The 208,471-nt window shown below is 61.8% G+C and carries 202 protein-coding genes, 8 tRNA genes and 4 pseudogenes (1 of these 214 cut by a window edge); 111 read left to right on the top strand and 103 right to left on the bottom strand.

Features of this window, described 5'->3' with window-relative positions; translation table 11 throughout:
- Positions 1-163 precede the first annotated feature (163 nt).
- Positions 164-475: a DUF5076 domain-containing protein gene (locus AC1DZ5_RS07755; protein WP_477887721.1), complete on the top strand. Its 312-nt coding sequence runs from the start codon at positions 164-166 to the stop codon at positions 473-475.
- A 156-nt stretch (positions 476-631) separates the two neighbouring features.
- Complete coding sequence (locus AC1DZ5_RS07750) at positions 632-1,084, top strand: hypothetical protein (protein WP_477887719.1); 453 nt, start codon at positions 632-634, stop codon at positions 1,082-1,084.
- A 343-nt stretch (positions 1,085-1,427) separates the two neighbouring features.
- Here AC1DZ5_RS07750 and AC1DZ5_RS07745 read toward each other — a convergent pair whose 3' ends face one another.
- Positions 1,428-2,513: an IS110 family RNA-guided transposase gene (locus tag AC1DZ5_RS07745; protein ID WP_477887717.1), complete on the bottom strand. Its 1,086-nt coding sequence runs from the start codon at positions 2,511-2,513 to the stop codon at positions 1,428-1,430.
- A 187-nt stretch (positions 2,514-2,700) separates the two neighbouring features.
- Between AC1DZ5_RS07745 and AC1DZ5_RS07740 the strand changes: the two genes are divergently transcribed.
- The 3 genes from AC1DZ5_RS07740 to AC1DZ5_RS07730 all read left to right on the top strand — a co-directional run bounded on the left by AC1DZ5_RS07740 (position 2,701) and on the right by AC1DZ5_RS07730 (position 4,555).
- A complete protein-coding gene (locus tag AC1DZ5_RS07740; RefSeq protein WP_477887715.1) occupies positions 2,701-3,441 on the top strand; it encodes a hypothetical protein in 741 nt (246 codons plus the stop codon).
- A 141-nt stretch (positions 3,442-3,582) separates the two neighbouring features.
- Positions 3,583-4,017, top strand: a complete 435-nt coding sequence (locus AC1DZ5_RS07735; protein ID WP_477887713.1) for a hypothetical protein — start codon at positions 3,583-3,585, stop codon at positions 4,015-4,017.
- Positions 4,018-4,159: 142 nt separating this feature from the next.
- Positions 4,160-4,555 (top strand): hypothetical protein, encoded by a 396-nt coding sequence (locus AC1DZ5_RS07730; protein ID WP_477887711.1) that lies wholly within the window; start codon positions 4,160-4,162, stop codon positions 4,553-4,555.
- A 32-nt stretch (positions 4,556-4,587) separates the two neighbouring features.
- Here the strand turns inward: AC1DZ5_RS07730 and AC1DZ5_RS07725 are convergent, their stop codons facing one another.
- A complete protein-coding gene (locus AC1DZ5_RS07725; protein WP_477887709.1) occupies positions 4,588-4,971 on the bottom strand; it encodes a MerR family transcriptional regulator in 384 nt (127 codons plus the stop codon).
- A 75-nt stretch (positions 4,972-5,046) separates the two neighbouring features.
- Here AC1DZ5_RS07725 and AC1DZ5_RS07720 point away from each other — a divergent pair, with 75 nt between their 5' ends.
- From AC1DZ5_RS07720 to AC1DZ5_RS07655, 14 genes are all read left to right on the top strand, one after another.
- Positions 5,047-5,505, top strand: a complete 459-nt coding sequence (locus AC1DZ5_RS07720) for an SRPBCC family protein (protein WP_477887707.1) — start codon at positions 5,047-5,049, stop codon at positions 5,503-5,505.
- A gap of 90 nt (positions 5,506-5,595) precedes the next feature.
- The gene (locus tag AC1DZ5_RS07715; protein WP_477887705.1) at positions 5,596-6,387 is read left to right on the top strand and encodes a sulfite exporter TauE/SafE family protein; all 792 of its coding nucleotides are present in this window, start codon (positions 5,596-5,598) and stop codon (positions 6,385-6,387) included.
- Between the two features lie 2 nt (positions 6,388-6,389).
- A complete protein-coding gene (locus tag AC1DZ5_RS07710; protein ID WP_477887703.1) occupies positions 6,390-8,207 on the top strand; it encodes a nitrite/sulfite reductase in 1,818 nt (605 codons plus the stop codon).
- A gap of 29 nt (positions 8,208-8,236) precedes the next feature.
- Positions 8,237-8,626 carry a DUF934 domain-containing protein gene (locus tag AC1DZ5_RS07705; RefSeq protein ID WP_477887701.1) on the top strand — a complete coding sequence of 130 codons (390 nt, stop codon included), beginning with the start codon at positions 8,237-8,239 and terminating at the stop codon, positions 8,624-8,626.
- Positions 8,623-9,432: a phosphoadenylyl-sulfate reductase gene (locus AC1DZ5_RS07700; protein ID WP_477887699.1), complete on the top strand. Its 810-nt coding sequence runs from the start codon at positions 8,623-8,625 to the stop codon at positions 9,430-9,432. Before AC1DZ5_RS07705 ends, AC1DZ5_RS07700 begins: the two co-directional genes overlap by 4 nt.
- Positions 9,429-10,361 carry a sulfate adenylyltransferase subunit CysD gene (cysD, locus tag AC1DZ5_RS07695; protein ID WP_477887697.1) on the top strand — a complete coding sequence of 311 codons (933 nt, stop codon included), beginning with the start codon at positions 9,429-9,431 and terminating at the stop codon, positions 10,359-10,361. The genes AC1DZ5_RS07700 and cysD overlap by 4 nt, the downstream gene beginning before the upstream one ends.
- Positions 10,361-11,692, top strand: coding sequence for a sulfate adenylyltransferase subunit 1 (locus tag AC1DZ5_RS07690; RefSeq protein WP_477887695.1), 1,332 nt, complete (start codon positions 10,361-10,363; stop codon positions 11,690-11,692). Before cysD ends, AC1DZ5_RS07690 begins: the two co-directional genes overlap by 1 nt.
- 108 nt (positions 11,693-11,800) lie before the next feature.
- Positions 11,801-12,130 carry a ferredoxin FdxA gene (gene fdxA / locus AC1DZ5_RS07685; RefSeq protein ID WP_315496825.1) on the top strand — a complete coding sequence of 110 codons (330 nt, stop codon included), beginning with the start codon at positions 11,801-11,803 and terminating at the stop codon, positions 12,128-12,130.
- 13 nt (positions 12,131-12,143) lie between these two features.
- Positions 12,144-13,208 (top strand): NAD(P)/FAD-dependent oxidoreductase, encoded by a 1,065-nt coding sequence (locus tag AC1DZ5_RS07680; protein WP_477887693.1) that lies wholly within the window; start codon positions 12,144-12,146, stop codon positions 13,206-13,208.
- 66 nt (positions 13,209-13,274) lie between these two features.
- A tRNA-Asn gene (locus tag AC1DZ5_RS07675) sits at positions 13,275-13,350 on the top strand.
- 94 nt (positions 13,351-13,444) lie between these two features.
- The gene (locus AC1DZ5_RS07670; RefSeq protein ID WP_477887691.1) at positions 13,445-13,720 is read left to right on the top strand and encodes a DnaJ domain-containing protein; all 276 of its coding nucleotides are present in this window, start codon (positions 13,445-13,447) and stop codon (positions 13,718-13,720) included.
- Positions 13,721-13,732: 12 nt separating this feature from the next.
- Positions 13,733-14,284, top strand: a complete 552-nt coding sequence (locus AC1DZ5_RS07665; RefSeq protein ID WP_477887689.1) for a hypothetical protein — start codon at positions 13,733-13,735, stop codon at positions 14,282-14,284.
- Positions 14,285-14,300: 16 nt separating this feature from the next.
- Complete coding sequence (locus AC1DZ5_RS07660) at positions 14,301-15,050, top strand: hypothetical protein (protein ID WP_477887687.1); 750 nt, start codon at positions 14,301-14,303, stop codon at positions 15,048-15,050.
- 2 nt (positions 15,051-15,052) lie between these two features.
- Positions 15,053-16,270 (top strand): hypothetical protein, encoded by a 1,218-nt coding sequence (locus AC1DZ5_RS07655; protein WP_477887685.1) that lies wholly within the window; start codon positions 15,053-15,055, stop codon positions 16,268-16,270.
- 3 nt (positions 16,271-16,273) lie between these two features.
- Here AC1DZ5_RS07655 and AC1DZ5_RS07650 read toward each other — a convergent pair whose 3' ends face one another.
- From AC1DZ5_RS07650 to AC1DZ5_RS07605, 10 genes are all read right to left on the bottom strand, one after another.
- Positions 16,274-16,612 carry an L-rhamnose mutarotase gene (locus AC1DZ5_RS07650; protein ID WP_477887683.1) on the bottom strand — a complete coding sequence of 113 codons (339 nt, stop codon included), beginning with the start codon at positions 16,610-16,612 and terminating at the stop codon, positions 16,274-16,276.
- A gap of 22 nt (positions 16,613-16,634) precedes the next feature.
- Positions 16,635-18,197, bottom strand: a complete 1,563-nt coding sequence (locus tag AC1DZ5_RS07645; RefSeq protein ID WP_477887681.1) for a methyl-accepting chemotaxis protein — start codon at positions 18,195-18,197, stop codon at positions 16,635-16,637.
- 30 nt (positions 18,198-18,227) lie between these two features.
- Complete coding sequence (locus AC1DZ5_RS07640; RefSeq protein ID WP_477887679.1) at positions 18,228-19,004, bottom strand: L-fucose dehydrogenase; 777 nt, start codon at positions 19,002-19,004, stop codon at positions 18,228-18,230.
- A gap of 29 nt (positions 19,005-19,033) precedes the next feature.
- Positions 19,034-19,921, bottom strand: coding sequence for an L-fucono-1,5-lactonase (locus AC1DZ5_RS07635; RefSeq protein ID WP_477887677.1), 888 nt, complete (start codon positions 19,919-19,921; stop codon positions 19,034-19,036).
- Positions 19,918-21,213, bottom strand: coding sequence for an L-fuconate dehydratase (locus AC1DZ5_RS07630; RefSeq protein ID WP_477887675.1), 1,296 nt, complete (start codon positions 21,211-21,213; stop codon positions 19,918-19,920). The genes AC1DZ5_RS07635 and AC1DZ5_RS07630 overlap by 4 nt, the downstream gene beginning before the upstream one ends.
- 1 nt (position 21,214) lies before the next feature.
- On the bottom strand, positions 21,215-22,069 hold the full coding sequence (locus AC1DZ5_RS07625; RefSeq protein WP_477887673.1) for a fumarylacetoacetate hydrolase family protein: 855 nt from the start codon (positions 22,067-22,069) through the stop codon (positions 21,215-21,217).
- Positions 22,070-22,192: 123 nt separating this feature from the next.
- A complete protein-coding gene (locus AC1DZ5_RS07620; protein WP_477887671.1) occupies positions 22,193-23,134 on the bottom strand; it encodes a substrate-binding domain-containing protein in 942 nt (313 codons plus the stop codon).
- A 105-nt stretch (positions 23,135-23,239) separates the two neighbouring features.
- Positions 23,240-24,238, bottom strand: coding sequence for an ABC transporter permease (locus AC1DZ5_RS07615; protein WP_477887669.1), 999 nt, complete (start codon positions 24,236-24,238; stop codon positions 23,240-23,242).
- Positions 24,239-24,268: 30 nt separating this feature from the next.
- Positions 24,269-25,789 (bottom strand): sugar ABC transporter ATP-binding protein, encoded by a 1,521-nt coding sequence (locus AC1DZ5_RS07610; protein WP_477887667.1) that lies wholly within the window; start codon positions 25,787-25,789, stop codon positions 24,269-24,271.
- A gap of 25 nt (positions 25,790-25,814) precedes the next feature.
- Positions 25,815-26,576 (bottom strand): SDR family oxidoreductase, encoded by a 762-nt coding sequence (locus AC1DZ5_RS07605; RefSeq protein WP_477887665.1) that lies wholly within the window; start codon positions 26,574-26,576, stop codon positions 25,815-25,817.
- 150 nt (positions 26,577-26,726) lie between these two features.
- On the opposite strand from AC1DZ5_RS07605, the gene AC1DZ5_RS07600 reads away from it, so the two are divergent.
- The gene (locus AC1DZ5_RS07600) at positions 26,727-27,572 is read left to right on the top strand and encodes an IclR family transcriptional regulator (protein WP_477887663.1); all 846 of its coding nucleotides are present in this window, start codon (positions 26,727-26,729) and stop codon (positions 27,570-27,572) included.
- Here the strand turns inward: AC1DZ5_RS07600 and AC1DZ5_RS07595 are convergent.
- From AC1DZ5_RS07595 to AC1DZ5_RS07550, 10 genes are all read right to left on the bottom strand, one after another.
- On the bottom strand, positions 27,569-28,621 hold the full coding sequence (locus AC1DZ5_RS07595) for an ABC transporter ATP-binding protein (protein ID WP_477887661.1): 1,053 nt from the start codon (positions 28,619-28,621) through the stop codon (positions 27,569-27,571). The two genes, AC1DZ5_RS07600 and AC1DZ5_RS07595, sit on opposite strands and share 4 nt — an antisense overlap.
- Positions 28,622-28,643: 22 nt before the next feature.
- The gene (locus tag AC1DZ5_RS07590; RefSeq protein ID WP_477887659.1) at positions 28,644-30,845 is read right to left on the bottom strand and encodes an ABC transporter permease; all 2,202 of its coding nucleotides are present in this window, start codon (positions 30,843-30,845) and stop codon (positions 28,644-28,646) included.
- Between the two features lie 66 nt (positions 30,846-30,911).
- A complete protein-coding gene (locus tag AC1DZ5_RS07585) occupies positions 30,912-31,937 on the bottom strand; it encodes an ABC transporter substrate-binding protein (RefSeq protein WP_477887657.1) in 1,026 nt (341 codons plus the stop codon).
- The gene (locus AC1DZ5_RS07580; protein ID WP_477887655.1) at positions 31,934-33,025 is read right to left on the bottom strand and encodes an ABC transporter ATP-binding protein; all 1,092 of its coding nucleotides are present in this window, start codon (positions 33,023-33,025) and stop codon (positions 31,934-31,936) included. The genes AC1DZ5_RS07585 and AC1DZ5_RS07580 overlap by 4 nt, the downstream gene beginning before the upstream one ends.
- Entirely contained in the window at positions 33,022-34,083 is a 1,062-nt protein-coding gene (locus AC1DZ5_RS07575) for a sensor histidine kinase (RefSeq protein ID WP_477887653.1), read from the bottom strand. Before AC1DZ5_RS07575 ends, AC1DZ5_RS07580 begins: the two co-directional genes overlap by 4 nt.
- A 29-nt stretch (positions 34,084-34,112) precedes the next feature.
- Positions 34,113-34,799 carry a response regulator gene (locus AC1DZ5_RS07570; RefSeq protein WP_477887651.1) on the bottom strand — a complete coding sequence of 229 codons (687 nt, stop codon included), beginning with the start codon at positions 34,797-34,799 and terminating at the stop codon, positions 34,113-34,115.
- A 176-nt stretch (positions 34,800-34,975) separates the two neighbouring features.
- The gene (locus AC1DZ5_RS07565; RefSeq protein ID WP_477887649.1) at positions 34,976-35,515 is read right to left on the bottom strand and encodes a hypothetical protein; all 540 of its coding nucleotides are present in this window, start codon (positions 35,513-35,515) and stop codon (positions 34,976-34,978) included.
- 97 nt (positions 35,516-35,612) lie between these two features.
- On the bottom strand, positions 35,613-37,907 hold the full coding sequence (locus AC1DZ5_RS07560; protein ID WP_477887647.1) for an EAL domain-containing protein: 2,295 nt from the start codon (positions 37,905-37,907) through the stop codon (positions 35,613-35,615).
- A gap of 89 nt (positions 37,908-37,996) precedes the next feature.
- Positions 37,997-38,395, bottom strand: coding sequence for a GFA family protein (locus AC1DZ5_RS07555; RefSeq protein ID WP_477887645.1), 399 nt, complete (start codon positions 38,393-38,395; stop codon positions 37,997-37,999).
- Positions 38,396-38,413: 18 nt separating this feature from the next.
- A complete protein-coding gene (locus AC1DZ5_RS07550) occupies positions 38,414-39,481 on the bottom strand; it encodes a 3'-5' exonuclease (protein WP_477887643.1) in 1,068 nt (355 codons plus the stop codon).
- Positions 39,482-39,550: 69 nt separating this feature from the next.
- On the opposite strand from AC1DZ5_RS07550, the gene AC1DZ5_RS07545 reads away from it, so the two are divergent.
- The 5 genes from AC1DZ5_RS07545 to AC1DZ5_RS07525 all read left to right on the top strand — a co-directional run bounded on the left by AC1DZ5_RS07545 (position 39,551) and on the right by AC1DZ5_RS07525 (position 43,108).
- Positions 39,551-40,009, top strand: a complete 459-nt coding sequence (locus tag AC1DZ5_RS07545) for a flavodoxin domain-containing protein (protein ID WP_477887641.1) — start codon at positions 39,551-39,553, stop codon at positions 40,007-40,009.
- A 62-nt stretch (positions 40,010-40,071) separates the two neighbouring features.
- Positions 40,072-40,962, top strand: coding sequence for a CoA transferase (locus tag AC1DZ5_RS07540; RefSeq protein ID WP_477887639.1), 891 nt, complete (start codon positions 40,072-40,074; stop codon positions 40,960-40,962).
- 25 nt (positions 40,963-40,987) lie between these two features.
- Positions 40,988-42,067: an acyltransferase family protein gene (locus AC1DZ5_RS07535; protein WP_477887637.1), complete on the top strand. Its 1,080-nt coding sequence runs from the start codon at positions 40,988-40,990 to the stop codon at positions 42,065-42,067.
- Positions 42,068-42,097: 30 nt separating this feature from the next.
- The gene (locus AC1DZ5_RS07530; RefSeq protein ID WP_477887635.1) at positions 42,098-42,811 is read left to right on the top strand and encodes a YebC/PmpR family DNA-binding transcriptional regulator; all 714 of its coding nucleotides are present in this window, start codon (positions 42,098-42,100) and stop codon (positions 42,809-42,811) included.
- Between the two features lie 6 nt (positions 42,812-42,817).
- Positions 42,818-43,108, top strand: a complete 291-nt coding sequence (locus AC1DZ5_RS07525) for a DUF1294 domain-containing protein (RefSeq protein ID WP_477887633.1) — start codon at positions 42,818-42,820, stop codon at positions 43,106-43,108.
- A gap of 32 nt (positions 43,109-43,140) precedes the next feature.
- Here the strand turns inward: AC1DZ5_RS07525 and AC1DZ5_RS07520 are convergent, their stop codons facing one another.
- The 7 genes from AC1DZ5_RS07520 to glgB form a co-directional block, all read right to left on the bottom strand.
- Entirely contained in the window at positions 43,141-43,953 is an 813-nt protein-coding gene (locus AC1DZ5_RS07520; protein ID WP_477887631.1) for a substrate-binding periplasmic protein, read from the bottom strand.
- A 94-nt stretch (positions 43,954-44,047) separates the two neighbouring features.
- Positions 44,048-46,528 (bottom strand): glycogen/starch/alpha-glucan phosphorylase, encoded by a 2,481-nt coding sequence (locus AC1DZ5_RS07515; protein WP_477887629.1) that lies wholly within the window; start codon positions 46,526-46,528, stop codon positions 44,048-44,050.
- A complete protein-coding gene (glgA, locus tag AC1DZ5_RS07510; RefSeq protein ID WP_477887627.1) occupies positions 46,525-47,994 on the bottom strand; it encodes a glycogen synthase GlgA in 1,470 nt (489 codons plus the stop codon). Before glgA ends, AC1DZ5_RS07515 begins: the two co-directional genes overlap by 4 nt.
- A 62-nt stretch (positions 47,995-48,056) precedes the next feature.
- Positions 48,057-49,361, bottom strand: coding sequence for a glucose-1-phosphate adenylyltransferase (gene glgC / locus AC1DZ5_RS07505; RefSeq protein WP_477887625.1), 1,305 nt, complete (start codon positions 49,359-49,361; stop codon positions 48,057-48,059).
- Between the two features lie 52 nt (positions 49,362-49,413).
- On the bottom strand, positions 49,414-51,045 hold the full coding sequence (locus AC1DZ5_RS07500; protein ID WP_477887623.1) for an alpha-D-glucose phosphate-specific phosphoglucomutase: 1,632 nt from the start codon (positions 51,043-51,045) through the stop codon (positions 49,414-49,416).
- Positions 51,046-51,073: 28 nt separating this feature from the next.
- Positions 51,074-53,194 carry a glycogen debranching protein GlgX gene (gene glgX, locus AC1DZ5_RS07495; protein ID WP_477887621.1) on the bottom strand — a complete coding sequence of 707 codons (2,121 nt, stop codon included), beginning with the start codon at positions 53,192-53,194 and terminating at the stop codon, positions 51,074-51,076.
- Positions 53,191-55,374, bottom strand: a complete 2,184-nt coding sequence (gene glgB, locus AC1DZ5_RS07490; protein WP_477887619.1) for a 1,4-alpha-glucan branching protein GlgB — start codon at positions 55,372-55,374, stop codon at positions 53,191-53,193. The genes glgX and glgB overlap by 4 nt, the downstream gene beginning before the upstream one ends.
- 248 nt (positions 55,375-55,622) lie before the next feature.
- Between glgB and AC1DZ5_RS07485 the strand changes: the two genes are divergently transcribed.
- The gene (locus tag AC1DZ5_RS07485; protein ID WP_477887617.1) at positions 55,623-56,804 is read left to right on the top strand and encodes an S-methyl thiohydantoin desulfurase domain-containing protein; all 1,182 of its coding nucleotides are present in this window, start codon (positions 55,623-55,625) and stop codon (positions 56,802-56,804) included.
- A gap of 7 nt (positions 56,805-56,811) precedes the next feature.
- Positions 56,812-57,837 (top strand): sensor domain-containing diguanylate cyclase, encoded by a 1,026-nt coding sequence (locus tag AC1DZ5_RS07480; protein WP_477887615.1) that lies wholly within the window; start codon positions 56,812-56,814, stop codon positions 57,835-57,837.
- 47 nt (positions 57,838-57,884) lie between these two features.
- Here the strand turns inward: AC1DZ5_RS07480 and AC1DZ5_RS07475 are convergent, their stop codons facing one another.
- Positions 57,885-58,853, bottom strand: coding sequence for a TraB/GumN family protein (locus AC1DZ5_RS07475; RefSeq protein ID WP_477887613.1), 969 nt, complete (start codon positions 58,851-58,853; stop codon positions 57,885-57,887).
- Positions 58,854-58,888: 35 nt separating this feature from the next.
- On the bottom strand, positions 58,889-61,267 hold the full coding sequence (locus tag AC1DZ5_RS07470; protein ID WP_477887611.1) for a YgiQ family radical SAM protein: 2,379 nt from the start codon (positions 61,265-61,267) through the stop codon (positions 58,889-58,891).
- A gap of 270 nt (positions 61,268-61,537) precedes the next feature.
- Here AC1DZ5_RS07470 and AC1DZ5_RS07465 point away from each other — a divergent pair, with 270 nt between their 5' ends.
- From AC1DZ5_RS07465 to AC1DZ5_RS07430, 8 genes are all read left to right on the top strand, one after another.
- The gene (locus tag AC1DZ5_RS07465) at positions 61,538-62,383 is read left to right on the top strand and encodes an ABC transporter substrate-binding protein (protein WP_477887609.1); all 846 of its coding nucleotides are present in this window, start codon (positions 61,538-61,540) and stop codon (positions 62,381-62,383) included.
- A 68-nt stretch (positions 62,384-62,451) separates the two neighbouring features.
- Positions 62,452-63,138 (top strand): ABC transporter permease, encoded by a 687-nt coding sequence (locus AC1DZ5_RS07460; protein WP_477887607.1) that lies wholly within the window; start codon positions 62,452-62,454, stop codon positions 63,136-63,138.
- Positions 63,135-63,848 carry an ABC transporter permease gene (locus AC1DZ5_RS07455; RefSeq protein WP_477887605.1) on the top strand — a complete coding sequence of 238 codons (714 nt, stop codon included), beginning with the start codon at positions 63,135-63,137 and terminating at the stop codon, positions 63,846-63,848. Before AC1DZ5_RS07460 ends, AC1DZ5_RS07455 begins: the two co-directional genes overlap by 4 nt.
- A gap of 6 nt (positions 63,849-63,854) precedes the next feature.
- Positions 63,855-64,982, top strand: coding sequence for a succinylglutamate desuccinylase/aspartoacylase family protein (locus tag AC1DZ5_RS07450; RefSeq protein ID WP_477887603.1), 1,128 nt, complete (start codon positions 63,855-63,857; stop codon positions 64,980-64,982).
- Between the two features lie 43 nt (positions 64,983-65,025).
- Positions 65,026-65,802, top strand: a complete 777-nt coding sequence (locus AC1DZ5_RS07445) for an ABC transporter ATP-binding protein (RefSeq protein WP_477887601.1) — start codon at positions 65,026-65,028, stop codon at positions 65,800-65,802.
- Between the two features lie 25 nt (positions 65,803-65,827).
- Entirely contained in the window at positions 65,828-67,876 is a 2,049-nt protein-coding gene (locus AC1DZ5_RS07440) for a diguanylate cyclase domain-containing protein (protein WP_477887599.1), read from the top strand.
- A 15-nt stretch (positions 67,877-67,891) separates the two neighbouring features.
- Positions 67,892-68,803 carry an acyltransferase gene (locus tag AC1DZ5_RS07435; RefSeq protein ID WP_477887597.1) on the top strand — a complete coding sequence of 304 codons (912 nt, stop codon included), beginning with the start codon at positions 67,892-67,894 and terminating at the stop codon, positions 68,801-68,803.
- A gap of 37 nt (positions 68,804-68,840) precedes the next feature.
- A complete protein-coding gene (locus tag AC1DZ5_RS07430; RefSeq protein ID WP_477887595.1) occupies positions 68,841-69,770 on the top strand; it encodes a DMT family transporter in 930 nt (309 codons plus the stop codon).
- 67 nt (positions 69,771-69,837) lie between these two features.
- Here the strand turns inward: AC1DZ5_RS07430 and AC1DZ5_RS07425 are convergent, their stop codons facing one another.
- Genes AC1DZ5_RS07425 through AC1DZ5_RS07410 form a run of 4 tightly spaced genes read right to left on the bottom strand, consistent with a single transcriptional unit; the run spans position 69,838 to position 72,929 of the window.
- Complete coding sequence (locus tag AC1DZ5_RS07425) at positions 69,838-70,749, bottom strand: OmpA family protein (RefSeq protein WP_477887593.1); 912 nt, start codon at positions 70,747-70,749, stop codon at positions 69,838-69,840.
- A gap of 43 nt (positions 70,750-70,792) precedes the next feature.
- Positions 70,793-71,179 (bottom strand): DUF4398 domain-containing protein, encoded by a 387-nt coding sequence (locus AC1DZ5_RS07420; RefSeq protein ID WP_477887591.1) that lies wholly within the window; start codon positions 71,177-71,179, stop codon positions 70,793-70,795.
- Positions 71,180-71,216: 37 nt separating this feature from the next.
- A complete protein-coding gene (locus AC1DZ5_RS07415; protein ID WP_477887589.1) occupies positions 71,217-72,095 on the bottom strand; it encodes a transglutaminase-like domain-containing protein in 879 nt (292 codons plus the stop codon).
- A gap of 24 nt (positions 72,096-72,119) precedes the next feature.
- Positions 72,120-72,929: a beta/gamma crystallin-related protein gene (locus tag AC1DZ5_RS07410; protein WP_477887587.1), complete on the bottom strand. Its 810-nt coding sequence runs from the start codon at positions 72,927-72,929 to the stop codon at positions 72,120-72,122.
- A gap of 159 nt (positions 72,930-73,088) precedes the next feature.
- Between AC1DZ5_RS07410 and AC1DZ5_RS07405 the strand changes: the two are divergent.
- The 4 genes and pseudogenes from AC1DZ5_RS07405 (at position 73,089) to AC1DZ5_RS07390 (ending at position 77,670) form a co-directional block, all read left to right on the top strand.
- Positions 73,089-74,564 (top strand): annotated as a pseudogene (locus AC1DZ5_RS07405) (DHA2 family efflux MFS transporter permease subunit).
- A gap of 187 nt (positions 74,565-74,751) precedes the next feature.
- Positions 74,752-75,858: a DUF3734 domain-containing protein gene (locus tag AC1DZ5_RS07400; protein WP_477887585.1), complete on the top strand. Its 1,107-nt coding sequence runs from the start codon at positions 74,752-74,754 to the stop codon at positions 75,856-75,858.
- A 41-nt stretch (positions 75,859-75,899) separates the two neighbouring features.
- Positions 75,900-76,682 (top strand): 3-hydroxybutyrate dehydrogenase, encoded by a 783-nt coding sequence (locus tag AC1DZ5_RS07395; RefSeq protein WP_477887583.1) that lies wholly within the window; start codon positions 75,900-75,902, stop codon positions 76,680-76,682.
- Between the two features lie 127 nt (positions 76,683-76,809).
- On the top strand, positions 76,810-77,670 hold the full coding sequence (locus AC1DZ5_RS07390) for an HDOD domain-containing protein (RefSeq protein WP_477887581.1): 861 nt from the start codon (positions 76,810-76,812) through the stop codon (positions 77,668-77,670).
- 1 nt (position 77,671) lies between these two features.
- Here AC1DZ5_RS07390 and AC1DZ5_RS07385 read toward each other — a convergent pair whose 3' ends face one another.
- From AC1DZ5_RS07385 to AC1DZ5_RS07365, 5 genes are read right to left on the bottom strand one after another with little or no spacing between them, the layout of a single operon-like run.
- Complete coding sequence (locus AC1DZ5_RS07385) at positions 77,672-78,541, bottom strand: HDOD domain-containing protein (RefSeq protein ID WP_477887579.1); 870 nt, start codon at positions 78,539-78,541, stop codon at positions 77,672-77,674.
- Positions 78,541-78,735, bottom strand: a complete 195-nt coding sequence (locus tag AC1DZ5_RS07380) for a hypothetical protein (RefSeq protein WP_477887577.1) — start codon at positions 78,733-78,735, stop codon at positions 78,541-78,543. The genes AC1DZ5_RS07385 and AC1DZ5_RS07380 overlap by 1 nt, the downstream gene beginning before the upstream one ends.
- Positions 78,728-80,884, bottom strand: a complete 2,157-nt coding sequence (locus AC1DZ5_RS07375) for an EAL domain-containing protein (RefSeq protein ID WP_477887575.1) — start codon at positions 80,882-80,884, stop codon at positions 78,728-78,730. Before AC1DZ5_RS07375 ends, AC1DZ5_RS07380 begins: the two co-directional genes overlap by 8 nt.
- A gap of 36 nt (positions 80,885-80,920) precedes the next feature.
- On the bottom strand, positions 80,921-82,225 hold the full coding sequence (gene nosR / locus AC1DZ5_RS07370; protein ID WP_477887573.1) for a response regulator c-di-GMP phosphodiesterase, NosR family: 1,305 nt from the start codon (positions 82,223-82,225) through the stop codon (positions 80,921-80,923).
- Positions 82,226-82,227: 2 nt separating this feature from the next.
- Positions 82,228-83,583, bottom strand: a complete 1,356-nt coding sequence (locus AC1DZ5_RS07365; RefSeq protein WP_477887571.1) for an ATP-binding protein — start codon at positions 83,581-83,583, stop codon at positions 82,228-82,230.
- Between the two features lie 420 nt (positions 83,584-84,003).
- Here AC1DZ5_RS07365 and cobG point away from each other — a divergent pair, with 420 nt between their 5' ends.
- From cobG to cobJ, 4 genes are read left to right on the top strand one after another with little or no spacing between them, the layout of a single operon-like run.
- Positions 84,004-85,164: a precorrin-3B synthase gene (cobG, locus tag AC1DZ5_RS07360; RefSeq protein ID WP_477887569.1), complete on the top strand. Its 1,161-nt coding sequence runs from the start codon at positions 84,004-84,006 to the stop codon at positions 85,162-85,164.
- Complete coding sequence (locus AC1DZ5_RS07355) at positions 85,148-85,780, top strand: precorrin-8X methylmutase (RefSeq protein ID WP_477887567.1); 633 nt, start codon at positions 85,148-85,150, stop codon at positions 85,778-85,780. The genes cobG and AC1DZ5_RS07355 overlap by 17 nt, the downstream gene beginning before the upstream one ends.
- Positions 85,780-86,511, top strand: coding sequence for a precorrin-2 C(20)-methyltransferase (locus AC1DZ5_RS07350; RefSeq protein ID WP_477887565.1), 732 nt, complete (start codon positions 85,780-85,782; stop codon positions 86,509-86,511). The genes AC1DZ5_RS07355 and AC1DZ5_RS07350 overlap by 1 nt, the downstream gene beginning before the upstream one ends.
- Positions 86,508-87,257: a precorrin-3B C(17)-methyltransferase gene (cobJ, locus tag AC1DZ5_RS07345; protein WP_477887563.1), complete on the top strand. Its 750-nt coding sequence runs from the start codon at positions 86,508-86,510 to the stop codon at positions 87,255-87,257. Before AC1DZ5_RS07350 ends, cobJ begins: the two co-directional genes overlap by 4 nt.
- Here the strand turns inward: cobJ and AC1DZ5_RS07340 are convergent.
- On the bottom strand, positions 87,218-87,985 hold the full coding sequence (locus AC1DZ5_RS07340; RefSeq protein ID WP_477887739.1) for a cobalt-precorrin-6A reductase: 768 nt from the start codon (positions 87,983-87,985) through the stop codon (positions 87,218-87,220). The two genes, cobJ and AC1DZ5_RS07340, sit on opposite strands and share 40 nt — an antisense overlap.
- Between AC1DZ5_RS07340 and cbiE the strand changes: the two genes are divergently transcribed.
- The 4 genes from cbiE to cobF are packed head-to-tail and all read left to right on the top strand — an operon-like array spanning position 87,984 to position 91,114.
- Positions 87,984-89,165, top strand: coding sequence for a precorrin-6y C5,15-methyltransferase (decarboxylating) subunit CbiE (gene cbiE / locus AC1DZ5_RS07335; RefSeq protein ID WP_477887561.1), 1,182 nt, complete (start codon positions 87,984-87,986; stop codon positions 89,163-89,165). The genes AC1DZ5_RS07340 and cbiE overlap by 2 nt on opposite strands.
- Before the next feature lie 10 nt (positions 89,166-89,175).
- Complete coding sequence (locus AC1DZ5_RS07330; RefSeq protein ID WP_477887559.1) at positions 89,176-89,565, top strand: cobalamin biosynthesis protein; 390 nt, start codon at positions 89,176-89,178, stop codon at positions 89,563-89,565.
- Positions 89,562-90,350, top strand: coding sequence for a precorrin-4 C(11)-methyltransferase (gene cobM / locus AC1DZ5_RS07325; RefSeq protein ID WP_477887557.1), 789 nt, complete (start codon positions 89,562-89,564; stop codon positions 90,348-90,350). The genes AC1DZ5_RS07330 and cobM overlap by 4 nt, the downstream gene beginning before the upstream one ends.
- Positions 90,347-91,114 carry a precorrin-6A synthase (deacetylating) gene (gene cobF, locus AC1DZ5_RS07320; RefSeq protein ID WP_477887555.1) on the top strand — a complete coding sequence of 256 codons (768 nt, stop codon included), beginning with the start codon at positions 90,347-90,349 and terminating at the stop codon, positions 91,112-91,114. The genes cobM and cobF overlap by 4 nt, the downstream gene beginning before the upstream one ends.
- A 15-nt stretch (positions 91,115-91,129) precedes the next feature.
- Here cobF and AC1DZ5_RS07315 read toward each other — a convergent pair whose 3' ends face one another.
- The gene (locus AC1DZ5_RS07315; RefSeq protein ID WP_477887553.1) at positions 91,130-91,738 is read right to left on the bottom strand and encodes a hypothetical protein; all 609 of its coding nucleotides are present in this window, start codon (positions 91,736-91,738) and stop codon (positions 91,130-91,132) included.
- Positions 91,739-91,808: 70 nt separating this feature from the next.
- On the opposite strand from AC1DZ5_RS07315, the gene AC1DZ5_RS07310 reads away from it, so the two are divergent.
- Positions 91,809-92,336: a GNAT family N-acetyltransferase gene (locus tag AC1DZ5_RS07310; protein ID WP_477887551.1), complete on the top strand. Its 528-nt coding sequence runs from the start codon at positions 91,809-91,811 to the stop codon at positions 92,334-92,336.
- Positions 92,337-92,352: 16 nt separating this feature from the next.
- Here AC1DZ5_RS07310 and AC1DZ5_RS07305 read toward each other — a convergent pair whose 3' ends face one another.
- The 3 genes from AC1DZ5_RS07305 to AC1DZ5_RS07295 all read right to left on the bottom strand — a co-directional run bounded on the left by AC1DZ5_RS07305 (position 92,353) and on the right by AC1DZ5_RS07295 (position 94,285).
- The gene (locus AC1DZ5_RS07305; RefSeq protein WP_477887549.1) at positions 92,353-92,805 is read right to left on the bottom strand and encodes a DUF4864 domain-containing protein; all 453 of its coding nucleotides are present in this window, start codon (positions 92,803-92,805) and stop codon (positions 92,353-92,355) included.
- Between the two features lie 42 nt (positions 92,806-92,847).
- Positions 92,848-92,991: a hypothetical protein gene (locus AC1DZ5_RS07300; RefSeq protein ID WP_477887547.1), complete on the bottom strand. Its 144-nt coding sequence runs from the start codon at positions 92,989-92,991 to the stop codon at positions 92,848-92,850.
- Positions 92,992-93,121: 130 nt separating this feature from the next.
- Entirely contained in the window at positions 93,122-94,285 is a 1,164-nt protein-coding gene (locus AC1DZ5_RS07295; protein WP_477887545.1) for an acyl-CoA dehydrogenase family protein, read from the bottom strand.
- Positions 94,286-94,407: 122 nt separating this feature from the next.
- Here AC1DZ5_RS07295 and AC1DZ5_RS07290 point away from each other — a divergent pair, with 122 nt between their 5' ends.
- From AC1DZ5_RS07290 to AC1DZ5_RS07270, 5 genes are all read left to right on the top strand, one after another.
- Complete coding sequence (locus AC1DZ5_RS07290) at positions 94,408-95,613, top strand: acetyl-CoA C-acetyltransferase (protein ID WP_477887543.1); 1,206 nt, start codon at positions 94,408-94,410, stop codon at positions 95,611-95,613.
- A gap of 69 nt (positions 95,614-95,682) precedes the next feature.
- Positions 95,683-97,854, top strand: a complete 2,172-nt coding sequence (locus AC1DZ5_RS07285) for a 3-hydroxyacyl-CoA dehydrogenase NAD-binding domain-containing protein (RefSeq protein WP_477887541.1) — start codon at positions 95,683-95,685, stop codon at positions 97,852-97,854.
- A gap of 15 nt (positions 97,855-97,869) precedes the next feature.
- Complete coding sequence (locus AC1DZ5_RS07280; RefSeq protein ID WP_477887539.1) at positions 97,870-98,763, top strand: esterase/lipase family protein; 894 nt, start codon at positions 97,870-97,872, stop codon at positions 98,761-98,763.
- A gap of 49 nt (positions 98,764-98,812) precedes the next feature.
- Complete coding sequence (locus AC1DZ5_RS07275; protein WP_477887537.1) at positions 98,813-99,424, top strand: chromate transporter; 612 nt, start codon at positions 98,813-98,815, stop codon at positions 99,422-99,424.
- Complete coding sequence (locus AC1DZ5_RS07270) at positions 99,421-100,014, top strand: chromate transporter (RefSeq protein WP_477887535.1); 594 nt, start codon at positions 99,421-99,423, stop codon at positions 100,012-100,014. The genes AC1DZ5_RS07275 and AC1DZ5_RS07270 overlap by 4 nt, the downstream gene beginning before the upstream one ends.
- 3 nt (positions 100,015-100,017) lie before the next feature.
- Here the strand turns inward: AC1DZ5_RS07270 and AC1DZ5_RS07265 are convergent.
- Positions 100,018-100,107 (bottom strand): annotated as a pseudogene (locus AC1DZ5_RS07265) (short-chain dehydrogenase/reductase); the annotation flags it as partial.
- 798 nt (positions 100,108-100,905) lie between these two features.
- Between AC1DZ5_RS07265 and AC1DZ5_RS07260 the strand changes: the two are divergent.
- On the top strand, positions 100,906-101,631 hold the full coding sequence (locus AC1DZ5_RS07260) for a hypothetical protein (protein ID WP_477887533.1): 726 nt from the start codon (positions 100,906-100,908) through the stop codon (positions 101,629-101,631).
- Positions 101,632-101,728: 97 nt separating this feature from the next.
- Here the strand turns inward: AC1DZ5_RS07260 and rlmB are convergent, their stop codons facing one another.
- From rlmB to AC1DZ5_RS07245, 3 genes are read right to left on the bottom strand one after another with little or no spacing between them, the layout of a single operon-like run.
- Positions 101,729-102,511: a 23S rRNA (guanosine(2251)-2'-O)-methyltransferase RlmB gene (rlmB, locus tag AC1DZ5_RS07255; RefSeq protein ID WP_477887531.1), complete on the bottom strand. Its 783-nt coding sequence runs from the start codon at positions 102,509-102,511 to the stop codon at positions 101,729-101,731.
- A gap of 16 nt (positions 102,512-102,527) precedes the next feature.
- Positions 102,528-102,887: a 2OG-Fe(II) oxygenase family protein gene (locus AC1DZ5_RS07250; RefSeq protein ID WP_310338757.1), complete on the bottom strand. Its 360-nt coding sequence runs from the start codon at positions 102,885-102,887 to the stop codon at positions 102,528-102,530.
- Positions 102,884-103,501, bottom strand: coding sequence for a TetR/AcrR family transcriptional regulator (locus AC1DZ5_RS07245; protein ID WP_477887529.1), 618 nt, complete (start codon positions 103,499-103,501; stop codon positions 102,884-102,886). Before AC1DZ5_RS07245 ends, AC1DZ5_RS07250 begins: the two co-directional genes overlap by 4 nt.
- Positions 103,502-103,598: 97 nt before the next feature.
- On the opposite strand from AC1DZ5_RS07245, the gene AC1DZ5_RS07240 reads away from it, so the two are divergent.
- On the top strand, positions 103,599-104,027 hold the full coding sequence (locus tag AC1DZ5_RS07240; RefSeq protein WP_477887527.1) for an LIC_13387 family protein: 429 nt from the start codon (positions 103,599-103,601) through the stop codon (positions 104,025-104,027).
- On the top strand, positions 104,024-104,419 hold the full coding sequence (locus AC1DZ5_RS07235) for a DUF4345 domain-containing protein (RefSeq protein ID WP_477887525.1): 396 nt from the start codon (positions 104,024-104,026) through the stop codon (positions 104,417-104,419). The genes AC1DZ5_RS07240 and AC1DZ5_RS07235 overlap by 4 nt, the downstream gene beginning before the upstream one ends.
- On the opposite strand, the gene AC1DZ5_RS07230 is transcribed toward AC1DZ5_RS07235, so the two are convergent.
- The 3 genes from AC1DZ5_RS07230 to AC1DZ5_RS07220 all read right to left on the bottom strand — a co-directional run bounded on the left by AC1DZ5_RS07230 (position 104,396) and on the right by AC1DZ5_RS07220 (position 106,203).
- Complete coding sequence (locus AC1DZ5_RS07230) at positions 104,396-105,610, bottom strand: DUF2325 domain-containing protein (RefSeq protein WP_477887523.1); 1,215 nt, start codon at positions 105,608-105,610, stop codon at positions 104,396-104,398. The genes AC1DZ5_RS07235 and AC1DZ5_RS07230 overlap by 24 nt on opposite strands.
- Before the next feature lie 69 nt (positions 105,611-105,679).
- The gene (locus tag AC1DZ5_RS07225; RefSeq protein WP_477887521.1) at positions 105,680-105,889 is read right to left on the bottom strand and encodes a hypothetical protein; all 210 of its coding nucleotides are present in this window, start codon (positions 105,887-105,889) and stop codon (positions 105,680-105,682) included.
- A complete protein-coding gene (locus AC1DZ5_RS07220; RefSeq protein ID WP_477887519.1) occupies positions 105,886-106,203 on the bottom strand; it encodes a hypothetical protein in 318 nt (105 codons plus the stop codon). Before AC1DZ5_RS07220 ends, AC1DZ5_RS07225 begins: the two co-directional genes overlap by 4 nt.
- Positions 106,204-106,386: 183 nt before the next feature.
- Here AC1DZ5_RS07220 and bfr point away from each other — a divergent pair, with 183 nt between their 5' ends.
- From bfr to AC1DZ5_RS07195, 5 genes are all read left to right on the top strand, one after another.
- Positions 106,387-106,863, top strand: a complete 477-nt coding sequence (bfr, locus tag AC1DZ5_RS07215) for a bacterioferritin (protein ID WP_477887517.1) — start codon at positions 106,387-106,389, stop codon at positions 106,861-106,863.
- A gap of 164 nt (positions 106,864-107,027) precedes the next feature.
- Complete coding sequence (locus AC1DZ5_RS07210; RefSeq protein WP_477887737.1) at positions 107,028-108,140, top strand: imelysin family protein; 1,113 nt, start codon at positions 107,028-107,030, stop codon at positions 108,138-108,140.
- Positions 108,140-109,582 (top strand): di-heme oxidoreductase family protein, encoded by a 1,443-nt coding sequence (locus tag AC1DZ5_RS07205; protein WP_477887515.1) that lies wholly within the window; start codon positions 108,140-108,142, stop codon positions 109,580-109,582. Before AC1DZ5_RS07210 ends, AC1DZ5_RS07205 begins: the two co-directional genes overlap by 1 nt.
- Complete coding sequence (locus tag AC1DZ5_RS07200; RefSeq protein WP_477887513.1) at positions 109,579-110,655, top strand: imelysin family protein; 1,077 nt, start codon at positions 109,579-109,581, stop codon at positions 110,653-110,655. The genes AC1DZ5_RS07205 and AC1DZ5_RS07200 overlap by 4 nt, the downstream gene beginning before the upstream one ends.
- Positions 110,648-111,769 carry a DUF1513 domain-containing protein gene (locus AC1DZ5_RS07195; RefSeq protein ID WP_477887511.1) on the top strand — a complete coding sequence of 374 codons (1,122 nt, stop codon included), beginning with the start codon at positions 110,648-110,650 and terminating at the stop codon, positions 111,767-111,769. Before AC1DZ5_RS07200 ends, AC1DZ5_RS07195 begins: the two co-directional genes overlap by 8 nt.
- 43 nt (positions 111,770-111,812) lie before the next feature.
- Here the strand turns inward: AC1DZ5_RS07195 and AC1DZ5_RS07190 are convergent, their stop codons facing one another.
- Positions 111,813-112,634: a hypothetical protein gene (locus AC1DZ5_RS07190; RefSeq protein ID WP_477887509.1), complete on the bottom strand. Its 822-nt coding sequence runs from the start codon at positions 112,632-112,634 to the stop codon at positions 111,813-111,815.
- Between the two features lie 184 nt (positions 112,635-112,818).
- Here AC1DZ5_RS07190 and AC1DZ5_RS07185 point away from each other — a divergent pair.
- From AC1DZ5_RS07185 to hemP, 8 genes and pseudogenes are all read left to right on the top strand, one after another.
- Positions 112,819-112,977: pseudogene (locus AC1DZ5_RS07185) on the top strand ((2Fe-2S)-binding protein); the annotation flags it as partial.
- A gap of 285 nt (positions 112,978-113,262) precedes the next feature.
- On the top strand, positions 113,263-115,416 hold the full coding sequence (locus AC1DZ5_RS07180; protein WP_477887507.1) for a TonB-dependent receptor: 2,154 nt from the start codon (positions 113,263-113,265) through the stop codon (positions 115,414-115,416).
- Positions 115,417-115,447: 31 nt separating this feature from the next.
- On the top strand, positions 115,448-116,131 hold the full coding sequence (locus tag AC1DZ5_RS07175) for a Fe2+-dependent dioxygenase (RefSeq protein WP_477887505.1): 684 nt from the start codon (positions 115,448-115,450) through the stop codon (positions 116,129-116,131).
- 50 nt (positions 116,132-116,181) lie between these two features.
- A complete protein-coding gene (locus AC1DZ5_RS07170; RefSeq protein ID WP_477887503.1) occupies positions 116,182-116,898 on the top strand; it encodes an energy transducer TonB in 717 nt (238 codons plus the stop codon).
- Between the two features lie 27 nt (positions 116,899-116,925).
- Entirely contained in the window at positions 116,926-117,642 is a 717-nt protein-coding gene (locus tag AC1DZ5_RS07165) for a MotA/TolQ/ExbB proton channel family protein (RefSeq protein WP_477887501.1), read from the top strand.
- A 9-nt stretch (positions 117,643-117,651) separates the two neighbouring features.
- Positions 117,652-118,077 carry an ExbD/TolR family protein gene (locus tag AC1DZ5_RS07160; protein ID WP_477887499.1) on the top strand — a complete coding sequence of 142 codons (426 nt, stop codon included), beginning with the start codon at positions 117,652-117,654 and terminating at the stop codon, positions 118,075-118,077.
- A 12-nt stretch (positions 118,078-118,089) separates the two neighbouring features.
- A complete protein-coding gene (locus AC1DZ5_RS07155; RefSeq protein WP_477887497.1) occupies positions 118,090-118,560 on the top strand; it encodes a hypothetical protein in 471 nt (156 codons plus the stop codon).
- Entirely contained in the window at positions 118,553-118,747 is a 195-nt protein-coding gene (gene hemP / locus AC1DZ5_RS07150; protein ID WP_477887495.1) for a hemin uptake protein HemP, read from the top strand. Before AC1DZ5_RS07155 ends, hemP begins: the two co-directional genes overlap by 8 nt.
- A 70-nt stretch (positions 118,748-118,817) precedes the next feature.
- Here hemP and AC1DZ5_RS07145 read toward each other — a convergent pair whose 3' ends face one another.
- Positions 118,818-119,225: a GlcG/HbpS family heme-binding protein gene (locus tag AC1DZ5_RS07145; protein WP_477887493.1), complete on the bottom strand. Its 408-nt coding sequence runs from the start codon at positions 119,223-119,225 to the stop codon at positions 118,818-118,820.
- Positions 119,226-119,410: 185 nt separating this feature from the next.
- Here AC1DZ5_RS07145 and AC1DZ5_RS07140 point away from each other — a divergent pair, with 185 nt between their 5' ends.
- Together AC1DZ5_RS07140 and AC1DZ5_RS07135 are read left to right on the top strand one after the other, a co-directional pair.
- Complete coding sequence (locus AC1DZ5_RS07140; protein ID WP_477887491.1) at positions 119,411-120,106, top strand: Bax inhibitor-1/YccA family protein; 696 nt, start codon at positions 119,411-119,413, stop codon at positions 120,104-120,106.
- Between the two features lie 118 nt (positions 120,107-120,224).
- Positions 120,225-120,614: a hypothetical protein gene (locus AC1DZ5_RS07135; RefSeq protein WP_477887489.1), complete on the top strand. Its 390-nt coding sequence runs from the start codon at positions 120,225-120,227 to the stop codon at positions 120,612-120,614.
- 4 nt (positions 120,615-120,618) lie between these two features.
- Here AC1DZ5_RS07135 and rlmD read toward each other — a convergent pair whose 3' ends face one another.
- The 5 genes from rlmD to surE are packed head-to-tail and all read right to left on the bottom strand — an operon-like array spanning position 120,619 to position 125,777.
- Positions 120,619-122,142: a 23S rRNA (uracil(1939)-C(5))-methyltransferase RlmD gene (rlmD, locus tag AC1DZ5_RS07130; RefSeq protein WP_477887487.1), complete on the bottom strand. Its 1,524-nt coding sequence runs from the start codon at positions 122,140-122,142 to the stop codon at positions 120,619-120,621.
- Between the two features lie 48 nt (positions 122,143-122,190).
- On the bottom strand, positions 122,191-123,216 hold the full coding sequence (locus AC1DZ5_RS07125; protein ID WP_477887485.1) for a sigma-70 family RNA polymerase sigma factor: 1,026 nt from the start codon (positions 123,214-123,216) through the stop codon (positions 122,191-122,193).
- A gap of 10 nt (positions 123,217-123,226) precedes the next feature.
- Positions 123,227-124,132 carry a peptidoglycan DD-metalloendopeptidase family protein gene (locus AC1DZ5_RS07120; protein WP_477887483.1) on the bottom strand — a complete coding sequence of 302 codons (906 nt, stop codon included), beginning with the start codon at positions 124,130-124,132 and terminating at the stop codon, positions 123,227-123,229.
- A 14-nt stretch (positions 124,133-124,146) separates the two neighbouring features.
- The gene (locus tag AC1DZ5_RS07115) at positions 124,147-125,007 is read right to left on the bottom strand and encodes a protein-L-isoaspartate(D-aspartate) O-methyltransferase (RefSeq protein WP_477887481.1); all 861 of its coding nucleotides are present in this window, start codon (positions 125,005-125,007) and stop codon (positions 124,147-124,149) included.
- Positions 125,004-125,777 carry a 5'/3'-nucleotidase SurE gene (surE, locus tag AC1DZ5_RS07110; protein ID WP_477887479.1) on the bottom strand — a complete coding sequence of 258 codons (774 nt, stop codon included), beginning with the start codon at positions 125,775-125,777 and terminating at the stop codon, positions 125,004-125,006. Before surE ends, AC1DZ5_RS07115 begins: the two co-directional genes overlap by 4 nt.
- A 112-nt stretch (positions 125,778-125,889) precedes the next feature.
- Between surE and AC1DZ5_RS07105 the strand changes: the two genes are divergently transcribed.
- Positions 125,890-126,864: an NADPH:quinone oxidoreductase family protein gene (locus tag AC1DZ5_RS07105; RefSeq protein WP_477887477.1), complete on the top strand. Its 975-nt coding sequence runs from the start codon at positions 125,890-125,892 to the stop codon at positions 126,862-126,864.
- Between the two features lie 84 nt (positions 126,865-126,948).
- Here AC1DZ5_RS07105 and AC1DZ5_RS07100 read toward each other — a convergent pair.
- From AC1DZ5_RS07100 to uvrC, 6 genes are all read right to left on the bottom strand, one after another.
- Positions 126,949-127,024: transfer RNA gene (locus AC1DZ5_RS07100), tRNA-His, on the bottom strand.
- A 33-nt stretch (positions 127,025-127,057) separates the two neighbouring features.
- Complete coding sequence (locus AC1DZ5_RS07095; protein WP_477887475.1) at positions 127,058-128,986, bottom strand: peptidylprolyl isomerase; 1,929 nt, start codon at positions 128,984-128,986, stop codon at positions 127,058-127,060.
- Between the two features lie 64 nt (positions 128,987-129,050).
- A tRNA-Val gene (locus tag AC1DZ5_RS07090) sits at positions 129,051-129,126 on the bottom strand.
- Positions 129,127-129,142: 16 nt separating this feature from the next.
- Positions 129,143-129,415: an HU family DNA-binding protein gene (locus tag AC1DZ5_RS07085; protein WP_066709320.1), complete on the bottom strand. Its 273-nt coding sequence runs from the start codon at positions 129,413-129,415 to the stop codon at positions 129,143-129,145.
- A 334-nt stretch (positions 129,416-129,749) separates the two neighbouring features.
- Positions 129,750-130,325: a CDP-diacylglycerol--glycerol-3-phosphate 3-phosphatidyltransferase gene (gene pgsA / locus AC1DZ5_RS07080; protein WP_310338678.1), complete on the bottom strand. Its 576-nt coding sequence runs from the start codon at positions 130,323-130,325 to the stop codon at positions 129,750-129,752.
- Positions 130,326-130,343: 18 nt separating this feature from the next.
- Positions 130,344-132,329, bottom strand: coding sequence for an excinuclease ABC subunit UvrC (gene uvrC / locus AC1DZ5_RS07075; RefSeq protein WP_477887472.1), 1,986 nt, complete (start codon positions 132,327-132,329; stop codon positions 130,344-130,346).
- 57 nt (positions 132,330-132,386) lie between these two features.
- On the opposite strand from uvrC, the gene earP reads away from it, so the two are divergent.
- The 3 genes from earP (at position 132,387) to AC1DZ5_RS07060 (ending at position 135,531) form a co-directional block, all read left to right on the top strand.
- A complete protein-coding gene (gene earP, locus AC1DZ5_RS07070; RefSeq protein WP_477887470.1) occupies positions 132,387-133,526 on the top strand; it encodes an elongation factor P maturation arginine rhamnosyltransferase EarP in 1,140 nt (379 codons plus the stop codon).
- A gap of 106 nt (positions 133,527-133,632) precedes the next feature.
- On the top strand, positions 133,633-134,187 hold the full coding sequence (gene efp / locus AC1DZ5_RS07065) for an elongation factor P (protein WP_105260659.1): 555 nt from the start codon (positions 133,633-133,635) through the stop codon (positions 134,185-134,187).
- 103 nt (positions 134,188-134,290) lie between these two features.
- Positions 134,291-135,531, top strand: a protein-coding gene (locus AC1DZ5_RS07060) for an IS3 family transposase (RefSeq protein ID WP_477887468.1) whose coding sequence is annotated in 2 segments (ribosomal slippage) — positions 134,291-134,641 and positions 134,644-135,531 — 1,239 coding nt in all. Because the reading frame shifts where the segments join, the coding sequence is not laid out codon by codon here.
- 64 nt (positions 135,532-135,595) lie between these two features.
- On the opposite strand, the gene AC1DZ5_RS07055 is transcribed toward AC1DZ5_RS07060, so the two are convergent.
- Positions 135,596-136,783, bottom strand: a complete 1,188-nt coding sequence (locus AC1DZ5_RS07055) for an HPP family protein (RefSeq protein WP_477887466.1) — start codon at positions 136,781-136,783, stop codon at positions 135,596-135,598.
- 74 nt (positions 136,784-136,857) lie between these two features.
- On the opposite strand from AC1DZ5_RS07055, the gene AC1DZ5_RS07050 reads away from it, so the two are divergent.
- Positions 136,858-137,727 carry an LOG family protein gene (locus AC1DZ5_RS07050; protein WP_477887464.1) on the top strand — a complete coding sequence of 290 codons (870 nt, stop codon included), beginning with the start codon at positions 136,858-136,860 and terminating at the stop codon, positions 137,725-137,727.
- 18 nt (positions 137,728-137,745) lie between these two features.
- On the opposite strand, the gene AC1DZ5_RS07045 is transcribed toward AC1DZ5_RS07050, so the two are convergent.
- From AC1DZ5_RS07045 to AC1DZ5_RS07015, 7 genes are all read right to left on the bottom strand, one after another.
- On the bottom strand, positions 137,746-138,960 hold the full coding sequence (locus AC1DZ5_RS07045; RefSeq protein WP_477887462.1) for an MFS transporter: 1,215 nt from the start codon (positions 138,958-138,960) through the stop codon (positions 137,746-137,748).
- Complete coding sequence (locus AC1DZ5_RS07040; RefSeq protein ID WP_477887460.1) at positions 138,957-140,342, bottom strand: DNA recombination protein RmuC; 1,386 nt, start codon at positions 140,340-140,342, stop codon at positions 138,957-138,959. Before AC1DZ5_RS07040 ends, AC1DZ5_RS07045 begins: the two co-directional genes overlap by 4 nt.
- Before the next feature lie 87 nt (positions 140,343-140,429).
- Positions 140,430-143,351, bottom strand: coding sequence for a PAS domain-containing hybrid sensor histidine kinase/response regulator (locus AC1DZ5_RS07035; RefSeq protein ID WP_477887458.1), 2,922 nt, complete (start codon positions 143,349-143,351; stop codon positions 140,430-140,432).
- Positions 143,348-144,340 (bottom strand): 2-hydroxyacid dehydrogenase, encoded by a 993-nt coding sequence (locus AC1DZ5_RS07030; protein ID WP_477887456.1) that lies wholly within the window; start codon positions 144,338-144,340, stop codon positions 143,348-143,350. Before AC1DZ5_RS07030 ends, AC1DZ5_RS07035 begins: the two co-directional genes overlap by 4 nt.
- Before the next feature lie 45 nt (positions 144,341-144,385).
- Positions 144,386-145,594: a nicotinate phosphoribosyltransferase gene (gene pncB, locus AC1DZ5_RS07025; RefSeq protein WP_477887454.1), complete on the bottom strand. Its 1,209-nt coding sequence runs from the start codon at positions 145,592-145,594 to the stop codon at positions 144,386-144,388.
- Positions 145,595-145,702: 108 nt separating this feature from the next.
- Complete coding sequence (locus AC1DZ5_RS07020) at positions 145,703-146,398, bottom strand: nitroreductase (RefSeq protein ID WP_477887452.1); 696 nt, start codon at positions 146,396-146,398, stop codon at positions 145,703-145,705.
- Complete coding sequence (locus tag AC1DZ5_RS07015; protein ID WP_477887451.1) at positions 146,395-146,838, bottom strand: acyl-CoA thioesterase; 444 nt, start codon at positions 146,836-146,838, stop codon at positions 146,395-146,397. Before AC1DZ5_RS07015 ends, AC1DZ5_RS07020 begins: the two co-directional genes overlap by 4 nt.
- Before the next feature lie 240 nt (positions 146,839-147,078).
- On the opposite strand from AC1DZ5_RS07015, the gene AC1DZ5_RS07010 reads away from it, so the two are divergent.
- Positions 147,079-147,621, top strand: coding sequence for a phasin family protein (locus AC1DZ5_RS07010; RefSeq protein ID WP_310338651.1), 543 nt, complete (start codon positions 147,079-147,081; stop codon positions 147,619-147,621).
- 193 nt (positions 147,622-147,814) lie between these two features.
- On the opposite strand, the gene AC1DZ5_RS07005 is transcribed toward AC1DZ5_RS07010, so the two are convergent.
- Together AC1DZ5_RS07005 and AC1DZ5_RS07000 are read right to left on the bottom strand one after the other, a co-directional pair.
- Entirely contained in the window at positions 147,815-147,997 is a 183-nt protein-coding gene (locus tag AC1DZ5_RS07005; protein ID WP_477887450.1) for a hypothetical protein, read from the bottom strand.
- Between the two features lie 43 nt (positions 147,998-148,040).
- Positions 148,041-148,934 carry a patatin-like phospholipase family protein gene (locus AC1DZ5_RS07000; RefSeq protein WP_477887735.1) on the bottom strand — a complete coding sequence of 298 codons (894 nt, stop codon included), beginning with the start codon at positions 148,932-148,934 and terminating at the stop codon, positions 148,041-148,043.
- A gap of 72 nt (positions 148,935-149,006) precedes the next feature.
- Between AC1DZ5_RS07000 and AC1DZ5_RS06995 the strand changes: the two are divergent.
- Both AC1DZ5_RS06995 and AC1DZ5_RS06990 read left to right on the top strand, forming a co-directional pair.
- Positions 149,007-149,140 (top strand): annotated as a pseudogene (locus AC1DZ5_RS06995) (Fe(3+) ABC transporter substrate-binding protein); the annotation flags it as partial.
- Between the two features lie 28 nt (positions 149,141-149,168).
- Positions 149,169-149,651: a DUF1499 domain-containing protein gene (locus AC1DZ5_RS06990; protein WP_477887449.1), complete on the top strand. Its 483-nt coding sequence runs from the start codon at positions 149,169-149,171 to the stop codon at positions 149,649-149,651.
- Positions 149,652-149,677: 26 nt separating this feature from the next.
- Here the strand turns inward: AC1DZ5_RS06990 and clpA are convergent, their stop codons facing one another.
- From clpA to icd, 3 genes are all read right to left on the bottom strand, one after another.
- Positions 149,678-151,999, bottom strand: a complete 2,322-nt coding sequence (gene clpA, locus AC1DZ5_RS06985) for an ATP-dependent Clp protease ATP-binding subunit ClpA (RefSeq protein WP_477887448.1) — start codon at positions 151,997-151,999, stop codon at positions 149,678-149,680.
- Between the two features lie 80 nt (positions 152,000-152,079).
- Positions 152,080-152,433 carry an ATP-dependent Clp protease adapter ClpS gene (gene clpS / locus AC1DZ5_RS06980; RefSeq protein ID WP_310338644.1) on the bottom strand — a complete coding sequence of 118 codons (354 nt, stop codon included), beginning with the start codon at positions 152,431-152,433 and terminating at the stop codon, positions 152,080-152,082.
- 163 nt (positions 152,434-152,596) lie between these two features.
- Complete coding sequence (gene icd, locus AC1DZ5_RS06975; RefSeq protein WP_477887445.1) at positions 152,597-153,850, bottom strand: NADP-dependent isocitrate dehydrogenase; 1,254 nt, start codon at positions 153,848-153,850, stop codon at positions 152,597-152,599.
- 161 nt (positions 153,851-154,011) lie between these two features.
- Here icd and AC1DZ5_RS06970 point away from each other — a divergent pair, with 161 nt between their 5' ends.
- The gene (locus tag AC1DZ5_RS06970; RefSeq protein ID WP_477887443.1) at positions 154,012-154,458 is read left to right on the top strand and encodes a DUF192 domain-containing protein; all 447 of its coding nucleotides are present in this window, start codon (positions 154,012-154,014) and stop codon (positions 154,456-154,458) included.
- A 90-nt stretch (positions 154,459-154,548) separates the two neighbouring features.
- Here the strand turns inward: AC1DZ5_RS06970 and AC1DZ5_RS06965 are convergent, their stop codons facing one another.
- From AC1DZ5_RS06965 to xseA, 3 genes are all read right to left on the bottom strand, one after another.
- The gene (locus tag AC1DZ5_RS06965) at positions 154,549-156,786 is read right to left on the bottom strand and encodes an NADP-dependent isocitrate dehydrogenase (RefSeq protein ID WP_477887441.1); all 2,238 of its coding nucleotides are present in this window, start codon (positions 156,784-156,786) and stop codon (positions 154,549-154,551) included.
- A 247-nt stretch (positions 156,787-157,033) separates the two neighbouring features.
- Positions 157,034-157,615: a superoxide dismutase gene (locus tag AC1DZ5_RS06960; protein ID WP_310338640.1), complete on the bottom strand. Its 582-nt coding sequence runs from the start codon at positions 157,613-157,615 to the stop codon at positions 157,034-157,036.
- 44 nt (positions 157,616-157,659) lie between these two features.
- Entirely contained in the window at positions 157,660-158,967 is a 1,308-nt protein-coding gene (gene xseA, locus AC1DZ5_RS06955) for an exodeoxyribonuclease VII large subunit (protein WP_477887439.1), read from the bottom strand.
- Between the two features lie 287 nt (positions 158,968-159,254).
- On the opposite strand from xseA, the gene AC1DZ5_RS06950 reads away from it, so the two are divergent.
- The 6 genes from AC1DZ5_RS06950 to adk all read left to right on the top strand — a co-directional run bounded on the left by AC1DZ5_RS06950 (position 159,255) and on the right by adk (position 163,116).
- Positions 159,255-159,881: a MotA/TolQ/ExbB proton channel family protein gene (locus tag AC1DZ5_RS06950; RefSeq protein WP_310338636.1), complete on the top strand. Its 627-nt coding sequence runs from the start codon at positions 159,255-159,257 to the stop codon at positions 159,879-159,881.
- A 25-nt stretch (positions 159,882-159,906) separates the two neighbouring features.
- Positions 159,907-160,335 carry an ExbD/TolR family protein gene (locus AC1DZ5_RS06945; RefSeq protein ID WP_477887436.1) on the top strand — a complete coding sequence of 143 codons (429 nt, stop codon included), beginning with the start codon at positions 159,907-159,909 and terminating at the stop codon, positions 160,333-160,335.
- Between the two features lie 5 nt (positions 160,336-160,340).
- On the top strand, positions 160,341-161,396 hold the full coding sequence (lpxK, locus tag AC1DZ5_RS06940; RefSeq protein WP_477887434.1) for a tetraacyldisaccharide 4'-kinase: 1,056 nt from the start codon (positions 160,341-160,343) through the stop codon (positions 161,394-161,396).
- The gene (locus tag AC1DZ5_RS06935; RefSeq protein WP_310338631.1) at positions 161,377-161,559 is read left to right on the top strand and encodes a Trm112 family protein; all 183 of its coding nucleotides are present in this window, start codon (positions 161,377-161,379) and stop codon (positions 161,557-161,559) included. Before lpxK ends, AC1DZ5_RS06935 begins: the two co-directional genes overlap by 20 nt.
- A 9-nt stretch (positions 161,560-161,568) precedes the next feature.
- Entirely contained in the window at positions 161,569-162,345 is a 777-nt protein-coding gene (gene kdsB / locus AC1DZ5_RS06930; protein WP_477887432.1) for a 3-deoxy-manno-octulosonate cytidylyltransferase, read from the top strand.
- 114 nt (positions 162,346-162,459) lie between these two features.
- Positions 162,460-163,116, top strand: a complete 657-nt coding sequence (gene adk, locus AC1DZ5_RS06925; RefSeq protein ID WP_477887430.1) for an adenylate kinase — start codon at positions 162,460-162,462, stop codon at positions 163,114-163,116.
- Between the two features lie 43 nt (positions 163,117-163,159).
- Here the strand turns inward: adk and AC1DZ5_RS06920 are convergent, their stop codons facing one another.
- Positions 163,160-164,131, bottom strand: a complete 972-nt coding sequence (locus tag AC1DZ5_RS06920; RefSeq protein WP_477887428.1) for an asparaginase — start codon at positions 164,129-164,131, stop codon at positions 163,160-163,162.
- Positions 164,132-164,245: 114 nt separating this feature from the next.
- Here AC1DZ5_RS06920 and lexA point away from each other — a divergent pair, with 114 nt between their 5' ends.
- The 3 genes from lexA to AC1DZ5_RS06905 all read left to right on the top strand — a co-directional run bounded on the left by lexA (position 164,246) and on the right by AC1DZ5_RS06905 (position 166,345).
- Positions 164,246-164,920, top strand: a complete 675-nt coding sequence (gene lexA, locus AC1DZ5_RS06915; protein WP_310338623.1) for a transcriptional repressor LexA — start codon at positions 164,246-164,248, stop codon at positions 164,918-164,920.
- A gap of 21 nt (positions 164,921-164,941) precedes the next feature.
- On the top strand, positions 164,942-165,268 hold the full coding sequence (locus tag AC1DZ5_RS06910; RefSeq protein WP_477887425.1) for a hypothetical protein: 327 nt from the start codon (positions 164,942-164,944) through the stop codon (positions 165,266-165,268).
- A 69-nt stretch (positions 165,269-165,337) separates the two neighbouring features.
- Positions 165,338-166,345, top strand: coding sequence for a D-2-hydroxyacid dehydrogenase family protein (locus AC1DZ5_RS06905; RefSeq protein WP_477887423.1), 1,008 nt, complete (start codon positions 165,338-165,340; stop codon positions 166,343-166,345).
- Positions 166,346-166,374: 29 nt separating this feature from the next.
- Here AC1DZ5_RS06905 and AC1DZ5_RS06900 read toward each other — a convergent pair whose 3' ends face one another.
- Positions 166,375-168,282, bottom strand: coding sequence for a type IV pilus assembly protein FimV (locus AC1DZ5_RS06900; RefSeq protein WP_477887421.1), 1,908 nt, complete (start codon positions 168,280-168,282; stop codon positions 166,375-166,377).
- Positions 168,283-168,441: 159 nt separating this feature from the next.
- Between AC1DZ5_RS06900 and AC1DZ5_RS06895 the strand changes: the two genes are divergently transcribed.
- The 4 genes from AC1DZ5_RS06895 to AC1DZ5_RS06880 all read left to right on the top strand — a co-directional run bounded on the left by AC1DZ5_RS06895 (position 168,442) and on the right by AC1DZ5_RS06880 (position 173,236).
- On the top strand, positions 168,442-169,962 hold the full coding sequence (locus AC1DZ5_RS06895; RefSeq protein WP_477887419.1) for a 3-hydroxyacyl-CoA dehydrogenase: 1,521 nt from the start codon (positions 168,442-168,444) through the stop codon (positions 169,960-169,962).
- A 105-nt stretch (positions 169,963-170,067) separates the two neighbouring features.
- A complete protein-coding gene (locus tag AC1DZ5_RS06890; RefSeq protein WP_477887417.1) occupies positions 170,068-170,787 on the top strand; it encodes a Crp/Fnr family transcriptional regulator in 720 nt (239 codons plus the stop codon).
- 34 nt (positions 170,788-170,821) lie between these two features.
- A complete protein-coding gene (locus AC1DZ5_RS06885; RefSeq protein ID WP_477887415.1) occupies positions 170,822-171,907 on the top strand; it encodes a phosphotransferase in 1,086 nt (361 codons plus the stop codon).
- A gap of 54 nt (positions 171,908-171,961) precedes the next feature.
- Positions 171,962-173,236, top strand: a complete 1,275-nt coding sequence (locus tag AC1DZ5_RS06880; RefSeq protein WP_477887413.1) for an acyl-CoA dehydrogenase family protein — start codon at positions 171,962-171,964, stop codon at positions 173,234-173,236.
- Positions 173,237-173,344: 108 nt separating this feature from the next.
- Here the strand turns inward: AC1DZ5_RS06880 and AC1DZ5_RS06875 are convergent, their stop codons facing one another.
- The 13 genes from AC1DZ5_RS06875 to AC1DZ5_RS06815 all read right to left on the bottom strand — a co-directional run bounded on the left by AC1DZ5_RS06875 (position 173,345) and on the right by AC1DZ5_RS06815 (position 186,511).
- Positions 173,345-174,583 carry an HD-GYP domain-containing protein gene (locus AC1DZ5_RS06875; RefSeq protein WP_477887411.1) on the bottom strand — a complete coding sequence of 413 codons (1,239 nt, stop codon included), beginning with the start codon at positions 174,581-174,583 and terminating at the stop codon, positions 173,345-173,347.
- 107 nt (positions 174,584-174,690) lie between these two features.
- A complete protein-coding gene (locus AC1DZ5_RS06870; protein ID WP_477887409.1) occupies positions 174,691-175,320 on the bottom strand; it encodes a DUF6806 family protein in 630 nt (209 codons plus the stop codon).
- Between the two features lie 14 nt (positions 175,321-175,334).
- Positions 175,335-175,427 (bottom strand) — tRNA-Leu (locus AC1DZ5_RS06865).
- Between the two features lie 71 nt (positions 175,428-175,498).
- Positions 175,499-175,572, bottom strand: a tRNA-Cys gene (locus AC1DZ5_RS06860).
- Positions 175,573-175,616: 44 nt separating this feature from the next.
- A tRNA-Gly gene (locus AC1DZ5_RS06855) sits at positions 175,617-175,692 on the bottom strand.
- A gap of 42 nt (positions 175,693-175,734) precedes the next feature.
- Positions 175,735-175,810 (bottom strand) — tRNA-Gly (locus tag AC1DZ5_RS06850).
- Positions 175,811-175,878: 68 nt separating this feature from the next.
- Entirely contained in the window at positions 175,879-178,320 is a 2,442-nt protein-coding gene (gene lon, locus AC1DZ5_RS06845; protein ID WP_477887407.1) for an endopeptidase La, read from the bottom strand.
- Positions 178,321-178,463: 143 nt separating this feature from the next.
- Positions 178,464-179,729 (bottom strand): ATP-dependent Clp protease ATP-binding subunit ClpX, encoded by a 1,266-nt coding sequence (gene clpX / locus AC1DZ5_RS06840; protein ID WP_310338598.1) that lies wholly within the window; start codon positions 179,727-179,729, stop codon positions 178,464-178,466.
- A 101-nt stretch (positions 179,730-179,830) separates the two neighbouring features.
- Positions 179,831-180,460 (bottom strand): ATP-dependent Clp endopeptidase proteolytic subunit ClpP, encoded by a 630-nt coding sequence (gene clpP / locus AC1DZ5_RS06835; protein WP_255413700.1) that lies wholly within the window; start codon positions 180,458-180,460, stop codon positions 179,831-179,833.
- A gap of 137 nt (positions 180,461-180,597) precedes the next feature.
- Positions 180,598-181,908, bottom strand: coding sequence for a trigger factor (gene tig, locus AC1DZ5_RS06830; protein WP_477887404.1), 1,311 nt, complete (start codon positions 181,906-181,908; stop codon positions 180,598-180,600).
- 70 nt (positions 181,909-181,978) lie between these two features.
- Positions 181,979-182,065 (bottom strand) — tRNA-Leu (locus AC1DZ5_RS06825).
- A 113-nt stretch (positions 182,066-182,178) separates the two neighbouring features.
- Entirely contained in the window at positions 182,179-185,334 is a 3,156-nt protein-coding gene (locus tag AC1DZ5_RS06820) for an efflux RND transporter permease subunit (protein ID WP_477887402.1), read from the bottom strand.
- A gap of 7 nt (positions 185,335-185,341) precedes the next feature.
- Positions 185,342-186,511, bottom strand: coding sequence for an efflux RND transporter periplasmic adaptor subunit (locus tag AC1DZ5_RS06815; RefSeq protein WP_477887400.1), 1,170 nt, complete (start codon positions 186,509-186,511; stop codon positions 185,342-185,344).
- 146 nt (positions 186,512-186,657) lie between these two features.
- Between AC1DZ5_RS06815 and hpnC the strand changes: the two genes are divergently transcribed.
- The 10 genes from hpnC to AC1DZ5_RS06765 all read left to right on the top strand — a co-directional run bounded on the left by hpnC (position 186,658) and on the right by AC1DZ5_RS06765 (position 196,663).
- The gene (gene hpnC / locus AC1DZ5_RS06810; RefSeq protein ID WP_477887398.1) at positions 186,658-187,515 is read left to right on the top strand and encodes a squalene synthase HpnC; all 858 of its coding nucleotides are present in this window, start codon (positions 186,658-186,660) and stop codon (positions 187,513-187,515) included.
- 222 nt (positions 187,516-187,737) lie between these two features.
- Positions 187,738-188,652 carry a hypothetical protein gene (locus AC1DZ5_RS06805; RefSeq protein ID WP_477887396.1) on the top strand — a complete coding sequence of 305 codons (915 nt, stop codon included), beginning with the start codon at positions 187,738-187,740 and terminating at the stop codon, positions 188,650-188,652.
- Positions 188,653-188,682: 30 nt separating this feature from the next.
- Positions 188,683-189,522, top strand: coding sequence for a presqualene diphosphate synthase HpnD (gene hpnD, locus AC1DZ5_RS06800; protein ID WP_477887394.1), 840 nt, complete (start codon positions 188,683-188,685; stop codon positions 189,520-189,522).
- Positions 189,519-190,820, top strand: a complete 1,302-nt coding sequence (hpnE, locus tag AC1DZ5_RS06795) for a hydroxysqualene dehydroxylase HpnE (protein WP_477887392.1) — start codon at positions 189,519-189,521, stop codon at positions 190,818-190,820. The genes hpnD and hpnE overlap by 4 nt, the downstream gene beginning before the upstream one ends.
- Positions 190,821-190,887: 67 nt before the next feature.
- Complete coding sequence (locus AC1DZ5_RS06790) at positions 190,888-191,253, top strand: DUF6463 family protein (protein ID WP_477887390.1); 366 nt, start codon at positions 190,888-190,890, stop codon at positions 191,251-191,253.
- Between the two features lie 12 nt (positions 191,254-191,265).
- Positions 191,266-191,640, top strand: a complete 375-nt coding sequence (locus tag AC1DZ5_RS06785) for a hypothetical protein (RefSeq protein WP_477887388.1) — start codon at positions 191,266-191,268, stop codon at positions 191,638-191,640.
- Between the two features lie 13 nt (positions 191,641-191,653).
- Complete coding sequence (locus AC1DZ5_RS06780; RefSeq protein ID WP_477887386.1) at positions 191,654-192,382, top strand: TetR/AcrR family transcriptional regulator; 729 nt, start codon at positions 191,654-191,656, stop codon at positions 192,380-192,382.
- A complete protein-coding gene (locus tag AC1DZ5_RS06775; protein WP_477887384.1) occupies positions 192,379-192,927 on the top strand; it encodes a DUF2867 domain-containing protein in 549 nt (182 codons plus the stop codon). Before AC1DZ5_RS06780 ends, AC1DZ5_RS06775 begins: the two co-directional genes overlap by 4 nt.
- Positions 192,902-194,227: an ABC1 kinase family protein gene (locus AC1DZ5_RS06770; protein WP_477887383.1), complete on the top strand. Its 1,326-nt coding sequence runs from the start codon at positions 192,902-192,904 to the stop codon at positions 194,225-194,227. The genes AC1DZ5_RS06775 and AC1DZ5_RS06770 overlap by 26 nt, the downstream gene beginning before the upstream one ends.
- A gap of 36 nt (positions 194,228-194,263) precedes the next feature.
- Entirely contained in the window at positions 194,264-196,663 is a 2,400-nt protein-coding gene (locus tag AC1DZ5_RS06765; protein ID WP_477887381.1) for a penicillin acylase family protein, read from the top strand.
- On the opposite strand, the gene AC1DZ5_RS06760 is transcribed toward AC1DZ5_RS06765, so the two are convergent.
- The gene (locus tag AC1DZ5_RS06760; RefSeq protein WP_477887733.1) at positions 196,660-197,358 is read right to left on the bottom strand and encodes an HAD family hydrolase; all 699 of its coding nucleotides are present in this window, start codon (positions 197,356-197,358) and stop codon (positions 196,660-196,662) included. The two genes, AC1DZ5_RS06765 and AC1DZ5_RS06760, sit on opposite strands and share 4 nt — an antisense overlap.
- Before the next feature lie 19 nt (positions 197,359-197,377).
- Between AC1DZ5_RS06760 and hemH the strand changes: the two genes are divergently transcribed.
- The gene (hemH, locus tag AC1DZ5_RS06755; RefSeq protein ID WP_477887378.1) at positions 197,378-198,481 is read left to right on the top strand and encodes a ferrochelatase; all 1,104 of its coding nucleotides are present in this window, start codon (positions 197,378-197,380) and stop codon (positions 198,479-198,481) included.
- Positions 198,482-198,552: 71 nt separating this feature from the next.
- Here hemH and AC1DZ5_RS06750 read toward each other — a convergent pair whose 3' ends face one another.
- Positions 198,553-198,774, bottom strand: a complete 222-nt coding sequence (locus AC1DZ5_RS06750; RefSeq protein WP_477887376.1) for a hypothetical protein — start codon at positions 198,772-198,774, stop codon at positions 198,553-198,555.
- A gap of 47 nt (positions 198,775-198,821) precedes the next feature.
- Positions 198,822-199,031 (bottom strand): hypothetical protein, encoded by a 210-nt coding sequence (locus AC1DZ5_RS06745; RefSeq protein ID WP_477887374.1) that lies wholly within the window; start codon positions 199,029-199,031, stop codon positions 198,822-198,824.
- Positions 199,032-199,368: 337 nt separating this feature from the next.
- Here AC1DZ5_RS06745 and AC1DZ5_RS06740 point away from each other — a divergent pair, with 337 nt between their 5' ends.
- From AC1DZ5_RS06740 to AC1DZ5_RS06715, 6 genes are all read left to right on the top strand, one after another.
- The gene (locus AC1DZ5_RS06740; protein WP_477887372.1) at positions 199,369-200,058 is read left to right on the top strand and encodes a hypothetical protein; all 690 of its coding nucleotides are present in this window, start codon (positions 199,369-199,371) and stop codon (positions 200,056-200,058) included.
- Positions 200,059-200,902: 844 nt separating this feature from the next.
- Positions 200,903-201,316 carry a WapI family immunity protein gene (locus tag AC1DZ5_RS06735; protein ID WP_477887370.1) on the top strand — a complete coding sequence of 138 codons (414 nt, stop codon included), beginning with the start codon at positions 200,903-200,905 and terminating at the stop codon, positions 201,314-201,316.
- 741 nt (positions 201,317-202,057) lie between these two features.
- Positions 202,058-202,330 (top strand): chorismate mutase, encoded by a 273-nt coding sequence (locus tag AC1DZ5_RS06730; RefSeq protein ID WP_477887368.1) that lies wholly within the window; start codon positions 202,058-202,060, stop codon positions 202,328-202,330.
- 23 nt (positions 202,331-202,353) lie between these two features.
- On the top strand, positions 202,354-202,929 hold the full coding sequence (locus tag AC1DZ5_RS06725; RefSeq protein ID WP_477887366.1) for a hypothetical protein: 576 nt from the start codon (positions 202,354-202,356) through the stop codon (positions 202,927-202,929).
- A gap of 52 nt (positions 202,930-202,981) precedes the next feature.
- Positions 202,982-203,194 carry a SlyX family protein gene (locus tag AC1DZ5_RS06720; RefSeq protein WP_477887364.1) on the top strand — a complete coding sequence of 71 codons (213 nt, stop codon included), beginning with the start codon at positions 202,982-202,984 and terminating at the stop codon, positions 203,192-203,194.
- 27 nt (positions 203,195-203,221) lie between these two features.
- Complete coding sequence (locus AC1DZ5_RS06715; RefSeq protein ID WP_477887362.1) at positions 203,222-203,857, top strand: LysE family translocator; 636 nt, start codon at positions 203,222-203,224, stop codon at positions 203,855-203,857.
- Positions 203,858-203,869: 12 nt separating this feature from the next.
- Here AC1DZ5_RS06715 and AC1DZ5_RS06710 read toward each other — a convergent pair whose 3' ends face one another.
- From AC1DZ5_RS06710 to modA, 4 genes are all read right to left on the bottom strand, one after another.
- Positions 203,870-205,498 carry a GGDEF domain-containing protein gene (locus AC1DZ5_RS06710; protein WP_477887359.1) on the bottom strand — a complete coding sequence of 543 codons (1,629 nt, stop codon included), beginning with the start codon at positions 205,496-205,498 and terminating at the stop codon, positions 203,870-203,872.
- Between the two features lie 106 nt (positions 205,499-205,604).
- Entirely contained in the window at positions 205,605-206,705 is a 1,101-nt protein-coding gene (gene modC / locus AC1DZ5_RS06705; protein WP_477887357.1) for a molybdenum ABC transporter ATP-binding protein, read from the bottom strand.
- Entirely contained in the window at positions 206,702-207,379 is a 678-nt protein-coding gene (gene modB / locus AC1DZ5_RS06700; protein ID WP_477887355.1) for a molybdate ABC transporter permease subunit, read from the bottom strand. Before modB ends, modC begins: the two co-directional genes overlap by 4 nt.
- Positions 207,369-208,127, bottom strand: a complete 759-nt coding sequence (modA, locus tag AC1DZ5_RS06695) for a molybdate ABC transporter substrate-binding protein (RefSeq protein ID WP_477887353.1) — start codon at positions 208,125-208,127, stop codon at positions 207,369-207,371. Before modA ends, modB begins: the two co-directional genes overlap by 11 nt.
- Positions 208,128-208,171: 44 nt before the next feature.
- On the opposite strand from modA, the gene AC1DZ5_RS06690 reads away from it, so the two are divergent.
- Positions 208,172-208,471, top strand: the beginning of a protein-coding gene (locus AC1DZ5_RS06690; RefSeq protein ID WP_477887351.1) for a TOBE domain-containing protein. It continues 486 nt past the right edge of the window; only the first 300 of its 786 coding nucleotides appear in the window; the start codon lies at positions 208,172-208,174; the stop codon falls past the right edge of the window.

Raw genomic sequence — 208,471 nt, 5'->3', positions numbered from 1 at the left:
TGAGTGGTCAAAATCGAGAGTGAAGACTGCGGTGTTTGTCGCTATTTTTATGAGAGCAGCTCACGCAGACTGGATATGAAAAAATGCCATTTTTTATAGACCACACTCCCACGTTATACCGCAGCGCTTTGCGGTATAAATTACGTTAACCCGCACTGCAACTATGCGTACACTTGTAATACCCCCTGCCGCTCAGCGTGACGACGATGCCGTGCAAATGCTCAGCGGTTGGATTGCGGAGAACGGTCTTCACTGCACAATGAATGTTGGTATGTGGCACGCGCAAGGCCGAAATGAGCCAAAAGCTTGGGGGATTTTGTTAGCGGATGTCGTGCGTCACTTAGCCAATGCAATTGAAAGCGAGCGTGGTGTTGATTCTGACGACGTCATCGCCGATATAGTTGAATCATTCAACGAAGAACTTGATAGTCCAACATCCGAGGTGCGCGGTGAGTTTCATCCTGGTCACGATTGATGTCGTAAGCCTGAATCGCGTGGGGCACTGTCGCTCGGAGTGGTTCGGGTTAACAGGTTGCTCCATCCGACCGCCAACTGCGTCGGCTGAGCGCCAACGTTAGGCGTCGCAAGCTGCAGTGTCCCACCCGAATACTTTGACTTGTACTGAATCAGCATGATCCAACGCCGCCTGCTCATTTTCGGAGCATCATCTGTGCCGCTGTCATTGCTTGCGGCTGATCGGCCGAGGCTTACAAACATACGCTTCGGTATCTTCCGCGAAGTCTCGGAAGGCGTCTTCGACTTCGTCAGCGAGACAAATCGGCTTCCGCGCAGGTACAAAGCAACCGGCTTTCGCTGGGGCATTGGCTTCGACAATCCCGATTGCAAGCCCATTGAGTGGTACGAAGTGGTGCACTTGCCTGCAGAACTGAAAGAGGTCTCCGGCAACCTCCAGCGCGCACGGACGCGGACCATGCGCACAAAGACATTCAGTTCCTCTCAGCCGACGATCGTTGATGACTTCTGGTTCGATGAAGGCGACCCGCTAGGTCCACACAGACTCGAACTCTTCGTCAACGGGTCACTTCGGCATGTCGTTGATTTTCAAGTTGTCGAAGACAAGTAGGCGATCGATGAACCATCGTGCCTGGCACCAGGCGGCGACGCCTAACCCTTCCTATATGGACTCCCCCGCAAGCGCAAGAAACTGACCGATGTTTTGGCTGTTGGGGAAGCGCCTGCAGTCGTATATCCGGCATCAGAGGTGGGATCGTTAATGTCCCGTGCCGACATGGAATCTGCGTCACCAATGCGCCAATCGTTACAAGCGGCTGCAAACGAGCCGGAAGAGTTATCGGCGTCTATCGGTGTGGGGGGAACCCGGTTGGCCATGGTGGTCGATCAATCTCGTCGCAACGCGTGATGGGTGTGGAGTTTCTTCTTGATGACGGCTGTTTTGGATGTTGCTGTCAGGCAGGCATCACAAAACTCTCCCTGTGGATCTTCTTGTTCAGCCGCACGGTTTGCTCACCGAACGGCTCCTTGTCCCTGAGCGTGGCATAGCAAATCCGCGCCAGCTTATTGGCCAGCGCACACGCCGCCTTGTTGTGGTTGCTTCTGGACTGCACATCCAGCGCCCAGCGGCGTACACCACATACCTCTTTACCTGCACCCTCAGCCACCTTGGCCGAGCGCAGCACACTCCTGGCCCCGTGGGTCAGAAGCATGCGCAAGTAGCGGTCCCCCTTCTTGGAGATATGCCCCAGATAGCGGTTGTTGCCCGAGCTGTACTCCCTGGGCGTCAGGCCAAACCAACTGGAGAAGTGCCGGGCGTCCTGGAAGTGACTCACATCACCAGAGGTAGCCGCCACCAAGGCCGTGGCTGTGAGCAAGCCAATGCCAGGGATCGACAGCAAGGTGGTGCAGGCTGGACTCAACCTGGCAATGGCAGCCAGCTCGCGCTCCAGTTGGGCGATGCGGGCCTCCAACAGGTGAATCTCATCGACCAACAGCTTGGCTGTACCCCGGATCAGATCGGGCACAGCGGTGCTGGGGTCTGCCAGCACCCGGCTGATCGCTTCCACACCAGTGCGCGCTCCTACGGGAATCGCAATCCCAAACTCTCGGCAGAAGCCGCGTAGTGCATTGATGCGCGAAGTGCGTGTCCCCATCCACAGGCTGCGGATGCGGTGCATGCCTTGCAAGGCTTGTTGTTCTACCGACTTCACCCGCACCGGGCGCATATCGGATGCACGGGCGGCCTCCAGCAGCGCTGCGGCATCGGCTGCATCGGTCTTGTTGCGCTTGACGTAGGCACGGATGTACTGGGCAGGCAGCAAGCGAACCTCAATGCCCAGACTGTTGAGCCAGCGGCCCCAGTGGTGCGCTGAGCCGCAGGCTTCCATCACAACCAGGTTCACGTCCCGATTGAGAAACCAGCGCTCGAACTGAGTGCGGGTGAGGCGCTGGGTTTCCACCACACGCCAGTGTTCGTCGGCCACAGCGAGTTGAAAGACGGACTTTGCAAGATCAACGGCAACGGTAGTAGCATGCATGTCGGACTCCTTACGTTGAAAGAACTGCTCCCCACGCCAATGAAGACCAGTACGCAACTTTTGCGCAAAAAGACGGGGGAGTCCATCCCATCATTCAAGCGGACTGGCCTACGGCCAGCCGCTTAAGTCAAACGTTAGAAATATGAAAAAGTGTGTGTTTTGCCATCGCTCTCCGCCCGAAGTAAAAATGTCCGGCGAACACGTCCTTCGCGCGAAGCTAGCGAAAATACTGCCAAGCGAAGGCACGCACATCAATTGGGCCCAGAACTATATTTGTCCAACCTCCGGGGAACTCAATGAAAAATTTAGAAAAATACCAAGCGGGCCATTCGATCAGAAGGTAAACGACGTCTGTAAAGAGTGCAATGAAGGCTGGTTAAACAAGTCAGTTGAACTGCCTTGCGAGCAATATATCGAGCCAGCAATTCTTGGGCAATCCTTCACCACAACTGGCGAGGCCAGAAAATACATTGCTCTATGGGCATCCAAGACAGCCGCAGTCAGAGGACTAATGGACCCAAAGCCGAGAGGGATCCCAGTAGAACACTTTCAGTGGATCAAAGAGAAGCTAACTCCGCCGCCTAACACCTACGTTTGGCTAGGCAAAAGTCAATTCACCCCACTGACGGTAACCCGACACTTGCGCTTCTTTGTGTTTGATCACAACACAGACACAGCCACGCCATGCCACATAACGATGTTCACCATAGGATTCATGACTCTGTTCATCCTGGGCTGCACAACAGAAGATGGCGAAAATTCGCTGCATGAAACAATTAAAAGACTCGATTCAGAGCAAATTATCAGAATATGGCCGAACGGGGTAATGAGCAACACTCAATTTCTGCCCGAAATGAGTAAGGAGCATATTTATAAGCTCAGCTCAACAGATCTGCCCAACATGCTCCATGCAACACTTCAAAAATAGCGCCAATATTTCTAACCCTTCGCTCCAAGCGGACGGCTTCGCCGCCCGCTGAGCTTGCACGTTAACGACTGCTTGGGAGCACTGTGAAAGACTGTAACCAGTCTATGTCCGACATCTTTTCAAGCAACCAGTAGATCAACTATGCGTTCAGACACTAATCGCACCACATCTCTCTGGTTCGCATCACTGGTCGCTTTATTAGTCGCGCTCGGTACACAGCATTTGCTTGGAATCCTCATACCTGTCAGTGCTGTTTCTTGGTTGAGCGGAACTCCTCCAAACACAAACTACATCTTTGTTTCTGGGATAACAAATTTTTGGCCGCTGGCCACCCTGATTCGACTTCTGGGTTTTACTGTCGGTGGTGCCGTTGGGTCGCTATTGACCCGAGATGTATCGCTGCGAGTATTCTTTATTTTCGCTATCGTCAGCCTCGTTTCTGCCCATTTCGAAGACGTAGTAGCGCCGGATACTGCTTCAATATTCAAGCTCTATATTTGGGTATTCGCGGGGCCCGTTGGGATGTGCTTTGGCATCGTCCTTGCGCGGCTTTTTGGTCGTGTCGCTCAGACCTGAATCTAGAAAGCTTCGGAGCTCCAGGGATGTCGGCCATCAGTCTGTAGACGCCTTGGCATCGCGGCAGAAGCGGTCATGCTGACATAAGTCTCAGTTTGATACGATTCCGATGACACTTCCATACATTATTCGTTGAACATCCATGATCCAAGGCGGAGCAATCATTGCTGATATCGAGCGTTTGCTCGAACTGTTTGCCGAGCTTTGCGACGACCGGGATACATTTGACGAGCTGCTTGCAATGCTTCACAAACCTGAGCGTTGGAAGCTAGCGCATGGTCTCTTTCAAAAAATACGCAAGAAATGTCTTGCCGCCGAAAAAGCGAAAAAAGAAGTTGCCCAAGCGCAATACATGTTCGAGGAGGTTTGCGCAAAAACCATTTACAACCTCAGTGGTGAATCTGCGCCGTTTGATGCAGATTCACCCTACTGGATTGTTCCAAACGCCATTGCGCTAGGCCGGACAATTGGAGTAGCAGAATCTAAAGTGCTGGCCGCTGTTTCATTGCTGAGAAGCCGGCCGGGTCCGAATGTCTAACGTCTGCTTTTGAGCGAGACTTAAGACTGCTTTCAGTCTATGGGCGTCTCTGAGAGATTGTGACGCGCAGCCCTGTCTTCCAGACGCTGCTGTTCCCGCATCAATATCTTGCTGACCTTGCGCAGGTTCGCAATCTGCGCTTCTACCGCAGTGCGTTTTTCTGCCATCAAGCGGGCGCCTTGCGCGCAATCGATGCTTTTTGCACGCATGGCGTTCAACACCTCACGTATCTCTTGCAGCGAGAACCCCAGGGACTGGAGTTGCTGCAGCAACGTGGCGTCTTTGACCGCTGACTCCGGGTAGTCGCGGTAATTGTTGGCGCCGCGGCTTACGCCGACCAGCAGCCCCTCACGCTCGTAAAAGCGAAGTGCATGGCGCCCAAGACCGGTTCGACTTTCCAATTCGGCAATACGCATGAAATTTTCTCTTGACTATAGACCTTACTCCACACATTAGCATGGCTGTTGGCTTCACTCAATGACAACATCCCCATGCATTTGCTTACCGAAAAAACCATCCAGATCCAACGGCCCGTGGCGGCTGTATTCAACTACGTGGTGAACATGGAGAGGTTTGGGGAGTGGTTCCCGGGTGTTCTTTCCATTGAGTCGGCCAATGACCTCCACCATGGGCAAGTAGGGAAGAAATATCTGGAGGCCGCGTCGGTGCCACTCAGGGGAACACAAAAAATCCAACTGGAAGTGCATGAGGTGCGTGGCCATCATTTTTTCGCCACCCAGGGGCGGTTTCTGCCATTGCTGCCGCGCATGGAAATATCGCTCAGTGAAACAGGCACCGATTCCTGCCAACTGACTTGGCGCATGTTCAGCCGAAGTGACAGCCGCATCGTCCGGTATCTGGTGCTGCCACTGGCCAGCCGCGTCATGGGCCAACGCGCAGCGTTAGGGGTTGCAGCATTGAAGTGGCGGCTGGAGGATGACAAACCCTGACACGGCGGGACATCTATATAACCAAACCTCATACCCCCATAGCTAAAAAATAGTTTTCAATCTAAGCCCGCCCCCCTACAGTCCGTGCCTATGCATGATTTAGCGTTTGTTTTTGCGGGCTTCTTTGTAGGCGCTGTGGTGGGTCTTACGGGGGTCGGCGGCGGCTCGCTGATGACGCCCATCCTGATCTTCTTCTTTGGCGTGAAGCCCTATATGGCTGTGGGGACCGATCTGCTGTTTGCGGCCTTCACCAAGATGGGGGGCACGGTCAAGCTGGCACGCTCCAAGCACATTGACTGGCGGGTGGTCATCAACCTGTCGGCCGGCAGCATTCCCGCCGCGCTCATCACCCTCTACACCCTGCACACCCTGGGCGCCACCAGCCCTACGGTGCAACACCTCATGACCACCACACTGGGCGGCGCGCTGTTGCTGACGGCCGCAGCCACGCTGTACAAAGCCCTGCGCGGCAAGGCCGCCCCGGTATCTGTGGCCGCCGGCCAGGAAGCCGCTGCCGCTCGCCCCCGTCACTGGAGCCTGCCGCTGCTGTTCGGCGCACTCATTGGCACGCTGGTTACACTCACCTCCGTCGGCGCGGGCGCCATTGGCGTCACGGTGTTGATGCTGCTGTACCCGCTGCTGCCCCTGCCGCGCATCGTGGCGGCGGACATTGCCTACGCCGTGCCGCTGACACTGGTAGCCGGCATGGGCCACGCCTCGCTGGGTTCGGTGGACTGGCCCATGCTGGCCAAGCTGCTGGCAGGCTCGATCCCCGGCATCTGGGTGGGTTCGCACCTGATGTTCAAAACGCCTGAGCGTGTCATTCGTTCTTTGCTTTCCATCCTTCTTGCCTATGCTGGCTTGAAACTCATTGCACTCTGACCATGTACCAATACACCGAATTTGACCGCCAGTTCGTCCGCGCCCGTGCCGCCCAGCACCGCGACCAGCTGGAACGCAACCTCGCCGGCACGCTGAGCGATGACGAGTTCCGCCCCCTGCGCCTGCAAAACGGCTGGTACATCCAGCGCTACGCGCCCATGCTGCGCGTGGCCGTGCCCTACGGCGAGCTGTCCAGCGCCCAGCTGCGCGTGCTGGCCCGCATCGCGCGTGAGTTTGACCACCCCAGCAAGGAAGTGTTTGACACCGCCATTGGCGCCCAAGCCGCCTGGGGCACCACCCACCTGCCCGTGGGCTACGGCCACTTCACCACGCGCCAAAACGTGCAGTTCAACTGGATTCCACTGGCCAAGAGCGCCGATGTGATGGACCTGCTGGCCACCGTGAACATGCACGGCATCCAGACCAGCGGCAACTGCATCCGCAACATCACCAGCGACGAGCTGGCCGGCGTGGCCCCCGACGAGATTGCCGACCCCCGCCCGTGGGCCGAAATCATGCGCCAGTGGAGCACGCTGCACCCCGAGTTCGCCTTCCTGCCGCGCAAGTTCAAGATCGCCATCACCGGCGCCACAGCCGACCGTGCAGCAACCTACTGGCATGACGTGGGCCTGCACCTGAAGAAGAACGAGGCTGGCGAGCTGGGCTTCAAGGTGCTGGTAGGCGGTGGCATGGGCCGCACGCCCGTCATCGGCACCACGATCCGCGAATTCCTGCCTGCGCTGCAGATCATGAATTACCTGGAAGCCGTGGTGCGTGTCTACAACCGTTGGGGCCGCCGCGACAACATGTACAAGGCGCGCATCAAGATTTTGGTGAAGGCCGAAGGCCAGCGCTATATCGACGAAGTGGAAGCCGAGTACCAGCAGATCCTGACCGTGGACGGTGCCCCGCACACCATCACCCAGGCTGAGTTGGACCGCGTTTCAGCATCATTTGTGCCTCCAGCCCTCGTGGAACGTGCGCCAGCAGCTACTAAAACTGTAGCAGTACTACCTGAGCGCCAACGCGACTACGACCGCTGGCTGCAACAAAACGTGGCTGCGCACCAGAACCCCGCGCTGCGCGCCGTGACCCTGAGCTTCAAACGCCTGGGCCAGGCCCCCGGCGACGCCGATGCGGACCAGTTGGACACCGCTGCCGCCCTGGCTGACGAATTCAGCGCCGGAGAAGTGCGCGTAACGCACGACCAAAACTTGCTGCTGCCCTGGGTCAACGCGGCCGACCTGCCCGCCCTGTGGGTGGCGGCCAGCCACGCCGGCCTGGCACGCAGCAACATCCGCCTGCTGACCGACATGATCGCCTGCCCCGGCGGCGATTTCTGCGCACTGGCCAACGCCCGCTCCATCCCGATTGCCGAGTCCATCACCGAGCGCTACCAGGACATGGACGAGCTGCACGACCTGGGCGAGATTGACCTGCACATCAGCGGCTGTATCAACAGCTGCGGCCACCACCACAGCGGCCACATCGGCATTCTGGGCGTGGATAAAGACGGCAAAGAGTGGTACCAGGTGTCCCTGGGCGGCTCCGACGGCTCCACGCTGAGCGGCGCTGCCGTGCCCGGCAAGGTGGTCGGCCCCTCGTTTGGCGCGGGCGAAGTGCCCGGCGTCATCGAAGCGCTGCTGGACGCCTTCCGCCTGAACCGCCAGGGCCGCGAGACCTTTATCGACTGCGTGAAGCGCGTCGGCTTTGACACCTTCAAGGCGGCCGCCAACAGTGCCCGCCTGGCCGACAAGCACGAAGACCTGCACGCCCTGCCCAAGTCGTCTGGCTACGCCAAAGACGCACAGGAAGCCTGAGCCCCGGACGCAGAAAGAGAGAAATCACTATGAAATTAATAGCTGCTGCCGCACATTCCACGGGGGCTACAGACCCCAAGGTCTTGGAAATTGCGAATACCGAAGACCCACGTAGCGTGTCGCTCGAAGGCGTGACGCGCATCGACCTGCACTTCCCCAAGTTCACTGATGGCCGCGCGTACAGCCAGGCTTTCCTGCTGCGCCGCCGCCTGGGCTTTACCGGCGAAATCCGCGCCACAGGCGATGTACTGATCGACCAACTGGTGCAGATGGAACGCACGGGTTTTGACGTGGCCGTGCTGCGCGAAGACCAGAACGTGGACTTTGCCCAACGCCAGTTTGACCGCTACCGCGGCTTCTACCAAGGTGACGCGGTCACCGTGAAGCCTGTGTTTGCGCGTGAAGGAGCCACCGTATGAGCGACGCTGACTCGGTTTCCAGCCTCAGCAACCGCTTTGCCGTGCAGGCCCAGCCCGCTGGCAGCGCCATGACGCGCAACGCCGCCGCGTCTGGCGACTACATCATCAAGCTGGCTGAAGCCCAGGCCGTGCTGGCCCAGGCGGCGGCGCAGTTTGCGGGTGAAGACGGCGAGGTCGCCCGCGTCACCCAGGCCTCCAGCCTGGGTGCCGAAGACGTGGTCATCAGCCACCTGATCAACAGCCTGAAGCTGGACATCGGCATCTTTGTGCTGGAAACCGGCCGCCTGCACCAGGAAACGCTGGATCTGCTGGAGCGCTTCAAGGCATCCAGCCGGGCTGCCGTCACCGTCTACACCCCGGTACAAGAGTCCGTCATCCACTTTGTGGACCGCGAGGGCAAGGATGCGATGTACAAGAGCATCGAGTTGCGCAAGGCCTGCTGCGGCATCCGCAAGATGGAGCCGCTAGACCGCGCCCTCAAGGGCAAGGACGCCTGGATCACCGGCCTGCGCCGTGAGCAATCTGGCGCGCGCGCCGAAGTGCCGCTGGTAGATACGTCGGAGAAACGTACCAAGATCAACCCCCTGGCCAACTGGACTTGGGGCGACGTGTGGCACTACATCCAGGCCAACAAGCTGGACTACAACCCGCTGCACGACCAGTTCTACCCCAGCATCGGCTGCGAGCCCTGCACCCGTGCCATCAGCCTGGGTGAGGACTTCCGCTCCGGCCGCTGGTGGTGGGAAGACGAAGCCGCCAAAGAGTGCGGCCTGCACGTCAAACACGAAGAAGAAGCAAAAGCATGAACGCGATGACAGACACCTCCCATTTTGACCGCCTCTCCAACCAGCACCTCGACGCGCTGGAAGAAGAGACGATCTTCATCCTGCGCGAAGTGGCGGCCGCCTTTGAGCGCCCCACCCTGCTGTTCTCGGGCGGCAAAGACTCACTGGTCATGCTCAAGTGCGCTGAAAAAGCCTTTGGCGTGGGTCGCATTCCCTACCCGCTCTTGATGATCGACACCGGCCACAACTTCCATGAAGTGACCGACTTCCGCGACTTCCGCGCCAAGGAACTGGGTGCTGAGCTCATCGTGCGCAGCGTGGAAGACTCCATGGCCCGCGGCACCGTGCGCCTGGCGCACCCTGGTGAGAGCCGCAATGTGCACCAATCGGTCACGCTGCTCGAAGCCATCGACGAATTCCGCTTTGACGCACTCATCGGCGGCGCCCGCCGCGACGAGGAAAAGGCCCGCGCCAAGGAGCGCATCTTTTCGCACCGCGACAGCTTCGGCCAATGGCAGCCCAAGGCCCAACGCCCCGAGCTGTGGACGCTGTTCAACACCCGCCTGCAACCCGGCGAACACTTCCGCGTGTTCCCCATCAGCAACTGGACCGAGCTGGACGTCTGGCAGTACATCGAACGCGAAAAGATCGCGCTGCCGAGCCTGTACTACACGCACAAACGTGACGTCGTGGAACGCAAAGGCCTGCTGGTGCCGGTGACCGACCTGACACCCGCCAAGGACGGCGAACAAGTGGAGAGCCGCGACGTGCGTTTCCGCACCGTGGGCGACATCACCTGCACCTGCCCCGTAGAAAGCACGGCGGCTACGGCGGCCGACATCGTGATCGAAACCCTTGCCGCCGACGTGAGCGAACGCGGCGCCACCCGCATGGACGACAAAACTTCTGAGGCTTCCATGGAGAAGCGCAAGAAAGACGGATACTTCTGATGACTGCTACTGTTTCTATAGCTACTCCCGCACATTCCACGGGGGCTAGCGGCACAAATGACACTTCATCCGCCCTGCGTTTCATCACCTGTGGCAGTGTGGACGACGGCAAAAGCACGCTGATTGGCCGCCTGCTGGTGGACAGCCGCTCGGTGCTGCAAGACCAACTGGCCAACGTCTCCAAAAGCGGCGAGGCCGACCTCGCCCTGTTCACCGACGGTCTCTCTGCCGAGCGCGAGCAAGGCATCACCATCGACGTGGCCTACCGCTACTTCGCCACGCCCGCGCGCAAATTCATCATTGGCGACGCCCCCGGCCACGAGCAGTACACCCGAAACATGGTCACCGCCGCCAGCAGCGCCCATGCGGCCGTGGTGCTGGTAGATGCCACCAAGCTGAAGTGGAATGTGGACGGCCTGGTGGACCTGCTGCCCCAGACCCGCCGCCACAGCCTGCTGGTGAACCTGCTGCGCGTGCCCAGCATCATCTTTGCGGTGAACAAGCTGGACGCGCTGGGCGACGACGCGGCCAAGGCCTTCGCCAAGATCACCGAAGCGCTGCAGGCCTTTGCCAAGCAGGCCGGCATTGCCGTTACCGCCACCATCCCCATGTCGGCCCTCAAAGGCCACAACGTGGTGACTGCCAACCCCGGTTGGTGCGGTTACAACGGCCCTAGCCTGCTGGCACTGCTGGAAACCCTGCCAGTGACGGCTGCCGAGACCGATGTGCCCTTTGCCTTCCCGGTGCAATGGGTCGAGAAGTTCCATGATTCGGCGGACACCAGCAAGGGCCGCCGCGTGTTCTGGGGCCGTGTGGCCACCGGTACCGTGCAGCCCGGCGACACCGTCTCTATCCTGCCCAGCGGAAAAACCGCCGTGGTGGCTCAGGTGCTGAACCACGCCCGCGTGGCCAAAAATGTAGGCGCAGGCCATGGCGCCGGCCTGGTGCTGGACCGCGAGGTGGACGTGTCGCGCGGCGACTGGATTCTGGCCTCCAACGACGCCCCCAGCCACTTCGACACCACCCGCGAGATCAAGGCCACCGTGGCCTGGATGGACGACGAACCTCTGGTTGCCGGCCGCGTGTACCTGGCGCTGCATGGCCACCGCTGGATCAAGGCCAAGGTCAAGCGCATCGTGCACAGCCTGGACATCAACACGCTGCAAGAGCACGACGCTACGCAGATCCTGCCCAACGCCATTGGCCACATTGAAGTGTCCTTGCAAGAGCCGATTGCGGCCCTGCCGTACCTGCAAAGCCGGGTGCTGGGGTCGCTGATTCTGGTGGACACGGCCAGCCACAAGACGTCGGGCGCATTGCTGCTGGGTTGATGCAACGCAAAGGAGTCGCCCCTGTTTACAGGGTCGACTTCAAAACCCAATAAAATCAAGGGCTTGGCACCTTGCTGCCACATTTACTACTACTAGCCGCCAAACAACATGACACACATCGTCACCGAAGCCTGTATCAAGTGCAAATACACCGACTGCGTGGACGTGTGCCCCGTGGACTGCTTCCGCGAAGGCCCCAACTTTCTGACCATCGACCCCGATGAGTGCATCGATTGCGCCGTCTGCATCCCCGAATGCCCGGTCAACGCCATCTACGCCGAAGAAGACGCGCCCAAAGACCAGCAGCACATGATCCAGCTCAACGCCGAGCTGGCCCGCCTGCCGGGCTGGAAGAGCATCACCAAGCGCAAGGCACCCCTGGACGACGCCGACGACTGGAAAGACAAGACCGGCAAGCTGTCTGAACTGATCCGCTGACGCGGCGCACGGCATGGCTGCCTCCGTCATTGAAGCCGATGCCGTCGTGATTGGCGCGGGCCCCGTGGGCCTGTTCCAGGTCTTCCAGCTTGGCCTGCTGGAGGTGCAAGCCCATGTAATCGACGCCCTGCCCTACGCGGGCGGCCAGTGCGTCGAGCTGTACGCCGACAAACCCATTTACGACATCCCCGCCGTGCCGGTTACCACCGGCCGCGGCCTGACCGAAAGCCTGCTGCAGCAAATCACGCCGTTTGGCGCGCAGATGCATTTTGGCCAGCAGGTCGCCTCCGTCCAGCGCCAGGACGACGGCCGCATTCACCTCACCACCACAGGTGGCCAGGCCTTTCTGACCAAGGCCCTGTTCATTGCCTCCGGCGTGGGCGCCTTTGTGGCCCGCAGCCTGCATGTGGACGGCATTGCGCAGTTTGAAGGCAGCCAGCTGCACTACGCCACGCCCCCCGTAGCCACCCTGTCCAAACGCCATGTGGTCATCCACGGCGGTGGCGATGCCGCGCTGGAGTGCGCGCTGCAGGTGCTGGCCCCGGACAACACCCACCGCCCTGCCTCGGTCACGCTGGTGCACCGGCGCGATGTGTTCGTAGCCGAGGCTGACACCCTGGCCCGCGTGCAGGCCCTGCGCGCCAGCGGTGCGCTGCGCTTTGTGGCAGCGCAAATCACCGGCTTTGAGGCCACCGATGGCGTGCTCAAGGCCCTGCAGATTCTGGATGCCGAAGGCCACAGCCGCGCCCTGCCCGCCGACCGAGTGTTAGCTTTCCTAGGCGTATCCCCAAAGATGGGGCCGATTGCCGATTGGGGCCTGGCCATGGAGCGCAAGCAACTGGCCGTGAACACCGAAGACTTTGGCACCAATGTGCCCGGCATTTTTGCCGTGGGCGACATCAATACCTACCCCGGCAAAAAGAAACTCATTCTGTGCGGCTTCCACGAAGCCACACTGGCGGCTTATGGCGCGATGCCTTTCATCTTCCCCGAGAAGAAAGTCATGCTGCAATACACCACCACCAGCCCGCGCTTGCATGCGCTGCTGGGCGTGCAGACGCCGCAAAAAAATGCGTGACTTTTTTCAAAAAGACAGGCGCATTCCAATTCACCCAAAAAATCACGCTATAATTCGAGGCTTCATTCCTCAATAGCTCAGTTGGTAGAGCGCCGGACTGTTAATCCGTAGGTCCCTGGTTCGAGCCCAGGTTGAGGAGCCAGAACAACCCGCAAGGGTGCAAGAAACCCTGCTACTTTTTCAGTAGCGGGGTTTTTTCTTTGTCCGCCACAATGCGCTTCTATGAAAGCCGCTGCATGAAAGACCATTACGCAGCCCTGGGGCTAAACAGCGCAGCCACGCTGTCCGATATCAAGAAGGCCTTCCGCCAAAAGGCAGCGCTGTACCACCCCGACCGCAACCCGGCTGCCGACGCAGCGCAGCGGTTTCGGGAGGTGCAAGAGGCGTACGAGGTGCTGTCCGACGATGACAAGCGCCAAGCCTATGACGACAACCGGCGCCGGGGCCTGCTGGACAGCCCGATTGAGACCGCACGCGAGATCTGGAACGCCTATTTCGGCCGCATTCTTTGAGTTAGACCACCCATGAGCATTTCCCCGTTTTTCCAACACCTGCGCAGCGCCTACGAGGCAGAGATTGACGACCTGGCCTCGGACTCCGAAGGCACCCATGTGCTGCCCAAAAAGCTGGCCGAGCGCCGCAAGGAACTGGGCTTTTTGCTCAGCATGCTGGAGCTCAGCCCCGAGATGGTGGCCGTGGTGTTTCACCAGGCCTTTCGCTTCAAATCACCCGCCGCATGGAACGATTTGCTCTCGCACGAATCAGAAGAATTGCCCGAGTGGGACAGCCTGAGCGATGCCATCGAAATCTCGCCGTGGGCACGCCCTCTGGCCGAGCAAGTGCTCCAGCAGCCCGCCGGCCCCTGGTTCATGTGCGTGGCCGCCGCACTGGAATACATGTACGCCCGCCCCGACAGCCGCCCCGCCGCTGCGAATGACGGCGATGACGAGGAAGAAGACCGCGACGCTGAAGACGGCGGCCACGACGGCCTGGACGAAGACGAGCGCGAAGCCCGTGTGAGCGAGGAAGAAGGCGCCGCCTGGATGGTCGAGCAAGGCTTTGACCACAAAGACTGATTGAGCTGAGAACACGATGTCCCAACTTGCCCTGATTGAAAAAACCCAAGCCCTCATCGCCGCAGGCGACATCGTGGGCGCTGAATCCGTGCTGACCGAACTGGCCGACACCGAGGGCGATGGCGCCCTCATGGTGGTGCTGCAGCAGCTTCCACCCAAAGACATTCTGGCCGTGATTCGCGAGTACGACGACTCCAAGGAATCCATCGTCAACCTGCTGATCACACCGCAGCAGTTTGCCCACGCCGTAGTCATTGAAAAGCAATACAAGGATCTGACACGCACCCACCTGCGCGGCATGATGAACTCGGTCATCTTCCGCGACGACTCGGCCGATGCCATCGAGTTCCTGACCGCCATTGGTGACCTCGAGGGCGGCAGCGAGGCTCTGGCAGACTACTTCACCGAAAAGTGGAGCCGTGTGGAGGCCTTTGCCCGCACCGGCACCTTTGACACAGTGGAAGACGACGGCGAGATGCTGTCCGAGCAGGCCTTGCTGCAGTCCGCCTATGTGCGTCCGCGCGTGGAGCTGGATGAAGTGGCCGACCAGGACTGGATGCAACTGGCATGGCTGTTGCGCCACGAGATCCCTGACCTGTTCATTGAAATGCTCATCGTGCTGCGGGCCAAGGCACGCACCCACGACATGGGCCTGGACGATGAAGAAGAAGCCGAGGAAGACGACGGCAAGGTGGAAACCGGTGACACCGACCGCGGCAAGGCCACACCGGCCGCGCGCGAAGACGACGAAGAGGCCGCCATCTGACCATGTCTGCGCAGCCGCAAGCCGTCTCCCTGTATGACGCCCGCCCCTTCTTCGAGAAGGCGCTGGCGTTTGGCGTGCAGCACGGGCTGATTGACCAGGCCAAGCTGGACGCCATCTGCACTGATGCGCCCAAGGGCATGGTGCAGATTGCGCGCTACTTTGGCACCGAATTTTTGCGCCCCGAGCTGGAGCAGGCCAAGGACCGCATGGTGAACCTGGTGAGCCTGTACCTGGAGCACAGCAGCAGCGGTGATTTGCAGCACGCGGCCGAGGCCCTGCGGGATCACAGCTTTCTCTCGCGCTCCAAGGGTGGCTCGGACATGCTCAAGGCGCTGATTGCCATGCCGCAGAGCACCCACTTTGGCATGAACGAGCGCAGTGGCTTTCGCGACGAACACATCCCGCTGCTGGCCAAATGGGCGCTGCGCAGCCTGCCCGACTACCAGGCCGAGCTGGCCACGCGCAGCCGTGTGGCCGCGGTGGTGGACGCAGCCCTGTGGCTGGCCCAGCAGCTGGGCGTGGACGACGAAGCGCTGGAAGAAGCCGGCAAGGACGCCGAGGCCGTGATCCGCACTGCCCTGCTGGCGCTTGCCCTCAAGCGTACCGAGATGCCTGACTGGGTGCTATTCGAAAAAATGGTGCTGGCCTTGCGCAAGAAGTTCGCCACGCAGTCCGACAAATTCAACATCCCCATGCCCAAAGGCCTGCCAGACGATTACGTGGAGGCGGTAGAGGCCGTGCGCCAGTCGCTGTTGCAAGACGCCCCCAAGTGGCTGGAATCCACCGTGCCGGCCCGCAAGTTGTTTGACCAGACGCCCGCCTTCATGGGCCGCTATTTCTGGCTGGAAGACGCGCTGGCCGAGGTTGACCACTTTGCCCGCGCCACCAGCAAGGCTTGGGACAAGGCCACCGGTGGCAATGACGACGAAAGCTCGCTGCTCACGCTGTTCCTGTGCATGGCGGCGGGCAGTACGCCCAAAACCCTGCTGACCGAAAAGGCCGCCGCCACGCTGGTGCGCAAGATTCGCAAATCGGGGCTGAAACCTGAAGTGGTCCGTGCATTCATTGCGGAGCATGCGCCTGCCCAGCACCAGGACGACTATGCCAGCCTGTGGGACAACTTCATCGAAGACGCGCTGCCCACGCTGCAAAGCGACCACGACCACACCTTCAACGACGCCGTGGCGCTGCTGCGCCGGGAATGCAATATCGGGGTGTAAGGGCTATTGCACGGCCAGATCAAAGATCTTGGCCATGGGCACCCATTTTTCACCCGCAGGCGTCCACGGCGTAGGTGCCTGGTAGGTCCACATCAGCGCTTCCCAGCGCACGATGGCCGGGTTGTTCAGCGAAGCCTGGGCCATGCCTTCGGCGCTGTAGACCGCAGGGTCTACCTCCATCACCATGAACAGGCGCGTGCCCAGGCGGTAAATCTCCATGCCCAACACGCCCTGGGTACGCAGGTGCTCGCGCACCTCGGGCCAGATTTTTTCATGCGCTTTTTCGTACTCGGCAATGCGCTGGGGGTCGTCCACCAAATCCAGGGCCAGGGCGTAACGCATAAGGTTCCTTGTCGTGTAAATGTCAGGTTGGTACGGACGCGAGTTTGAACTGCGCCACGGTGCCTACCAAATCATGGGCCTGGCTTTGCAGGCTGCTGGCCGCTGCGGCCATTTGTTCTACCAATGCAGCATTTTGTTGCGTGGCCTGGTCCATCTGGCGCACCGCATCGCCCACCTGTGAAACGCCAGCACTCTGCTCTGAGCTGGCTGCACTGATTTCCGACATGATGCCGGTGACGCGCTGGATCGCGGAGACCACCTCGGTCATGGTCTCTCCGGCCCGGTCCACCAGTTGGCTTCCTTGCGCCACGCGCTCCACACTGGTATCAATCAAACCTTTGATCTCCTTGGCGGCCTGGGCAGACCGGCCCGCCAGCGAACGCACCTCAGACGCCACCACGGCAAAGCCACGACCTTGCTCGCCTGCTCGGGCAGCCTCTACCGCTGCATTCAGCGCCAGGATGTTGGTCTGAAAGGCAATGCCATCGATCACGCTGATGATGTCGGCAATCCTCTGGGAAGACTCGTTGATGCCCTTCATGGTTTCCACGACCTGCCCCACCACCGCCCCACCTTGCGTGGCCACGGTCGATGCGGTCATGGCCAACTGGCTGGCCTGCCTCGCGCTGTCGGCGTTTTGCTTCACCGTAGACCCCAGTTCTTCCATCGAGGCTGCGGTTTCTTCCAGTGCACTGGCTTGCTGCTCGGTGCGGGCACTGAGGTCGTTATTGCCATGGGCGATTTCTGAGCTGGCCGTGGCCACCGCCTCCGACCCCGAACGCACCGACAACACCACCTGCACCAGGTTGGTTTGCATGCTTTTCATGGCGGCCATCAGGCTGCTGGTGTCGTTCTGGTGCACCGCGATGGTCTGGGTCAAATCTCCCGCACCAATTTTCAACGCCACCCGCGCAGCTTCTTTGGGCTCACCACCGAGCTGAGACGCCAGCAACCAGACAATGACAAAAGAAACGCCTATGGCCAACAACACACTGACGACCGCTATCGTGACCAGCAGCAGCAGGGCCGCGCTGTAGACCTTGTTGGAATCTTCAAAGGCCACATGGTTAGCGTCTTGTTGGTACTGCACACCGGCGTCCAGTGCACTCTGCCAGCCATCAATCGCATCGCCTACCAGTTTGAGGTTTTTGATGGCCTCGGAATCCCGGTGCTCCTGCACTGCAGCGTAAAGATTGCCTAACAGCGGCATGGCCTTCTGACGCGTGTCGTCCACTTTCTGCCAGGGCCCACTGGTTTGTGCAATCACATTCGATTGCGACAGTTTCTCGCGGATTTTGTTGTAGTTCTCTACCTCGGCTTTGTAGGCGTTGATCTCTTCCAGAATTTCAGCATCGCTGTTGAGCAAAATGATTTTTCGCACCGACAGGCTGATTTTGGAGACCGACTTGTGCAGCGCATTTGCAATCGCGATTTGCGCGTTGTTGGTCGTCTCCATTTGCTCCAGGTTGCCATGCATGCGGCGCATCATTTCGGCATTGATGGCGCTGGACACGAGATACACCACCACCAGCAAACCAAACCCCGCGTACAGGATTTGGGAGATTTTCAGATCAGACAATTTCATGCGCCGTACTTTCCCAGAGTGCCGCCCCCTTTAGGACAGCGCACGGTCCAGGTGGGTATAGCCACCGTCCACAAACACCCATTGACCTGTGGTGTGAGAGGACACGTCGGACAACAAGAAGACGCACATGCTGGCCATTTCTTCGGACGTGGTCATACGGTGTCCGAGCGGAATCTTGGCGGTGATGGAGGCTAGCTTTTCTTCAGGCTTGTCAAAGCTGTTGATCCAGCGCTCGTACAGGGGGGTCATCACCTCGGCCGGAATCAGGGCGTTGACCCGAACACCGTCGCTCAGCAACGCCGCTGCCCATTCACGGGTCAGCGACAGTTGCGCGCCCTTGGAGGCGCAATAACCACTGGTGTTGCCCTGCCCCGTCACCGCCGTCTTCGACGACACGTTGACGATGGAACCCTTGCTGGCCTTGAGGTGCGGCACGCAATAGTGCGCCATGGTGTAGTAGTGGATCAGGTTGCGTTCTAGCGAGCCCACGAAGGCATCGCGGCCTGCGTCCAGCCCGATGTTGTCGTTGATGCCCGCGTTGTTCACCAAGCCGTCCACACGACCAAACTGGGCCACCACCTGCGCGACCGCTGCACGGCAGGCAGCCTCGTCTGACAGTTCCACCTGCACAAACAAGTGCTGGCGGGCCGTAGTCTTTAGCCGCTGGGTAAAGTCTTCGGGCATGGGGCTTTTACCGAACACCACGGGGATGGCGCCTTCTTGGGCCAACGTGAGCGAAATGGCGGCGCCAATGCCACTGGCCCCACCGGTCACGATGACCACCTTGTCTTGTAAATGCAGATCCATGGAAACTCTCGGTCAAATGTCAATTGAGGTCAATCGGCCAGGGCCTGCACATTCAGGCCATAGCAGCGGATGGCATTGCCACTCCAGAAGGCCTCCTGCTCACGCACCGTCAGGCGCGTGCTGGCCCATTTGTGTGCCAGGCCATGCACTACGTCATACGGTGCAGCCAACTGGCACACCGGCCAGTCGGAGCCAAACATCAGCCGCTGCGGCCCAAACGCTTCCAGCGCCTGGTCAAAGCAGGACAGAATGGTTTTGGCGTCTTCCGGTGTCACACCGGCGTGGCCACTCCAGTCGGCCTCGGTCACTGCACCCGAGAGCTTGCACATCACGTGCGGCAAGGTGGCCAGCTCGCGGATGCAGCTGCTCCAGCGGCCCGGCACCTCGGCGCTGCGCGCCCAGTCACGCACGGAGGGCTTGCCCACATGGTCCAGCACCAGCCAGTGCTGGTCGTGGCGCGCACAAAACTCGGTCACGCTGGGTAGCTGGTGGTCAAACACCAGCACGTCGTACACCAAGCCGCGCTTTTGTACCGCGCGCAGCCCGGCGTTGATGGCCGACGCGTTTACCCAGGTGCCCACGTCCGGCTCGTCTTGCAGGATGTGGCGCAGGCCCTTGAAGGCCGTGTGGTCACCCCATTGCTCCAGCCTGTGCTCCAAATCGGCCGCGCCCAAATCGGCCCAGCCCACCACGCCCAGCACCTCGGGGTTCTGGTCCGCTACACGCAACAAAAAATCGGTCTCCGCTGCCAGCGTGCGGGCCTGCACGGCCACGACGGCATCTACACCCGCAGCGCCCATGGCCGCTTCGCAGTCCGAGGGCATGCAGTCCCGCTGCAGCAGGGGCATGGCGTCGCTGATCCACGGGAATTCCTCGGCGCGGTAGCGCCAGTAGTGCTGGTGGGTGTCTATCTTCATGCCGCGATAGCTTTGGGTTTGAAGGTGTACTGTTGGAGCGACTCGGGTTTCATTTCGATCGAAAAGCCTGCCGCTTGCGGTGGCATGTAGGCCGCATTCTCGATCACGCAGGGGTCGACAAAGTGCTCATGTAAATGGTCCACAAACTCGATCACGCGGCCTTCGCGGGTGCCCGCAATGCACAGGAAATCGATCATGGACAGATGCTGCACGTACTCGCACAGGCCCACGCCGCCGGCATGCGGACACACCGGCAAGTTGTACTTGGCGGCCATCAGCATCACGGCCAGAATTTCGTTCACGCCACCCAGGCGGCACGAATCGATCTGCACGACGTCAATGGCGCCGCGCATGATGAGCTGCTTGAAAATGATGCGGTTCTGGCACATCTCGCCCGTGGCCACTTTCATCTTGCCGAGCATGGCTTCACGAATCTGGCGGTGGCCTTCGATGTCGTCGGGGCTGGTGGGTTCTTCGATGAACCAGGGTTTGGCGAATGCCAATTCCTCCAACCAGCCGATGGCTTGCGGCACTTCCCACACCTGATTCGCGTCGATCATCAGGTGGCGATTGGGGCCAAGCACCTCGCGGGCGATGCGCAGGCGGCGGATGTCGTCGGCCTTGTCGCGGCCTACCTTGAGTTTGATGTGGTTGAAGCCAGCGTCCACGGCCTCCTGGGCCAGTCGACGCAGCTTGTCATCGTCGTAACCCAACCAACCGGCGGACGTGGTGTAGCAGGGGTAGCCCTCGCGCTCCAGCGTGGCCCAGCGCTCGTCCTTGCCCACCGCGCGTTCACGCAGCAGGGCCAGGGCTTCTTCAGGCGTAATGCAGTCGGTGATGTAGCGGAAGTCGATGAGCTTCACCAGTTCCTCGGGACTCATGCGGGCCACCAACTTCCACACTGGCACGCCTTCGAGCTTGGCCCACAGGTCCCACACCGCGTTGACCACGGCGCCTGTGGCCAGGTGGATAGCGCCCTTGTCCGGGCCAATCCAGCGCAGCTGGCTGTCGGAGGTGATGTAACGCCAGAAGCGCCCCATGTCAGCAGCCACCCAATCCATGTCCAAGCCCACCACCAGGTGACGCATGGCTTCGATAGCAGCGCAGCAGATCTCGTTGCCGCGGCCAATGGTGAAGGTCAGGCCGTGGCCTTCCTTGCCGGGCTGGTCGGTTTCCAGAACACAATAGGCCGCGGAATAGTCCGGGTCCGGGTTCATGGCATCCGAGCCATCCAGGTGTTGGGACGTAGGGAAGCGCACGTCCACGACGCGCATGTTGGTGACTTTGGTCATATCAGGCCTGTACGGTCTTTTGTGTTTGGGTCCCCAGGCCGTCAATGCCCAGGTGGATGGTTTGTCCCGCACGCAGGTACTGCGGCGGCTTCTGGCCCATGCCCACGCCGGGTGGGGTGCCGGTGGAGATCACGTCACCGGGCTGCAGGCTCATGAAGCGGCTCAGGTAGGCAATCAAAAACTTCACGCCATAGACCATGGTGGAGGTGCTGCCGTTCTGGAAGCGTTTTCCGTCCACGTCCAGCCACATCTTCAGGGCTTGTGGATCTGGCACTTCGTCGGCCGTGACCAACCAGGGGCCAGTGGGGCCGAAGGTGTCGCAGCCCTTGCCCTTGTCCCAGGTGCCGCTGCGGTCCAACTGGTATTCGCGTTCGGACACATCGTTCACCACGCAGTAGCCCGCCACGTGGGACAGCGCATCGGCCTCGTCGATATAGCGGCCGCCCTTGCCGATGACCACGCCCAGTTCGACTTCCCAATCGGTCTTGACCGACCCCCGTGGAATTTCCACCTGGTCATCAGGACCGACGATGGCGCTGGTCCATTTGTTGAAAACCACCGGCTCGGGCGGCACCTGCATGCCGCTCTCGGCCGCATGGTCGGAGTAATTCAGTCCAATGCAAATGAACTTGCCCACCTGGCCTACACAGGCCCCCAGGCGCAAGTCTTGTTGCGGAGTGCCTGCCACCAGGGGCAAGCTCTCGATGTTCACGCCACGCAAACGCGCCAGGCTCTCGGGCAGCAGCGCAGCACCGGCCACATCGGCAATGTGTCCCGACAGGTCGCGCACGCGGCCCTGGGCATCCAACACACCGGGCTTTTCCTGACCTGGCAATCCGTAGCGTACTAATTTCACAGTCTTTCCTTTTCAGTCAACAAATCAGGGCACCCGCGGAACTGGCTCTGCCAGGCCGCTGGGTGCGCCCCCCTCCCGCCGCAGGCGAGAGAGGGGGAGCGGCGCAGCCGCTCGGGGGGTGCTTCAATCGTAAAGAACGGCCGCGATCTTCGCGTCCTTCATATTGCTCTTGTCGTAGTAGTAGAAGCCGGTGTCGATGATCTTGGGCAGCGCCTCACCCTTCAACGCCTTCACAGCAGCTTCCACCGTCTTGTAGCCAATACCCACGGGGTTTTGCGTGATGGAGCCGGCGATAGTGCCGTCGTTGATCATGTCCTTCTGGGCCTTGCCAGAATCGAAACCGATGATCACGATGCCCGTCTTCTTGGCTTCCTTGATGCCCTTGCCTGCACCAATGGCGCCAGGTTCATTGGTACCAAAAATACCCTTGAGTTGAGGGTGAGCTTGCACCAAGGCCTTGGCAATTTCAGCAGACTTCAGCTGATCGCCACCGTATTGCACGTCCACCACCTTGATCTTGGGGTACTTGGCCTTGATCTGGTTCAGGAAACCATCGCGGCGACCAACGCCAGTGGTGCTGGTCTGGTCATGGGCGATCACAGCCACTTCACCTTCGCCGCCAATTTTTTCGGCCATCTTGTCCGCAGCCAGGGCAGCAGCAGCCACGTTGTTGGTGGTGGCTGTGGTCAACGGAATGTCGCTGTCCACACCGGAGTCAAACGCGATCACCGGGATTTTGGCGGCTTGGGCCTTCTTCAACAGAGGAATAGCAGCCTTGCTGTCCAGCGCGGCAAAGCCGATAGCGGCAGGCTTCTTGGCCATGGCTGCGGACAGCATGTCGATCTGCTTGTCCACTTGTTGTTCGGTCTCTGGGCCTTCGAAGGTGACCTTCACCTTGTAGTCCTTGGCGGCCTGGTCAGCGCCCTGCTTCACGGCTTGCCAGAACTGGTGCTGGAAGCCTTTGGAAATCAGGGGAATGTAGATCTCCTGGGCGGTTGCGAAGCTGGAAAAACCAGCCAGTGCCAAGCCAGCGGTCAAAGCCAGCAGTTGTCGTTTTGCGTTCATGGGATGTCTCCTGTTAGAAAAAGTTATGTCACACGGAATCACGAAAAAAAGCGAAATGAAAATTCGGAAAGTAAACAGCGGGGCATGGGGCGTGGTGCGGTCTCCTTATTTCTTATTGCGGCGCAGGTTGTCGGTGTAGACCGCCAAAATGATGATGAGACCGGTGAGCACCATCTGCCACTCCTGGGCCACCGACATGATGCGCAGACCGTTGATCAGCACACTCATGATGAAAGCGCCAATGATGGTTCCCAAGATCGTGCCCACCCCACCGCTGAGCGAGGTGCCGCCGATCACCACCGCGGCGATGGCATCGAGCTCGTAACCCTGTCCCAGCGCGGGCTGGGCAGAGTTCAGGCGCGAGGCAATCAATAGGCCCGAGACGCCGCAAATGCCACCTGCAAAGGTGTAGATGATGACCTTCCAGCGGTCCACATTCACACCCGAGAGGCGCACCGCCTCTTCGTTGCTGCCCAGTGCAAAGGTGTAGCGGCCTAGAGCCGTCTTGTTCAGCACCACTGCACAGACCACTGCCACCACAAACATGATGAGAACACCGTTGGGAATGGGCAGCGCAGGAATGAGGTCGCCGATCAGCGAGCCCAGCGAAATCTGGTCAAAGCCCTCCACGTCGTTGAAATAGATGGGGCGGGTGTGCGTGATCAACAGCGACAAGCCCTTGAGCAACATCATCATGCCCAGGGTTGCAATAAAGGGAGGCACCTTGAGCTTGGTGATGGCCAGGCCAGAAACACAGCCCGACAGCGCGCCCATAGCCAGTGCGCACACAACACCCAGTGGCATGGGCATGCCCCAGTTCACCATAAAAACACCGGCCATGACCGCACAGAACGTCATCAGAACGCCCACCGACAGGTCAATGCCCGAGGTGATGATGACGAAGGTGCTGGCAATGGCCAGCACGCCAATGACCGTGGTGGACTGCAGGATGCCAATGATGTTGTCCTGCGTCATGAAGGCATCGGGCTTGAGCGCGGTGAACACCAGGATCAGTGCAATCAGGCTGGCAAAGGCCAGCAGTTTCTGCTTGGCCTGGCCGCCAGACAAGCGCGCCAGCCAAGAGGGAGAGTTCGATTCAGACATGGAAGAGTTACCTTGGTGTTTTTATGAATGTCAGTGCACAACCGCTGCTGGGTTGTCTGTCTCGCGCCGCGTGGCCAGCGCCATAAGCTGCTCCTGCGTAGCCTCGTCGCCACGCACCTCGCCGGTAATGCGGCCTTCGCACATCACCAGCACGCGGTGGCTCAGTTGCAGCACTTCGGGCAGTTCGCTGGAAATCACAATGATGGCGCGCCCCTGGGCGGCCAGGTCGTTGAGCAGCTTGTAGATTTCGCTCTTGGCGCCCACGTCGATACCGCGCGTGGGTTCGTCAAAAATCAGTACCTCGCAGTCCTGCACCAGCCACTTGGCAATCACCACCTTTTGCTGGTTGCCACCGGACAGCAGCTTGGCGGTCTGTGTCAGCGACGGCGTCTTGATGCGCAGCTTCTCCACCATCTGTTGCGAGACCGTGCGGATGGCTGGGCGGTTCAAAAATACGCCCCACTTTAGCCAGCGCTTCAAGCTGGGTAGCGTGATGTTGGATTCCACATCCATGCCGGTGGCCAGGCCAAAGTGCTTGCGGTCTTCAGACAGGTAGCCAATGCCGGCCTGCACCGCGTCTTGTGGCGAGCTCAGACGAATCACCTGCCCGCGCACTCGCACTTCGCCCGACTCAATCGGGTCGGCACCAAACACGGCGCGCGCCACCTCGGTGCGGCCCGCGCCCATGAGCCCGGCAAAACCCAGAATCTCACCACGGCGCACGCTGAAGTTCACGTCGCGGATCGCGCGGCCACGGTTGAGACCACGTACCTCCAGCAGCACCTCATTGGTCGAGGTATTGGGAATCGTCTTTTCGGCCTGCTCCAGTTTGCGGCCCACCATCATGGCGATCACGTCGGACATGGGTGTCGCAGCCGGTACGGTGGCAATGTAGGCGCCATCGCGCATCACGGTGATGCGGTCGGCAATACGTTGGATTTCGTCCATCTTGTGCGAGATGTAAACAATGCCAACGCCCTCACTTTTCAGCTGACGAATGATGCGGAACAGGTCTTCAATCTCAGCATTGTTCAGGGCAGCCGTGGGCTCGTCCATGATGAGCACGCGCGACTTGTGCGACAGCGCCTTGGCAATCTCCACCATCTGCTGGCGGGCCACGGTCAGCTCGCCAATCGGGGTGGTGGGCGCCAGCGCCAGGTGCATGCGGTCAAACAATTCCTGCGCGTCGCGGTTGAGCTGCGCTTCGTCCAGAAACAGGCCGCCTGTTTTGCGGGGCTCGCGCCCCAGGTAAATGTTTTGTGCCGCCGTCAGATGGCCCATCAAGTGCAACTCTTGGTGGATGATGCCAATGGCCAGCGACTGCGCATGCGCCGGGCTGTCAATCTCCACCGGCTTGCCGTCCAGCAGCACCTCGCCGCTGTCCTTGCGGTAGACGCCGGCCAGAATTTTCATCAGCGTGGACTTGCCCGCGCCGTTCTCGCCCATCAGGGCATGCACCTCGCCGGGCATCAGGTCAAAGCGCACGCCATCCAGCGCCTTCACGCCGGGAAACGATTTGCTGAGGTTTTGTACGGAAACCAGTGGGGTCACGATCAGGCCTTGGGTGTTACGACGCTCAAATGGTGACGCCACCGTCGACCAGCAGGGTCTGCCCGGTGACAAAGCGCGATTCGTCACTGGCGAGATACACCACCATGGGGGTGATGTCCGACACCGTGGCCAGGCGCCCCATGGGCTGGCGGGCAATGAAGTCTTTTTCAGCCTGCACCGGGTCGGCAGCACTGGCAATGCGCCCGCGCAGCGACGGGGTATCTACCGTACCAGGGCACAGCGCATTGGCGCGCAGGCCAGCCTTCACATAGTCGGCCGCCAGCGATTTGGTCAGGCCAATGACCGCGGCCTTGGTGGTTCCGTAGGCGCAGCGGTTGGCAAAGCCTTTGATGCTGGACGCCATGGACGCCATGTTAATGATGGACACGCTGCCGCCTTGCGTCTCGACCTTGGCCAGCATGGCCGGCAAAAAGGCGCGTGTCATGCGGAACATACTTTTCACGTTCAGGTCAAAGCTCAGGTCCCAGTCTGCTTCCGTGCACTCCAGCACACTGCCGTTGGCCACCATGCCCGCGCAGTTAAACAGGGCGTCCAGCGCTGGGGTGCGGGCAGCCAGAGCCGCCACAGCCGCGTCATTGCGTACGTCCAGCAGCTCCACCTGGATGCTGCTGTGCTCGGCAGCCAAGGTGTCCAGAAACGCCTGGTTGATGTCGGTGGCAATCACGCGGGCTCCCTCGGCTGCACAGGCCAGTGCGCTGGCCCGGCCAATACCCTGCGCCGCGGCGGTGATAAGCACTGTTTTACCTTGCAAACGCCCTTGACCCATGCTGCTGACTCCGGTTTAATAATTCAAATATGAATAAACAATTCATGTATGAAGCAGAATGATAGGCATGTTTGCTGCTGCAAGGACTAGGACTTACCCTAGGCCACGGAGGCTCTGCTATAAAAACCCAAGAACGAAAGTGCACCACCCATGACCACGCCAGAACCCAAGCCCCGCGGCCGCCGCCCCAAGACCGAAGAACCGCAGGACCTGCTGGCCACCGACGAGCGCTACCGCGCGCCCGCTCTGGACAAAGGGCTGGACATTCTGGAACTGCTGGCCACGCAGCCGCATGGCCTGACACGTGCCGAAATCGTGAAGGAAATGGACCGCAGCGCCAGCGAGATCTACCGCATGCTGGAGCGCTTGGTGGTGCGCCAATACGTGATGCGCAACCCGTCGGGGGACCGCTATGCGCTGAGCCTCAAGCTGTTTGCACTGGCCAATATGCACCCGCCCTTGAGCCGCCTGATCAACCAGGCGCTGCCCGTAATGGACGAATTTGCGCGCAAGGCGGAGCAGTCCTGCCACATGGGGGTGTATGACCGCGGCAATGTGCTGATCAGCGCACAGATCAACAGCCCCAGCGGCTGGAGCTTTGCGGTGCAACGCGGTGCACGCGTGGGCCTGCTGGACACGGCCTCGGGTCACCTGCTGCTGGCCTTTGCCGACGAAGGAAGCTACCGCCGCATGCTGGCCGAACACACACCGCTGGACGGCGAGGTGCCCATCACCGAAACGGCCTTGCAGGCCACTCTGTCCAGCGTGCGCGAACGTGGGTTCCTGGAGCGCGACAGTGCGCAAACACTGGGCGTGATCGATATTTCCTTCCCCATCCTGGGACCCGACAACACGGCGCTGGCCACCCTCACCTGCCCCTACATTCGCCGCATCGACCGCCACATAGGCCCGGACATGGCCGACGTGCGCGAACACCTGCGCGAGGCGGCCAGGGCCCTGTCACTAACGCAGGGCATGGCGCGCGAAGTGGCCTAAACCGCCACCACCGACACCCCACGCTCCGACAGTTGCAGGGTCACGGCATCGCCGCTGCTCCAGCTGCCCTGCGCGTCAGACGACACCACAAAGATCTCCCCCAGACTGGTATCCACGGTCAGCTCCTGGAAGGAGCCCAGGTAGGCCGCCTTGGACACGGTGCCCAGCAGCCCCTGCCCATGTCCATCGTGTACCGACCAGGCTTCCGGGCGGATCGCCACCTTCACCGGGCCGGTGGCCACGCGCTGGGGCGTGGTGAGGGTCAGCGGACCCAGGCGCACGGCGCCTTCGGCTTCGCACACGCCATCCAGCAGCACGGCCTCGCCCATGAAGCCGGCCACAAACTCGGTCTTCGGGTTCTCGTAAAGCTCGCGCGGGCTACCGGCCTGGGCGATCAGGCCGCCATCCATCACGATGATCTGGTCGCTCACCGCCAGGGCCTCACTCTGGTCGTGGGTGACATAGGCCACCGTGAGCTTGAGGCGCTGCTGCAGGCTGCGAATTTCTTCGCGCATGGAGCGGCGCAGGCGCGCGTCCAGATTGGAAAGCGGCTCGTCAAACAGCAGCACTGACGGCTCCAGCACCAGCGCACGTGCCAACGCAACGCGTTGCTGCTGACCGCCCGACAACTCTGCCGGGTAGCGTGCCTCGTAGCCCCCCAATCCCACCAGCGCCATGGCGGCCCGGGCGCGGTCTTGCACCTCGGACTTGGGCACACCGCTCACCGTCAGCCCGTAGGCCACATTTTCCAGCACCGACATATGGGGGAACAGCGCATAACTCTGAAACACCATGCTCACATTCCGCTCAGCAGGTCCCAGGTTGGTCACGTCACGGCCGTCGATGAATATCTGCCCGCCAGACGGTGTCTCCAGACCAGCAATCATGCGCAGCGTGGTGGTCTTGCCACAGCCCGAGGGGCCCAGGATGGTGGTGAGCGTGCCCTTACGCACCTCGAAGTCGATGCCGCGCACGACCAGCGGGCTATTGGCGCCGCCATAGCGCTTGATGACCTGACGGAAGGAGATGCCTGTGTTGGTAGTTGTCATGAGAAACCCGATCAAATGAAGTTCAATGCGCCGCCGGTGTTGCCCGGCGACCCAGCTTGCGTTCGCCCACCAGGGCCTGCACCAGCAGCGTGCTGCAGGACATCAGCACGATGAGCACCGTGCAATAGGCCAGCGCCACGCCATAGTCGCCATTGCCCACGCGGCCGATGATGTAGGTGGTGGACAGCTCGTACTGCGCCGTGACCAGAAAGATCACCGCTGACACGGTGGTGATGGAGCGCACAAAGGAATACACCAGCGCAGCCACCAGCGCCGGCTTGATAAGCGGCAGCACCACCCGGCGCAGCGTGGTCAGCGTGTTGGCGCGCAGCATCAGCGAGGCCTCGTCCAGCGAACGGTCCAGCTGCTTGAAGGCCGCCGTGCCCGCCCGCACGCCCACCGGCAGGTTGCGGAACACAAAGCACAGCACGATGATGAGCCCGGTGCCCGTCAGCTCCACGGGCGGCACGTTGAAGGCCAGGATGTAGCTCACCCCCAGCACCGTGCCGGGCACGGCAAAGGTCAGCAGCGCCGAGAACTCGAAGGTAGCCTTGCCACGGAACTCGGTGCGTGCCAGCAGCCAGGCAATCAACAGGCCCATGCCCGCGCAGATGGGGGCCGCCATGGCCGCCAATGACAGCGTGGTGAACAGCGAGTTCCAGGCTGTGCCGGCCCAGACCCAGCCGAACGCGCCCCACTGCACATCAAACGCCGTGCGGAAGTGATTCAGCGTGGGCGTGTAGTCGCGCCCCCAGGTCTGCACAAAGCCACCGGCAAAGGCAAACAGGTAGACCACCAGCGTGAACAGCAGCCAGGGCCCGGCCACGCCCAGGCAGAGCTTGCGCACGGCCGCTGGCAGCGGCATGGGCAAGCCCGCGTCGCCCTTGCCTGCCACTGTGGTGAAGCTGCCCTTACCCAGCACGCGGCGCTGGATGAAGAACACCACCAGCGCAAACAGCGTGAGGATAAGCGACAGCGCCGCCGCCATGCCGGGGTCCAGCGAAGAGCCAACGATGGCAAAGAAGATTTCGGTGGACAGCACGGCAAACTGCCCGCCCACCACAATAGGGTTGCCGAAGTCGGCCATGCTTTCGATGAAGCCGACGAGGAAGGCATTCGCCAGGCCGGGCTTGAGCAATGGCAGCGTCACGCTCCAGAAGGTCTGCATGCGGTTGGCGCGCAGGGTCTGCGACGCCTCTTCCATGGACGGGCTCACGCCCTGCACCACCCCGCGCATGATCATGAAGGCGATGGGCGTAAAGGCAAACAGTTGCGCCAGCCAGACCCCAAAGAAACCGTAGAACCAGCGCGTGGGTTCGATATGGAAGGCCCACTCCATGAACTGGTTGTAGAGCCCAGCACGACCGAACAGCAAGATCAACCCCAAGCCCACCACAAACGGCGGCGTGATGATGGGCAACATGGCCAGAATGTTGAGCGGACGCGCCAGCCGCTTGGCCTCGCGCTCGGCCCACAGGGCGATCAGGGTGCCCAGGAACGTGGTGCCTGCTGCCGTCAGCAGGGCCAGGCCCAGCGTGTTCCAGGCCACACCGCAGCGGCTTTGCGACACCATACAACCCAGGCCCCAGATGCGCACCGTGCCGATGCGCTCCCAAAGCGCAGCCGCGGCAAACCGCCCCTCGTCATTGAGCACACTGCCCATCAGCGACTTGAGCACCGGGTAGACCACAAACAGCGCCAGCAGCGCCGCGCAGCCTAGCACCGCGCCAGCCACAAAAGCATCGCCCTTGAAGCCACCCAGCCGGGTCACCCCGATCGACAGCAGCGCCAGCAGGCACACCACCACCACAAAGCCACCCCAGCCCATGCCAGGCTGGGTCAGCTCGATAGGGCCCATCAGCGCGTTGAGCCAATCCCAGGACCAGCCCACCATGCCAATGGCAAAACCGCTGAGCAGCAGCCCGGCCAGGCCCAGCCCAGCCCCGCCGCACAGCAGCAGCCCCTGCAGGCGGGCGTGTGGGCTCAGCAGCGCCGTGCCGGCCAGCAGCAAGCCGGCCAGGCCCGATGCCAGCCAGATGCGGTGGTGGCTCCAGGCTTGCGTCCAACCACTGGCCGTGGATGGGCCACCCCAGACGCCCGACAAGGCGTCCCCCAGCCCGCCGCTTTGCAAAAAATACCAGGGCAGCAGCACAAAGGCCGCCAGGCCCAGCGCCAGCCACAAGGCAATGGCGCGGTGCAGGCGCCACGGATGTTCGTGTGTCATGAATGTGGAGAGAAAGACAGTGCAAACCCGCCGCAGTGTGCGGCGGGGCGGATCAGATGGCGAGGCTTAGCGGCCCTGGCCGTTGACGTCGCGCTCCCAGCGCTGGATCAGGCGCTTGCGCTCGGCGGACTGGCCGTACTTGGCGTAGTCGTAGTCAATCATCTTGATCTTGCGGAAGTCGGGCACGCGCGGGTCCACCTTGGTCTCGCGGTTGGACGGCAGCTGGAACTGCAGCGTGGCCGCACCCAGAGCCTGGGCACCAGGGGTCAGCGCCCAGTCGTAGAACTTCTTGGCCGCGTCGAGATTGCGCGCACCGCGCACGATGGACATGGAGCCAATCTCCGCGCCCGTGCCGTCGCTGGGGGTGATGGTTTCCAGCGGAAAGCCCTGGGCTTTTTCACCCGGGCCGTCGTGCACAAAGCTGATGGAGATGGCCGCCTCGCCGCGTGCCACGGCCTTGATAGGGCCCACGCCCGAGCGCTGATAAGTGGCAATGTTCTTGTGCAGCTTGGCCAGATAGTCAAAGGCTTTGTCTTCGCCCATCAGCTGCACCAGCGTGGCGATCATGGTGTAAGCCGTGCCACTGGACGACGGGTTGGCGGACTGGATCTCGCCCTTGTACTCGGGCTTGATCAGGTCGGTCCAGGTCTTGGGCACGGCCAGCTTCTTCTTGGCCAGCAGCTCGGTGTTGTAGCCAAAGCCCAGCGGGCCGGAATAGATGCCCACCGTCTTGTAGCCCGACTGCGCGGCCTGCTTTTGCGCCCAGTCGTAGAGCTTGGGCAGCATGGGCGATTTGTACTCCTGCGTGAGGTTCTGCTCGGCCGCCACCAGGTGCGGGTCACCCGTGCCACCAAAGAACACATCCGTCTTGGGGTTGGCACGCTCGGCCATGAGCTGGGCCACCGCCTCGCCCGAACCCTTGAGCGTCATGTTGACCTTGACACCCTGGCTCTTCTCGAACGTGACGGCAATCATGCTGCACCAGGGCGCCTGGCCGGAGCAGATGATGTTGACCTCGCCACCCGATTGGGCAGAAGCCGACACTCCGGCCGCAGCCATGAGGGTCAGCACCAGCAATTCATTTTTTTTCATGGTTGTCTCCTAGATTGAAAGACCGGAACGGTCTGAGGGGTCGAAACACTTGTGGGCAAAAGGACGCTAACCCCTTTTCGCGACAGAAAAAGACTGACCGGTGCCCCGGCCTCGTGGCGGCGGCCGGTCAGGTCCGAGATGACGAGCAGGCTACCCAGTGCGGTCTGCACCCACATCTCCGCCGTGCGGCCAAGATAGGCGCTGCGCAGCACTTTGCCGGCCAGCCCCTGGGTACCGGCGGGCTCTATGCGCCAAGCCTGTGGCCGCACCACCACCTGCACAGCCCCATGGCGCAAGCCCTGGCCGGCGTCGATGGTGAGCGGGCCCAGGGTGACCTGCCCGGCGCCATCGCAATGCGCCTCGAACACAGTCGAGTCGCCCATAAAGCGGGCAACGAACTCCGTCTGCGGCTGTTCGTAGATGTCGCGCGGGGAACCAATCTGCACCACGCGCCCTTCCTGCATCACCACCACCTGGTCGCTGACCGACATGGCCTCGGCGTGGTCGTGGGTGACATAGAGCACCGTCAGCCCCAGGCGCTGCTGCAGCTGGCGAATGTCCTCGCGGATATGGCGGCGCAGGTTGGCGTCCAGGTTGGAGAGGGGCTCGTCCAGCAGCACCAGCGCGGGCTGCAGGGCCAGGGCGCGTGCCAGCGCGGTGCGCTGCTGCTGCCCGCCGGAAAGCTCGTGGGGCAGGCGGTCTTCCAGCCCGTCCAGGCCCAGCAGGCCGATAACCTGGGAACAGCGCTCGGCCTGCACGGCCGCCGGCATGCCTTGTACCTTGAGGCCATAGCGCACGTTGTCCTGCACCGACAGGTAAGGAAACAGTGCGTAGCTCTGAAAGACCAGGCTCATGTCGCGCTGGTCTGCCGGGCGCTGGGTCAGGTCTTCCCCGCGAAAGAAAATCTGGCCCGCATCCGGCACTTCCAGCCCGGCCACCAGGCGCAGCAGCGTGCTCTTGCCGCAGCCCGAAGGCCCCAGCAACGTGGTCAGTCGGCGCTCGGGCACGCGCAGCTGCACACCGCGCAGCGCGCGGTAGCCGTTCGCATAGGTTTTTTCAATGCCGTGCAAGTGCAGCCCCTGGCTCATGCGGGAACCCGCAGCGTGGCGTGCGAGAGAGGTTGGGCCAGCGGCGCCGCGACCGGCTGCGATGCCGTGGTCGGGGTCTGCCCCTCGGGCAACGGCCAGCGCACTACCGCATCCACCCCCACCACGGTGCCGCCCTGCAGGCGGTTGTACAGGTCCAGGCTGGCCTGCATGGACACGGCAATCTGCTTACATATCGACAGCCCCAGGCCCACGCCGGTGCCGCCGCTGGCCGACTCAAACGGCAGGAACAGGCGCTCGCGCACCTCCTCGTCAATGCCGCCGGCGTTGTCCCACACCAGCAGCTCCACCTCGGTCGGCAGGTAGCGAATCACCACACCCAAGCTGCCACTCGGGCGGCTCTGGTGGATGGCATTGGCCACCAGGTTGCGCAACAGCTCCCCCACCAGCCAGCCGTCGGTGTGCAGGCGCACCGGCAGTGCTTCGAGGGACACGTCCAAGCGTTTGCGCGCAATCAGCGGCGCGCACTCCACCAGCACCTCACTGGCGATGTGCTGCAGGTCAATGTCCGTCCACTGCGCGTTCTGCAGCTTCTGGTCCACCTTGGCCTTGGACAGCAGCTGGTTGGCCAGGTGCGAGGCCCGGTCCACGGTACGTAGCATCTTGGGCAGGGTCTCTGCGGTCTGCAGCTCACCCGCTATCGCGCCTTGCAATTGGGTTTTGAGCACCGCCAGCGGCGTGCGCAGCTGGTGCGAGGCTTCGGCAATAAAGCGCTGCTGCTGATCGAGTGCGGCCTGTTGCTGCTGCCACTGGCTGTTGAGGCCACGCACCATGGCCTCCAGCTCGGGGGCCGGGGCATGTGGCAACAAGGCGGTATCCTGCGGGCGGCGCGCCGCCACCGTGGCCGCCAGGTGGTGCAAGGGGGCCAGGCTGCGGCCGGCGCCCCACCAGGCCAGCAGGCCTAGCAACGCCAGCGCCATCATCGCCAGCCCCCACCATTCGGCATCGCGCCATGACAGCCCCAGCCCTGCCAGGCCCAGCACCGCCCCGGCGGTAACCACCGACAAGGCCATGCACCACAGCGCAATCTGCACGCGCATGGACCTGCTGCTTGGCGCCGTGCTTGGGCTCATGCGGACACCTGTGTCTCGCTGGCCAGCTCGTCCACCAGAAGGTAGCCCACACCACGCATGGTCAACACACTGGTGCCGGTGCCGGCCAGGCGTTTGCGCAGCCGGTGGGCCAGCACATCCACCGCGTCGGGCTGGTGGTCAGCCTCGCCGCCAAAGACGGCGTGAAACAACTCATCGCGTGACACCGGGCGCCTCGGGCGCATGATCAAGGTGCGCAGCATGGCAGCCTCACGCGGCGCAATCTCCAGCGGCCGGCCAGAGCGCATCAGGGCGCCGCTGGCCATGTCCAGATGCAGATGGCCGCAGCGGAACTCTTCCACGCCCTGGCTGCGCCGCACCAATGCCTTGATGCGTGCCACCAGCTCTTCGGTGTCAAAAGGTTTGGTCAGGTAGTCATCGGCCCCGGCCGTGAGTCCTTCCACGCGCTCGCCAATCGAGCCACGGGCCGTGACCACCAGCACCGGGATGCGCATGCCGGCATCGCGGATGCGCTGCAAAAACTCCAGCCCATCCATGCCCGGCAGACTCAGGTCCAGCACGATCACGTCAAATGTGCGTTTGCGCACCAAGGCGAAGGCCTCCTGCCCGTCGGCGCAGCACACGGGCGCCAACCCGCGCGAAGCCAGCACACGGCTCAGCGCATCCACCAGGTCCAGATCATCTTCCACCAATAACAACTGCATGGGGAGAATGGTGCGCTGTGCCCGGTGCAGCCGCAATAGGGAAAGCTAGGTGAAGCAGTGAAAGGAAGTTGAAACCCTTTCACAAGGAATGCGGGAGAGCGCCCCCAAGCACAGGAACCAGAACGCTATTAAATCAATAGCTACTGGCGCATATTGCACGGGGGCCAGAGGCCAAATTAGCTCACAAACACGTATTTACCCGACTGCTTTTTTGGTGTGAACGCCAGAAAGTCAGGGAACAATTTGGAGCGCACGTACCAGACATAGGCCAGCACCGCGATGTTGATGCCCACCGCCACCAAGGTGATGACGGGCTCGGCGTTGAAGTCTTTGAAGGCTTTGGACAGTTGCACCACCTGCAGCAAAAGATAGGCGTTGTAGAAACCCGCCAGGTTTCTGTAAAAACCCCAGGCAAACAACAGCGGCAGGCCGGCACACAGCAACAGCGCAACCCCCTTGCCGACGGGCCCCCACGCAGCCGCCATGCCCCAGCCTATCCACAGCCCCAGCAGCGCCTGGGCATACATGATCCACAGCAGGCGGTCGATCTTGTTGGCATGCTCATCGACCTCAGACGCATCTACGTGCGAAGCGATGTAGTGCGCCAACACGCTGTCACGCACGCCGTGCCCCTTTAGCAGCCGGAACACGGCCGTTTTGCCCACACCAGCGGTTAGCAAGGCTTGCACCTTGGCTTTGGTTTGTTTTTTGTTCACGCTCTTTCTCCCTGAAGCGGGAAGTTTAAGAAAGCGCGACGAATTTGCCCATCCCCCAAACGGGTGAACTTGCTTCCAAACAAGGCCAGCTGGTGGGCTAAGCGGGGCTTTTGCCTTTGGGAAACTGCGCCAGCAGGTCTTGCAGACTAAGCGGACGGCTCAGCAAAAAGCCCTGGATCAGCGTGCACCCGGCCTCGCGCAACACCATGAGCTGCGGCAGCGTTTCCACGCCCTCAGCAATCACATCCAGTCGCATGTGCTGGCCTAGGCCAACGATGGTGTTGACGATGGCGCGGTCGCGCTCCTGCGTGGGCAGGTCACGCACAAACGAGCGGTCCACCTTCATGGACGAGATGGGCAGGTTCTTCAACATGGACAGCGAGGAATGCCCCATGCCAAAGTCGTCCAGGCTGATCTCGAACCCCAGCTTGCGCAGGTCGTGCATCACGCGCACCACCTGCTCGGGATGCTTCATCAGCATGCCCTCGGTCAGCTCCAGTGAGATGCTGCTGGGGTCTATGCCCAGCGAGGCTGTCAACTGGCGCAGGTTTTCTGGCAAGGCGCAATTGGCAAACTCGGTGGCCGCCATGTTGACGTGGACCTTGAGGCCATCAAACCCCGCCGCGCGCAGCGTAGCCAGGTCGTGACAGGCCTGGGCTATCACCCACTGATCGATCTCCACGATGAGGTGGCTTTGCTCAGCAATGGGGATGAACAGGTCGGGCGGCACCAGCGTGCCGTCCTGGCGGCGCCAGCGCACCAGGGCCTCCACGCCGTGCATGCGGCCCGAGGCAATATCAAAGATGGGCTGGTAGGCCAAAAACAACGCGTTGTCCTGCAGCGCGTGGTTAAGCTCGGTCTCGATCGCCAGGCGCTGGGCGATGGAAGCCTGCTGCTGCGCCAGCAAATTGGGGCTGCTGTTGGAGAACACGTCGCTGTTGTTGCGGCCGTTTTGTTTGACGCGGTACATCGCCGCATCCGCACTGCGCAGCAGCTCGGGGCTGGTCAAGCCGTTGTCGGGGAAGCGGCTGATGCCTACGCTGGCCGACACGGTGAGTTCAATGCCCTCGTACTCAAACGGCGTGCGTGCGGCTTCCAGAATCTGCTGCGCGATATGGGCTAGCTCCGCATCGTTGCGGCACGGCACCAGCACCGCAAACTCGTCGCCCCCCAGGCGACCTACCACAGCATCATCCGGCGCCACCTGCTTGAGCCGCGCCGCAAAGCCGCGCAGCACCACATTGCCCGCCTCATGGCCGAAGGCATCGTTGATCGGCTTGAAGCGGTCCAGGTCGATGTACATCAGTCCGAATACGGTATTGGCCCTGGCCGCACGCACACAGCGCCGGTCCAACAGGGCATAGAAGTGCGCACGGTTGGCCAGTTCGGTGAGTTCGTCCACCTGCGCCATGTGCCGAATTTCGGCCTCTTTTTCCAGGCGCCCAGCGGTCTGGGCAATCAGCGCGCCTATGGTCTTGGAAAGCTTGGGCAATTGGGCTTCCGGCTGGCGCGACAGGCTGCTGTAAAACTCCAGCACGCCAGGGCGGTGGTGCACTCCATCATCCGACACATAGGTCACCGGAAACACATAGCCCGACCACAGGCCACAGACCCGGGCACTGGTATGGCGCAAAAAGCTGGGGTCGTTGCCCATACTCTCCACCCACTGTGCCTCGCCACTTTCCCACACACGGCCCACCAGGCCTTCGCCAGCCCGCATGTGGAGGGTTTCACTGGCTTGCGAAAATTCCGCGAGGTCGTAATCGGGGGGATGCCAGAAGTTCTTGCAGGCCAGGTACGGCTGCACCAGACCGGAGTGCTCCATGCCCCAATAGGCGCCCCACTCCCAGCCCAGATTTTTGCAAATCAGCTGGATGGCGCTGTCAATGGCATCGCCCAGTGCGTGGCTGCCCACCAGGTATTCGGTCAGCTCAAAACCCAGCCGCTCGCGCACCGCCGCATGTTTGACCTGGCTGATGTCCTGCAACATCCCATTGAGCAGTTGTGGATGCTGCGGGTCATGGGGCAGCGTAGAGATGCGCAGCCAGCGCATGCCGTCGGCCACACTCAGCACACGCACCTCGACACCCTCCGTGCAAGGCACCGCCGTATCTGACAGCAGCGCGACCAGCCGGGCCGCATCATCGGGCACCACGTGGATCAGGGTCTCGTCCAAGTTTTTGTGATGACGGCCCTGCACATCGAGCAGTTTGGCTGCATGGGTGGACAGCAGAATCTGCCCGCTGTGCGCGTCATACCACCATAGCCCGAACCCGGCAGCAGCTTCCATGGCAGACGCGTGGTCTGTATCCGTGCGCAGCTTGGCCCGCAGGGGGATAGAGATGCCCAACTTTGGGGCTATGTCCAGGAGAGCGCCAACGAAGACGGCCATTTGTTTTCCATGTCATACCTTATGGCCAACATAGCACGCAAGTTACATGCCGACACAAATTCGACCTCAGGCTTGGCGCGCTTCCCGAACTACAGGTAGCTGGTGATCGCTGGCGCTGAGGCCTTGTCGTGCAAACCGTCGATGTACACCACGGGGGCCGCGGCCAGGGTCTCGGGGCTCACGTCCTCCAGGCAACCCAGGTTGACGCTGTAGATCTGGTGGCCATTGGGAGTATTGCCAATGCCGAAGGCGCGCACACCACAGTGGCGGCAAAAGTAGTGCTGGTTAAGCCCGGTGTTGAACAGGTACTGGGTCTGCGCGCCCTCGCCCGCCAACAGCCGGAACGCAGCGGGCCGCACCACGGCATGCCAAAACCGCGTGCGACTGCAGATGGAGCAGTTGCAGCGGTAGGTGGCAACACTCAGGTCGATGTCCGCTTCAAAACGCACCGCGCCGCAGTGGCAACTGCCGTGGTAGGTCGTCAACATCCCAGGCCCTCCGCAAATTTACAGCTGCTGGTGCACCACCACGCCACTGCGCGTGGAGTACTTGGCCAGGGCGTCCATCTTTTCGATCTGCACCGCCGCGTGGCGGTGGTTGTAGACCTGGTCGCGCAGCCAGTCGAATTCGGCATGCAGCGCAGCGTCGTCGGCCAGGCGGGTGGCCCAAACACGCTGGTCGGCGTTCCAGCGGTAGCCGCGCGCCTTCAGCAGGTCTTTGGCGTCAAACGGGGCGTTGGTGGCGCTCAGGCGGTAGCTGGGGTTATTCGCCGCCTCCAGCAGCTGGGCCAGGCCGGTGTGGGAGGCGTGCGGCAGTGGCACGGCCAGCACGGCCAAGAGCGCGTGGCAGTCCATCTCGGCGCGGTGGGCGTCGTAAAACAGGCCCAGCGCCTGCGCCAGGCTCTCCAGCTTGGCAGAGCCGCGGCCCTGGGCCTTCCAGTCAATGTCGGCAAACGAGCAAGACCATGCCACCTTGGCAAACGCAGGCAGGCGGCTTTCGACAAACGGGCGGTCAAAGCCCGCGTTGTGGGCAATCACCACGTCCACCCCGTCCAGCAACTCGGCCACGCGGTCCAGGTCCAGCGCCTGGCCCTGCACATCGGCATCGGTAATGCCGGTAATGGCCACCACCTCTTTGGGAATCGGTTTGCCGGGGTCTTCCAGCCCGTCGTACACCACCACCGGGCCCACGGGCAGGCCGGTGGCGGTGTCCACATCCACGCGCAGCAGCGCCAGCTCGATGATCTTTTCCTTGGCCTGGTCCAGACCAGTGGTCTCGGTGTCCAGCACCAGAATGCGCTTGATCGCCCCCTGGGCCGTGCCCGGCCAGTTCAGCCGGGGCACCAGGCGGCGCTGCACACGGTAGTCGGGGTGGGCTTCCAGCGCGCGGGCCATGGCCTCGGCATCCAGTGCCGGGGCTGCAGGCACAACGTCGGCCACCGGGGCGGGCGCTGCGCGGGCGCTGGCAGGCGCCTTGGTGGCGGCGCTGGATGCACGTTTTTTGGCTGCCGGCTTGGTGCTGGGCAGCGTGGGCAAATCGGGCAAAAAGTCAAAACCGAGCTGGTCTGTGGTCACGGGCGCACCTGGCAACAATAGGTGCCCCATTATTGCCCCTATCATCGGCGCCACCCTCCGGAAACCCCTATGCAAATCACCATTCTTGTGGGCAGCGTGCACGGCAATGCCAGCGCCGTGGCCCAGGCCCTGCAGATGGCCGCCGACGACATTGCCGCCCAGATCACCGTATTGCCCATGGACGGCCTGGACATCAGCGTGTTCGACCAACCCGGCGCCTTCATCATCTGTACCAGCACCACCGGCAGCGGCGATGTGCCCGACAACGCCCAGGCGCTGTTCCACTCGCTGGATGCCCAGGCCAAGTACCTGGGCCACGTGCGCTTTGGCCTGGTGGCGCTGTGCGACAGCAGCTATGGCGACAGCTTCATGGGCGGCGGCAAACAGTTTGACGAACGTCTGCGCGACCTGGGCGCCCAGCGCGTGGGCGAGATCTGCGTGCTGGACGCCATGGAGACCAGCCAGCCCGAGGAAGACGCCGTCGCCTGGCTCAAGGCCTGGGCAGTCCAACTCGCGACAGTTGTATAAGAAACAAGGCTCTAGCCCCCGTAGAATCTGCGCAAGCAGCTTCACTTTTGATAGCAAACACCATGACCACCAGCGCCCCTGCCCCTGCCGCAAAACCGCTGCGCCCCCTCAAAGGCGTGCGCATTCTCAGTCTGGCGCTGAATTTGCCGGGGCCGGCCGCGCTGATGCGCTGCCACGCCATGGGCGCCACCTGCGTGAAGCTGGAGCCCCCGGTTGGCGACCCCATGGGCGCCTACAACCCCAAGGCCTACGCCACGCTGCACGCGGGCATGAAGATCGCCATCGCCGACCTCAAGACCGAAAAAGGCCAGCAAGCCCTGCACAAGGAATTGGCCCGCACCGACGTGCTGCTCACCTCGTTCCGCCCCTCGGCCCTCAAAAAGCTGGGCCTGGAGTGGAAGGCGCTGCACAAGCGGTACCCCCAGCTCTCGGTGGTGGCCATCGTGGGCGCCCCCGGCGCACGAGCCGATGAACCCGGCCACGACCTGACCTACCTGGCCGAAAACGGTCTGGTCACCGGCCTGGACCTGCCGCCCACGCTGTATGCCGACATGGGCGGCTCGCTCATGGCGTCCGAGGCCGTGCTGCAAGCGCGCCTCCACCAGTTGCAAAAAGGCCGAGGCGCCTACCTGGAGATTGCCCTGTCCGACGCTGCCGGCTATCTGGCCCTGCCCCGCAGCTGGGGCCTGACCACGCCGGGCGCTGCCGTGGGGGGCGGCCACGCGGGTTACCGCGTCTATCCCTGTAAAGACGGCCGCGTGGCCCTGGCCGCGCTGGAGCCCCACTTCGCTGCCGCGCTGGGGGCCGAGGCCGGTCTGCCACAATCGGGGCTTCTGGCCATGTTCGCCCCCGAGGCCCACACCGCCATCGCCGCCTTTCTGGCTGGCAAAACCCGTCGGCAGCTCAATGCGCTGGCGCTTTCCAAAGACATACCGCTGTACACGCTGGCCTGAAACCGGCCCGCCTCTTTTTTGCTTGATGACTGCTGCCCGCGCCCCTGCCTCCCATTTCCGCCTGATCGACATCCTGAAGGTCGTTGCCGCCCAGTGCATCGTGCTGCACCACTTTTCGGCCTACGGGCCGTTGTCCGACGCCGCCGCCGAAGTGGCCCCCTCCGCCAGCGAATGGCTGTTTGACGACGCCCGCATTGCCGTGCAGGTGTTTCTCGTCGTGGCCGGCTACCTGGCCGCACGCGGCATGGCGTTTACCGTGCGCCGCGCGCCCAGCGTGCTGCAGGCGCTGGGCCAGCGCTACCTGCGCCTGGTGGTGCCGTTCGCCGCCGCGCTGGGCCTGACCATCCTGTGCGCAGCCATTGCCCGCCCCCATCTGGACGGCGACCTGGTGCCCGGCGCGCCCAGCCTGGCCCAACTGGCCGCCCACGCCAGCCTGCTGCACAGCGTGTTGGACGTGGATTCGCTCTCCGCGGGCGTCTGGTACGTGGCGATAGATTTTCAGCTCTACGCCATGATCGCGCTGCTGCTGTGGCTGGGCCGCGGCCAACGCCTGCTGAGCCTGGGCCTGGTCGCCGCGCTGGCCGTGGCCTCGCTCACCTGGTTCAACATGGATGCCTCGCTGGACGCCTGGGCACCCTACTTCTTTGGCGCCTATGGCCTGGGCGCACTGGCCTGGTGGGGCGGCCTGCGGGCGCGCCACGGCGTCATGGCGCTGGGCCTGTACCTGGCCACGCTGAGCGCGGGTCTGGCCTCGCTGGTGGTGGACTTCCGCTCGCGGATTGCGCTGGCGCTCAGCGTCTCAGCCGTGCTGGCCACCTTTGGCAGCTACCGCCTGACGCTGCCGCGTGCGGTAGACCGCTGGGTGGGCCGCCTGAGCCGCACCTCATACGCGCTGTTTCTGGTGCATTTTTCGGTGCTGCTGCTGGCCAATGCGCTGTGGGCAGAGCTGGAGCTGGACGACGCCGAATGGGCGCTGGTCTTCATTGCCGCCAGCTGGGTGCTGAGCCTGGTGGCCAGCTACGCCTTCCACACCCAGGTGGAACTACGCTTTGAACAATGGCGCCGCAGTGCCAAAGACGCCATAGCGGCCCAGGCTGCCAAGTAAAATCCGCCATCCAACTCAGAAAGATTCGCTATGGGCGCGCAATGGAAAGCAAAGGGCAAGGCCCTGGTGGCCGATGCCAAGGGCCGGCTGTTTACCAAGCTGGTGAAAGAAATTACCGTGGCCGCACGCGGCGGGGCCGACCCGGCCGCCAACGCCAAGCTGCGCCTGGTGGTGGAACAGGCCCGCAAGGTCTCCATGCCCAAGGAAACGCTGGACCGTGCCATCAAAAAAGGCGCGGGCCTGACCGGTGAAGTGGTGCACTACGAACATGTGATCTACGAGGGCTTTGCCCCGCACCAGGTGGCCGTGATGGTGGAGTGCCTGACCGACAACGTGAAGCGCACCGCCCCTGAGATGCGCGTGCTGTTCCGCAAGGGCCAGCTGGGCACCAGCGGCTCGGTAGCCTGGGACTTCAACCACCTGGGCATGATCGAAGCCGCGCCCACCGCTGCAGACTCCGACGCCGAAGTGGCCGCGATTGAGGCCGGTGCGCAGGACTTTGAGCCCGGCGACGAAGAAGGCAACACCGTCTTCTACACCGACCCCACCGACCTCGATTTGGTAAGCCGCGCCCTGCCCAACTTCGGCTTCAACGTGCTGTCCGCCAAGCTGGGCTACAAGGCCAAGAACCCCGTGGACCCCACCAGCCTGAGCGCCGAAGCGCTGGAAGAAGTGGAAGCCTTCCTGGCCGCCATCGACGGCAACGACGACGTGCAGAACGTCTACGTGGCGCTGGCCGGTTAATTCCCGATGGCCCTGTGGCTAGCCGCCTGGGCCGCCCTCAACCTGCTGACCTTCGCGCTCTATGCGCGCGACAAGCACGCCGCCCGCACCGGCCAGTGGCGCACGCCTGAGAACACACTGCACCTGCTCGGCCTACTGGGCGGTTGGCCTGCGGCATGGGTAGCGCAGCGGCTGCTGCGGCACAAGACCAGCAAGGCGAGTTTTCAGGTGAGGTACTGGCTGACGGTGGTGGGAAACCTGGCGTGTGTAGCGGCCTGGGTATTTCGGGATTCGATTACAGCGCTATTATTTCAATAGCTGCTCACGCTTATTTCACGGGGGCTAGAACCCTATTTGTTTATCACCGTCTGCTTGCCCGCTTGCTTGCGCCACAGCTGGATGTTCGCCTCAATCAGCTTGTTCATTACGCCCTGCTTGTGCAACGTGTACAGCGCGCGGGACACGCGGCCGCGGAACTCGCCGGTGTTGCAGGGGGACTTGTGCGACAGCGTGACGTACAGGCTTTCGTTGCTGATGGACGGTGACACGGTGCGCAGACCGGTGATTCCCAGTTTGGCGGCGTAGGCCTTACCCGGGTCTTCCTCGTACACCAGGTAATCCACACGCCCGGCCTGCAACACTTTGAGCGCACTTTCCAGACTGGCTACGGCATCAATACTCAGCGACTCTTTGGCATAGCGGTCAAAGCTTTCGCCAAAGCTGTTGTTGATAACGGTCACGCCCTTGAGGCCCCGCAGGTCACTCCACTGTTTGTACTTGAGGGGCTTGCTGGCCTGCACCCAAATGACCGAGCGTGTCTCGCGGAAGGCGGGGTAAAAGTAGTCCATGTACTCCAGCCGCGGCAGGGTGTAGAAGGCGCCGGCAATCATGTCGGCGCGGCCACTGCGCACCACCTCCTGCACGCGCGCCCAGTTGCCCACGTAGCGCATCTCCACGCTGACACCCATTTCCTTGGCCAGCAGCTGCATCAGGTCGGCATTCGCACCGACCAGGCGGGTGTCGTCGGTGGGGTCACGCCACAGGTAAGGTGGGTATTCGGGGTTGCCGGTGACCACAAGCTTGTCACACCTATCAGCGGCCCAGGCTCCGACCGGTGGCAGCAACGCGCACACCAATGCCAATGCGGCGGCCCACGTACCCACGACACGACTATCCTTGCCAGTGTTCCACATGGTGTCCCCCAACACGGGGCCCCGGTTATGCCTTCGCTGTCTGGCGGAAGCTGCGTGGACGGGCCTAGGGGGCCAGCTCCAGCGGCTTGCTGCGCCAAATCTTGTCTGCGTACTCCCCAATCGTCCTGTCCGATGAAAACGGGCCCATGGCTGCCACGTTGCGCAGGGCTTTGACAGCCCAGGCATCGCGGTGCTCGTAAGCCAGGTCCACTTGCTCCTGCGCGGCAATGTAGGCCGCGTAGTCGGCCAGCAGCAGGTAGTGGTCGCCCCAGTTCACCAGCAGGTCGTAAATGGCCTGAAAGCGGCCGGGCTCGTCGGGGCTGAACACGCCATCACGGATGGCCTCCAGCACCGTGGTCAGCTCGGCATTGCCCTCGGCAATGGCGCGCGGCTGGTAGCCCGCGGCGCGGGTGGCGGCGACCTGTGGCGTGGTCATACCGAAGATGAAGATGTTGTCAGCACCCACGTTTTCCAGAATCTCGACGTTGGCACCGTCCAGCGTGCCGATAGTAAGCGCACCGTTCAAGGCAAACTTCATGTTGCCGGTGCCCGAGGCCTCGGTACCGGCGGTGGAGATTTGCTCGGACAAATCGGCCGCGGGGATGATGCGCTCGGCCAAGCTCACGCTGTAGTTGGGGATGAACACCACCTTGAGCAGGTTGCCCACACGCGGGTCGTTGTTGACCACGCTGGCCACGTTGTTGATGAGGTGGATGATCTGCTTGGCCATGTGGTACGCCGATGCAGCCTTGCCCGCAAACACCACCACGCGTGGCACGGTCACGCTGCTCGGCTGCTTGATGATGCGCAGATAGCGCGTGACCACATGCAGCACATTGAGCAGCTGGCGCTTGTATTCGTGGATGCGCTTGACCTGCACGTCGTACAGCGCGTCGGTGGGAATGGTGAGGCCCATATTGGCCTGCACCCAGGCGGCCAGGCGTTCCTTGTTGGCCAGCTTGGCACCCTGGAAGGCCTCGATCACCTTGGGCTGCGTGAGCACGGCGTTCAACCCGCTGAGCTGCGTGAGGTCACGGCGCCAGCCGGTGCCCACTTGCTTGTCCAGCACTGCGGACAAGGCCGGGTTGGCCTGCGCCAGCCAGCGGCGTGGCGTGATGCCATTGGTTTTGTTGTTGAAACGGTCCGGCCACAGGTTCGCAAAATCCAGAAAAATACTTTCCTTCATGAGCTCGGAATGCAGTGCCGACACGCCGTTGACCGAATGGCTGGTCACCACCGCTAGGTAGGCCATGCGCACGCGGCGCTCGCCGCCCTCATCTACCAGGCTGACCTTGCGCAACAGCTCCGCACTGCCACCGCGCTGAGAGATCTGGGCCAGGAACTGGGCATTGATGTCGTAAATGATCTGCAGGTGGCGCGGCAGGATGCGGCCCATCATCTCCACGGGCCAGGTCTCCAGCGCCTCGTGCATGAGCGTGTGGTTGGTGTAGCTGAACACGCCTTGGCACAGGCGCCAGGCATCGGCCCAGGGCAGATGGTGCTCGTCCAGCAGCAGACGCATCAGCTCAGGAATAGCCAGTACCGGGTGCGTGTCGTTCAGGTGGATGCTGACCTTGTTGGGCAACTCGTCAAAGCCGGTGTGCGTGCGCAGGTAGCGGTGCAGCAGGTCCTGCACGCTGGCGCTGCAAAAGAAGAACTCCTGGTGCAGGCGCAACTCACGGCCAGACGGCGTGGAGTCATCCGGATACAGCACGCGGGACACGTTCTCGGAGTGGTTCTTGGTCTCCACCGCCGCAAAGTAGTTGCCACGGTTGAAGGCGCCCAGGTCAATCTCCTGCGTGGCCTTGGCCGACCACAGGCGCAGCGTGTTGGTGGCCTTGGTGGCGTAGCCGGGAATGATGGTGTCGTAGGCCATGGCCTGCACGTCGTGGCTGTCCACCCACTGGTAGGCGTCGCCCACTTTCACCACATGGCCGCCGAACTGCACGCGGTAGGTCACCTCGGGGCGTGGAAATTCCCAGGGGTTGCCATGGGTGAGCCAGTAGTCGGGCACCTCCACCTGGCGGCCGTCCACAATGGTTTGCTTGAACATGCCGTAGTCGTAGCGGATGCCATAGCCAAAGCCGGGAATGTTGAGCGTGGCCATGGAGTCGAGAAAACACGCTGCCAACCGACCCAGGCCGCCATTGCCCAGCGCAGCATCGGGCTCCAGCTCGGTCACGGCGTCCATGTCCACCCCAAAGTCGGCCAGGGCCTGCTTCACGCGCTCACGCAGGCCCACGGCCAGCATGGCATTGCTGAAAGTGCGGCCGATCAAAAACTCCATGCTGAGGTAGTACACGCGCTTGGCGTCTTGCGCGTACTGGGCGCGCGTGGTGGTCATCCAGCGCTCCACCAATTGGTCGCGCACGGCATAGGCGGCCGCGTGTAACCAATCTTCAGGGCGGGCGGCGGCAGGGTCTTTGCCGACCACAAACATCAGTTTGTTGGCGATGGAGCGTTTCAGCGACTCCAGGTCGCGGCCGGGCGCATCAAATTCAAAATCCACAGGGGTGGGCAGTGTCGCAGTGGGAGTGGTGGTCATGCGTGAATCAGCGTTTGGTAAAGCGCGGTGTAGTGCCCAGCGGCGGTAGCCCAGTCGAAGGCAAGCTTCATGCCGGTCTGCCGCACGCGGCTCCATTCAGCCTTGCGGTGGTAGAGCGCAAAGGCCCGGCGCACCGCGCGGCGATATTGGGTTTCATCAAAATCATCAAATACAAAGCCGGTAGCGCTGCGGTCTTCCAGAGTTTCCAGGTCAGAGTCCACCACGGTGTCGGCCAGGCCACCGACACGGCGCACCAGCGGCAGGCTGCCATACTTCAGGCCGTACATCTGGGTGAGGCCACAGGGCTCAAAGCGCGAGGGCACCAGCGTCACATCGCTGCCCGCAAAAATGCGGTGGGCAAAGGTCTCGTCGTAGCCCAGCTTCACGGCCACGCGGCCCTTGTTCGCCTTGGCCTGGGCCACAAAGGCCTGCTCCAGCCCGGTCTCGCCACTGCCCAACACCAGCAGTTGGCCGCCACGCGCCACGATTTCGTCCACCGCGGCCAGCACCAGCGGCAGGCCCTTTTGTTCGGTCAGGCGGCTCACCACGGCAAACAGCGGCGCATCGGGCTCCAGCGCGAGGCCCATTTCGGCCTGCAGCACGGCCTTGTTCTGCGCCTTGCCGGTCATGTGGCGGGCGTCGTAGGCATGCGCAATCAGCGCATCAGTGCCCGGGTTCCACACGCTGTCGTCCACGGCGTTCAGGATACCGCTCAGGTGGTGGTGGCGCGCGCGCAGCAGGCCATCCAGCCCGCAGCCCTGCTCTGGCCCCTGGATCTCTTGCGCATAGGTGGGGCTGACGGTAGTGATGTGGTTGGCATAGAACAGGCCAGCCTTCATGAACGAGAGCTGGCCATGGAACTCCATGCCATGCACATGGAAGGCGCGCCCGGGCAGACCCAGATCGCCAAAGTGCTCGGGGCCGAACACGCCCTGGTAGGCCAGGTTGTGCACGGTGTACACGGAAGGCACACGCGGGCCCTGCCCTTCGTTCCACAGCGCCAGGCTGGCCGGCGCCAGCGCGGCGTGCCAGTCGTGGCTGTGCACCAATTGGGGGCGCCACTGCGCATCCAGGCCATGCGCCACATGGGCCGCAGCTAAGCCCAACGCCGCAAAGCGCCGGTGGTTGTCGCCATAGGCCTGTTTGTTGGCATCTTCGTAGGGGTTGCCGGGTCGGTCATACAGGTCCGGCGCCATGAGCACATAGGCGCCCAGCGTGCGCCCCTCCCGCGCCAGTGCGGGCAAGGTGCCGTAGACCACCTCCACCCGCTCGCCCCACGGCATGGCAAAGTTGCCCACAGGCGCCGCGCCCTCCAGCCCCGCGCAGATGGCCGGAAAGCCCGGCAGCATCACGCGCACATCGCAGCCTGCCTCCTGCAGGGCGGCCGGCAGCGCCCCGGCAATGTCGGCCAGCCCCCCGGTTTTGAGGAGTGGAAAAATCTCGGCACTGACTTGCAAGATGCGCATGGGCTCTTTCTTCTGGAGGGCTTCGACGGGCTCAGCCCGAACGGAGTTATGGGGTCAGGGGCTCAGGCGGCGGGCAGGCGGTTCAGCATGTCCTTGGTGACTAGCACCACGCCATTTTCGGTGCGCTCAAAGCGCGCGGCGTCGGCCACAGGGTCTTCGCCAATCACCAGGCCATCGGGCACGGTGCAACCGCGGTCCACCACCACGCGGCTCAGGCGGCAGCTCTGGCCAATGGTCACTTCGGGCAGCAGCACGGCCTGGTCGATCACGCAGAAGGAGTGCACCCGCACGCTGCTGAACAACACCGAGTTGCTGACGATGGAGCCCGACACGATGCAACCACCCGACACCATGGTGTTGATGGCCTGGCCGTGCTTGCCGTCGGCGTCTTGCACAAACTTGGCGGGGGGCAGTTGGCGCTGGCTGGTCCAGATGGGCCAGTTGGTGTCGTAGATGTCGAGTTCGGGCGTAACCGAGGCCAGGTCCAGGTTGGCTTCCCAGAACGCGTCGATCGTGCCGACATCTCGCCAGTAGGGAATCGCGTCGGGCGTGGACGACACGCAGGACATGGAGAACGGATGGGCAATCGCCCGTCCCTCGCGCACCACGCGTGGAATCACGTCCTTGCCAAAGTCGTGGCTGGAGTTGGGGTTGGCAATGTCGTCTTCGAGCAGGTCGTAGAGGTACTTGGAATCGAAGATGTAAATACCCATGCTGGCCAGCGACACGGCATCGTTGCCGGGCATGGGAGGCGGGTCGGCCGGCTTTTCCACGAACTCGGTGATCTTGCGCGTAGTGTCCACCGCCATCACGCCAAAGGCACTGGCCTCGGCACGCGGCACTTCGATACAGCCCACGGTGCAGCCCGCGCCGCTGTCCACATGGTCCTTGAGCATCAGCGAATAGTCCATCTTGTAGACGTGGTCACCGGCCAACACCACCACGTACTCGGGCTTGCTGCTCTGGATGATGTCTAGGTTTTGGTAAATGGCGTCGGCTGTGCCGCGGTACCAGTGTTCTTCGTCCACGCGCTGCTGGGCCGGCAACAGGTCCACCATCTCGTTCAGTTCGGCGCGCAAGAAGCTCCAGCCGCGCTGCAAGTGGCGCAACAGCGAGTGCGACTTGTACTGCGTGATCACGCCGATGCGGCGAATGCCGGAGTTCACGCAATTGGACAGCGCAAAGTCGACGATACGGAATTTGCCGCCGAAGTAGACCGCGGGTTTGGCGCGGCGGTCGGTCAGCTGCTTGAGGCGCGAACCGCGGCCTCCGGCCAGCACCAAGGCGATGGTGCGGCGCACCAGCATATGGGGCTGCATGTGGCGTTCCTGCTGCACAAGGCTGCGTGGGGTCTCTGTTGTGCTCATGCTTGTCTCCTGTTAGTTTTTGGTCGCGAAAAATGAGTCTGTCGGGTATCTGTCAGGTCATCACGGTCGGTCGGTCCATGCCCGTGAAGGCACGCACCTTGGCCACCACTTCGGCCAGCGCCACCAGCGGTTGCAAGGCCTCCTGCGCGGGCAGGTCCTGGCGGGCCGGGTTGGGTTCGTGGCGCTCCAGATAGACACGCAAGGTGGCGCCTTCGGTGCCGGTGCCCGACAGGCGGAACACCACGCGCGAACCATCGGTCAGCACCACACGCACGCCCTGCTTCTGGCTCACGCTGCCATCCACCGGGTCGGTGTAGGCAAAGTCATCGGCAAACGCAATCGGCAGACCGGCTACGGTGGTGCCACCCAGCGATGGCAAGCTCGCACGCAGATCACGCATCAGCGCATCAGCCTTGTCGGTGGGAATGGCTTCATAGTCGTGGCGCGAGTAAACGCAGCGGCCATGTTCCTTCCACAGCGCGCGCGCCAGTTGCTCCACGGTCTGACCCGTCGTGGCCACCAGGTTGAGCCAGAACAGCACAGCCCACAGACCGTCTTTCTCGCGCACATGGTTGGAGCCGGTGCCGTAGCTTTCCTCGCCGCACAGGGTGACTTTGCCTGCATCCATGAGGTTGCCAAAGAACTTCCAACCCGTGGGGGTCTCAAAACAAGGAATGCCCAGCGCCTTGGCCACGCGGTCTACCGCAGTGCTGGTGGGCATGGAACGTGCCACACCGGCCAAGCCAGCCTTGTAACCCGGCACCTGGGTGGCGTGCGCGGCCAGTACCGCCAAACTGTCAGAGGGCGACACCACAAACTTGCGGCCCACCACCATGTTGCGATCCGCATCGCCGTCGCTGGCGGCGCCCATGTCGGGCGCATCGTCCGCGAACAAATGGGCAATCAGGTCTTCCGCGTTCACGGGGTTCGGGTCGGGGTGCAGGCCACCGAAGTCTTCCAGTGGCTCGGCATTCACCACCGTGCCTGCGGGGGCGCCGAGTTCGCCTTCGAGCAAGGATTTGGCATACGGTCCGCCCACCGCGCACATGGCGTCATAGCGCAATCGGAAACCGCCAGCAAATAGTTTGCGAATGGCCGCGAAGTCAAACAGGCCGCGCATCACTTCGGCATAGTCATTCACCGGGTCGATCACCACAATTTCGGTGCCTTCCAGGCGGCTGGTGCCCAGCGCGTCCAGTGCCACATCGGGCGTGTCGGTGGTGTGCAATTGGCTAAGTTGCGAGGTGCGCGCGTACACCGCGTCGGTCACCTTCTCGGGTGCGGGGCCACCATTGGCCACGTTGTACTTGATGCCAAAGTCGCCATCAGGCCCACCAGGGTTGTGGCTGGCCGACAGCACGATGCCGCCGCTGGCGCCATGCTTGCGGATCACCGCGCTCACGGCCGGTGTTGACAGAATGCCGCCCTGCCCCACCAGCACGCGCGCGTAGCCCTTGGCTGCGGCCATGCGCAAAATAGTTTGGATGGCCACACGGTTGTGGTAGCGGCCATCGCCCCCCACCACCAGGGTCTGACCTGCCGCATCGGGCAGTACGTCAAACAGAGCCTGGACAAAGTTCTCCAGATAGCGTGGCTGCTGGAACACGGTTACTTTTTTGCGCAACCCCGAAGTACCGGGGCGCTGGCCGTCAAACGGCGTGGTGGGCAGAGTGATGAGAGACATAGGTAGTGAGGGCGTAGTAAAAAAAGGGTTACAGACTGCTGGCACTGGCCAGCCAAAGGCTTTGGGCAGGCACCTGCACGCAGGGCGGCAAGGCCGCATCAGGCGTGGTGCCGATGTGGGTTTCCAGGCGCAGCTGCCAGCCAGTTCCTTCAGGGACCGCGGGCAGCGTGAATTCCATGTCTTCTGGCGTCGTGTTGAGCAACAGCAGGCAGGCGGGTGACGGCGCTGCGCCGGCCTGTACCGGGGTGGGAATCAACACCAGCATCAGCGCACGGTCATGCGGGTGGTGCCAGTCCGAGCCGCTCAGCGCGTCGCCCGAAGGCGCCCACCACTGCGCCACCGGGGCCTGCGGCTGGCCATGGTCCGCACTGCTGCGCCACCAGGCGCTGCTGTGCAGCACGGGCATTGCACGCCGCAGGGCCAGCACCTGTGCCACAAAGGTCACCAGACTGGTCTCCGTCCGGTCCCAGTGCAGCCAGGTGATGGGGTTGTCCTGGCAATAGGCGTTGTTGTTACCGCCCTGGCTGTGGCCCAGCTCATCGCCCGCCAGCAACATGGGCGTGCCCAGCGACCATAGCAAGCTGGCCAGCAGCACGCGCTGCTGGCGCAGGCGCCGAGCCTGTACCGGCGGGTCGTCGCTGGGGCCTTCCACGCCGTTGTTCACGCTGAGGTTATGGCCGTGGCCGTCGCGGTTGTGCTCGCCATTGGCCTCGTTGTGGCGCTCTTTGTAGCTCACCAGGTCCATCAAGGTGAAGCCATCGTGCGCCGTCACCAGGTTCACACTGCTGTGGGCTGCGCGCCGCGTGGGGTTGAAAGCATCCACCGAACCGGCCAGGCGGTTGGCCAGATCGGCGCGGCTGGCACCGTGCTGCAGCCACGCGCTGCGCTGGGTATCGCGAAAGCGATCGTTCCACTCCAGCCATCCGGCCGGAAACGCACCCAGCTGGTAACCGCCAGGACCAATGTCCCAAGGCTCGGCCACCATGAGCCGGTCGCGCAGCACCGGGTCTTGTGCCACAGCCATCAGAAACGGGGCATTGGACTCAAAGCGATGCTCCCGGTCCGCTCCCGCGCGTGCCATCACAGGCGCCAAGTCAAAGCGGAACCCATCCACGCCAAACTCTTGCACCCAGCCACGTAGGCTGTCCATCACGGTGCGCAACACCAGCGGATGGCTCAGGTTCACGCAGTTGCCGCAGCCAGTCCAGTTGGTATACAGCGCGGGGTTGGCACTGTCCAGGTGGTAGTAGGTAGCGTTGTCGATACCACGCAGGCTCAGCGTGGGGCCCAGCTCGTCAGTCTCGCCCGTATGGTTGTAGACCACATCCAGGATAACCTCCAGACCCGCAGTATGCAGCGCATCCACCAGCGCGCGAAATTCGCTGCGCGGGCTGGAGCCGGGGGTGCCGCTCCAGTAGCGGTGCTCGGGCGCGTTCCAGGCAATTGGGCTGTAGCCCCAGTAGTTGGACAGGCCTAGGCGAATCAGTCGCACTTCGTCCGCGCGGTGTGCCACGGGCATCAGGCTCACGGTGGTCACGCCTAGGCTGCGCAAATGCGCAATGGCTGCCGGGTGCGCAAGGCCTGCGTAGCTGCCGCGCAGCGCCGCGGGTACTTCGGGGTGCAAGGCGGTAAAGCCCTTGAGGTGCAGCTCGTACAGCACCCGCTGGGCGGGGTCTACCTGCACTCGCCCCTGCGGAGCCGGCAGGTCGCGCACCACGCGGGCCTTGAGGGCTGTAGCGGCGTTGTCGCGCGCATCCTGCTGGTTGGGGTTACCGGGCACATGGCCCACATGCACGTCGTCGCCGTCGTAGCGCCCCACCACCTCACGCGCTGCCGGGTCTAGCAGCAACTTGGCGGGGTTGAAGCGTTGGCCTTGCGCAGGGTTCCAGGGGCCATGCACGCGCCAGCCATAGACCAGACCGGCCTGAGCGCCCGGCAGAAAACCATGCCACACACCGTCTACCGGCCCCTGCATCGCTAGGCGTTGCACCTCCGTTGTGGCACTCGCGTCGAACAGACACAACTCAACGGCCTGTGCGTTCGGCGCTGCGAGGCAAAAGTTCACGCCCTGGTCGCGCAGCTGCGCGCCCAAGGGTTGCGTTTGGCCGGGGTGCAAAGTCATGCCGACGGGATCCACTGGGTCGTTCAAGGGGTCACGCGGGTGAGCACAAGGCATGCCAATGGCGGCAAGGTCAGCACCACGGACTGCACACGGTGGTGGGCGGCCACTGCATCGGTGCTCAATTCGCCATTGCCCACGCCGCTGCCACCGTACACCACGTTGTCGGTGTTGATCAGCTCCCGCCAGGTACCCGCGACCGGCATGCCGACGCGATATCCATAGCGCGGCAGGGGCGTGAAGTTGCATACCACCACGGCGCATTCACCCGCCAGGCCATACCGCACAAAGGCCACGATCGACTGGGCCGCATCCTCATGGGCAATCCAATCGAACCCACCGCTCTGCACATCCTGCTGGTGCAGCGCCGGGAAGGCCTGGTACACGCGGTTCAAGTCGCGCACCAAGCGCTGCACGCCCTGGTGGGCAGGCTGCTGCTCCAGTGACCAGGACAGCTCGGAGCCATCGGCCCACTCGGTAGGCTGGCCCAGCTCGCCGCCCATGAACAGCAGTTTCTTGCCCGGGTAGGCCCACATGAACCCGTAGAGCGCACGCAGGTTGGCAAACCGCTGCCAATCGTCTCCCGGCATCTTGCCCAGGAGCGAGGCCTTGCCGTGCACCACTTCGTCGTGCGAGAGCGGCAGCACAAAGTTTTCGGTGAAGGCGTACATCAGCCCGAAGGTGAGCTGGTTGTGGTGGTGCTGGCGGTGCACCGGGTCCAGCGACGCGTATTTCAGCGTGTCGTGCATCCAGCCCATGTTCCATTTGTAGTGAAAACCCAAACCACCGCTTTGCAGGTCCGCGCTGGGCGGGCGGCTCACACCGGGGAACGCGGTGGATTCTTCGGCCAGCGTGATGGCGCCGGGCCGCTCGGTGCCCACGGTATGGTTCATGCGACGCAGGAACTCGATGGCCTCCAGGTTCTCGCGCCCCCCGTGTTTGTTGGGAATCCACTGGCCTTCTTCGCGGCTGTAGTCACGGTACAGCATGGAGGCCACGGCGTCCACGCGCAGGCCGTCGATGCCATAGCGCTCCAGCCAGTACAGCGCATTGCCGACCAAAAAGTTGCGTACCTCGGTGCGACCAAAGTTGTAGATCAGCGTGTTCCAGTCCTGGTGAAAACCTTCCTTGGGGTCGGCGTATTCGTACAGATGGGTGCCATCGAATTCGGCCAGGCCATGCGCGTCGCTCGGAAAGTGCGCGGGCACCCAATCCAGAATCACGCCCAGGCCCGCGTCATGCGCGGCGTCCACAAAGAACTTGAAGTCTTCGGGTGTGCCAAAGCGCGAAGTGGGAGCGAACAGGCCCAGCGGCTGGTAGCCCCAGGACCCATCAAACGGGTGCTCGCTGATGGGGAGCAACTCCAGATGGGTGAAGCCCATCTCCTTGGCGTAGGGCACCAGGGTGTCTGCCAACTCGCGGTAGCTGAGCCAGCGCCAGCCGTCCACCTTGCGCCAGGAGCCCAGGTGCACCTCGTAAATGCTGATGGGTTGGTCAAACGCGTTGGCCGCGGCGCGGTCGGCGCGCATGGGCAGGCGCGGCGGCAGCGGGTAGACCACGCTGGCGGTGTCGGGCCGCAGCTGGGCGTGGAAGGCAAAGGGGTCGGCCTTCACAGCGATCTGGCCCTGGGCACCCAGGATTTCAAATTTGTAGAGGTCGCCCTGGGCAACGGCGGGAATGAAGATTTCCCACACACCGCATTCGCGCCGAAAGCGCATGGGGTGGCGCCGACCATCCCACTGGTTGAACGCACCCACCACCGAAACACGGCGCGCATTCGGCGCCCACACGGCAAAGCTGGCACCCGACACGCCGTTGATGCAGACAAGATGCGCCCCCAGGCATTCAAACGGGCGCTGGTGCGTGCCTTCGGCCAACAGCCACAGGTCCAGGTCTTGCAGCACCAGGGGAAAGCTGTAGGGGTCTTCGATCAGTTGCTCGGGGCCGTCGGCCCACTGCACACGCAACTGGTAGGCGAACGGCGTGGCATGGAGGCCCAGATGCGCAGCAAATACATCAGAGTCGGCAAGGCGCTCCAGCTTGGCGCAGGTTTGCCCGCTGGCCTTGTCGACCAACTCCACCGCGGCGGCGCGCGGCAGCATGGCGTGGACCGCCAGGCCGTCGGGGCGGGCATGCATGCCCAGCACGCTAAAAGGATCGGTATGCTCCGCCCGCATCAGTGCGGACAGGTCGTGGTCTTGCAGCGTCATGGTGTGGGGGTCGGCACCGGGGTGCCGCCGCTTTGTCTCTTGTTGACGAACAGCTTAGTGCATTCTCAAGGCGTTTTACTTAGTCAACGCCCGTGCACTGCCTCCAAGACCCAATTTGTAACCTGTTTTGTGGCGAGTTACCGATACTCGCCCCTCCAAAAAGTCACACGCATCAATACACGCCCTGTTACATTTTGTTTAGGCTGTCCATTCAGTGGCCGCCCTACGCCATATACGGAAAGGAAATGATGACTTCTTATCACTATGGGCTTGCCGATTTTGAATACATTGCAGCGGGTGCCGCCGTTTTGGCCAGCGGCGGCGGAGGGAGCTACCTGGATGCGCTGTCCATACTGAATGAGTTGGGCCAAAGCGGCTGGACAGGTAGCGTAACCGTCCGCCCCTATGACGGCAGTAGCAACTGCTGCGTGGTGGCCATGATGGGCTCGCCCGACGCTGGCGACGCTTTGACCCTGGTCGACATCCAGAACTCGGTAGCCAACACCCTGTTCCTGATGCAAACAACCACAGGCTACACGGCAAGCTGTGTCATCCCGGTGGAGATTGGGGCCATCAACTCGCTGGTGCCGCTGCTGGGCGCAGCGGCTGGCGCTGACAGCCTGTGGGTGGTAGACGGTGACGGCGCGGGCCGGGCTGTGCCCGAGCTGCCACAAACCACCTTTGTCGGTGCGGTGAATCTGCCTGTCAGCCCCTGCGCACTCGCTACCGATGTGGCCGACTACAGCACAGCCGAGTCGGCGCTGCTGAGCGCCCCCACTGCCGCCCAGATGGAAAAGCTGGCCGGCGGCGTAGTGGGTGGATTTGGCGGGTTTTCCGGCATCGCGCTGTGGCCGTCCAATGCCAGCAACAACTATGGTCTGACCGGCAACTACATTCCCGGCACACTGGCGCAAGCCTGGGGCCTGGGCCTGTTTCTGCTGCAGGGCAGCACGCCCCAGTCCAGTGCCAGCGTGGCCGCGCAGATCGCGCTGCTCACCGGCCGCACCGCCAGTGTCGCGGTGAGTAACTTCTATATCACCAGCATTACCCAGACCACCACGTCGGCTTCGTTGGATGCAGGGGTTATACGGCTGGACAATACGCAAGATCCCGCCCAAAGTACACAGACGTGCAGTATTTACAACATGAATGAAAACCTCATCATGTATTCCAGCCAAAGCACGGCACCGATGATCATCGCGCCGGATTCGATCTGCTATTACTCCGAAAGTACGGGCCTGGGCTTCTCGAATGCGAGCGACGATCTGGCGGTGTACTTCGACTCCGCAACCGGCAAGAGCACGGGCAAAATGGTCAGCATCATCCAGGTCTCTACCGCACCCCAGTTGTATGCAACACCCGGCGTTGTGGACTCGTTTGCCAGCCTGCTGCGCGACATAGGCTACGCGGGCGCCATGCCCTCCAACTAGACTGCCCATGGACGAAAAAGACCTCAATAAGGAACGCCTGGAGCTTGCGTTGGAGGCTGCGGGTCTGGATCTGTGGGAAAACAACCTGCTGACCGGCCAAGTCACCCGCAAAGCCATGAAAACCTTTGGCGAGCTGGGCTACAACGACCAGGAGGTGCTTCACAATCTGGACCACATGCTCGAGTTTGTCCACCCGGACGATCTGGAAATGATCCAGACAGCCGTGCACGACCACTTGGCGGGCCGCACGCCGGAGTACCGCTGCGAGTTCCGGCTGCGCTCCAAAGCGGGCACATGGATCTGGTATGCCAACTACGGCAGGATCATGGACGCCAACAGCACCGCTCCCGGCCAGCGTTTCATCGGCGTCACCTTCAACATAGACAACCGAAAGCGCAAGGAAGACGAGATCGCCCAAATCAACCGCAAGCTGGCCGAGCAAAACACGATGTTGCAATCGATGAACACCGCGCTCGAACGGCTGGCCTCCAGCGATGCGCTAACCGGCCTGGCCAACCGGCGCACGCTGATGGAGCTGGGCGCCAAGGAATGCCTGCGCGCCGCGCGGTTCAGGCACTCCCTGTCGGTGCTGATGGTGGACCTCGACTCCTTCAAGGCTGTGAACGACAACTGGGGCCACTCCGTAGGTGACCGGGTAATTTGTGCAGTGGCTGACATCTGCCGCCAACGCATACGAGACGGTGTGGACGTGGTGGCCAGGTTAGGCGGTGAAGAATTCGTGGTCATACTGCCAGAAGCCAGTCTGGCCAACGCGCACCTGGTCGCAGAGTCGTTGCGTGAAGCAGTGCAAGAGCAGCGGGTGGACAATGAGGACGGTGACCGCGTGCCGTTCACTATCAGCCTTGGCGTAGCTGCCCTGGGCGCAGGCGGCGAATCGTTTGAGCAACTGCTCAGCCACGCCGACAAGGCACTGTATAAGGCCAAGCAGATGGGAAGAAACCAAGTACAAATCTTCGTTCCCCCGCCCCACAAACCCCAGCTGGTACCACCCGCTGCGGCAAATCCCGGCTAATTGCTTACGAATTTCAGGCCTTTTGCGGGGCCTTGGTCCGCGTAGCCTTAGCGCAATCGCTCGACCAGATAGCCACGCGTAGCCAATAAGGCCGGCAGCCCTTGCAGCCCTGCCATGTGCAGACTGCCCACCGCCACCAGAAGTTTTTTGCCGCTGGTGTGCAAGGCGTCCACGCGCTGCGCCAAGCCGGGGTTGCGGTCGTCCAGCAAGCGGCGCATCTGCTCCTTCTCGCTAGGCGTATCGGCGCACTGGCACCATTCGTTGTAGCGGGACATTGCATCGAAGTCGGCGGTATCCCACACATCCACCGTGCGCAGCAGCATCTGGCGCAGACGGTCAGTTTCCAGGTCATCCAACCCCTCGCGCACCACGGTGTTGGCCTCGGCCGCGTTGCGGGCCAGCAAGGCATGCATCTGCTCCTGCACGGTTTCCAGCGAAACCACGGGCCGCGCCATGCTGCGTGCCACCACGGACAACAGCACTTCGGAGCCATAGGTGGGGTCCAGCCCGTCGCGCCGCCCGACCAGAGCGGACAAGGTAATGAGCTGCATTTCAGCCGGCACCTTGTTCACATCTTGCGTGGGCAGGCACTGGGCCTGAAGCTGGCGCAGCAGCCGTGCCCGCAGCGCCGCGGTCAGGGGCCGCAACTTCATCTGGGCCAGGCCGGCCGCCATCTCGCGCTGCATATCAGGGTTCAGCGGGTCCAACTCCAAGGCCAGGGTGTCGGTGGCTTGCAGCGCGTCCCGCAGCAGCGGGCCGGGCGCCATCCATGCGGCACGGCCCACATGCAGCGTGCCGTACAAATACGAGCTGTGGCCGCCTTTGCTGATGCGCCACAACAGGCCATGGTCTTTGGCCTGGGCCGCGGCGGCCTGGAACAGGGGTTCATTTAGCGGCTGGGCTACGGGTGGGCAGACTCCTGCCGTACCGTCTGCCGCGCTGGCAACGGCACCGCCGAACAGCCAGCCCAGCATGCAGATTGCTACAAATTGAATAGCTGCTCGCGCAGAGGGCATGGGGGCTAGAGGCCTATTTGACTTAAAAAAACAGGCTAGCGCGGCTTGCGGGGCAGCTTGGCACTGGGCTTGGCCGCACCGGTCACGCGCGGAGGCAAGCCGGTGTGCTGGGTCAGGATGCGGCCTTTGACTGGCGCAACCGCCTTCGCAGGTGCCGCGGTCGAGTTCTTCTTGCGTGCACTCTGGTAGCCACCGTCGCCCAAGGGCTGGAAGGTAGGAATCAGGTGGTGCTTGCCATTGCCGACCAGATCAGCGCGGCCCATGGTCTTCAGCGCTTCGCGCAAGAGCGGCCAGTTGTTGGGGTCGTGGTAGCGCAAGAAGGCCTTGTGCAGGCGACGGCGCTTCTCGCCGCGCACGATGTCCACGGTCTCGTCGTCGCTCTGCGCCGTGCGGTGCACGCGCTTGAGCGTGTTGCGCCCGCTGTGGTACATCGCGGTGGCCGTGGCCATGGGGCTCGGGTAGAAGGTCTGCACCTGGTCGGCGCGAAAACCATTCTTCTTGAGCCAGATGGCCAGGTTCATCATGTCTTCATCGGTCGTGCCCGGGTGGGCGGCGATGAAGTACGGAATCAGGAACTGCTTCTTGCCCGCCTCGGCACTGAACTTCTCGAACAGCTGCTTGAACTTGTCGTAGCTGCCGATGCCGGGCTTCATCATCTTCGTGAGCGGCCCCTGCTCAGTGTGCTCGGGTGCAATCTTCAGGTAGCCACCCACGTGGTGTTGCACCAGTTCTTTCACATACTCCGGGCTCTTGACGGCCAGGTCGTAACGCAGGCCGGAGCCAATCAGGATCTTCTTGATGCCCTTGAGCGCACGGGCCCGGCGGTAGATCTTGATCAGCGGGTCGTGGTTGGTGGTCAGGTTCTGGCAGATGCCGGGGTAGACGCAGCTGGGCTTGCGGCAGGCGGCCTCAATCTCGGGGCTCTTGCAGCCCAGGCGGTACATATTGGCCGTGGGGCCGCCCAGGTCAGAGATGGTGCCGGTGAAGCCCTTGACCTTGTCGCGGATGTCCTCCACCTCTTTGATGATGGATTCTTCCGAGCGGCTCTGGATGATGCGGCCCTCGTGCTCGGTGATGGAGCAGAAGGTGCAGCCACCAAAACAGCCGCGCATGATGTTCACGCTGAAGCGGATCATTTCCCAGGCCGGGATCTTGGTGGCGCCATCGTGGCTGCCGTTTTCGTCCGCGTAGCTGGGGTGCGGGCTGCGCGCGTAGGGCAAGTCAAACACCATGTCCATCTCGGCGGTCGTCAGCGGGATGGGCGGCGGGTTGATCCAGACGTCACGCGCCGTGGTGCCCTCCCCGTGCGCTTGCACCAGGGAGCGGGCGTTGCCAGGGTTGGTTTCCAGGTGCAGCACGCGGTTGGCATGGGCGTAGAGGATGGGGTCGGAGCGCACCTGCTCGTAGCTGGGCAGGCGGATCACCGAGCGGTCGCGCGGCGGCACCTTGTACTTGCCCAGGCCGTGCAAAGCCGGGTTGGGCATAAATGTCAAGGGTTTTATGGCCTCAGCCCGCATGGCCTCTGCGCGGGCAGCTCCTTCTTTTGTAGCACCCTCGGCCACCAGCTTGGCGTCATCCTCTTTGGAACAGGTGGCGCCGTTCTCGGCCGCCTGCTCGCTGGTGGTCATGTAGGGGTTGATGTGGGCTTCTACGCGGCCCGGCTCGTCCACGGTGGTGGAGGTGATTTCGAACCAGCCCTTGCCGGTCTCGTCATCGGGGCGGCGCACAAAGGCGGTGCCACGCACATCAGTAATCTGCTCCACCGGCTCCTTGGCGGCCAGGCGGTGGGCGATTTCCACAATCGCGCGCTCGGCGTTGCCGTACAGCAGCAGGTCGCATTTGGCGTCTACCACCACGCTGCGGCGCACCTTGTCGCTCCAGTAGTCGTAATGGGCAATGCGGCGCAAGCTGCCTTCGATGCCGCCCAGGATGATGGGCACGTCCTTGAAGGCCTCGCGGCAGCGCTGGCTATAAACAATGGCGGCACGGTCGGGGCGCTTGCCGCCCACGTCGCCGGGGGTGTAGGCGTCGTCACTGCGGATCTTGCGGTCCGCGGTGTAGCGGTTGATCATGGAATCCATGTTGCCGCTGGTCACACCCCAGAACAGGTTGGGTTTGCCCAAGGCCTTGAAGGCGTCGGCGCTGGACCAGTCGGGCTGGGCGATGATGCCTACCCGGAAACCCTGGGCTTCCAGCATTCGGCCGATCACCGCCATGCCAAAACTGGGGTGGTCCACATAGGCGTCGCCCGTCACCAGAATGATGTCGCAGCTGTCCCAGCCCAGCACATCCATCTCCTTGCGGCTCATCGGCAGAAACTTGGCCGTGCCAAAGCGGGCCGCCCAGTACTTGCGGTAGCTGGACAGCGGCTTGGCGGCGCGCGCGAAAAAGGAGACGTCGACTGGGGCGTTCATGGGAATCCGGGGGGTAACCCTAGAGTGTAAGGTTTTGTGCCTGTTTACGCACCCTCTAAGGACAAGCGGCGTAAGGGGACTCAAAGCGCAATCGGAACTTTGCGCACTGTTCGCCGGCGGAAAGCGCCAAATGCCTGATTTTCCACGGTAAAAACCCCAATGCACTGGCTTGGGGCGGCATCAAATTTGCTCTGCTTAGCCCGTAGAATGATTTTTTCTTATTTTTCAATCCGCCGGAGCTTGCTCTGGCAACTCTAAGGGAACTTTTCCATGAAGAAACTCCTGCTGGCACTGGCAGTCACCTCGGTTTTGGCCGCTTGCGGCAAAAAAGAAGAAGCTGCGCCCGCAGCGCCTGCTGCTCCCGCATCGGCCCCCGCCGCTGCCGCACCTGCGCCTGAAGCCGCCGTGTTGAAGGTCGCCATCGACCCTACCTACGAACCCTTCACCTTCAAGTCCGCCGACGGCAAGCCCACCGGCTTTGACGTGGACGTGGCCAACGCCCTCTGCGAACAAATCAAGCGCAAGTGCGAATTTGTCGAACAAGTCTGGGACAGCATGATTCCCGGCCTGAACGCCAAGAAGTACGACGTCATCATCAGCTCCATGTCCATCACGGACGACCGCATGAAAGAAGTCGACTTCACCGACAAGTACTACAACACCCCCAGCCGTCTGGTGCTGAAAAAGGGTGTGAAGTTCACCGATGCAGCATCCATCAAGGGCAAAAAGATTGGCGTTCTGAAGGGCTCTACCCAAGAAAAATACGCTTTGGGTGACCTGAAACCCGCTGGCGTGATCGTGAACTCCTACGAAGCCCAAGACCAGGTTTACCTGGACATCAAGTCCGGCCGTTTGGACGGTACCGTGGCCGACTACATGGAAGTCACCGGTGGCTTCCTGTCCAAGCCCGAAGGCGCCAAGTACGAGCTGGTCGGACCTGACCTGAAGGATCCCAAGTACTACGGCTACGGTGCTGGCATTGCCTTGCGCAAAGGCGAAGACAAGCTCAAAGCCGAACTGAACGACGCCATCAAGGCCATCCGTACCAACGGCACCTACAAGACCCTGAACGACAAGTACTTCGCCAAGTACAACATCGACGTTTACGGCGAGTAATCTTGTAACAGCTCAACGCAACGGGGCGCGTTTCTGCGCCCCGTTGCGTTAATTGCCTCTAGCCCCTCATGAATGCTTATTACGTCGCCATCCTGCAAGGCTCGGTACTGACGGTTGGCGTGTCGCTCTGCGCGCTGTTGGTATCCATCGTCCTGGGGCTGCTTGGTGCTGCAGCCAAACTCTCTGGGCGCCCGGTGCTGGTGTCCATTGCCTCGGCCTACACCACCGTCATCCGCGGCGTGCCTGACTTGGTCGTCATGTTGCTGGTGTTTTACGGCGGCACCATTGGCCTGAACCACCTGCTGGAACTCTCCGGCAGCAAGGCCACCATCGACATCAACCCCTTTGCGGCCGGCGTACTGACTCTCGGTTTTATCTATGGTGCCTACATGACGGAAACCTTCCGCGGCGCCATCCTCTCCATCCCCAAGGGCCAAATGGAAGCGGCCTGGGCCTTCGGCATGGGCCCGCTGAGAACCTTTGTGCGCATCACCACGCCGCAAATGGTGCGCTACGCCCTGCCCGGCTTCACGAACAACTGGCTAGTGCTGATCAAGTCCACCGCACTGGTCAGCCTGATTGGCTTGAAGGAAATGACCTACCTCTCCAAACAGGCCAGCGCCGCGACGCGCTCGCCGTTTGCATTCTTCCTGTTCACGGCGGCCCTGTTCCTGATCTACACCACCATCTCGCTGTACGCACTGCGCAAGCTCAACGCGCGCTACAGCCTGGGTGCCAAGCGGGGTGAACTATGAAATGGCATGTGATTTTTGAGCCCCAGAACCTGGAGCTCTACGCCACCGGCATCCTCACCACGCTGGGACTGCTGTTCTCGTCGCTGGGCATTGGTGCCGTGCTGGCGCTGATTTTTGCCCTGCTGCTGACCGGTCCCTGGGCACCGCTGCGCTGGATCGTCGGGGCCTACACCTATGTAATCCGCGGCACACCGCTGCTGATCCAGGTCTACCTGATTTACTACGGCCTGGGCCAGTTGGAATGGATCCAGGCGCGCTGGGACGATGTCTGGCCTTGGACGCATTTCAAGGAGCCCTTCTTCTGCGCGTTGCTGGCCTTCAGCCTGAACACCGCAGGCTACACCGCCGAGATGCTGGCAGGCGCCATCCGCGAAACTTCGGCCGGGGAGATCGAGTCGGCTCAGGCCTACGGCATGAGTCGATTCCAGGTCATGCGCTACATCGTGCTGCCCAGTGCGCTGCGTCGCACCCTGCCCGCCTACAGCAATGAGGTGGTCATGATGCTGCAGAGCACCAGCCTGGCTAGCGCCGTGCCCAGCATGCTGGACGTCACCGCCGCCGCCAGCCGCGTGTACTCCGACTACTACCTGCCATTTGAAGCCTACATTGCTGCGGCTGCCATTTACCTGGTGGCTTCGTTCTGCCTGATCGGGATCTTCCGCCTGGCAGAAAAACAATTCCTGGCCTACCTCGCGCCCCGCACGCACTAAGACGCTATGCAACGCACTGACCACCCCCTGCTTTCCAACAGCCTGGGCAGCCACCGCAGCCTCAGCAGTTTTCACTACGGCACGCCGGGCCAGGGCCCCAAGATCTACATCCAGGCCAGCCTGCATGCCGAAGAACTGCCCGGCATGCTGGTGGCGCACCACCTGCGCGCCCACCTCGATGCCGCCGAAGCGGCGGGACAAATCCAAGGCGAAATCATCCTGGTCCCGGTCGCCAACCCGATTGGCTTAGCCCAGCGCGTGGACCACAAACCCATGGGCCGGTTTGAGCTGGACAGCTCGGAAAACTTCAACCGCCACTACCCCGATCTGGCCCAAGCCGTGTTCCCACTGGTGAAGGACGCCCTCGGTACCGACCCGGCGGCCAACGTGGCAACGGTGCGCCGCGCCATGGGCGAATACCTGCGACAGTGGCAGCCCGCCACCGAGCTGCAAAGCCTGCGCCGCACCTTGCTGACACTGGCCCACGACGCCGACTATGTGATTGATCTGCACTGCGACTGCGAAGGCGTGATGCACTTCTATACCGAGGAAAGCTGCTGGCCCCAACTCGCACCGCTGGCCCATCTGCTCCAGGCCCATGCCATCCTGCTGGCTAAAAACTCTGGTGGTGGTCCGTTTGATGAATGCCTGTCGGGAGCCTGGTGGCAACTGGCCGAAGCCCTCAAATCCGCAGGCCGCAGCGCGCCGCTGCCGCAGGGCTGCTGCAGCACCACGGTAGAGCTGCGTGGCGAGGCCGACGTGGCCCACGCCTTTGCACGCGACGATGCCGCGGCCGTGCTCGCATTCCTGCAGCACAGCGGTGCCATTGCGGGTGGCCCGGTGGCCATCCCCGCGGCTCTTTGCGCGGCCACGCCCCTGGCCGGCTCCGAGACCCTGAACACCCCGGTGCCCGGCGTAGTGGTCTACGCAGCCGAGGTGGGCCAGACCCTGAAGGTGGGCGATCTGGTGGCCGAAGTCATTGACCCCATTGCCAACACCAGCCACGGTGTGGTGGCCGGTGTGGCCGGCGTGTTCTACGCCAGGGTACGGGACCGCTATGCCGTCTCAGGCGCAGAAATCGGCAAGATAGCCGGCGCCACTCCTTTCCGAACCGGGGAACTGCTGGGGGCCTGAACACCCGGCCTTCTCCATTCCCAACGCATTACCCTGCACTGCCATGACCAGCAAACCCCTCAAACTTCAGGTTGAAAACATCCACAAGCGCTTTGGTAGCAACGAGGTGCTCAAGGGCGTGTCGCTCTCCGCCCATGCGGGCGATGTGATCAGCATCATTGGTAGCTCGGGCTCGGGCAAGAGCACCTTCCTGCGCTGCATCAACATGCTGGAGCGCCCGCACCAAGGCCGTATCCACGTCGCCGGCGAAGAACTGGTGCTGGTGCCCGGCCCCACGGGCGAGCTGGTAGCCAAGGACGCCAAACAGCTGCAGCGCCTGCGCACGCGGCTGGCCATGGTGTTCCAGCATTTCAACCTGTGGGCCCACATGACGGTGTTGCAAAACATCATCGAAGTGCCGGTGCACGTGCTGGGAATTTCCAAAGACCAAGCCGTGGACACCGCGCGCAAGTACCTCGCCAAGGTGGGGCTGTCCGGTGTGGAAGACCGCTACCCCGCGCACATGAGCGGTGGCCAGCAGCAGCGTGTGGCGATTGCCCGTGCGCTGGCGGTGGAACCTGAGGTGATGCTGTTTGACGAACCCACCAGCGCGCTGGATCCCGAACTGGTGTCCGAAGTGCTTAAGGTCATGAAAAACCTCGCGCTGGAAGGCCGAACCATGGTGGTGGTCACCCACGAAATGGGCTTTGCGCGTGAGGTGGCCAACCACCTGATCTTTTTGCACAAGGGCCTGGTCGAGGAAGAAGGCAACCCTGCAGAGGTGCTGGCCAACCCCAAGAGCGAACGCCTGGCCCAGTTTCTATCCGGCAGCCTGAAGTAGGCTCGACGCCTTACTCCGCTTGACCATGTCACTGCGTGACACCTCCACGCTCTTTGAGCAGTTGCCGATTGGGGCATATCGCTCCAGCGTGGAGGGCAAGCTGCTCATGGTCAATGCTGCGTTTTTGCAGCTCAACGGCTACAGCAGCGAAGAGGAAATGCAGCGGCACTTGCAGGCGCATGGCCGCGCCCCCTATGTGCACCCGCAGCGGCGTGAGAAATTCGCCGAACTGATCCTGGCCCAGGGCCAGGTCACCAACTTTGTGTCGGAGGTGTACCGCCTGAAAACCGGCGAGCGTATCTGGGTGCGTGAGCATGCCCATGTGATGCTGGGCGAGGACGGCAAGGTGCTGTACTTTGAGGGCACGATGGAGGACATCACGCGCGAACGTGCCTCCCGCGCCGCGATGCGCAAGAGCGAGGCGTTGCTACGCAACGTGCTGCAAACCATTCCCGACCAGGTGTGGCTCAAGGACATCGACGGCGTTTACCTCACCTGCAACGACGCCTTTGCCAGCCATCTAGGCATCACGCCCCCCGACATCATCGGTACACGCGATGCGCATTGGGTGGAGGAGTCGGTAGCGGAGACCTTTCTGGTCAGCGACCGCTGGGCCATCCAGGCCGGCCGCTCGGTGACCTTTGAAGAAAATTCCGTCACCATCATCAACCCCAAGGGCCACCTGTTTGAGGTGACCAAGACGCCCATGCGTGACAACGACGGCAACGTCATTGGCGTGCTGGGCATGTCGCGCAATATCCAGGAACGCAAGGTAGCGGAGGCCCTGTTGCGCGACACCACCGAGCAACTGGAACTGGCCATCATGGGTGCCGACCTGGGCCGCTGGGACCACGACTTGACCAACGAGCGCGGTTATTTTCTGGACGCACGCTCTTGCCACATGCTGGGCCGCGACCCGCGCGAAAGCGAGTTCGGCCGGGCCTGGGGCCACCTGGTGCACCCGGACGACCTGAGCACCGCCATGCAGGCCATGCGCGGCCATCTGACCGGCAACAGTCCGGCCTACCAGGCCGAGTACCGTGCGCGCCACACCGATGGCCGCTGGATCTGGCTCAGCAGCCGCGGCAAGGTGGTGCAGTTCAGCAAGGACGGCGCGCCCCAGCGCATGGTGGGCACGCTGATGGATATTTCGGGCCGCAAGCAGGCCGAAGCGCAATTGCATGCCACACAAGCGGAACTGGAGGCCACCCTCAAAGCGCTTCCTGACTTGCTGTTTGAATGCAGCGCTGCAGGGCACTACCGCGCTGTGCACAGCCAAAACAACAGCTTGCTGGAGCGCCAACCCGAGCTTCTGCTCGGCAGATTGGTGTCGGACATTTTGCCCAAGGATGCCGCGGATACCTGCATGGCCGCATTGAACGAAGCACAGGCGACAGGCAGTTCCTACGGAAAACAATACAGCCTGGAATTACACGCGGGCAAGCAATGGTTTGAGTTGTCGGTAGTGCGCAAGCCCACGGTGCCGGGCGAGGAAGAGCGCTTCATCGCGATTGCGCGCGACATCACCGAGCGCAAGAACGCCGAGGAGGTGATTCGCCACCTGGCCTTCCACGACACGCTGACAGGGTTGCCGAACCGCCGCCTGCTGACCGACCGGCTGCAACAGGCCCTGGGCGCCAGCCACCGCAAGGGTGAGCACGGCGCACTGATGTTCCTGGACCTGGACCAGTTCAAGCTACTCAACGACACGCACGGCCATGACGTGGGCGACCTGCTGCTGCAGGAAGTGGCGCGGCGCCTGCAACAAAGCATTCGCGCGGTGGACACCGTGGCGCGCTTGGGTGGCGACGAGTTTGTGGTGCTAATCCAGGACCTGAGTCCCGAGTACGAGGAGGCCCGGCTGCACGCCACCACCGTAGGCCACAAGATTCTGGCCAGCCTGAACGACCCCTACCTGCTCAACACCCACCTCTACACCACCTCACCCAGCATCGGCATTACACTGTTCAAAGGCGAAGGCATGGTGCCCAGCGACGTGCTCAAGCAGGCCGACACCGCCATGTACCAAGCCAAGGCCGACGGTAGAAACACCCTGTGTTTCTACCAACCTTGAAAGCTTGAAAGTCCCATGCTGCACTTTTTGCCCGCACCCCTGCTGGGGTTGATTGCCTCGTTGCTGCTCACGCTCAACGTACTGTTCTGGGTACCCGTCCTGCTGTTCTTCGCGCTGGTCAAACTGCTACTGCCATTCCGTACCGTACGTCTGGCCATTGACCCGGTGCTGCTGTTCATTGCCGAAGGTTGGATCGGCTGCAACAGCGGCTGGATGGTACTGACCCAACGCACCGTGTGGGACGTGCAGGGCCTGGACGGGCTGGACCGCCACAACTGGTACATGGTGAGCAGCAACCACCAGTCGTGGGTGGATATCCTGGCGCTGCAGCACCTGCTGAACCGGCGCATCCCACTGCTCAAATTCTTTCTGAAGCAGCAGCTGATCTGGGTGCCCATCATGGGCCTGGCCTGGTGGGCGCTGGAGTTCCCCTTCATGCGCCGCCACACCCAGGCCTACCTGAAGAAGCACCCCGAAATGCGCGACAAGGACCAGGAAACCACGCGCAAAGCCTGCGAGAAGTTCGCCCTCATCCCCACCAGCGTGATGAATTTTCTGGAAGGCACACGCTTCACCGCGGCCAAGCACGCCAAGCAGCAGTCGCCCTATCAGTACCTGCTCAAGCCCAAGGCCGGCGGCCTGGCGTTGGCCCTGCAAGCCATGGGAGACAAGTTCCAGTCCATCCTGGATGTGACCATCGTCTACCCTGACGGCGTACCCACGTTCTGGTCCTTCCTGTGCGGCCAGCTGCCGCGCGTGGTGGTGCGCGCGCGCTCCATCCCCGTGCCCAGCCACCTGCTGGGTGGCGACTACGGCCAGGACCCCGCATTCCGCGAAGCCTTTGCCCAGTGGGTGCAGCAGCTCTGGCGCGAAAAAGACGCGCAGATTGCCGCCCTCAAGGCACAGCATCCGCCCGCCCCCCGTTAATCCGCTCCCGGGCGCCTTGCCGCGCCCCCCTCTTTCCTTGTCACCTTCCACGCCATTTTTCACCCGCCCTCGCGTTGTCTTTTTGCTGGCCAGCCTGTGCTGCCTGCTATGGGGCAGTGCCTACCCCGCCATCAAACAAGGCTATGCGCTGCTCGCCATCAACCGCAATGACCTGGCCGCGCAGCTGCTGTTTGCGGGCTACCGTTTTGTGGGCGCCGGCGCGTTGCTTCTGGTGTTTGCGCGGCTCGCCGGCAAGCCGCTGATCTTGCACCGCGCGCAGGCCGGACAGCTGGCGCTGCTGGGCGTGCTGCAAACCACGCTGCAGTACATTTTTTTCTACATCGGCCTGGCCCACACCACAGGGGTGAAGGCCTCCATCCTCAATGCCTCGGGCGTGTTCTTCAGCGTGTTGCTGGCGCATTGTGTGTACCACAACGACACCCTGACCTTGCGCAAGCTGATGGGCTGCGCGCTGGGCTTTGTCGGCGTGCTGGCCGTGAACATTGGCGGACTGCTGGGCGGTAGTGCTACCGATGGCGAGTTCACGCTGCTGGGCGAAGGCTTCATCGTGCTAGCAGCGCTGGTGCTCTCCGCTGCGTCGCTCTACGGCAAACGCATTTCGCAGAGCATGGACTCGGTCGTCATGACGGGCTACCAGCTGGGTATCGGCGGTGTCGTGCTGGTGCTGATTGGCTGGGCTGCGGGTGGGCACATCGGTGCGTTCACGCTGGCGCCCAGCCTGCTGCTGGTCTATATGGCGCTGCTGTCGGCCGTGGCCTTTGCGCTGTGGGGCGTGTTGCTAAAGTTCAACCGCGTGAGCACCGTGGCGGTGTACAGCTTTTTGGTGCCGGTGTTTGGCGCCTGCCTCTCCGCGCTGTTTCTGGGCGAATCGCTGCTGGAGTGGAAATACCTGGTGGCCCTGGTGCTGGTGAGCCTGGGCATCTGGTGGGTTACACAAGAAAAATAGCCGCAACCTCCGTAGAAACTGCGGCAATAGCTATTGAAACAATAGCAGACAGCGACAACCGCTAGGCTTAGCGCTGCTGGGTCTTGCCCATCTCGTCCGACAGCACAATCTCCACGCGGCGGTTCATCTGGCGGCTGGCCGCGGTGTCGTTGGCGGCCACGGGGTAGGCCTCGCCATAGCCACGCACGCTGATGCGCTCGCTGCCAATGCCCATCTGCAACAGCGCCTCACGCACGGTCATGCCGCGGCGTTCTGACAACTGCTGGTTATACGCATCGGCACCGGTGCTGTCGGTGAAGCCTTCCACCAGCACATTGCGGTTGGGGTTTTGCTTGAGCACATCGGCCAGCTTCTGGGCACTGCGCATGCCGCCTGCGGTCAGGTTGGCCTTGTCGCTGCCAAACAGCACGTCGCCCAGGGTGATCACCATGCCGCGCTCGGTCTTTTTGGCAGAAAGTTCGGCCAGTTGGCTCTCCAGCAGCGCTGCACGGGTCTGTGCGTCGGCGGTGGCTGCGCGGGCCTCATCTGCTTTGCGTTGGGCTTCAGCGGCGTCGATCTGCGCCATCTGTGCAGCGACCTGGGCCTGCTGTGCATTGGCCGTGGCTTGGTTGGCTTCGTTGGTGCGTTGGCTTAGTTGCATCTGGTCGCGTTCCCTGGCGGTGCGGGCAGCAGTGGCCTCGGCGGACTTCTGTTTCACCACTTCTTGTGTGATGGCAATTTTTTGCTGCGCCAGGTAGGCCAATTGGTCTACCTTGGCCAGGCTCTCGCCCTTGTCGGATGCGGTATTGGCCTGCTGCATGGCATCGCTGGCCTGCTGCATTTCCAGGGCGGCGTAGTTGCCTACATCGGGGTTGCGTTGCACCTGCGCGTAGTCATTGCGGGCACTCTCCAACTGGGTGGTGCTGGTGGGGCCGGATGCACAGGCACCGAGAAAAACAACCATCGCTAGAGCGATGGGGGTCAGGTAAGCGTGTTTCATGAAGAACTCCTTGGAATGTAGGGTGAAAAGGGGTGGGCTTGCGTTACTTAGCCACATTGGCGCGGTCCAGCTCTTCGCGCAGCACGCGGATGTCGTCCTGCAGCGCATCGGTCACGGCCTGTGCCTTGGCCGACTTGGCCTTGCTCTGGGCCAGCTTGGCATCGGCCTGGGCCTCGGTGGCCAGCGCGGTCGCGGCCTTGTAGTCCTTGGTGGCCATAGCCTGGTTGGCCAAAGTCAGCTTCTCGCGGGCAGCAGCCATCTCAGCCGGGGCAAACTGCACGCCATCGGCGTCAGCGGCATTGGCCACTTCGGCTTTGGACACGGCCACATTGGCGGTAGCTGCAGTTTGTGTGCGGGTAGCGCAGCCTACGCTGGCCAAAACGGCCAGAGTGCAGGCAAGCAACAGGGTGGGCATGGTGCGTGGTTTCATATTCTTCTCTCCGGTGAACCGGGGACCGGTGGTCCCCTCAGTGGTAGTTGGCAATCCCGTCGGTGGACAGGGCGTGGGGAACATGTTCTGGCACCACCAGCACACCTTGTGCATTGGGGATGGCCTGGATCTGCATGACCGGGGCCGCGCCCTGCACGCCCCCAAACATGGTGGCGAACGCGGAGTCGGCGGCATCGCGCCCGGTGGCAAAGCGCACAAAGCCCATGGGAATGGCGGTGCCCGAGGGGTCGAACAGGTACCAACGGTTGCCCACAAAAGCTTCCACATAGGCATGGAAATCGGTAGGGCCCAGGGCCGGGTCGGCACCGTAGTCAATGCCGGTAGCAAAGCGCGCGGGAATGTTCACGCCGCGGCACAACGCAATCATCAAATGGGCGAAGTCGCGGCAGACGCCGGTCTCGTCCACCAGGGTGTCCAGCGCCGTGGTGTTGCCGTTGGACGTGTTGGAGCGAAACATCACGCGCTGGGTCACCCAGTTGCAGATGGCCTGCACGCGGGTGTAGCCCTGCGGCAGGTGACCAAACTCTTTCACCGCCAGGCGGTGCAGGCGGTCAGACTCGCAGTAGCGGCTGGGGTAGATATACGGCAGCACCGCACCGGGCAGTTGGGCCACGGGCACCTCAGGTACCTCCAGCGGCTGGGCCACATGGTGGGCCAGGTCCACCACCGCCTCGTAGCGCACGGTCAGCGGGCCGGCAAAGGCCTTGAGTCGCAAATAGCGGTTGTGCGTCACCGCATCGGTGTACATCTTGGACGTCACCTGCTGGCTGATGGTGAGCGACTCGCTCACCACCGTCTGGTGCGCAGTTTGGGCCGCGTGGATGTTGAAGATGAAGTCACACCCGGGCGGGGTGATGTTGTAGTTCAAGGCGATGGAGAAGCTCAGACGCAGCATAGAAATTTTCCGGATTACTTAGGCTCAGGCACGGGGCTCGCCCTTGGCGTTCACCGTGATGTTCTGGCGCGGGGGCGCTGTCATCTGCACGTGGTGCTCTTTGCCGCGGAAGGTGTAAGCCACGTCCCAGAATTCGGGCTTGGCCTGGCTGGGAATGGTGTTGCAGCGCTGTACTTCCCGCGTCGTGGCGGGCTTGTTGTCGCGCCCCACATTGGCGCCGATGGCACCACCGGCCACAGCACCTCCCACCGTGACCAGGTCACGGCTACCACCGCTGCCCACCTGGTGGCCCAAAATGCCGCCCAGCAAGGCACCGGCCAGTGCACCGGTGACATTCATGCTGCCTTGCGTGGCGGGCACGTCTTCGCGCTCCATCCAGCAACGTTGCTCAAGCGGGCCGACCACGGCACGCACCGAAGTCACCTTGGCCTGGTACAGCTTCTCGTGGCCGCGACGGCGGTTGTCGTACACAGGCTGTGGGGCTTCGGGGGCATAGCGGTTATCGTCAATGCGGGCATTGCGGTGCACTTCACGCACCGAGGAAATGCGGTCATTCATGCCCATGGCAGCCAGCGATGGATAACGCCCCGGGCGCAGCACTACGCAGCGCCCGCCAAAGTACACGTCATCGCAGGCTTCCCAGCGGTCGTTCAGCACAATGGCCGAGGTGGCGCGGTCGTTGAAGCCTTCACGCTGAAAGCTGTCGATCTGTTTGTTCACAGTCACCGCACGGCCGCGGAAGTCCTGGTTTTCGTAAAACACGACCTGCGCGCTCACGTGGCCTGCACTGACCAACAGGGCCGCTGCCAATACGCCAGGAATGAATGAGGTCATGGAATTCCAATCGGAGAAAGAGAAAAGCACTGCGCAAAACGCGATGGGCATGCGCAACAATGGCGTGGTTGAAGCTTGAGGCTACAGAGTGCTGCTGCCTAGGGATCACGGCCGCGACCTGCGGTAGTCGCAGTCCTACAAACCCGGCAAAATGGGTTCATGCCCTCTACCGACACCCTTGCCAGCCTGCAGGCCCGCCACGGAGAGCGCTATCGCTGGTTGCTGCTCCTGTCCGTGATGATTGGGACCATGGCGTCCATCATGTCGTCCACCATCATCAACGTGGCAGTGCCCGACATGAGCCATTACTTTGGCCTGGGGTAGGACCGCATGCAGTGGGTGTCATCGGGCTTCATGGTGGCCATGACCGTGTCCATGCTGACCACACCTTGGCTGCTCTCCCGCTTTGGCTATCGCTCCACCTATGCCTGGTCCATGCTGCTTCTGTTGGCCGGTGGCGTTGCGGGCGGCTTCAGCAGCAACTTTGACCTGGTGCTGCTGGCCCGCGTGGCCGAGGGCCTGGCCTCGGGGGTGGTGCAACCCATACCCGCCATCATCATCCTGCACGCCTTCGGCTCCAACGAGCAGGGGCGTGCCAGCGGCGTGTTTGGCATGGGCGTGGTGCTGGCACCGGCCATCGGCCCCAGCATTGGCGGGCTGCTGGTGGACTGGTTTGGCTGGCGCTCCACCTTCTTCATGGTGGTGCCGTTTTGCCTGGCCTCGCTCTACATGGGGCGGCGTTTCATCCCCGCCTTCACCACCACCAGCGACGACGCAGCTCCGGCCCACAAACCCACGCTGGACTGGCGCGGCCTGGGCCTGGCCACGGCCGTCACCTTGTGCCTGCTCAACGGCTTGGTGTCGCTGCACAGTGGCGGCTTCACGCATTCCGCACTGATGCTGGGCACGGCGGCGCTGGCGCTGCTGGTGTTTGTCAAATGGCAGCGGCGCCTGAGCCACATCCACCGCGGCCCCCACCAGCAGACCCCGCTGATGAACCTGGCGCTGTTCAACCACCGGCAGTTCGCCATGGGCAGCCTGGTTTCATTCATTTATGGCACTGCGCTGTTTGGCTCCACCTACTTGCTGCCTGTGTACCTGCAGATGGGCCTGGGGCTGTCGGCCTCCTATGTGGGCACCATCATGCTGCCCGCGGGCCTTGCGCTGGCCACCACCATCCCGCTGGTGGGCCGGCTGGCGGACAAGCACCCCACCCATGTACTGGTCAGCATCGGCCTAATGCTGCTGGCGCTGGGCTTTGCGCTGATGGTGACTGTGGGCCTGGGCACGGCGATTGCCTTCATCGTGGGCTGGGTGGTGGTGGGCCGCATCGGGCTGGGCTTCATCCTGCCCTCGTTAAACCTGGGCGCCATGCGCGGCCTGTCCAAGCACCTGATCCCGCAGGGCTCCAGCGTGATCAACTTTGTGCGCACGGTGGGCGGCGCCGTAGGTGTGAGCGTCTGCGCCATCGTGCTGGAGTGGCGGCTGGCCGCACATGGCCAGTCTCTGGCCCACCCCAATACCAACCCCGAACGGCTCACCGCCTTCAATGAATCGTTTTTGATGCTGGCGGCCCTGTGTGCCATCGCCGTGGTGGCAGCATGGCAGCTGCGCGACAACAAGCCCAGCCGTTGAAGCTGACGACGCATTGCTATCAAATAGATAGCTTCCAGCGCATATTCTACGGGAGCTATCGCCCTATTTATTCCTGTAAACCGTGGCAGCGGCTTTACCCCGTGTTCACACTTTGGCGCATTGACACATGCCCATGTACCCCGCACCATCGGATGCAATGACCCAACGTGAGATTCATTTCCACCATATGACATCAAATTCGGACAAAGAGTGCATCCTGGTACTGCAGGGCGGTGGCGCATTGGGGTCTTACCAGGCCGGCGTGTTTGAAGCCCTGAGCAAGGTCTACCGCGAACCCACCTGGATGGCGGGCATCTCCATCGGCGCCATCAACTGCGCCCTGATTGCAGGCAACCCGCCCCACAAGCGTGTAGCGCGGTTGCGTGAATTTTGGGAGCTAGTCAGCTCCGCGCTGGCGCCCCCCACCGTGGCCAGCGCACCGCTGCGTGAGCTGTTGAACGAAACCAGTGCCAGCCAGGCGATGCTGTTTGGCGTGCCTGGCTTTTACGCACCCCGCTTTCCGCCCGCGCCGCTGCAGCCCCGTGGCACGCTGGAGGCCATCAGCTACTACGACACCGCACCGCTGCGGCAGACGCTGGAGCGCCTGGTGGACTTTGACCGCATCAATGCGGGCACCGTGCGGCTGTCGGTGGGCGCGGTCAATGTGCGCAGCGGCAACTTTGAATATTTCGACTCGGCCAAGCAGCGCATCGATGTGCGCCACATCATGGCCAGTGGCGCCCTGCCGCCGGGCTTTGCGCCCGTGGAGATTGATGGCGAGCACTACTGGGACGGAGGCCTGGTCTCCAACACGCCGCTGCAGTACGTGCTGGACCAGCCGGGCGACCAGCAGCGCACCGTGTTCCAGGTCGATTTGTTTGCCGCTGCGGGCGCCCTGCCCGCCACGCTGACCGAGGTGACCGAGCGCGAGAAGGACATCCGCTTCTCCAGCCGCACGCGGCTCAACACCACCATGGAACTGGACCGCCAGGTGATTGCCCAGGCCGCACAGCGCCTGCTGGCCAAGCTGCCGCCGGAGCTACGCCATGACCCTGATGCCCGCGCGCTGGCGCGCCTGCGCTGCGAAGGAGGTGTGGATGTGGTGCACCTGATTTACCGCAGCAAACACTACGAAAGCCAGTCCAAGGACTACGAGTTCTCCCGCCTGTCCATGAAAGAACACTGGGACAGCGGCCGAGCCGACATGTCCCATACCCTGCACGATGCCCGTTGGACCGGACGCGAGCGCAATGCCAACGGCGTGCGCGTGTTTGATTTGGCTTCTGACGCCTAACCCCTCATGCCTCCATATATCTACCTACTGAGAGCACCGACATGAAACTCCAAGACAAAGTCTGCATCGTTACCGGCGCCGCCAGCGGCATTGGCAAGGAAATCGCCCTCACCTACGCCCGCGAAGGCGGCAAGGTCGCCATTGCCGACCTGAACAAAGATGCGGCCCAGGCGGCGGCGGATGAGATCACCAAGGCAGGCGGCACTGCGATGGCCGTGGCCATGGACGTGACCAACGAAGACCAGGTGAACGCCGCCGTGGCCGAAGTGGTGGCAGCCTATGGCGGAGTGGACGTGCTGGTGAGCAATGCAGGCATCCAGATCGTGCACCCGATTGAAGAATTTCCGTTTGCCGACTGGAAGAAAATGCTGGCCATCCATCTGGACGGCGCCTTCCTCACCACGAAGGCCGTCATGCCCCACATGCAAAAGTCCGGCAATGGCGGCAGCATCATCTACATGGGATCGGTGCACTCCAAAGAGGCTTCTGTGCTCAAGTCCGCCTACGTCACCGCCAAGCACGGACTCATCGGCCTGTGCAAGACCGTGTCCAAGGAAGGCGGTAAATACAAGATACGCGCCAACGTGATTTGCCCCGGATTTGTACGCACGCCGCTAGTGGAAAAGCAGATTCCCGAGCAGGCCGCCGCATTGGGCATCAGTGAGGAGGATGTCATCAAAAAGGTGATGCTCAAGGAAACCGTGGATGGCGAATTCACCACGGTGCAAGACGTGGCCGAAGTGGCGCTGCTGTTCGCCAGTTTCAACTCCAACGCGCTGACCGGTCAGTCCATCGTGGTCAGCCACGGCTGGTTCATGCAGTAAGCACTGCACCTCGGCCACCACAAACATGGCGCCGGTTGAGAAATTCAAGAAAGAAGCTGGCTAGGCACATCAAAGCGATATACAAAGCCATACTTACTATCATCTGCCCAATAGAGGAAAGTCAACGATGCAAACGGACGTCTCCATGAGCACCATATTGGCGCAAAAGCTTGTCTTGGCCGTTGAGGGGATGCCTGCTTTTCCAGAGAGCGTGCGTAAAATTTTGGTTCTGACCCAAGATATCAATTGCACGCCAAAGGATCTGGTCCAAGTCATTGGCAAAGATCCGGTTGTCACGGTGAGAATACTTCGCGTAGTCAATTCGTCGTACTACAGTTTGCCAAAGAAAATTTCCTCCTTGGACCATGCTGTAGTCTATTTGGGCTTCAACACCATCAAGAACCTAGCCGTGGCTATTGCGGCAATAGGCGCGTTGCCCCAAAAGAACCCTGCTGGATTCGAAGTGCAACCGTACTTGCAGCACTGCTTGTCGACTGCAGCAATTGCGAAATACTTGGCATCCAGAGTACCGGATGCAGACCCGGTCGACTGCTTCATTGCCGGGTTATTACACGACTTTGGGAAAATCGTATTGGCGCAATTCAAACCCGTTGAATTTCGCCTTGCCCTTCGCAATAGTCAGGAGGAAGGGGAATCGCTCCATCTGACACTACGGAGGATCATCGGCGTGGACCACGCCACTGTGGGGGCGATGCTGGTCGAGAAATGGCAGTTTCCCAGCCAATTGATTGACGCCATTCGCTACCAGTACGGTCCAGAGCTTCCGGATACCAGTCTTAGCGCATGTGTGTTCGCAGCCAACCAGATCAGCAAAAAATTGGAGCTCGGTTTTGCAGGGAACACCCATGTGGAGGAATTTCCGGTCTTTGTACGGCAACGGCTGGGAGGCACCTTGGAAGATCTGCTACTTGCGCTCGGCGACATGAAGTCTATGTTTGCGGACGTGCATATCGCGTCCTTGCTTTAATTTAACTGTGGCCATCGATCAAGACGACCAATTCCTGGTACAGCCTCTCTATCTCTTTGAAATCTATGTCTAATTTTTCGTGTGATCCCATCCGGCGAATCCATCCACGCTCTGACAATGGAGGGACTGCGGCCAGAGGATCAGCCTCCAAATTGAGCCCAAGCGCAACGGCATCAGCGAGATGGATGACTTCGGCGAAGGCACTGTAGTCTTTGGCGCTCGGGTCTAAATCGTCGTTGCCTCCGAAACTATGATGGTCACCAATCGCGACTGCAATGGCTTCTGGAAGATGCCAATGCCGACATAACGCCGCACCGATAGTCGCGTGATTAAACCCAAACACCTGTGCTTCAGCGTCGATCGTCAATAGATTGCCGGATGCTCGAAGCGACTGCACTTCTTCATATTGGGCAGTAAATGTGGCCATGAGTGCCAGCTTCCCAATATCGTGCAGGATGCCCGTTAAAAACAGAAGGTTAGGATTGAGCTTGTTGCTCCGTCCGATTGCGGCAGCGCATATGGCGACGGCAATACTGTGACGAAACAGCCTTTGAACCTCGACGCCACTCGCCAACCCAGGAAATTTTTGAGCGGTCATCATGGCTGCAGTGACGACCAACCTTAGGTTTGAAAAGCCTAAAACGATCACGGCTTCATGAATGGTCTGAACCTGGTTGGGTAAACCATAGAAAGGCGAATTGGCAATTCGCAATACCCTCGCGACCAAGCCTTGGTCCCGTGCAATGGCCTGAACGACCTGATTGATATCTGCGTCGTCATCATTCAGGTACCCCAAGACCACTCTCGTGGTACTCGGTAAGTTCGGCAGTTGCTGAACGGCTGCAATCGCCTGCTCCAAGCTTGGTTGCATTAATTTTCCTTTTGCTTCAGGAAGGCCAGTACAGCAACCTGAAGCGCTCTGCTGGCTGGGCCATTTCCAGAGAGACGGAAGCGCCGCTGCACTTTCAAGGTTTCATTGTCTGAGTCAGAAAGTGCTGTAGGTGCAACATTTGGTTGCACCACCATAGTTTCTGTAACCACCGGTCTGGGCGACGTTTCACTCATGTGGCGCTCCTCGAAAAAATACGAACACCATTCCGGAATGGTGCCCACTGCTAGCCAAGTTGCGCCCCGCCAAGCTCCACTGTCGTCCTGCCGCATCAACATGGTCTGAATAGCTCACCTCTGTAGATGGCCAGGATGGGAGTCTCCCAACGAGCGATGAAATGGTGTCCTCGTCTATTCCTAGTCCTACAAACGCCTCATTCCTGAGAACAATCATTCCACTTGGATCGAGACCTAACACCGGAATGGGCAATAGGTGGAGAGTTTGCTGCGCCACCGAAAGTGCCGTCTGGCCGACCAGTGATCTGCGCGCTTGCTCATCCAAAAGCACCGCGAGCGCCTTGTTGCTGCGATTGAGGTCTTCATTCATCAACCCAATTTCGCGCGTGAGCCGACCATTCTCATCGCTAAGCTCTTTATGCCTGAACGCTTCTAGGATGTTGTCCTTTAGGCCTTGATCATCCCAAGGTTTGCTCAAAAACTTGTAGATTGCACCTTGGTTGATGGCATTCGTTATGGATTGCATGTCCGCATAGCCCGAGAGAACCATCCGCACGGTGTCTGGATATAGTTCCTTCGCCAGGCGTAAAAATTCTTCGCCTGTCATATTGGGCATACGCTGGTCCGAGACAATGACGTCCACGTCGTTCTTCGCCAGCAATTCCAATCCTTCAGCGCCTGAGCCGGCACTTAGGATCCGATAGCCCTCGCGCCTGAGCAGCCTCTTTAGTGCAGAAAGTATGCTTTCCTCATCGTCCACCAGTAGCAACGTCCTTGTTTTGGTGGGGCGGCCAATCAGCTCTGGGGGCAAACGCCAACCAGATGCGAGCAATGCGACAGTATCCGCCGCAGGCATCGGCTTGCCGATGAAATAGCCCTGAACCGTATCGCAGTGCTCAGCAACTAGCTTTGACAATTGAGCCTCCGTCTCCACACCCTCAGCAATGAGGGATAAATTGAGACTGCGGGCCATTCCGATGATTGCGCGGGTAATGGATGCGTCGTTGGGATTTGTGGTGATGTCCTGTACAAAGGTTCTGTCAATTTTCACAGTATCGATGGGCAGGCGCTTCAGGTAGGCCAGACTTGAGTATCCGGTTCCAAAGTCGTCAATCGAAAGTCGAACACCCAGTGCCTTCAAGCGAAATAAGAGCACCTCCGTTTGTCGAACATCCTGCATCAGTAGACTTTCTGTCAGCTCCAGTTCCAGCCTCTCCGGAGGCACCCCGGATTCCGAAAGGATGGCTTTGACCGATTCCGGATAGGTCAGATCTACAAGTTGCCGAAGGGAGACGTTGACCGCCATGGTCAGTCTGTCGTGCCCCAAGAGATCCCAGGCTGCGAGTTGCTGGCAGGCGGTTCTCAGAACCCAAGCGCCTACACGGTCTATCAATCCCGTTTCTTCCAGGATCGGAATGAATTCCGATGGAGGCACGATTCCCCTAGTGGGATGCTGCCAGCGTATCAAAGCCTCAAACCCAGTAATTGCCCCGCTGCGGCATGAAGCCTTGGGTTGGTAGTACACCAAGAACTGTCCTTGTGCCACCGCTACAGCCAACTCCGTCTCCAAATGGAGACGCGCGCCTAAAACCGGTGTCATGCCGGGTTCATACAGGAGCCAACTACCCCTTGACACGACCTTAGCCCTGGAGAGGGCGGCTTTTGCGTGGTGCAATGCTTGATCAATAGTGGTTGCCTGAAGTTTTTGTGCAACACTCAATTGCGACTTCAACGTATAGGCAATGCCTATGGTGGCGCCTACAAAAACTTCTTTCCCCGCGATTAGGTAGGGACGCATTAGCTCCTCTATCAAAGTCGAGGCGATGCGACCGACTTGTTCAAAGTTTGCAACGTTCTCAATCAACAATGCAAACTCATCGCCGCCATAGCGGGCCAGAAAGCTGCTTGGCTCGGCACGTGTAGAAATCCGTTTCGCGGCTTCAGCCAAAACATTGTCACCAGCGGACAGTCCCATGGCCTCATTCAGAGAGGCCAGATGATCCAGATCAATGCAGAGAAGTGCCACGTCCAAGTCTCGCGGCAAGGAGTTCAATTTTTCCAAGAGCACGCCGCGTCCTGGCAATCCCGTGGCGGAGTCAATGCCATGCTCATGAGATGCCCGATTTGAGCCCTGCAAACCCTCTGTCATTCAATCCTCCCTAGGGATTTATCAACCGGCTGCCGTTTATATTTTTTGTGGCGGCTTAATGGGCAACACCATTTCAATGTCGTCTCTAGATTCTCGCTGCTGCAGCAATCTGATCAACTTCTCCGTCAGCACATGTTCTGCGCTCAGCAAAACGATACCGTCGTGGGTCTTGAGATCCCTTGCCATCACCATGCCTGGCACCAGTTCGCTGGTTTTCAGCATGATCGCCGGCGCCTCCGCTACCGGAGCAGCATTCAGGGTTACCTGCAAAAATACGTCAACCACCTCAGGGTTAAATTGAGTGCCCCGTCCCCGTGCAATCATGGAACGGGCTTCACTGGTAGACAGCTTAGCCTGACTCAGGTTCCCTGCTTGAAGATCCAAAAACGCTTCGACCACCATCAGAATACTTGCCGCTACGGATATAGCGTCCCCGGCAAGGCCGTCTGGAAACCCGAGTCCATCGTACCGCTCATGATGCGATCGGATCAAAGCAGCGACTCCGTACATATCGTCCTGCGACATCAACGCCTGCTCACCCCACACCGGATGTCGCCGATAGAGGGTCAATTCACTTTCCGACAGCCGCCCGACTGGCTTTGACAGCACCTCATCAGATAGTCCAATCTGTCCAATGTCGTGCAACAACCCGGCAACAAAAAGTTCCTGCTGAGCGGCGTCAGGTAGTCCCATGCTCGACGCCGTGCGACGCGCTAGGTCTGCCACCAAGCGCGAGTGCCCGCTGAGGTTGCCTCCACGCAATTCCATCAAGTTGGAAAACACCTTGATGGTGTTCAGATAGTTCTTTTTGAGTTTCCCATTGGCAGCTTGGAGTTCCTGGGTGCGCGCCTGAACTTTGGCTTCCAAACCTGCGTTGAGGGTTTTTAACTCTTCGTTCTGAAGAAGTACCTGATCTTCCAGTTTTTTCTTCTCACGCTCCAGCACCTTGCGTTCAAGCGCCTGCTGCACGATCAAAACTAGATCGTGATCGTCCCATGGCTTGGTGATGTAGCGATAAATCTCACCGCGATTGATCGCCTCAATGATGGAAGAAACGTCCGCATAGCCTGTCAGCAAAAGGCGCATCGTGTCTGGCCAGCGCTGGCGCACCTGCTCCAAAAACTTGGAACCGTCCATTTCGGGCATCCGCATGTCAGATATCACCAAATCCACGGGTGTACTCTCCAACACCGTCAGCCCGGCTTGGCCACTCTCCGCAACGATCACTTGAAATCCATGGGGACGCAGAAGACGCCTTAAAGCAGAAAGAATGTTCGCCTCATCGTCCACGCACAAAACGGTGCGTAAATTCGGGCTTGCTTCGACGGGCAGCGAACTCATTTCTATTCCGCCTTATCTGTTTGCGTCAGTGGAAGTAGCAACCGGAACGTCGTTCCTTTTCCAAGCTCCGTTTGTACGTCAATCTGCCCCCGGTGTTTTTGAATAATTCCGTACGATAGTGACAACCCCAATCCCGTCCCCTTTCCAACCGGTTTTGTGGTGTAAAACGGGTCGAAAATTCGCGGCACCACTTCTTTCGGAATACCGCTGCCATTGTCAGCAACTTCAATCCATGCGGATTCATTCTCAACACCAGTGCGAATCCATATCTTCCCACGGTCTGTCCCGATCGCATGGGCCGCATTCACCACCAGATTCATGACCACTTGGTTGATCTCGGACGGAATGCATTGCACCGGCGGTATGTCACCGTACTCTTTGATGATGTCCGCCTTGTATTTCACTTCGTTATTGACCACATTCAAGGTGGAGTCAATGCCCTGATTCAGGTTGGTAAAGCTCCATTCCGGCTTGGCATCTACGTGGGAGAAGTCCTTCAAATCCTGGACAATTTTTCGCACCCGCACGATGCCTTCCTTGGACTCTTTCATGAGGTCCGGAATGTCCTCTTTCAGAAAATCGACTTCCAAGGCCAAGCGCTTGGCCTGCAGCTCTTTGATCACATTGGGATCGCCGCAACTCTTCTCAGCACCTTCGTACGCACTCAGCATTTCAAACAGGCTGCCCAGATAGGTTTCCAACATACCATAGTTGGAAAAAATGTACCCAATAGGATTGTTGATCTCATGGGCGACCCCAGCAGCCAGTTGTCCGATGGAGGCCAACTTTTCGGACTGCACCAAATGCTCCTGCGCAGTGACCAGCTTGGCATTCAACAAGTTGAGCTCTGAATTTCGCTTGGTCAGCTCTGCGGTTCGCTGCTCAACGATCTCTTCGACCTCAAGCTGCGATTTCATTAGAGCATTCTCGGCAATTTTTCTTTCCGTAATGTCCTGTAGCGTTTCTATGGCGCCAACGATCTCTCCGTTCAAATTTCTAAGTGGCGCGGCGGTGAAAAAAAGCCATCTTCCGGAGGTTCCCAATCGTGGGAAAAATCCTTCAGCCTCGTAGGCGTCTGGAATGATGAGCGAGCTGCGATATGTGTTTTGGTACAGATCGGAAATGATGTCAATCATGGCACCATCCACAATGAGATCCGCCATTACGGGGCGCTCAACACCGTAGAAAACTTTACCTAGACCTTTTCGCCCGACGACGTCAGAAGCTGGAACGCCAAGCAGTTGAGCACATGCCTTGTTGTAGTGGGTTACAACGTGATCGATATTGACAATGAAAGTAGCGATCGGACTACCCTCAAAGAAGCTCGACGGTTCAAGATAGTTAAGTCCAGAGTTCATATGCTGGCGTAGGTGTTTTATTTTGAACAAAACTTGAAACGATCAACATTCAAACAGGCACTCAACCATTGACACTCTCGAATTGTGACCGCATGTTTTCATGGCTCCCCCCATCTTGTTCAGAAACTGTAACTTGTTTTGCAAGTCAGGAGTGTTCATTACTAAAAAATTTCATGGGTAATGGTCAGTGGATGACGGTACACAAGCTAACACCATTTGGCGGCATTGCCCAGAACGATTTGCATCAACTCCGTCTGGCTACATACACCAATGTAGCTTTACATCCTATTTCTGCGGTATGACCACGGGTACGGCAATTTGATAGTGAGATACTTGACGGCTCCCACCATCCCACACGGTTTTGAAACCCTTACTGCACCGCAACCGCTGCCTCCGCAATGGGCTGCCAACATACGCCCCATGAGCTCTGCGCGCATTCAAGGTTGGTGCCCCGGTGCGCTGCGGCCCATGTTGGCACAAGACGGGTGGGTTGTGCGGATACGTCCGCCGCTAGGTCGGCTCACACCGGCCCAGGCCCGTGGCCTTGCGGCGCTGGCCAGCCGCCATGCACAAGACGCCGTAGAGATCACAGGTCGCGCCAACGTACAACTGCGTGGCATCACGGATGTTGATTACCCGGCGCTACTGTCAGGCCTGCAAGCGTTGGGCTTGGTAGACGCCGATGTGCGGGCAGAGTCGCGCCGCAATCTGTTGCTCACCCCCTTCTGGCAAACCGGTGACGGCACGACCGAGGTGGCCAACGCTTTGGCCCTCGCACTGAACGCCGCGCGAGCCCCGGATCTTCCTGCGAAATTTGGTTTCGCGCTGGACTTCGGAGATACGCCGGTCCTGCGCGCCAACTCGGCGGACATTCGCGTGGAGCGTCGTGATACCGGTTTTCTGGTGTATGCCGACGGAAGCACGACTGGCGCACCGGCGGATGCGGGCGACGTAGTGGCCGTTGCCATGGCACTGGCGCAGTGGTTCGTCGAGGCCGGAGGCCTTGCAACCCCACGCAAACGCATGGCGTCCCTGGTGGCTAGCCAAACGCTGCTGCACCGTTTCACCACCACACCGGTGCCTGCTGCAGCGCAGTACCAGCCGCCGTTGGGCCGCGTGCCGCAGGGCTATCTGGCTGCCGTGCAGTTTGGGCAGTTGCCTGCGACCACACTGGCCGCGTTGGGAGAATTGGGGCCCCTGCGCCTCACGCCCTGGCGCAGCGTGCTGCTGGAAGGCGTGGAGGCCCCCCCCGCCCTGCCAGACCTCATCACCCGTGCCGACGACCCGCGCTTGCGCGTCCACGCCTGCACCGGCGCCCCCGGGTGCGGGCAGGCAGCAGGCGCCACCCGACCACTGGCCCGCGCACTGGCCGCCGCCCTGCCGGTCGGCCAGACACTGCATGTCTCTGGCTGCACCAAAGGCTGCGCCCACCCTGCCGCCGCACTGACCGTGGTGGCCACTGCCAACGCCTACAACCTGATTCACCACGGAAGTGCCGCCGCCCCGCCCGATGGGGTGGGGTTGACCCCGGCGGAGCTGGCCACCCAGATACAACAACGACCCCATGCGACACCTTTATGAAACCGATGGCGAGGCCATCTACCGGCAGTCCTTTGCCATCATCCGCGCCGAGGCCGACCTGGCCCGCTTTGACGCCGTGGAAGAAATGGCCGCGGTGCGCATGGTGCACGCCGCCGGCATGGTGGGCCTGGAGTCGCACGTCCACTTCACGCCCGGCATGGCCCAGGCCACCCGGGCTGCGCTGGAGGCCGGCGCGCCCATTCTGTGTGACGTGCGCATGGTGAGCGAAGGCATAACGCGCAGCCGCCTGCCTGCCAACAACACCGTGATCTGCACCTTACAGGAGCCCGAGGTACGCGCATTGGCGCAGACGCTGGGCACCACCCGCAGCGCCGCCGCGGTGGAGCTATGGCGCCCGCACCTGGCCGGGGCCGTGGTGGCCATTGGCAATGCACCCACCGCGCTGTTTCACCTGCTGAACCTGCTGCAAGACCCCGACACTCCAAGGCCTGCCGCCATCATTGCCTGCCCGGTGGGTTTTGTGGGCGCTGCAGAATCCAAAGCCGCGCTGATGGCTGCACCACCGGTGCCCTCCATGGCGGTGAGCGGTCGGCTGGGTGGCTCGGCCATCACGGTGGCGGCGATCAATGCGCTGGCCAGCCGGAGGGAGATTTGATGGGCCGCATTGTGTGTGCCGGCCTGGGACCTGGCGACCCCGATCTCATGAGCGTGCGCTCGGACCGCGCCATCCGCAGTGCCAGCCACGTGGCCTACTTCCGCAAAAAAGGCCGCCCGGGTCAAGCCCGGCGCATTGTGGAAGGCATGCTGGCACCGCACGCCATGGAATACCCGATGGAGTACCCGGTCACCACCGAGCTGCCTTTTGACAGCCCGCAATACATCCACTGCCTGGCCACCTTTTACGACGACTGGGCCAAGCGCCTGGCCGAGTTGGCACAGACCCAGGACGTGCTGGTGCTGTGCGAGGGCGACCCGTTTTTCTACGGCTCTTTCATGCACCTGTACACCCGCCTGCAGGGCCGTGCCCAGGTGGAGGTCATCCCGGGCATTCCCGGCATGGTGGGCTGCTGGTCGGCCACGCAAACACCGATCACCTGGGGCGACGACGTCATGGCTGTGCTGATGGGCACCTTGCCCGACGCCGAGCTCGAGCGGCACATGCGGTCCGCAGACGCGCTGGTCATCATGAAGACCGGGCGCAACCTGCCCCGCGTGCGTCGGGCGCTGCAAGCCACCGGCCGACTGGAGCAGGCCTGGCTGGTGGAGCGCGGCACCATGCCGGGCCAGCGTGTGCTGCCACTGGCCGAGGTAGATGGCAACGACTGTCCCTACTTCGCCATTGTGCTGGTGCACGGCCAGGGCCGGCGGCCGGAGGTGCAGGAATGAGTGGCTGGCTGTGTATTGCCGGCCTGGGGCCGAGCGATGAGCGTCTGGTGACGCCCGAGGTCAGCACTGCGCTGGCTGAGGCGACCGACATCGTGGGTTACATCCCCTATGTGGCGCGCATAGCGCCGCGGCCTGGGCTCACCCTGCATGCCTCGGACAACCGGGTGGAGATGGACCGGGCCCGGGCCGCCTTGCAGATGGCCGCTGCGGGGCGCAGGGTGGTGGTGGTGTCGTCGGGCGACCCCGGTGTGTTTGCCATGGCTGCGGCAGTGTTTGAGGCGCTCGAAGGCCAAGCGCACTGGCAGACGCTGGACATCCGCGTGCTGCCCGGCATTACCGCCATGCTGGCCGCCGCGGCCAAGGCCGGTGCGCCGCTGGGCCACGACTTTTGCGCCATCAACCTCAGCGACAACCTGAAGCCCGCCAGCCTGGTCGAAGCGCGGGTGCGCGCTGCAGCCGGAGCCGACTTTGCCATGGCGTTTTACAACCCGCGCTCCGCCAGCCGCCCGGATACGTTCGCGCGCATCCTCGCCGTGTTGCTGGAGATGTGCGGCCCGGATCGGCTCATTACCTTTGCCCGCGCGGTGAGCACGCCCGAAGAGCGAATTGCCACCGTCACCCTGGCGCAGGCCCGTGCCGACATGGCGGACATGCGCACCGTTGTGATCGTGGGCAATAGCGCGACCCGGCAGGTTGGTCGCTTTGTTTATACGCCGCGCTCAGCGACCACGCCGGTGCTGCCATGAGGGCCCGCAATCCACTGCAGTACCTCGTCGACGCGCGCCACCGTGGGGCGCGGAGGGGCTGCGGGGCGGTTAATCAGGATGACGGGCAAACCCAAGGCGCGGGCCGCGCGGAGCTTGGCCTCGGCACCGCTGCCCCCCGAATTTTTTGCCACCACATGTGTGATGCGGTGCTGCTGCAGCAAGGCGGTGTCGGCAGCTTCGGTAAACGGGCCACGCGCCAGCACGATGTGTCCGCGCTCGGGCGGCAGCTCCAGCGAGGCATCCACCAGGCGCAGCAAAAACCAGTGCTGCGGCTGAACCAGAAACGGCGCCACGTGCTGGCGACCAATGGCCAAGAATACACGGGCTGCTGTATCAGGCAATGCACCCACTGCGGACTCCATATCGGGCACCTGCTGCCAATGGTCACCCGCCCGCGCTTGCCAAGCGGAGCGCTCCAGCGCCAGCAGCGGAGTGCCGGTAGCCGCACAGGCTGCCACCGCGTTGCGGCTCATCTGGGCTGCGAAGGGATGCGTGGCGTCCACCACATGGCTGATGCGCTGCTCCTGCAACCAGGCACACAAACCGTCCACCCCGCCAAAGCCCCCAACCCGCACGGGCAGCGGCTGCGGCAGTGGCGATTCGGTGCGGCCTGCGTACGAAAAAATGGCATCCACCTGTGCATCGGCCAAAGCCTGGGCCAGACGGCTGGCTTCGGTGGTGCCCCCCAACACGAGAACACGCGGTATGGCTGAACCCTGGCTTTCAATCATTGGCATGGGGGAGGATGGGCTGCATGGTCTGTCGGATGGTAGCCGCTCGGCCCTGGCGAACGCGCAGCATGTGGTCGGTGGCCCCCGGCACCTGGCCTTGGCACAGGCGGGGGAACGCGGCATTGCCTGGCCCGTGCCGTTTGACATCACGCCCGTGCTGGCGCTGCGCGGCCAGCTCACTGTGGTGCTGGCCTCGGGCGACCCGTTCTGGTTTGGTGCGGGCGCTAGTCTGGCCAAGCACCTGGGCGCCAGTGAATGGCAGGCATTTCCCGCACCCAGCACCTTTGCCTGGGCTGCCACCCGCTTGGGCTGGGCATTGGAAACCACCCATTGCTTTGGTCTGCATGCCACGCCTTTTGCCGCCACCCGGCAGGCTCTGCATACGGGTCAACGGCTGGTCTGCCTGCTGCGCGATGGCACCGCGGTTGCGGGCTATGCGCAGTGGCTGACGGAACTGGGCGCGGGCGATTCCCGCGTCTGGGTGCTGGAAGCCTTGGGCGGCCCGCGTGAACGCGTGCGTGAGGCTAGGGCACGGTCTTGCGACTTCGCAGACGTCGTGGCACCGGTGGCCATCGCCGTAGAAGTGGCTGGCCTGATCGGCATGGCGCGCACGCCCGGGCAGCCCGACGCAGACTTTGCCCACGATGGTCAGATCACCAAATCACCCGTGCGGGCCATCACGCTGGCCGCGCTGGCGCCACGCCAGGGTGAACACCTGTGGGACCTTGGCGCAGGCTCAGGATCCATTGCCGTGGAATGGTGCCTGGCTGGCGGCACAGCCAGCGCCGTGGAACAGCATGGCGAACGGGTGGCCAATATCCAGGCCAACGCGCAGCGCTTTGGCATGACCACGGCACTATCGGTGGTGCACGAGGCTGCCTTGCAGGCGTTGCAGGACTTGCCCAGACCTGACGCGGTGTTTGTGGGCGGTGGGTTTGACCTGGTGCTGTTTGAAGCACTGTGTGCGGTCATTCCCGAAGGCTGCCGCCTGGTGGTTAATGCAGTCACGCTAGAAACCGAGTCAGCACTGCTACAACTGCATGCGCTGCATGGAGGTGAACTGCTGCGCGTCGAGCTAGCACATGCAGCACCGTTGGGGCGCATGCGCAGCTGGCAGCCCAGCCGCCCCGTAGTGCAGTGGAGTATCCGGCTGTGAAGGGCCGGACATGAGCGTGGCTGGATTCGGGTTTCGTGCTGCAGCGACGACTGAATCCTTGAAGCGTGCTTTGGAGCTTGCCCTGGCGCAATCCGATGCGCCTATCACCCTGACCGCGCTAGCCACGGCCTGGGACAAGGCGGCCTCACCGACGTTTGTGCGTTTTGCCGCCGACTGGGGTCTGCCGGTGCTGACCATTCCGGCAGAGGTATTGCACGCGCAGCCGGCCCACCCCAGCGCCCATGTGCCTGCACGTTATGGACAGCATAGTCTGGCCGAATCTTCTGCACTGGCGGCCGCGGGCCCTGGTGCACAACTGCGGGGGCCGCGCTGTGTGTCCCCGGATCGCCTGGCCACTGCCGCGATTGCGTGTGTCCTCCCTGAAAATACTTCCCCATGACTGTTCACTTTATTGGCGCCGGCCCCGGCGCCCCCGACTTGTTGACCCTGCGCGGCCGTGACCTGATCGCCGCCAGCCCCGTGTGCTTGTACGCAGGCTCTCTGGTGCCTGAGGGTGTTCTGGCGCATTGCCCGGCCGGTGCCCGCATCGTCAACACGGCGCCACTGTCGCTGGATCAGATCATCGACGAGATCCGCGCTGCGCATGCGGCGGGACAGAACGTGGCGCGCCTGCATTCGGGCGATCTGTCGGTCTGGTCCGCCATGGGCGAGCAGCTGCGCTGCCTGCGCGAAGAGGGCATTCCCTATACGGTCACACCCGGCGTTCCCTCGTTTGCGGCTGCCGCGGCCACGCTGGAAGCTGAGCTGACGCTGCCAGGGTTGAGCCAGTCAGTGGTGCTGACACGCACATCCGGGCGGGCCTCGGCCATGCCAGATAGCGAATCCCTGCACAACTTTGCCCAGACCGGCGCGGTGTTGGCCATCCACCTGTCCATCCACGTCCTGGCGCGCGTGGTGCAAGAACTGACCCCGCATTACGGCGCCGACTGCCCGGTGGCCGTCGTCTGGCGTGCCAGCTGGCCCGACGAGCGCGTAGTGCGCGCCACCCTGGCCACCGTGGAGGCTGCGGTGGGCAACGGAATGGAACGCACAGCGATCATCTTGGTGGGCCACACCTTGGGCGCGCAGGACTTTGCCACCAGCCGCCTGTATGCCGGCGACTATGACCGGCGCTACCGCCCGGTGGGTACGCAGCCCCGTTTCCCCGCGGGCGGCACACCATGATCGAACTCAGCCTGGTGGGCATGGGCACCGGCAACCCGGACCACATCACCCGCCAGGGCGTGGCTGCGCTCAATGCGGCAGACCTGGTCCTGCTGCCCCACAAGGGCGCGGACAAGGCCGACCTGGCCGATTTGCGCCGCAGCCTGTGCGCGCAGCTGATCACCAACCCGACCACACGCGTGTTGGGCTTTGACATGCCGGTGCGCGACAGCGCCGACCCGGACTACCAGGGCGGGGTGATCCGCTGGCACGACGCCATTGCAGAGGTGTGGCAAACGCACATTCAGGCCCATTTACCCCAGGGCGGGCGCTTGGCCTTGCTGGTGTGGGGCGATCCGTCCCTGTACGACAGCACGCTGCGCATTGCCCAGCGCTTGGCGCTGCAACTGCCACTGCGGGTGTCGGTGGTGCCGGGCATCACGGCCTTGCAAGCCCTCACCGCGGCCCACGCCATTGCGCTGAACGAGATCAATGCGCCGGTGACCATCACCACGGGACGCCGCCTGCGCGACCATGGCTGGCCTGCAGACGCCAGCACCGTGGCGGTGATGCTGGACGGCCAGTGTGCATTCCAACAGTTGCCCGCAGAGGGCGTCTACATCTGGTGGGGTGCCTACCTCGGCATGCCGAACCAAATGTGCATCAGCGGTCCGCTGGTCGATGTCGGTCAAAAAATTCTCGATCAACGCCAGACTGCACGCGCCGCGCACGGCTGGATCATGGACACCTACCTGCTGCGCAAGACCGATCCCGACCCCGCCTGACGTGGAATGTCCGTATCAGTACGGCAGCTGAAAGCCATTGCGCCCTGCGCTGATGCGCAGCACAGTGGGCACACCGTCCACCGCCTGGGCCGACAGCGACACACTGGCACCGGGCACCAGCAGGCTGCGGTCGCCGGGGCGAAAAGTGACGATGGGCGCCTCGGGCGACACTACGATGGTCTTCTCACCGTCCTTGTATTTCACCTGCAGCGTGCGGCCAGAGGCCCCGGCCACCACCTGGTCCACCGTGGCATTGGTCATGGTGCTTTGCGGTTGCAGATCAAAGGGGCGATGGCCCTCGCCCGCGCCACGGGCCGACTCGGGGAACACGGTGACCGCAATCGCGCGCTGCGTGCCATCGGCCTGAGGCACGGCCGCGGTGCCAATGAAGCTGCCTGGCTGGATGTCCGTCAAGGCGATGGGGTACACCTCGGACACGGCCAGCTCTTTGGGAAGCGCCAGTTCGACGACTTCACCGCCCCGCTCCTTGAGCGTGAGCGTGGTGGCAGTGGCCTGCAGCACCACGCCGCGCAGGCGCAGCGTTGGCGTAGTCGTCTGCGCTACGGCAAGACTGGTGATGACGCCGAGCAGCAGGCAGAAAAAACTGCGGTAAAGCACATGCATGGGGAGACTCCGTTTAAATGGCTCAAGCCAGTCTACCGTGACAGTCCTTTGGCTTTGGTACTCTCTATCTATGCCCTCACTACGCTTCATCCTCGCAAACCCGGACACCCACCGCGCAGCGCTTCTTCAATTGAATGTGGAATATATGACGTGGGTGCTGGCTGAAGTCGAAAAAATCACCGGCACCCCCGCAGAAGAAATGCTGGGCATGACGGTCCCGCAGTACGTGGCGAGTGTGATCGACAAGGTCTGTGGGGCCCCGCCCCCCCAAGGCGCCTTTTATTTACTGGAAATCGATGGCGTGATTGCGGGCATGGGGGGAATTCGGCGTGTGCGAGATGGTGTGGCAGAAGTCAAACGCATCTACGTGCGCCCGGAACACCGCGGCAAGCAATTGGGAGAGACGATTTTGCTGCGCGTGCTGGACGATGCAAAACAGTTTGGCTATCAGCATGTCTTGCTCGATTCAGGTCCGTTCATGCAATCTGCCCACAAGGTGTACCAAGCGCAGGGCTTCGTCGATTGTGCAGCGTATGCCGAGGCAGAAGTACCAGCAGCATGGCACGCCATGTGGCGCTTCATGGTGCGCTCTAACTGAGCATTCTGATACGCCGCTAAACCATGGTGCCAGTAGCCGGGTTCACGGCGCAACCAGTGATGCGCCAGGATTTGTTCTTCTGCTTTTGCAGCGTATAAATCGCGATCCAAGGGGTACCGTCCTCCTCGGTCAGCTGCACCTTGAGCACGGCCTCGCTCGCATCACCCACCGGCTTGAGAAAGACGGTGGACGCGGGTCGGTACACCACCTCGTACTGGTTGCGCACCATGGCCATGAAACGTGCTGCAGTGCCCATCAGGTTGCGGATATTGGGGGCCGCGTAGGAGAAGGCCTTGTCCGCATCGTCCTGTGCAAAGGCATCGAGCTGGCTGCGCACCACACTCAGGACTTGCTTCTCATCCTTGGGGCTCAGCCCCTCGGCATGGGCTGCTACCGCCCCCAACGCCAAAAAGAACAGCAGCAGGCACTGCGACAACAACCTGGAAAATCCGGCAGAGCGCTTGTCCATAGGGGTACCTCCGACGTCAAAACCTTCACGGCCCACCGAAGTTCAGTGGTCGAGTTTGGACGGACTGCTCAGGCTGGCCAGCGCGTCCATCCAGGCGGCTTGCTGGGCGCTGCACTTCATATGGCGCTGCAGCTCTCGCTGGAAAACCGTCAACCGCGGCGGGCGCGACTGGGACGGTGGTGTCAAGGATTTGCTAGGCTGCCGTACGTAAGTCATTGGCCTTCCCCCCGAGTGTTGCAACCATATTAGCAAGTTGTGCAGCGCTTGGGGGACGTGGGCCCAATTTTCGGCATGAAACAGACAGCGCGCTGGCCGGCTACTTCATCCCCAGCCCCATGGACCGCGTGATCACCTCTTTCATGATCTCGTTGGTACCACCGTAAATGCGCTGCACGCGCGCATCGGCATAGGCGCGGGTGATCGGGTATTCCCACATGTAGCCGTAGCCGCCAAACAGCTGTACGCACTCGTCCATCACCTTGCACTGCAAGTCGGTGGTCCAGTACTTGGCCATGCTGGCCGTGGCAGTGTCCAGCTTGTCTACGTTCACGAGTTCGCAGCATTTATCGACAAACACACGCGCCACCTGCACCTGGGTCTGCAGTTCGGCGAGGGTGAATCGGGTGTTCTGGAAGCTGGCGACCGGTTGACCAAACACTTTGCGCTCTTTCACATAGTCCACGGTCCAGTCAATCGCGGCTTGCGCGGCGGCCACCGCAGTGATGGAAATCTGCAGCCGCTCCCAGGGCAACTGCTCCATGAGGCAGATGAAGCCTTTGTTTTCATACGCCTTGCCACCCAGCAGGTTGTCGGCTGGCACGCGCACGTTGTCAAAAAACAGCTCTGACGTGTCCTGCGCCTTCAGGCCCAGTTTCTTCAAGCGCTTGCCCACGCTGAAGCCCGGCATGCCGCGTTCCACCAGCAGCAGGCTGGTGCCCTTGCCGCCCGCGGCCGGGTTGGTCTTGGCCACCACCACGACCAGGTCCGCATGCCAGCCGTTGGTGATGAAAGTCTTGCTGCCGTTGAGCAGGTAGCTGCCATCGGCCTGCTGGAGGGCGGTTGCTTTGATGCCCTGCAGGTCCGAGCCTGCAGCAGGTTCACTCATGGCAATGGCACCCACCATCTCGCCACTGGCCAGCTTGGGAAGGTACTTGGCTTTCTGCTCGGGCGTGCCGTAGTGCAGGATGTAGGGCGCCACGATCTCACTGTGCAAGCTGAAGCCAATGCCCGTGAAGCCGCCGCGCGCCAGCTCCTCCATCTGGATCACCGAGTACAGCTTGTCCGCCTCGGAGCCGCCATATTCCTCGGGCATGGTCATGCAGAGAAAGCCGTTTTGGCCGGCCTTGTTCCACACCTCACGCGCGACATAGCCCTGCTCTTCCCATTCGGCGTGAAAGGGTGCAATCTCTTTCTCCATGAAGCGGCGAAAGCTGTCGCGGAAGGACTCATGGTCGGGGGAAAACAGGGTGCGTTCAATCATGGCGTTTCCTCGGATCGTATGACATTATTTTTACAAATCATTTGCTTGGTAAAAAGAATATACTGCATTCCAGCCGATAAAGGCAGGCCCCGCCCTGCGCAAACTACCCGAGGAGACACCCCATGAGCGAAGCATTTGTGTTTGACGCCATCCGCACCCCGCGCGGCAAGGGCAAGAAAGACGGCAGCCTGCATGAGGTCAAACCCGTCACCCTCTTGGCCGGTCTGCTCACCGATCTGCAACAGCGCCACAAGTTCGACACCGCGCGCGTGGACGACGTGGTGATGGGTGTGGTGTCCCCCGTGGGCGACCAGGGCTCGGTCATCCCCAAGGTGGCCGCGCTCAAGGCGGGCTGGGACTTCCAGGCCTCAGGCGTGCAGATCAACCGCTTTTGCGCATCGGGCCTGGAGGCCGTCAACATGGCCGCGCAAAAAGTGCGTTCGGGTTGGGAAGACCTGGTGGTGGCCGGTGGTGTGGAGAGCATGAGCCGCGTGCCGATTGGCTCCGACGGCGGCGCCTGGGCCATGGACCCGGAGACCAATTCGCAAACCCTGTTTGTGCCGCAAGGCATTGGCGCGGATTTGATTGCCACGCTGGAAGGCTTTACCCGCGCCGATGTGGACGCCTACGCGCTGGAGTCTCAGCGTCGCGCCACCAAGGCGCAGGCAGCGGGCTACTTTGACCAGTCAGTGCGGCCCGTGAAAGACGCGCTGGGCCAGACCATCTTGGCGCGCGACGAGTTCATCAAACCCGGCACCACGCTGGAAGGCCTGGCCGGGCTCAAGCCCGCGTTTGCCGACATGGGCGGCATGGGCTTTGATGCCGTGGCGCTCACGCGCTACCCGCAGGTGGAACGCATCCACCATGTGCACCACGCGGGCAATTCGTCCGGCATCGTGGATGGCGCAGCCGCTGTGCTGGTGGGCAACGAGGCCGCCGCCAGGGCGCACAACCTGACGCCGCGCGCCCGCATTGTGGCCACGGCGCTGAGCGGCGCTGACCCCACCATCATGCTAACCGGCCCCATGCCCGCCACGCGCAAGGCACTGGCCAAGGCGGGCCTCACGGTGGGCGACATCGACCTGTTTGAGGTGAACGAGGCCTTTGCCGCCGTGGTGATGCGCTTCATGAAAGAGATGAAGGTGCCACACGACAAGGTGAACGTGAACGGCGGCGCCATCGCCATGGGCCACCCGCTGGGTGCCACGGGCGCCATGATTCTGGGCACGCTGATTGACGAGCTGCACAGACGTAAATTGCGCTACGGCCTGGCCACGCTGTGCGTGGGCGGCGGCATGGGCATTGCGACCATTGTCGAGAGACTTTGAGGTGTTTTAAGCCTCTAGCCCCCGTATCCATTGCGCAAGCAGCTCCTTATTTCATAGCAGGCATCCTCCATGAAAACCATCCAATACTCCCTGGACAACATCGACGGCAAGGGCATTGCCACCATCACCTTCGACGAACCCGACTCCCCCGTCAACACCATGTGCCTGCAATGGCAGGAAGACATGGACGCCGTGGCCGCGCGCGTGCTGCAGGACAAGGACAGCATCACCGGCATCCTGCTCGCGTCCGCCAAGACCACCTTTTTCGCCGGTGCCGACCTCAAGGCCGCCATGCGCCTGACCCCGGCCGACGCGCCGCGCATCTTTGAAGAGATCGAGCGCGTCAAAAAGAACTTTCGCACCATCGAGACCTTGGGCAAACCCGTGGTCAGCCTGCTCAACGGCACGGCGCTGGGCGGCGGCTGGGAGGTGGCGCTGGTGGGCCACTACCGTATTGCCGTGGACGACAAGAAGACCCAGTTTGGCCTGCCCGAAGTGACGCTGGGCCTGTTGCCCGGCGCCAGCGGTGTGACCAAAATGACTCGCCACCTGGGCCTGATGGGCGCGCAGCCTTACCTGGTGGAAGGCAAGACCTTCACCCCCGCAGAAGCCAAGGGCTTGGGCCTGGTGCACGAGCTGGTGGCGCCCGGCGCCGATGCCGCGGCCGAGATGAAAACCAAGGCCTTGGCCTGGATTGCTGCCAACCCCACCGCCCAGCACCCCTGGGAGGCCAAAGGCTACAAGGTGCCCGGCGGCCTGCCCTCCTCGCCCGCTGTCGCCGGCATGCTGCCCGTGGTGCCCGCCGTCATCAAAAAGAATACACGCGGTCTCTACCCCGCGCCCGAGGCCATCATCGCCTGCATGGTCGAAGGTCTGCAGGTGGATCTGGAGACGGCGCTGCGCATTGAGAGCCGGTATCTGGCCAAGCTCATGTCCGGTCCGCAGGCCAAGGCCATGATTAACACCTTCTTCTTCAACCTCAACGCCATCAAGAGTGGCCAGAGCCGCCCCGCAGGCGTGCCGCGCTTCAAGCCCGCCAAGGTGGGCCTGCTGGGCGCGGGCATGATGGGCGCCGGCATTGCCTACAGCCAGGCGAGCAAGGGCATTGCCACGGTGCTCAAGGACGTGAGCCAGGAGAAGGCTGACCTGGGCAAAAGCTACAGCGCCAAAATCACCCAAGGCCGTGTGGACAAGGGCCGCATGAAGCCCGAAGCCCAGCAAGCCATCCTCGACCTGATCCACCCCACTGGCAGTGCGGCGGACCTGCAGGGTTGCGACCTCATCATCGAAGCCGTGTTCGAGAACCGCGAGCTCAAGGCCCGCGTGACGCAGGAGGCCGAGCCCCTGCTGGCCACTGGTGGCTTCTTTGCCTCCAACACCTCCACCCTTCCTATCACCGGCCTGGCCACGGCCAGCGCGCGGCCCGAGAAGTTCATCGGCATCCACTTCTTCAGCCCCGTGGACAAGATGAAGCTGGTGGAAATCATCAAGGGCAAGCAGACCGACGATGAGACAGTGGCGCGCGCCTATGACTACGTGCAGGCGCTGGGCAAGTTCCCCATCGTGGTGAACGACTCGCGCGGTTTCTTCACCAGCCGCGTGTTTGGTACCTTTGTGATGGAGGGTGCCGCCATGTTGGGCGAGGGCATTCCGGCAGCCTCCATCGAGAACGCCGGCATCCAATGTGGGATGCCCGTAGGCCCGCTGGCCGTGCTGGACGAAACCGCGCTCACGCTGAGCCTGCATGTGATGGAGCAGACCAAGAAGGACTTCGAGGCCGAGGGCAAGACCTATGTGGCCACACCGGGCGAACTGGTGGTGGAACAGATGGTGCGCAAACATGAGCGCCCCGGCCGTGCGGGTGGTGCCGGTTTCTACGAGTACCCCACGGAGAAAGGCGCCAAGAAGTTTCTCTGGCCCCAGCTCAAACCCCTGTTTGAAAAAGCGGATGCCAAGTGGGATATCACCGACCTGAAAGACCGCCTGCTCTACCGCCAAGCCGTGGAGACCGCACGCTGCCTGGCGGAGGGTGTGCTGACCAGCGTGCACGACGCCAACATTGGCTCCATCTTCGGCATCGGCTTTCCGGCCTGGACGGGCGGCGCGCTGCAGTTCATCTATGGAATGGGCATTGACGTCTTTGAGAAGCGCGCTGCAGAGCTGGCCGCGCAGTTTGGCCCGGGTTTTGCACTCAGCGATGATGTGAAGGCGGCCATCCGCCGGCACCAACCCCAGTACTGAAGGAGCCACCCCGCCATGCTTGCCCGACTGCTACGTCGCATCCTGTTCACCCAAATGGCGCTGGGCGCCCTGCTGGGCTGGGCAGCATCGCGGTCGTATGGCGGTGCGGTGTGGCTGCTGCTGGGGGCGGTGGCCCTGCCCTGCGCCACGCTGGTGGGTGTGAACCTGGTGTCGGCCCTCAAGTCCCGCGCCACGGGTGAGCCGGCAGCGCACTGGTGGAGTGCCTGGCTGGGCGAGACGGTGGCCGAATTCCAGACCTTTGTGCTGCGCCAGCCCTGGACCGTGCAAGCCCCTGCCGTACTGCCCGCCACGGGCAGCACGCCGCAGTTGCCCGTGGTGCTGGTGCATGGTTACCTGTGCAACCACCGGCTGTGGGACCCCATAGCCACGCAGCTGCGCGCGCAGGGCCATGCTGTGCTGGCCGTCAACCTGGAACCGGTCTTCACCTCGATTGATCACTACGCCCCCCTCGTGGAGGCCGCGGTGCAGGCACTGCGCCAGCATGCGGGCACGGCCCAGGTGCTGCTGGTGGGCCACAGCATGGGTGGCCTGGCCATCCGCGCCTGGATGCGCGCCCACGGCACGGCCCAGGTGGCGCGCGCCATCACACTGGGCACACCGCACGCGGGCACACAGATCGATGCGCACCCGCGCACCCCCAATGGCCGGCAGATGGACTGGAACAGCGCCTGGCTGCGGGATCTGGCCGCCTCCGAATCGGCAGAGCTGCGCGGCCTGCTGCGCATTGCCATTACGCCGCAAGACAACATCGTCTACCCCCAGCGCGCGCAAACCCTGGCCGGCATCACCCCCACGGTGTTTGACGGCGTGGGCCATGTGCAGCTGTGCACCGATGCCACCGTGATCCAGTGGCTGCTGACCCAGCTGACAATGGCTGCGCGACAATAGGGAGCAATTCACCGTGGTGGGGCAACCCGCCTAAGCTCCCCTGCCCCGCATGCCACCCAGCACCCTGCCCTCTCCCCGCCCCGGCCCCCGTTCCAAGACCGAATTGTTTGTTGCCTTCTCGCTGCTTGCCCTGCAGGGCTTTGGCGGCGTGCTGGCCGTGGTGCAACGTGAGCTGGTGGACAAGAAGCAGTGGCTTACGCCCGAAGAATTTGTCGAAGACTGGGCCGTGGCCCAGATCCTGCCCGGCCCCAACGTGGTGAACCTCTCGCTCATGCTGGGCGACCGCTACTTTGGCTGGCGTGGAGCGCTGGTGGGCGTGGCGGGCATGCTGCTCTTTCCACTCATCATCGTGCTGCTGATGGCGGCCGCGTTTGCTGGCGTGGCCGACAACCCGCAAGCCCAGGGCGCGCTGCGCGGCATGGGTGCAGTCGCCGCCGGGCTGATTGGGGCGGCCGGCCTGCGCCTGATCACGGCGCTCAAAACCAATGTCATGGGCATGGCGGCCTGCGTGGCAGCGCTGGTCGCCACCTTTGTGGCCATCGCGTTCTTGCGCGTGCCACTGGCCTGGGTGCTGCTGGGCATTGGCGGTCTGGCCTGTAGCTGGGCCTATGTGTGCCTGGGTCGGGCGACAAAGCTGGCCGCGGAGAAGGACGCCCCATGATCACCCTGCACGCCACGGACTGGCTGAACCTATTTCTGCATTTTGCCTCGCTGTCCATCCTGGCCGTGGGTGGCGCCATCACCACGGCGCCCGACATGCAGCGCTTTCTGGTGGTGGAGCACGGCTGGCTCAGCGACGAGCAGTTCACCTCCAGCATCGCGCTGGCCCAGGCCGCGCCAGGGCCCAATATCCTGTTTGTGCCGCTGCTGGGCTGGAACCTGGGTCTCAATGCCGCGGGTGGCCTGGCCGCCGGCTGGGTGGGTCTGGCGTGTGCGCTGGCCGGCGTGTGCATCACGCTCTTCGGCATCATGCTGCCCAGCTCCATCCTCACCTTCACCGCATCGCGCTGGGGCCACCGCAACCGCGAGATGCGCGCCGTGCGCGCGTTCAAGCAGGGCATGGCCCCTATCGTGATCGCCCTGCTGGTGGCCACCGGCTGGCTGCTGGCCGCCAACCACAGGGCCGAAGACCACCACCTGGCCCTCTGGGCCGTCACCGCCGTCACCACCGTGGTGATCTGGAAGACCCGCATCCACATCCTGTGGCTGCTGGGTGCGGGGGCGGTTGCGGGGTGGGTGGGCTGGATTTAACGTTCAGGCCTGCGCCAGTGCCACGGCGTCGGCACCGGCCGGAATACGCATGGGCGCAGTCGGGTCCGTCACCGAGCGCCACACGGCTTGCGCAGGGCACGTGGGCATGCCGCCTGGGCGCAACTTACGCCGTCGAGAGCAACGTGTCGGTAGAAGAGTTCCGCGCACTGCTGATTGATTCAGGCTTGGGAGCTCGTCGCCCCGTAGATGACATGGCTCGTCTTGAATCGATGCTTCGTGCCAGAGTCCGTCGGCTTTTATGAACGTATCAATATGCAACCGTTTCCCAATGGATTTTGGTTTCGGCGTGAACGATAAACCGATGGGGAAGTCAGCTTCGCTTCCTCGCCATCTCTATCCAACAGCTGCTACAACGCCATCTTCCGGGAGCCAACTCAACCCCGCCCTCTGGCGGTCGGTCACCTTGGCAACGCCCTGAGCAAAAACGAAAGCGGGCCGAGTCTCTCATGGCGTGGCTGGCGTTTTCAGGAGTGGTATTCACACCTGTTGGTGGAGACATAGCAGGCATTCGGTATCACCTCTCGGTTCAAATCAAAAGTCACTCCCATACTAGCAGGGGTGTTTGACGGTTCTATTCCGTACCCGCAAGCAGTATCCGGGCCACCAACAACGTAAAATCGCAGAATGAGTAAGCCCGCAGACAAAACTAAGATCCTGGAGGATGGACTGCGCTACAAGTCCAAAGTCGGAGGATCCCCCTTCATGACCGCCTCGAACCCTGGAGCCGCCACCATGTCGTGCTTCTTGTGTGGCAAGCATCGTCCCCGTAACGAACTGAAGTCACGCAAGTTCATCGGTAAATCTCAGGCCGTGTGTGACCCCAAGTGCAGTTGAGTCCATAGCTGCCCCCCTGCCAAGGGCCACCTACCCATGAGCCGCTTGGTCACAGAATTCTCCCGCCTGTACTTGGTGCCTGAGCCGGGACTCCCGGCGCAGGGGCAATTGGTCGGCCCGGACGCCACCGTCAAAGCGATGGTGCTGGAGATTGCAAGACCTGCCGATTGGGCGGATTTGTCTTTGGCGTGGAGTGGCGCACAGAGCGATTTGGAGCTGCCTGCTGCGGGCATTGCAGTGTCGGGAACGGACGGATTGCAGTTGTGGTTTTCTGTGGCGGAGCCAGTGAAGGTACAGGACGCAGTTGCTTTCTTGTCTGCATTGCAAAACAAGTACCTCAGCACCACACCGGCCAAACGCATTGCCCTGTATCCGTCTGGCGCATCAGCCACCACGGGAGACATCACGCATGCGAATGCGGTTCCCGCGGCCCACACGGGCACCGGAAACTGGTCTGCATTCGTGAGCCCAGACTTGGCTTCGGTGTTTGGTGAGGAGCCGTGGCTGGATCTCCCGCCCAACCCGGATCAGCAGGCGGACATTCTCTCCAGGCTGAGGCCAATGAAAACGGCGCAGTTTTACGACGTTTTGAATCTGCTGGGGGCAACTCTGAACCACGCAGCGCCGGCCGCCGAGCCCATGGCCCTGGCATCTCCAAAAATGGGGCCTAAAGAGTTTTTGGCACAGGTGATGAATGACCCTGCCGTCGGACTGAAAGACCGGATTGAGGCCGCAAAGGCGCTACTACCCTACACGAGCTGATTTGAATGAACGGGCTTAGCGCGGGTTCTCGAAAAAGATGTAGTTCGCGCCGTAGTCGCTGATCTCAAAGTACACCTTCTTCTCGCCGGGCTTCACATTACTTGCCAGCGGTGGCAGTGCGCTGGCGCAGCGCCTCGTACAGGCACACGCCGCTGGCCACCGACACGTTCAGGCTTTCCACTGCGCCCTGCATGGGGATGCTGACGAGCTGGTCGCAGGTCTTGGCGGTGAGCTGGCGCATGCCGTCGCCCTCCGCGCCCAGCACCAGAGCCACCGGGCCTTTCAGGTCGGCCTGGTACAGCGTGCCAGTTGCCTGGTCGCTGGTGCCGATGATCCAGATGTTGCGTTCCTTCAGCTCATTGAGCGTGCGCGCCAGATTGGTCACCATGAAGTAGGGCACGGTCTCGGCCGCTCCGCTGGCCACCTTGGCCACGGTGGCGTTGATGCCGGCCGCGTGGTCCTTGGGGGCGATCACGCAGTGCGCGCCCGCGCCATCGGCGACGCGCAGGCAGGCGCCCAGGTTGTGCGGGTCAGTCACACCGTCCAGCACCAGGATCAGCGGGTTCGTGCGCTGGTCTGCGGGCAGCTCGGCGTTGGCGGCTTCCAGGTTTTCCAGCAGCTCGTCCAGCGAATGGACCTGCTTAATCTCTTGCACGCGGGCGGCCACGCCCTGGTGGCCATGGCTGCCGGCGATCTTGGCCAGGCGCATGCCGTCGGCCTCAACCACGCGGATGCCGGCCTCGGCCACCTTTTCCAGAAACTGGCGCATGCGCGCATCGCGGCGCGTAGGCTCGTAGAAGATTTCGATGATGGATTGGGGGGCGGTCTTCAGGCGCACGCCCACGGCGTGAAAGCCGAATAGCACTTTGGGGGATGACATCCCTCGATTATCGGGCCTACGCCTTCAACACCCAGCCCAGCGACAGCACATAGCGGCTACCGCCCACCACCCGGGTCACGCTGTGCTCGCAGGCGTCGGGGCGGAACAGCTTGATGCGGCGGCTGGCATAAATGGGTGTGGCGCAGACGAAATCCCCACCCGAGCGCGGCGACTTGAGGACGATGTTGAGCCGGTAGTGACGCCCGGCCTGCACCGGGTCGGTATGCGGCGGGATCTCCGAACCCTCGGGATAGCGAATCAAATAGCTGTCAAACGGCAGCGGCCAGCGCGCGGTGAGCAGCAGCATCTTGTCGTAGCCCGTGCCCTGGCGGCCACGCTGCCAGCGGAAGGCGGTTTGCAAGTAGTGCTTGATCATGCGGTGGCTCCCGTCACACCCAAGGCCCGCACTGCCAGCTGCCGCGCCAGCCCTGCCGTGGGCCCCACAGCAATCGGCAACCCTTCCAGCGCGCCGTCGATCAGCAGATTGCTCAGGCCGTGCGCCAAGCTCCATCCGGTCAGCGCCAGCTCTGGACCACGCTCGGGGTCATGGGCGCAGGCGGCGGCCAGCACCACGCCGAAGGCGCGTTCGGCAGCCACCTTGAAATCGGGGTAGTCCTGCTTGCGCGCCAGCAGCGGGCCAAACATCAGGCGAAATTGTGCGGGCCGGGCCAGCGCACAGGCCACGTAGGCGTCGTTGATCTTCAGCATGCGCTCGGCCGTGTCGGGCTCAGCAGCAGCCTGTTCCAGCGCCTGGGCCAGCAGGCCAAAAGCGCGCTCGGCCACGGCGGCCAGCAGGTCGTTCAGGCTGGCGAAGTGGTGGTAAGGCGCGGCGTGGGACACGCCGGCGGCCTTGGCCACATCGCGCAGCGTGAGGCCCTGGGCGCCGCGCTCGGCCAGCACTGCGTCGGCTGCGACCAGCAGGGTTTCACGCAGATTGCCATGGTGGTAGGGCTTGGGGGGTGGTTTTGGGGGGCGCTTGGCGGTGGGCATGGCGCAATCTTGACATGCGAAAGATATGCGTGCAACATCGCACCAATCTTTCTCTCGTAAAGATTACACATTCACCGGTGTTTTCAAAGGAGCTTTCATGAACCTTGCCGCCCTGCTCTTCGCCTCCAGTGCCACCGTGATGGGGCTGCTGGGAAGCATCCACCTGCTCTACACCTTCCATGGCAGCAAGCTGCACCCGCGCGACGCGGCCACCACCCTGGCCATGCAGACCACGCACCCGGTGCTGACGCGCGAGACCACGATGTGGCGGGCGGTGAAGGGCTTTAACGCCAGCCACAGCCTGGGCGCCATGCTGTTTGGGCTGGTGTTTGGCTACCTAGCCACGCAGCACACCATGCTATTGCAACAGTCCGTGTTTTTGCAGGCGCTGGGCATGGGCACGCTGCTGGCCTACCTGGCGCTGGCGCGGCGCTACTGGTTCAGCATTCCGCGGCGCGGCATTGCACTGGCCTGCGTACTCTTTGCCGCAGGCCTGCTGACCATATGGGCACAGGTGCAGCCATGAGCCTGCGCCAGCTGCAAATCACCACCACCCTGCTGGGTGCGGTGCCGGTGCTCACCGGCCTGATCAGCATGATGGGGCTGAGCGACCCGCTGTATGCCACGCTGAACCTGCCGCGCGACGCGACGTTGGACAGCAATATGCGTTTTCTCGGCGGCGTGTGGCTGGGGTTAGGCCTCAGCGTGTGGTGGCTGGTGCCGCGCATTGCCACCGAGACTGCGCTGTTCCGTGCGGCCTGGCTGATGATTTTTCTGGGCGGTGTGGGTCGGCTGGTCTCGCTGCTGGCGGTAGGCACCCCGATGCTGCCGTTTGTGGGTTTTACTGTGCTGGAGATCGTGGGGGCGCCGTTGTTTGTCTGGTGGCAGAGCAAGCTACGTAACGATGCCCTCCGATAGCGCCAAACCACGCTCCAGGGACGAGGCACTGGGGTTCTCGACAAATACGCAACGCTTGCCGGTGCGTTTGCAAAAGTCCTTTACGCGCCAGTAGGCGTTGTGGCTGATGCAGCCGGTTTGGCAGATCACCAAATCGGCGGCGGCCAGGTTGGCGTCCAGCACCGAGGCGTTGTCTTCCACACCCCCATCGTGGTGGGCGAAACGGCCACCCACGCGCTCCACCACGTCGCGGTAGTTGGCAATGTTGCCACTGCGCCCGCCCACGCACAGCACCATCTTCTGGTGCAGCTGGATCACCATGGCCTGCACGCCGACCAGGGCGCCCTCTTCCGGGCTTGGCGCCGCCTCGCGCGGCACGGCGCCCCCGGCGGCCTTCTCGGCCACGGCGAGCTTGCGCCGCAACTCGGCGTTCTGGCTTTCCAACTCAACTTGGCGCTGCGCCATCTGGTCCACCCGCCTTTGCAGGCGCTGCTTGTCCTCCAGCTCGGGGATAGAAGCCTGCAGGGCGTCCAGATCCTGTGCCATAAAGTTGATGCGGCTGTCTTTGGCGATGGCGTCGGCCCGGGCTTGCACCAATAAAGCGTTGAGGCGCTCGATATCCGATGTCTTCTGGCTGATGACGCGCGTGATGCGCTCCTGCACCTTGCCCAGCTCGCGGGTCAGCACCGCGTTCTCTTCCGCCAACGCATTGAAGCGCGTCATCTCCAGGCGCACACCGGCACCCGCCTGGTGCTGGAACATGTGCAGGTCCTTGCACATGGCCTCTTGCAACGGAACGTCGCAACGTGGGTGGGTCAAGGCGGCCCAAAAGGCGCCCGCCACATCACCAGCTTTCAGCGACTTGATCCAAAAATCGGCCACGGCCAGCGTGCTCTTGGCGGTCTTGAACCAAAGAATCTCGCGTGCGTAGCGCGTGTCCAGCTCAGCCTGCATCAGCTCCGACAGTTTGGAGCGCCGCGCACACTCAGACACGGCACCGGCGTGCACCTCGTAATCATTGGCCACCGCGCTACCGCCCAGCGCTTTGTTGACCAGCCGGCGCAGCACATCGATAGGCAGACTTACCCCCACCAGCGGGCAGTGGCACTGGTGGCCCAAATCCCAGAGGCGTTTGCGCCGGGAACCCTGGGCTGGGACCGTGGCGGGTTCGTGGTGGCAAAAGCTACCGTGGCTGTGGTCAGTGGTGGGCATGGATGGACCTCCACATGCTATCTTTTCAATAGCTGCTTGCGCATGGTTGACGGGGGCTATGGGCATTTTTTATTCTGCAGCTACTGCAAGGCGCGTACGCCACGCCAGCACCGGACTGGCCGGCTTGTTGTGGGGTCGGGAACTTACCGTTGGGGCTTTGTCCGCCACGTCTGCATCTGCACCGGGTGTGCAGCAGTCACACCACGACTGGTAGGTGCGCCAACCGTAGACCGACGCCACCAAACGCTGCGTGTGCCCCGGGGGCGGAACTGCGCTCATTGCACGGCCTCCGGGCTGCTGTGCCACAAGTCGCGCTCTGCGCAGGGCAGTTGGGCCAGCGGGCTGCTCTGGCTTTGGCTAACCCAGCGGCCACGCAGAGACCACAGCAGGGTCTTGAAGCCTGGCGACAGCATGGGGTCCTCGGTCAGGGCGGTCAGGTTGGAGACGATCTTCGCCACCATGGCTTCGCGGTGTGCACCACAACAGGCCTGCACGTGGCCAGTCATCAGCGCCAGCGTGCCAGCCAACAAGGCTTCGGCACAGGGCATGGTGTATTCCTCGGTGGTATTGGGGGTGACAGGGGTGCTTTGCATGGCGTCTCCTTGGGTCCTTCTCTAGGCCTGCGACATATTTCGCATTGATTTCAGTATATGCGAATCATTCTCATTTGCAAAACCATTTAGATTCAAAGGAATTTCTCTCGTATCTGCAGCACAAAACGCTAGAACACCCCGCGGCGCTGGCCATAATGCGGGTTTGATTCAAAGGAGTTCCCCATGAAAGGCGACGCACAAGTCATTGGCCATTTGCAGGCCCAACTGAAGAACGAACTCACCGCCATCAACCAGTATTTCTTGCACTACCGCATGTACAAACACTGGGGCCTGGAGAAGCTCGCCAAGAAGGAATACTCTGAATCCATTGGGGAAATGAAGCATGCCGACCTGCTGATGGACCGCATCTTCATGCTCGATGGCCTGCCCAACCTGCAGGACATGGCCAAGATCTTGGTCGGCGAAGATGTGCCCGAATGCCTGGCCTGCGACCTGAAGGCCGAAGTCGGCGCGCAAGCCACCATCAAAGACGGCATCGCCCACTGCGAATCGGTGCGCGACTATGTGTCACGCGACCTGCTGCAGAAGATTCTGGATGACACCGAAGAGCACATCGACTTTCTGGAAACCCAGATCGATCTGATCGGCAAAGTAGGCCTGCAAAACTACTTGCAAAGCCAGATGGGTGAGCTGTCCTAAGCAGCCTCCCTGCTTTTTCATCGCACAGCCAGCACTCGCTGGCTTTTTTTGCGTCGCAAATGAGAACGATTTGCATTATTATGTGACCCAAGATCACTTTGCACTATCGAAAGGCTTTCATGCACAAGCGTCATTTCCTCCAGGCCAGCCTGCTCAGCGCCGCCATGTTGTTGGGCGTGTCCGCCCAGGCTCAGACCACCGAGCCCAAAGCCGTGGTGCAGCAGTACGCCACCCTGGTACACGCCAACTACAGTGATGTGCTGACCAGCGCCCAAACCCTGCAAAAAGCCATCACCGCCTTTGCTGCTGCGCCCTCGGCACAAGGCCTGGAAGACGCGAAAAAAGCCTGGCTGGCCGCGCGCGAGTTCTACGGCCAGACTGAGGCTTTCCGCTTCTACAGCGGCCCCATTGACGATGACAAAGGCCCCGAAGGTCGCTTGAACGCGTGGCCGCTGGACGAGTCTTACATCGACCGTGTGGTGGGCAAGCCAGCGTCAGGCATCGTCAACAACCCCAAGGTCAAGATCAACAAGGCCACATTGGCCAAGCTCAATGAACGCGGTGGTGAAGAAAACATTGCAGCCGGCTGGCACGCCATCGAATTCCTGCTGTGGGGCCAGGACCAGAGCGACACCGGCCCGGGCGACCGCTCGTTTGAAGACTATGTGAATGGCAAAGCCCCCAACGCCGACCGTCGCCGCGCCTACCTCACCACCGTCACCGAGCTGCTGATCGACGACCTGAGCTACCTGGTCAAGGCCTGGCAACCGGGCGCCAAAAACTACCGTGCCAAATTTGAGCAAGGCGGCATCCAGTCCGTACGCAAAATGATTGTGGGCCTGGGCTCGCTGTCGCGCGGCGAACTGGCCGGTGAGCGCCTGGAAGTGGCCATGAACACCCAAGACAAGGAAGACGAACACTCCTGCTTCTCTGACAACACCCACCGCGATGTGGTGGCCAATGCCCAGGGCATTGAAAACGTGTGGCTGGGCAGCTACAAACGCCTGGACGGCGGCGTGGTGCAAGGCGCTTCGCTGAAAGACCTGGTGACCGCTAAGAACGCCGCACTGGCCGACAAGGTGAGCAAGCAGATCGCCCAGAGCGTGGCGAATGCGAACGCCATCCAGGCCCCGTTTGACCGCGAAATCGTGGGCGACAAAAATGCCCCCGGCCGCATTCGCGTGCAAAAAACCATCGACAGTCTGGTGCAACAGTCCAAAGACATCACCGAAGCCGCTGCGGCACTGGGCATCACCAAACTGGCACAGACCAAGTGATGCGGGCCCGTGAGAAAGTTGGCCTGGCGCTGACTGCTGCGAGCGCCTTGGCCGCACTGGCATGGCCCCTGTGGAGCCACAGCAATACCGACCTCTCCGGCGTGGTTCAGGGTGAACTCACTGCCGGCGAGGCCACCGCGTTTGCCACCGGGCGCAACGCCTTCTCCATGCCCCTGCCCACGCTGGACGACGACGAACGCGCCCGCTTTGCCGTGGGCAACTCCTTCTTCCGCCGCAACTGGGTGGAGGCGCCCGCCTCCACCACTGCGCGCGATGGCCTGGGGCCGCACTTCATCGCCCGCTCCTGCGGCGGCTGCCATGTGCAAGATGGCCGTGGCGCCCCGCCCGATTTTCGCAAGGGCCTGAGTGAGCCGCCCGTGGCGCTGCTGATACGACTGTCCATTCCCGGTGTGGGAGCACACGGTGGCGTGGTGCCCGACCCCGTGTATGGCGACCAGCTCAACAACGCGGCCATCCAGGGCGTGCAACCCGAAGGCCAAGTGCGCATCCGCTATCAAAATTTGCAAGGCAAGTTTGCCGACGGCACGGTCTACAGGCTGCGCAAACCGATCTACAGCCTGACAAATCTGGCCTATGGTCCGTTGTCAGCGGGTGCCATGCTCAGCCCGCGCATTGCGCCGCAAATGGCCGGCGTGGGACTGCTGGACGCCATTGCCGAACAGGACATCCTGGCCAACGCCGCTGCCCAAGCCGCCGCGCCCGGCCCGGTCAAGGGCCAGCCCAACCGCGTGTGGGACGACTTTGCCCAGTCCGTGCGCGTGGGCCGTTTTGGCTGGAAGGCCAACCAGGCCAGCGTGGCCAGCCAGACGGCGGGCGCGTTTCTGGGCGACATGGGCATTACCTCCACCCAGCACCCCGACGAAGCCTGCACCCCCACGCAAAAAGACTGCCTGGCCGCACCGCGGGGCGCCCTGGGCAAGGCGCCCGAGATTGACGACCGCACGCTGTCGGACGTGATCTTCTACGAGTCCACACTGGCACCGGCTGCCAGGCGCAATGTGAATGACCCCAAGGTACTCCGCGGCCAGGCCCTGTTTGCCCAGGCGCAATGCAGCGCCTGCCACCGACCCAACTACACCACGGGCGCGTCGCCCTTTCCCCGCCTGTCCAGCCCCAAGGTGCAAGGCCTGCAGATCTGGCCCTACACCGACCTGCTGCTGCACAACATGGGCGCGGACCTGGCCGATGGCCGCCCCGACTTTGCGGCCAACGGCCAGCAATGGAAAACCCCGCCGCTGTGGGGTGTGGGCTTGGTCCACGACGTGAACGGCCACCGCCGCCTGCTGCATGATGGCCGCGCCAATGGTGTGCTCGAAGCCATCCTCTGGCACGGTGGCGAGGCGCAACATGCCAAGCAGCAGGTGCTGCAGCTCAACGCGCGTGACCGGCAGGCCCTGGTGGCCTTTGTGGAGTCCCTGTGAAACGACGCGCCCTTCTGGCCTGCATGCCTTTTGGCACGCTAGCCCTCGTGGATATTGCGCGAGCAGCTCCTAAAAGCGTAGCAAACCAACCATCGTTTGACAGCTTCGCAGGCACCCTTGCCAGCACCGGCCCCTTTCTGTCTGCGCGCCAACGGGTACTGGCACTCTTGCAGGGCCATTACATTCCGGTGGCCGAAGCCTTGCAGCAAAGTGCGACCGCGCTTTACCAATCGTTGGCCCAGCCCGCCACGCAATGGCAAGCCCAGCAACCCCTGTGGGTGCAGACCATGTTGCACTGGGAGCGCTTGGCCGCCGTAGCCGTGGGGCCGCTGTTGGAGCGCCGTGCCGCACGGTCCATCGATTTCTGGCCCACCCGGCCGGCACAGATCCAGCGCCAGCTGGATGCCAACGCGGCCAGCCCACTCACGCCAGAGCAGATCGAATCCGTGGGCAGCGCCGCAAGGGGATTGCCCGCGCTGGAGTGGATGTTCTGGCGCCTGCCCGCCACCCCCTCCAATCAGCACTACGCCCAGCTGCTGGCACAGCACATCCTGAACGAATGCACCGTCTTGCTGGACGGCTACCGCGCCCTGGCCACAGCACCGCGCAGCGAAGAAGAAGCCGCAGCACTCTATGGCGAGTGGTATGGCCAGGCCGTAGGTGGGCTGGACCAGCTGCGCATCAAGAAGATGGTGCCCGATACGCGTGGCAAAGAAGTCTCTCTGTGGGTGCGCGGCGTGAGCGGGCAAACCGCAGCCGCCTGGCAGGCCCAGTTGCAAGGCGTGCAAGCCTTTCTGGTCGGATCAGCCGCAGCCCAGGCGGCCCGGCCCGACTGGCCCGTGGGGGGCAGCCTGCAGGGCTTGCTGCTGGGCAATGACACGCCCCTGCCCAGCCGCAAGCTGCAGCGCCTGACGCTGGCGGCCCTGCGCAGTGGTGCGCGCGCACGCCCTGACAACGCGGCCTCGTTGCGCGCCGCACAGCAGGCGCTGGCCCAGCTCTCGCAATTCCTAAGCAGCTTGGCCGATACCGTGCTGCACATCAGCATGGGATTTACCGACGCCGATGGTGACTGAAACCTTGCGCCACCCCACGCGCCGCCGCCTGCTGGCCCAGGCGGCCCTGCTGGGCCTGGGCGCCAGCGCATGGGACAGCCAGGCCGCCCGCACTACTCCCCTCACCCAGCCCCATGTGCTGACCGCCTGGAATGTGGGCGAGCAATCCTGGGCCGGGGTGTGGACGCCTGGCCAGGCGCCACGCGGCATTGCCCTGCCCGCGCGTGCACACCAGTTGCTGCTGGTGCCCAGCGACCAAGGCGCTGCACAACAGGCGCTGGTGCTGGCGCGCCGTCCCGGCGAATACCTGATGCGCATGGACGTGCAGCGCGGACGGGCCCTAAAGTGGCACACGATGGAAGACGACCGCTACCTGGGTGGCCATGCCACGCTGTCCGCCAGCGGCCAGACTTTTTTCACCACCGAGACAGATGGCGAAACCGGCCAGGGCCTGATCGCCGAGCGCGATCTGCGCAGCCTGGAAAAACTGCGCGAATTCGCCAGCGGCGGAATAGGCCCCCATGCCCTGCTGCGGGAGCCTGCCGGCACGCTACTGGTGGCCAACGGTGGCATCCTGAACCTGCCCGAGACTGGACGGCGCAAGCTCAATGTGGGCCGAATGGAGCCCAACCTCACGCGGCTGGATGCAGCTACGGGCACCGTGCTGACGCAATACCGGTTGGCAGATTCTTTTCTCAGCCTGCGCCACTTGGCCATGGCGCCCAATGGCACAGTCGCCGTCGCCCTGCAGGCCGAGCACGCCGATCCCGTGGCGCGCACCCGCGCCCCGGCACTGGCCCTGCTGGAGGGCGAACAACTGCGCGCCGTGCCCTGGGATGCGGCCACAGGAGCCCCTTACGCCTGGGATGGCTATGCCGGCGACGTCTGCTGCACGGCCGACCGCTTTTGGATCAGCGCCCCCCACGCGGGCTGGCTGGTGTCGTGGACCCACCAGGGCCGCGACCTGCAAAGTCAGGCACTGCCCGGCGCAGGGGCACTGGCCACCGATGCGGGACGCTGGGTGGTCGGCGGCGATCAGGCTGCCCTGCTGTACCGCGACGGCGCGCTCCAGCCGCAGCGCTATGGCGTGCACACGCCTTGGGACAACCACGCAGCATTGCTACTATTTTCATAGCTACTCGCGCAATGACAACGGGGGCTAGAGCCCCATTTCATTCTTAACGGCTGGCCGCCGCCGTTTTGGGGGGCGGCAAGAGCTTGAACTCCGCCATCGCTTCTCTGCGGTATTGCTCAAGCAAGCCCTCGGCCTTCATTTTTCTCAACGTGACCTCAATCTGCGGCAACAACGCCGCATGCTTGCGCTGCAAGTAAAAGTACAGCGGCAATGGTTCACCAATGCCGAGCACCTTGATAGGCGACGGCAGGCCACTCAACTCCGGGCCACTGGCGTCTGATAGCACAGCCAGGTCGATCCCGCAGTGCAGGTCGTTGCGACCATGGTGCAGCAGGCTCAGGGCATTGACGGTGGTGGTGACGTCGACCACACGGCTGGCGGGCAGCAGTCCTTGCAACAGGCGCTCGCACTCCACCACCCCGCGCGCGAAGTTCACCGACCACCCCGAGTCCGGCAACTGATCCAGCCGCTGCAGCGTGTATTTGGGGTTGACGGCCCACAGCGCAAACCCAATGGACAAGATCTGCTCATCCACTCGAACCAAACCGGGCTGGCTCTCGCCAAATGCCATCGGGCGCGCGACATCACCGTCAATGCGGTCAGACGCCAGCTCCATACTGAGGCGTGCCGAGGGCGTGGTGCGAATCTCCAGCGGAATACCCAGGCGGCTGAACAGCTCCTGGTAGGTACGACGCAACAGGCGGCCCGCATAATTGTTATCCGGGCGCGAGGTGCCCAGCACCAGCAGAGGCGGCGCCTGGGCATGTGCAGCGCATGCAGCGATCAGCAGGACCCATCCGGCCAGCATGGCCCCTAGCCAACGCCCGCCCTCGTCCCACGTCACCTTTGTAGCGGGTGTTTTCATGGTGACTCCATTCACAACGACTGCCCGCAGTATTACCCAGCTCCACAGGCGTGGGGGTCATCACAAAGTGGCTGATTTCACATAACTTGGAAAAAAATCGACATATTTCTTTACGCTGAATACAAATGCGATGGATTCTCATTTAGAATTCACTTATCAAAAATTAGCCACTTACCGATTCACCATGATTGTTTGTGTTTGCCGCCGCGTGACCGAAAAAGAGATTGCTCTGCACGCCAGCGAGGGCAAAGGCTTTGACGACATCCAATTCGAACTGGGGGTTGCCTCCCAGTGCGGACGGTGCGAAGACTGCGCCCGCGAAGTCATCGACCAGTGCCACGCCCAAGCCAGCCTGACAACGCAAACCTGGATGCCCATCGCGTTGTCCATGCACCGATAACCGGTCGCTTTTTTTGACCGAAAACAAGAACGCTTCTTGTTTACACCCCGTTAATTTGATAGCAAGCCACATCAGGCCCCCTTTGCGGGCGCGTGACATAGCCAGCCAGCCCTCCACTCAGACGACTTAGCCGCTATGCCCAAACTTGCCTCTGCTATTCCCGCCCATCCCACCATATCGTCCGCCGCTCCGTTACTACCCCTGGGTGCCATGTTGTTAGCCGGCTCTATGAACGCACTGGCCCAGCAAGCCGATGATGCCGAGGTCAAAACCCTCAAACCCGTCACGATTACTGAAAAGGCCGAAGCTGCGGAGGGCAAGGATTCAGTCCGAGCCACTACGACATCCATTGGCAAAGGCAAACAAGACCTGCGTGACATTCCTCAGTCCATCACAGTGGTGACAGAAAAGCTGATGGATGACCGGGCACAAGAAACCCTGAAGGAGGTATTGCACAACACCGCAGGTGTTACGTTCCAAGCCGCCGAGGGTGGAGAAGAAGATATCCGCCTGCGTGGTTTTTCACTGGCAACTACAGGCGACATTTTTTTGGATGGATTGCGCGACCCGGCTTTTTACGACCGCGACACGTTCAACAATGACCGTATTGAGTTGCTGCGCGGTTCCGCCTCCATGCTGTTTGGCCGCGGCTCTACCGGCGGTGCCGTAAATCAAGTGAGCAAACAGGCTCGTGCCATTGATGACAGCGAGGTGACCACAGCAGTTGGGAGCTATAACTACTACCGTGTTGCCGGTGATTTCAATATCAAAACCGGTGAAGATTCAGGTTTGCGCATCAATGCAATGACCACCAAGGCGGATAACAACGGTGCTGGCGCCAAAGTTGACAAAAAAGGGCTCGCCGCAAACTATCGCTTTGGCATCGGTACTGCCGATGAATTCTCTGTCAGTGTGTATTCCTTGGACAATAACAACGGGATGAACCTTGGCGTACCTTGGCTGCTGGCCGCACCAGGTGCGTCTGAACGTGTCATGTTGAATGTCAATCCTTCCAACAACTATGGTTTGGCCAGCGACTACAACAGAAGCACGGCCAACCACTTGACACTCGGCCATACGCACCGCTTCGACGACGACAGCGAGCTCAAAACCCAAATCCGCAACGGTGTGTACACCCGGGATATGCGCACGGACACACTGAACTACGCCGCAGGTACCAACGCCGGAAACGTCTCCGACTCCACCGTACTGAACCACAGCAATAACAACGGTCGGAACAAGATTCAGGACTTCCACGGAACTTATGCGCAAAGCGACTACAGCAACAAGTTCACCGCTTTGGGATACAAGCACGAATTGCTGACCGGCATTGACTTGGCCGTGGAAGCCAAAAATAGCTATACCCCTGTAGGTACGTCGAACAAGGCTGCAACCACTGTAGGGACACCCAACACCAATGCGTCTTATAACGAAAGTGCTCGTCCCATTGCAAAGTCTGGCGTTTTCGAAGCGGACAACATAGGCCTATACGCCCAGGATCTGGTTCAAGTGGCGGAACATTGGAAACTTCTGGGTGGGCTTCGCTATGACCGTATGCGCGGTAACTTTGCAAGTTACGACACAGCAACAGGCAAGATGAGTGGCGCATTTGACCAAACCATTGGCGACTGGAGCCAACGTCTAGGCGCGCTGTACCAACCTAACGAGTTGACCTCTTACCACTTTTCCTACGGCACGTCCTTCAATACCTCCGCAGACACATACTCTTACGCTGCGAATACCGCAAATGCTGCTCCAGAACAAAGCCGCAATATTGAACTGGGAGCCAAGCTTGATAGCGCAGACAAGCGTTTCAGCACGCGTTGGGCGGTATTCCACTCTACAAAATTCAACGAACGCAACACAGATCCAGACTCTGCAGCGGCAACCCAACTGCTATCGGGCCGCCGCACCACTGCGGGGATAGAGCTTGATATTTCTGGCATGTTGACCAACAAGTGGGAAGTGTTCGGCTCATATATGTGGATGCCCCATGCACGTGTTGACTCTGCCGCACCATGTCCAACTACAGGAAATTGCACGCAGGCTGCCAACAGCACCAATGCCGAAGGTTCACGTCCAGGTTTGACACCTGTACATAGCGGTACCGTGTGGAGCACTTATCAACTTACTCCTGAATTTCGTTTTGGTGGCGGCATCAACTTCCGCAGTGAGGAATACGCCAACACGAATCGCGACGTTCAAACGCGCCCCTATGCAACGCTCGATTTGATGACTGAATACAAGTTTTCCGAGAAAGTCACGCTCAAAGGAAACTTGATTAACGTGACCGACAAACTGTATGCCGACGCTGTTTACAACGGCCACTATCTCCCAGGCTCCGGTCGTAACTTGCAAGTCTCATTGAACATCAAGTTCTAAGGCCTTCCATCCCCAAAAGCTAGCCGCCGCCATGCTCCTACACCTGCCCGACATCCTGAACCCAGAGGAAATTGCCCAAGCCCAAACCCTGTTGGCCACCGCCCCCTGGGTGGATGGCAAAGCGGGTGCGGGAGAGCAGGCCAAGCAGGTCAAGAACAACGAGCAACTGGACCACGACTGCGAAGCTGCGCGCACCATCCGCGCGATGGTGCTGCGCGCGTTGGACCGCAGCCCCACATTTTTCTCGGCCACGCTGCCCAAGAAAGTGTTTCCGCCGCGCCTGAACCGCTATGGCGGTGACAGCAATTTTTATGGCAACCACGTCGATGGCTCGGTGCGCTACACACCGGGCACCGGCGAGCGCGTGCGCACCGATGTGTCATGCACCTTGTTCCTGTCCAACCCGGAAGACTACGACGGTGGCGAGCTGTGCATTGCCGACACCTACGGCGAACAGGCGGTGAAACTGCCTGCGGGCCATATGGTGCTGTACCCCGGCACCAGCCTGCATCAGGTGAAACCAGTCACACGGGGCCGCCGCATGGCCTGCTTTTTCTGGATTGAGAGCATGGTGCGCAGCGATGAGCAGCGGCGCACCCTGTATGACCTGGACATGAACCTGCTGGGATTGCGCCAGCGCCTGGGGGAGTCAGATGAGACCACGGCACTCACCGGCGTGTACCACAACCTGCTGCGCATGTGGGCAGATACCTGAGCCCGCCCAGCGCCGCCCGCCCGATTGCTGTTTTGACGCCTTGCCAAATAATGTCTACCAACGCCCTCCGTTCTTCCAGCGCCCTGCCCGCCATGAGCCGCAACACCACCATCGTCACCAGCGTGATCCTGTTTCACATTGCCGTGCTGTGGGCCCTGCAAGCCGGCCTGCTGCGCCGTGTGGCAGAGGTGATCGTGCCTGCCGAAATTCTGGTGGAGATGATGGCCCCGCCAGCCCCGGAGCAAAAGCCCCAGCCACTGCCGCAACCAAAAGTGCAGGTCAAGGCACCTACGCCCAAGCCCACATTGCCCACACCCACCCCAGCTGTAGCACAGCAGCCTACGCCCACACCTCTTGCCATCGCGCCTTCGGCCAATACCCCTGCACCATCAGAAGCGGCGCCTACCGTAGTAGCGGCAGCCCCGGCCAGCACCAACACCGGTAGCACCTCCAATGCGCCGCCCTCGCCCCCTGCCCCCCCCAAGGTGGAACTGCCGTCCAGCGATGCGGACTACCTGAACAACCCCAAGCCCGCCTACCCCGCCATCAGCAAACGCCTGCACGAAACCGGCAAGGTAGTCATCCGTGTGCTGATTGGTACTGACGGCCAAGCTTCACAACCCACCATCAAAACATCCAGCGGCTTTGAGCGCCTGGACCAGGCCGCCCTAACCACGGTCATGAAATGGCGCTACGTCCCCGGCAAGCGAGGCGGTGTGGCCGAAGCCATGTGGTTTGACGTGCCAGTGAACTGGGTACTGAACTGATTTTTTTGAATTTTTTGGAGTAGTTAAATGGAATCGCAACTCGGACTCATCACCCTCTGGACCCAAGGCGACTGGGTGACCAAATCGGTCGCTCTGCTCTTGCTGGTCATGTCGCTGTCGTCATGGATCGTGATCCTGATCAAGGCGCTGGACATTTTCAAATACAAGTCATTGGGCCAGCGCACCGAAACCTTCTGGCACAGCGAAGACTTCGCCACCGGCATGAAGGCCCTGGGCCAGCAAGATGGCAATCCGTTTGTGGAACTGGCACAAGCAGGCAAAGAAGCCACCGCTCACCACCGGAACACACAAACCCAGCTGCACGACGCGCTGGACATCAGCGACTGGATCAGCCGCTCGCTGCGCAACAGCATTGACGACAGCACCGCCCGCTTCCAAAGCGGCCTGGCCATCTTGGCGTCCGTCGGCTCCACCGCGCCGTTTGTGGGTCTGTTTGGTACGGTCTGGGGCATTTACCACGCGCTGATGGGCATTGGTGCTGCCGGCTCGGCCACCATCGACAAAGTCGCTGGTCCGATTGGCGAGGCGCTGATCATGACGGCACTGGGCCTGGCCGTAGCCATTCCCGCTGTGCTGGGCTACAACGCGCTGGTGCGTGGCAACAAGTCCATCCTGACCAAGCTGAACCGCTTTGCGCATGACCTGCACGCCTACTTTGTGACCGGCGCCCGCGTAGGCAACAGCAATGTCGATGGCAAGGTTGTTGCCATGAAGAAGGCCTAAGGAATACCTATGGCCTTCGGAATGCAAGACGCCACCTCGGACGGTGACTCCGAGGTGATGAACGAAATCAACATGACGCCCCTGGTGGACGTGATGCTGGTGTTGCTCATCATTTTCATCATCACCGTGCCGGTGATGAAACACGCGGTGAACGTGGAACTGCCCACGGCCACCGCCCAGCCCCAGACCACCAAGCCGGAGACCATCCAGCTCAGCGTAGATGCCCAGGGCGCCTATTTCCTGAACCAGAACCCGGTTGCCGTCGACGCACTGCCCGCGGTGCTGCAGGCTGAGGCGGCCAAGGACCCGCAACCCGAGCTGCACATTCGCGGAGACAAGAGCGTGCGCTACGAGTTTGTGGCCCGGGCCATGGGCGCCGCGCAGCAGGCCGGCCTGCGCAAGATCGGCTTCATCACCGAACCCAAGCAACCGTAAGGCTTGCGCACCATGTTGCTCGTGCTGAAAACCCGCTTGGCCTGCTCTGCAGAGCGTTGCTTTGACGAAGTCAAAACAACGCGGCTGCTCAGGCACATCGCCCAGCCGCTGGTGCACTTCACCCCGGTGGAGCCCGCCACGTGGCCGGTGCAGTGGGAAGAGCGCGAGTACAAGGTAGCCATGCATTTCATGGGGCTCATCCCCATGGGCCACCAAATGGTGCGCATCTCGGGCCAGGACCATTCGGCCACGGCCGGCAAATTTTCGGTGGAGCTGCGAGACAACGGTTCCGGGGCGTTGATCGAGCGCTGGGACCACCGCATCTTCATCACGGCGGCTGACGAAGGCTGCGACTACACCGACCAGGTGGACATCCGCGCGGGCCTGCTCACGCCCTTCGTCTGGCTGTTTGCCTGGTACTTTTACCGGCACCGGCAGCAGCGCTGGCAACAGTTGATTCGCAGGAATTTTTCCTATGCCTAACGCCGTCATACCGCCCTCACCCTCTGACTCACAGGCCAACCCGACACAGACAGCGACGCCACCCGCCCAAGGCGTCTTGCAGTCCAGCGAGTTGCTGGGTGCGCGCCAGGCTATCGAGATCGAGCACAACGGCCAACGCTATCGCTTGCAAAGCACCAAGTCGGGCAAGCTCATCCTTACCAAATAGGCGTAAAAATAGCTGCTAGCCCCCGTCGAACGGGCGCAGGCAGCTATGGTTTTGGTAGCAAATGAGAAGATTACAGGCCGATGGCGGCAATGCCAGCCTTGGCAATTTGCGCATCTTCGCTGGACTTCACCCCACTCACCCCCACGGCGCCCAGGCATTGGCCGTCTTTCAGGATAGGCACGCCGCCTTCGAGCATGCCGTCCAGATCGGGCGCGCTCAGGAAAGACACGCGGCCGCCGTTGATCATGTCCTCATAGACCTTGCTCTCACGGCGGCCCAGCGCGGCCGTGCGGGCCTTGGCGGGGGCAATGTGGGCCGAGATGGGCGCAGCACCGTCCAGGCGCTGGTAAGACAGCAAATGGCCGCCATCGTCCACGATGGCGATGCTCACGGCCCAGTTGTTTTTCAGCGCTTCGGCTTCGGCCGCGGCGGCAATCGCTTTGATGTCGGCAAATTCCAGAACAGGCTTGGTTTTCATGGTGTGCACTCTCTGCAGATGGGTAAAAACCCTGAGCATACCGTTTGCGCGGGGCGTTTTGAATGCGCGCAAGGCATAACAGCCCTGCATAAAACCCGGCCAATATGCGGCAAATTCCGGGTCTTGCCCTTGTTAAACCCTAGAATGACTGCATCTGCACATTGCAGTTTTTCTGGAGGATCTTTATGACCGATCGCACAACCACCATGGGCCAAAGCCTGGGCTATGGTGCAGCCAACGCACAGCGCAACAAAGTGCTGCGCAACACCTACTGGCTCCTGTCCCTGAGCCTGGTTCCCACCGTGCTGGGCGCCTGGATCGGCGTGGCCACCGGCATCACCCAGTCCCTGAACGGCATTCTGGGCATGGTCGTGTTCCTAGCCGGCGCATTTGGCTTCATCTACGCCATTGAGAAAACCAAAAACTCCGCAGCCGGCGTGCCCGTACTGCTGGGCTTCACCTTCTTCATGGGGCTGATGCTCTCGCGCCTGATTGGGCATGTGCTGGGCTTCAGCAACGGCGCGCAGCTGGTGTTCACCGCCTTTGGTGGCACCGCAGGCGTGTTCCTGGTCATGGCCAGCCTGGCCACCGTTATCAAGCGTGACATTTCGGGCCTCGGCAAGTGGCTGTTTGTCGGCACCCTGGTGCTGCTGGTGGGTGGCGTGATCAACATCTTTGTGGGCAGCACGGCCGGCATGATGGCCATATCCATGGCTGCTATCGGCATCTTCAGCGTCTACATGCTGTACGACATCAAGCAGATCATCGATGGCGGCGAGACCAACTACATCAGCGCCACGCTGGCTCTGTACCTGGACATCATCAACGTGTTCCAGAGTCTGCTGGCCTTGCTGGGCATCTTTGGTGGCGAGCGCGACTAAGCGTCCATCGCACGCATGAAACAGGCCCTTCGGGGCCTTTTTCTTTGGGCGCGCGGCCTGTACTCCTCAATACGCGCCAAAATCTGCCGATACAAGACCTAGACCACTCCTAGCCTCCATGACCTTACGTCCCCTGCTCCTGACCTTTGTCTTTCTCCTGTCGGGCTGCGATTTGGAGACCCTGCTGGCCGACCCGCGTGTGGCCCAACGTGAAGCCGACGCCAAAGCCATTGGTGGTGCGTGCCGCCACGGGCTGCGTAGTCTGGAAGACTGCTACGCCATGAACGAAAAAGCCTCCAAGGCCGCCGTATTCGCAGGATGGAAGGACATGGACCAGTACATGCGCGACAACAAGATTGAGGGCGTGGCCCCCAAGGGCCTCAAACCGGTGGGAACCGAGGAAGATGTCATCACCGAGCCCAAGGACGACAAGCCCACCGACGATGGCAAGGCCAAGCCCAAGACCAAGTCAGCAGCAAAAACCGCCGACAAGGCCGCGGCCCACTAGGCGTTCACGCTGCGGGCGCTTCCAGCTCAAACACCGCAATGCTCTCCACGTGCGCCGTGTGGGGGAACATGTTGACCACGCCCCCTTTGGTACAGCGGTAGCCCGCCTCGGTCACCAGCACGCCCGCATCGCGCGCCAGCGTGGCCGGGTTGCAGCTCACGTAGACGATGCGCTGGGGTGGCGTCCAGCCCTTGCGCAGCTCGGGCTGCTGGTACAAGGCGGCCAGCGCCTGCACCAGGGAGAACGCGCCCTCGCGCGGGGGGTCCACCAGCCATTTGTCAGCGGCACCATCGCCAATCAGCAACTCGGGTGTCATCTCAAACAGGTTACGCGCTACAAATTTAGTAGCTGCCAGCGCAGGTATTACGGGGGCTAGAGGGCTATTCGGCATTGAACCAGCAACCACATTCAGTGCCAGGTTCTCGCGCGAACGCGCCACCAGCGCCTCGGCGCCCTCCACGCCCAGCACCTCACGCGCCTGTGTGGCCAGCGGCAGCGTGAAGTTGCCCAGCCCGCAGAACCAGTCGATCACGCGCTCGTGTTTCTGCACGGCCAGCAGGCCCAGCGCGCGCGACACCAGCACGCGGTTGATGTGCGGGTTGACCTGCGTGAAATCGGTGGGGCGAAACGGCATGGTGATACCAAAGTCGGGCAACTGATAGGCCAACTGGCCCGTGGTGTGGCCGGGCAGCTCCTCCAGACGATGGATGGTCTCCGGCCCCTTGGGCTGCAGCCACCATTGCAGGCCAGGGTTGATGGCCGCGAACTGGCGTAAGCGTTCCAGATCGCCGTCGGACAGCGGCTCCAGGTGGCGCAGCACCATGGCAATCACCTCGCCTGCGCCGCCATTGGCGCCTGCCGTTGGCGCCATATCGCCCATGGCCAGCTCAATCTGCGCCAGCGTCTCCACCGCATCCATGGACTCGATCAGGCGGCGCAGCGGCACCAGCATGGCACTCACATGGGGTGCCAGCACATGGCATTCCTTCATGTCGGCCACATAGCGGCTCTTGCGCTCGTGGAAGCCAATCAGCACCTGGCCTTTTTTGCGCACATGGCGCACCGACAGGCGGGCACGGTAGCGGTAGCCCCAGGCCGGGCCTTCGATGGGGCGCAGGATGTTGTCGGGTTTGACCTTGCCGATGTGCCAGAGGTTGTCCTCCAACACACGCTGCTTCACCGCCACCTGGGCGCTCACATGCAAATGCTGCATCTTGCAGCCGCCGCAAGCCCCTTCGTGCAGGCCAAAGTGTGGGCAGGCTGGGCGCACGCGCTGAGACGATTCCTGGTGGATCTCGGTCAGCGTGCCTTTTTCAAAGCTGCTTTTGCTGCGGTGGATCTGGGCGCTCACCACCTCAAATGGCAGCGCGCCGTCAATAAACACCACCTTGCCGTCGGGCCGGTGGGCTACGCCCTGGGCTTCCAGGTCCAAGGATTTGACGCGCAGCCAGCCCTCGGGCAGTGCGGGTTCGGTCGGGGTTTCGGGGGAAATAGGGGAAAGGGTGTCGGGGGAAATTACGTCGCTCATGCCTGAATTGTCTCAGGTACGCGCACCGGCCCACGCAGGGGCCACAGGCTACATCAGAAATTCGCGCTTGATGCCGCGGCGGGCCAGGTGGCGCTTGAGCTTGAACAAGGCTTCGTTCTGCACCTGGCGCACACGCTCACGCGTCAGGCCCAGCCGGCTACTGATGACGTCCAGCGTCTCGGGCTCGCGGTCATGCAGGCCAAAGCGGCCCTCCAGCACCTCACGCTCGCGCGGCGAGAGCGTGGCTATCCAGCTCTCCAGCAGCATGTCCACCTCATGCGCCTGGGCCGAGTCCTCGGGGTCCAGCGCCAGCTCGTCCACCAGGCTGTCACCCAGAGAATGCTCGTCGCCTGATGGGTCCAGCGAGGCATCCAGCGAACGCGGCGCCTCGGCCATGGCCAGCAAATCCACAATATCCGACGACTCACGCCCCAGCAGGGCCGCAATGTCTTCCGCGCGTATGCCCTCGGGCCGGCTGGCTACCAAAGCGGCGTCGTTCTCCAACGCCCGGCGTGCGCGCAGCACCTGCTGCACCTCACGCACCACGTTCACCGGCAGCCGCACGGCACGGCCCTGGTACATCAGCGCCCGGTCTACCGACTGGCGTATCCACCAGGTGGCGTAGGTGGAGAAACGAAAACCCCGCTCGGGCTCGAACTTGTCGATGGCGTGCATCAGCCCCAGGTTGCCCTCTTCGATGAGGTCGGACATGGGCACGCCGCGCCCGGTGTAGCCCTTGGCAATGCTCACCACCAGGCGCAGGTTGTGCTCGATCATGCTTTGCCGCGCCGCAAAGTCGCCCGCCCGGGCGCGGGTGGCGGCGGCAAATTCTTCTTCGGGAGTAAACAGTGTGGTGCGGCGCACACCGCGCAGGTAAATGGCCAGCGCGTCGGCTGACTCATCGCCGGGTTGCACCTCGCGGGCCAGGCGTTCCAGCTCTGTGGCCGCTATGATTTCAGGAGCTTCTGGCGCAACATCCATGGGGGCTAGAGCCATATTCAGCTCCAAACCCTGCCCCGCGCTACGCTGGTCGACCGAGGGGTCGATGGGGTGAGCGTTGGGGGGCTTTTTCATACGGGGCCTGCTATCTGCTAGGCAGGTACTTGGCCGGGTCCACCGGCTTGCCTTGCCGGCGCACCTCAAAGTGCAGCTTCACGCGGTCGGCGTCGCTGTTGCCCATCTCGGCAATCTTCTGGCCCTTCTTCACCGTCTGATCTTCCTTGACCAGCAGGGTCTGGTTGTGGGCGTAGGCCGTGAGGTAGGTGTTGTTGTGCTTGAGGATGATCAGATTGCCATAACCACGCAGACCGGCACCGGCATACACCACCTTGCCTTCGCCCGCGGCCAGCACGGGGTCACCCGCATTGCCGCCAATGTCCAGGCCCTTGTTCTTCACTTCGTCAAATCCGGCCAGCACAGCACCGCTACCGGGCCAGATCCAAGCCACCTCATCATCCCCACCCGAAGCAGGCGCAGGAGAAGGTGCCACTGGCTTGGTCGCCGCGGCGGCAGAGGCTGCTGGCGCTGGCGTGGCCGATGAGGACACTGCAGCAGGTGCGGCAGCAGGCGCTGAGGCCGCTGGCAGGGCCGTGGTGGTGGCCACCGGGGCAGCCACGGGTTTGGCCGTGGCCACGGCCGTTTCGCCCGCCACAGGCGCCACCACGCGGATCACTTGGCCCACTTCGATCTTGTTGGGGTTGTCCAGCGCGTTCCAGCGGGCAATGTCTTTGTGGCTTTGGCCCGTTTCCAGCGCGATGCGAATCAGCGTGTCGCCAGGCTTGATGGTGTAGTAGCCTGCCTTGCCCGCATTCTCAAAGCCCGGGGGCTGCTTGACCGCCGCGGTGCGCGCATCCATCACCACCCCAGGCTTGCTACCCGCGGTGTTGCGGTCTTCCACGGGGGCGTGGTTCATGGGCGTTGAGCCGCAGCCAGACAGCACCAGCACAGCCACACCCACCGCAGATCCACCCCATTGACGCATACCGAACATAATTTGATTTCCCTTTAGGCAACGCCTGATTTTAGAGGGACAAAATGCACCGCCTCCAACAGGGTTTGGCGCACCCCCTGCGGGGTCTTGTCCAACACCAACAACGCCTGCCCGCCGCCAGGTCCTGACGTTACCACTGGCGCCACCAGGCGCCCACCCACGGCCAATTGGTCCACCCAGGCTTGGGGCACCGCTTCACCGCCCGCGGCGGCAATGATGGCGGCATAGGGCGCGCCCTTGGCATAGCCCGCCATGCCATCGCCAAACAGCAAATGCGCATTGGCCAGGCGCAGGTGGCGCAGGTTCTCGCGTGCCTTCTCGTGCAGGCCGCGCAGGCGCTCGATGCTGTACACCTCGTCCGCCACCAGGCTCAGCACAGCGGCCTGGTAGCCGCAGCCCGTACCAATCTCCAACACCCGGCCCAGGCGGCCCGTGGCACCGTTGCGCAGCAGCTCGATCATGCGCGACACCACGCCGGGCTTGGAAATCGTTTGCCCCAGCCCAATCGGCAGGCTGGTGTCCTCGTAAGCCTGGTTCACCAGGGCGCTGTCTACAAAGCGGTGGCGCTCAATCGCCCCCATGGCGCCCAGCACCAGCCGGTCTGTCACGCCCTGGCCAGCCAGCTTTTGCACCATGCGCTGGCGCACCGCTTGCGAGTCCATACCATGGCCTTGGGGTGCCTGCGGCAACGGGCTGGGAGCTTTGGCACGCGCTACAGGTGGCAAGGCGGCTTTGGCAGGCGCCGGGGAAGACACCGTCTTCAGCGCCGGTTTGGCCACGGGCGCAGGGGCAGTAGCCACTGCCCCATGCGGGTTGGGCCGCGTCTTGGCCAGCGTGGCGTCCAGCCGGGCGGGGAACGAGGGGCGTTGCTTCATACCGCCACAGGTGGAGCTGCCAGCCGGGACGCGGTCTGCGCCCAGTAGCCCAGGTTGTCGTGGTCCGTCAGGTCTACCTTCAGCGGCGTGATGGCCACATGGCCCTGCGCCGTGGCGTGGAAGTCGGTGCCCTCCGCATCGTCCTTCACCGGGCCGGCAGCACCGATCCAGTACATGGTCTCGCCACGCGGGCTTTGCTGCTGGATCACTTTTTCGGCCGCATGGCGCTTGCCCAGGCGGCACAGCTTCATGCTGCCAATCTCGTCAAACGGCAGGTTGGGAATATTCACGTTCAGCAGCCACGGTGTGGAGGTGATCAGCTGCTGCCGTTGCATGGCGAGCACCAGTTCGCGTGCCTTTTGGGCGGCAGAGGCCAGGTGCACCCAGTCTTTCTCTACCTGTGAGAAGGCAATGGCGGGAATGCCAAACAGAAACCCCTCCATAGCAGCCCCCACCGTGCCGGAGTAGATCGTGTCGTCCCCCATGTTGGCACCGTTGTTGATGCCTGACACCACCAGGTCCGGCCGGTAGTCCAGCAAGCCGCTGAGCGCGATGTGCACGCAGTCTGCCGGGGTGCCGTTCACATAGCGAAAACCATTGGCTGCGCGGTGCACATACAGCGGCGAATGCAGGGTCAAAGCATTCGATTTGGCGCTGTTGTTGTGCTCGGGGGCAATCACCTCGACCTCGGCAATGTCTTTGAGCACCTCATACAGCGCCACGATGCCGGGGGCCTGGTAGCCGTCGTCGTTGGAAATCAGGATTTTCATATTCAAAGGGAGTGTGCGGCCATTGTAGGTTGAGGGTGGTACGCAGGTCGCCCGAGAGACATTTTCTCAAGGGAGCGGGGCCTATGATTTGCCAACTTTTTGGAGACACCCCATGCACGCCTGGCTTTGTGAAAACCCCACCGGCATCGACGCCTTGACGTGGAAAGAACTGCCCACGCCACAACCCAAAGCGGGCGAGGTGTTGCTGGAGATCAAAGCCGCCAGCCTGAATTTCCCCGACATTCTGATCGTGCAAAACAAGTACCAGATGAAGCCCGCCCTGCCCTTTGTGCCGGGCTCGGAATACGCCGGCATTGTGCAAGCCGTTGGCGAAGGCGTCACCCACCTCAAGGTCGGCCAACCTGTGGCCTGTTTGAGTGGCACCGGCGGTTTTGGCACCCACACCATCGCGCCCGCCGCGTTGTGCATGCCCCTGCCCCCCGGCTTCCCCATGGTGGATGCCGCAGCCTTCATCATGATTTACGCCACCTCGTACCACGCGCTGGTGGACCGTGCCCAGCTCAAGGCCGGTGAAACGGTGCTGGTGCTGGGCGCTGCAGGCGGCGTGGGTACCTCGGCCATCCAGATCGCCAAGGCCATGGGCGCACGCGTAATTGCGGCCGCCTCCACGCAAGAAAAATGCGACCTGTGCAAATCGATTGGGGCCGACGCCACGATCAACTACAGCACCGAGAATCTGCGTGATGCGCTGAAGGCCCTGACCGACGGCAAGGGTCCGGACGTCATTTACGACCCCGTGGGCGGCGACTTTGCCGAACCCGCCTTCCGCTCCATCGCCTGGCGCGGCCGTTACCTGGTGGTGGGCTTTGCGTCCGGCCCCATTCCCGCCCTGCCCTTCAACCTGGCGCTACTCAAGGGCGCCAGCATCGTTGGCGTGTTCTGGGGCGACTTTGCGAAGAAAGAACCCAAGGCCAATGCGGCCATGATGGGCGAGCTGGCCCAGTGGTATGGCCAGGGCAAGATCAAGCCCGTGATCGACCGCACCATGCCCATGGCAGAGCTCAAGGCCGCCTACGCCCACATGGGCTCACGTGGCGTGATGGGCAAGCTGGTGATGGTGAACTAGGCGCCAGATAAACCCTGGTTGCACGCTACCAAGCATCCAAAGAAAAAACCCTGCATTCTTGCGAATGCAGGGTTTTTCATATTTTGGGGTGGCTGATGGGGCTCGAACCCACGACAACAGGAATCACAATCCTGGACTCTACCAACTGAGCTACAGCCACCGTAAGCGCATGATTATAACCCGATAAAAAGGCTTATTCCGCAACTGCAGGCGCAGATCCCATGCGCGCCGGTGTCGGCACCTTGATCTGCACCTTGAAACGGTCTTTCAGGGTCTGGTAGTAGGCCTGGCTCTCGGCATTGGCCATCCACTGGGCGTATTGGTTGCGCTCCTGCTTGGCCACGGCGTCGTTCACCGGGTTGCGCGGCAGCACCTTGTTGACCTTAACCACGGCATAGCCTTGGGCACCCAGGTCCACGCCCACCAGCGCGGGCAGTTTGGCAGGGTCGGCACGCAGCGCGGCGTCGAGCAAGGTGCCTTGCACCGGCTGGCCGGGTTCGCGCGACACGGTCACCGCCGCGGGGAAGCTGGCGCTGGTGGGTGTGGCTTGCCAGGCGGCCAATTTGTCGGCGCCCTCTTTCTTCGCCAGCTCTTGCGAACGGCTGGCCACCAGACGCTCGCGCACCTGCGTGCGTACCTCGGCCAGAGGCAAGGTGCGTGCAGGGCTGTAGCTCACCACTCGGGCAGCTGTCAGCTGGCTGGAGCCGGTTTCAATGGCTTCGGTGTTGCGCTTCTTCTCCACTGAGTCGGGGCTAAAGACGGCAGCCAACAGCTTGGGGTTGGCCAACACACCGGTGGCCCCCTTGGCGGGAGTACGTTGCACATTGGCAGCGGTTTTGACTTCCAGCTTCAGACGATCGGCGATGGGCTTGAGGCTGTCCGACTGTTCGTACACGCCGTTGGTAAAGGACTCGGCCACTTCGGCAAATTTGCGCTGGGCTTGTTGCACACGCAGCTCGCTCTCCAGACCGGTACGCAATTCCTCAAAGCTGGGTTGCTTGGGCGCTTTGACGTCGGTGAGTTTGATGATGTGAAAACCAAAGTCGGACTCCACCAAATCGCTGATGTCGCCCTTCTTCATCGCGAACACGGCTTCTTCAAACGGTTTGACCATGGCACCGCGGGCAAAAAAGTCCAGGTCGCCACCGCGTGGAGCAGAGCCCACATCTTGCGAGTTCTTCTTGGCCAGATCCGCAAAAGTGGCCGGCGCCTTGCGCGCCTGCTCCAGCAGTGCCTGGGCCTTTTCCTTGGCCTTTTGGCGTTCGGCCTCCGGCATGGTCTTGGGTGCGTTGATCAGGATGTGGCTGGCGCGACGCTCTTCCTTGCTGCTAAGGCGGCCGGCATTTTGTTCGTAGTAGGACTTGAGGTCCGCCTCGTTCACCGTCACCGTCTTCTTGATGGCATCCACATCCAGCACCACGTACTCGATGTTGGCGGACTCGGTGGACTGGAACAAGGGCGCGTTCGCTTGGTAGAACGCCTCGATGTCGGCATCTGAGGGGCTGACCTTGCTGGCAAAGTCAGCGGGGGCAAAGCGGGCAATCTGCACTTCACGGCGTTCAAAGAAGGCGTTGAGCGCCAAATCGGCCACGGCGTTGGCGGAGAACGCGGTAGACGAGATACCAGACTCGACCTGCATCAGGGTCAGGTCACTGCGCACACGGGCTTCCAGGCCTTCAGGCGTCAGGCCTTGGCTGGCGGCCAACTGGCGGTAGCGTTCGATGTCCATGGTGCCGTCGGGCTTGCGCAGACCGGCGATGGTGGGGTTTTGCTGCAGCTCACGGGCCAGGCGCGCATCCGAGGTGGTGAAGTGTGCATCCTTGACGGCGGCTGCCATCACGCGCTCACGCACCAGGCGCTCCAGCGTGGCGTAACGGGCCTGCGGAGAATCCAGCAATTTAGGATCCACATTCGGCACCGAGGCACGCAGGCGATCGACTTCATTCTTATGGGCGTAGTCCCACTCTTCCTGAGTCACCTTGGCGCTACCGATAGTGGCAACGGTGGCACCCCGGCTCATGCCTTTGTAACCATCCACACCCACCATGACAAACGCCAGGATGATGAGCAAGAACAAAGGTATGGCAATCACCTTGGTGTACTTGCGGACGAAATCGAACATGCGCTAACTCTCCATGAATACAACAAAAAAGGCGAACAATTGTGTTCGCCTTTGCTGGGTGTGGTGGTGGGTGATGACGGGCTCGAACCGCCGACATTCTGCGTGTAAGGCAGACGCTCTACCAACTGAGCTAATCACCCAAACATAAACCTAATTTTAGTTCAGGGCATCTTTCAATGCTTTGCCTGGACGGAACTTTGGAACTTTGGCAGCCTTGATTTTAATCGCAGCGCCGGTACGTGGATTGCGACCCGTGCGAGCAGCACGTTTGCCCACTGCAAAAGTACCGAAACCTACCAGGGAAACAGTGCCGCCTTTTTTCAAGGTGGTCTTCACTGCACCAATGGTCGACTCCAGAGCGCGTGTAGCGGCGGCCTTGGAAATATCGGCATGTTTTGCAATGTGCTCAATCAGTTCAGTTTTATTCACAAAGACCCCTTGTACGGAAGCGAGTTAATCGATTGTCTCTTCAAAATTTTGTTGTACCGGATTGCCTTGCTGCTGGCCTGCGATGAAACACGACCCAAAAACAAAACGGCTTTCAGCGGTAGCAGTGGTCACCGCTGCATTGCATTAAAGCCACGGGCTAATACCGTGTCAATATGCCGTGCAACATTGCGACAGCGCGGAGGCGAATTCTAGACGTAATTTTTTGGAAAACTGCCTGGCAGCGGTAAGTTTTTTTGCAGAGCTACGCTGTCGCAAATGCAACAGGATGTGCTGAATACAGCGCACCGCTTCGGGGCGCAAGGTCTGCGTAAGGCTACTTGGTGCGGGCCCGAATCTCCGGCAAGGCCTTCTGCAAGTAGTACACCATGGACCACACGGTGAGCACCGCCGCAGCCCAGATCAGCCACACGCCCCAGAGGTGGGTGTTGATGATTCCGAACAGCAAACCGTCGAACAGCAGAAAGGGGATGGCCACCATTTGCACCACGGTCTTGACCTTGCCAATCATGTGCACGGCCACACTGCGCGATGCACCAATCTGCGCCATCCACTCGCGCAAGGCCGAGATGGCGATCTCGCGGCCAATGATGATGAGGGCTACAAACACATCAGCGCGCTGCAGGTGCACCAACACCAACACACAGGCGCACACCAAAAATTTGTCAGCCACCGGGTCCAGAAAAGCGCCGAATGATGAGGTCTGGTTCAGCTTGCGGGCCAGGTAGCCATCCAGCCAGTCTGTTGCCGCGAAGACCACGAACATGATGGTGGCCACCAGGTTGCGTTCATAGGCGGACGCCATGGCGTCGGGCAAATAAAAGACGCCCACGATGAGGGGAATCGCGAAAATTCGCGTCCAGGTCATGAGGGTGGGGATGGTCATAAACATGGCGGGATTGTGGCACGGCTAATGCAGCGCCCGGTAGATTTCGTCGGCCAGTTCACGCGAGATGCCGTCCACCGTGGCAATGTCCTGCGCACTAGCCAGTGCCACGCCGCGCACGCCGCCAAAACGCTGCAGCAGTTTGGCGCGGCGCTTGGGGCCGATGCCCGGAATTTCTTCGAGCTTGCCGCCGCCCGTGCGCACCTTCGCGCGCGCCGCGCGCATGCCGGTAATGGCAAAGCGGTGCGCCTCGTCACGGATTTGCGCGACCAGCATAAGCGCTGCGGAATCGGCCCCCAGATAGACCTTCTCACGGCCATCGGCAAACACCAGCTCCTCCAGCCCCACCTTGCGGCCCTCGCCCTTTTCCACCCCCACGATGAGGGACAGGTCCAACCCCAGGCTCTCGAACACCTCGCGCGCCATGGCCACCTGGCCCTTGCCGCCGTCCACCAGCACCAGGTCGGGCAGACGCGCCGTGCCACTGGGTGTGGTTCCCTGGTGCTTAGCTTCGCGCAGGGCTTCAGCCAGTTTGCTGTAGCGCCGCGTCAGTACTTGGCGCATGGCGGCGTAATCGTCGCCTCCGGTGATGCCTTCTATATTGAAGCGGCGGTACTCGCTGTTCTGCATCTTGTGGTGCTGAAACACCACACAGGACGCCTGCGTGGCCTCGCCCGCGGTGTGCGAGATGTCGAAGCATTCAATGCGCAGCGCATCCAGATCGTCCAGTGCGAGGTCCAGCGCGTCTGCCAGCGCGCGGGTACGCGCCTGCTGTGAGCCTTCTTCGGCCAGCAGACGGGCCAGCTGCAGCGCGGCATTGGTCTGAGCCATGTCTAACCACGCGCGGCGCTGTTCGCGTGGCTGGTGCACAGCGGTAACCTTGATACCGGTTTGTTCGGACAGCGCCTGTAGCAGCCCCTTGCTCACCGGCTCGCTGACCACCAACGCGCCAGGCATGGGCACATCTATGTAGTGCTGCGCCAGGAAGGCCTCCAGCACCTGCGCCTCCACAGACTTCTTCGCCTCGCTGTCATCGGCCTCACCCATGACCGTGGCGTCTTCCACATGCACCGGGAAGTAGGGGCGGTCGCCCAGATGGCGGCCACCGCGCACCATGGCCAGATTCACACAGGCCTTGCCGCCTTGCACCTTCACGGCCAGGATGTCCACGTCGCGGTCCGACACGTTGTCCACCGACTGCTGGTGCAACACATTCGACAGCGCCGCCACCTGGTTGCGCAGTTCAGCCGCCTGTTCAAACTCCAGCTTGTCGGCGTGCGCCATCATGCGGGCCTCCAGGCCACGCATCACGTCCTGCGCCTCGCCACGCAAAAAGCGCTCGGCATTCGCCACATCCTCTGCATAGTCAGCAGGGTTGATGTGGCCCACACAGGGCGCAGAGCAGCGCTTGATCTGGTACAGCAGGCAGGGCCGCGTGCGATTGCTGAACACCGAGTCTTCGCAGGTGCGCAGGCGAAACACCTTTTGCATCAGCAGAATGGCTTCCTTCACCGCCCAGGCACTGGGGTAAGGCCCGAAGTAGCGGTGCTTTTTTTCCACACCGCCGCGGTAGTAGGACACGCGGGCAAACTCGACCGGCTGCGGGGGGCGGGGCTTGCCCGATGCATCAGCGGGCACCAGATTTTTCGGAACCGGCGGCGTGCCGGTCATCTTCAGATAGGGGTAGCTCTTGTCGTCCCGAAACAGGATGTTGTACTTCGGGTTCTGCGTCTTGATGAGGTTGTTTTCCAGCAGCAGGGCCTCGGCCTCGGAGCGCACCACCGTGGTCTCCATGCGCACAATCTTGCTGACCATATGGCCGATGCGCGTGCCGCCGTGGTCCTTCTGGAAATAGCTGCTGACCCGCTTTTTCAGGCTGATGGCCTTGCCCACGTACAGCAGTTGGTTGTCCGCGTCGAAGTAGCGGTACACCCCTGGCAGAGACGGCAGGGCCGCCACTTCACGCAGCAGCGCGTCGGAATGGGTTTCTGCGGAGGGAGCTTCAGACATGGGACGCTATTGTGCTTGCTCCTTGAACGCGCTGGCACCGCATGGACAATAGCCGCCATGCAATGGGATATTTTCTGCAAGGTCATCGACAACTTTGGCGACATCGGCGTGTGCTGGCGCCTGTGCGCCGACCTGGCCCGCCTGGGCCACACAGTGCGCCTGTGGGTGGATGACCCCAGCGCCCTGGTCTGGATGGCACCGGGCGCAGCAGAAGGCCAATGGCCCAACGTGCAGGTGCGCGACTGGGCGGAAGTATGCAACCCCACCGTTCTGAAAGAACTACCCCCGGCCGATGTGTGGATCGAGGGCTTCGGTTGCGAGATTGCTCCTGAATTTATAGCTGCTCGCGCAATGGATACGGGGGCTAGTGGCCAAAATTACTTGAAACCTCCAGTGTGGATCAACCTGGAATATCTGTCCGCCGAGGCCTATGTGGAACGCTGCCACGCCCTGCCCTCACCCGTCATGTACGGCCCGGCTCGGGGCTGGACCAAGCATTTCTATTACCCCGGCTTCACCGCACGCACGGGCGGGCTGCTGCGCGAAGCGGACTACCTGACGCGCCAGGCCGCGTTTGACGACGACGCACGCCGCGCCTGGCTGGCGCAGCACAGCATTGCCTGGCAAGGTCAACGGCTGATCTCGCTGTTTTGCTACGAGCCGCCTGCGCTGGTGGCTCTGCTGCAGGGTTTGATAAAGGGCGCCACGCCCACGCTGCTCCTGGTCACGCCGGGCCGGGCCCTGCGTGCAGTGCAATCGGCACTGGCGCAGACGGACCTGCCAACCACCGGTGCTGGCGCACTAGCGCTGCACTGGCTGGAGCCCCTGACCCAGACCGAATTTGACGAACTGCTGTGGGCCTGCGACCTGAACCTGGTGCGCGGTGAAGACTCCCTGGTGCGTGCCATCTGGGCCGGCAAACCCTGGCTCTGGCAGATCTACCCGCAAGATGACGGCGCCCATGCCGACAAACTGAATGCGCTGCTGAACCAGATGCAGGCCCCTGCCTCGCTGCGCGCGGCACAACTGGCTTGGAACGACTTGAATGGCATGGTAGGGCCCAACCAGCCAAGGCTGGATTGGGGCACCTTGCCCCTGGCGGAATGGTCGGCTGCCGCACACGATTGGCGCCACGGCCTGCTGCAAATGGACGACCTGACCAGCCAGCTCACCAATTTCGTGCAGAAAAAAAGATAAAATCCGAGGCTTAGCTGAATTTGCCGCCTGAGTTTTGGGGCAAGTCATGCCCCGCCGCAGACTGCGGCCTACAGTCGCACCACGCGACATTCGTTCCTGCAACCCTATGAAAATCGCTCAAGAAATCCGCGCCGGCAATGTGATCATGCACGGTAAAGACCCCATGGTCGTCCTGAAAACCGAATACAGCCGCGGCGGCCGCAACTCTGCCACCGTGCGCATGAAGCTCAAGAGCCTGATCGCCAACTTCGGTACCGAAGTCGTGTTCAAGGCCGACGACAAGATTGACCAGATCATTCTGGACAAGAAGGATTGCACCTACTCCTACTTCGCCGACCCCCTGTATGTCTGGATGGACGCGGACTACAACCAGTACGAAGTCGAATCCGAAAACATGGGTGACTCGCTGAACTACCTGGAAGACGGCATGACCGCCGAAGTGGTGTTCTACGAAGGCAAGGCCATCTCGGTGGAACTGCCCACCAGCGTGGAACGTGAAATCACCTGGACCGAACCCGCCGTCAAGGGCGACACATCGGGCAAGGTTCTGAAGCCTGCCAAGATCGCCACCGGTTTCGAAATCGGCGTACCAATCTTTGTGGCCCAAGGCGACAAGGTCGAAATCGACACGCGCACCGGCGAATACCGTAAACGCGTCTAACCCACGCCGCGAATAAAAAAGGCTCCTTCGGGAGCCTTTTTTATTGCCACTGACCCGTCCTGAAATGAGTTGACACCTTTTCTCTTCAGAAAGGGCGAGCCCCATGGAATCAGGCCTCAAGCGCACGCAGCGTGACTACACATTGGCTTTTAAGCTCAGTGTTGTCGATCAGGTAGAAAAAGGCGAACTGACCTACAAAGAGGCACAGCAACGCTACGGTATTCAGGGGCGCTCCACCGTTTTGGTGTGGCTACGCAAACATGGCCAGCAACGATGGGGCGCGATGGCATCATCGACCTGCATGAGCCATCCATCACATTCTGGGGCATCCAAGCCCCCCACCCCCGAGCAACGAATCAAGGAGCTGGAAGTCCAGCTCAAAGACGCGCAGGAGAAGGCGCAGCTGTTTGAAGCGGTACTGGACGTGCTCAAGAAGGACTACGGGGTGCGTGTCGTAAAAAAGCCTTTGGGCAAGTCCTCGCGCAAAAGCTCATCCAAGGCTTGAGCGTTGCCAGGGCTTGCCGCCATATCGGCATGAGCCGACAGGCGTATTACCAAGGACTGCGCCGCCAGGACGAGGTACGCCAGTGCAACGAACGGGTGATTGAATGGGTGCGCTCCAAGCGGCTGCGCCAACCCCGGCTTGGAACGCGCAAGCTGCACCATCTGCTCGCAGACGCGTTGACATCCGAGGGCTTGAAGGTTGGGCGGGACGCGCTGTTCGGAATTCTGCGCCAGTCACACTTGCTGGTGCCCCCGAAGCGGGCGTACCACAAGACGACACACAGTCACCACCGGTTTCACCGCCACCCCAATCTGCTCAAGGCCGGGAATGCGCAGGTTCAGCCCACCGCAGCAGAGCAAGTCTGGGTGGCTGACATCACCTATGTACCCACGCACAGTGGCTTTGTTTACCTGAGCTTGATCACGGATGCGTACTCCCGAAAGATCGTAGGACACCACGTGCATGACAGCCTGCAAACGCAGCAGGTCAGTCAAGCCCTGAAGATGGCGCTTAGGCATCGTCAAAGCTGCCAGCGACTGATCCACCATTCGGACAGAGGTATCCAGTACTGCTCGGATGACTACCAGCAGATCCATCGCACCCACGGGTTGACGTGCTCCATGACCGATGGTTATGACTGCTACCAAAACGCGCTGGCTGAACGTATTAACGGGATTCTCAAGGGGGAGTTGCTGCTGCAGCGCCCCGTTGACCTTGCTCAGGCCAGGAGGATGATTGACGAGTCTGTGGCTATCTACAACCAAGAGAGACCTCATTGCTCTCTACAATTGAAAACGCCCGATGAGGTCCATCGGGCGTCTCTGGCTGAATTCCTTTAGCCGGCGCATCCTGCAACAACTACAGGTGTCAACCTATAGCAGGACGGGTCACACCAACATAGTCTTAGCCGTCTACCCGCACCGCGCGGTATAAGGCGCGCACCAGGTCCGACTGCGTGATGATGCCGACCAGCCGCGATTCGGTGTCGATGATGGGAATGTGGTGGTGGCCGCCCTCGGAGAACAGCGGCACCAGCTCCATCAGCGGGCGGTGCGCGCTGGCCACGCGCACCTGGCGCGTCATGATCTGGCCCACGGCCTCCGGCTTGTCGGCGCTGACCTTGCCTGAGGGACGGATGAAGTCCCGCAGGCGCTGGCCCAGTCCATCGGCCTGCGCCAGCCCCGCGTGGCGCATGAAGTCGGCCACGGTGACGATGCCTACGATGCGCCGCACCCGGTCTACCACCGGCAAAGCCTTCACACCATGCAGCTGGAGCAGCGCCCAGGCCTCGTGCAACGGCGTGCCAAACTGCACCGCCACTGGGCTTTGGGACATCACGTCGGCACACAGCAAGGCACCGAGGTTGCGGCGGTAGGCCGCCATCTCGGCGTGTTGCAACAGGTTTTCCAGGTCGTCGCGGCTTACGTCCAGAATCTGGTTGTAGTGGGTCAGCGCGGCATCCAAGTCACCGGGCGTAAACCGCCCTTGCGCACTGACCACTGGCCCCACCCCACGCCGCTGCACATGCGGGTAGGGACGACCAGTCAGGCTGTTGTAGGCCACGCCGGCGGCAATCATCAGCCCAGCGTTCACCGCCAGCGGCCCCCAGGCGATGTCCAATCCCACCCAATGGCTTAGCACCGCCGACAAAGCCATGGCTCCGCCGGGCGGGTGCAAGCAACGCAGCCGCAGCATGACGAGGATGGCCAGCGGCACGGCCACAGACACCGCCAGCACCGGGTTCTCGATCCAGCGCGCACAAGCCACACCCACCAGGGCCGAGACACCGTTGCCGCCCAGCACAGCCCAGGGCTGCGCCAGCGGGCTGGCAGGCACACCAAACACCAGCACCGCACTGGCCCCCATGGGCGCCAGCATCCAGATGCTACCGGCGTGCGTGCCCAGCAGCCAGTGGCTGATCCACGCGGTCAGCCCCACACCCACCAACGCGCCCAGCACCGAACGCCAGCGTTCACGTGCGTCAATCATCACGGGCGCTGGCCAAAAGGCCTGCAGCCAATGCTGCAATCGCTCGCCCCAAGCCGGGGCTTCATTCGGTAGCGATGCGGGATTCACAGAGTCTGGTGGCATGGGGTGGCGGGCACAAGAGGAGATGCAAATTATCAGCGCGCCAAACAGCCTTGAAATGGGACGACAATGCGCCCATGGAAAATACCCAAAACCTCAACGAAGCCCGCCTAGCCAACGCTTGGGCTGACCTGCAAGCCCACGCCGATCTGGGCAATATGCTGGAGGCCGATGCCTACCGCCTGGCGTTTGCCGACCCCGAATTTCTGCTGCGCCGCGAGACCCGCGGCATGCGCATCCAGCTGGAGATGCTCAAGCCCGATTTGGACCAGGCCGCGCAGGGCGTGGAGAACACCGTGGTGGTGTTTGGCAGCGCGCGTTTTCCCGCTCCCGAAGATGCCCAGGCCGCACTGGAGGCAGCCAAGGCCAGCGGTGAAGCCAAGCAGTTAGCACTGGCCGAGCGCCATGTGCGCAATGCAAAGCACTATGACAACGCCCGCCTGTTTGCCCGCCTGGTGGCCGGCTACAGCGCACGCAAGCCCCTCAAGGACCGCCTGTTCATCTGCACGGGCGGCGGCCCCGGCATCATGGAAGCGGCCAACCGTGGCGCGTTTGAAATGGGCGCCCTCACGCCGGGCCTGAACATCGCCCTGCCCCACGAGCAAAAGGCCAACCCCTACGTCACGCCGTCGCTGAGCTTCAAGTTCCACTACTTCGCCACGCGCAAGATGCATTTCATGATGCGCGCCAAGGCACTGGTGGCCTTCCCCGGCGGCTTTGGCACGCTAGACGAGCTGTTTGAAGTCATCACCCTGGTGCAAACAAAAAAGGCCAAGCCCGTGCCCATCGTGCTGTTTGGCACGGAATATTGGAAGAAGCTGATCAATATGGACGTGCTGGTGGAGGAAGGTGCCATCTCGCCCGAAGACCTGAACCTGTTCCACTACACCGACGACCCGCAGGAAGCCTGGGAAATCATCCGCACGTTTTACAACCTGCCGCTGTAAAACAACGGGGTTGCACCACTAGGGCCGCAGCCCCCAGGCCGCGCGGGCGCCCAGCCCCACCAGGGTGCCCACGGTCCAGAACACTACCGACACACCCACCACCACGCCTGCTGTGCCAAACAGCATGGGCATGAGCACGCTGGAGAGGTTCAGGCTCATGAGCCGCAGCGCAATGGCCTGGCCATGCAGCGCATGCGGCGTGATCTGGTGCAGCGTGCTCATGATCATGGGCTGCACCGTGCCTAGCGCCAGCCCCAACAGCACCGAACACAGGCCCATGGCCCAGGCCGTGGGCATGAAGGGGTAGGCGCCAAACAGCAGGGCGGTAACGACCATCGCCCCGGTCACCACCGCCCACTCGCGCAAGTGCGCGGCAACCAGCGGCAGCAACACCCGCACCGACGCAGCCGCCACTGCAAAGGCACCCAGGATGGTGCCGATGACCGAGGCGCTAAAGCCGCGTTCATGGCCGATCACCGGCACGACAAAGGTGTGCACGTCCCAGCAGCTGGACAACAACCAGTTCACCAGCAACAGGCGGCGCATCAACGGCTCGCGCAGCAGCGGCCAAACGCTGGGGTGGGTGCCCTCGGCGACCTGCACCGGTGGCAGCTCGGGCGTATGGCGCACGCATAGCCAGGCCAGGGCGGGCACCAGCGCCGTGAGGGCAAAAGCCGCGACAAAGCCATTGTGGTCGGCCGCCTGTCCGCCCATCCACACCCCGGCGTGGTCGATCAGCAGGCCTACGCACACCGGTCCCAGAAAGTTGGACACCGCCGGCCCGATGGACAGCCAGCTGAACACGCGGCGCAGATCAGCAGCTCCGCGCGCTGCGCGGCCCACATGGCGCTGCAGCGCGATCGACGCACCGCCCGTGGCACCACCCATGCACAGCGCCGAAACACACAGCACAGCAAAGTGCGGAAACAGCGCAGCCAGCCCCGCGCCGCACATGGCGGCCACAATGCCCATCGCCACAGGACGGCGCAGGCCATGCCGATCGGCATAGCGCCCCGCGGGGAGGGCCAGAAACACCTGCGTCAATGAGAACAGGGCCAGCAAAAAACCCACCGCCAGCGCGCCATAGCCCTGCTGCAGTGCCCACAACGGTGCCGCCATACGCATGCCCGCCATGCTGGCGTGCAGGCACACCTGCCCCGCCACTAGGCGCAGCAGGCCCCAGGCGCTCTCGCCGCTGCCGGGTTCGCTAGCGTCTACCTCGGCAGGGGTCATAGGCTGCTGGCGTCCGCATCGCGGTCAAAGTCGCGGTCGGCCGGCAGCAGGGCTTGCGCTTGCGACTCGGGCAAGGCATCCACCTTTTTGAGCGCCCGGCCCATGGCGCGGCTGCGGGTCTCGGCGTTGTCCAGCGTGTTGAGCACGGTCTGCGTCTGTGCTTTGACCTTGGCCAACACATCGCCAAACTTACCGAACTCGGTTTTGACGGCACCCAACACCTGCCAGACCTCGCTAGAGCGCTTCTCCAGCGCCAACGTGCGAAAGCCCATTTGCAGCGAACTCAGCATAGACAGCAGCGTGGTGGGCCCGGCCAGCGTGATGCGGTGGTCGCGCTGCAGGCTTTCCATCAGGCCGGGGCGGCGCAGCACCTCGGCGTACAGGCCTTCGGTGGGCAAAAATAGAATGGCAAAGTCGGTGGTGTACGGCGGCTCCACGTACTTCTCGGCGATCGATTTGGCCTCCAACCGGATGCGCATCTCCAGCGCCTTGCCGGCAACTTCGGCACCCAGCACGTCGGCGCGGCCCTGGGCATCAAGCAGGCGCTCGTAATCCTCATTGGGAAACTTCGCGTCGATAGGCAGCCATAGCGGCTCCCCATTGTCAGAACGGCCCGGCAGCTTGATGGCAAAGTCCACCACGTTTTTGCTGCCCGGGCGCGTGGCCACCTGCACCGCGTACTGGTCGGGCACAAACACCTGCTCCAGCAGGCTGGCCAGTTGGGCCTCGCCAAAGATGCCCCGGGTTTTTACATTGGTCAGCAGGTGCTTGAGGTCGCCCACGCCCTGCGCCAGCGTCTGCATTTCGCCCAGGCCCTTGTGCACCTGCTCCAGCCGTTCAGCCACTTGCTTGAAGCTCTCGCCCAAGCGGGCCTGCAGCGTGGTCTGCAACTTCTCGTCCACCGTGGCGCGCATCTCATCGAGCTTGGCGGCATTTGTGGTTTGCAACTGCGCGAGTTGTTTCTCCAGCGTCTCGCGCACCTCGTTCATGCGCCGTGCGTTGGATTCGCTCAGGTTGGAGAGCTGGTTGGTCAGTGTGTCGGACAGCGTTTTTTGCAGCAGGGCCAGCTGCTGGCCAAAGGCGTCGATCTGCGTGTTCTGGGTGCGCGTGGCCTCTGCGCCCTGCTCGACCAAAGCCTTCTGAAACAGCGCCAGGTTTTGCGATAGCTCCTGGCGGCCATCGCGGGCAGACTCGGTCACCTCGCGGCGCAGCTCACGCTCCAGCCGCTCGCTGCTGGTCTTCACCAGGGCCAGCAGTTCCTGGCGCTGGGCCTCTTGTTGCGCCGTGGGCGGCACGGGCCGGCCGCGTTGCACCAGGCCATAGGCCAACAACCCCAGTTGCAGCACCGCCAGCGCCACCAACACCCACTCCAACCCTTGCATTCCGCCCTCACTCTCACTCAAATATAGATAAAACAGGGCGCTAACCCCCGTGGAATCTGCGCGAGCAGCTCCTGATTCGATAGCACCCTAGCTGCCTTGCAGCAGTGGCTCCACCTCGGCAAAGGCCTGTTGGATGGCCGCCACCTGCTCCAGAGCCTGGGCGCCCTGCCCCTCGCGTGCCAGCGACTCCAGCGCCTGGCACAGTGCGCCCAACTGCATGGCCCCCACGGTGCGCGATGACGATTTGAGCTTGTGCCCCAACGCACCCAGGCCCTTCAAGTCGCCCGTGGCACGCAGCGCGTCCAGCTCGGCCATCTGCGCCGCGGTGGTGGTGATGTAGCGGTCCAGCAAGCGGCGGTGCATGGTCGGGTTCTCGCCCACCATGCGGCTCAGGGCCATACCGTCCCACTTCGGCAGCGCTTCCCCGGGTGCCGTGTCGCGCGGCAGCCACTTGAGCAGCATCGCGCCCAGCTCGCTCAGGCGCAGGGGCTTGGTCAGGTAGTCGTCCATGCCACGCTCCAGGCAGTGCTGCAGCTCGCCATCCATGGCGTTGGCAGTCACCGCCACGATAGGCATGTGTTCGTGCGGATCTTCGGCCTGGCGAATCGCCTCGGTCAGCGCAAAGCCATCCATCTGCGGCATATGGCAGTCGGTCAGCATCAGGCCGTAGCGGCCCACCACCCACATCTTCAGTGCGGTGGCGCCATCGGGCGCGCACTCGGCCGCATACCCCAGGATGCGCAGCTGTTCCAGCATCACATCGCGGTTGGTTTCGTTGTCTTCCACCAGCAGGATCAGGCGCCCGGCCTCGCGCGCCTCTTGCACCGAGGGCACAACCACGGCGGCGCTCTCGGCCCGCTCATGGGTGGGCAACATGGCGGGCACGCTCAGGCGACCACAGGCCAGGGCCACGCCGCGCACCAGTTCGTTCACCTGCAGCGGCCGCGCGCACACGGTGACCGAGCGGCCGGGCACGCTGCTCTGGTTTTGCCGCACCAGGCGCACTACGCCACGCCCGATCGTGCTTTGGCTCCACACATCGGTCGACTCGTCCCAGGGCGTATCCACATCCAGCACCAGCACCGCCGGACCTACTGCCGTTGCCTGCCAGTCCTGTGCCCGCTGCGGATTGAGTGCCGTCTGCACCACGGCGCCCGCTGCGCGCAAATGGCCGGGCAGCACCTGGGCGCAGTCGTTGTCGTCGGTCACCAGCATCACCTGCACACCTGCCAGGCTCAGGCTGCGCGGGGTGGCGGTCTCGGGCGTGGCCACATACAGCGGCAGCAGGATGGTGAAGATCGAGCCCTCGCCCAGCGTGCTGTGCACCAGGATACGGCCGTGCATCATCTCCACCAGGCGGCGGCTGATGGACAATCCCAGGCCCGTGCCACCGTACTGGCGTGCGGTGCCCACATCCGCCTGGGTGAAGGCCTCGAACAGGCGGTCCACCAGCTCGGGGCCCATGCCAATTCCGTTGTCCATCACGCTGAACTCCAGCGTGGACGGCCCCTGGGTTTGCTGCGCCGCGCGGACATACAAGCGCACATTGCCGCGGCGCTCAGGCCGCCCGGGCGTGAACTTCAGCGCATTGCCCAGCAGGTTGTAGAGCACTTGGCGCATGCGCGTGGGGTCCACCCACACCCATTCGGGCAGGTCGGGGTCCACCAGCACTGACAGGTCAATGTCCTTGCCGGCCGAGATGGTCACCATGAGCTGGGCCACGCCCTCCACCAGCTCGCGCAGGTGGGTGGGCATAGCTTCCACCTCCAGCTTGTCGGCCTCGATCTTGGAGAAGTCCAGAATGTCGTTGAGGATTTGCAGCAGCGCGATCGACGAGTCGTGGATGGTGCTGACCATGCGGCGCTGTTCGCGCGTGAGCTCGGTGGCGCGCAAGATGTCCACCATGCCGACCACGCCGTTCATGGGCGTGCGGATTTCGTGGCTCATATTGGCCAAGAATTCGGACTTGGCCCGGCTGGCCGCGTGGGCCGACTGTTCAGCCTGGCGCAGCTGGGTGATGTCGGTACTGACCGTGATGTACTCGCGCGGCGTGCCGTCGCTGTTCATGAAGGCGGCCACCGTGGTGTCCAGCCAGTACAGCGTGCCGTCTTTGGTACGGTTGCACAGCTCCGAGCGCCACACCTTGCCCTGCGAAATGGTATGGACCAGGTCGGCAAAAAAGCGTTCACCATGCTGGCCCGAATCCATCATGCGGTAGTGCTTGCCCAAAAACTCTTGCGGCACATAGCCGGTAACTTCCACGAATTTCTGGTTGCCGTAGGTCAGCAAGCCGTTGAGGTCCATGATGCTGACGATGGCATGCTGGTCAATCACAAAGCGCTGGCGCTCCAGCTCCGACAAGGCCTTGAGCACGCGGGCGTTGCTGGCCTCGCGCTCGTCGAGCAGCATCTTCTGCGCCGCATTGACGCGCTGCGAGGTGTCCAGCAAATGCCGCTTGATCAGCACCGCCATGCGGAAGGCCACCACAAAGCCCATGGACAGGATGACCCACTGCGCAGCGGGAATGGTGGGGGCCGAGGGCTTGAGCGTGCCATGCACCTGCGCCCAGGTGATCCAGCCGCTGCCCGCTGCCGACAGCAGCAGCAGCGCCAGTCCCGCACGCTCGCCCAGAATCACCACGCAGTAAATCAGCGGAATGCCGGCCAGCGCAGCCTGCGCAATGTTGATGGTGCCAAAGCGCACCATGGAAGAGAACACCCCGGTGAACAGCAACAGCAGCACCACGACCGAACTGGACCGCACCCAGCCACGCACTAGGAACACCTGCACCAGCGCGGCCATGGTGACCAGCACCGCCATGGTGACCATGTTGGGCGCATCCGAGAACAGGCCCAGCACATAGGCCACCACCACCACCAGCCCGCAGGTCATGAAGATGGTGGCGTTGAAGCCACGCGCCACCGCACCGATGCCGGCCATGCCTTGCGCATCAGGGGCTACTGCGGCCGTGCCGGGCTCTCCCAGCCAGAGCGCGCGCCAGTTGCTCATGGTGCGACCACCGTGCTGGGCAAGGTGTTCACGGGTGTCAGCGGCTTGCCCTCTAGCAGAAAGGCGGCCAGGTTGTCTGCCGCCAGCTGGGCCATGGCACGGCGCGTGCGCTCCGTGGCGCTGGCGATGTGCGGGGTCAACACCACATTGGGCACGGTGAGCAGGTCGGGGTGTACGCTGGGCTCGCCCTCAAACACATCCAGCCCCGCGGCGGCAATGCGCCGTTCGCGCAGGGCCACGGCCAGCGCGGCATCGTCCACGATACCGCCGCGGGCAATATTGATGAGCGTAGCCGTGGGCTTCATTTGGGCCAGCTCGGCCGCACCAACGGTGTGGTGCGAGGCGGCCGAGTACGGCACCACCAGCACCACATGGTCGACCGTTTGCAGCAGCGTGTCCTTGTCCACATAGCGGGCGCCGCAGGCGGCCTCGGTGGCCGCATCCAGGCGGCTGCGGTTGTGGTACACCACCTGCATGCCAAAGCCCAGCGCACCGCGGCGTGCAATGGCTTGGCCAATGCGCCCCATGCCGATGATGCCCATGGTGGAGCCGTGGATGTCGGTGCCGCAAAACATGTCGTAGCGCCAGCGCTTCCAGTGACCTGCGCGCAGGTAATGTTCACTCTCGGTCACACGGCGGGCGGTGGCCATCAACAGCGCAAAGCCAAAGTCGGCCGTGGTCTCGGTCAGCACGTCGGGTGCGTTGGTACCTTGCACGCCAGCGGCGGTCATGGCGTTCACATCGAAGTTGTTAAAGCCCACGGCCATATTGGCGCAGATCTTCAGCCCCGGGCAGGCTGCCAGCAAAGCTGCGTCCACACGATCCCCACCCGTGGTCAATGCCCCGACCTTGCCTTGCAGTTTTTCGACGAGCTGCTCGGGGCCCCACATCTCGTCGGACTGGTTGGACTCAACCTCGAAATGCTGGGCCAAGTGCGCCAGCACGTCCGGGTAAATGGCGCGGGTGACGAGGATGCGGGGCAAGGTCATGGCAGTACGAAGGGTTGTGACAGCAGGCGACGACGTTGAAGTCATTCAGGCGGGCGCGGCGATTTGGAACACCTGGCGCAGATAGGCCAGGTACTTTTCATCATCACACATGTTCTTGGAAGGAGTATCCGATAGCTTGGCCACCGGCTGGCCGTTGCAGCGCACCATCTTGATGACAATTTGCAAGGGCTCGTAACCCAGGTCATTGGTCAGGTTGGTGCCAATGCCAAACGCCAGCTGGCAGCGCCCGCGGAACTGCTGGTACAGCGCAATGGTGCGCGGCACGGTCAGGCCATCGCTGAAGATGAGCGTCTTGGTGCGCGGATCCACGCGGTTGCGGCTGTAGTGCTCCAGCATGCGCTCACCCCAGTTGAAGGGGTCACCGCTGTCGTGGCGAGCGCCGTCGAACAACTTGCAGAAGTACATGTCAAAGTCGCGCAGAAAGGCGTCCATGCCATACACATCGCTGAGCGCAATGCCCAGGTCGCCGCGGTATTCACGCGCCCACGACTCGAACGAAAAAATCTGGCTGTCACGCAACCGTGGCCCCAGTGCCTGCGAAGCCTGCAGATACTCATGCGCCATAGTGCCCAACGGGATCAGCCCCAGCTTCATGGCCAACAGCACATTGCTGGTGCCCGCCAGTTGCCCCGGCCGCCCCTGGGCCTGGCCCGGGCTTTGCAGCGTGCCCAGCTTGGCGGTCAGCACACGCAGCACTTCGTCGTGCCAAGCGCGCGAGAAGCGGCGGCGCGTGCCGTAGTCAGCAATCTTGAGTTCGGCCAGGCCGTCGGCCCGCAACTCGGCAATCTTGGTGTCCAGCCGCTTGCGCCCCTCCACAAAGTCCGGCACCTGCTGGGTGTTGCGGAAGTACACCTCGTTAACGATGGCCAGCACCGGGATCTCGAACAGGATGGTGTGCAGCCACGGGCCTTCGATCACGATTTCCAGCTCGCCCGTGGGCAGCGGGGTGATGGTGATGTATTTCTCGTTGAGCTTGAACAGGCCCAGAAAGTCCACAAAGTCGCTTTTGATAAAGCGCATCGAGCGCAGGTAGGCTAGCTCGCTCTCCTGGAAGTGCAACCCGCACAGCGAACGAATTTCCTCCCGGATCTCCGCAGCATGCGCCGCCAGATTGACCCCGGGGTTGCGGCACTTGAAGCGGTACTCCACCTGCGCGCCGGGGAACTGGTGCAGCACCACCTGCATCATGGTGAACTTGTAGAGGTCCGTGTCCAGAAGGCTGGTGATGATCATGGTGTGACAGGAGGCCCATGACTGGGCCGATAGATTGCTATTCTTTTAGTAGCTGCTTGCGCAGCATCCCCGGGGGCTAGAGCCCATTTTCTTATAAATTCAGCGCCGTCAGTCCAGCCAGCGGGTGAAATCTGCCACCGGCACGCGCGGCGTATGGAATTCGTTCACTGGCGCCTGCAGGTCGGCATAGCCCAGCGACATGCCACAGACCAGCATTTCGCCCTCGCCCGCGCCAATGTGCGGCAGGATGATCTTGGCAAAGCCGTTCCACGCGGCCTGCGGGCAGGTGTGCAGCCCACGTCCGCGCGCCGCCACCATGATGTTCTGCAAAAACGCGCCATAGTCCACCAGCGAACCGCGCCCCATGACCTTGTCGACGGTGAACATCAGACCCACGGGCGCGTCAAAGAAGCGGAAGTTACGCTGGTGCTGCGCATGCATCTTGTCCTTGTCGGTCTTGCCAATGCCCAGCAGGCCATACAGGCCCCAACCATTTTCCCGGCGCCGGTCTATGTAGGGGCTGACCCACTGCGTCGGGTAGTAGTCGTAGGCCTCCTGGTATTCGGCCGCCAGCGCAGGGTTGGCGCGGATGGCGTCGTGCGCCGTGCACACCTGCTCCACCAAACCGTTGCGGCTGGCACCCTGCAATACGTACACCTTCCAGGGTTGGCAATTGGTGCCACTGGGGGCGCGGCTGGCCACTTCCAAAATGGCCTCGATGTCCACGCGTGCCACGGTCTGCGGGGTAAAGGCCCGCGCCGACATGCGCGAAGTAATGGCGTGGTCCACCACGGAAGCGGTCATACAAGGGTCTCCAGTACTTTTTTGAGGTCAGCCGGCAGTGCCACCGGCTTGCGGGTTACCTGGTCTACATACACGTGGACGAAGTGGCCCTTGGCCGCGGTCAGTTCGCCGTCGCCAAAGATGCCCACCTCGTAGCGCACGCTGGAGGTTCCCAGCTTGGCCACCCGAATGCCCGCGTGCACGGTTTGCGGAAAGGCCAATGACGCAAAGTAATTGCACTGCGTCTCCACCACCAGGCCAATCGTGTCGCCTCCGTGGATGTCGAGTACGCCCTGCTCTATCAAGTAGGCATTCACAGCTGTATCGAACCAACTGTAGTACACAACGTTGTTCACATGGCCGTACACGTCGTTGTCAGACCAGCGGGTGGCAATGGGGCGGAAAGCCTTGTAGGCGCTGCGCGGTTCGGGCTGGGGTTTGGCAGGGGCGGCGTTGTCCATGGTTCCATTTTGCCAGTGCCATGGCCAAGCCCTGGCAGGCTTGCACTGCGGCGTGACACGGATGTGAATTGCAGGGGTTCTAGGTTTTTGCATCTAAATTGTTGCACCGCAACAAATAATGCTTGCATTGCACTGCAGCATCGCTACAATTCAATCCATGCTGCACTGCAACATAAACAAGCCTCAGGGCCAGGTTACGGAGCAGATAGTGATTTTCACCTTAACTACTGGAGAATGAACATGCTGACCGTTGAACAAGTAATCGCATCCCACAAAGCCAACATCGAAACCCTGTTTGGTCTGACCAACAAGGCCTTCGAAGGCGTGGAAAAAATCGTTGAACTGAACCTGACTGCTTCCAAGGCAGCCCTGTCCGAAGTCGCTGGCCACACCCAGTCCATTCTGAGCGTGAAAGACGCCCAAGAACTGTTGGCCCTGCAATCTGGCCTGCTGCAGCCTCTGGCTGAAAAGACTGCCGCTTACAGCCGCCATCTGTACGACATCGCTTCCGGCGCCAGTGCCGAGCTGACCAAGACCGTGGAAGGCCAAGCAGCTGAAGCCCAAAAGAAATTTGCTGGCCTGGTCGATAGCGCTGCCAAGAACGCACCCGCAGGTTCCGAAGCTGCTGTGGCGATCCTGAAGAGCTCGGTGGCTGCTGCCAACAACGCTCTGGAATCCGTGCAAAAGGCTGTGAAGCAAGCGACTGATGTGGCCGAAGCCAACTTCAACGCTGTGGCCGCCACTGCGACCAACGCCACCAAGGCCGCTGCCAAAAAGCGTTAATTCAGGTAAGGGCTCAAAGATTTTTCAAAAATTTGAGCCTTTCCCCTAGCTACCAAGGGAAAACCCTGAGATAATTTAGTTAACGGAAACAAAGTTTGTTTCCACCGGTTGTCTCCTCGGGTCCTTTCGAAACCTTCAGGTTCAGGGATCCCTTCAAGGCCTCGTTGCAAGACGGGGCCTTTTTTTTGGCCAATCAGATTGCCTTATCGTCGGCCTGCGCTGGATCGGTGCCGTCCGAATGAATCGGAGCAAACGGTCCCTGGGTGCGCATCTTCAAATAGCGCTCTCCGTCAGGAGTGTTGAACAGCTTCCACCACGCAACGCCTCCAAGCACGGCGACTAAAAGCACAATAACAATGACGAGGATGGTGGGCACAAGTACTCCTTCGATTGATTGCTTTCAATGGCTGGGCAACAACTCAGCGCATACGCGCTGCTATTGCCGCCTTCAAATCCGGTATGAGCCGCAGCATGGCCTGGCGCCCTGCCTCGATCGAGCGTTTTCGGGCACCAAAATCGGCGCTGCTGACACCCATGAGCGCTGGGCGCACCACGATATCAGCATCGCGCAATTCAAAGTTGTTGATGCTCTTGCCCATGATGGAAAAGGTCTGGAGCAAAATTTCCAGCGTCCCTCCCGTGAGGCTGCCCTCGGGCATGCTGGAAATATCCACGGCGATTACCAGTTCTGCTCCCATTTTTCGCGCCGCCCGCACGGGCACCGGCGACACCAGCCCGCCATCTACATAGTCATGCCCAGAAATTCGCACCGGCTGGAACACGGCAGGTACGGCGCTGGAGGCACGCACGGCCGTACCAGTATCGCCGCGTTGAAACACCATGTCTTTGCCGGTATTGAGGTCGGTGGCCACAATGCCCAGTGGCATGGGTAAATCCTCGATCAGACGCGAGCCCACTTGGCTGTTCACGTACCGTGCCAGCGCCTCACCGCGCAACATGCCGCGGCTGAAGATGGGTAGGGTCCAGTCGGTAATGGCGGCCTCCTCCATGGTCTCCGCCACACGCTGTAGCTGGGCCCCCGTCTTGCCACTGGCATAGATGGCTGCCACCAGACTGCCAGCGGATGTGCCGGTGACCAGCACCGGGCGAATGCCGTTTTCTTCCAGCACCTGAATCACCCCCACATGGGCAAAGCCGCGGGCCGCACCACCGCCCAAGGCCAGGCCTATTCGCGGTGGCAACTTGGTTACCACAAGAGGGGGCGCGTCCCCAACCGGGGGTACGATGACCACGGGCACCGGACTCTTTTCCACCAAAGGTGCAGAAGCACATCCCGCCAACACCAACGCCATGCCGACAACGGCCGACCAACCCCAAACACTGACCCACTTCACTATGAATGCCCCTATTTCGTTAAAAATGACTTGCGCTTGAACCACGTGGACTCTGATGAGGCCGGAATTTTGGCCCGCCTGAAAGCGGATGGAGCTGCGTCGCCAGCCGACATTATCTTGCTGGTCGAGCCGGTCGACTGTGGCAAGGAGAAACCGATGGACTGCATGGGATTCAAATACTAGGATGGGACCATGAAAACCTTACGCCTGTTTGCGATTGTCCTGTCCGTGTTTACCGTGCTGCTGTTGGCAGCGGGGCAGCTGGGGTTTCTGGCGGGTACCACCCCTGGCGATCTGGGAGTGAAAGCTGGCCGGCTCAAGCCACCCTCTTTAGCGCCTAACAGCGTCAGCAGCCAAGCCAGCCTGTACCCCGATCATCCGCAACTTGGCTACGCCAGCATTGCACCATTGGCGTATGAGGGTGACGGCACGGTGGCCATGGCCAAGCTCACCAGCATTTTGAAAAATACGGCGGGCACGGTTGTGGTTACCGCCACAGACCATTATGTATATGCACAAAGCAGCACCTACTGGCTGCGATTTACCGATGATGTGGAGTTTTGGCTAGACGACACCGCGAAGGTGATTCACGTGCGTTCCGCAAGCCGCATTGGACGAGGCGATTGGGGCGTTAACCGCAACCGGGTGGAAGCCATTCGGTCCCAGTTCATGTAGAACTGAGACCGAATGCTCTGCTGGGCTTAGCCCGCAGTTGCTTCTTCTGGCTTGGACTTTCCCTCTTTCTTTGGCAGCGGTTGGATATCCAGCGTGACCTCGGCCTTGCCATCTTCCTGATCGTCGATATCCACCGTCAAACGACCACCGTCCACCAAGCGACCAAACAGCAACTCGTCGGCCAGTGCCCGGCGAATCGTGTCCTGGATCAGACGCTGCATGGGGCGTGCACCCATGAGGGGATCGAATCCCTTCTTCGCCAAGTGCTTGCGCAGCTTGTCGGTAAAGGTCACATCCACCTTTTTCTCAGCCAGTTGAGTCTCCAGCTGCAACAGGAACTTGTCCACCACGCGCAGGATCACCACTTCGTCCAACGCCTTGAAGCCGACAATGGCATCCAGGCGGTTGCGGAACTCTGGCGTGAACAGACGCTTGATATCCATCATTTCATCACCCGCTTCACGCGGATTGGTGAACCCAATGGTTGCCTTATTCATAGTCTCGGCACCCGCGTTCGTCGTCATGATGACGATGATGTTGCGGAAGTCTGCCTTGCGGCCGTTGTTGTCCGTCAGCGATCCATGGTCCATGACCTGCAGCAGCACATTGAAAATGTCCGGATGGGCTTTTTCAATTTCGTCCAGCAGTAGCACGGCATGCGGCTTCTTGGTCACAGCTTCGGTCAGCAAGCCACCTTGATCAAACCCGACATAGCCTGGAGGTGCACCAATGAGGCGACTCACCGCATGGCGCTCCATGTATTCGCTCATGTCAAAGCGAATCAGCTCCACGCCCATGATGTAAGCCAGCTGCTTGGCAGCCTCGGTCTTGCCCACACCCGTGGGGCCGCTGAACAAGAAAGAGCCAATGGGTTTGTCGCCCTTGCCCAAGCCAGAGCGCGCCATCTTGACCGCAGAGGCCAATATATCCAACGCCTTGTCCTGGCCAAACACCACGCTCTTGAGATCACGCTCCAGCGTTTTCAACTTGCCGCGGTCATCATTCGACACATTGGCCGGGGGAATACGTGCAATCTTTGCCACGATATCTTCCACCTCGGTCTTTGTGATGGTCTTCTTGCGCTTGCTTGGAGCCAAAATGCGTTGGGCTGCGCCCGCCTCATCGATCACATCAATGGCCTTGTCCGGCAGATGGCGATCGTTGATGTACTTGGCGCTCAACTCCGCAGCAGCTTGCAGGGCGGCCACGGCGTACTTCACGTTGTGGTGCTCTTCAAAGCGCGACTTCAAGCCCTTGAGAATTTCCACGGTCTGGTCAATGGTGGGTTCCACCACATCCACTTTTTGGAAGCGGCGTGAGAGTGCCGCATCTTTCTCAAAAATACCGCGGTACTCGGTGAAGGTGGTTGCACCGATGCACTTGAGCTGACCCGAGCTCAAGCTGGGTTTGAGCAAATTGGAAGCATCCAGCGTACCGCCCGAGGCTGCACCCGCGCCAATCAGCGTGTGAATTTCATCAATGAACAGCACCGCATTGGGCCGGTCCTTGAGCGCCTTGAGAACGCCCTTCAGGCGTTGTTCAAAATCGCCACGGTACTTGGTACCCGCCAACAACGCGCCCATGTCCAGAGAATAGACCACGGAATCGGCCAAGATTTCAGGCACGTCATTCTGCGAAATGCGCCATGCCAAACCCTCCGCAATGGCAGTCTTGCCCACACCAGCCTCACCCACCAACAGTGGGTTGTTCTTGCGACGGCGGCACAGGATCTGGATCACCCGCTCCACCTCGTACTCGCGGCCGATCAGCGGATCGATCTTGCCTTCCTTGGCGAGCTGGTTCAGGTTTTGGGTGTACTGCTCCAGCGGAGAAGCCTTCTCGTTCTTCTCAGAGCCGCCCTCTTCCGCTTCTGCGGGATTTTCACTGGACTTGGTGGCCTCAGGGGGGTCGCTTTTCTTGATGCCATGGGCAATGAAGTTCACCACGTCCAAGCGGGTCACACCCTGTTGGTGGAGGTAGTACACCGCGTGCGAATCTTTTTCACCAAAGATGGCGACCAGCACATTGGCACCGGTCACTTCTTTTTTGCCACTACCGGTAGATTGCACATGCATGATGGCACGCTGGATCACGCGCTGGAAACCCAGCGTGGGCTGCGTGTCCACCTCGTCGGTGCCCGCCACCTGCGGCGTATTGTCCTTGATGAAATTGCTGAGTGACTTGCGCAGGTCATCGATGTTGGCCGCGCAGGCGCGCAATACTTCGGCGGCGCTGGGGTTGTCCAGCAGAGCCAGCAGCAAGTGCTCTACGGTGATGAACTCATGTCGTTGCTGCCGCGCTTCCACAAACGCCATGTGCAGGCTGACTTCCAATTCTTGGGCAATCATGTGAATTCCTTTTTCGCCTTGCTGTGTTGAATAACTGTAATCCGTTTTGGGCTGTCGTTTGGTCTTAAAAGCTTAATACCCTACAAATCGACCGGCTCGCACACACATTGGAGGGGATGCCCTGCCTTGTGCGCCGCTTCCAGCACCTGATCGACCTTGGTAGCGGCAATATCTTTGGAATACACCCCGCAAACTCCACGGCCGTCCAGGTGAATCTTCAGCATGATTTGCGTCGCTGCCTCCAAATCCTTGCTGAAAAACTCCTGAAGCACCACCACCACAAACTCCATCGGGGTGTAGTCGTCGTTGAGCATGACCACCTGGTACATCGAAGGCGGCTGCACACGCTGTGTCAACCGCTCCAAAACCACGGAGCCTGCGCCGTCTGCGGGTGGGGTTGAGATAACCGGTTTGGAAGGATTGTTGGTAGCCATGCAAAAGATTCTATAGAGCACCAGACCGCCTTGCTCGTTGAGGATGACTTGGAGGCGGTTACACCAATTTCAAGCAGCAGAAGAAAAAACCGCTGCGGTGCCAATGCGCCGCAGCGGTTTCACGGGATTAGACCGGGCTGCACAGGGGCAGCACGGCGTCCAATCACATATTGTCGATCATGACCTGACCGAAACCGGAGCAACTCACTTGGTTCGCACCGTCCATCAGGCGGGCAAAATCGTACGTCACTTTTTTGCTGGCAATGGATTTCTCGATGGAACGGATGATCAGGTCCGCCGCTTCCTTCCAGCCCATGTGGCGCAACATCATTTCGGCGGACAGGATTTCGGAACCTGGATTCACATAGTCCTTGCCGGCGTATTTGGGGGCTGTGCCGTGCGTGGCTTCGAACATTGCCACCGTATCGGATAGGTTGGCGCCGGGGGCAATACCAATCCCGCCCACCTGCGCCGCCAGCGCGTCAGAGATGTAGTCACCGTTGAGGTTCAGTGTTGCCACCACGCTGTACTCCGCAGGACGCAGCAAAATTTGCTGCAGGAAGGCGTCGGCGATGCTGTCCTTGATGGTGATGTCCTTGCCCGTCTTGGGGCTCTTGAACTTGCACCAGGGACCACCATCGATCAGTTCGGCACCAAACTCTTTTTGCGCCAACGCATAAGCCCAGTCACGGAAGCCACCTTCGGTGAACTTCATGATGTTGCCCTTGTGGACAATCGTCACATTGGGCTTGTCGTTGTCGATGGCGTACTGGATGGCTTTGCGCACCAGACGCTCGGTCCCCTCGCGCGACACCGGTTTGATGCCGATTCCCGACGTATTAGGAAAGCGGATTTTCTTGACACCGAACTCATCCTGGAGGAACTTGATCAGCTTCTTGGCCTTGTCAGACTCGGCCTCGAATTCGATGCCCGCATAGATGTCTTCCGAGTTTTCGCGGAAGATCACCATATTGGTCTTCTCGGGCTCCTTCAGCGGGCTGGGAACGCCCTTGAAGTATTGGATCGGGCGTAGGCACACATACAGGTCCAGCTCCTGGCGCAACGCTACGTTGAGCGAGCGGATACCGCCCCCCACCGGCGTGGTCAATGGTCCTTTGATGGACACCACATACTCGCGCACCACATCCAGCGTCTCTTGGGGCAGCCACACATCGGGGCCATAAATCTTGGTGGATTTTTCGCCTGCATAGACCTCCATCCACTGGATCTTGCGTTTACCGCCATAGGCCTTGGCCACAGCCGCATCCACCACCTTGAGCATCACCGGCGTGATGTCGAGGCCCGTACCGTCGCCTTCAATGAAAGGAATGATGGGCTGGTCTGGCACATTCAGCGTCATGTCGGCATTGACAGTGATTTTTTGGCCTTCGGCGGGCACCTTGATGTGCTGGTACATAGAACTCCGTGTTCGGTGCGATGACAATGAACTGCAGGCCCCCTCGTGGGGGTCTGAGCGTTAGCCAAACAATTTTAGTTGTAAATTGGAACCTGTCCTTTACATGGATGACAGACAATCCCCACGGTATTGGACACCTCCTATTGGCAACCGCACAACGCATGAAACCCTTAGTCAACTACCTCATTCCGCTCGTTCTGGTGCTGGCAGGCCCTGTCCTGGCGCAGGACAGTCCTCAGCTCAATTTGCCGCGTGTCCAGATCACGGCCGGTATCTACCAAATCGATGCACAGGTCGCGCAAGCACCCGAGCAGCGCACCACCGGCCTGATGTTTCGCCGCGAGATGCCCCAGCAAGAAGGCATGCTGTTCGTCTTCGAGCAACCGTCTGGTTTGTGCTTCTGGATGAAAAACACCGTGCTGCCACTGACCGCGGCTTTTGTGGCGGACGATGGCACCATCGTCAACCTGGCGGATATGAAGCCGCAGACCACGGACACCCACTGCGCGATGAAGCCGGTACGCTACGTATTGGAAATGAACCAGGGTTGGTTTACCAAGCGTGGCATCAAGGCTGGCAGCAAGTTGGGCGGCGTACCGTTCAAATAAGCTTCGATGCCCCATGAATAAAGGCGATCTGGACAGCAGTCCGGATCGCCTTTAAGCATTTGGACGCAGGCACTTGGCCTGCGAAACTCCTCAAGCCTTCACAGAAGCCAGCGCCTTGTTCAGCGTTGCGCTAGGGCGCATGATGGCGTCCAGCTTGGCAACATCAGGCAGATAGTAGCCACCGATATCGGCGGGCTGGCCCTGCACGGCAGCCAACTCGGCCACAATGGTTTGCTCGTTGTCTGCCAATTGCTTGGCCAGCGAGGCAAATTGCTTGGCCAGTGCCGCATCGTCGGTTTGCGCTGCGAGCTCCTGGGCCCAGTACAGGGCCAGGTAGAACTGGCTGCCACGGTTGTCGAGCTGGCCGGTCTTGGGCGAAGGGTTCTTGTTGTTGTCCAACAATTTGCCCGTAGCCGCATCCAGCGTCTTCGACAGCACCTTGGCCTTGGCATTGCCCGTCTTCAGACCCAGGTCTTCCAAGGACACCGCCAATGCCAGGAACTCGCCCAGCGAATCCCAACGCAGGTGGTTTTCTTCCACCAGCTGCTGCACATGCTTGGGCGCGGAGCCGCCGGCGCCGGTTTCGTACATGCCGCCACCGGCCATCAGAGGCACGATGGACAGCATCTTGGCCGAGGTACCCAGTTCCATGATGGGGAACAGGTCGGTCAGGTAGTCACGCAGGATGTTGCCCGTGGCACTGATGGTGTCTTGGCCGCGGATGACGCGCTCCAGCGTGTAGCGCATGGCGCGCACCTGGCTCATGATCTGGATGTCCAGACCGGTGGTGTCATGCTCATGCAGGTACATCTTCACCTTGGTGATCAGCTGCGCTTCGTGCGGGCGGTAGGCATCCAGCCAGAACACCACGGGCATGCCGGAGTTGCGTGCGCGGTTGACGGCCAGCTTGACCCAGTCACGGATCGCGGCGTCCTTGACCTGGCACATGCGCCAGATATCGCCCGCCTCTACATCCTGGCTCAACAGCACTTCGCCAGTGGCCAAGTCGGTGATATTGGCTACGCCGTCTTCGGCGATTTCAAACGTCTTGTCGTGCGAGCCGTACTCTTCGGCCTGCTGCGCCATCAAGCCCACGTTGGGCACCGTGCCCATGGTTTTGGGGTCGAAGGCGCCATGCCATTTGCAGAAGTTGATGATCTCTTGGTAAATGCGGGCAAAGGTCGACTCGGGCATCACGGCCTTCACGTCCTTCAAGCGGCCATTGGCATCCCACATCTTGCCGCCGTTGCGGATCATGGCGGGCATGGAGGCGTCCACGATGATGTCGTTGGGCGAATGGAAATTGGTGATGCCCTTGGCAGAATCCACCATGGCCAACTCGGGGCGGTGCTCGTGGCAGGCGTGCAGGTCGCGCTTGATCTCGTCTTGCTTGCTTTGCGGCAAGGTGGCGATTTTGGTGTACAGATCGGCCATGCCGTTGTTGACGTTGACGCCCAGCTCCTTGAACAGGGCACCGTGTTTTTCAAACGCTTCCTTGTAGAAGATCTTGACGCAGTGGCCAAACACGATGGGGTGCGACACCTTCATCATGGTGGCCTTGACGTGCAGTGAGAACATCACACCAGTCTTGCGTGCGTCTTCGATTTCCTTTTCGTAGAACTCCAGCAAGGCTTTCTTGCTCATGAACATGCTGTCGATGACTTCGCGGTCCAGCAGCGACACCTTGGGCTTGAGCACGATGGTCTTGCCGCTCTTGGTAAGCAATTCCATCTTGACGTCACGGGCGCGGTCCAGCGTGATGGACTTTTCACCGTGGTAGAAGTCACCAGCATGCATGTGCGAGACGTGCGAACGCGAAGCTTGGCTCCATTCGGCCATGCTGTGCGGGTTCTTGCGGGCGTATTCCTTCACGGCCTTGGGCGCGCGGCGGTCCGAGTTGCCTTCGCGCAGAACGGGGTTCACGGCGGAGCCGATGCAGCGGGCGTAACGGGCACGAATGGACTTTTCCTCTTCGGTCTGGGGCGCTTCCGGGTAGTCCGGTATCGCGTAGCCCTTGGACTGCAATTCCTTGATGCACGCCTGCAGCTGGCCCACCGAGGCGCTGATATTGGGCAGCTTGATGATGTTCGCATCCGCGCTCAGAGTCCTCTTGCCCAGCTCGGCCAAGGTGTTCGGCAGTTTTTGGCTTTCCGTCAGGCTTTCCGGAAACTCACCCAGAACACGTGCAGCCACCGAAATGTCGGCCTCCACAAAATTGACACCTGCGGGCGCTGCAAAGGCGCGAATGATGGGCAGGAAAGAAGCCGTGGCTAAGCGCGGGGCCTCGTCGGTCAGCGTGTAAATGATGGTGGGTTGCTGGGTAGTCATCTTTTGTCTCCAAAAATTGATAGGGCAAATGCCGCCTGCCTGCTGGGGTCACAGGCTGTAGTCGTCGGATAGTGCGTGATTGTGCTTTCAGCGGTCTGACCCCAACCCACTTTTTTGCAATGAAATTTCATTAAATGAAATTTAAAACCATTGGAGGAAAATTTTTTTTTGCGCACAGGCTTACGTCAGCCAATAAAAAAGGCCCGAAGGTTACCCCTCGAGCCCTTTTTACAGAAATGAACCCGCCTCAGGCGAAGTTGCCTTCAGCAAAGCTCCAGTTCACCAGCTTATCCAAGAAGGTCTCCACAAACTTGGGGCGCATATTGCGGTAGTCGATGTAGTAAGCATGTTCCCACACGTCCACAGTCAACAAGGCTTTGTCGGCAGTGGTCAGGGGCGTACCAGCGGCACCGGTGTTGACGATGTCCACGGAGCCATCAGGCTTCTTGACAAGCCAAGTCCAGCCGGAGCCGAAGTTACCCACGGCAGACTTCACGAAGGCTTCCTTGAACGCGGCGTAGCTGCCCCATTTGGCGTTGATAGCGGTAGCCAGTGCGCCTGTGGGCTCACCACCACCAGCGGGCTTCATGCAGTTCCAGAAGAAGGTGTGGTTCCAGATCTGGGCCGAGTTGTTGTAAATGCCGCCGCTGGACTTCTTGATGATTTCTTCCAGGGACATGCTTTCAAACTCAGTGCCCTTTTGCAGGTTGTTGAGGTTGACCACATAGGCGTTGTGGTGCTTGCCATGGTGGAACTCCAAAGTCTCTTTGGAGTAGGCGGGAGCCAGCGCGTCAATCGCGTAGGGCAAAGCGGGCAAGGTATGTTCCATGAAATCCTCTTGGTTGGTTGGCGGGTAAAAGTGAATTGTAGAAACTAATTGGGTGGCGAATCGACAACACGGAGATCAACCGTACCGTCGACGAGGGATGCACGCAGCGCGTCACCCGCCTGCGCCTGCGTCACCGACGTTACCGCATTGCCCTGGGCATCTTGCAACCAGGCGTAACCGCGGCGCAGAACCAGGGTGGGGTCCAGCAAGCCCAGGCGTAAATCGGCCCGGGCCGTGCGCTCCTGCAGCGTGCGCAGTGCGCGCTGCGCCGTGGGCTGCCAGTGCTGCTGCTGTTGCATCCACTGCGACTGCTTCCACTGCAAGTCGCTGCGCAGAGCCTGGCGCATGCGTTGGTGGGCGGCCACCAGGGCCGCCTGTCGCTGGGCTACCAATGACGAGGGCCGGCCTAGGCGCGAAGTCACCACGTCCAGCCGCTGCGCCTGCCGGTCGGCATAGCGCTCCAGCGCCACCTGCATGCGGTCCTGTCCCTGGTCCAGCAAGCTTTCCAGCGCTTGGGTGGGGGGGCACACCATTTCCGCCGCCGCCGTGGGGGTGGGAGCGCGCAGGTCGGCCACAAAGTCGGCGATGGTGAAGTCGGTCTCATGGCCGACCCCCACCACCACGGGCACCGGGCTGCGCGCAATGGCGCGGGCCAGTTGCTCGTCGTTGAAGGACCACAGGTCTTCCATCGAGCCCCCGCCGCGCACCAGCAAGATCACATCCACACCCTGCCCCTGCGCGTCCACATAGTCGTACAAAGACTCCAGGGCACGCACCAGCTCGGCGGGCGCCGCAGCGCCTTGTACCGCCGCGGGTGCCAGCAGCACCGGCAAATGGGGCGTACGCCGGCGCAAGGCGGTCACCACGTCGTGCAAGGCTGCAGCTCCCAGCGAAGTGACCACGCCCACGCGATGTGGCATGGCGGGCAGGGGCCGCTTCCGGGCCGCATCAAACAGGCCCTGGGCTTCCAACTGCGCCTTGAGCCGCATGAACTGCTCAAACAGATTGCCCTGGCCCTGGCGGCTCATGCTTTCCACAATCAGTTGCAAATCACCGCGCGGGCCGTAAACGTCCAGCCGCCCTGTCACCTCTACCAGCTCGCCTTCGCGGGGCTGAAAGTCCAACTGGCTGGCGGCGCGCTTGAACATGGCGCAGCGCAACTGTGCATTGGGGTCTTTCAATGAGAAATAGCAGTGGCCGCTGGTGGCGCGCGTGAAGCTGGCAATCTCCCCACTCACCCGCACCGGGTTGAAGCGCGCATTCAGCGTATCCGCCAGCGCCTGACACAGCGCGGCGACCTGCCAGACACGCCGACCCGGCGCGGCGGGAGCACTCGACGTAGTGTCAAGCATGGAGCGTCTTCCTACCGCCGCGCGCCCAACTGCTCCACACCCTGCACTGCGAGGCCAAGCACACCCCTGCACCCCGTGGGAAGCACGGCGCTGCGTTGTAAGCTGTTGAATTCATTGAATATTTTTCTGCTGCATTTGTCATCAATGTGTCAAGAACACGTATTGGCGCGGCTCGCGGCAACACACCGGTGTGGTTTTGCACAAAGTTATCCACAAGAATTGTGGGCGGTCGGTGGTCAGCGGTACGCCATAATCGGCCAGCTTTTCAACTGCGCGGAGTTCACCCTTTGTTTTCCATCATACAAGCCGCTGGTTGGCCGATTTGGCCGCTGATTGCATGCTCCATCCTGGCCCTGGCCATCGTCATTGAACGTTTCATCAGCCTCAAGGATTCCAAGGTGGCGCCGCCTCGGCTGTTGGAAGAAGTGCTGAGCGTGACCCGCACCAGCCTGCCCGCTCCCGATGTGGTGACCCAGTTGGAAAAAAACTCCGCCCTGGGCGAGGTGCTGGCCAGTGGCCTGCGCGCCGTGAACAGCAACCCGCATTGCTCGGACGACGACTTGCGCGCCACCATGGAAGGCGCAGGCCGCGTAGTAACGCAGCGCCTGGAACACTACCTGAGCGCACTGGCCACCATCGCTTCGGCTGCGCCGCTCATGGGTCTGTTTGGCACAGTGGTCGGCATGATCGAAATTTTCGGCTCGCAGGCACCCGGCGGCGCCAGTGGTGGCAACCCGGCGCAGCTGGCGCACGGCATCTCCATTGCGCTGTACAACACCGCGTTTGGCCTGATCGTGGCGATTCCTTCGCTGATCTTCTGGCGCTACTTCCGCGGCCGGGTCGATGCATATTTGCTGACGCTGGAACTGGCCGCCGAGCACCTGACGCGGCACCTGAAAGCCATGCGCAAGTAACCCGCGAATTCCGTAGCCAATTACCATGAACTTTCGCCCCCGCCGCCACGAAGAGCCTGAGATCAACCTGATCCCCTTCATCGACGTACTGTTGGTGGTGCTCATCTTCTTGATGCTCTCCACCACCTACAGCAAGTTCACAGAGCTGCAGCTCAAACTGCCCGTGGCCGACGCGGACGCCCAGCGCGACTACCCCAAGGAACTCATCGTGATGGTCAGTGCCGACGGCGCCTACACCGTCAACCGCAACCCGCTGGCTGGCCGCAGCCTGGAGAGCCTGGCGATCGCCCTGACTGAGAACGCCAAGGCCGGCAAGGACACCGTGGTCATCATCAGCGCCGATGCCAGCGCCAAACACCAGGCCGTGGTCACTGTGATGGAAGCGGCACGCCGCGCGGGCCTGAACCAGATCACCTTCGCCACCCAGTCTTCCGCCCAATCGGGCGGCAAATAAGCCCCATGGGCGCAGGCCTGGAAAAAGCCCTGCTGCGGGCTTGGACCGGCCGCGGCGCCTTGGCCTGCGCCTTGTTCCCCCTCGCACTGCTGTACCGCGGTCTCGTTGCGCTGCGCTGGTGGCTGTACCGCTGGGGCATCTATCCATCGCAGCGCCTGCCCGTGCCAGTGGTCGTGGTGGGCAATGCCATTGCCGGTGGCGCCGGTAAAACCCCCACCGTTCTGGCGCTGGTTGTGCATTGGCAGGCGCAGGGCTTGCAGGTTGGCGTGGTGTCGCGTGGCTACGGCCGCAGCAGTACAGAGTGCCAAGAGGTACTGCCAGATTCCGCCCCAGAAACCGTGGGCGACGAGCCCCTGCTGCTGCGTCGCAAAACCCAAGTGCCGGTGTTCGTGGGGCGCGACCGCTACGCCGCCGCGTCGGCGTTGCTAGCCCGACACCCGGATACCCAGTTGATCGTTTGTGACGACGGTTTGCAGCACTACGCGCTGTACCGGGATGTGGAGGTCTGCGTGTTTGATGCCCGCGGCGTGGGCAATGGCTGGATGCTGCCCGCTGGCCCGCTGCGCGAGCCCTGGCCGCGCAAAGCCCTGGCGGCAGTGGGGCAAGATGGTGCACGCCTGTTGGTACTAAAGACGGGGCCATCGGCCGTGGCGGGTTGGCAAGCGCAGCGCGCACTGGCCGACCACGCACTGAACGCACAGGGCCAGGCGATTCCCCTCCACACCTTGCGAGCCCAGGGCGCTGCGCCACTGCTGGCCGTGGCGGGCATCGCCCAGCCGGAGGCCTTCTTCGCCATGCTGCGGGCCGCGGGCATGCCTATCGCTCAAACCCAGGCGCTACCAGATCACTATGATTTTGATAGCTTCTCGCGCAGTATCGACGGTGGCTACCAGCTGATTTGCACCGAAAAGGATGCGGTAAAGCTATGGCAAAGCGTGCCGGACGCCCTGGCCGTTCCGCTGCTGCAAACCCTGCCCGCCCACTTCTACACCCACTTGGACCAGTGCCTGCAGTCACTGGCGGCGCCGCTATCATCGCCCCATGGACACAAGACTTCTTGAATTGCTCGTTTGCCCCGTGACCAAGGGGCCGCTGGACTATGACCGCGAAAAGCAGGAACTGATTTCGCGCAGCGCCCGCCTGGCCTACCCGGTGCGCGATGGCATTCCCATCCTGCTGGAAAACGAAGCCCGCGTACTCAGCGACACCGAACTCGGCCTGTAAGTACCGGCCATGAGCTTTACCGTTTTGATTCCGGCCCGGCTGGCCTCTTCGCGCCTGCCCAACAAACCCTTGGCCGACTTGGGCGGCGTGCCCATGGTGGTGCGCGTGGCCCAGCGTGTGCGCGAAGGCGTGCCGCCCGGTACCCGCGTGGTGATAGCTGGCGACAGCGATTCCATTTTGCAAGCCTGCCAGGCGCATGGTGTTGATGCCGTGCTGACGCGCGAAGACCACCCCTCCGGCAGCGACCGCTTGGCCGAGGCCTGCGATCTACTGGGCCTGCCGGACGACGGCATTGTGGTCAATGTGCAGGGCGATGAGCCCTTACTCGATCCCGAATTGGTGACCGCCGTGGCAGCCCTGCTGCAGGCCACACCCCAGGCCAGCATGGGCACAGCCGCCCACGCCATCACCGAGGTGGCCGACTTCACCAACCCCAATGTGGTGAAGGTGGTGCTCGACGCGGCCAAGCTGGCCCTGTATTTCAGCCGCGCACCCATTGCCTGGTGGCGCGATGGGTTTGCCCAGGGCATCCAATCGCTGTCGCCCCTCGCACCGCTGCGCCACATTGGTATTTACTCCTACCGCGTGGGTTTTCTGCGCCAGTTTCCCCTGTTGCCGCAGGCGCCGATCGAGGTGACCGAAGCACTGGAGCAGTTGCGCGCGCTGTGGCATGGCCACCGCATTGCGGTGCATGTGAGCGACGCCGCGCCCGGCCCCGGGGTGGACACCCCAGAAGACCTGGCCCGCGTGCGCGCCATCATCCAGAGGCAGCAGGCGCCGCTGTAAGCTGACCGCGGGGAAGCCCGTGCTATTCTCCGACGCTATACGCGCGTTCAAAAAGTGCACCGAAGCGGTGCCAACCGCAACGCCAAAAAGTTTTGTTCTTATCCGAGGGTATCCATGAGACTCATTCTGTTGGGCGCGCCTGGCGCTGGTAAAGGCACGCAAGCCACATTCATTTGTCAAAAGTACGGAATTCCACAAATTTCGACCGGTGACATGCTGCGCGCAGCCGTGAAGGCTGGCACGCCACTGGGCCTGCAAGCCGATGCCGTCATGAAATCCGGCGGCCTGGTCAGCGACGATCTGATCATCAACCTGGTCAAAGAACGCATCGCCCAGCCCGATTGCGCCAAGGGCTTTTTGTTTGACGGTTTCCCCCGAACCATTCCCCAGGCCGATGCCATGAAGGCTGCCGGTGTGGCGCTGGACTACGTGGTGGAAATCGATGTGCCGTTTGACGCCATCATCGAACGCATGAGCGGCCGCCGCTCGCACCCCGCTTCGGGCCGCACCTACCACGTCAAGTTCAACCCCCCCAAGGTGGCTGGTGTGGACGATGTGACCGGTGAACCACTGGTGCAACGCCCCGACGACCAGGAAGAGACCGTCAAAAAGCGCCTGGACGTCTACAGCGCCCAGACCCGCCCGCTGGTGGAGTACTACTCCAGCTGGGCCCAGAAGGACCCCGCCACCGCTCCCCAATACCGCGCCATCAGCGGCATGGGCGATGTGGATGCGATCACCAGCCGGGTGTTTGAAGCGCTGACCAAGTAAGCGCCTCGCACCCTCTCTAAAAAAGCCGCATCCGCGGCTTTTTTTACGCCATCAACTGCAGCATTAGTGCGATGCGCGCCTTCACCGGGGGCAAACCCTGCGAATGCGGCAAGGCCGCGGTAGCCTCACCTGCCACTACCTGACCACGTGCACAGCGGCTGGCCCGCACCACCTGCACGCCCTGCTGCTGCGCCTCCAACAAGGCAGCTTCCAGGTCCACATGCAGCGTGCCATTGCCGGTACCCGCCACCACCAGACCACGCAAGGGCGGCACGGTGGCATCCGCCTTGGCCAGGCTACGCACAATGGCGCCCGACGCGCCTGCGTAGTTCATCACAATCTCTACCCGCGGCCACACCGCGCTGGTCAAGGCGTGTACGTCCACCGCACGCGGTTGGGCCACAGTGGCCGGCACACCGAACCAGCGCATGCGCCCTTCTTCCACCACGGCCACAGGCCCGGCGTCACCCGAGTCAAACGCATCCACGCGGTAGGTATGGCTCTTCTGCACCAGGCGCGCGCTGTGCACCGCACCCGCACACACCACCAGCACGCCGCGCGCCGCGCCGTCCAGCGCCACGGCCACCGCGTCCAGCACGTTCTGTGGGCCATCGGGTGTCAGAGCAGAGGCCGGACGCATGGCGCAGGTCAGCACCAGCGGCTTGGCTTGTAGCACCGCGGGTGGCAGCACCTGCTCCAGAAAAAATGCAGTTTCCTCCAGCGTGTCGGTGCCGTGGGTGATCAACACTGCCTCTACGTCATCGTCCTGCAGGTGCTGGGCGCAGCGCTGTGCCAGCGCCGCCCACACGGCGAAGCCCATGTCCTTGCTGTCCACCTGGGCCACCTGCTCGGCCACCAGGTCACGCCCCTGTAGGGCGGCTTGCAAAGGGGCAATGTCCTGCAACAGCGACTGCACACCGACCTGTCCGGCCTTGTAGCCCACGTTGTCCGATCCGCGCTCCGAGCGACCTGCAATCGTGCCACCCGTGCCCAAAACCACTACTTTTTTACCCATACATCACCGCCCCACTTGCATTTATCAAAAAACTGGTTAAAAATACAGTTACTGGATGAGAAAACAGTGTGTACAGACACACAGCCAGCACCGACCCAACATGAAGGAGTCAGTATGCTTGAAAGTCCCAAACTCACCGCCCGCCAACAGCAAATTCTGGATCTGATCCAGGGCGCCATTGCGCGCACCGGCGCCCCCCCTACCCGGGCGGAAATCGCCACCGAGCTGGGCTTCAAGTCTGCCAACGCGGCCGAAGAGCATTTGCAGGCACTGGCCCGCAAGGGTGTGATCGAACTGGTCAGTGGCACCTCCCGCGGCATCCGCCTCAAGGGCGATGTGCTGCGCTCCATGCAAGAGTCGCGGATGAAGCAATTCGCCCTGCCCCTGCCCGGCTTGGCCCAGCTGGCCTTGCCCCTGATTGGCCGTGTAGCCGCGGGCTCGCCCATCCTGGCGCAAGAGCATGTAGACCGAACCTACTACGTGGAAAACAGCCTGTTCCAGCGCCAACCCGACTACCTGCTCAAAGTACGTGGCATGTCCATGCGCGACGCCGGCATCATGGACGGCGACCTGCTGGCCGTGCAAGCCACCAAAGATGCCAAGAATGGCCAGATCGTGGTGGCCCGTCTGGGTGAAGAAGTCACGGTCAAGCGCTTTCGCCGTAACAAGCACCTGATCGAGTTGCACCCCGAAAACCCCGATTACCAAACCATCGTGGTTGAGCCCGGGGAGCCGTTCGAGATCGAAGGCCTAGCCGTCGGGCTGATTCGTAACACCATGTTGATGTAACGCAGACAGAAAGCACCCACCATGAACACCGCCATCGTGATGAAACCCGACTTTCTGGCCCCCCTGCGCCACCTCCTGGCCTGGTTGCTGCCCGCCCCCTCGCGCCAGTTACCCAGCTACGCCGCACCACGGCCAGCCGAGCGCCGCGTTGCTCCTAATTTTGTAGTGCCTCGCGCAGGTTCCACGGGGGCTAGAGGCATAAATGTGCACCAACCCAAGCCTTTGCGCGTGGTTCGCGTCATGGAAAGCGGGCAGCCCCGCTCCGATGTAGGCCGCATGGTGATCTCGGGCCGCATGGCCGATGTGTGCGCCGAACTGGACCGCCTGGCCGCCTGCGAAGCCGCCTGAATACCGCACCACGATTTCAGGCAGGGACGCTGCGCAAAACGCCCCTGCCGACGAGGCACAATGGGGCGCATGAACATTGTGATTCTGGATGACTATCAGGATGCCGTACGCAAACTCCAATGCTCGGCAAAATTAGAGGCCTACCCCGCCAAGGTATATACCAACACCGTCAAGGGCATAGGCCAGCTGTCGATCCGGCTCAAAGATGCTGATGTGATCGTGCTGATCCGGGAGCGTACCCAAATCACGCGCTCCCTGATCGAAAAGCTCCCCAAACTGAAGCTGATCGCCCAGACCGGGCGTGCCGGCTCCCATATCGACGTACAAGCCTGCACTGAGCGTGGCATTGCGGTGGCCGAAGGCGTGGGCTCGCCCATCGCTCCTGCCGAGCTGACCTGGGCCTTGGTGTTGGCCGCCATGCGCAGGCTGCCCCATTACATCGGTAATCTCAAGCACGGCGCCTGGCAGCAGTCCGGCTTGAAGGCCGGCTCCATGCCCGCCAACTTTGGCCTGGGCAATGTGCTCAAAGGCAAAACTCTGGGCATCTGGGGCTATGGCCGCATTGGCCAACTCATTGCCGGCTATGGCAAGGCCTTTGGCATGCAGGTACTGGTCTGGGGCAGCGAAGCATCGCGCGAAAAGGCCTCCCAGGACGGCTATGCCGCCGCGGCCGACCGACAGACGTTCTTCTCAGAGAGCGATGTACTCACCCTGCACCTGCGCCTGAGCGACAGCACACGAGGTTTGGTCACTGCGGCCGATTTGGCCTGCATGAAAAGCACCTCTTTGCTGGTCAACACCTCGCGGGCCGAGCTCATTGAGACCGATGCGCTGATTGGAGGCCTGAACCGTGGGCGCCCGGGCATGGCAGCGATTGACGTGTTCGAGACCGAGCCGATTTTGCAGGGCCACGCCCTGTTGCGCCTGGAAAACTGCATCTGCACCCCGCACATCGGCTATGTGGAGCAGGACAGCTACGAGATGTACTTTGGTGCAGCGTTTGACAACGTAGTCAACTTCATCAAGGGCACGCCCTCCAACATCATCAACCCCGGCGCCCTGCAAGTGCGCCGCTAAAGCGTGGCACCACGGCACCTGCGCTTGCTTCAAGGGCGCGTGTCGGGAGGCGGTGTCACCGACACATCCGGCGCCTCAAACTCGATCAGGTTGTGTGGCGCTGGCGTTTCGAGGTCGGATATCTCAAAGTCCACCTCCATGGGCGCCGCTGCCACCGGGGCCGCATCGGTTTCAGAGGCCTCTGTCACGGCGGCTTTGGCCGCGCTGAACGGCATCATGGCGCTCTCAGACACCTCCGACAAGCGCGTAAGCACCGCATGCAACAGCAGCAGTTCGCGGAAAGCCTCGAGGTCGAAATTGACTACGGCGGCGGCATTCGCCTCGCGCACCATGCATTTCTCAATGAACTCCAGCGCCGCCTTGCTGGGCCACAGCGATGCGATGTGGCCACACAGCTCGGGATAAGCGTCCAGGCCCCGGCCAGGCTGGCTGAATTGGGCGTAGACCGGCACCTGACCGGTGAACAAAGCGTTGAATTCGTCCCGGTAGCGGTCAAATGCCTCTTTGCGGCTCAGCGTGTGCAGTGCCTTCAGCAGGTCCAGGTAGACCAGCGGGTTGGACTCGGCGCTGTCGTGGATGCTGTTTTCCAGCAGGGCAATCGCGTCGTCATACTGGCCCAACGTCATGAAGAACTCGGCCTGCTGGCGCACATCCAACACCTCCTGGGTGTTGATGGAGCGCAAGCTGCCCGACATGCTGGAATGGAAATCGCGCAGGCCCGTCATCCGCGAAGGGGTTCTGTCGCTGGCCGGTAGGCGCGACATGGGGCCAGACCGGCTTATCGGGGCGACGGCGGACGGCAACATGTCGTCCAGGTGCAAATCAATGTCGACCGAGGCCAGTGCCTGCACCACAGGCGCCCGTGGCTGGGTGCGCAATTCGGGCCGCTTGTGTGGCTCTTGCTGGGTCGCAGGCAGGGCCCCGGTATTCACACTGACCGCGGCCGACTCATGGACAGAAGCGGGGTCCTCCTGCTCAGCAGCATCACCACGCCACCAGGGGGCGCCCGCATCGGCATTGCGCCAACGGTGCCAGCCCCACAGCAGCAGCCCTGCCAATGCCAGCAGCGCCACGACCAGGCCATAGACCAGGGGATTGGCGTATTTTTGTGCGTCGGCTTTTTCCAGCCGTGCCAGCAGCGTTTGCATCTGGCGCTGGTTTTGCGCCGTCAGGTCGCTGAGCTTTTGCACGTTCTGTTCCAGCCCATGCAGCCGGGCAGCGTCGTGCATCACCTCTTCAGGTGTCAGGTTCAGCGATCGCCACAGTGCAGCGGCGGCCATGCGCTTGTCGGCATCTTCGGTGGGTGCGCTGATCAGGTCTGGGGATGATTTGAGGTTCGGGTCCCAGTCTTGCGACAGGTCCAGCGGGGCCAGCTTCAGGCGGGCGCGGGCGCTGCCGGACAACTTGGGGGCCGGCACCGCAACAGAAGCGGCGGGTTTGCCAACTTTGGCGGACTCGGTGGTCACGTGGGGCGCAGGGGTCGCCTTGCCAGATTTGGAACCACCACCCGCATTTGCGGGTTTGGCTTCGGGCACAACGGCCGCTACGGGCGGCACAGCAGCAGGCACACTGGGCCGTACCGGCGTGGCCATAGCTACAGGGGGCGCCAGCTCCGACACCAGGTCGGCCAGCAACACGTATTTTCGGGAGGCTTTTACGCCACAGACGGACCGCACATACAACGTCACCACGGGTTCATCCACGGGCAGGCGTGAGGCAATGCGCACCACCACCGGCTGCCCGCTGCCGGGCGTGTCAGCCGTCACCGTCACGCGGCTGGATTCTTGCCGGTTTTCACCGTAGTAGACATCGGCCTCAAAGCACAAACCAGCACTGTCCTCATCCGCCGCAAACTGCACGGGCACCGTGAGTTCCAGCGGCTGGCCGAGGATGGCAGCCCCGCGCGCACGGCCCAGCGTCAAGGCGCTGCTACCCATTGCGGCGCATAGCAGCACCACCCCCGCAACGCTTGTTTTTACTTTAAAGACCGGCTTCATTGATAAGAACAATTCTCGCATATCCCATTGGAGGCTAAAGCTATCGTTTGGGCGACAACAGGGGCTGTTTCCTCGCGCTCGCAGCCAGATAATTGGCCCATGAACCCACATTTTCTTCATATCGGCATCGTTGGCGTAGGCGCCATGGGGCGCGGCATCGCGCAAATTGCGGCGCAGGCTGGCAGCAGCGTGCTGCTGTTTGACCTGAACCCCGAAGCCGCCCACGTAGCCAGGCAGCAATTGCACACGCAATGGCAAAGCCTGGCCACCAAGCAGCGTATCCAGCCCGAGGACGTCGACACCTTCACCGCGCGCATTCAAGTAGCCACCCAGCTGCAAGACTTGGCGCACTGCCAGTTGGTGGTGGAGGCTGTGGTCGAGCGCCTGGATGTGAAAACCGAGCTGCTGCATGCACTGGAAGGCTGTACTGCCCCATCCACCGTGCTAGCCAGCAATACCTCATCCCTGTCCATCACCGCACTGGCGGCGGGTCTGCAGCGGCCGGCGCAACTGGCCGGCTTTCACTTCTTCAACCCGGTTCCACTGATGAAATTGGTGGAGGTCATTCCGGGCATCAGGACGGCACCGTTAGTGGTGCAGTCGTTGCAGCAATACGCCAAAGACCTGGGCCACACGCCCGTGCTGGCGCAAGATACGCCCGGCTTCATCGTCAACCACGCGGGGCGGGGCTACGGCACCGAAGCACTGCGCATTGCCTCCGAAGGCGTGGCGGACTTTGCCACCATAGACCGCATCTTGCGCGACCAGCTGGGCTTCAAACTCGGCCCCTTTGAGCTCATGGACCTGACCGGGCTGGACGTGTCGCACCCGGTGATGGAATCGATCTACCACCAGTACTACGAGGAGCCGCGCTACCGCCCCAGCGTGATCACCGCGCAGCGCCTGGCCGGTGGACTGACTGGCCGCAAGGTGGGGGAAGGATTTTACCCCTACGCCGATGGCAAGGCCGTACAGCCCGTAGAACCACCCGTGCCCGTGGTGGTCGAGATGCCCCCTGTGTGGCTGTCGCCCCGCGCATCACGGCGCATGGAACTGCTGATGCTGTTGAAGAACCTGGGTGCAAAGATCGAGACTGGGCAATCGCCCTCACCTATCGCGCTGACGCTGGTCGCCCCCCTGGGCTTCGACATCACCACCGTGGCCGTGGTGGAGCGGCTGGACCCGGCCCGCACCGTGGGCATCGACATGCTGCTGGATGACGCGACCACCAAACGCCGCGTGCTCGCCACCAACCCTGCTACGCGCACCGACATGCGCGACGCGGCCCACGCGCTATTTGCACGCGATGGCAAGGCCGTGAGCGTGGTGCGCGACAGCGGCGGCTTTGTCACCCAGCGTGTCGTGGCCAACATCGTCAACATCGCCACCGACATGTGCCAGCAAGGCATTTGCAGCCCGAAAGATCTGGAGACTGCGGTCACGCTGGGGCTGGGCTACCCCATGGGCCCGTTGGCACTGGGTAATCTGTGCGGCCCCACCAATGTGCTGGAAGTGCTGTTCAACATGCAGACCGTGTACGGCGACACGCGCTACCGCCCCAGCCCGTGGCTGCGCCGCCGCGGCGCCATTGGCCTGAGCCTGCTGCACGAAGAAGAGTAGATCCCGCACCAGACGCACTGGTGACAACCCCCGGGTCCTGGCGCGGTCCCGGGGGTGACAATGTGAGCGCTATTTCCCTTCCGCAAGTCACACAAAAGACAGGCCATGGACGAACCCATTCTTACCATTGATGAACGCACTGCGATCAACGCAGGACGCTGGTTTTCATCCCTATCACCTTCCCTCAAACACGACATTCTTCGATGCGCCTACGTCAAACGTTACAAAGACGGCGAGCTGATTGCAGCGCGCGGCGAACCGCCCGAGGAATGGATTGCCTGCGCCAAAGGAGCAGTGCGTGTGAGCTCCACCTCCATCTCGGGCAAGCAGATCACGCTGACCTATGTGGAGCCGGGCATCTGGTTTGGCGACGTGGCCATCTTCGACGGAGACCGTCGCACCCACGATGCCTATGCACACGGGGACACCACCATCCTCTGCGTGGCCAAGGCCGACTTCCGCAAAATTCTGGCCAACCATGTGGAGCTGTACGAAGCCATGCTGCGCCTGCATGCGCGGCGCATTCGTCAGCTCTACGGCTTGGTGGAAGACCTCAACACCCTGCCCCTGCGTGCGCGACTGGCCAAGCAGTTGTTGCACCTGGTGCGCAGCTACGGCGTGCCCTCGCTCAGCGATGGCAGCGAGGTGCGCATTGGCCTGCAACTGGCGCAAGAAGAACTGGCACAGCTACTGGGTGCGTCGCGCCAGCGTGTCAACCAGGAACTCAAAGCCATGGAGCGCGAGGATGTGATCCGCATCGAGCCGGGTGGTTTGGTGATACGCGACCGCGCAGCGCTGATGCACATCATTGACGCCGATGTCTGATTATTTTTTTGCCCCTTTCACTCCCCACCACTGCATGAGCGACTTCGACCATTTTGTAGGCACCCGTTCCGTCTCGGGCCAGCACGCGTTTGACCTCGCCGCGCTGGACGCCTGGCTGCAAGGCCACCTGCCCGGCTATGCCGGCCCGCTACAGGTGGAGATGTTCAAGGGCGGTCAGTCCAACCCCACCTACAAACTCAACACGCCCGGCAAAAGCTATGTGATGCGCGCCAAGCCCGGCCCCGTGGCCAAGCTGCTGCCCTCCGCCCATGCGGTGGAGCGCGAGTTTGCAGTCATGCAGGGCCTGCACGGCACTGACGTGCCGGTGCCCCAAATGCACTGCCTGTGCGAAGACGAATCCATCATCGGACGCGCCTTTTATGTCATGGAATTCATGCAGGGCCGTGTGCTGTGGGACCAGTCCCTGCCGGGCATGAGTACCCAAGAGCGCGGCGCCATCTACAACGAGATGAACCGCGTAATCTCGGCCCTGCACACCGTGAAGTTTGCCGAGCGCGGCTTGGCTGGCTACGGCAAGCCCGGCAACTATTTTGAGCGTCAGATTGGACGCTGGAGCAAACAGTACGTCGCCTCCATCACCCAACCCATCCCCGAGATGGACCAGCTGATGGAGTGGCTGCCCAAGAACATCCCGGCGATGGCGCGCGACGACAGCATGGTCAGCATCGTGCACGGCGACTACCGGCTGGACAACCTGATGTTTGACAGCAGCGAGGCCAAGGTGCGCGCCGTACTGGATTGGGAACTGTCCACGCTGGGCCACCCGCTGGCGGACTTCAGCTACCACTGCATGGCCTGGCACATTCCGCCGGGCGCCTTCCGCGGCATTGGCGGGCTGGACTTTGCAGCACTGGGCATTCCCTTTGAGGACGACTACATCCGCATGTACTGCGACCGCACCGGCCTGGCCGAACCCGCACAGCTCAAGACGGACTGGAACTTCTACATGGCCTACAACATGTTCCGCATCGCGGCCATCTTGCAGGGCATCGCCAAACGCGTGGAAGCCGGTACCGCCTCCAGCGCCCAGGCGGTCAACTCGGCAGCAGGTGCACGCCCCCTGGCCCAGATGGCCTGGAAGTTTGCCCGCCAGGCCTGATTCCATTTACGCCCCCCAACACGCTTTACTGCCCGCAATCCCACCGGAGACCCCATGGATTTTGACTACTCCCCCAAGACCAAAGACTTGCAAGCCCGTCTGCTCAAGTTCATGGACGAGCACATCTACCCCAATGAGGCGGCCTACCACGAAGAGATCACCGCCAACACCGCGGCCGGCAAGCGCTGGACTCCGCTGCAAACGATTGAAAACCTCAAGCCCAAGGCCCAGGCCGCGGGTCTGTGGAATCTGTTTTTGCCGGTGGACAGTGCCGAAGCTTCCGGCTACCACGGCGCCGGTCTGACCAACCAGGAATACGCGCCGCTGGCGGAAATCATGGGCCGCGTGATGTGGTCCAGCGAAGTGTTCAACTGCTCGGCCCCTGATACCGGCAACATGGAAACCATTGCCCGCTACGGCTCGGCCGAGAACAAAGCCCGCTGGCTCAAGCCGCTGCTCGAAGGCAAGATCCGCTCGGCCTTCGCGATGACCGAACCCGATGTGGCCTCCAGCGACGCCACCAACATCGCCACCCGCATCGAACGCCAAGGCGACGAATACGTGATCAATGGCCGCAAGTGGTGGATTTCCGGCGCGGGCGACCCCCGTTGCGCTGTCTACATCACTATGGGCAAGACCGACCCAGAAGCCCCCCGCCACTCGCAACAAAGCATGGTGCTGGTGCCGGCGGACACCAAGGGCATCACCGTAGTGCGCCCGCTCACCGTGTTTGGCTACGACGACGCGCCGCATGGCCACATGGAAATGCTGTTCGAGAACGTACGCGTGCCCGTAGACAACATCCTGTTGGGTGAAGGCCGTGGTTTTGAAATTGCGCAAGGCCGCCTTGGCCCCGGTCGCATCCACCACTGCATGCGCCTGATTGGATTGGCCGAGCGTGCGCTGGAACTGATGTGCAAGCGTGCATCCAGCCGTGTGGCGTTCGGCAAACCGATTGCCGCCCAAACCGTCACACAAGAGCGCATCGCCGAAGCCCGCTGCAAGATCGACATGGCCCGTCTGCTTACGCTCAAAGCCGCATGGATGATGGATATTGCTGGCAACAAGTTCGCCAAAAACGAGATCGCCATGATCAAGGTCGTAGCCCCCAGCATGGCCTGCCAGGTCATCGACTGGGCCATGCAGGTGCATGGCGGCGGCGGTATGTCGGATGACTTCCCGCTGGCCTACAGCTACACCAGCGCACGCACGCTGCGCTTTGCTGACGGCCCGGACGAAGTGCACCGCAACGCAATCGCCAAACTGGAGTTGGGCAAATACGCGCTCAATCCCAAGGAAGTCGAGATGCCGATTACCCGCGGCTGCTAAAAGCAAAAAGAGTAAGTGCCAAAAACACTTGCTATTTTTTTGATAGCTGCTCGCGCAATATCTGCGGGGGCTAGAGGCCTATTTCTCCTGTAAGCGCAGGTTGCGAAGCTACCAGGGCGCCTGCGGCAAACCAGACCACAGCTCGTTCAAATCTGCAAATCGCCACTTGACCGGGTCTTCGCGGCTGGCAATTTTTTCGGTGCCACCGGGGCGGGACAGATCGACCACCTCCGGCACGATGCGCATATTCGACTTGGTCGAGAAAAACACTTTCACACACGGCGTGGTGAGCGACTTGGTGGTCTGCTCCACCACCACACCCAAGCGCCCCGAGCTCAGCTGCACCAGCGAGCCGATGGGATAAATACCCAGGCTCTTCACAAAGGCCTGAAACACCTTGCCATCGAAGTGGCCGTTGGACCATTCAGCCATCTTGCGCAAGGATTCAGCCGGGTCCCACCCGGTTTTGTAAGGTCGGTTCGAGGTGATGGCGTCGTACACATCACACACTGCCCCCATCTTGGCGAACAGGCTGATCTCGTCACCTTTCAGCCCATTGGGGTAGCCGGAGCCATCGGTTTTTTCGTGGTGGTGCAAGCACACCTCCAGCACCATGGGGTCCACATCCTTACCGCCCTGCAGCAGACGGTAGCCCTCTTCGGGGTGGGTCTTGATGATAGAAAACTCGGCATCGGTCAGCTTGCCTGGCTTATTGAGTACATCCATGGGCATGGTCGCCTTGCCCAAGTCATGCATCAGACCCGCCAGGCCTGCAGAACGGGTTTGCGCTTCGTCCAAGCCCAGTTGCTTGGCCAGTGCCACCATCATGGCACACACCGCCACCGAGTGCATGTAGGTGTAATCGTCCGCGGTCTTGAGTCGGGCCAGGCTAATCAGGGCGCCGGGGTTACGGGTCACCGAATCGGTAATCTCCTCCACCATTTGCATAGCGCCGCCGGCGTCCACGGTCCTGCCCATCCGGGCTTCCTGGAACATGGAAATCACTGCTTGTTTGGATTGGTGGCAGATTTTTGCTGCCCGCTGAATCTCGACATCCACCGAGACAGGCGCGACCTCGCGCTGGGATGACACCGCTTGGCGCAGCTCGGCCTCCACCTGCTCTTCCGATTCAGCTTCGGTCATCGCGGATTGCCCAGCCGGAACATCCAGGCCCCTGCTGCTGTCAATCCAGACTTCCTTGATGCTGCTGGCCAGAATGGTCTTGATGTCTTTCGGATCGGTGATCACGAAGCCGGTACGCCAGAAGGGGTGCTCCATCCAGGAGCCACAGAACTCCTTGAGGTGCATGCCAACGGTGAGCTGTTCTACGCCAATTTTTTTAAGCATGGAGGTCCGCGGATTCACCAACGATCGTGAGGGCGTCATTCAGGCGCTTCGTTGCGCTGGAACCAGTATAGAGGCCCGATGCGCCCGAGCACAGCATGGTTTGCCCTCTAGTGCAGATGCCGCGGTTTCCGGCCACCACCATGGCCGCCCCCTAAACCGCCACCGGAGCCACGTGGAGGTTTGCCAATTTCCAGCGAGTTCACCAGATCGTCAAAACGCTGGGCGAACAGCTTGTCCACTTCGGCCACCACACCGCCCAACTCCGCACCGTCGAAATGGCGCTCCATCATGTTGACGACATCCTGCACCAATAGGTCGCGCTGCACCTGCATGATGGCGGCGGGGTTGGGCCCCACAAACAGCACGACAAAGTCATCACGGGACTGCGAGCCGGTGGGGCCTTCTTCCTCATCAAACTCGGTGTCGTAGAAAGTGATCTCTATCGACGCACCCGCATTGGCCAGTTCGTTGAGGTTCATGCAAACCTCGTCTAGCGTCTGGCGGAAGTCTTCGTCACCCGCCACAGTCCAGCACATCTGCAGCACGTGGTCGTGCGCGTCGAGCTGGATGCCGGGTTCGTCTTCGTAGCTGCTCTTGGCCCCATCGGCCAAGGACTTGGCACCCGCATATTTCCACAAGGGCTTCAACGCGTCCTGCAGATTCGCAAATGTCACATCATCTCGCAGCGGCACTTGGCCGTGCACGTGAATTTCGAAGGGGGCGTTGTAGTTTGGCATAGGAGTAGATTGATTGGTGCCCGAGACCGGAATCGAACCGGTACGCCCGTTATTCACGAAGCGGCGGATTTTAAATCCGATGTGTCTACCTATTTCACCACTCGGGCACGTGCGCCTATTGTCAAACAAAAAGGCCCCGTCAACCGAGGTCGACGAGGCGTTTTAAGCCAGATAAATCTGGAGGCGCGGTCCGGAGTCGAACCGGACTAACCGGATTTGCAATCCGGGGCATAACCGCTTTGCTACCGCGCCACTTTGAATAAAAAAATGGAAGTCAAGACTTCCATTTTTTGAATTGGAGCGGGAAAAGAGGTTCGAACTCTCGACCTATACCTTGGCAAGGTATCGCTCTACCAACTGAGCTATTCCCGCATGAACTGACACTGTACTAGAAACGATGCTCCAGTACGAAATTGGAGCGGGAAAAGAGGTTCGAACTCTCGACCTATACCTTGGCAAGGTATCGCTCTACCAACTGAGCTATTCCCGCGTTTCAAGCCTCAAATTATAGCCTACTTTTTGAGTCCAAGTCCACTCGAACTCAAAAAGTGTCAGCACTTAGTGTTTGACCGAATCATCCAATTGCACGGCAGGCGCAATGGCCGCCACTGCGGTCGCAGGCAGAGCTTCTTCATCCGTCAGCGGAATGGGATGGCTCTCCAACGCCAACTCCAGCACTTGGTCGATCCAACGCACAGGAACGATCTCGAGACCGTTCTTCACGTTCTCAGGAATGTCCTGCAGGTCCTTGGCATTTTGTTCGGGGATCAACACCGTTTTGATACCGCCGCGCAGCGCCGCCAACAGCTTCTCTTTCAGCCCGCCAATTTCCGTGATCTCGCCACGCAGAGTAATTTCACCGGTCATGGCCACGTCACCACGTACAGGAATACCTGTGAGTGCTGACACAAAGGCAGTGGCCATAGCCGCACCTGCACTCGGACCATCTTTGGGCGTTGCGCCATCGGGCACGTGGATGTGGATGTCTTTCTTCTCAAAGACCTCGTCCTTGATGCCCAGTCGGCGTGAGCGGCTGCGCACCACGGTGCGCGCGGCTTCCACAGACTCTTTCATCACATCGCCCAGCGAACCGGTGCGGGTGATGATGCCTTTGCCGGGGGTCAGCGCCGCTTCGATGGTCAGCAAGTCGCCGCCCACCTCGGTCCACGCCAAACCAACGACTTGGCCGACCTGGTTTTGCTCTTCTGCACGACCATAGGTGTACTTGCGCACGCCTAGGAAGTCGTTCAGATTGTCAACGGTCACTTGCACCTGGCCTTCCATCTTCTTCAGCAGTAGACCCTTGACCACCTTGCGGCAAATCTTGGACAGCTCGCGTTCCAGCGAACGCACGCCAGCTTCGCGGGTGTAGTAGCGCACGATGTCGCGCACTGCACCTTCAGAGATGGACAACTCTGTGGCCTTCACGCCGTTGTTCTTCATCTGCTTGGGTAGCAGGTAGGTGATGGCGATGTTGGTCTTTTCGTCCTCGGTGTAACCCGACAGGCGAATCACCTCCATGCGGTCCAGCAGGGCCGGTGGAATGTTCATCGAATTGCTGGTAGCCACGAACATCACGTCGCTCAGGTCGTAGTCGACTTCGACGTAATGGTCGCCAAACTTGTGGTTCTGTTCCGGGTCCAGTACCTCCAGCAGTGCGCTACTCGGGTCGCCACGGAAGTCCGTGCCCAGCTTGTCGATTTCGTCCAGCAGGAACAGCGGGTTGCGGGTGCCGACCTTGGACAGGCTTTGCAGCACCTTGCCGGGCATGGCGCCAATGTAGGTACGGCGGTGACCACGGATTTCAGCCTCGTCACGCATGCCGCCCAGGGCCATGCGCACGTACTTGCGCCCAGTGGCTTTGGCGATGGACTGACCCAGTGAGGTCTTACCCACCCCGGGAGGGCCCACCAGACACAGGATGGGGGCCTTGACCTTGTCCACGCGCTGCTGCACTGCAAGATATTCCAGGATGCGGTCTTTAACCTTGTCCAGGCCGTAGTGGTCTTCGTTCAGTACATTCTCGGCATTCACCAAGTTGTGTTTGATCTTGGTCTTGGTGGTCCACGGCAAACCGGTCAGCACTTCAATGTAGTTGCGCACCACAGTCGCTTCAGCCGACATGGGCGACATCAGCTTGAGTTTCTTGAGCTCGGCCTCGGCCTTCTTCAATGCCTCCTTGGGCATCTTGGCGGCTTTGATCTTTTTCTCGATCTCTTCAATGTCTGCGCCGTCTTCGCCTTCACCCAGTTCTTTCTGGATGGCTTTGACCTGCTCGTTCAGATAGAAGTCGCGCTGGTTCTTTTCCATCTGGCGCTTCACGCGGCCACGGATCTTCTTGTCCACATTCAGGATGTCGACTTCGCGCTCGATCTGCTCAAACAGGTTTTCGAGACGGTCCTTGACTTCCGGCAGGCTCAGCACCGCTTGCTTGCTGTCCAGCTTCAGGGGCAGGTGCGCGGCGATGGTGTCGGCCAGACGGCCTGCATCGTCGATGCTGGAAATCGAGGTCAGAATTTCAGGGGGAATCTTCTTGTTCAGTTTGACGTACTGGTCAAACTGCTGCATGACTGCACGGCGCAGGGCTTCCACTTCGCTGGCCACCTTGCGCGCCTTGTCGCTGGTGTCATCGGGGATTTCAATGGGCGTGACGTTCGCTGTGAAATGCTGTTCGCCTTCCACGATTTCGTTGACGCGCGCGCGCTGATGGCCTTCCACCAGCACCTTGACGGTGCCATCGGGCAGCTTGAGCATTTGCAGGATGGTGGACACGCAGCCCACATCGAACATGTCCGACACCACCGGGTCGTCTTTGGCGGCGGCCTTCTGGGCCACGAGCATGATGCGGCGCTCGGCCTCCATGGCGGCTTCCAGGGCCTTGATGCTCTTGGGGCGGCCCACGAACAGTGGAATCACCATGTGGGGGAAAACAACCACGTCGCGCAAGGGCAACAGTGGCAAATCAAGGGGGGTAGCAGGCAGGGGTGTGTGGCCAGACATGGGGAACCTTTTTGTTACCTGTTGAATATGGACCGGGATGCCTGAATTTCAAGCTCACTGCCATTATCGGCAGCAGATGGTGACAGTAGTTCCGGTGAACCTGCCCAAAAACCATGTAAATCTGGTCATTGGACGGGTGGCAATCAGGCCTTTTTGGCCGATTCGCGATAAACCAGCAAGGGTGGCTTGTTTTCTTCGATGGTGGACTCGTCGACCACCACCTTCTCAACGTTGACCGCATTGGGCAACTCGTACATGGTGTCAATCAGCGATTGCTCCAGAATGGAACGCAGGCCTCGGGCGCCGGTCTTGCGAATCAGGGCACGCTTGGCAATGGCCTTGAGGGCGGCAGGACGAATTTCCAGCTCTGCACCTTCCATAGCCAGCAACTTGGCGTACTGCTTGACCAGCGCATTCTTGGGCTCGGTCAGGATTTGCACCAGAGCGTCTTCCGTCAGCTCGGCCAGGGTTGCCACCACAGGCATGCGGCCTACGAGCTCAGGAATCAGACCAAACTTGATCAGATCCTCAGGCTCCACTTCCTTGAACACCTCGGTCAGCGCGCGCTGTTGCTTACTCTTTACAGCGGCGCCAAAGCCTATGCCGGACGATTCTGTGCGGTTCTCGATGACCTTTTCCAGACCCGAGAAAGCGCCACCGCAAATGAACAAAATGTTCGTGGTGTCGATCTGCACGAAGTCTTGGTTAGGGTGCTTGCGCCCGCCTTGCGGAGGAACGCTGGCCATGGTGCCTTCAATCAGCTTCAGCAGGGCCTGCTGCACGCCCTCACCCGACACGTCACGCGTGATGGAGGGGTTATCAGACTTTCGGGAAATTTTGTCGATTTCGTCGATATAGACGATGCCGCGCTGGGCGCGGTCCACATCGTAGTTGCAGCTTTGCAGCAACTTCAGGACGATGTTTTCGACGTCTTCGCCCACATAGCCGGCTTCGGTCAGTGTCGTGGCATCGGCCATCACAAACGGCACATCCAGCATGCGCGCCAGCGTTTGCGCCAGCAAGGTCTTGCCGGAACCGGTTGGGCCAATCAGCAAGATGTTGCTCTTGGCCAGCTCCACGTCGTCCTTCTTGGCTTTTTCCTTGTGCTTGAGGCGCTTGTAGTGGTTGTACACCGCTACCGCCAGCGTGCGCTTGGCAGGCTCTTGCCCGATGACGTAGTTGTCCAGGTTGGCCTTGATGTCGGAGGGCGTGGGCAGGTCGCCGCGGCCGTCCTTGTTCTCGGTCGTCGCAGGCAACTCGTCGCGAATGATCTCGTTGCAGAGTTCGATGCACTCGTCGCACACAAACACCGACGGGCCAGCGATCAGCTTCTTGACCTCGTGTTGGCTCTTGCCGCAGAAAGAGCAATACAAGGTTTTTTCGCTGGTTGAGCCTTTTTTCTCGGCCATGTGAAGTCTGCCTTTTCCGCTAAGTTAACCAATGATAACCAAATAAAAACGGTGCCTTTCCATCAGAAAGACACCGTTGGGGGATGCTTTCGCAGCTCCGATCAGGGGCGCTTGGCAATCACCTGGTCCACCAAGCCGTACTCTTTGGCTTCGTCGGCAGACAGGTAATAGTCACGCTCGGTGTCACGCTCGATCTTTTCCAGTGGCTGTCCGGTGCGCTCGGCCAAAATCTTGTTGAGCTGCTCGCGGGTCTTCAGGATCTCGCGGGCGTGGATCTCGATTTCTGTGGCCTGGCCTTGGGTACCGCCCAAAGGCTGGTGAATCATGACCTTGGAGTTGGGCAGCGAGAAACGCTTGCCCTTGGCACCCGCAGCCAGCAGGAAGGCGCCCATGCTGGCGGCCATGCCGGTACACAGTGTGGACACGTCGGGCTTGATGAAGTTCATGGTGTCGTAAATCGCCATGCCTGCGCTCACTGAGCCGCCGGGAGAGTTGATGTAGAACGAAATGTCCTTGTCTGGGTTTTCGCTTTCCAGAAACAGCAGCTGTGCCACCACCAGGTTGGCGGTCTGGTCATTCACCGGGCCCACCAGAAAGATCACACGCTCTTTGAGCAGGCGCGAATAAATATCGTAGGAGCGCTCACCGCGGCCCGACTGCTCAATGACCATAGGAACCATGCCCAGGGCCTGGGTTTCCATTGCGCCGGACATTCCATATTTCACGTTCATAAGCTCTCCAAATTGAAGTAGTAACTGTACCGAAAAACCGTAGCCTCCATGCAAATGGGGCTTGACCGCTGGACTGCAAGTCCCGCGCAAGCCCCATTTCTGTACCAGCGTGCAGCGCACACCGGGCGCACAGGTACTTAGTTCTGGCCCATCAGCTCGTCAAACGAGATGGATTTGTCAGACACCTTGGCTTTGGCCAACACAAATTCAGTCACATTGTTTTCGATCACGATGGCTTCCACTTCGGCCATGCGGCGGTTGTCGCCGAAGTACCAACGCACCACGTCAGCAGGCTTTTCGTAGCTGGCAGCCAGCTCGTCGATGTGGGCCTTGATCTGTTCGGGCTTGGCAGCCAAGTCATTGGCACGCACCAGCTCAGCCACCACCAGGCCCAGACGCACGCGGCGCTCGGCTTGGGGACGGAAGATGTCGTCAGGGATAGGCGCCTTGTCTGCGTCCTTGATGCCACGCTGCTTCAGATCAGCACGGGCGTTTTCGATCATGCGGTCCAGTTCAGCTTGCACGCTGGACTTGGGCAGGTCCAATTCGGCCTTGGCAACCAAGGCGTCCATGGCGGCCTGCTTGTTGCGGGCCAGCAGGCGGTGCTTGACTTCACGTTCCAGGTTCTTGCGGATGTCGGCGCGCAGCGCTTCCACGGTGCCTTCGGCAATGCCCAGGGACTTGGCCAGTTCGGCGTCCACAGCCGGCAGGTTGGCGGCTTCGAGCTTCTTCAGGGTGACCATGAAGTCGGCAGTTTTGCCAGCCACGTCTTTGCCATGGTAGTCAGCGGGGAAGGCCAAGGGAAAAGTCTTGCTTTCACCAGTCTTCATGCCGCGGGTTGCGTCTTCAAATTCCTTCAGCATCTGGCCGTCGCCCAGGATGAACTGGAAGTCGTCAGCTTTGCCGCCGGAAAACACTTCACCGTCGATCTTGCCTTCGAAGTCCACGGTCACGCGATCGGTGTCTTGCGCAGCGGTACCTTGGGCGCGCTGGGCGAAGGTACGGCGCTGCTTGCGCAGGATTTCGATGGTTTTGTCGATGGCTTCGTCGGTCACATCGGCTGCCAGCTTTTCGATTTCGGCCGTAGCCAGATCAGCGATCTTGACTTCGGGGAACACTTCGAAGATGGCGTCAAAGGCCATTTGGCCTTCGGGAGCGACTTCGCTCTCGGTGATTTTGGGTTGGCCAGCCACGCGCAGCTTGGCTTCGTTGGCGGCGGTGGCGAAGGCCTCGCCCACCTTGTCGTTCATCACTTCGTAGTGCACGGAGTAACCGTAGCGCTGTGTCACCACGTTCATGGGCACCTTGCCGGGACGAAAACCGTCCATCTTCACGGTGCGGGCCAGCTTGCGCAGACGGCTTTCCACCTCAGTCTGGATCACGCCCACGGGCAGGTTCAAAGTGATCTTGCGCTCCAGCTTTTCCAGAGTTTCTACAGTAACGGCCATGGCTAACTCCTAATTTTGGTTTTGGCAGGACTTTCACCTGCGGCATCCATCAAAGATGCCTGTTTAAGGTTGGTGCGCGGGGGGGGACTCGAACCCCCACACTGTTGCCAGCGTCAGGACCTAAACCTGGTGCGTCTACCAATTTCGCCACCCGCGCAAAAAACAACAATGGGAGGCCGGGAGTACCTGCTGGCTTACGCCGCAAGACCCTGACCCCCCATTTGAAATCGGTCAACCCGCTATTTTAACCTGCGGAAAGACCGCTTTCGATCAGACCGGCTTTACCGGCTCGCGTTTGACCCTGAACCAGGCGGCATACATGGCTGGCAATGCCAGCAAAGTCAGCACGGTCGCCACGATCAACCCGCCCATGATGGCCACGGCCATAGGGCCCCAGAACACCGAGCGGGACAGCGGAATCATGGCCAGCACCGCAGCAGCAGCCGTCAGCACGATGGGGCGCAAACGCCGCACTGCCGACTCGACAATGGCGTCCCAGGCAGGGATGCCATTGGCCCGGTCCTGCTCGATCTGGTCGATCAGGATCACCGAGTTGCGCTGGATCATGCCCATCAGGGCGATCACACCCAGCAGCGCCACAAAACCAAACGGACGGCCCAGCAGGATCAGCGCACCCGCCACACCGGCAATGCCCAGCGGCCCGGTGATGAACACCAGCAGTGCGCGGCTGAAGCTATGCAGTTGCAGCATCAGCAGCGTGAAGGTCAGGAACAGCATGACAGGAACACCCGCCACGATGGAGGCCGAGCCCTTGGAGCTTTCTTCCACCGCACCGGCCACCTGGATGGCGTAGCCCTGGTAGCCCGCTTTTTGCCACTGGGCTTCCAGAGCTTTCAGCTTGGGCTGCAGCTCGGCAGTCACGGTGGCGCCTTGCAGGCCTTCCACGATGTCACCTTGCACGGTGATGGCGTAGTCGCGGTTCTCGCGCCACATCACACCGGGCTCCCAGGTGAACACGGGCTTGGCGATCTGCGTGAGCGGGATCGACTTGCCACTGGCCGTGGGCAGGTAGGCGTTGGCAATGTCGGTGATGGCATTGCGCTCGTCCAGCGGCTGACGCAGCACGATATCAATGAGCTTGTCGCCCTCGCGGTACTGGCCCACGGTGGTACCGGCCAGCACGGTCTTGGACGCTTGTGCGATGGACTGGCTGGTCACACCCAGGGCGCGAGCCTTGGCCTGGTCCACTTCCAGACGCAGCACCTTGACGGGCTCGTTCCAGTTGTCGTTTACGCCGCGCGTGTTGGAGCTGGCGCGCATCACGGCCTTGACCTCATCGGCACGCTCACGCAGCGCCAGGGGCTCGGGGCCGACCACGCGGAACTGCACCGGGTAAGGCACGGGCGGGCCGTTGGGCAGCAGCTTGACGCGGCCACGCACCTCGGGGAATTCGGTGGCCAACAGCGCCGGCAACTTCACGCGCAGCGACTCGCGCACCTTCAAATCCTTGGGAATGATGATGAACTGCGACACGTTGGACTGGGGGAACACCTGGTCCAGCGGCAGGTAGAAGCGCGGCACGCCGGAGCCGATCCAGGTACTGACGGTGTTAACGCCCTCTTCCTGCATCAGGCGCTTTTCCACGCGCTGGGTAACTTCCTGGTTGGCGGCGAAGGATGTGCCTTCGGGGAACCAGATGTCCACCAGCACCTCTGGGCGGCTGGAGTCCGGGAAGAACTGCTGCTGCACCTTGCCCATGCCGAATATCCCCAGGGCAAACACCAGAATAGTGGCGCCAATCGTCAGCCAGCGGTGCTGCACACACCAGTTCACGGTCTTGCGGAAGATGTTGTAGAACGGCGTGTCGAAGTGCTCAGTGTGGACGGATTCTTCGCCCGGATGGTGCTTGTGCTCCTTGAGCAGCAGCGTACCCAGGTAAGGCACAAAGTACACCGACACAAACCAGCTCAGGATCAGCGCCAGCACTGTCACCGCGAAGATGGCGAAGGTGTATTCACCGGTGGTGGACTTGGCCAGGCCAATGGGTAAAAAACCCACCGCGGTGATTAAAGTGCCCGTCAACATGGGCATGGCGGTCACTTCATACGCAAACGTGGCGGCACGCACTTTGTCGTAGCCCTCCTCCATCTTGCGCACCATCATTTCCACCGCAATGATGGCGTCGTCCACCAGCAGGCCCAGCGCGATGATGAGCGAGCCCAGCGAAATCTTGTGCAGGCCAATGCCCCAGTAATACATACCGAGGAAGGTCACGGCCAGCACCAGCGGAATGGTGATGCCCACCACCAGGCCCGGGCGGATGTCCAGAATCCAGCGCTTCCACAGCGGGTTGTTACCGGGGCGCTTGTGCAAGCCCAGGGCGATAAAGCTCACGGCCAGCACGATCACCACGGCTTCGATCAATACGCGCACAAACTCGCCCACCGAGGTGGTCACCGACTTGGGCTGGTCCTGCAACTGCACCAGTTTGATACCGGCAGGCAGGTCTTTCTCAATACCCTTGAAGACGGATTCCAGCGAATGGCCCAGCGCAATGATGTCGCCGCCCTTGGTCATGGAGACACCCAGCGCAATTACTTCTTTGCCCTGGTGGTGCACCTTCACGGCGGGCGGGTCCACATAGCCCTTGGCGATGGTGGCAATGTCTTTCAGGCGCAACTGGTTGCCCGATGCGCCGCGGATGGGCATGGCTTCGAGCTCTTCCACGCGGTTGAACTGGCCGCCCACACGCACCTGCACCACGTCCAGCGGGGTTTGCACGGCGCCGGCGGATTCCACTGCGTTTTGCTGGCCCAGTTGGGCCAGCACCTGGGTCATGTCCAGCCCGAGTTGGGCCAGGCGCTTTTGCGAGATCTCGATGTAGAGCTTCTCATCCTGCGCGCCGAACAGCTCCACCTTGGCCACATCGGGCACGCGCAGCAGGCGCTGGCGCACGTCATCGGCAAAGGTCTTGAGCTCGGCGTAGTTGAAGCCATCGGCCTCCAGCGCGTAGATCACGCCATACACATCACCGAAATCGTCGTTGAAGAATGGGCCGACCACGCCACCGGGCAAGGTGCCGCGGATGTCGCCCACCTTCTTGCGCACGCTGTACCAGACGTTGGGCACATCCGCGGGGCGGCTGGAGTCCTTGATCTGGAAAATGATTTGCGACTCACCGGGCTTGGAATAGCTGCGGATCTTGTCGGCGTAGGGCACCTCTTGCAGGGTGCGCTCGATCTTGTCGGTGACCTGCTCGGCCACCTGCTGCGCCGTAGCGCCCGGCCAGTAGGTGCGTACCACCATGGCGCGGAAGGTGAAGGGCGGGTCTTCGTCCTGCCCCAGCTGGAAGTAGGAAGCTACCCCCAAGAGCAACAGCACGATCATCAAATAGCGCGTGAGCGCCGCGTGGTCCAAGGCCCACTTGGAAAGGTTGAAACCTTTTTTGGGTTCGTCGAGGTTCATGGGCAGCTCACTTGGCAGCAGAGGCGCTGGCTGCCGGGGCGGCAGCTGCTACAGATTCAGGAGCTGCTGGCGCAGCAGCCACGGGGGCTGGAGCACCTTTTTGCAGATAGAGGCTGACTTTCTGGCCGGGAGACAGCACATGCACACCCGCCACCACCACCTGGGTGCCGGGCTGCAGGCCATCAGCCACCACCACCTCGTTGCCATCGGCCGTGGCCACGGTGATGGGCTGCAGCTTCACGGTCATGCTCGCCGCGTCCAACACCCACACCGCCGTGGACTTGCCACTCTGGTACAGCGCACTAGTGGGCAGTTTGACGACTTGCACACCGCTGCGGTCAAACGCCTGCGGCACCACGGACACGGTCGTGCCCAGCGCCAGCGCGTCTTTCGCATCCAGGCCCACCTTCACGGTGAACGTGCGCGTCACGGGGTCGGCACTGGCCGCCACTTCGCGCACCACTCCCTTGACCGTGGTCTTGCTGGCCCAGACCCGCACGTCTACCGACGAACCAGCCTTAATGAGCGCCACCTTGTCTTCAGGCACCGCGAACACCACGTCGCGCGGGCCGTCCTGGGCAATCTGCACCACCGGCGTGCCGGCGGTCACCACCTGGCCTGGCTCGGCGGAAATGGCGGTCACCACGCCCGACACATCAGCCACCAGCGTGGTGTACGACGCCTGGTTGCCCTGGCTGTTCAATTGGGCTTGCGCCTGGTCCAACTGGGCCTGGGCGGCTTTCAGCGTGGTGTCGCGGCGTTCCAGTTCGGCGCCGCTGATGAAGTTCTGGTCGCGCAGTTCCTTGAAGCGCTTGAAGTCGGCGGCGGCCAGGTCGCGGTTGGTGGCAGCAGCAGCCACCTGGGCGCGCGCGGCTTCGGCGGCTAGTTTGTAGTCTTGGGGATCCAGCTGGGCCAGCACCTGGCCGGCTTTCACAACTTGGCCCAGCTCCACCGGGCGGCGCACCAGCTTGCCCGCTACGCGAAAGCCCAGACGGGATTCGACGCGGGGCCGTACCTCGCCCGAAAACTCGGCACCGGACTGGATGCTGTCCAGCCCCACGGTGACCACTTTCACCGCGCGGATCGGTTCTTCGGAGGGCGCGGGCTTGGAGCACGCGGCGAGTACCAGCGCTGCTGCAATGAGCGTGGCCCCGGTGGCAAAAGATTTGAGTTGCATGGTGGCAGGTGCGGAAAGGAAAGAAAAAAGGCAGCTGAAACCAGGCTCAACCACCAACTAATGACCGACTGGTTAGTAATTTAGGGTAACTACTGGCCTTTGTCAAGCCGGGGTAAAGCAAAACCCGCCGCGGGCACAATCGCCCCATGCCCACCGCCCCCGCCGCTACGCCGATTACCCATTACGAGAACTTTCCCGTGGCCTCCTGGCTGTGCCCGCCGCACCTGCGCGCGCCGATCGCCGCGATTTACCACTTCGCCCGCACCGCGGACGACATTGCCGACGAGGGCGACGCCAGCCCCGCCCAGCGCCTGGCCAGCCTGCAGGCCTACCGCCAGGCGCTGCAACAGGCGGCAGAGGGCGGCACCGCTTTTGCCGATTGGCCCCAGGTGTTTGGCCCGCTAAAGGGGGCGATTCAGCAATACGCCCTGCCCACCCAGCTACTGCACGACCTGCTGGACGCGTTTGTACAAGACATTGAAAAGACCCGCGACCGCACGGGCTACGCCGACGAGGCCGAGCTGCTGGACTACTGCCGCCGCTCCGCCAACCCCGTGGGCCGGCTGCTGCTGCATCTGTATGGCGTGCACGACGCGCAGGCCCTGGCGCAAAGCGACGCGATCTGCACCGCGCTGCAGCTCATCAACTTCTGGCAAGACCTGAGCGTGGACATCCCGCGTGGCCGCTACTACCTGAGCGATGCCGCGCGCGCCCAGTTTGGCGTGCCGCAGGCCGATGTGCTGGCCCAACGCCAGACCGAGTCCGCTACCAAAATGATAGCTGCCAGCGCACAGTCTGCGCTGGCTAGCATGCTGCGGGGTGCTCCATTGGTGCACCGCCTGCCGGGCCGCACGGGCTGGGAACTGCGCCTGGTGGTGCAAGGCGGGCTGCGCATTCTGGACAAGATCGCCGCGCTGGACTACCGCACCCTGGGCCAGCGCCCGGTGCTGCGGGCCTGGGATTTCCCGCTGCTGCTGTGGCGTGCCTGGCGCATGCGCGCCTAAGCGCAGCCCACCGGCTCCGCACCGCATTGGGGCACGCACACCCCAACCATGAACGCTCCTAAATTAATAGCTACTACCGCACATTGGACGCGGGCTATAGCGCTATCCAACCCCAAACGCACCTGACCGAACGGTCCACTTTTTAAGCGCCAAACTCGGGCATTCCCCTAGAACTTTGGCAGGGTTGTGGCCTATGGCCATGGTCCAATCAATGACATGCCCGTGTCCGTCAAAAAACAAGAAAATCTGCAAAATCGTTGGACCCGTCGCTCACTGCTCCACCTCGCCGGTGCCAGCCTGGCGTTGGGCGGCGCCTGCACGGCCCGCGCCCAGTCCCCCATGCTGGTGGTCTACCCCAACCTCAATGCCAATGGCACCGACAACCTGGGCTACCGCGTGCTGGAGCTCGCGCTGCAGCGCTGTGGCAAGCCCTACACCCTGAGCCTGCACCCCATCGCCGTCAACGACGAGCGCGCCCGCGCCATGCTGCGCCGGGGCGAAGTGAATGTGGCGGACTTTGGTTCGGGCGCCGAGTTCGAGAAAGCCTTCAACGCGGTCTACTTCCCCATCGACCGCGGCTTGCTGGGCTACCGGCTCAGCCTGATCCACTACAGCCTGGAAAACGAATTTGCCCGCGTGGGCAACCTCACGCAACTGCGCCGCTTTCGCGCGGGGCAAGGCCTGGGCTGGTCCAACAACGCCATCATGCAGGCCGCCGGCATCTCGGTGGTGACCGGGCCCACGCTGGAATCGCTGTTCCCCATGTTGGAGGCCAAGCGCTTTGACTTTTTGCCGCTGGGCATGAACGAGGTGTATGGCTTCTCTGAGCAGTACGGCGACTTTGCCCCCTCCATGGTGGTGGACCCGCATGTGCTGCTGATCTACCGCTTTGCCCGCCTCTTTTATCTGCGGCCCGACTGCACCGAACTGCACGCAATGATCCTGTCCGGCCTCAAACGTGCGTTTGCCGAAGGCGCGTTCCAGAAACTACTGGCCAGCGACCCCTCGGTGCGCCGCGCCCTGCAGCGCGCCAAGCTGGCGCAGCGGACCACCATCACCATCGACAACCCGCAACTCACCGATGCGTTTTTGACAATCCCGGACGAGTACTACTTCAAACCCTCCGAGTTCCGCTAGCGACGGCCGCGGGATGTAACAATCCCCGCCATGACCCCAGAGCAATACGTCCAGGACAAAGCCGCCGCCAGCGGCAGCAGCTTCTACTACGCCTTCCTGTTTCTGCCCGCCCCCCGGCGCGCCGCCATCACCGCGTTTTATGCCTTCTGCCGCGAGGTGGATGACGTAGTGGACGAGATGATGGACCCTGGGGTGGCAGCAACCAAGCTGGCATGGTGGCAGACCGAGGTGGCCCAGTCCTTTGCGGGCAACCCCGTGCACCCGGTGATGAAGGCGCTGATGCCGCACACCGCGCTGTACGGCATCGAGGCACGCCACCTGCTGGGCGTCATTGAGGGCTGCCAAATGGACCTGGAACAAACCCGCTACCTGGACTACCCCAACCTGCAGCGCTACTGCCACCTGGTGGCCGGCGTGGTGGGCGAGGTGGCCGCGCGCATCTTCGGCCAGACCGACGCGCAAACCACCGCCTACGCCCACAAGCTGGGCCAGGCCCTGCAGCTCACCAATATCCTGCGCGACGTGGGCGAAGACGCCATGCGTGGGCGCATCTACCTGCCGGTCAACGAACTGCAGCAGTTCGATGTGAAGGCGCATGAGATCTTGAAGCGCACCTACTCGGACCGCTTCACCGCCCTCATGAAATTCCAGGCGCAGCGCGCCCAAGGCTTGTACGACGAAGCGCTGGCCCTGCTGCCCGCTGCGGACCGCCGCACGCAAAAGCCCGGCCTGATGATGGCCAGCATCTACCGCGCCCTGCTGCGCGAGATCGAGTCCGACAACTTCCAGGTGCTGCACCAGCGCATCGCGCTCACGCCGCTGCGCAAGTTCTGGCTGGCGTGGAAGGTGCAAGCCTTAGGCAGGCTGTGAAAGTAGCGGTTGTAGGCGCCGGCTGGGGCGGCATGGCCGCTGCGGTCACCGCCACACAAGCCGGCCACCACGCTACAGTTTTTGAAGCAGCCCGCGCAGTCGGCGGGCGGGCCAGAGCCCTGAATGGCACCTTGCCCAACGGCACGCCCGTGGTGCTGGACAACGGCCAACACATCCTCATTGGCGCCTACTCCGAGACACTCAAACTCATGCGTACCGTGGGTGTGGACCCACAGCAAACGCTGCTGCGCCTGCCGCTCACGCTACTTTTCCCCGATGGCGACGGCCTGGCCCTGCCCGACTGGCCGAGCCCGCTGGATGCGCTGGCCGGCATTGCGAGTGCCAAGGGCTGGACCTGGGCCGACAAATGGAGTTTGTTGCGCGCCGCCACCGGCTGGCAGCTGGGCGGCTTTGCCTGCGCGCCACAAACTACCGTGGCCGACCTGTGCCGCACGCTCACGCCCACTGTGCTGGCCACCATGATCGACCCGCTGTGCGTGTCGGCGCTGAACACGCCGGCCAATCGGGCCAGTGGCCAGGTGTTCCTCACCGTGCTGCGCGACTCGCTGTTTGGTGGGCGCGGCAGCTCCAACCTGCTGTTGCCCCGCGCCGACCTGGCCACGTTGTTCCCGCAAGCCGCAGCCACCTGGCTGCAGGCGCAGGGTGGCGTGGTGCGGTTGGGCACGCGTGTGGATCAGCTCACCCCCCAACACCCAGGCACCGGTTGGCTGGTGAACGGCCAAGCTTTTGACGCCGTGCTGTGGGCCACTTCCTCATCGAATGCGGCCCTAGCCCTTGTGGAATATGCGCAAGCAGCTCCTGAAACCATAGCAACCGCCATGCAAACGTGGGCTGCCACCGCGCAGGCCCTGCAGTTTGAAGCCATTGCCACCGTCTATGCCCATGCAGCCAGCGCCCGCTTGAGCCAGCCCATGCTGGCGCTGCGCAGCGACGCAACCAATCCCGCCCAATTTGTCTTCGACCGCGGCCAACTCGGTGGCCAGTCCGGTGGTGTTCAGGGCTTGCTGGCCTTTGTGGTCAGCGCCAGTGAGGGCGACCGCGACACCCTGCAAACCCAGGTGCTGGCCCAGGCGCAAGCCCAGCTGGGCCTAGCGCTCACGCCGCTGCAAACCGTGGTGGAAAAACGCGCCACCTTTGCCTGCACGCCGGGGCTGGTGCGCCCACAGCAGGCCATCGCGCCCGGCCTCTGGGCCTGTGGCGACTATGTGGATGGCCCCTACCCCGCCACGCTGGAAGGCGCAGTGCGCAGCGGGGTGGCGGCCGCAGGCTTTTTATAAAATCAACTATCTTTTAAATTACTTAAATGCTATATTTATGGAAAGTTAGTTTCCATAAAGGCATTGCATGGCACACACCGTCGCGTGGTTCATGGTCGTTCTGGGCCTGGGGCACATCGCCTACGGCCTGCGCAAATACCGCGCCCCGCTGCGCGCCGCCTGGGGCGGTGGCTACATCGGGCAGTTTGCGGCCACAGACGAACGCCGTACCGCCTTCTGGTTCCTGATCTTTGGCCCATTGCTGCTACTGGCCGGGCACACCGCCCTGCACGCCGCGGCCACGGCTGACCTAGCGCTGCTGAAGATCGTGGGCAGCTACCTGCTGCTCACCGGCGTGCTCGGGGCCGCCGCGTTTCCCAAGTCGCCCTTCTGGGCTGCCCTGCCCGCCGGCCCGCTGCTCATCGCCACGGGTTACGGCTGGCTTTCTCTGTAAAAGGAACCCTCCATGTCCAGCTCTGCCTTCAGCGCCAAAGTCTTCGCGGTCTACCTGTTCCTGGCCGGCGCCACGCTGGTGCTCGCGCCCAACCTGCTGCTGTCTCTGCTGCAGATACCGCAAACCCCGGAGGTCTGGATTCGCGTGGTGGGGCTGGTGGCCTTCATGATCGGCGTGTACGCCTGGGTCGCGGCCCGCCACGAGTTCAAGCCCTTCCTCGTCGCCTCCGTCTACACACGCTTCATCGTCTTTGTGGCGTTCACGGCCTTTGCCCTCACCGGGCTGGGTAGCCCCATGATCATCCTGTTTGGCTTGGCGGATCTGGCCGGCGGCATCTGGACCCACTGTGCCCTGCGCGCTGATGCCCGCTGGGACGGCACTACTTGAGAGCGAACACACCATGCGCACCACCAAAGCCCAACAAGCCCAAAGCCACCGCCTGCTGATCCGCACCGCGGTAGACCTGATGACCCAGCACGGGTTTGACGGCACCACCATGAAGCAGATTGCCCGCGCCGCCGAGCTGGGCGATGCCACCATCTACAAGTACTTTCCCAGCAAGGAAAAGCTGGTGCTGGCCTACTTTGAGCAGGCCGTGGAAGACGCCCTGGCGGCTATGCGCAAGACCAAGGGGCTGGACAAATTTTCATTGCAAGAGCGCATGCAACTGCTGGTGGACCACCTGCTGGAAACCCTGCTGCCGGACCGCGAGTTTGTAGCCCTGGCGCACCAGCTGCTCAACAAGGCGCCGCTGGCCCTGCTGAGTGGCGCCCTGCCCGGCAAGACCCTGCTGCAAGCCGCATTTGCCGAGATGCTGGAGGCCGCGCAGGAGAGCGGCGAGATACCGCCCTGCGGCTTTCAGGGCAGCCTGTCCAGCCTGATGGCGGACTATGTGTACGCGGTGCTGGGCTTCTGGCTGCGCGACACGTCAGACGGCTTTGCCGACACCACCCGCATGACCGACCTGAGCCTGGGTGTGCTGACGCTGGCGCTACGCAGCGGCCTGGTGGACCGGCTGCTGGAGCTGGGCGGCTTCATGCTGCGCAGCCAGCTGGCGCGCCTGCTGCAACCCGGCGGTGGCTGGCTGGACCTGATGCAACGCGCCCGCCACACCCTGAAAACTCCATGAACGCCGCCACCATCACCGAGACCGCACTGCCGGCGCACAGCCAGATTGCCCAGCGCACCGTGGGCGCCGACTTTGCCGACTGCTACACCTTTGCCGACCCGCAGCCCGGCAGCAGCGCCATGGAAACCTACCTGGCGGTGGTGGGCCGCACCCCAGGCTGGATGGACTTCCTCATGTCGGTGCGCAACCAGGCCGTACGTCTGGTGGGCCTCAAGCACCTGGGCCGTCTGCAAGTAAAAATGCAAGCGCAAGACAGCAAACCCGCCGCCCGCTACGCGCTGGGTGACCGCGCGGGCATCTTCAGCCTGTGCTACCTGTCGGCGCCCGAGGTCATCCTGTTTGATGACGACAAACACCTGCGCGTGGAGCTGTCGGTGTTCAAACACCAGCAGGATGGAAAGCCCGTGGTGTCGGTCAGCACCGTGGTGCACAACCACAATGCGCTGGGCCACGCCTACATGGCCGTCGTGGGGCCGGTGCACCGGCGCATCGTGCCCAAAATGCTGAGCCAGTCCCTGCATGCCGCAAGCACCGCACACCAGTAAGCTCGCGCGCGGCGCCATTGTGGGTGCCGCTGCCGCACAGGCTGGCGCCACGCAACTGGCACGCTCGGCCACGCAGCTGGTGCGGCGCGGTGCCAGTGCGGCCGACCAGGAAGCGGCGCGTGTAGAGCACGAGGCCAAGATGGGCCGCATCGCGTTCACCGCTCTCAACCAGCTCAAGGGCACGGCGCTAAAAGCCTCGCAGCTGCTGAGCATGGAACTGGGCCTGCTGCCCGAGGGCGTGCGCCAGCAGCTGGCACGCGCGCACTACCAGGTCACCCCGCTGAACCGCGCGCTGGTGCTCAAGCTGCTGCGCCAGGAGCTGGGCAACAGCCCGGAGGCGCTGTTTGCCGAATTCGACCTGCAGGCCTTTGCCGCCGCCAGCCTGGGCCAGGTGCACGCCGCTACGTTGTTCAGCGGTGAGGCCGTGGCCGTGAAGCTGCAGTACCCCGGCATGGCCGCCACCATCCATAGCGACCTAGCCATGCTGCGCCTGCTGCTCAAGGGCATCAGCCTGGGGCCTGAGGCACTGCCCAATGCCGACATCCAGGCCCGCGTGATGGAGAACATTGCCCAGACGCTGACGCAAGAGCTGGACTATCTGCACGAGGCCAAGCAGCTGCAGTGGTTTGCCCAGCACCTGCAACACCCGAAGCTGGTGCTGCCCACGCCGGTGATGGAACGCACCACGCCCCGCGTACTGACCATGCAGCGCCTGCACGGCCTGCACCTGGCCGAGTGGCTGGCCACCCAGCCCAGCCAGGCCCAGCGCGACCATTACGGCCAACTGCTGTTTGACACCTTCATGCAATGCGCCTGGGGCTTGCAGCGCCTGCAGGCCGATCCGCATCCGGGCAACTACCTATTCATGGACGAGGGCCAACTGGGTCTGCTGGACTTTGGCTGCACACGCACCCTGTCGCCCCTGTTTTGCGCGCAGGCAGCGAATGCCTGGAAGGCTGCACTGCGTGCGCCTAAGGACACGGTGGCGCTGCGCGAGGCCTACCTGGCGCTGGACCTCATCGACCCTGCGCTGGACCAGCAACGCTTTGAGACCGAGCTGCTGCCCGCGCTGGCCGGCTGGCAAGACTGGCAATGCCTGCCGCTGAAAAGCCCGGTGTATGACTTTGGTCAATTACCGCCACCGCCCCAGCCCAATGCCGCCGCCCGACGCGCCGCCTCGCTCCATATGCACGCCCTGCCGCCGGACCTGCTGCACTTTGACCGCGCCCACATGGGGCTGACCGAGATGCTGCGCAGCCTGGGCGCGCGCGTGCGCACGGCCAACCCCTGGATTTTTTAGGGCGCAGCGGGCGATTTTGGTGGCACCATAGCCGCCATGAAGCTCATTCTGAAAATTGTTGGCGGCCTGCTGGCCTTGCTTGTGATTGCCGCGCTGGCCTTGGGCAGCTGGTACCTCTACACCAAACAACCGGTGCGCAGCGGCAGCCTGCCCCTGGATAACCTGAGCGCCAAGGTGACCGTGCGCTATGACGAGCGCGGTGTGCCGCACATCGAGGCGGCCAACCAGACCGACATGTACCGCGCGCTGGGCTATGTGCATGCGCAAGACCGGCTGTTCCAGATGGAAATGGTGCGCAGGCTGGCCAAGGGCGAGCTGGCTGAAATTCTGGGGCCCAAGCTGCTGGACACCGACAGGCTGTTCCGCACCCTGGGCATACGCGCCCGCGCCAAGGCCATGGCCGCAGCGATGGACATGAGCACCCCGGCCAACAAGGCCCTGCTGGCCTATCTGGACGGCGTCAACCAATACCAGGACCACAACCGCTCGCCGGTGGAGTTCGACATTCTGGGCATTCCGCACCAGCCCTTCACACCGGAGGACACGGTGGCGGTCTCGGGCTACCTGGCCTATAGCTTTGCTGCGGCGTTTCGCACCGAGCCGGCCATGACCTTCATACGCGACAAGCTGGGCCCTGACTACCTGCGCGTGTTTGACATCGACTGGCACCCCGAAGGCGTGTTGACACCCGCCACCGCACTGAAAGACAGCGACTGGAAAGGCCTGAACCGCATTGCCCAGGTTAGCCAAGAGGCCATGGAGCTGGCCAGCATTCCGCTGATGGAGGGCAGCAACGCCTGGGCTATCTCGGGCAAACGCACGGTCAGCGGCAAGCCACTGCTGGCGGGCGACCCGCACATTGCGTTTTCCACGCCCAGCGTCTGGTACGAGGCCCACCTAAGCGCGCCCGACTTTGAGTTGTACGGCCACTTTCAGGCCCTGAGCCCGGCCGCGCTGCTGGGCCACAACATGGACTTTGGCTGGAGCCTGACCATGTTCCAGAACGACGACATGGACCTCATCGCCGAGAAGGTAAACCCCGCCAATGCCCAGCAGGTCTGGCACAACAACCAGTGGGTGAACCTGGAAACGCGTACCGAAACCATCACCGTCAAAGGGGCTGCGCCCGTGCAGCTCACGCTGCGCAGCTCACCCCACGGCCCGCTCATCAACGACGCGTTCCAGGACAGCCTGGGCGACACACCGATTGCCATGTGGTGGGCGTTTCTGCAAACCGAGAACCCCATCCTGCAGGCGTTTTATGAGCTGAACCGCGCCGACACCCGCGACAAGGCGCGCGAGGCGGTCAGCAAAATCCACGCACCTGGCCTGAACATCGTCTGGGCCAACGCCAAGGGCGACATCGGCTGGTGGGCCGCAGCCAAACTGCCCCAGCGCCCCGCGGGCGTGAACCCCACCTTCATTCTGGACGCCGCCAAAGGCGAGGCCGAGAAGCCCGGCTTCTACGCCTTCACCTTCAACCCGCAGGAAGAAAACCCTGCGCGCGGCTACATCATGTCCGCCAACCACCAGCCCAAGCCCAGCAGTGGCGTGCCTGTGCCCGGTTACTACAACCTGGCCGACCGCGCCCAGCGCCTGGACAGCGTGCTGAGCAATCCCAAAATCCGCTGGGACACCAAGGCCGCGCAGGCCTTGCAACTGGACACCAGCAACGGCTACGGGCCGCGCATCCTGAAAGACCTGATGCCGATGTTGCAGGCCGTGGTGACCGACCCGAACGACAAGGCGTTCCTGGAGCCCCTGACCAAGTGGGACGGCAACTACACCACGGACAGCATTGCCCCCACGCTGTTTACGCAATTGATGTACGAGCTGGCCAAAGCCGCCATGGAAGACGAGATGGGCGAGGTGCAATTCAAGAACCTGCTGAAAACCCGTGCGCTGGACTTTGCCCTGCCTCTGCTGGTGGCCGACACCAATTCCCCCTGGTGGGACAACAAGAACACCAAGGCCGTGGAGGGCCGTTTTGAGACCGTGCGCGTTGCCTGGAGCAACACGCTCAAGCACCTGCAAGGCCTGTATGGCACCAGCCTGCTGGACTGGCGCTGGGGTGCCGCCCACACGCTAACCCACAACCACCCGCTGGGCCGGCAAAAGCCGCTGGACTGGCTGTTCAACGTGGGGCCTTTTGCGGTGCCCGGCGGCCGCGAAACACCCAACAACCTGTCCAGCGCCATCGGCCCCGCGCCCTGGGCCGTGAGCTATGGGCCGTCCACACGCCGCGTGATCGACTTTGCGGATGCCAGCCAGTCTGTCGGCATCAACCCGGTGGGGCAAAGCGGCGTGCGGTTTGACAAACACTACGCCGACCAGGCCGAGCGCTATGCGGCAGGCGCCTATGTGCAGCAGCACCTGGACGAAGACGACGTCAAGGCCCACACCGAAAGCACGCTGACGCTCAAACCCGGCCGCTAGCCGCCGGCCAGCAGATCGCGCAGCTCGGTCAGGCTGGCCACGGTGGCATGGGGCTGCTGGGTGTAGCTCCACAGCGTTTCGCTGCGGTTCACCCACACGGCCTGCATGCCCACATCCAGGGCACCCAGCACATCCAGCGCCGCGTCGTCGCCCACGTGCAGGATGGCTTCAGGTGGCAGGCCCAGCGCTTTTGCTGCAGCGTGAAAGATGCGTGGATCGGGCTTGCCCACCCCAACATCACGCGCGCTCACACTGCCTTTGAAGTACGCCCCCAGCCCCACCTTGTTCACATCCGCATTGCCGTTGGACACCGCATAAATCGGCCAGCGCGCGGCCATCCACTCCAGTGTGGCAATCGCGTCGTCAAATAGCTCCACGCGCATGCGCTCGGCAAAGAAGAGGTCGAAAGCGGGGTCTGCCAAATCGGTGTCGTCGCCCGCCCGCTCCAGCGCCAGGCGGATAGATTCGCGGCGCAGCACGCTCAGGTCATGCGCTTGGGCGGCCCATTGCAGTTCGGTGGCTTCGCGGATAGACCGGCGAGCGTGGGGGTCGGCATACAGCGCAGCGGTGGTCGGTGCGTATTGCAGCAGCCAGGCATGCAAGACCTTTTCCGCACGTTCAATGCAGGGCCAGATCGGCCACAAGGTGTCGTCGAGATCGAGGGTGATTGCGCGGATGGAAGAAAGTGCCAGCATAGGTGCGGGAGAATACCGCATGCTTCTCACCTCCCCCTTCCAGCCCGAGCCCCCCTACACCCATGGCCAGGTGCCCCGCACGGCCGTGCTGCTGTGCAACCTGGGCACACCCGATGCGCCCGCACCCCAGGCCGTGCGCCGCTACCTGGCGGAGTTTTTGAGCGACCCGCGCGTGGTGGAAATTCCGCGCCTGCTGTGGCTGCTGATCCTGCACGGCATCATCTTGCGCACCCGCCCGGCCAAGTCGGCCGCCAAGTACGCCAGCGTGTGGACGCCCGAGGGCTCGCCACTCAAGGTGTGGACCGAGAAACAGGCCAAGCTGTTGCAGGGCTGGCTGGGCCAGCGCAACCACCAGGTCAAGGTGCGCTGGGCCATGCGCTATGGCAGCACGTCGATCGCCTCGCAGCTGGACGCCATGAAGGCCGAAGGCGTGACGCGCGTGCTCATCGTGCCGGCCTACCCGCAGTACAGCGCCACCACCACCGCCAGCCTGTGCGACGCGGTCTACGCCTGGGCCGCCAAGACCCGTGCCATCCCCGAGTTCCGCTTCATCAACCGCTACCACGACGACGCGGGCTACATCAACGCCCTGGCCAGCAGCATCCAGCGCTACTGGAAAGTCAATGGCAAACCCGACAAACTGCTCATGAGCTTTCACGGTGTGCCCGAACGCACGCTGCAGCTGGGCGATATGTACCACTGCGAATGCCACAAGACCGCGCGCCTGCTGGCTGAAGCACTGAACCTGGGCAAAGACCAGTACCAGGTCAGCTTCCAGTCCCGCCTGGGCCGCGCCAAGTGGCTGGAGCCCTACACCGAACCCACACTGATCGCCATGGGCAAGGCCGGCGTGAAACGCGTGGACGTGGTCTGCCCAGGCTTCAGCAGCGACTGCCTGGAAACGCTGGAAGAAATCAACATGGAAGGCCGCGAGGCATTCACACACGCAGGCGGCAAGGAATTCCACTACATCCCCTGCCTCAACGACGACCCCGAGTGGATCACCGCGCTGTGCAATTTGACACAGAAGCATCTGCAGGGGTGGCCAACGCTGGAGGTGCCGGATGCGGCGGTGCTGCAGGCGTCAAGAGATGCGGCGGTGAAGATGGGGGCGAAGCAGTAGGCTCTTCAGCAATGTTTTAGGCCTCTAGCCCCCGTGGAATATGCGCCAGCAGCTACTAAAGTAATAGCAAATCAGTGCGCCTGGTCTGCCACCAGCTTGTCTGCCGCTTGAACGGCCTCCTCCCGAGTCGGCCAGGTCTTGTCGCTGCCTTGCAGTGGCGGCAGTGACTCCACGTGGATGACCTCGATGGTCCAAGGACCATCAGGGAAGTGACACAGCTTGGCCATGTAATGCCGGCCGCCCGCGACGCCTGGGACGTATTCCTCGATCGGCTCTGGTTCTTCTATTTCCATCAGGTTTCTTTCCAAATTTCGACTATGCGCAACCCACTGCGCGCTGCTTAATCCTTGAGATCCACGCCCAAAGCGCTCAGCTTCTTCGCATACGAATCCCGGCGCTTCGCGGCCTTAGCCGCTGTTTCGACAGCCACCTGAATCGCCTTCGGCCCCTTCCTCTCAGCTGCCTTGATCAATCCGAACTTGTGTGCAGCCTCGGCTTCCGCTCTGCGGAAAGTGGCTATGAGTTCGGCATGGGCAGCGGATGGATTCACAGGGACTTCCTAGTATCTAAAGCGCTATTTTCTGCGCTTTTTCGAGCGCATCACCGTTGAAGGCTAGGTGGCGTTGTCGGGTTGTGGGTGATTGGTTAGAAAAGTGTAGGTAGGCAGCTTTGTGGGGCGGAAGCTGACATTCGCAGATTCACCCGAACGGGGGATATTCAGGGCCAAACTCAATCGTCAAAATCGGCGTTGGCAGACTGCTAGGTTTGTCGCTATTTTTATGAGAGCAGTTTGTCCAAACTGGATATGGGCAAATGCCAATTTTTTTAGACCACACTCCCACTTTATCCCGCAGTGTTTTGCGGCAAAAATTACGCTAGGCATCGCAATGAGCGCAAGTGATCGACTTAACGCCGGAAGAACCGCAACTCACGAAGGTCGCTTCGAGGAAGCGCTCTCTCAGTTCCAGTGGTTCCACGAACACGCGCTGGAAGAAGATCGTGCTTACCGAGGCGTGCGCTTATCCTTTGCACTAGCCTACTGGCTAGAACTTGCTGAACAGTATCCGCCCGCCTTCAAAGCGTTTCGGGAAAAACTCAATGACAAAATTGCCAGGCTGTCTAGCGGCGAACTCAATCGCGACCTCTTTCACGACATCGAGGCAATGAACGAGCGCCTGGGAGAAGACGAAAAGACAGCCACACTCTTCTCGTTGCTAGATGAAAGGTATCAAGAGTTCGCACAGCACTGCTCACATATCGCGGTGCCTGCGCTTGTGCGAACCAAGCGGTTCTCTCTGGCAGCAAAGTACATCCCAGATCCGGAAGCTCAAGTCCTAGCCAAAGCCAAAGAACTCGTGTGCGATGTCGGCGACATCGAGGTCAGGCCAAGAACGAAAGCGCCGCTTTACCGCGCTTTCTTACATATCTTCGCTGAGGACTTGCAGCAAATAGAAGAGGTACTCAGATCAACTGGAAGGGAAGAACGCGCGGCCCAGCTTCGAACCCAAGCAATGGCAACACTGAAGCCCGCCTATCTTCGCAACGCCGTTGCCAAACTACTGGCACGCGATGCCTAAGCCGACATTCGATGGAATCGGTCTAACAAGCTACATTCGGGTACTGTGATTCTCAAATAATTCGTTCGACGAATATGTCCACCACCGAACCACTTCTGGTCGATTGCGGCCCCCATGGCAAGCGCGTTGCTGCAGTTGTCTGCCGTCACCTAATAGGTGAGGACAAGACCTCGGCAGGCTTCGTTGAGAACTCAGATGACCCCAACGACCTTCAAGCTTGGTGCCACGCCTGCGAGGAAACCTTTCAGCGAGAGGATGGTATGACCGATGTATTTCGAGAGTTCAATGGGATGGCCGTCGTCTGCGTCAAGTGCTACGCCGAAGCCAAGGCGCGCCACACACTGTCGGCCCACTGAGCGGCGGAAGCGGAAGTTCACACATTCTTTCGTTTTGGGATATACAAACCCTTCATCGAATGACCGACTAGAAGCAATATCGCTCCAATTTTTATTCGTTAAAGATCAAGTCCATGGTTACCCCTTTACACGCCAAGAGTGGAGCCTCGTCGATTGGGACAGGACTCGGCTTGCTCGCCTTTGGAGGGTATTTGCTCGCTGGCGCGTACTATGGATTCACATATGCGAAATGGCCTGTCTTCATGCCCCCGCAACTAGACGTCTTTGGCCTGATTTTTAGCCTTTTTGGCGATCAAGCTGGTGGCTATGTGGGTGGCGGACTGCTATGCGTGCTAGGCGCAGGCCTTGCGATCTTGGGCGCGGCGGTGCTGGTGAAACGTGATGCTTAACAGGATCTTCTATTGGACCTACAACGGCGGGATGCGCTTCTGCCTTTCCTCAAAGCTGGGCGTGCCGTTTTGGTCCACTCACGACCATCGTTATGCCTCATGAATCTTGACGTGGAGGGCCTTCACATCCAAATCGCCGCTCGTCGAGCAATCGACGACGAAGACTGGTGCAGAGTCCAAGTAGCAGCGCGCGTTCCTGGCATTCAGGCCGAATTCGAGGCCTACCTGCAAGGTGCGGATCTGAGTAGGTTTGTGCGAGAGCTGCGGACAATGTACGAGTGCGTAGGTGCTCCATGCTGCGCGGTGCTTAGTAGCTATGAGCGAGGAATCTGTGTCGCCTTGGAGATGAAGGGGTTGGGCCGGATTACAGGCACGTACGACCTGCGCCCAGAAGGTGACCAGGAAGTCACTGGAGAACTCAAAGGGGATTTCAGGATGGATCAGTCGTATTTGCCAAACCTGATCATGTCGGCGGAAAACCTCTTGGAGGAGTTGCAGGGCAATGAGGCATAACATGCCGGTCAACTCGGACGCTTTGCTGCGCCCGGTCGCTGCGCGCACTCCTGGCGCAAGTTGCCGGGTACTTTCACGTTGACGACTTCTTTGGGGCACAGTGAAAGTCGGCTTCCAGTCTGGAGGCGCCTTGGTGTTTGGTCGATAGACTGCGGAATTGATTAATTATTCGATAGTGAGCACAACATGCAGAACTGCCCATCGTGTGGTGTGAAGTCGATTCCTTTTGCTGAGGCGTGGGGATCGAGCGCTGGATTTCCGGTACGTTGCAAAGCCTGTGACGCATTGTCTTTCGTTCAAAGTTCTGAGTCGGGAGTGGCTGTGCTCGGTGCGTGTTCGCTTTTAGCCTTGTTCGGATTCGCAGCATCGTTCTATCAGACCGGTTGGATCATGGCGGGCGGCGTCGTCTTGGCCTTTTGGTTTTACGTATGGTCCTGGCGTCGCGTGCAATTGACAGCTACCGGCGCCTCATCGGCGCAAAGTGCCAAGCGAGTGGGGCTTATAGGCAACATCGTGGTCATACTTGGCATCTTTTTCCAATGATCACAAGTGCTTTACATGATTGTTCTCATGCGCGTTAACAGGTTGCACGGCGCGGACACGCAACCAAAGGCTGCGCTTGCGAAGGTTGGATAGGAAAGTGCCCACACGGAAGACCGCTATGGAGCGTCGCGAATGTCTGCAGTCAGTCTATTGAGGCCTAGACAAGCAACTGCGGCCAGCTAAGAAATCTCCACTCATATGACCAATCTAGAACTCCAATCGCTCAGGGCAGACGTAAACGATGTTGACGCAAAATTTGTCGATCTCTTGGCAAACCGATTTCGCATTACCTCAAAGATCGGCAAGCTGAAGGCGCTTCACGTGCTGGACGCTATTGATCCACAGCGAGAGGCCGCTCAGGAGGCACACTTTCGAGAACTGGCACAAGGTAGTGATCTCAATCCAGACCTCGTCGTTCAGGTATTCAGGCGCATCATCGAAGAAGTCGTTCGCAATCACCGCGAGGCCTGAGCAAGCACTCTCCGGTCCGTAACATGTATCTTCAAATAAAGTTCGGCGTATTGCTGGCAGCAGCCATTTCACTGGGTGCCCAAGCCGCAACCGATGCCGATGGCTATAACGCAGCCACCATTCGACTATCCGACGTTCCGCAGAATGCGCCGGCTTTCTCCAGCTATCCCGCTAGCCTCTACCAGGGCCGCAACGCAGAGCTTCGACTAGGACAAGACCCCGAAGCCAAACGGTACAAAACACGCCTTCAGGAATGGTCGAAAGAGAAGGTCAACTTTGCGGGCCACTACATCCTGACCACCTGGGGGTGTGGCACCAGTTGCGTCCAAATCATGATCATCGATGCCAAGAATGGGCAAGTATTCCATCCCAAGGGGGTTAGCATCAATAGCGCGGTGAACGTGCAAGACGAGTTGCTGGACAGCAATGCCCGGTGGCCTGGCCGAGGCTCTCTGCACTTCCAGCCGGACAGCGAACTCTTAATGCTTGTGGGCGCACCAGAAGAGGACGAGGCGCGCAGAGGAATCTCCTATTTCGTTTGGCATAACTCTCGCCTCGAGTTGGTCCGGCACATCGCCAAGTTGAATACCCTCCCCTGAAATACAGTCCAACTGCCACGTCAGTGATTGCCACATAGTGTCCAATACCCCCATGGACACCACAGAACGTACCGAGCAGCGCATCACCGAGCTGGAAATCAAGGCCAGCTTTGCCGACGATGCACTGGACCAGCTCGACAAGATCATTGTTCGCCAGCAAGCGCAAATCGATTTGCTGATTCGCGAACTGACGCACCTGCGCCAGCAGGCCAGCGAACCGGCTGCGGCGCGCAACTTGCGTGACGAGTTGCCGCCCCATTACTAGCCTTTCAATGTTTAAACGGAGCCCCGTATGAGCCTGCAAACCTGGTGGTTGTTTGTGATGATGACGTTTGTGGTGTCTGCCACGCCTGGCCCCAACATGTTGCTGGTGATGAGCACCAGCGCGCGCCAGGGTTTGCGCACCGCTGTGATCAGCATGGCGGGCTGCATGACGTCGCTGATGCTGATGCTGGGCCTGTCGGCCGCGGGGCTGGGCGCACTGCTGCAGGCCTTCCCCGCCGTGTTTGACGCGTTGCGCCTGGTGGGTGCGGCCTATCTGGCCTACCTGGGTGTGCAAGTCTGGCGTTCGCCCGTGCAAGAAACCACCGAGGCACCTACGGACACCACTGCCGCCTCCGCCCCGCCGGCCAACGCCTGGGCCCTGTACCGGCAAGGCGCGCTGGTGGCAGCCAGCAACCCCAAGGCCATTCTGTTTGCTGCGGCCTTCTTTCCCCAGTTCATCCACCCCGAGCAACCGCAACTGCTGCAGTTCGCCATTTTGCTGGGCACCTTTGCGGTGATAGAGGTGAGTTGGTATTTTGTGTATGCGGCCAGCGGCAAGAAACTGGCGCACTACCTGCGCCGTGCCAGCGTGATGAAGACCTTCAACCGGCTGACCGGTGGGGTGTTTGTGGGCTTTGCTGCGCTGATGGCCAGCACGCGCTAACGATTCGCCGGGCTAGGCCAGGCCCTGGCGCCGGGAGTCTTTTTCCTGGTACATGCAGAGGTCGCAGCGGTGCAGCCAGGTGTCCAGCGCATCGCCTGCTTCGGCCCCGGCCACGCCCACGCTGGCGGTGACTTCCAGGCCTGGGTGTAAACCATCCCAATCAAAGCCGCGAATGGCCTCGTGGATACGTTGGGCCAAGCCCTCGGCATCGCGTTCCTCCACGTGGGCAAAGGCCACGACAAACTCGTCACCCCCCAGGCGCACCGGCACATCGCCGTCGCGCACAAAGCTGCGCAGAATACTGGCGATGGACTTGAGCACCAAGTCCCCTACGCGGTGCGAGAAGTTGTCATTGATGAGCTTGAAGTGGTCCACATCCACAAACGCCATGGCGGGTGACAGGCGACGCTCCTGGCCCTTGCGCAGGACTTCGGGCACCATGTCTTCCAGGTGGCGGCGGTTGTAGAGACCGGTCAGCGCGTCTTCCAGGGCCAACTGCTGCAGGCGCTGGGTTTCTTCCGCCAACCTGCGGGCATTGGCATTATTGGCGCGGGCCTTGAGTTGCCATTCAATGCGTTCTTCGCGGCTGCGAATGGCTTCCAGGCGCAGGTTGTTTTCACGCAGCTTGAGGGCGCGTAAAAAGGCCTGTGCCAGCCGGTCTTTGCCCTGGGCCGACAGTACCTGGGCGCTGAGCAAGTAGGCAATGCCAACCATGTGTTCGTTGTCGATCTGGTTGGCCAGCTCCAGCATGCGCTGCGCCTGGGCTTCGGCCTGCGCCCAGTCTTTGCAGGCCCACGCAATCTCGGTGCGCAGCCAGATTTCCATCAGCGTGACAGAAGGATTGCTGTCGCCGCGCGCCTGGGCGCTTTGGGCAAAGTCAGCGTTTTGTTGGGCCAGGTCCCACTGGCCCAGCCAGCAGGCCTCAAAACCATCCACCAGACCCAGCATTACCTGGGTCTTCACAAAGGCACCCTGAAGCACCAGCAGATTGCTCGGCACCTGGGCGGCACGGGCGTGGGCATGGCGCAGATCGGTCAGCCGGTTGAGGGAGCGAAATTCGCCGTGGTAGTAGCGATCAAAAAAGCAGCGCGTGATTTCCATGGCGCGCTGGTTGATGCGCGGCAGGTACGACTCCATCCACAGGCCGTTGGCATCGAGCAGATCGATGGCGTACTGCAGCGCGGCGTCGGCCTTGTCAAAGCTCCAGGCGCAGGCATAGGCCACACCCAGGTAGTTGTAAGACATGGCGACCGGTAGTGGTGCACCACCTTCGTTAAGTTTGGCGGCCAGCAAAGCAGCATCTACGCCCTCTTCGCTGTGCCCCATCACGCTCAGGGTGTGGGCAACGGCGGACAGCGCCTCGGCCTCGCCCGCCAGATCTCCCACCAATTGAAACAAAGCAGCCGCACGTTGGGCGGTTTCTTGCGCCCGACGAAAACGCGACACCATGCGGTCCCCATGCGCCAAGCACAGCAGCGCCTGGGCTTGTGCCTGCAGATCCAGGGTGTTTTGCGCGTGTTGCAACGCGGCTTTGGAAAGCGACTGACTCTGGGCCACGTCGCCACGGTCCAGTGCACGCTGGGCTTGGAGCAACAGCGAAAGCACGGGTACCGTCTCGGGGGGCAGGTTGGACGCGGACATAAGCACGATGGTTGGGGCGTTGGGCCTGAAAAAAGCTGATAACGCAGGGTAATCCCCTACACCCGTACCTGTCACTCCCCCAAATGGGTGAATTTGCAACCGTTGATTACGAACCAACCAGGGCCAGGGCCTTGACCTGGGCCCATACGGACTGCCCTACCGACAGGCCCAAACTGTCCACCGCCCGCCGTGTAACCCGCGCCAACAGGGGTGTTGCGCCACATGACAGTTGCACGACAGCTTGCGACGGATGGGTGTCCGGCGCAATTGTGACAACTACACATGGCAACACATTTTGTATGCTTGTGTAACCCGACGGCTGCGTAGCAATGCTCACATCGCGCGCCAATACGCGTAAACGCACGCGGTGGCCCTGTGGCAAGCCCGGGTCACTGATCCACACACTGCCGCCATCGAAGGCAATGAGCGCGAGGTGCCAGGTGGTGTCTATCGCCAGCACATGGCCGTCTAACAACGCTGCGGCGTCCTCCCCCACGCGCACGGGCCCATCCACCTGGGCCAACACGCGCGCCGTGGGGCCGCTGGCGCGCACCTGGCCCTGCTCCAGCACCACCAGCGTGTCCGCCAGGCGGGTCACCTCTTCCATCGCGTGGGTGACATACAGCATGGGAATGTGCAGCTCATCGCGCAGGCGCTCCAGCCAGGGCAGGATGTCCTGGCGGCGCGCGGGGTCCAGCGAGGCCAAAGGTTCGTCCAGCAGCAGCAGCTCGGGCTGGGTGGCCAGTGCACGGGCAATGGCCACGCGCTGGCGCTCGCCGCCCGACAAGGCCAGGGTACGGCGGTGCAGCAGCGGCTCCAGCCCCAACAGGGCAATGGCGTTTTCCAGCGCCAGCAAAGACGCGCCCTGCCCCGCACCGCGACGTGCACGCTTTTGGGCATAGGCCAGGTTGGCCCGGACATCCAGGTGGTCAAACAGGCTGGCCTCCTGGAACACATAGCCCACCGGGCGGCGCCAGGCAGGCAGTGTGATGCCCTCTGCGTCGTCTTGCCATACCTGGCCATGGATGGTGATGTGCGCCTGGGCCGCCTGCTCCAGCCCGGCCACACAGCGCAGCACCGTGGTCTTGCCCGAGCCCGAGGCGCCAAACAGCACCGTGATGCCGCGCGCGGGCAAGGCCAGGTCCACATCCAGCGTGAAACCGGGGCGCGGCAGGCGCAGGCGAATCTGGTTGGGTGCGGTGCTCATGTGCGCAACCTGCTACCCCGCGGGTTGAGCCAACCCAGGCCCAGCAGCACCACAAAAGAGAACACCACCATGCAAGCAGACAGCCAGTGCGCCTGCGTGTACTGCAGAGCTTCCACATGGCCATAGATTTGGGTCGACACCACGCGGGTCCTGTCAGGGATATTGCCGCCCAGCATCAGCACCACGCCAAACTCGCCCACGGTATGCGCAAAGCTCAGCACCGCCGCAGTGACAAAGCCGGGGCGGGCCAGTGGCACGGCCACAGTGAAGAAGGCGTCGAGCGGGCTGGCACGCAGCGTGGCGGCCACCTCCATTGGGCGGTTGCCCATGGACTCGAACGCGTACTGCAAAGGCTGCACCGCAAACGGCAGCGAGTACACCACCGAGCCCAGCACCAGCCCCGCGAAGGTGAACGGCAGCAGGCCCAGACCCATGGCCTGCGTGAACTGGCCGATCGGCCCTTGCGGCCCCAGGCTCACCAGCAGGTAAAAGCCCAGCACCGTGGGCGGCAGCACCAGCGGCAACGCCACCACCGCCCCCACTGGCCCACACCAGCGCGAATGCGTGCGTGCCAGCCACCACGCCAACGGTGTGGCCAGCAGCAACAGCAGGCAGGTGCTCAAGGTGGCCAGACGCAAGGTCAGCCCGATGGCACCCAGGTCGTCAGGGCTCATAACCAAAGCTGCGGATCACCGCCTTGGCCGCATCGCTGCGCAAAAAGGCCATAAAGGCCACCGCCGCCACGTTGTCTTTGCCCGCGTTCAGCACGATGGCATCCTGACGCAGCGGCGTGTGCAAGTTCGTGGGCACCACCCAGGCCGACCCCTCTGCAATCTTGCCGTCCACCATCACCTGCGACAGCGCAACGAAGCCCAGCGTGGCATTGCCGGTGGACACAAATTGGTAGGCCTGGCCAATGCTTTCGCCCTGCACCAGCTTGGGGCTCAGGCTGGCGGCCACGCCCAGCTTGGTCATCACCTCCACCGCGGCGGCACCATAGGGCGCGAGCTTGGGGTCGGCCAACGCCAAGTGCTCAAAGCGGCCGCTGCGCAGCACTTCGCCTTTGTCGTCCACCACGTCGCTCTGGCGGCTCCACAGCACCAGTCGGCCCGTGGCGTAGGTGAATTGCGATACCGCAACGCCCGCGCCCTCTTTGCCCAGGCGCGTGGGGGTTTCGTCGTCGGCCGACAGCAGCACCTGAAACGGTGCACCGTTCTTGATCTGCGCATACAGCTTGCCGGTGGAGCCCACCACCACCGTGGCCTTATGCCCGGTGGCCGCGGCAAAGGCCGTAGCAATCTTTTGCACCGGGGCGCTGAAGTTGGCAGCCACCGCCACGGTCACTTCTTCGGCATGCAGGGCGCTGCTCGCTAGCAAGGACAACACGCCGGCCCAGCGCAGAATAGATGTGATCGGAGGCATGGAAATTTCGCTATTCCAAAAAAGGATAGCGTAGCATAGCCAGCATGACAACTTCTTCTCCTTTGAGCGGCTCCGCATTGGCTGGTGCGCTGGGCCACGAGGTCGCTGACAAGCGGCTGGACATCCTGCGGCGCATTGGCCAAGTGGGCTCGATTTCTGAAGCCGCGCGGGGCGCCGACGTGAGCTACAAGGCCGCCTGGCAAGCCATCGACACACTGACCAACCTGGCCGGCGCCCCGCTGGTGGAGCGCACCGTGGGCGGCAGTGGTGGCGGCGGCGCGCAGCTCACCGCCACGGGCCGGCAGCTGCTGGATGCCGCCGACACGCTGGCCGCGCTACGCCAG

The sequence above is a fragment of the Rhodoferax sp. P1_F3 genome, assembly GCF_056405715.1.
The sequence above is the reverse complement of the archived record's forward strand: the minus strand, read 5'-3'. Positions and strand labels throughout refer to the sequence as shown.

Coding starts and splice junctions, on each gene's coding strand:
- AC1DZ5_RS07620 (WP_477887671.1), bottom strand. CDS start 23,134: ATGAACGCAAAACGACAACTGCTGGCTTTGACCGCTGGCTTGGCACTG.
- AC1DZ5_RS07595 (WP_477887661.1), bottom strand. CDS start 28,621: ATGACAACTACCAACACAGGCATCTCCTTCCGTCAGGTCATCAAGCGC.
- AC1DZ5_RS07280 (WP_477887539.1), top strand. CDS start 97,870: ATGCTTGCCCGACTGCTACGTCGCATCCTGTTCACCCAAATGGCGCTG.
- AC1DZ5_RS07470 (WP_477887611.1), bottom strand. CDS start 61,267: ATGAACGCCCCAGTCGACGTCTCCTTTTTCGCGCGCGCCGCCAAGCCG.
- AC1DZ5_RS07045 (WP_477887462.1), bottom strand. CDS start 138,960: ATGACCCCTGCCGAGGTAGACGCTAGCGAACCCGGCAGCGGCGAGAGC.
- AC1DZ5_RS06920 (WP_477887428.1), bottom strand. CDS start 164,131: ATGGGTAAAAAAGTAGTGGTTTTGGGCACGGGTGGCACGATTGCAGGT.
- xseA (WP_477887439.1), bottom strand. CDS start 158,967: ATGCTTGACACTACGTCGAGTGCTCCCGCCGCGCCGGGTCGGCGTGTC.
- pncB (WP_477887454.1), bottom strand. CDS start 145,594: ATGATCATCACCAGCCTTCTGGACACGGACCTCTACAAGTTCACCATG.
- AC1DZ5_RS06715 (WP_477887362.1), top strand. CDS start 203,222: ATGAGCCTGCAAACCTGGTGGTTGTTTGTGATGATGACGTTTGTGGTG.
- AC1DZ5_RS07665 (WP_477887689.1), top strand. CDS start 13,733: ATGAGCATTTCCCCGTTTTTCCAACACCTGCGCAGCGCCTACGAGGCA.
- AC1DZ5_RS07435 (WP_477887597.1), top strand. CDS start 67,892: ATGCTGCACTTTTTGCCCGCACCCCTGCTGGGGTTGATTGCCTCGTTG.
- AC1DZ5_RS07375 (WP_477887575.1), bottom strand. CDS start 80,884: ATGACAGAGGGTTTGCAGGGCTCAAATCGGGCATCTCATGAGCATGGC.
- AC1DZ5_RS06760 (WP_477887733.1), bottom strand. CDS start 197,358: ATGCTGGCACTTTCTTCCATCCGCGCAATCACCCTCGATCTCGACGAC.
- AC1DZ5_RS07475 (WP_477887613.1), bottom strand. CDS start 58,853: ATGCCCTCTGCGCGAGCAGCTATTCAATTTGTAGCAATCTGCATGCTG.
- AC1DZ5_RS06765 (WP_477887381.1), top strand. CDS start 194,264: ATGAAGCTCATTCTGAAAATTGTTGGCGGCCTGCTGGCCTTGCTTGTG.
- AC1DZ5_RS06725 (WP_477887366.1), top strand. CDS start 202,354: ATGTATCTTCAAATAAAGTTCGGCGTATTGCTGGCAGCAGCCATTTCA.
- AC1DZ5_RS07425 (WP_477887593.1), bottom strand. CDS start 70,749: ATGAAACACGCTTACCTGACCCCCATCGCTCTAGCGATGGTTGTTTTT.
- AC1DZ5_RS06935 (WP_310338631.1), top strand. CDS start 161,377: ATGGACACAAGACTTCTTGAATTGCTCGTTTGCCCCGTGACCAAGGGG.
- AC1DZ5_RS07230 (WP_477887523.1), bottom strand. CDS start 105,610: ATGCCCACCACTGACCACAGCCACGGTAGCTTTTGCCACCACGAACCC.
- AC1DZ5_RS07535 (WP_477887637.1), top strand. CDS start 40,988: ATGACTGCTGCCCGCGCCCCTGCCTCCCATTTCCGCCTGATCGACATC.
- AC1DZ5_RS06870 (WP_477887409.1), bottom strand. CDS start 175,320: ATGCCAAACTACAACGCCCCCTTCGAAATTCACGTGCACGGCCAAGTG.
- AC1DZ5_RS06790 (WP_477887390.1), top strand. CDS start 190,888: ATGGCACACACCGTCGCGTGGTTCATGGTCGTTCTGGGCCTGGGGCAC.
- AC1DZ5_RS07450 (WP_477887603.1), top strand. CDS start 63,855: ATGCAACGCACTGACCACCCCCTGCTTTCCAACAGCCTGGGCAGCCAC.
- AC1DZ5_RS07190 (WP_477887509.1), bottom strand. CDS start 112,634: ATGAAAACACCCGCTACAAAGGTGACGTGGGACGAGGGCGGGCGTTGG.
- hpnD (WP_477887394.1), top strand. CDS start 188,683: ATGACCCCAGAGCAATACGTCCAGGACAAAGCCGCCGCCAGCGGCAGC.
- fdxA (WP_315496825.1), top strand. CDS start 11,801: ATGACACACATCGTCACCGAAGCCTGTATCAAGTGCAAATACACCGAC.
- AC1DZ5_RS07580 (WP_477887655.1), bottom strand. CDS start 33,025: ATGAGCCAGGGGCTGCACTTGCACGGCATTGAAAAAACCTATGCGAAC.
- AC1DZ5_RS07655 (WP_477887685.1), top strand. CDS start 15,053: ATGTCTGCGCAGCCGCAAGCCGTCTCCCTGTATGACGCCCGCCCCTTC.
- AC1DZ5_RS06750 (WP_477887376.1), bottom strand. CDS start 198,774: ATGGAAATAGAAGAACCAGAGCCGATCGAGGAATACGTCCCAGGCGTC.
- modB (WP_477887355.1), bottom strand. CDS start 207,379: ATGAGCCCTGACGACCTGGGTGCCATCGGGCTGACCTTGCGTCTGGCC.
- AC1DZ5_RS06910 (WP_477887425.1), top strand. CDS start 164,942: ATGAACACCGCCATCGTGATGAAACCCGACTTTCTGGCCCCCCTGCGC.
- icd (WP_477887445.1), bottom strand. CDS start 153,850: ATGTACCAGCACATCAAGGTGCCCGCCGAAGGCCAAAAAATCACTGTC.
- rlmB (WP_477887531.1), bottom strand. CDS start 102,511: ATGTCATCCCCCAAAGTGCTATTCGGCTTTCACGCCGTGGGCGTGCGC.
- AC1DZ5_RS06775 (WP_477887384.1), top strand. CDS start 192,379: ATGAACGCCGCCACCATCACCGAGACCGCACTGCCGGCGCACAGCCAG.
- AC1DZ5_RS07725 (WP_477887709.1), bottom strand. CDS start 4,971: ATGCGTATTGCCGAATTGGAAAGTCGAACCGGTCTTGGGCGCCATGCA.
- AC1DZ5_RS07135 (WP_477887489.1), top strand. CDS start 120,225: ATGACCTTACGTCCCCTGCTCCTGACCTTTGTCTTTCTCCTGTCGGGC.
- AC1DZ5_RS07020 (WP_477887452.1), bottom strand. CDS start 146,398: ATGACCGCTTCCGTGGTGGACCACGCCATTACTTCGCGCATGTCGGCG.
- nosR (WP_477887573.1), bottom strand. CDS start 82,225: ATGAGTTCGCTGCCCGTCGAAGCAAGCCCGAATTTACGCACCGTTTTG.
- AC1DZ5_RS06880 (WP_477887413.1), top strand. CDS start 171,962: ATGGATTTTGACTACTCCCCCAAGACCAAAGACTTGCAAGCCCGTCTG.
- glgA (WP_477887627.1), bottom strand. CDS start 47,994: ATGCGCATCTTGCAAGTCAGTGCCGAGATTTTTCCACTCCTCAAAACC.
- AC1DZ5_RS06815 (WP_477887400.1), bottom strand. CDS start 186,511: ATGCAACTCAAATCTTTTGCCACCGGGGCCACGCTCATTGCAGCAGCG.
- AC1DZ5_RS06720 (WP_477887364.1), top strand. CDS start 202,982: ATGGACACCACAGAACGTACCGAGCAGCGCATCACCGAGCTGGAAATC.
- AC1DZ5_RS07330 (WP_477887559.1), top strand. CDS start 89,176: ATGAGCGTGGCTGGATTCGGGTTTCGTGCTGCAGCGACGACTGAATCC.
- AC1DZ5_RS07515 (WP_477887629.1), bottom strand. CDS start 46,528: ATGACCACCACTCCCACTGCGACACTGCCCACCCCTGTGGATTTTGAA.
- AC1DZ5_RS07260 (WP_477887533.1), top strand. CDS start 100,906: ATGAGCCGCTTGGTCACAGAATTCTCCCGCCTGTACTTGGTGCCTGAG.
- glgB (WP_477887619.1), bottom strand. CDS start 55,374: ATGACGCTGCAAGACCACGACCTGTCCGCACTGATGCGGGCGGAGCAT.
- AC1DZ5_RS07385 (WP_477887579.1), bottom strand. CDS start 78,541: ATGCAACCAAGCTTGGAGCAGGCGATTGCAGCCGTTCAGCAACTGCCG.
- AC1DZ5_RS06780 (WP_477887386.1), top strand. CDS start 191,654: ATGCGCACCACCAAAGCCCAACAAGCCCAAAGCCACCGCCTGCTGATC.
- AC1DZ5_RS07205 (WP_477887515.1), top strand. CDS start 108,140: ATGCGGGCCCGTGAGAAAGTTGGCCTGGCGCTGACTGCTGCGAGCGCC.
- AC1DZ5_RS07700 (WP_477887699.1), top strand. CDS start 8,623: ATGAGCGACGCTGACTCGGTTTCCAGCCTCAGCAACCGCTTTGCCGTG.
- hpnC (WP_477887398.1), top strand. CDS start 186,658: ATGCCCACCGCCCCCGCCGCTACGCCGATTACCCATTACGAGAACTTT.
- AC1DZ5_RS06710 (WP_477887359.1), bottom strand. CDS start 205,498: ATGTCCGCGTCCAACCTGCCCCCCGAGACGGTACCCGTGCTTTCGCTG.
- AC1DZ5_RS07530 (WP_477887635.1), top strand. CDS start 42,098: ATGGGCGCGCAATGGAAAGCAAAGGGCAAGGCCCTGGTGGCCGATGCC.
- rlmD (WP_477887487.1), bottom strand. CDS start 122,142: ATGAGCGACGTAATTTCCCCCGACACCCTTTCCCCTATTTCCCCCGAA.
- AC1DZ5_RS07420 (WP_477887591.1), bottom strand. CDS start 71,179: ATGAAACCACGCACCATGCCCACCCTGTTGCTTGCCTGCACTCTGGCC.
- AC1DZ5_RS07245 (WP_477887529.1), bottom strand. CDS start 103,501: ATGCCCACCGCCAAGCGCCCCCCAAAACCACCCCCCAAGCCCTACCAC.
- AC1DZ5_RS07670 (WP_477887691.1), top strand. CDS start 13,445: ATGAAAGACCATTACGCAGCCCTGGGGCTAAACAGCGCAGCCACGCTG.
- AC1DZ5_RS07560 (WP_477887647.1), bottom strand. CDS start 37,907: ATGGCCGTCTTCGTTGGCGCTCTCCTGGACATAGCCCCAAAGTTGGGC.
- AC1DZ5_RS07175 (WP_477887505.1), top strand. CDS start 115,448: ATGCTCCTACACCTGCCCGACATCCTGAACCCAGAGGAAATTGCCCAA.
- AC1DZ5_RS07745 (WP_477887717.1), bottom strand. CDS start 2,513: ATGCATGCTACTACCGTTGCCGTTGATCTTGCAAAGTCCGTCTTTCAA.
- AC1DZ5_RS07250 (WP_310338757.1), bottom strand. CDS start 102,887: ATGATCAAGCACTACTTGCAAACCGCCTTCCGCTGGCAGCGTGGCCGC.
- AC1DZ5_RS07715 (WP_477887705.1), top strand. CDS start 5,596: ATGCATGATTTAGCGTTTGTTTTTGCGGGCTTCTTTGTAGGCGCTGTG.
- AC1DZ5_RS07315 (WP_477887553.1), bottom strand. CDS start 91,738: ATGCATGTGCTTTACCGCAGTTTTTTCTGCCTGCTGCTCGGCGTCATC.
- cbiE (WP_477887561.1), top strand. CDS start 87,984: ATGGCTGAACCCTGGCTTTCAATCATTGGCATGGGGGAGGATGGGCTG.
- AC1DZ5_RS07125 (WP_477887485.1), bottom strand. CDS start 123,216: ATGAAAAAGCCCCCCAACGCTCACCCCATCGACCCCTCGGTCGACCAG.
- hemH (WP_477887378.1), top strand. CDS start 197,378: ATGCTTCTCACCTCCCCCTTCCAGCCCGAGCCCCCCTACACCCATGGC.
- AC1DZ5_RS06965 (WP_477887441.1), bottom strand. CDS start 156,786: ATGACTACCCAGCAACCCACCATCATTTACACGCTGACCGACGAGGCC.
- AC1DZ5_RS07740 (WP_477887715.1), top strand. CDS start 2,701: ATGTCCGGCGAACACGTCCTTCGCGCGAAGCTAGCGAAAATACTGCCA.
- AC1DZ5_RS07030 (WP_477887456.1), bottom strand. CDS start 144,340: ATGACCTTGCCCCGCATCCTCGTCACCCGCGCCATTTACCCGGACGTG.
- AC1DZ5_RS07570 (WP_477887651.1), bottom strand. CDS start 34,799: ATGCAGTTGTTATTGGTGGAAGATGATCTGGACCTGGTGGATGCGCTG.
- AC1DZ5_RS07525 (WP_477887633.1), top strand. CDS start 42,818: ATGGCCCTGTGGCTAGCCGCCTGGGCCGCCCTCAACCTGCTGACCTTC.
- AC1DZ5_RS06945 (WP_477887436.1), top strand. CDS start 159,907: ATGAACTTTCGCCCCCGCCGCCACGAAGAGCCTGAGATCAACCTGATC.
- AC1DZ5_RS07500 (WP_477887623.1), bottom strand. CDS start 51,045: ATGTCTCTCATCACTCTGCCCACCACGCCGTTTGACGGCCAGCGCCCC.
- AC1DZ5_RS07640 (WP_477887679.1), bottom strand. CDS start 19,004: ATGGATCTGCATTTACAAGACAAGGTGGTCATCGTGACCGGTGGGGCC.
- AC1DZ5_RS07160 (WP_477887499.1), top strand. CDS start 117,652: ATGGCCTTCGGAATGCAAGACGCCACCTCGGACGGTGACTCCGAGGTG.
- AC1DZ5_RS07140 (WP_477887491.1), top strand. CDS start 119,411: ATGACCGATCGCACAACCACCATGGGCCAAAGCCTGGGCTATGGTGCA.
- AC1DZ5_RS06960 (WP_310338640.1), bottom strand. CDS start 157,615: ATGGAACATACCTTGCCCGCTTTGCCCTACGCGATTGACGCGCTGGCT.
- AC1DZ5_RS07455 (WP_477887605.1), top strand. CDS start 63,135: ATGAAATGGCATGTGATTTTTGAGCCCCAGAACCTGGAGCTCTACGCC.
- AC1DZ5_RS07555 (WP_477887645.1), bottom strand. CDS start 38,395: ATGTTGACGACCTACCACGGCAGTTGCCACTGCGGCGCGGTGCGTTTT.
- AC1DZ5_RS07600 (WP_477887663.1), top strand. CDS start 26,727: ATGACCACGCCAGAACCCAAGCCCCGCGGCCGCCGCCCCAAGACCGAA.
- AC1DZ5_RS07210 (WP_477887737.1), top strand. CDS start 107,028: ATGTTGTTGGGCGTGTCCGCCCAGGCTCAGACCACCGAGCCCAAAGCC.
- AC1DZ5_RS07365 (WP_477887571.1), bottom strand. CDS start 83,583: ATGAACTCTGGACTTAACTATCTTGAACCGTCGAGCTTCTTTGAGGGT.
- clpP (WP_255413700.1), bottom strand. CDS start 180,460: ATGAACGTGAAATATGGAATGTCCGGCGCAATGGAAACCCAGGCCCTG.
- pgsA (WP_310338678.1), bottom strand. CDS start 130,325: ATGTTTATGACCATCCCCACCCTCATGACCTGGACGCGAATTTTCGCG.
- cobJ (WP_477887563.1), top strand. CDS start 86,508: ATGAGTGGCTGGCTGTGTATTGCCGGCCTGGGGCCGAGCGATGAGCGT.
- AC1DZ5_RS07165 (WP_477887501.1), top strand. CDS start 116,926: ATGGAATCGCAACTCGGACTCATCACCCTCTGGACCCAAGGCGACTGG.
- AC1DZ5_RS07575 (WP_477887653.1), bottom strand. CDS start 34,083: ATGCGCGTGCAGATTGCGCTGTGGTGCATGGCCTTGTCGGTGGTTACC.
- AC1DZ5_RS07680 (WP_477887693.1), top strand. CDS start 12,144: ATGGCTGCCTCCGTCATTGAAGCCGATGCCGTCGTGATTGGCGCGGGC.
- AC1DZ5_RS07035 (WP_477887458.1), bottom strand. CDS start 143,351: ATGAGCAACTGGCGCGCGCTCTGGCTGGGAGAGCCCGGCACGGCCGCA.
- AC1DZ5_RS07155 (WP_477887497.1), top strand. CDS start 118,090: ATGTTGCTCGTGCTGAAAACCCGCTTGGCCTGCTCTGCAGAGCGTTGC.
- AC1DZ5_RS06770 (WP_477887383.1), top strand. CDS start 192,902: ATGCCGCAAGCACCGCACACCAGTAAGCTCGCGCGCGGCGCCATTGTG.
- AC1DZ5_RS07660 (WP_477887687.1), top strand. CDS start 14,301: ATGTCCCAACTTGCCCTGATTGAAAAAACCCAAGCCCTCATCGCCGCA.
- clpS (WP_310338644.1), bottom strand. CDS start 152,433: ATGGCTACCAACAATCCTTCCAAACCGGTTATCTCAACCCCACCCGCA.
- AC1DZ5_RS06785 (WP_477887388.1), top strand. CDS start 191,266: ATGTCCAGCTCTGCCTTCAGCGCCAAAGTCTTCGCGGTCTACCTGTTC.
- cobM (WP_477887557.1), top strand. CDS start 89,562: ATGACTGTTCACTTTATTGGCGCCGGCCCCGGCGCCCCCGACTTGTTG.
- AC1DZ5_RS07540 (WP_477887639.1), top strand. CDS start 40,072: ATGACCACCAGCGCCCCTGCCCCTGCCGCAAAACCGCTGCGCCCCCTC.
- lpxK (WP_477887434.1), top strand. CDS start 160,341: ATGGGCGCAGGCCTGGAAAAAGCCCTGCTGCGGGCTTGGACCGGCCGC.
- AC1DZ5_RS07465 (WP_477887609.1), top strand. CDS start 61,538: ATGAAGAAACTCCTGCTGGCACTGGCAGTCACCTCGGTTTTGGCCGCT.
- modA (WP_477887353.1), bottom strand. CDS start 208,127: ATGCCTCCGATCACATCTATTCTGCGCTGGGCCGGCGTGTTGTCCTTG.
- AC1DZ5_RS07235 (WP_477887525.1), top strand. CDS start 104,024: ATGAGCCTGCGCCAGCTGCAAATCACCACCACCCTGCTGGGTGCGGTG.
- AC1DZ5_RS07095 (WP_477887475.1), bottom strand. CDS start 128,986: ATGTTCGATTTCGTCCGCAAGTACACCAAGGTGATTGCCATACCTTTG.
- AC1DZ5_RS07295 (WP_477887545.1), bottom strand. CDS start 94,285: ATGATTGAACGCACCCTGTTTTCCCCCGACCATGAGTCCTTCCGCGAC.
- AC1DZ5_RS07015 (WP_477887451.1), bottom strand. CDS start 146,838: ATGGACAACGCCGCCCCTGCCAAACCCCAGCCCGAACCGCGCAGCGCC.
- modC (WP_477887357.1), bottom strand. CDS start 206,705: ATGAGCACCGCACCCAACCAGATTCGCCTGCGCCTGCCGCGCCCCGGT.
- AC1DZ5_RS07720 (WP_477887707.1), top strand. CDS start 5,047: ATGCATTTGCTTACCGAAAAAACCATCCAGATCCAACGGCCCGTGGCG.
- cobG (WP_477887569.1), top strand. CDS start 84,004: ATGAGCTCTGCGCGCATTCAAGGTTGGTGCCCCGGTGCGCTGCGGCCC.
- tig (WP_477887404.1), bottom strand. CDS start 181,908: ATGGCCGTTACTGTAGAAACTCTGGAAAAGCTGGAGCGCAAGATCACT.
- AC1DZ5_RS07305 (WP_477887549.1), bottom strand. CDS start 92,805: ATGGACAAGCGCTCTGCCGGATTTTCCAGGTTGTTGTCGCAGTGCCTG.
- uvrC (WP_477887472.1), bottom strand. CDS start 132,329: ATGTCTGAAGCTCCCTCCGCAGAAACCCATTCCGACGCGCTGCTGCGT.
- AC1DZ5_RS07040 (WP_477887460.1), bottom strand. CDS start 140,342: ATGCAAGGGTTGGAGTGGGTGTTGGTGGCGCTGGCGGTGCTGCAACTG.
- cobF (WP_477887555.1), top strand. CDS start 90,347: ATGATCGAACTCAGCCTGGTGGGCATGGGCACCGGCAACCCGGACCAC.
- AC1DZ5_RS07705 (WP_477887701.1), top strand. CDS start 8,237: ATGAAATTAATAGCTGCTGCCGCACATTCCACGGGGGCTACAGACCCC.
- AC1DZ5_RS07750 (WP_477887719.1), top strand. CDS start 632: ATGATCCAACGCCGCCTGCTCATTTTCGGAGCATCATCTGTGCCGCTG.
- AC1DZ5_RS07380 (WP_477887577.1), bottom strand. CDS start 78,735: ATGAGTGAAACGTCGCCCAGACCGGTGGTTACAGAAACTATGGTGGTG.
- AC1DZ5_RS07410 (WP_477887587.1), bottom strand. CDS start 72,929: ATGACCTCATTCATTCCTGGCGTATTGGCAGCGGCCCTGTTGGTCAGT.
- AC1DZ5_RS06905 (WP_477887423.1), top strand. CDS start 165,338: ATGAACATTGTGATTCTGGATGACTATCAGGATGCCGTACGCAAACTC.
- hemP (WP_477887495.1), top strand. CDS start 118,553: ATGCCTAACGCCGTCATACCGCCCTCACCCTCTGACTCACAGGCCAAC.
- AC1DZ5_RS07225 (WP_477887521.1), bottom strand. CDS start 105,889: ATGAGCGCAGTTCCGCCCCCGGGGCACACGCAGCGTTTGGTGGCGTCG.
- AC1DZ5_RS07635 (WP_477887677.1), bottom strand. CDS start 19,921: ATGAAGATAGACACCCACCAGCACTACTGGCGCTACCGCGCCGAGGAA.
- AC1DZ5_RS07735 (WP_477887713.1), top strand. CDS start 3,583: ATGCGTTCAGACACTAATCGCACCACATCTCTCTGGTTCGCATCACTG.
- AC1DZ5_RS07605 (WP_477887665.1), bottom strand. CDS start 26,576: ATGGGTCAAGGGCGTTTGCAAGGTAAAACAGTGCTTATCACCGCCGCG.
- AC1DZ5_RS06875 (WP_477887411.1), bottom strand. CDS start 174,583: ATGCTTAAAAAAATTGGCGTAGAACAGCTCACCGTTGGCATGCACCTC.
- bfr (WP_477887517.1), top strand. CDS start 106,387: ATGAAAGGCGACGCACAAGTCATTGGCCATTTGCAGGCCCAACTGAAG.
- AC1DZ5_RS07485 (WP_477887617.1), top strand. CDS start 55,623: ATGACTTCTTATCACTATGGGCTTGCCGATTTTGAATACATTGCAGCG.
- AC1DZ5_RS07220 (WP_477887519.1), bottom strand. CDS start 106,203: ATGCAAAGCACCCCTGTCACCCCCAATACCACCGAGGAATACACCATG.
- AC1DZ5_RS06970 (WP_477887443.1), top strand. CDS start 154,012: ATGAAACCCTTAGTCAACTACCTCATTCCGCTCGTTCTGGTGCTGGCA.
- AC1DZ5_RS07310 (WP_477887551.1), top strand. CDS start 91,809: ATGCCCTCACTACGCTTCATCCTCGCAAACCCGGACACCCACCGCGCA.
- AC1DZ5_RS07710 (WP_477887703.1), top strand. CDS start 6,390: ATGTACCAATACACCGAATTTGACCGCCAGTTCGTCCGCGCCCGTGCC.
- efp (WP_105260659.1), top strand. CDS start 133,633: ATGAAAATCGCTCAAGAAATCCGCGCCGGCAATGTGATCATGCACGGT.
- AC1DZ5_RS07390 (WP_477887581.1), top strand. CDS start 76,810: ATGCAAACGGACGTCTCCATGAGCACCATATTGGCGCAAAAGCTTGTC.
- AC1DZ5_RS07050 (WP_477887464.1), top strand. CDS start 136,858: ATGGAAAATACCCAAAACCTCAACGAAGCCCGCCTAGCCAACGCTTGG.
- AC1DZ5_RS07055 (WP_477887466.1), bottom strand. CDS start 136,783: ATGCCACCAGACTCTGTGAATCCCGCATCGCTACCGAATGAAGCCCCG.
- AC1DZ5_RS07630 (WP_477887675.1), bottom strand. CDS start 21,213: ATGACCAAAGTCACCAACATGCGCGTCGTGGACGTGCGCTTCCCTACG.
- AC1DZ5_RS07120 (WP_477887483.1), bottom strand. CDS start 124,132: ATGTTCGGTATGCGTCAATGGGGTGGATCTGCGGTGGGTGTGGCTGTG.
- AC1DZ5_RS07105 (WP_477887477.1), top strand. CDS start 125,890: ATGCACGCCTGGCTTTGTGAAAACCCCACCGGCATCGACGCCTTGACG.
- AC1DZ5_RS07615 (WP_477887669.1), bottom strand. CDS start 24,238: ATGTCTGAATCGAACTCTCCCTCTTGGCTGGCGCGCTTGTCTGGCGGC.
- AC1DZ5_RS07170 (WP_477887503.1), top strand. CDS start 116,182: ATGTCTACCAACGCCCTCCGTTCTTCCAGCGCCCTGCCCGCCATGAGC.
- AC1DZ5_RS07645 (WP_477887681.1), bottom strand. CDS start 18,197: ATGAAATTGTCTGATCTGAAAATCTCCCAAATCCTGTACGCGGGGTTT.
- AC1DZ5_RS06730 (WP_477887368.1), top strand. CDS start 202,058: ATGACCAATCTAGAACTCCAATCGCTCAGGGCAGACGTAAACGATGTT.
- AC1DZ5_RS07585 (WP_477887657.1), bottom strand. CDS start 31,937: ATGAAAAAAAATGAATTGCTGGTGCTGACCCTCATGGCTGCGGCCGGA.
- AC1DZ5_RS07000 (WP_477887735.1), bottom strand. CDS start 148,934: ATGGCGTTGGTGTTGGCGGGATGTGCTTCTGCACCTTTGGTGGAAAAG.
- adk (WP_477887430.1), top strand. CDS start 162,460: ATGAGACTCATTCTGTTGGGCGCGCCTGGCGCTGGTAAAGGCACGCAA.
- AC1DZ5_RS06820 (WP_477887402.1), bottom strand. CDS start 185,334: ATGAACCTCGACGAACCCAAAAAAGGTTTCAACCTTTCCAAGTGGGCC.
- AC1DZ5_RS06890 (WP_477887417.1), top strand. CDS start 170,068: ATGGACGAACCCATTCTTACCATTGATGAACGCACTGCGATCAACGCA.
- lon (WP_477887407.1), bottom strand. CDS start 178,320: ATGTCTGGCCACACACCCCTGCCTGCTACCCCCCTTGATTTGCCACTG.
- kdsB (WP_477887432.1), top strand. CDS start 161,569: ATGAGCTTTACCGTTTTGATTCCGGCCCGGCTGGCCTCTTCGCGCCTG.
- AC1DZ5_RS07590 (WP_477887659.1), bottom strand. CDS start 30,845: ATGACACACGAACATCCGTGGCGCCTGCACCGCGCCATTGCCTTGTGG.
- AC1DZ5_RS07290 (WP_477887543.1), top strand. CDS start 94,408: ATGAGCGAAGCATTTGTGTTTGACGCCATCCGCACCCCGCGCGGCAAG.
- lexA (WP_310338623.1), top strand. CDS start 164,246: ATGCTTGAAAGTCCCAAACTCACCGCCCGCCAACAGCAAATTCTGGAT.
- AC1DZ5_RS07400 (WP_477887585.1), top strand. CDS start 74,752: ATGACATCAAATTCGGACAAAGAGTGCATCCTGGTACTGCAGGGCGGT.
- AC1DZ5_RS07755 (WP_477887721.1), top strand. CDS start 164: ATGCGTACACTTGTAATACCCCCTGCCGCTCAGCGTGACGACGATGCC.
- AC1DZ5_RS07270 (WP_477887535.1), top strand. CDS start 99,421: ATGATCACCCTGCACGCCACGGACTGGCTGAACCTATTTCTGCATTTT.
- AC1DZ5_RS07415 (WP_477887589.1), bottom strand. CDS start 72,095: ATGCTGCGTCTGAGCTTCTCCATCGCCTTGAACTACAACATCACCCCG.
- AC1DZ5_RS06895 (WP_477887419.1), top strand. CDS start 168,442: ATGAACCCACATTTTCTTCATATCGGCATCGTTGGCGTAGGCGCCATG.
- AC1DZ5_RS07650 (WP_477887683.1), bottom strand. CDS start 16,612: ATGCGTTACGCCCTGGCCCTGGATTTGGTGGACGACCCCCAGCGCATT.
- AC1DZ5_RS07395 (WP_477887583.1), top strand. CDS start 75,900: ATGAAACTCCAAGACAAAGTCTGCATCGTTACCGGCGCCGCCAGCGGC.
- AC1DZ5_RS07730 (WP_477887711.1), top strand. CDS start 4,160: ATGATCCAAGGCGGAGCAATCATTGCTGATATCGAGCGTTTGCTCGAA.
- glgC (WP_477887625.1), bottom strand. CDS start 49,361: ATGAGCACAACAGAGACCCCACGCAGCCTTGTGCAGCAGGAACGCCAC.
- AC1DZ5_RS06740 (WP_477887372.1), top strand. CDS start 199,369: ATGAGCGCAAGTGATCGACTTAACGCCGGAAGAACCGCAACTCACGAA.
- AC1DZ5_RS07355 (WP_477887567.1), top strand. CDS start 85,148: ATGCGACACCTTTATGAAACCGATGGCGAGGCCATCTACCGGCAGTCC.
- AC1DZ5_RS07350 (WP_477887565.1), top strand. CDS start 85,780: ATGGGCCGCATTGTGTGTGCCGGCCTGGGACCTGGCGACCCCGATCTC.
- AC1DZ5_RS06735 (WP_477887370.1), top strand. CDS start 200,903: ATGAATCTTGACGTGGAGGGCCTTCACATCCAAATCGCCGCTCGTCGA.
- AC1DZ5_RS07180 (WP_477887507.1), top strand. CDS start 113,263: ATGAACGCACTGGCCCAGCAAGCCGATGATGCCGAGGTCAAAACCCTC.
- clpX (WP_310338598.1), bottom strand. CDS start 179,729: ATGGCCGAGAAAAAAGGCTCAACCAGCGAAAAAACCTTGTATTGCTCT.
- AC1DZ5_RS07545 (WP_477887641.1), top strand. CDS start 39,551: ATGCAAATCACCATTCTTGTGGGCAGCGTGCACGGCAATGCCAGCGCC.
- AC1DZ5_RS06885 (WP_477887415.1), top strand. CDS start 170,822: ATGAGCGACTTCGACCATTTTGTAGGCACCCGTTCCGTCTCGGGCCAG.
- AC1DZ5_RS07440 (WP_477887599.1), top strand. CDS start 65,828: ATGTCACTGCGTGACACCTCCACGCTCTTTGAGCAGTTGCCGATTGGG.
- AC1DZ5_RS07480 (WP_477887615.1), top strand. CDS start 56,812: ATGGACGAAAAAGACCTCAATAAGGAACGCCTGGAGCTTGCGTTGGAG.
- AC1DZ5_RS07285 (WP_477887541.1), top strand. CDS start 95,683: ATGAAAACCATCCAATACTCCCTGGACAACATCGACGGCAAGGGCATT.
- AC1DZ5_RS07460 (WP_477887607.1), top strand. CDS start 62,452: ATGAATGCTTATTACGTCGCCATCCTGCAAGGCTCGGTACTGACGGTT.
- AC1DZ5_RS07445 (WP_477887601.1), top strand. CDS start 65,026: ATGACCAGCAAACCCCTCAAACTTCAGGTTGAAAACATCCACAAGCGC.
- clpA (WP_477887448.1), bottom strand. CDS start 151,999: ATGATTGCCCAAGAATTGGAAGTCAGCCTGCACATGGCGTTTGTGGAA.
- AC1DZ5_RS07275 (WP_477887537.1), top strand. CDS start 98,813: ATGCCACCCAGCACCCTGCCCTCTCCCCGCCCCGGCCCCCGTTCCAAG.
- AC1DZ5_RS07115 (WP_477887481.1), bottom strand. CDS start 125,007: ATGAAGCAACGCCCCTCGTTCCCCGCCCGGCTGGACGCCACGCTGGCC.
- AC1DZ5_RS07145 (WP_477887493.1), bottom strand. CDS start 119,225: ATGAAAACCAAGCCTGTTCTGGAATTTGCCGACATCAAAGCGATTGCC.
- AC1DZ5_RS07690 (WP_477887695.1), top strand. CDS start 10,361: ATGACTGCTACTGTTTCTATAGCTACTCCCGCACATTCCACGGGGGCT.
- surE (WP_477887479.1), bottom strand. CDS start 125,777: ATGAAAATCCTGATTTCCAACGACGACGGCTACCAGGCCCCCGGCATC.
- AC1DZ5_RS07240 (WP_477887527.1), top strand. CDS start 103,599: ATGAACCTTGCCGCCCTGCTCTTCGCCTCCAGTGCCACCGTGATGGGG.
- earP (WP_477887470.1), top strand. CDS start 132,387: ATGCAATGGGATATTTTCTGCAAGGTCATCGACAACTTTGGCGACATC.
- AC1DZ5_RS06900 (WP_477887421.1), bottom strand. CDS start 168,282: ATGGGTAGCAGCGCCTTGACGCTGGGCCGTGCGCGCGGGGCTGCCATC.
- AC1DZ5_RS06990 (WP_477887449.1), top strand. CDS start 149,169: ATGAAAACCTTACGCCTGTTTGCGATTGTCCTGTCCGTGTTTACCGTG.
- AC1DZ5_RS07010 (WP_310338651.1), top strand. CDS start 147,079: ATGCTGACCGTTGAACAAGTAATCGCATCCCACAAAGCCAACATCGAA.
- cysD (WP_477887697.1), top strand. CDS start 9,429: ATGAACGCGATGACAGACACCTCCCATTTTGACCGCCTCTCCAACCAG.